Raw genomic sequence first — 184151 nt, forward strand, 5'->3', positions numbered from 1 at the left:
CTCGACACCTACGAGGTGGAGCGCCGTCCGGTCGGCCAGTTCAACCTGGGCTGGGCGATGTCCGCCGCGTCGAACTCTGATCCGGGGCCCGCCCCTCGTTGAACGCGTTGACGGATCCTGGATCCGTCGACCGCGCCGCTTTGAGGCGTCGCGGGGAGCCACGCCGCCCTCAAGGGGCGCGGGGAACCGCGCGACAAGCCACGACGGTCCCGCGGACGGCCACGGCGAAGACACGGAACGGCGGCCGCCCGAGGGGCAGCCGCCGTTCGCCTGTGAGTCACGCCACGCGTACGCGACCCCGACCGTGCCCGCGCGAGCGGGACCGTGGGTCACGCCCCGCGCGGGCACCGGCCGGAGTCACGCCTTGCGCAGCCGGAACGTGAGCGTCAGCCCCTCGTCGCTGAACGGGGATCCGTAGCTGTCGTCCGCCTCGCCCCGCGCGAAGTCGGTCGCGAGGACCTCGTCCGCGATGAGCCCCGCGTGCTCCGTGAGGGCCGCGGTCGTCGCCGGGTCCGCAGCGGTCCAGCGCAGCGCGATCCGGTCGGCCACGTCGAGGCCGCTGTTCTTGCGGGCCTCCTGGATCAGCCGGATCGCGTCACGGGCCAGGCCGGCCCGGCGCAGCTCCTCCGTGATCTCCAGGTCGAGGGCCACGGTCGCGCCCGCGTCGGACGCCACCGACCAGCCCTCGCGCGGGGTCTCGGTGATGATGACCTCGTCGGGAGCGAGGGTGACGGTCTCACCGTCGACCTCCACCGACGCCGTGCCCTCGCGCAGCGCGAGCGACAGCGCGGCCGCGTCGGCGTTCGCCACGGCCTTGGCCACGTCCTGGACCCGCTTGCCGAACCGCTTGCCCAGGGCGCGGAAGTTGGCCTTCGCGGTGGTGTCGACCAGCGAGCCGCCCACCTCGCTCAGCGAAGCCAGGCCCTCGACGTTCAGCTCCTCCGTGATCTGCGTGTGCAGCTCGGGGTCGAGCGCCTCGAAGCCGGTCGCGGCGATGAGCGCGCGGCGCAGCGGCTGACGCGTCTTGACGCCCGACTCCGCGCGCGTGGCCCGGCCCAGCTCGACGAGCCGCCGCACCAGGACCATCTGGCGGGACAGCTCCGGGTCGATCGCGGACAGGTCCGCCTTTGGCCAGGCCGCCAGGTGCACCGACTCCGGGGCGCCCGGGGTGACCGGCACGACCAGGTCCTGCCACACCCGCTCGGTGATGAACGGGGTCAGCGGGGCCATCAGCTTGGTGACGGTCTCCACGACCTCGTGCAGGGTGCGCAGGGCCGCCTTGTCGCCCTGCCAGAAGCGGCGACGGGAGCGGCGGACGTACCAGTTGGAGAGATCGTCGACGAACGCGGACAGCAGCTTGCCGGCGCGCTGGGTGTCGTAGGCCTCCAGGGACTGCGTCACCTGGTCGGTGAGCGCGTGGAGTTCGGACAGCAGCCAGCGGTCGATCAGCGGGCGGTCGGCCGGGGCCGGGTCGGCCGCGGACGGGGCCCAGCCGGACGTGCGGGCGTACAGCGCCTGGAAGGCGACGGTGTTCCAGTACGTCAGCAGGGTCTTGCGGACAACCTCCTGGATCGTGCCGTGGCCCACGCGGCGGGCCGCCCACGGCGAACCGCCGGCCGCCATGAACCACCGCACCGCGTCGGCGCCGTGCTGGTCCATCAGCGGGATCGGCTGGAGGATGTTGCCCAGGTGCTTGGACATCTTGCGGCCGTCCTCGGCGAGGATGTGGCCGAGGCAGACGACGTTCTCGTACGACGACTTGTCGAAGACCAGGGTGCCGACGGCCATCAGCGTGTAGAACCAGCCGCGGGTCTGGTCGATGGCCTCGGAGATGAACTGCGCCGGGTACCGGCTCTCGAACAGCTCCTTGTTCTTGTACGGGTAGCCCCACTGCGCGAACGGCATCGAACCCGAGTCGTACCAGGCGTCGATGACCTCCGGCACGCGCGTGGCCGTGCTGCCGCAGCCCTCGTGCGGACAGGCGAAGGTGACGTCGTCGATGAACGGGCGGTGCGGGTCGAGGCCCGACTGGTCGGCGCCGGTCAGCTCGGTCAGCTCCGCGCGGGAGCCGACGCAGGTGAGGTGGTCGTCCGCGCAGCGCCAGACGGGCAGCGGAGTGCCCCAGTAGCGGTTGCGGGACAGCGCCCAGTCGATGTTGTTGTTCAGCCAGTCGCCGAAGCGGCCGTGCTTGACCGTCTCCGGGAACCAGTTGGTGTTCTCGTTCTCCTGGATCAGGCGGTCCTTGACGGCCGTCGTACGGATGTACCAGGAGGGCTGCGCGTAGTAGAGCAGCGCGGTGTGGCAGCGCCAGCAGTGCGGGTAGCTGTGCTCGTACGGCAGGTGCCGGAAGAGCAGGCCGCGCGTGCCGAGGTCCTCGGTGAGCTTCTCGTCGGCCTTCTTGAAGAAGATGCCGCCGACCAGGGGGACGTCCTCCTCGAAGGTGCCGTCCGGGCGGACCGGGTTGACCACGGGCAGGCCGTAGGACCGGCAGACCTTGAGGTCGTCCTCACCGAAGGCGGGGGACTGGTGGACCAGACCCGTACCGTCCTCGGTCGTCACGTACTCGGCGTTCACCACGTAGTGCGCGGGCTCCGGGAACTCCACCAGCTCGAACGGGCGCTGGTACGTCCAGCGCTCCATCTCGGCGCCGGTGAAGGACTCGCCGGTGGTCTCCCAGCCCTCGCCGAGGGCCTTGCCGACCAGCGGCTCGGCGACGACGAGCTTCTCCTCGCCATCGGTGGCGACGACGTAGGTGACCTCGGGGTGGGCGGCGACGGCCGTGTTGGAGACCAGGGTCCACGGTGTGGTAGTCCAGACCAGGAGCGCGGCCTGGCCGGCGAGCGGACCGGAGGTCAGCGGGAAGCGGACGTAGACCGACGGGTCGACGACCGTCTCGTAGCCCTGCGCCAGCTCGTGGTCGGACAGACCGGTGCCGCAGCGCGGGCACCAGGGGGCGACACGGTGGTCCTGGACCAGCAGGCCCTTGTCGAAGATCTGCTTCAGCGACCACCACACCGACTCGATGTACTCGGGGTCCATCGTGCGGTAGGCGTCGTCGAGGTCGACCCAGTAGCCCATGCGGGTCGTCAACTCGGCGAAGGCGTCGGTGTGCCGGGTCACCGACGCGCGGCACCTGGCGTTGAACTCGGCGATGCCATACGCCTCGATGTCCTGCTTGCCGGAGAAGCCCAGCTCCTTCTCCACCGCCAGCTCCACGGGCAGGCCGTGGCAGTCCCAGCCGGCCTTGCGGGCCACGTGGTAGCCGCGCATGGTGCGGAAGCGCGGGAAGACGTCCTTGAAGACACGGGCCTCGATGTGGTGGGCGCCGGGCATGCCGTTGGCGGTGGGCGGGCCCTCGTAGAACACCCATTCGGGGCGGCCCTCGGACTGCTCCAGGCTCTTGGCGAAGATCTTCTGGTCGCGCCAGAAGTCGAGCACGGCGTGCTCCAGCGCGGGCAGGTCGACCTGGGCGGGCACCTGGCGGTACGTAGGCGATGTCATCAGCGAGCTTCCTCCGGCGGACTTGCTGCCTTCCGTCCGGAGGGACGAGAGCCTCCGCACCGGTTTTCGGCGCGCTCCCGCGGTACCACCCTCCTTGGCCCTCCGGTGCCTGGTGTGCTCCGGTGAGCCCCCTCATTGGGGTCGCGATGCCGGGTCTACCGGCCGCGGGCCTGGCGGCTGCGGCTTTCTTCCGGCGGCTCCGGGGTGATCTTCACGTCGCGCTCGCCCCCGGGCTTCCACCGTCCCCGGGTCGCTCTGGGCTGCGTACGCCGCTACTCGTCCCCATCCACGCTTCTCGCTCCGCCCAGTGTACGGCGCCCCGCGGACAGTGGCCGCCCGGTTTTCCGGCTCCCCGGGGCGGGGCCGGGGCGCGTCCGGGATGACCCGAATGGTCAGGCGTGCCTGTCCGGGTTCCCGCGGCGTGGGCCCGGCGGATTACCCGGACGGGAGTTGGGCACAACGGATGCATGCCGGCCTCGCGGCACGCGCGGGGTGGGCGAATCGGGCGGCGTGCCCCGTTGCCGCGGGACTCGAGTCGATTTATCGTCCCAGCACGATTCGCGAGCAAGATCACAATATGTGAAGGGGCCGCGACCATGGTGGCGAAGAAGACCGCCGCAGAGCAGCCGGCATCCGGCGGGTCCACGGGCTCCGCGGCCAAGGACATCCGTGGGAAGAAGCGCGCGCAGGGGGCGGCCTCCGGCAAGTCCGCCGACGGCAAGTCCGCCGACGGGAAGGCCGTCGTGAAGAAGGCGCCGGCGAGGAAGACCGCCAACAGGAAGGCTCCGGCCGGGAAGACGGCCGCCGAGGCTTCGCCGTCCTCCGAGGCCGCCGGTAGGACATCCGGCAGGACAGCCGCGCGGGCGGCCGCCGCCGAGAAGACCGACGGCCACGTCCCTCCGGCCGCCGGGGGGCCGGCCGCGAAGGCCGCCGCCAAGAAGGCCACGGCCGGGAGGACCGCCGCCGCGAAGAGCGCCGGCGCGGGCAGGAAGATCACGGCGAAGAAGGCGCACGCGGCGCGGGCCGCGGAGCAGACGGGAGCCACGACGGTGGGTGCGAAGAAGACTCCGGGCACGGCCACGGCCGCGCAGACGGCTGTTCCCAAGGCACGCGGCACGGCGGTGGAGCCGGGCGAACTCGCCGTACGCCCCGGTGAGGACCCCTGGACGCCCGAGGAGGTCGCGGAGGCCCGCACGGAGCTGACCGGCGACATGCAGCGGCTGAAGGCCGAGCTCGCCAGTTCCGAGGAGTCCCTGGTGGGCCTGATGCGGGACTCCGGCGACGGCGCGGGCGACGACGAGGCCGACACCGGCACGAAGAACATCACACGCGAGCACGAGCTGGCGCTGGCCGCCAACGCGCGCGAGATGCTGATCCAGTCCGAGCGTGCCCTGGAAAGGCTGGACGCGGGCACCTACGGTCTCTGCGAGAACTGCGGCAAGGCCATCGGCAAGGCCCGGATGCAGGCCTTCCCACGGGCCACGCTGTGCGTGGAGTGCAAGCAGAAGCAGGAACGCCGGTACTGATCGCGCCGGGAGGCGTGACGTACCCTCGTCCTCAGTCAGGCACCTAGGTTGAGGGACTCACGTGGCAGAGGCGGAGCGCATCATCGGTACGCCGGACATCCCCGAGGCGGCACGGGCCGCGCAGGAGCGGGATGACGACGGCACGCAGGCGCGGTCGGACACCTCCGCGGACTCCGCGGAGGCCGGCACGCCCGGTGGCTCCGAGGCCCCCGACCAGGCCCCGGAGGCGGCGGAGGAGCGCCCGAAGGGACGGCGCAAGATCGCCGTCCTGTTCGCGGTCGCCGCGTTCGCCTACCTCGTCGACCTGGTCAGCAAGATGATCGTGGTGGCGAAGCTGGAGCACCACGAGGCCATCGAGATCATCGGCGAGTGGCTGAAGTTCGACGCCATCCGCAACCGCGGCGCGGCCTTCGGCTTCGGCCAGGCCTTCACGATCATCTTCACGCTGATCGCGGCGGCCGTGATCGTGGTGATCTTCCGGCTCGCCCGCAAGCTCTACAGCCTGCCCTGGGCCATCGCCCTCGGCCTGCTGCTCGGCGGCGCGCTCGGCAACCTCACCGACCGGATCTTCCGCGCGCCGGGCGTCTTCGAGGGCGCGGTCGTCGACTTCATCGCACCCAAGCACTTCGCCGTGTTCAATCTCGCCGACTCCGCGATCGTGTGCGGCGGCATCCTCATCGTGCTGCTGTCCTTCCGCGGACTGGACCCGGACGGGACCGTCCACAAGGACTGAGAGCGCCCGCGCCGACGGGGCTGTCGGTGCCGTCCGGCATACTCGACGGGTGAGCACGATTCCCGAGATCCGCACCCTGCCCGTACCGGACGGCCTGGAGGGCGAGCGCGTCGACGCCGCCATCTCCCGCATGTTCGGCTTCTCCCGTACGAAGGCGGCGGAGTTGGCGGCCGCGGGCAAGGTGCTGGTCGACGGCACGGTCGTCGGCAAGTCCGAGCGCGTGCACGGCGGCGCCTGGCTGGAGGTCGAGATGCCCCAGGCGGCCGCCCCGGTACAGGTGGTGGCCGAGCCCGTCGAGGGCATGGAGATCATCCATGACGACGACGACGTCGTGGTCATCGTCAAGCCCGTCGGCGTCGCCGCCCACCCCTCGCCCGGCTGGACCGGCCCGACGGTGATCGGCGGCCTCGCGGCGGCCGGCTACCGCATCTCCACCTCCGGCGCGGCCGAGCGCCAGGGCATCGTGCACCGCCTCGACGTGGGCACCTCCGGCCTGATGGTGGTCGCCAAGTCGGAGCGCGCGTACACCTCGCTCAAGCGCCAGTTCAAGGAGCGCACGGTCGACAAGCGGTACCACACGCTCGTCCAGGGCCACCCGGACCCGACCAGCGGCACCATCGACGCGCCCATCGGCCGCCACCCGAACCACGACTACAAGTGGGCGGTCACCGCGGAGGGCAAGCCGTCCGTCACGCACTACGACCTCATCGAGGCCTTCCGCTCCGCCTCCCTGCTCGACGTGAAGCTGGAGACCGGCCGCACCCACCAGATCCGCGTCCACATGGCCGCCCACCGCCACCCCTGCGTCGGCGACCTGACCTACGGCGCCGACCCGACGCTCGCCAAGCGGCTGCGTCTGACCCGCCAGTGGCTGCACGCCGTCCGGCTCGGCTTCGAGCACCCCGGGGACGGACAGTGGGCCGAGTTCGCCAGCGACTACCCCGCCGACCTGCAGAAGGCCCTCGACCAGGTCCGCGAGGAGACCTACGGATGAGTGCGTACACCGTCCGGGTCGCCGAGGACCCCGCCGACCGCGAGGCCTGCTTCGCCGTCCGCAAGGAGGTCTTCGTCGCCGAGCAGGGCGTCCCGCAGGAGATCGAGTACGACTCCTACGACCCCGGTGCGGTGCATGTGCTCGCCGTGCGCGAGGACGGCACCGCGCTCGGCACCGGCCGGCTCCTGCACGGCGCGGCCGCGGCCGCCAAGACCGGCGGTGACCTCACCGTGGGGTCGCTCGGACGGCTGGCGGTCACCCGCCGGGCCCGCGGGCTCGGCGTCGGCGTCGCCCTCGTGCGCGCCATCGAGGACGCGGCACGCGCGCGTGGCCTCGCCGCCGTCGACCTGCACGCGCAGACCCACGCCCTGGGCTTCTACGAGCGCCTCGGCTACGAGGCGTACGGCCCGCAGTACCTGGAAGCCGGGATCGCGCACCGGGCGATGCGGCGCGCCCTGTAGCCGACCTGCGGTGAAATGGCAGACGGGGCGCTGAAGCGGGCCGTCCTTGCCGCCGCACCCTGTTCCGGACGAGGACTGGCGGTGTGCGCGGGTACATCTGCGCACCCATACGACGCGTACACGAGAAGTCGGGGCGGGAGGGGGCGGACGGGGCGCGCACCGAGCGGCGGGCCCCCTCGCGTGGTGCGAAGGGGCCCGCCGTGAGGTGTCCCGTTCGCTCGTCTTGCCGATCTTGATGGAGGGGCTGGAGCTGGTGTCGCAGTAGCCCGGGGTCAACGTCACGGAGCTCGGGGTGTTGGGCCTGCGGTTGTAGGTGAGGGCGATCTCGGGCGAGCCGCCGCCCTCGGCGCGGAACTCCTTCCAGGAGTACGTGTCCGTCTCCAGCGCGGACGCGGACGTCGTCGGCGCCGAGGTGGACGTGGAGGCGACCATGCCGATGTTGAAGGTGGTCCAGTCGTTGTCGGCGGCCTCCTGGGCCAGCGAGGTGACCGTGAAGTTCACGTACGCGTCCGGGCAGGAGCTGGAAGACTTCCAGCCGTAGGCGAAGGACTTGGAGGTGATCTTCCGCTTCCAGGCCGGCTGGTGGTTCCAGGTGGTGCTGGTGCCGAAGGGGTCGGTGCGCCAGATCTGCATGGTGCGCTTGCTGCACGACCATGAGTGCGTCTCCAGGACCTTCAGGGTGGCGCTGGAGACGTCCGCGTCCCTGATGTGGTCGCGCACGCCATCTTGAAGAAGGAGCGGGCGGTGCCCCACGTGTCCCGCTCGTAGCCGACGCGGGCCTCCTTGGTGTCCTCGTTGTAGTTGGCGCCGTCGTAGAAGCTCGAGTTCGGGTACTTCTTGTAGACCGTCGTCCAGTTGGCGCGGATGGCCGTCGTGGACGGGTCGAGGAACAGGGGGTACGTCAGACTGCGCCGGATGGACTGCTTGCGCCAGCATGAGTCGGACCTGCGACTGAAAGCGACGGCGGGGAGGGGGATAGCGGTTTCGCGGCCATCGCTTCGGCCTCGACGGCCGGTTCGGACGGGGCCGGCGATGCGCTGGACACCTCGGACAGCCTCGGCGGATTTCTCAAGACGGTTGACGAGACGTCATCGGATGCCGAGCCGCTCCTCGGGGAAGCGCTGGGGCGTTTTGTGGGAATTCTCCATAGAGGTCGTGGATGTGCTGGGCACGTTTGAATTCAGGGCCTCAGTAAGGCGGTTGGCGAACGCGCGTGTGCTGCGCCCAGGTCGTGTCCCGGTTCGCCGAGCCTGATCTGAGTCTTGATGTCGTTTCCGACCAGGAGATGGGGCGGGAGTACGAGGAATTGGTCCGGCGTCTCATCGACGTGGCGCCGGAGGAATCGGGCGAGCACCCGAGCCCCCAGGACGTGACCGCGCTGGCCGTCAGATTGCTGCTCGGTCCGGAGGCGGCGACGCTGCATCGGGCGGGCCCGCCGATGGCCGTCCACGACCCGTGCTGCGGTACCGGAGGCATGTTCACTGCCGTCGAGGACTTTCTGCCTGGCATGGAAAGTCCCGCCGAGGTGACGGTCTTCGATGGGGAGATCACCCCCCCCACGGAAGCCATCAAGCGGCTCCAGAAGATCGGCGTGCTCCAGAAGGGCTCCCGGCTCGACTCGAGGGCTGTTGCATGCCTTGAAGAGCCCGAGGAGACCCCCTACCGTACGTCGACGTAGTCGCCGGGGGCGTTGGCGGGGCCGGTGGTGGTGTTGCCGGGGTAGCTGTAGCGCCAGTAGCCGTCGCGGGCGGCGGTGACGGTGGTCCTGAGGTACCCGGTGGGGCCGGCGGTGACGGTCCTGACGGTGGTGTAGGCACCGGTGGGGGTGCGGAACTGCAGGCGCACGGGCTGGCCGGCGTAGCGGTGGTAGGCGGAGTCGTTCCAGCTGACGCGGCTGAGGGCGCCGGTGACGGTGATCGGTCTGCCCTTGGTCACGGGCTCGGGCGCCGCGTTTGCTGTCAGCTTCGAGGCACGTTGGAGGGTGAAGGACGCTGCCGCCTCCTTGTGATGGCCGTCGCCGTCCAGTCCTTTGGCGTTGACGTAGAGGCGCCAGGTGCCGGCGTCGGCGTTGTAGAGCCCTTCGCCCAGGGTGAACCAGAAGTCGCATCGGGTGGTGGTTGCGTCGACGGCGGTGCACGGCGGCTTGTTGGATGCTGCCATGGCGCCCGTCGGCGCGGTGGCGGGGCCCCGGTACAGCCAGGCGTCGATGTAGTCGATGCCGTCGGGGTCGCTGGCCGTGACGGTCGCGGGGAAGGTCGTCCGCGCGGCCGTTCCGATCACGAGAGGCTTCCCGCCGTTGACGGAGGCGGAGAGGATCTGCGTGTCGCCCAGGCGGGTCTCCGCTGAGGCCGTTGAAACACTCAGGCACATGACCGTGAGTGAGGCGGTGACGGTCGCGGCGGCACGCTTGCCCATGTGAAACCCCCAGGTGGAATGCCGGCCCCTGAGCTGCGTGATCAGGGTGAACCGAAGCGGCGGAGCGATGTTAGTCGGCGCGCAGCCGGGCTTGCGTTGCAAGGTGTCCCTCGGTGCGAGGTGCTGCGGCACGCTCTGGGGGTTCGCTTGTTTGCACTGAGATTGGTCGCCCGGCTGTCGCCTGGCGGCAGTGCGGTGCCATCTGGACGTCTTGCGAGCCAACAGTGCTTGGAGCAGGCGCCTTTGAATGTCGGCAGGGCCTGGCTTCAAGTCGGCTGGGGTTTGCTGTGCGGAAGAACGGTAAAGGTTGTATGGAACTTGCAATATTAACTTCACAGTTGACTACTCGTCAATTCATTGCCACAAAAGCCCAAATGGACGGTTTTCCGCCCCTTGATCGTTTCCTTACTCGATCTTTAATCTGCCGCGACTTGTACGTTTCCGCAGGCAGTTGGGGTTTGACTATGAGAGTGGGGGAGTACCGGCGCCGCTGGCGGCGACCGGTCTCGGGTGCGATCGGGGCCGCGCTGTCAGCGGCTGTGGTCGCCGGACTGCTGGTCGGAAGCCCGGCAGCGGGTGCGGCCGGGGCAGAGGGCGGCGACACGGTCTCCACGGAGCCGGTCGATGACGATGCCCGCGGCCGCTCGTTCTGGGGAGACGATGGACTGCCGGCCGAGTCAGCGGAGTTGACGGCATCGCGCAAGGCCGCCGAGACCGGGCAGCGGGTTGCTGCGCAGGGTCTGACGACTGAGACGAACCAGGTTTTCGCGAACCCGGACGGCACATTCACCGCTGAGTCTTCGGCAGTGGTCGAGCGGGTCCGCAAAAACGGCGTATGGACGCCGGTCGACACGACACTGGTGCAGCAGGCTGGCGGCGTCCTGGCGCCGAGGGCCGCGCACGACGTGGTTCTGTCGGGCGGTGGTAGCGAGGAGCCGCTGGTGCGGTTCGAGAGCGACGGCCGCACCTACGAGGTGTTTTCGCCATGGCCACTGCCGAAGCCAGTGCTAGAGGGCTCGCACGCCGTCTACCAGCAGGTGCGCCCGGACGTGGACCTGGTGGTACAGGTACTGCCGGACGGTTTCACCCAAAACCTGGTAGTGCATACACCGCAGGCCGCGACCGCGCTGGGCGCGATCCACTATCCGGTACGCACCGAAGGACTCGAGGTTCGCACCAGCGACGGTGTGACGGCACTGGTCGATGAGGGCGGACGGCCCGCGTTCATCAGCGCCTCGCCGCTGATGTGGGACTTCGGCCCCCAGACCACTGAATCCGCCCCCACCACCATGATGGGTGCGGCCACTTCAGCGGATGACACCGACACTTCCGCTGAGGTTGATCCGGTCGACGCGGTCACCCCGGACGCCCTGTCCCGTACCGCCGTCGCGGACGCGACCCTGACCCCTGACCGGCTGACAGTGGTGCCGGACCAGGACTTCCTCACCGACCCCGACACCTCCTACCCGGTCGTGATCGACCCGCCGACCGTGTCGGCCAAGCTCACCGGCTGGACATCGCTGTGGTCGAACCTGTCCACAACCTCGTTCTGGGGCACCAGCCACGCGCTGGGCGTGGGCTACGACGCGTACGTGGACAACAAGAAGTCCCGCTCGCTGTTCCAGTTCGACACTCGGGCCGTGGTCGGCAAGAAGATCCTCGACGCCGACTTCTCGGCCTACGAGATCTGGTCCGCCAATTGCACCAAGCAGGACATCCAGCTGTGGCGCACCTCCACCATCAACTCGGCCCGCACGTGGTCGAGCCAGCCGTCGTGGCACGCGCTGGTGGACACCGTGTCCGCGGCCAAGGGCTTCTCCTCCTCCTGCCCGGACGGTTCGGTGGAGTTCGACGCCACCGCCGCCGTGGCCTACACGGCCAAGGCCAAGAGCACGACCACCACGCTGGGACTGCGCGCCAGTGAGACGGACCCGCTCGCGTGGAAGCAGTTCATGTCTCCCAAGGACGACCGCATCACGGCCGAGCGCACGCCAAAGCTGTCGATCACGTACGTCACCGTCCCCACGGCCAAACCGTCCTACGTGAAGCTCGCCGACCCCAACATCGCCTGCTCGGCCTCAAGCGCAGCGCCCTATATCCGGGACACCACCCCGCGGTTCACCGCCACCCCCACCTCCGCGGACGGCTCGCAGGCCGTGCTGCGCCCGGACTTCGAGCTGTATACCGGCAGCAGCACGTCTCCCACGCCCTACCGGCCTTCGACGTGGACGGCCAGCGGAACCGCCGGCACCTGGCAGCCGACCCTGGCGAACCAGCAGACCTATCACTTCCGTGCCCGTACCCAGTACAAGGTCACCTACGGCGGGACCACCCAGTACCTGTACGGGCCCTGGTCCGATCCCTGCTACTTCAAGATCGACAGTATGGGCCCGCCGGAGCCGGACGTCGTCTCGGTCAACGACCTTTACCCGGAGTGCGCGGGAGAGACCTGCGCGAGTTCACCGGAAACCGGCAGCGTCGGCATGACCGGTCAATTCAAAATCACAGGAGGTTCCACGGACGTACGCCGGTACGTCATTGAGCTGAACGGCTACCTGGTCCAGGACAAGACCTACACCGCCAATACGGCCACTCACACGGTTTCTGTCACGCCTACCCAGCGACTGACCAACCGGCTGCGGGTGTGGACCTTTGACGCCGCAGGCAACCGCGGTGCCACCAGGGACTATCTGTTCAACGTCGCCAAGCCGGCGGATCCGGTCGCGGCGTGGCAGCTGGACGAGAATACCGACCTCACCGCAGCGAACGCCGAGGGCACCAGCCACTCACTGACCCTGAACACGGCGTCATGGGCGGCGAAGGGCCGCAACAAGGCAGCCTGGCAGGGGACCGGAAGCAGCTATGCGGCTACTACGGGCAAGGTAGTCGATACGACAGGCAGCTTCTCCGTCTCGGCGTGGGCGAGGCTGTCGCGTACCGACTTGATGAGCACGGTCGCGAACCAGAACGGCGTCAACGTCGGTGCGTTCGCGCTGTACTACTCGCCGTCGGTCGGCAAGTGGGTGTTCAACCGCTACGACCAGGACACCGCCTCCGGAGCCACGATCGTGCGCGCGACGTCGACGACGTCGCCGGTCGCCGGGGCGTGGACGCATCTGCTGGCCACCTATGACCGGCAGGCGCAGGAGATGTCCCTATACGTCAACGGCCGCCTGGAGACCACCGCCTCCTACACGGCGCCCTGGGCGGCGAACGGCCCCTTCGAGATCGGCCGGATGAAGGGCACGGCGGGTCCGGCAGCCTACTTCAACGGTGATGTGGACCAGGTCCAGGCCTACACCCGCGTGGTCTACCCCAGCGAGCTGAGCCCGCTGGTGAACATGGAGGACCCCGCGAACGGACAGCCGAGAGCGGAACTGCTCGCGCACTGGTCGATGGACAACACCTCCGCCACCACCACCGCTCCCGACGACACCGGCCGCGGCCACACCCTCACCCTGCAGCCCGGCGCGGCGTTCACCACCACGCCCGACTTCGGCCACGGCAACGCCGTCAAGCTCGACGAGGCGTCCGGCGGCCACCTCACGGCCGCAGTCCCGGTGGACGAGTCCGGCAGCTTCACGGTCGCGGGCTGGGTCAATCTCGATGCCGACGGCAGCCTGGACGACACCAGCCGCGCCCACTCACCGACCGTGTTCGCTCACCCTGGCGCCCAGAACAACTCCTTCCGCCTGTGGTACCAGCAGGAGGCCGGGCAGTCGGTCGGCACCTGGAAGTTCGCCGCCTACGAGAGCGATGCACAGCTCAGCTTCCAGAGCTCCGTGGTGTCCGACGAGGTCAACCCGCCCGGCGGATGGGTCCATGTCGTCGGCGTGTACGACTCGGCCAACCAGTCGGCCAAGCTGTACATCACCGGTGAACGGCAGGGCGACGAAGACGGCGTCTGGGTCACGCGTGGCATCTACCAGCCCACGGGTCCCCTGATGATGGGCCGCTCCCGCGCCACCAACGGAGTATGGGGCAACCAGTTGCCCGGCCTGCTGGACGACATGCGCGTCTACGCCGGAGTGCTGTCCGATCAGGACATCACCCAGCTGTCGCTGTCCGACGAGCCGCCGATCGACATCGGCTGACCGACACCTCACACCGCTGCACTCCTCCTGGCGTGCAGCGGTGATCCCCTGCGGTGTGCCGGGCCGTTCCCGGCCCGGCACACCGTTTCGTTTGACGACTGAAGGAACCCACTGTGACCAGGCGCAGATTCGCGCTGTCCTCGTGGTCATGGCAGCGGACGGGCAGGCGCAGACTGACAGCGGTCAGCCTGCCCGTCACGGCGGCCGTGATCGCCACCCTCCTCGGGGCCGCTCCGGCCCAGGAGGCCGCCGGCCGCAGCCACACGAAACTGCCCGAGCCGGAGTACGGCAGGGCTGCCGTCTTCAAGGCCAAGGCCGACAAGAGCGTCGACCCGGCCATCGCGGCCGCCGCCAAGACCCGCAAGCATGCCGCCACCAAGCCCGTCTGGCCTTCTCCCGGTTCGGCGACCGTGGAACTCCCCGCCGCGAGGGGCCGTGCGGCGAAGGCGAGCCGTCTGCCCATCAGCCTGTCCGCCCCCGCACAGCCGAGCAACTCCACCAGGGCGAAGGCGAAGCATGTCCCGGCAGGCCGTGCTCCCTCCCGTGCGAAGGTCACTGTCGCCGACCGCACGCTGGCCAGGAAGCTGGGCATCGAGGGCCTGGTGCTGTCCGTGCAGCGCACCGATGGCAAGACCACTCCCTCCAGCATGTCGCTCAGTGTCGACTACAGCGGGTTCGCGAACGCCTACGGCGGCGCCTGGGCCTCGCGCCTGCGCGCCGTCGAACTGCCCGCATGCGCGCTGACCACCCCGCACAAGCAGCAGTGCCGCATTACCCGGGTCGTGCCCACCAGCAACGACGCCGCCCACGACACGCTCACCGCGCAGGTCACCACCCGCCAGGCCACCAGTGCTGGCGCGACCACCATGGTGGTCGCACTGGCTGCGGGGGCTTCCTCCGACCAGGGCAGCTACACGGCCACCCCGCTGTCGGTGTCCTCCACGTGGGCTGGCGGCGGCTCCAACGGCGACTTCACCTGGTCCTACCCGATGGACGCGGTTCCGGCCCCGGCCGGGTCGAGCCCCACGGTGTCGCTGGGCTATTCCGCGCAGAGTGTCGACGGGCGCACGTCGTCCACCTCCGCTCAGCCGTCCTGGGTTGGTGAGGGCTTCGACGTACCGAACTCGTACATCGAGCGTTCCTACGGCTCCTGCGACGACGACGGCCAGAACGACAAGATGGACCTGTGCTGGAAGGAGCACAACGCCTCGGTCGTCCTGAACGGCAAGTCCAGCCCGCTGATCAAGGACGCCGGCGGCTGGCACCTCAAGCACGACGACGGTGAGAAGGTCACCCTCGCCACCGGCGCCGTCAACGGCGACGACGGCGACACCGGCACCGGCGGCGACCAGGGCGAGCACTGGACCGTCACCGCGACGGACGGCACGCAGTACGTGTTCGGCAGGAACCGCCTGCCCGGCTGGTCCGACCACGGCACCGCCGCCGACGACCCGGTCACCAACTCCGTCTGGGTCGTTCCCGTCTTCGGCGACGACAGCGGCGAGCCCGGCTACTCCGCCGGCACCAGCTTCGCCAACCGGGCCAAGCTCCAAGCCTGGCGCTGGAACCTCGACTACGTGGTCGACCCGCACGGCAACGTCACCAGCTACTGGTACTCCAAGGAAGGCAACTACTACGCCAAGAACGCCTCCACCGGCAACGGCACCTACTACCACCGCGGCGGCTGGCTGAACCGCATCGACTACGGCCAGCGCTCCGACACCGTCTACACCAAACCCGCAGCCGCCCGCGTGAAGTTCACCGTGGCCGAGCGCTGCATCCCCGTGTCCGGCGGGGAGACCTGCGCGACGCTGACGTCCACGAACAAGGCAGCCTGGCCCGACGTGCCGTTCGACCAGATCTGCGCCGCCAGCACCGTGTGCACCGACCGCAACGCACCGTCGTTCTTCACCCGCAAACGCCTCACCGACGTCACCACCCAGGTGTACAAGGGCACCGGCACCGGCGTGGACACCGACTACCGCGACGTCAACGCCTGGCACATGGAACACTCCTTCCCCGACCCGGGCGACGGCTCCGCACCAGGCCTGTGGCTGAAGAGCATCCAGCACACCGGCAAGTCCGGCACCACACCGATCACCCTGCCGGCGGTGACCTTCTCCGGCGTCCAGATGCACAACCGCGTCGACAAGACCGGCGACGACGTCGTGCCCTACATCAAGTGGCGCGTCCGTGAGGTCAAGTCCGAGACCGGCTCGGTCCTCACGGTCAACTACTCCGCCCCTGAGTGCATAGCGGACACCAACCTGCCCACCGCACTCGACAAGAACACCAAGCGCTGCTACCCCGTCAAATGGATCCCGCCGACCAACCCCACCGGCGGAGAAGACCCCCAGCCGCGCACGGACTTCTTCCACAAGTACGTCGTCACCCAGGTCCTCGAATCCGACCCGACCGGCGGCGCCCCGCTGAAGGAGACCAACTACACCTACACCGGCGGCGGAGCCTGGGCCTACGACGACCAGTCGCCCATCTCATTGGCGAAGTACCGGACCTGGGGCATCTGGCGCGGCTACAACACCGTGACCACGACCATCGGTGAAGCCTCCGGCACCCGCTCGAAGAGCACCGCGCTGTACTACCGCGGCATGCACGGCGACAAGCAGGCCGACGGCACCACCCGCACCGAGACGATCACCGACTCGCAAGGAGCGGCCAAGACCGACTCCGAGCAGTTCACCGGCCAGCTCCGCGAGGAGATCACGTACAACGGCACCACCGGCGCCGAGGTCGCAGCCACCGTCGTCACCCCCTGGTCGCACCAGACCTCCAGCGACAGCCACTCCTACGGCACCGTCCGCGGCCACATCGTCCGCACCGGCACCGAGGTCAAACGCACACGGCAGAACAACGGCACGTACATCACGACGAGCACCTCGAGCACCTACGACACGACCAGCGGCATGCCGCTGACCGTCGAGACCGACGCCGGCGGCGCCAAGGACTGCACCCGCACCTGGTACGTCACCAACACGGCCGCGTGGATGCTCTCCCTCCCCAAGCGGGTGGAGAAGGTCTCCGCAGACTGCTCGGCCACCCCGAACCGCACGAACGATCCCACGACCACCGACCTGGTCTCCGACACCCGTCTGTCCTACGACACGCTGGCCTACGGGGCCGCCCCGACCAAGGGCAATGTCACCCGAACCGAACGACTTACCGGCTACAACACCGACGGAACCGGGAAGTACCAGACCGTCACCACCGCCGCCTACGACGCCCTCGGCCGTCCGACGGACACCTGGAACACCAAGGGCACCCGAACCAACCACGTCGACTACAGCCCCGCGACCGGCGGCCCCGTCACCCAGACGGCCACCACCAACGCCCTCGGCCACACCGCCACCGCCCAGCACGCCCCGGACTGGGGCGTCGACCTGGCCCGCACCGACGCCAACAACAACCGCACCGAACTCGCCTACGACGCCCTCGGCCGCCTCACCGACGTCTGGCTCGCCGACCGCGACCGCGCAGCCGGACAGACCCCCAGCCACAAGTTCGAGTACAAGGTGCAGGCCGGCGCGGCCTCCTGGGTGGCGACCAAGTCCCTGAACAACGACGGCACCACCTACCTCACCCAGTACGCCATCTTCGACGCGCTGATGCGGCAGCGCCAGGCTCAGACGCCCGCGGCCACCGGCACCGGCCGGGTGGTCTCCGAGACCAAGTACGACACCCGCGGCCTCGCCGTGCAGACCGCCGCCCAGTTCATCGACACCGCGGCTCCCACCGGCGTGCTGGCCACCCTGGCCACCGCCGCACCCGCCGGCACCGAGACGGTCTACGACGGCGTGGGACGCCCCACCCTCAACAAGATCCTTGTCAACGGACAGGAGCACTCGCGCACCACCACCTCCTACGACGGCAACACGACCACCGTCCTCCCGCCCACCGGTACCCCTGCCGTACGTGAGGAGTACGACGCCCGCGGCCGCCTCGCGGAGAAGCGCGAGTACAACGGCAACACCGTCACCGCCGACTACTCCAGGTTCACCTACACCTACGACCACGCCGACCGCCTTCAGACGGTCAAGGACGGCGACGGCAACACCTGGTCCTACGGCTACGACCTCCTGGGCCGCAAGACCAGCGCCTCGGACCCCGACGCCGGCGACTCCACCACCGGCTACGACGACCTCGACCAGGTCGTCGCAGCCACGGACGCCCGCGGCAAGACCGTCGGCTACACCTACGACGACCTCGCCCGGCCCACCGCCCGCGTGGACGGCGCGGTCCCCCTCGTCGGCGGCGTGCCCACCCCGGACGACGCGAAGATCCTGGCCCGATGGTCCTACGACACCATCGCCAAGGGACAGCTGACCTCCAGCATCCGCTACGTCGGCGGCAAGAGCGGCGACGTCTATGCCACCACCAACGCCAGCTACGACAAGCTCTACCGCGTGCTGAAGGAGCAGTACACGGTCAGTACCAAGGAAGGCGCCCTCGCCGGGACCGGCTACTACATCATCAACAACGCCTACAACCTCGACGGCACCCTGCAAAAGCGCACCATCCCCGCCATGGGAGGCCTCGCCGCCGAGACCCTTACCTACGGCTACACCCCCACCCGGCTCCCCGACACGCTCCAAGGCCTGACCGGCGTCGTCCAGAACACCGACTACCTCCCGGCCGGCGAGCACATCCGCACCACCCTCGGCGTGTCATCCGCCGCAGACTGGACCGACGTCAACTACGCCTACGAGGACGGCACCCAGCGCCTGGCCCGGCAGACCGTCGTCTCCGAGACCCACACGGGCACCGACGCCGACATCTACTACCGCTACGACGAGGCCGGCAACCCGACCGAGATCGACGACCGTTCCACCAGCCCCGGCGACAAGCAGTGCTTCGCATATGACGGCCACCGCCGCCTGAAGACCGCGTGGACCGGCACCGGCGACTGCGCCACCGCCCCCACCACCGGCACCGTCGCCGGACGCGCACCGTACTGGCAGAGCTTCTCCTACGACTCCGCCGGAAACCGCGAGACCGCCACCGACCACCTCGCAGCCGGAGGCCCCACAACCACCACCTACACCTACAAGACCACCGGCCAGCCCCGGCCGCACGCCCTGGCCAGCACGCTCACCAGCCTGGCCTCCGGCACCCAGACCACCGACAGCTACACCTACTGGGAGAACGGAGCCACCAAGACCCGCAACCTCAACGGCACTACCCAGACCCTCGACTGGGACGTCGAAGGCGAACTCGAGAAGGTCACCGAGGCCAGCGGCGCCACCACGACCTTCCTCAACGACGGCGACGGCAACCGGCTCATCCGCCGCGACACCACCGGCACCACCCTCTACCTCGCCGAGACCGAACTCCGCCTCGACACAACCAGCGGCAACGTCACCGCCACCCGCTACTACACACACGCGGGCAAGACCGTGGCACTGCGCACCCCCAGCAACCTGACCTGGGTCTCCACCGACCACCACGGCACCGCGGGTCTCCAGATCGACGCGACCACCCAGGCCCTCACCCGCCGCCCCACCAAGCCCTTCGGCGAAAACCGCGGCAACAAGCCCGCCACCTGGCTCGGTGAAAAAGGCTTCGTCGGCGGCACCGAAGACCCCACCGGCCTCACCCACATCGGAGCCCGCGAATACGACACGACCACAGGCCGGTTCATCAGCGTCGACCCCATAGCCGACCTGAAGGACCCCCAGCAGATCAACGGCTACGCCTACAGCAACAACAACCCCGTCACGTTCTCCGACCCCACCGGACTGATCGTCGCCTGTGACGGCGCCGAGTGCAGCGGCCCCAGGGGCGCCCCCCCAACGGATAAGCCCAAAAAGAAGAAGACGACTCCCTCCACTTGGAGCGGATTGTCCCCCGAAGGCACCGCCGACCACAGCGGAAGCGGCGGGTCGGGTTGCTACTCCGGCCAGTACCTCGTACCCGTTTCATGCGACAGAAGTTGGGGCGGCTCGCGCGACGACGACCCCGACTGGGGCGACGTTTGGAATGTGGCGAAAGCCGTTTTCCTGCCGGATTTCGGCGAATGGAAGAAATGCGGGAATGAATTCGGCTTCAATTCTCACTGCGGCTGGGCCGCAACCGACCTGCCCTGGTTCAAGGTTCTGAAGGGCCTGAAGTTCCTCAAGAAGGCCGACGATCTCGCGGAAACGAAGAAGGCCGACGATGCCCTGGACGCCGCCGGTGACTGCACGCACTGCTTCCTGGCCGGAACCGGCGTGCTCATGGCCGACGACACCATCAGGCCCATCGAGGACATCAAGATCGGCGACTTCGTACAGGCAACAGACCCGGAAACCGGCGAAACCGGACCTCGTAAAGTCACCAGCCTGATCATCACCGAGCACGACAAGCACTTCAACGAACTCTCCATCGCCACCGAAAACGGCATCGAGAAGCTCACCGCGACGTACGAGCATCCGTTCTGGTCGCCTTCGGAACTGGACTGGGTAGAGGCATCCGACCTGCACCCCGGCATGACCCTGCGCACGGACGACGGCAACACGGTCATCATCACGGGCAACAGGGCGTACACCCAGCATGCGCGCACCTACAACCTGACCGTTGATGACCTGCACACGTACTATGTGCTGGCGGGACAGACTCCGGTCCTCGTTCACAATTCCAGTTGCCCCACAAGTGCCGCCGATGGTGAGCGTTTGCGCAGGCAGCTCGCCGAGGAGGCTGGCCAGCTTCCAGGGATTCGTTCGGCGGATGACATCTTCGACACCCCCTCTGCCCTTAGGGGTGGTGTCACACCGGACCAGGTTCGCCCATTCTTTGCAGGCCGGAATGGATGGGTCGAAGAGGGCCTAGGCAGAGGGAAGAACGCTGGTGGCGGTTGGGTAATTCGCGAATATACGGGTCGCGGAGACCCGACTGGGAGGATGCTCAGGTGGAATCCTGGGGGCGGCCATCATGGTGAGGGTGCTTACTGGAGAGTCGTGGGTCCTGAAGGGGATCTGGGAGGAATCATTCGATGACCGGTGATCGGAAGTTGGCGGACTTTCGGCGGTGGACCCTCGCCGTGCTGGGCCTACTCAGTGCGGGGCCCGAAAGGCAAGTGGAGTACTTGCGGGCGTCAGGCGTGGGGCCAGATGAAGTATTGCTTCAATTCGACGACGTGCTGCACGTGGCTCGCGCCAGAGTAGCTGACGGTTCGTTGAATGACGAAGATTACCTCTTGCTTCAGGTGGTCAACGAAAGCGTCAATTCCGTAGGCGCGGGCTCTGGGGAGATTTGGACCGAGGGTGCCCTAAAAGAGGCCGCTGAATGGAAAGATGTGCGGGCGGCGTCGAGGGTGGCGAAGTCGGGTCTGGAGCAGTCCTGGAGCCAGGAAGTCGGCGATTAGCAGGGAACTTTTGGGCGGTGATTGGTGGCGAATATAATTCGCTTTCGATTACTCCAATGTAGGACGTTCCTGAGCGTTCGCTGAGGTCAACGCGAGAGCCCCGCCGATGTGAAAGGCGGGTTCTACTGATCCCCGCAACACCCTGAATCCAGGGAGTTGCGGGGATCGTGGATTTTGAAGGCTTGAAGGCGAGGTTCTTCGAGGCGCTGGATCGGGAGAACGGCAGTGTCACGGGTGCGGCCCGAGCAGTCGGGGTGAACCGTCACACGGCGGCCGGCTGGGCGCGGAAGGCCGGTGTCCGTGGCCGCGGGAAGCCGGGGACGGGCGGGCATCCGGGACGGGCGGAGTACGACCGGCTTCGCACGTCCGGGGTGCGACGACGGGACGCTGCGGCACGGGTCGGGGTCCACGAACGCACGGCCCGGGACTGGGACCGCGGGATCCGGAAGATCGGCAACGCGCGCTTCCACCCCGACGGGCGCAGGATCGACTACACAACGGGCATGTCCAGCAACGTTGCCGTCACGTCAATGCCCTCTGCCGCGGCGGTCGAGGCCGAGCTGCACCCACGGTTCCTGACGGTGACCGAGCGGGAGCTGATCGCCGACATGCGTCGGGAGGGCCGGTCGCTGCGGGCGATCGGGCGGGCTCTGGGCCGGCCCGCATCCACCGTCAAGCGGGAGATCGACACCCGTGCGGTCGACGGCGTCTATCAGCCGCATCGGGCCCAGCGGACGTGGGCGGGGAGCCGGTCACGCCCCAAGGAGTCCAAGCTCGCCCGTGCGAGTCCGCTGCGCGAGTTCGTCGCGGGCAGGCTGCGGGAGCGGTGGTCGCCCGAGCAGATCTGCCACGCTCTGGTCATGGAGTTCCCCGACGACGAGAGCATGCGGGTGAGTCCGGAGACGATCTACCAGGCGGTCTACGTCCAGGCCCGTGGCGGGCTGCGGCGCGAGGTCGCGGTCGCGGTCGCGCTGCGCACCGGGCGTACCCGCCGCAAGCCACACCGCAGCCCGGAGCAGCGCACTCGCCGGTTCGTCGACGAGATGGTGATGATCTCCGAGCGTCCTGCCGAGGTCGAGGACCGGGCGGTTCCCGGCCACTGGGAAGGCGATCTGATCGTCGGCCCCCGCAGCGAGAGCGCGATCGTGACCCTTGTCGAGCGCTCCACCCGGTACGTCATGCTCGGGCATCTGCCCGGCGGGCACACCGCCGAGGGGGTCCGCGACGTGCTGGTGCCCTTGATCCAGACCCTGCCCGGGCACCTGCGCGGCTCGCTGACCTGGGACCAGGGCTGCGAGATGGCCGGGCACAAGCAGTTCACCGTGGCCACGGGAGTACCGGTCTACTTCTGCGATCCGCACTCCCCCTGGCAGCGCGGATCGAACGAGAACACCAACGGCCTGCTGCGGCAGTACTTCCCCAAGAGCACCGACCTGTCCGTGCACAGCCCCGAAGACCTCGAACACGTCGCCCAACAACTCAACGGCCGACCACGCAAAACGCTCGGCTGGAAGACTCCAGCCGAGCGCCTGCGTGATCTACTGACGGCCACCTAGGTCATCAGGTGTTGCGAGGACCCCGAGAATCCGCCGTTTTTGAAGAAGGGCGACCGGGCCCGCGGGCGTTGAGCGACAGTGCACGGGTACGGTGGGGCGGATTGAGAACTGCCAGGTGGCGTGTTCTTGGGCTACGCGTCCTCGCGCGGACGGGCGCTGATTGACCGGGAGTCGTACCCTACCGGACGAGTCATGGGTGAGCGACGCGGAGGAAATTCGTTCTCAATTGAGAATCATGGCGAGCTGATCGCTCCATGCCCAGCCTGCCGGCGATTCTTGCCTCCAATCGGTGGACGTGGGTGAGTCTCATGCCTGTCTCTCCAGAGTTGAGCGCCGCACTTCAAAGATTGAGAGAAGTGCGGTCCGGAAGGCCTCGGGGTGAGCACGAAACTGAATCATTCGCCGCGTGGCGGGAAAGGATTGCAGACGCGTTGGATTCGCTGGCTGGCGTTCTGATCTATCAGGAAGATCGCCAGAGGGCTGCCGTCGAAGCGACCGCTGCTCGCCTCGAAGCAGAAAGAATCCGTGCTGAACTGAATCAACTGGGCTGATTGATAGAGCTCTGCTCTGATCCGTCTGTTTCTGCACCTGTAAGACGGAATGGCTTTGCATATATCAGACGCCTAACCGAGAGTGGTTTCGGTGGGGCGTCTGTGCCGTTTGACTGCGACGGTGACGGCAACGTCAGCGGACGCGGTTTGGCGGGTGGGGTATCGGTGCCGTCGTCGGCCTGGTCGAGGGCGTACCCCAAGGTGTCTATGGCCTGGGGCTGGAGGCGGAGCGTTACATGGCCGTTGGCGGTCGGCCGATCGTAGGGTGTGATCATGAGTCGGAACGTTGTGATCAGCGGTGGGGGAACCGGGATCGGGCTGGCTGCCGCGCGGGTGTTCGCTGCCGATGGGGATCGGGTGGTGCTGCTCGGGCGGCGCGCCGAAGTGCTGGAGAAGGCCGGGGTGCCGGGGGCGCTGCACTGTGCGGCCGATCTGGCCGAGCCCGACGAGGTGCGGCGGGTCGCGGAGTTCGTGCGGCGGGAGATCGGGACCGTCGACGTGCTGGTGCACAGCGCGGGCGGTAACGGTGGCCTGGAGCCCGGCTCCGAGAGCGGCGATCCGCTGGACGCCGTGCTGCACGACTGGACCGTGAACTTCCGGCTCAACGTCCTGACCGCCGTGCTGCTGACCGAGGCGCTCAAGGAGCGGCTCGCCGAGCCCGGCGGACGCGTGCTGTTCCTCAGCTCCATCGCCGCCTTCCGCGGCTCGGGGAGCGGGGCCTACGCCGCGTCCAAGGCCGCGCTGCATCCCTATCTCCACGACCTGGCCCGGCAGCTGGGCCCGCGCGGGATCACCGTGAACGCGGTCGCCCCCGGCTACATCGAGGACACCGAGTTCTTCGGCGGGCCCGTCGAGGCGGCCCGCCGGGAGAGGCTGGTCGGCGAGACGGCCACCGGGCGGGCCGGGGAGCCCGGGGACGTCGCCGCGACCCTGCACTGGCTGGCCTCCCCGGGCGCCGGGCACATCACCTCCCAGATCGTGCAGGTCAACGGCGGCGCCGAACGCGGTCACTGAGCGGACGTCAGCGGCGTCCGGACGGGGTCAGCCCCGGTCCGGGTGCTGTGGGTCCGCGGCCGCGCGGCGGTTGCGTCCGCCGTCGAGGGCCGAGCGGGCGCCGGGCAGCGTCGCGTCGGCGGTGTTCACCCGGGGCAGCGCGTACGGGTGTTCCTGGACCAGCCAGCGGATCATCCGCTCGCGCACCGTGACCCGTACCGTCCAGACGTCGTCGGAGTCCTTGGCCGTCATCAGCGCCCGCACCTCCATGGTGTTGGGCGTGGTGTCGGTGACGTCCAGGGCGTAGGTGCGGCCGTCCCAGGAGGGGCACTCGCGCAGGATGTCGCGCAGCTTCTCGCGCATCGCCTCCAGCGGCGCCGAGTGGTCCAGATGCCAGTAGACGATGCCGGTCATCTGCGGGGTGCCCCGCGACCAGTTCTCGAACGGCTTGGACGTGAAGTACGACACCGGCATGGTGATCCGGCGCTCGTCCCAGGTCCGCACGGTCAGGAAGGTCAGCGTGATCTCCTCGACCGTCCCCCACTCGCCGTCCACCACGACCGTGTCGCCGATGCGCACCATGTCGCCGAAGGCGATCTGGAGCCCGGCGAACACATTGCTCAGCGTGGACTGGGCCGCCACACCGGCGACGATGCCGATGATCCCGGCGGAGGCCAGCAGCGAGGCGCCGGCGGCGCGCATGGCCGGGAAGGTCAGCAGCATCGCGGCCACGGCCACCACGCCGACGATCGCCGCGACCACGCGGGTGATCAGCGTGACCTGGGTGCGCACCCGCCGGACCCGGGCCGCGTCGTGACTCGCGCGGGCGTAGCGGCTGTACGTCGTCTCGACCACGGCGCCGGCGATCCGGATCACCAGCCAGGCGGACGAGCCGATCAGAGTCAGGGTCAGGAGCCGGCCGATGCCGACCTCGTTGGCCTCAAGCAGTTTCGCCTCGTCGTACGACCCTCTCAACAGGGCCGTGCACAGCACGAGCTGGTAGGGGACGCGGGCCCGGCGCAGCAGGCCCCACAAGGGGGTCTCGCCGTGCCGCTGGTCCGCTTGGCGCAGCAGTCGGTCCGTCGCCCAGCCGATGAGCAGCGTGAGGACGACCGAGCCGCCGATGACGATCACCGGGCGCAGTACGTTCTCCATGCCCCCGACCGTACTGGCACGATGGGCTCATGAACATCATGCTCTTTCACTCCGCCTACGGCCTTCGGCCCGCGGTGCGCGACGCGGCCGACCGGCTGCGCGCGGCCGGTCACGAAGTGTGGTCGCCCGATCTGTTCGAGGGGCGCACCTTCGAGACGGTCGAGGAGGGCATGGCCTGCAAGGACGAGATCGGCAAGGACGAGCTGCTCAGACGGGCCGTGCTGACGGCCGCGCCGTACTCGGAGCGCGGGCTGGTGTACGCCGGTTTCTCGCTGGGCGCCTCCATCGCGCAGACCCTCGCCCTCGGCGACGACAAGGCGCGCGGTCTGCTGCTGCTGCACGGCACCTCGGACATCGCGCCCAACGCCTCGGCGGACGAGCTGCCGGTGCAGCTGCATGTCGCCGAGCCCGACGCGTTCGAGCCGGACGACTGGCTGAGCTCCTGGTACCTCCAGATGGGCCGGACGGGCGCCGACGTGGAGGTCTACCGGTACGCCGGGGCCGGTCACCTGTACACCGACCCCGGTCTGCCGGACTACGACGCGGAGGCCGCCGAGGCCACCTGGCGGGTGGCGCTCGGCTTCCTCGACTCGCTGTAGTCCCTCAGCGGGCTCAGCCCGCGGCGCGGTACGCGGCCCAGCTCTGCTGCATGCGCGTCACCTGGCCGGAGGTGAACTGGTACATGCAGTTGTCGTACGTGTAGTCCATGAAGTTGTGGATGGGGTCCACACCGGTCTTGCTGGTGCAGCTGTCGCGCCCGGTGGGGCACTGGTAGGCGGGGCTCTTCTCGGCCGGGGTGTCGGTGACGTAGTCGCCGTTGCCGTTACAGCCGCCCTGGAAGGTGTGGTACAGGCCCATCCAGTGGCCGACCTCGTGGGTCGCCGTGTCGCCCTCGTTGTAGTTGGCGGCCGAGCCGCCCGGCAGCGAGGTGTCCAGCAGGACCACGCCGTCCATGGAGGGGCTGGAGTTGTAGGAGCTGGGGAAGGTGGCCCAGCCCAGCAGGCCGCCGCCGAGGTTGGCGGTGTAGACGTTGAGCGCGTTCGCGCCGCCCTGGCGCAGGGCGGACTTCATGTTCTTCTCCGCGGTCGAGCCGGAGGTGAGGTTGTACCAGGTCGCGTTGTCCGTGTAGTCGGTGGCGGCCAGCGTGAACTGGTAGCCGGAGTCGACGTTTCCGGTGCCCTGGCCGGCGTAGGCCGCGTTCAGCACGTTCATCTGGGCGTTGACGTCGGTGGCGGAGAGCTTGCCGGTCGTGCCGCTGTGGATGACGTGGAAGTAGACCGGGATGGTGGTCGCGGCGGCGGCCGTGACGCGCTTGCCGCTCGCGCGCAGCTTGTCGAGCCGCTTCTGCAGATCCGCGTCCATGGCCTGGGCCTTGGCGGCGCTGACCTCGTTGGGCTCGGCGACCGTCTGGCCCGCGCCCGGCTTGGCCTCACGGGCGGCGGCGGGGGCGGAGCCCTCGGTGCACTCGGCACCGGTCGTGCCGGCAGCGGCGACACCGGTGGGCGCCGACAGTGGGGTGAGAAGCAGGGTTCCGGCCACGGCGGCGGTGCCGAGGAGGCGTCTGCTCAGGTGGGGGGATATCCGGGCGAACGCACGCATGCTGACTCCAGGTGGGGTGGGGAGTTGGTTGAGCCAGGGATCTTCCTGGCCGCCGCCCGGAGATTACGTGGACATGCCGACCCGACAGGAGGAGAGTTCAGGCCCTATCAAATTCCCGGCAAACAGGGAGGATTGGGCAAGTGGACGATCACCGCGTCCGGAGTTCGGTACCCGGATGTAACGAGAGCGGTGACCTGTGCGGGTGGTGTGTCCGGAAAAGGGCCACGGCTCACACCACCCGCCGTAGCGACGTGATTTCGCGTTAATCGTTCAGTAGCACACGGCGATTGGCTGAAAATCGTCGCTCAATGTCCGGCTCACGCCGGCGAGTACGTCCGCTCGACCTTCTGGGTGCCGCTGCGGGTGCGGTACGAGCGGGCCCAGGACGAGGTCGCGCCCGCCTTGGTCTTGTCGGACAGGACGTAGTAGTCCATCTGCGCGCGGTCCGCGGTGATGTCCAGGACGCCGTAGCCGTGGCGGTCGGTGTCGACCCAGTGGACATGCCGGTTGGCGGCGCGGATCAGCGGCGAGGCGACGGCCGAGACGGTGCCCTCGGGGACCTTCACCAGGTCGTCGAGGTTGTCGGAGGTCACCGAGGTGACCACGAACTCCGTGGCGGCCGAGGCCGACAGCGGGTACGTGCCCGCGTCCACCGGCACGTCGTTCGCCCACGCCATGTGGATGTCGCCGGTGAGGAAGACGGTGTTGCGGATGGAGTTGGCCCGCAGATGCGCCAGCAGTTCGCGGCGGTCGTCGGTGTAGCCGTCCCACTGGTCGGTGTTGAGGGCCAGGCCCTCCTTCGGCAGGCCCAGCAGCTCGGCGAGCGGCTTGAGCACGTCCGCGGTGAGCGAGCCGATGGCGAACGGCGCGATCATCACGGAGTTGCCGACCAGCCGCCAGGTGGTGTCCGAGGACTTCAGGCCCGCCTTCAGCCAGTCCAGCTGGGCCCGGCCGGTGAGGGTGCGGTCGGGGTCGTCGACCTGGCCGTTGCCCAGCTTGACCTGCTGGTCGCGGAAGGAGCGCAGGTCCAGCAGCGAGAGGTCGGCGAGCTTGCCGAAGCGCAGCCGGCGGTAGGTGGTGCCGGCGATCGCCGGACGCACCGGCATCCACTCGAAGTAGGCCTGCTTGGCGGCGGCCTGGCGGCTCGCGTAGGCGCCCTCGGTGCCCTCGGTGTGGTTCTCGGCGCCGCCCGACCAGGCGTCGTTGGCGATCTCGTGGTCGTCCCAGATCGCCACGACCGGAGCCTTGGTGTGCAGGGCCTGGAGGTCGGGGTCGGTCTTGTAACGGCCGTGCCGGACGCGGTAGTCCGCCAGGGTGAGGATCTCGTGCGCCGGGGCGTGCGGCCGTACGACCGTGTCGCGGGTGCCGTACTGGCCGTTGCCGTACTCGTAGATGTAGTCCCCGAGATGCAGCCAGGCGTCCAGGTCGCCGCGGTCGGCGAGGTGGCGGTAGGCGGCGAAGTGGCCGGCCTCCCAGTTGGCGCAGGAGACCACGCCGAAGCGGAGGTTCGCCACGGCCGCGTCGGCGGCGGGCGCGGTGCGGGTGCGGGCCACGGGCGAGTCGGTGCCGCCCGCGGAGAAGCGGAAGAAGTAGTCCGTGGCGGGGGCGAGTCCGCGGATGTCCGCCTTGACCGTGTGGTCGGTGGCGGCGGTGGCGGTGGTGGAGCCCCGGCTGACCACGTCGGTCAGCGCCCTGTCGGTGGCGACGACCCAGCTCACCGTGGTGTCGGCGCCGAGCCCGGAGCCGGGCACCGCCTCGGGGGCCGGGGTCACCCGGGTCCAGAGCAGGATGCCGTCGGGCAGCGGGTCGCCGGAGGCGATGCCGTGCAGGAAGGCGGGGGCCGACTCGGTGGCGCGCGCGGGTGGCGCGGCGGTCAGCGGAGCGGCGACAACGGCTCCGGCGGCGGCGGCCTTGACGACCGAACGGCGGCGCGGAGCGGGCAGGTTGCTGCCTAGGGAAGATCTGTTGCGACTGGTCACGGGCGATCAGATTACTGACCGGTAGACCCGTCGGTAAGCCATCGGCACAGCAAGAGCGGGCGAACCCTCAAGAGTTCGCCCGCTCGTCGGCTGTGTGTTTCCCGGCGTCCGCCGTCTGACGTGGTGTTACGTGCCGGCACCCGTGTTCCTGACGCGATGGCGCCCCGCGCTCCGCTCGGCGACGCCCCCGCCCTTCAGGGCCGTCTTACTTGGTGACGCCCGCGTCCTTCAGGGCCGTCTGCCAGTCGGCGACCGTCTCCGGATTCTTGATCGTCTTGTCGTTGATCTTGATCGTGGGCGTGGAGTCGACACCCTCGGCGTCGTCGAAGGTCTTGCTCATCCTCATCGCCCAGGCGTCGTAGGTGCCCGCCTCGACGGCGTCCTGGAACTTCTTGTTGTTCTTCAGGGCGTCGACCGTGTCCGCCACCTTGATCAGGTAGCTGTCGTCGGCGAGGTCGTCGACGGACTCCTCGGGGTGGTACTTGGCCGAGTACAGCGCGGCCTTGTAGTCCAGGAACGCCTCGGGGCTGACGTTCAGCGCGGCGCCGAGCGCGCTGAGGGCGTTCTTGGAGCCCTCGCCGCCGAGGTTGCCGTCGAGGAAGGTGCCGATGGTGAAGGACAGCTTGTAGTCGCCGTCCGCCATGCCCTTGTTGACCGTCTCGCCGACGGTCTGTTCGAAGCCGGCGCAGGCCGGGCAGCGCGGGTCCTCGTAGAGGCGGACCACGTTGTCGGTCTTGGAGTCGCCGACGACGACCGTGGTGCCGTTCTTGCCGGAGGTGTTGGCCGGGGCGACGACGGTCGCCTTCGCGGCCTCCTCCCACTGGCCGGGCTCATTGGCCCGGACGACCGCGAAGCCGATGCCGCCGGCCGCGGCCAGCACACCCACGATCGCGCCGGCCACCACGAGCTGACGCCGGACCTTGGCCTTCTTCGCCTCGCGCTCGCGCTCCACGCGCAGCCGCTCCCGGGCCACCGTCTTCGCCGCCTGGCTGTTCCGCTTGCTCATGCTGATGATCTCCATGTGGGACGCGCACATGTCGTACGCGGGATACGTGTGGGGGACTGCCTGTGCTCAGATGAGGGCCGGTGCCGACGTCAGACGACGGCGCAGGCGGCGGAGCAGGGCGGTCCCCGGCGTCCCAGGGAGTGCGAGAGCAGCAGCTCGCGCACCGGTGCGGTACGGCGGAGCGTGCGGGGCCGGCGGGGGCGGGCCGGGGTGCGCCGTACGGCGACTGCGGCGGCCGCGAGCAGCAGCGGCCGGAAGGTGGTGGCGGTGGCGGCCCGCATCAGCTGGGCCAGGGCGCGTTCGCCGCGCCGCAGCCAGAGGGCGGCGAGCGCGCCGACACCGACATGGGCGCCCAGCAGCAGCCAGGCGGTGGCCGGACCGGCCTGCCCGAGCAGGGCGGCCATCCGTTCGCCGCCGTCGGAGCCGGTCATCCGGGCGAGCGGGCCGCCCACCTGTCCGGCGCACAGCAGGTCCAGGCCGATCGAGCGCAGCGGGCCCGCGACCGGGCCGCCCGCCTGGCCGTAACAGGTGTGCTGGCCGGCGGTGAAGACGGTGTCGGCGGCCAGCTCCAGCGGGATCAGCAGGGCGGCGATCCGCCCGAAGCCGCGCTCGGCGCCCGCCAGCGCGTAGGCCGCGGCGAACACGGCGGCGGTGACCACCGCGACCGTGCCCACCGGAAGCGGAACCCCGGACAGCAGCACGTGCGACGCGGTGCTGAGCGTCACGACCACCGTCGTGAACAGCGCCGCGCGCACGGCTCTGAGCTGAGTCCCTGATATGTCCATCGCCTACGAAGTGTGGCATGCGCCCGGATAAGGGACCCTTAAAGGTTGCCTGTGAGATTCAGCGGGGGCGCCCCTGGGCGGCCGCCGAACGGCCCGGCGGCCGCGTCACAGCCCCGGGATCCGGCCGTTGCGGAACAGGTCGACGAAGATCTGGTGGTCGGCCCGCGCGCGTGCGCCGTAGCTGTGCGCGAAGTCCACCAGCAGCGGCGCGAAGCCCTCCTCGTCGGCCGCGATCGCCGCGTCGATGGCCCGCTCGGTGGAGAACGGCACCAGCGACTCGCCGGAGGTGTCGTCGGCCGCGGAGTGCATCGAGGCGGTCGCCCGGCCCAGATCGGCCACGACGGCCGCGATCTCCTCCGGGTCGTCGATGTCGCCCCAGTCCAGGTCCACGGCGTACGGCGAGACCTCGGCGACCAGCTGGCCCGCGCCGTCCAGCTCGGTCCAGCCCAGCCACGGGTCGGCATGGGCCTGCAGGGCGCGCTGGGAGATCACCGTGCGGTGGCCCTCGTGACGGAAGTACTCACGGATCGCCGGGTCGGTGATGTGCCGGGAGACCGCCGGGGTCTGGGCCTGCTTGACGTAGATCACCACGTCGTTCTCCAGGGCGTCGCTGTGGCCCTCCAGCAGGATGTTGTACGACGGCAGACCGGCCGAGCCGATGCCGATGCCGCGGCGGCCGACGACATCCTTGACCCGGTAGGAGTCCGGGCGGGCCAGCGAGGTCTCCGGGAGGGTCTCCAGATAGCCGTCGAAGGCCGCCAGCACCTTGTAGCGGGTGGCCGCGTCCAGCTCGATGGAGCCGCCGCCGGGCGCGAAACGGCGCTCGAAGTCGCGGATCTCCGTCATCGAGTCCAGCAGCGAGAAGCGGGTCAGCGAGCGGGCGTCGCGCAGGGCGCCGAGCAGCGGGCCGGTGGCCGTGTCCAGGGTGAACGGCGGCACGTCCTCGGTCTTGGCGCCGGCCGCCAGCGCGTGGACCCGCTCGCGGTACGCGCCCGCGTAGACCCCCACCAGCTCGGTGATCTGCTCGTCGCTCAGCGCCTTGGCGTAGCCGACCAGCGCTATGGAGGCCGCGAAGCGCTTCAGGTCCCAGGTGAAAGGACCGACGTAGGCCTCGTCGAAGTCGTTGACGTTGAAGATCAGACGGCCCGTGGAGTCCATGTACGTGCCGAAGTTCTCGGCGTGCAGGTCGCCGTGGATCCACACGCGCGAGGTGCGGTCGTCCACGTACGGGGCGCCGTCCGTGCCCGGGCCGTCCCCGGTGCTCAGATCGTGGTAGAAGAGGCAGGCCGTCCCCCGGTAGAACGCGAACGCCGATGCCGCCATCTTGCGGAACTTCACCCGGAACGCGGCCGGGTCGGCGGCCAGCAGTTCGCCGAAGGCGGTGTCGAAGACGGCGAGGATCTCCTCGCCCCTCTGCTCCGCGTCGAGCTGGGGAACCGACATCGCTGGATGCCTCCTGGTACAGGTTGTGCGGGACGTTTGGGGCAGGTGCGACGAACGTCCCGCAGGACGCCCCCGCCCTCTTCCAACGCATGAAGGTACGCGTGAGTGCCCGACCGTCGCCCGACCGCCACCCCGTATCGAGGCGCTTCGCGCCACGTTGATTATCTCCGGTGTCAGTGGTCGGGCATAGACTTCGACGCTGTCCCCCCAGACCGTCCGCATCCCGTCGTCGAGTGTTTTCCTTGGAGGCCGCGCCGTGTCAAAGCCGCCGTTCACGCACCTGCACGTCCACACTCAGTACTCACTGCTGGACGGTGCCGCGCGGCTGAAGGACATGTTCAACGCCTGCAACGAGATGGGCATGACGCACATCGCCATGTCCGACCACGGCAACCTCCACGGGGCGTACGACTTCTTCCACACCGCCAAGAAGTCCGGGATCACCCCGATCATCGGCATCGAGGCGTACGTGGCCCCCGAGTCCCGCCGCAACAAGCGCAAGATCCAGTGGGGCCAGCCGCACCAGAAGCGGGACGACGTCTCCGGCTCCGGCGGCTACACCCACAAGACGATCTGGTCGGCGAACGCCACCGGACTGCACAACCTCTTCCGGCTCTCCTCCGACGCCTACGCCGAGGGCTGGCTGCAGAAGTGGCCCCGGATGGACAAGGAGACCATCGCCAAGTGGTCCGAGGGGCTCATCGCCTCCACCGGCTGCCCCTCCGGCGAGCTCCAGACCCGGCTGCGCCTCGGCCAGTACGACGAGGCCCTGAAGTCGGCCGCCGAGTACCAGGACATCTTCGGCAAGGACCGCTACTTCCTGGAGCTGATGGACCACGGCATCGAGATCGAGCGCCGGGTCCGTGACGGCCTGCTGGAGATCGGCAAGAAGCTCGGCATCCCGCCGCTGGTCACCAACGACTCGCACTACACCTACGCCAGCGAGGCGGGCGCCCACGACGCGCTGCTGTGCATCCAGACCGGCAAGAACCTCTCGGACCCGGACCGCTTCAAGTTCGACGGCTCGGGCTACTACCTCAAGTCGACGGACGATATGTACGCCGTCGACTCCTCGGACGCCTGGCAGGAGGGCTGCCGCAACACCCTCCTGGTCGCCGAGCAGATCGACACCACCGGCATGTTCGAGAAGCGCGACCTCATGCCGAAGTTCGACATCCCCGAGGGCTACACCGAGGTCAGCTGGTTCCGCGAGGAGACCATGCGCGGCATGGAGCGCCGCTTCCCGGGCGGCATCCCGGACGACCGCATCAAGCAGGTCGAGTACGAGATGGACACCATCATCTCGATGGGCTTCCCGGGCTACTTCCTCGTGGTCGCCGACTTCATCATGTGGGCCAAGAAGCAGGGCATCGCGGTCGGCCCCGGCCGAGGCTCCGCGGCCGGCTCGATCGTCGCCTACGCCCTCGGCATCACCGACCTCGACCCCATCCCGCACGGCCTGATCTTCGAGCGCTTCCTCAACCCCGAGCGCATCTCGATGCCCGATGTCGACATCGACTTCGACGAGCGTCGGCGCGTCGAGGTGATCAGGTACGTGACCGAGAAATACGGCGCCGACAAGGTCGCCATGATCGGCACCTACGGCACGATCAAGGCCAAGAACGCCATCAAGGACTCCGCGCGCGTGCTGGGCTACCCGTACGCGATGGGCGACCGCCTCACCAAGGCCATGCCGCCGGACGTCCTCGGCAAGGGCATCCCGCTCTCCGGCATCACCGACCCGCAGCACCCCCGGTACTCCGAGGCCGGCGAGATCCGGGCGATGTACGAGAACGAGCCGGACGTCAAGAAGGTCATCGACACCGCGCGCGGCGTGGAGGGCCTGGTCCGGCAGATGGGTGTGCACGCGGCCGGCGTGATCATGTCCAGCGAGCCGATCGTCGACCACGCCCCGATCTGGGTGCGGCACACCGACGGCGTGACCATCACGCAGTGGGACTACCCGCAGTGCGAGTCGCTCGGCCTGCTGAAGATGGACTTCCTCGGCCTGCGGAACCTGACCATCATGGACGACGCCGTCAAGATGGTGAAGGCCAACAAGGGCGTCGACCTGGACCTCCTGGCCCTGCCCCTGGACGACCCGACGACCTTCGAACTGCTCCAGCGCGGCGACACCCTCGGCGTCTTCCAGTTCGACGGCGGACCCATGCGGTCCCTGCTGCGGCTGATGAAGCCCGACAACTTCGAGGACATCTCCGCCGTGTCGGCCCTGTACCGGCCGGGCCCGATGGGCATGAACTCGCACACGAACTACGCGCTGCGCAAGAACAAGCAGCAGGAGATCACGCCGATCCACAAGGAGCTGGAGAAGCCCCTCGAAGAGGTCCTGGCGGTCACCTACGGCCTGATCGTCTACCAGGAGCAGGTGCAGAAGGCCGCCCAGATCATCGCGGGCTACTCGCTCGGCGAGGCCGACATCCTCCGCCGCGTGATGGGCAAGAAGAAGCCCGAGGAACTGGAGAAGAACTTCGTCATCTTCCAGGCCGGCGCCCGCAAGAACGGCTACAGCGACGAGGCCATCCAGGCCCTGTGGGACGTGCTGGTCCCGTTCGCCGGCTACGCCTTCAACAAGGCGCACTCCGCCGCGTACGGCCTGGTCTCCTACTGGACCGCCTACCTCAAGGCGAACTACCCGGCCGAGTACATGGCGGGGCTGCTGACCTCGGTCAAGGACGACAAGGACAAGTCGGCCGTCTACCTCAACGAGTGCCGCCGCATGGGCATCCGGGTGCTCCCGCCGAACGTCAACGAGTCCGAGTCCAACTTCGCCGCCCAGGGCGACGACGTGATCCTCTTCGGCCTGTCCGCCGTGCGCAACGTCGGCACCAACGTCGTGGAGTCGATCATCAAGTGCCGCAAGGCCAAGGGGAAGTACGCCTCCTTCCCCGACTACCTCGACAAGGTCGACGCGGTCGTCTGCAACAAGCGCACCACGGAGTCGCTGATCAAGGCCGGTGCCTTCGACACCATGGGCCACACCCGCAAGGGACTGACGGCCCAGTACGAGCCGATGATCGACAACGTGGTCGCGGTCAAGCGCAAGGAGGCCGAGGGCCAGTTCGACCTCTTCGGCGGCATGGGCGAGGAGAGCACCAGCGAGCCGGGCTTCGGGCTCGACGTGGAGTTCTCGCCCGACGAGTGGGACAAGACCTACCTGCTCGCCCAGGAGCGGGAGATGCTCGGCCTCTACGTCTCCGACCACCCGCTGTTCGGACTGGAGCACGTGCTGTCCGACAAGGCCGACGCGGGCATCGCCCAGCTCACCGGCGGTGAGCACGCGGACGGCGCGGTCGTCACCATCGGCGGCATCATCTCCGGCCTCCAGCGCAAGATGACCAAGCAGGGCAACGCCTGGGCCATCGCCACCGTCGAGGACCTCGCCGGTTCCATCGAGTGCATGTTCTTCCCGGCGACCTACCAGCTGGTGTCGACCCAACTCGTCGAGGACGCCGTGGTGTTCGTCAAGGGCCGCCTCGACAAGCGCGAGGACGTGCCGCGGCTGGTGGCCATGGAGCTGATGGTCCCCGACCTGTCGACGGCGGGCACCAACGCACCGGTGATCCTCACCATCCCGGCCATGAAGGTCACGCCGCCGATGGTCAGCCGCCTCGGCGAGATCCTCAGCCACCACAAGGGCGACAGCGAGGTCCGGATCAGGCTCCAGGGACCGACCAGGACGACCGTGCTGCGTCTGGACCGGCACCGGGTCAAGCCCGACCCGGCCCTGTTCGGCGACCTTAAGGTGCTGCTCGGCCCGTCCTGTCTGGCCGGCTGAGCGGACGGAGGACGGGGCGAGGGGCGCACCCTGTTGCGGGGTGCGCCCCTCGTTGTGTGCCTGGGTCTCAACAACCTTTGTGAAGGTGTCAGTTGTGACCGAAGCGCTTCTGCCGGCCCTTGCGGGCGATGTCGGCCGGAGTCACCTGCTCCATGCGGTGGGCCGCCTCCGACTGCATCGCCGCCTGCTGGGCCTGCTGCTGGCCGCGCTCAGCCGTCGAGGACTGCTGCTGGCGACTTCGGTCCTGCTTCTTGTTCTTGGCCATGGTGATCTGCCTCCTGTGGGTGATCTAGGGGCCAGGGCCGCGACCAGATTCACATAGCCTGACAGAGAGCGCATTTCGGATAATTACCGTGTGTGACAGGCGTGGTCGTGGAGTGACGCCCCGAAACGCCACGCCGAAGATCGAGTTCCGGCCGTTAACCCACGCGCCGTCGGGCAGACTCGAAGCGAGCCCGAAGCAAACCTCCCAGGAAGAGGGTGAGTCGTGTGGACCGCTGCATCGTCCTGGTGGACGCCGGGTATCTGCTGGGGGCCGCCGCCAGTCTCCTCGCCGGGGAACCCTCCAGGTCCCGCATCACCGTCGACCACGCCGCCCTGATCCAGGGCCTGCGCGAGCGCGCCGAGTCCGAGACCGAGCGCCCTCTGCTGCGCATCTACTGGTTCGACGGCGCTCCCGACCGCGTTCCCCAGCCCGAGCACCGCAGGCTGCGGGTGATGCCCCGCGTCACCGTCCGGCTGGGCGCGCTGACCCGCAGCGACGGACGCTGGGCCCAGAAGGGTGTCGACGCGGCCATGCACGCCGAGCTGACCGAGCTGGCCCGCAATCGCGCCTGCTCCGACATCGTCCTGGTCACCGGCGACGGCGATCTGCTGCCCGGCATGATGGCCGCCAAGGAGCACGGGGTCGCCGTCCACCTCTGGGCCGTCCAGGCGGCCGACGGCGACTACAACCAGTCGGAGGACCTGGTCGCCGAGGCCGACGAGCGGCGCGTGCTGGACCGGATCTGGATCACCAAGGCAGTCCGGGCCAAGGAGCTGACCGGGACCTGCGCGCCGCCGCCCGCGCCCCGGCCGGAGATCGCCGCGATCCTGTCCGCCCCGCTGCCCGACGCGAGTCTGGCCGGCACCGAGCGGCCCACCGACGAGCCCGCGCAGCACCCCGCCGGCGGTGCCCGGCCGGCCTCGGAGGAGCGGGTGCCCGCGCCCAAGGGCGTGCCCACGCCCAAGGACCTCGCCGCCCTGCGCGGGCCCGGCACGCACGCGGTCCAGCATCCGGCGAGCGCGACCCTGCGCTGGTCGTCCGACAAGGGCTGGGTGGACCGGCCCGGCGTCACCAGTGAGCCGCCGGAGGTCGCCTCCATGCCGACACTGGCGCAGCTCACGACGGCCGAGCAGCGATGGGCCGACCGCGAGGAGGACATCACGACCGTCGGCGGCGACCCGTACGAGGTCGGGCAGGTGTTCGCGCGCCGGTGGATTGCGCGGCTGGGGGACCAGGGGCATCTCCAGCGGCTGTCGGGGATGTACCCGCGCATCCCGCACCGGATCGACGGGGAGCTGCTGCGGTACGCGGCCCGCTTCGGGCTGCTGGCGCACAAGGACGACCAGATCGACGAGCACGACCGGTACGCGATCCGGGCGGGCTTCTGGCGCGAGTTCGACGTGCCCTCGGCCGCGGAGCACGCCCCCGCCGGGGAGTGAGCCGGAGAGGGCGTACGGGCGGTAGCCGAGACGGGCGTACGGGCGGCGGACGGGAAGGGCGTACTGGCGGTAGCCGGGAAAAGGGCCTACGGGCGGTTTTGCTGTTATGGGCCGACCCGGGAGCGTGTGCGCCCTCCCGACCCCGTAGGCTCGTCCCTTGTGAGTACGCGCGCGGGACACACCCCTGGACACCCCGGCGATGTGGTGTGCTCGGTGCGCGGGCTGACCAAGACCTATCCGGCGATGCGGGGCCGGCGCGGGGTGCCCGCGGTGCCCGAGGTGCGGGCCACCGACGACGTGGAGCTCGACATCCGGCGCGGGGAGATCTTCGGCCTGCTCGGGCCGAACGGAGCCGGGAAGACCACCCTCGTACGCCAGCTCACCGGGCTGATGCGGCCCGACGGCGGGAGCGTGCGCATCCTCGGGCACGACATCGTGCGGCACCCGGAGCGGGCCGCGCGCATCCTCGCCTACCTGGGGCAGGAGTCGACCGCCCTGGACGAGCTGACCGTGTCCCTGGCCGCCGAGACGACCGGGCGGCTGCGCGGGCTGGAGGCCCGGCGGGCGCGCGCCGAGCGGGACGCCGTGCTGGAGGAGCTCGGGCTGACCACGCTCGCGTCGCGGCCCCTGAAGAAGCTGTCCGGCGGGCAGCGTCGGCTGGCCTGCCTCGCCGCCGCGCTGGTCGGCGAACGGCCGCTGCTGGTGCTGGACGAGCCCACCACGGCGATGGACCCGGTGGCCCGACGGGCCGTGTGGTCCGCCGTCGACCGCCGGCGCGCCGAGCGCGGTACGACGGTGCTGCTGGTCACCCACAACGTGATCGAGGCCGAGACGGTACTGGACCGGGTCGCCGTGCTCGACCGGGGCCGGGTGATCGCCTGTGACACGCCCGCCGGGCTGAAGGAGCGGGTGGCCGGCGAGGTCCGGGTCGAGCTGGTGTGGCGGGACCGGGCCCCGCTGGAGGTGCCCGAGGTCGCCGCGCTGCGCGAGGGCGCCGAGGAGTCCGGCCGCCGCTGGACCCTGCGGCTGGCCCCGGAGGAGGCCCGCGCGGTCGTGGCCACGGTCACCGGCGGCGCCGCGTTCGCCGCGCTGGACGACTTCACCCTCGCCACGCCCAGCCTGGAGGACGTCTACCTGGCCCTGGGCGGGGCCGCGCGGCAGGGGCTGGTGAAGGCGTGAACGGCGGGGCCGCGCTCGCCGTACGGGAGAATGCACGCGTTGGGGCGAGATCCGCAGTGAACCCCAGGAAGGGGAGCAGCGCGAGGTGAGTGTCGTACCCGCAGAGGTGCTGCCGGGCGGTGTCCTGGAGGCGGACGAGCGGGCCGCGGGGCCGGCCGAGCTCGGGCCGCGCGCGCGGCTGTGGCCGTCGCTGGCGGCCGTGTACCGGGCACAGCTGTCCCGGGCACGGGTGGCGCGCATCCCGCTGCTGTTCGTGGCGACCTTCCAGTCGGTCGGCATCCTGATCATGATGCGCGGGGTGGTCGACGGCGGCAGCCAGGCCGAGCACGTGGTGGCCGGTGCCGCGGTGCTCGTCGTGGCCTTCGTCGCGCTGAACCTGCTGGCCCAGTACTTCGGGCAGCTGCGGTCGAGCGGCGGGCTGGACCACTACGCGACCCTGCCCGTGCCGCCGGCCGCGGTCGTGCTGGGCGCGGCGGGCGCCTACGCCTCCTTCACGGTGCCGGGGACCTTCGTCACGGCCGCCTTCGGCTGTGTGCTGTTCGGGCTGCCGCTGACCAATCTGTGGATCCTGCTCGCGGTCGTGCCGCTCGCCGGGGCCGCCCTGTCCGGGCTGGGCGCGGCCCTGGGGCTGCTCGCGCCCCGGCCGGAGCTGGCCACCGTGCTGGGGCAGCTCGGCATGTCCGCCGCGCTGCTGCTGGGCGTGCTGCCGCCGGAGCGGATGCCGCAGTTCGTGCGGCTGGCCCGTGATCTGCTGCCCTCGACCTACGGCGTCGAGGCGTACGCCCGTACCTTCTCGGCGGATCCCGACTGGGCCCTGGTGGCCTGGGATCTCGCGGTGTGCGCGGGGGTCGGGGGGATCTCGCTGGCCGTGGCCACGTGGGCGTACCGCCGGGCTGCCGTCCGGTGACGCACCGGGCGGGCGGGCCTGGCACGATGTCAGGGTGACCGCACCGTTTACTCCGCCTCCGCCGCCGCACGAGCAGTCGGCGCACAGCCAGTCCCACTCGCCCCACGCCGCGTGGCCGCCGTCGGGCGGGGCGGGGCACGAGGGGGCGTACGGGTACGGACAGGACGGTCCCGGGATGAGGACGGAGCTGCGTGAGGCCGCCGTGATCACCGTCGCGGTGGCGCTGACCGGAGTGCTGCTCGGCGCGCTGTGGAACTGGCTCGCGCCGCGCATTCCGCTGATCGGCGAGGTGACCGACGGCAGCTGGGTCGTCTACGTCAAGGAGACCGAGGGCGAGCAGGCCATCGGCACCGACGGAACGTTCGCTCTCCTGGGGCTGGCCTTCGGCGTGGTGACGGCGCTCGTCGTCTTTCTGGTACGCCGCCGGGGCGGAGTCCCCCTCGTCGTCGCCCTCGGCCTCGGCGGGCTGCTCGGCTCCCTGCTGGCCTGGCGTTTCGGCCTGTGGCTCGGCCCCGCCGACGACGTCCTCGCCCATGCGAAGGAGGTCGGGCGGGGGGTCACCTTCTCGGCCCCGCTGAAACTGAACGCGAAGGGCGCGCTCCTGGCCTGGCCGCTCGGAGCCCTCCTGTTCCACCTCGGCCTGACGGCCCTCTTCGGCCCGAGAGACCCCGAACCCCCCACGTACGGCCCGGACCACAAGTAGCCGGTCCGCCGCCCCTCCGCCGCCCTACGGGCCAACGCCCCAAGGGGCGCGGGGAACTGCGCGACAAGCCACCGACGACCCGCACCCCGGATCCGTAGGGGCGCGGGGAACTGCGCGAGAGGCCGCACGCGACCCGCACTCCGGATCCGTAGGGGCGCGGGGAACTGCGCGACAGGCCACCGACGACCCGCACCCTGGATCCGTGGGGGCGCGGGGAACTGCGCGACAGGCCACACGCGACCCGCACCCCGGATCCCGTGGGGGCGCGGGGAACTGCGCGAGAGGCCACCGACGACCCGCACCCCGGCGCGCACACAGAAAGCAGGACGCCGGCGAACACTCACCCGCGCCCGACAGCCGCCAGCACGGCACCCGTCAGCGAAGCCAGGTCCCCGGGAGCCAGCTCCACCTCCAACCCCCTGCGCCCCGCCGAGACACAGATCGTCGCGTGGGCCGAGGCCGAGTCGTCCAGCACCGTAGGAAGCCGCTTCCGCTGCCCCAGCGGAGAGATCCCGCCCCGCACATACCCCGTCGTCCGCTCGGCCAGCGCGGGATCGGCCATCACGGCCTTCTTGCCGCCCACCGCCGAGGCCAGGGCCTTGAGGTCGAGGGAACCGGCCACCGGGACCACGGCCACGGTCAGCGCGCCGTCGACGTCGGCCACCAGCGTCTTGAAGACCCGGTCGGGGGAGACCCCCATCGCCTCGGCGGCCTCCTCGCCGTAGGAGGAATGGGACGGGTCGTGGTCGTAGGCGTGGACCGTGTAGTCCACGCCCGCCGCGGTGAGCGCCACCGTCGCGGGCGTGCCGCCCTGCTGCTTCTTCGCCTTCTTCGCCATGTCCTCAGTTCAGACTCGTACGGCCGCGCGTCAGGTCCTGCGCCGGCAGGGAGGGCAGATTACGGATGATCGCCGTCTCCGCGCGCAGGAGTTTCAGCTCGTCCCGCAGCCGCGACGCCGTGTCCGGGGCCTGGAGCAGCCGCTGCTTCGTGGGCGTGTCCAGAACCATCGCGGCGGCCACCAGATAGGACACCACCGACGGCTCGTCGGGCAGCTCGGCCCCGGTCGCGAGGGAACGTTCGCGGGCCCCGGCCAGCCTCTTCTGGTACTGCCGGAACGCCCGCAGGACACCCTCGGCCAGCGCTCCCGCCTCGTCGCCAGGATCCTCGGGCAGCGGCTCCAGCTCGGCCATGAGGAACGGCCCCGACGCGTCGACCGACACCAGCCGCACCCGGGTCGTCCCGGTGGCCAGCACCTCGAACGAGCCGTCGGGCCGCTCCCGGATCGTCGCCGCGTCGGCGATACAGCCCACCCCGTGGAGGGCCTTGACGGGATCGGGGCCGAAGCCCGCGGCGGGGCCGCGTTCGGGCACCGCGGTCGGATCGGGCAGGCCCGGTTCACTCGGCGCCACCTCGTGGCCGTCGCGGATGGCGACGACGGCGAACCGGCGGGCTTCCTCCTCGGGCGTCTTCAGGAGGGTCTGCATCATGGCGCGATAGCGCTCCTCGAAGATGTTCAGCGGGAGCACGAGCCCCGGGAACAGCACCGAGTTCAGCGGAAAGAGCGGCAGGCGGACGGTGGTCACGGCGCCAAAGCCTAATGGTCGGCGGAGCGTGCGCGTCCTGCGTGCCCGGAGTGCGGATGCCCGGCGCCGCCCAGTTCGACCGCCCGGACCCCCGCGACCAGCCCTGCCCGCACCCGCAGGAACACCCCCAGCGGCTCCTCCCCGGCCCGGTCCCAGGGGAAGGACGTTGCGTACGGGCCGGTCAGCCGCAGCTGGTCCAGGGCGTCCGCGTACCGGTTCAGCCGCACCAGCACAAAGGCCAGCAGATTGCGGATCTGCGCGGGCCACGGGTCGGCCGCCGGGAACCGCGCGGACAGGGCGATGGCCCGGTCGGCGGCCGCGTCCAGCCGGGCGCGCGGCACCTCGGGCCCGCAGCCGTCGGTCAGATACGCGAGGGCGGCCCGCACCGGCAGCGCCTGCACCAGGGAGTCCCGGGGGGCGTCCTGCGCGGCGCGGTCGGCGAAGTCGAAGCACTCGCCGTGCGAGCCGTGGTACGACGCGGCCAGGTAGCGCAGCGCCGCCACATGGCAGCCGTAGTGATGCGGGGCGCGCCGCACCGCCGCCTCCCACAGCTCGCCGAAGTACTTGTGCCCGGCCCGCGAACCGCGCGCGTGGTCCAGCGCCAGCCGCCAGGGCACCGGGTCGCGGTGGTCGCCGTGCGCGGTGGCCGTGATCGCCGGGCTCACCTCGCGCAGCAGCTCCGCACGGGCCGGCGACCCCCACCCCCGGTCCACCGCGAGCTGCGCGCCGACCAGCAGCGCGTCGGGGTCGTGCGGAGCGGCCGTACGCCACTCCTGGAACCACTCGGGGCGCGCGTGCGCGAAGAACGCCAGCCGGACGACGTACCGGTCGCGCAGCTCCCACTCGCCGCGTGCCCGGGTCTCGGCCAGCAGCACGGCGGCCGGGGCGGGGTCGCCGCACCCGGCGCCGACCAGCGCCGGTCCGAGCCGGTCGTCGGGCGCGTCGAGGAGCACCTCGTCGTCGGCCGGCAGTCCGGGGGCGGGGTGCGGGACCCGCGCGGGGATCCGGGACGTCCGGGCGGCGCGGATGAACGGGGGCAGCAGAGCCATGGTGCCGACCATTGAAAGACCGCAGGTCCGGCGCGCGCCAGCCCCTGAGCCCAACCCGTTGAAGGTTGTACGCCCATCAGTCAAGTGCAGGCAAAGACAGTGCTCACCGGTCACCCTGGTCGCAGCAGCCTCGTCGCTCCCGCCGCCACCGTCGTCGCCAGGATCCAGCCGAGCAGCACCAGCGCCGCCCCGAGCCACTGCCAGCCGCCCTGCAACTGCCAGAGTCCGACCTGGCCGAGGTCGATCACCGGCAGCAGCAGGTCGAGGGCGAACAGCGCCGGGTTCCACGGCGGCTCCTCGCCCCCGGTCCCCGCTGCGCCCACGCCCATGCCGCCGCCCCCGACGCCCGTGCCGCCCGCGGGCCGGCCCGCGTATGCGAAGGCCAGCGAGCCCGCCGCCCACAGCACCGCCATCCACAGCGCGGCACGCCCCGGCCGGTAGCCGTAGGCCACGGTCCAGTCCTGGAGGTACCCCCAGAGCTTCGGGCCGAGCGGCAGCGTCTCGCGGCGGCGGCGCTGCTTGGCGAGCAGCACCTCGCGCGCGTCCTCGTCCTCGCCGCCCGCCCGCAGCACGGCCGCCAGCCGCTCGTACGGCTCCGGGCTGTACTCGGCGGTCGCGGCGGCCACCCACGCCAAGCGCTGGGCGGGGGAGAACGGCCCGTGCGGCACCAGGTTCTCGTAGGCGAAACCTCCTATGTGCAGCCGGCCGGGCCCCGGCCAGCTGCTCGCCCGGTCGACCAGGTTGACGATCCGCGCCCCCGACAGCGCCACGCTGCCGAACTGCGGCGTCTCGCCCAGGAACCGCAGCTCGGGCGTCTGCACCCGGCGCAGCGACAGCTCCTGGTCCTCCGCCAGCTCCAGCCGGGCCCGCTCCAGGTCGACGGCGTCCCCGAACCGGCCGTCGTCCAGGCGGGCCCCGCCCACGCACTCGAAGGGCTGGATGCGGGTCCCGCGCGGCGGGGTCACGCCGCCCAGCAGACCGCCGCCGACGGCCGCCGGGGTCATGTACACCGTGCGCCCGACGGTCAGCTGCGGCGCGTTCAGCGCCAGCCGCGCCTCCGGGTTCACCAGCCGCGCCCCGCGCAGACTCAGCGACACGCCGACGCTGGCCCCCCGCAGACTCAGCTCGCCGTACGACTCCAGCAGCTCGGCCTGGAGGTCCTGGCCCACGCTCATGCCGTCCCCGGTGAGGGAACGGCCCCGCCGGTCGGGGTGCACGACGGCCTGGTTGAGCAGCAGGTCGGTGCCGATGTGCGCGTCGGTGAGCCGGACACCGTGGTGGAAGCGGCAGCGCGGCAGATGCAGATCGCCCTCGGTGTGCACCCGGGCCGCCTCCAGCCGGGGCACCACGCAGTTCACCATCCGCACGGTGGTGAAACGGGCCTCCGGCAGCAGCACCTCCCGCTCGAAACGGCAGCCGTGCAGCTCGACGTAGGGCACGACCGTGCCGCCCGCCAGGTCGAAGGTGTCGACGATCCGCACCCCGGTGAGCTTCAGCGCGGACACCCGCCCGGCCAGCGCGGGCGGCCCGTCCAGCAGCAGCCAGCACACGATCCGGGCCCGCACGGTCCGCTCCGCGCCCCAGACACGCCCGCCGTGCGGGTCGTCGATCAGAGGATCGCCGCTGCTCAGGTCGTACACGGTGCCGCTGCGGAACGCCTGCCACATGCCCGCCTCGGCGGCCGTCAGCTCCTGCGGCGGCTCACCGTCCCCCATGGTCACGGCTGGTCACCTCCCTCGCTCGCACCACACGGACGCGTACGACCGTGATGCCCGGTGAGTGACGCTCCGAACGCGGATGGTGAGGGTGATGTTCCACGGTCTGTATCAGCCATTGATACGCGCGGACGACGCAAGACGGCGGTCTGGGAGAATGGGCACCGTGATCTCCCGAATCGATCTGCGCGGCGACGCCCTCCCGGAGGGTCCCGCCCTGCGCGACCTGCTGCCCCGAGCCGACTTCGACGTATCCGTCGCCCTGGAGAAGGTGCGTCCGATCTGCGAGGCCGTGCATCATCGTGGCGACGCGGCGCTGATCGACTTCGCGGAGAAGTTCGACGGGGTCCGGCTGGAGCGGGTGCGGGTGCCCGCCGAGGCGATCACCAAGGCCCTCGACGAGCTCGACCCGGCCGTGCGCGCGGCCCTGGAGGAGTCCATCCGCCGCGCCCGCCTCGTCCACCGCGAGCAGCGCCGCTCCACCCACACCACCCAGGTCGTGCCCGGCGGCTCGGTCACCGAGAAGTGGGTGCCGGTCGACCGGGTCGGCCTGTACGTCCCGGGCGGCCGGTCCGTGTACCCGTCGTCCGTGGTGATGAACGTCGTGCCCGCCCAGGAGGCCGGCGTCGAGTCCATCGCGCTCGCCTCGCCCGCCCAGGCGCCCGCTTTCGAGAACGATCCGGCCGGCGGCCTGCCGCACCCGACGATCCTCGCCGCGTGCGCGCTGCTGGGCGTCGACGAGGTGTACGCGGCCGGCGGCGCCACGGCCGTGGCGATGTTCGCCTACGGCACCGAGTCCTGCCCGCCCGCCAACATGGTCACCGGCCCCGGCAACATCTGGGTCGCCGCCGCCAAGCGCTACTTCACCGGCAAGATCGGCATCGACGCGGAGGCCGGCCCGACCGAGATCGCCGTCCTCGCCGACGACACCGCCGACCCGGTGCACGTCGCCGCCGACCTGATCAGCCAGGCCGAGCACGACCCGCTCGCGGCGGCCGTCCTGGTCACCGACTCCCCGGCGCTCGCGGACGCGGTCGAGAAGGAGCTCGAGACCCAGGTCGCGGCCACCAGGCACGTCGACGACCGGATCGTCCCCGCCCTGCAGGGCAAGCAGTCCGCGATCGTGCTGGTCGACGGCGTCGAGGAGGGCCTGCGGGTCGTCGACGCGTACGGCGCCGAGCACCTGGAGATCCAGACGGCCGACGCGGCCGCCGTGGCCGACCGGGTGCGCAACGCGGGCGCCATCTTCATCGGCCCCTGGGCGCCCGTGTCGCTCGGCGACTACGCCGCCGGGTCCAACCACGTCCTGCCCACCGGCGGCTGCGCCTGTCACTCCTCCGGCCTGTCCGTCCAGTCCTTCCTGCGCGGCATCCACATCGTCGACTACACGCGGGACGCGCTGGCCGAGATCGCGCAGCACGTGGTGACGCTGGCCGAGGCGGAGGACCTGCCCGCGCACGGCGCGGCGATCAAGGCAAGGTTCGGGTGGAAGGTACCGACGAGCAAGTGAACCCCGGAATCGACGATCTCCCCGTACGGGACGAGCTGCGCGGCAAGTCCCCCTACGGCGCGCCCCAGCTGGACGTCCCCGTACGGCTGAACACCAACGAGAACCCGTACCCGCTGCCCGAGCCGCTGGTCGAGCGGATCGCCGAGCGGGTGCGCGAGGCGGCCCGGCACCTCAACCGCTACCCGGACCGGGACGCGGTCGAGCTGCGCACGAGGCTCGCCGAATACCTGACGAACACCTCGGGCCATGAGGTGGGCCCGGCGGGCGTCTGGGCGGCGAACGGCTCCAACGAGGTCATCCAGCAGCTGCTGCAGACCTTCGGCGGGCCGGGGCGTACGGCGATCGGCTTCGAGCCGTCGTACTCGATGCACGGGCTCATCGCGCGCGGCACGGGCACGGGCTGGATCTCAGGGCCCCGACGCGACGACTTCACCATCGACCTCGCGGCGGCCGAGCAGGCCATCGCCGGGCACCGGCCCGACGTCGTGTTCGTCACCACCCCCAACAACCCCACGGGCAACGCCGTCCCGGCCGAGACGGTCCTCGCGCTGTACGAGGCCGCGCAGGCGGCCAAGCCGTCGATCGTGGTGGTCGACGAGGCGTACGTCGAGTTCAGCCACGGCGACTCGCTGCTGCCGCTGCTCGACGGCCGGCCGCACCTCGTCGTCTCCCGCACGATGTCCAAGGCGTTCGGCGCCGCGGGCCTGCGGCTCGGCTATCTCGCCGCGCACCCGGCCGTCGTGGACGCGGTCCAGCTGGTCCGGCTGCCGTACCACCTGTCGGCCGTCACCCAGGCGACCGCGCTGGCCGCGCTGGAGCACACCGACACCCTGCTCGGCTATGTCGAGCAGCTGAAGGCCGAGCGGGACCGGCTGGTGAGCGAGCTGCTGGCGATCGGCTTCGAGGTGACCGCCTCGGACGCCAACTTCGTGCAGTTCGGCCGGTTCGACGGCGAGGGCGGCTCCCACGCCGCCTGGCAGAAGATCCTCGACCGGGGCGTCCTGGTCCGGGACAACGGCGTACCCGGCTGGCTGCGGGTTACCGCCGGCACCCCCGAAGAGAACGACGCGTTCCTCGACGCGGTCCGTGAACTCAAGAAGGAGCAGAACGCATGAACCGCGTAGGACGCGTGGAGCGGGTCACGAAGGAGACCTCGGTGCTCGTCGAGATAAACCTCGACGGGACCGGCCGGGTCGACGTGGCGACCGGTGTCGGCTTCTACGACCACATGCTCGACCAGCTCGGCCGGCACGGTCTGTTCGACCTGACCGTGAAGACCGAGGGCGATCTGCACATCGACTCGCACCACACCATCGAGGACACCGCCCTAGCCCTCGGCGCCGCCTTCAAGCAGGCCCTAGGCGACAAGGTCGGCATCTACCGCTTCGGCAACTGCACGGTCCCCCTGGACGAGTCCCTCGCCCAGGTCACGGTCGATCTGTCCGGCCGCCCGTACCTCGTGCACACCGAGCCCGAGAACATGGCGCCGATGATCGGCGAGTACGACACCACGATGACCCGGCACATCCTGGAGTCCTTCGTGGCCCAGGCGCAGATCGCGCTGCACGTGCACGTGCCCTACGGCCGCAACGCGCACCACATCGTGGAGTGCCAGTTCAAGGCGCTGGCCCGCGCCCTGCGCTACGCCTCCGAGCGCGACCCGCGCGCCGCCGGCATCCTTCCCTCCACGAAGGGTGCCCTGTGAACGGCCTGTCGACCGTGCTGATCGTCGTCGGCCTCTTCCTGGTCGGCGGCATCATCTCCTTCGCCAAGCAGCAGATGCCGAAGAGCCTGATCGTGCTGCTCTCCATCGGTGCCGCGATGTGTCTCGCCGCGGGAGTCCTCCGGCTGGAGGTGTGGAATTGAGCGCCGGATCCAAGAAGGTCGTCGTCTTCGACTACGGCTTCGGTAACGTCCGCTCCGCCGAACGTGCCCTCGCGCGCGTGGGCGCCGAGGTCGAGATCACCCGTGACTTCGACAAGGCGATGAACGCCGACGGTCTGCTGGTGCCGGGCGTCGGCGCCTTCGCCGCCTGCATGAACGGCCTGCGCGAGGCCCGCGGCGACTGGATCGTCGACCGGCGGCTGTCCGGCGGGCGCCCGGTGATGGGCATCTGCGTCGGCATGCAGATCCTGTTCGCGCGCGGCATCGAGCACGGTGTGGAGACCGAGGGCCTGGACGAGTGGCCCGGCTCGGTCGAGCCGCTCCAGGCCGAGGTCGTGCCCCACATGGGCTGGAACACCGTCGACGCCCCGGCGAACTCGCAGCTGTTCGCCGGCCTCGACACGGACGCGCGCTACTACTTCGTGCACTCCTACGCCGCCCACGACTGGTCGCTGGAGATCCACAACCCGCTCATCGCCGCCCCCAAGGTCACCTGGACGACGTACGGCAAGCCCTTCGTGGCCGCCGTGGAGAACGGCGCCCTGTGGGCCACGCAGTTCCACCCCGAGAAGTCCGGCGACGCCGGAGCCCAGCTCCTCACCAACTGGATCGGAACACTGTGAGCAAGCTCGAACTCCTCCCCGCCGTCGACGTCCGTGACGGACAGGCCGTCCGCCTCGTGCACGGCGAGTCCGGCACCGAGACGTCCTACGGCTCCCCGCTGGACGCCGCCCTCGCCTGGCAGCGCTCCGGCGCCGAGTGGCTGCACCTGGTCGACCTGGACGCAGCGTTCGGCACGGGCGACAACCGGGAGCTGATCGCCGAGGTCGCCGAGCGCATGGCGGAACTGCACCTCAAGGTCGAGCTGTCCGGCGGCATCCGCGACGACGCCTCCCTCGCGGCGGCCCTCGCCACCGGCTGCACCCGGGTGAACCTCGGCACGGCCGCGCTGGAGACCCCGGAGTGGGTCGCCAAGGTCATCGCCGAGCACGGCGACAAGATCGCCGTCGGTCTCGACGTCCGCGGCACGACCCTGCGCGGCCGCGGCTGGACCCGCGACGGCGGCGACCTCTACGAGACGCTGGAGCGCCTGAACAACGAGGGCTGCGCCCGCTACGTCGTCACCGACATCGCCAAGGACGGCACCCTCCAGGGCCCGAACCTGGAACTGCTGAAGAACGTCTGCGCGGCCACCGACCGCCCGGTCGTCGCCTCCGGCGGGGTGTCCTCGCTGGACGACCTGCGGGCGATCTCCGAGCTGGTGCCCCTCGGTGTCGAGGGCGCCATCGTCGGGAAGGCGCTGTACGCCAAGGCGTTCACCCTGGAAGAGGCCCTGGAGGCAGTGTCGTCATGACGTCCGACGGCGTACGGCGGGTGCAGAGCGGAAGTCCCTGGGAGGAGAGTTTCGGTTTCGCACGCGCCGTGGCGGCGGGCGACCGGGTGCTGGTGGGCGGCACGACGTCCGTCAAGGGCGATGTGCTGTACGGCGAGGGCGACCCGTACGAGCAGGCGAAGGTGGCGTTCACCAGCGCGCTGGAGGCGATCGCCGAGTTCGGGCTGGGGCCCGGGTCGGTGATCAGGACCAGGATGTTCCTGACCCATCAGCGGGACGTCGAAGAGGTCGGCCGCGCGCACAAGGAACTGTTCGACTCCGTGCGCCCGGTCGCGACCCTGCTGGTCGTGGAGGGTTTCGTCGACTCGCGCATCCTGGTCGAAGTCGAGATAGAGGCATTCAGAGGAGCCGTGGATTCATGACCCTGGCGGTCCGAGTCATCCCCTGCCTGGACGTGGACAACGGCCGGGTCGTCAAGGGCGTCAACTTCCAGAACCTGCGCGACGCGGGCGACCCCGTCGAGATGGCCAAGGTGTACGACGCCGAGGGCGCCGACGAGCTGACGTTCCTGGACATCACCGCCTCGTCGGGCGACCGCGAGACGACCTACGACGTGGTGCGCCGCACCGCCGAGCAGGTGTTCATCCCGCTCACGGTCGGCGGCGGCGTCCGCACCGCCGAGGACGTGGACAAACTGCTGCGCGCGGGCGCCGACAAGGTCGGGGTGAACACCGCCGCGATCGCCCGCCCCGACCTGATCCGCGAGATCGCCGAGCGCTTCGGCCGCCAGGTCCTGGTCCTCTCGGTCGACGCCCGCCGCACGGAGTCGGGCTCCTTCGAGGTGACGACCCACGGCGGCCGCAAGGGCACCGGCATCGACGCGGTCGAGTGGGCGCACCGGGCGGCCGAGCTGGGCGCCGGCGAGATCCTGCTGAACTCGATGGACGCCGACGGCACCAAGGACGGCTACGACATCCGGATGATCGAGGCGGTCCGCAAGCACGTGACCGTTCCCGTCATCGCCTCCGGCGGCGCCGGGCGGCTCGCCGACTTCGCCCCGGCGGTCGCGGCGGGCGCGGACGCGGTGCTCGCGGCGTCCGTCTTCCACTTCGGCGACCTGCGCATCGGCGAGGTGAAGAACGCCCTGCGCGAGGCGGGCCACCCCGTCCGGTGACGCCGCCCCCTCGGTGAGGCGAGCCCCGGTCTCCTGGAGGCCGGGGCTCACTCGTGGGCCGACGCCGGGGGAGGCGCGCGGGTGCCGCGGTCCGGCCCGCCCGGCCGACCTCAGATTCCCAGCTGCTTCCCCGCCTGGAGTTTGGCGATCGCGTCCGGGTCGCCGTCCAGGGCGACCGTGGCCGCGGCCTGGCGGCCGTAGAGGTACAGCAGGAGTTCCGACGGCTCGCCGGTCACCGTGACGACCGGTGTGCCGCGGTGGGCGACCGCCGTCTGGCCGTCGGGGCGGCGCAGGACGAGGCCCGTGGCGGCGCCGCGGCCCATGAGGCGGGCGGTGCGCTCCAGGCGGGACCAGAGGGCGTCCTGGAAGACCGGATCCAGGTCGCGCGCGGTCCAGTCGGGCTGGGCGCGGCGGACGTCCTCGGTGTGGACGTAGAACTCGATCGTGTTCGAGGCCTCGTCGATCTGCTTGAGACTGAACGGCGAGAACCGCGGCGGGCCGGTCCGGATCAGCTGGATCAGCTCGTCGTACGGCTTGGCCGCGAACTCCTCCATCGCCTTGTCCAGGCGCCAGGAGAGCAGCTTGATCACGAGGCCCCCGGCGGCGTCGGGGCGGCGTTCGCGCACCACCACGTGCGCGGCCAGGTCACGGGTCCGCCAGCCCTCGCACAGCGTCGAGGCGTCGGGACCGGCGGTTTCCAAGAGGTCGGCGAGAAGGAGCCGTTCACGCTTGGCGAAGGTCGACATGCGGAAAGCCTACGGCTCTGTGAAAAGTCCGCCCAGTGGACACTCCCCTCGCGGGCGGGCGGGTCAGCGCCGGGTGACACCCTCGCGGCGCCCACGCCCCTGCCCGGTGCCGTCCGCCGGACACCGGGTGTCCACGCCCCCGCAGGGTGCCGTCCGCCGGACACCAGGTGTCCACGCCAGGGTCCGCCCAATGGACACGGCCCGTAACTGTCTGTGCCGCGCGGCACAATGGCAGACATGACCAGTACGCCCGCCCGTCGCCCGGCCTCCGCCCCTGATGGAGACGCCGGTGCTCCGCCCAGCGGCCTCGACCCCGAGATCGCCGCGCGTCTCAAGCGCAGCCCGGACGGCCTCGTGCCCGCCATCGCCCAGCAGTACGACACCAAAGAGGTGCTGATGCTGGGCTGGATGGACGACGAGGCGCTGCATCGCACCCTCACCACCGGCCGCTGCACGTACTGGTCCCGCAGCCGTCGGGAGTACTGGGTCAAGGGCGACACCTCCGGACACTTCCAGTGGGTGAAGTCCGTGGCGCTGGACTGCGACGCCGACACCGTGCTCGTCCAGGTCGACCAGGTGGGCGCCGCCTGCCACACCGGCGCCCCCACCTGCTTCGAGGCCGACGTACTGCTCAAGGACGTCGAGGACGCCCACAACGGCCCCACGGCCCGGAATCAGTAAGGTCAGCGCGCATGGATCTCGACACGTTCCGCAAGCTGGCCACCGACCGGCGCGTCATCCCCGTCACCCGCAAGCTCCTCGCCGACGGTGACACCCCGGTCGGGCTCTACCGCAAGCTCGCCGCCGAGCGCCCCGGCACCTTCCTGCTGGAGTCCGCGGAGAACGGCCGCTCGTGGTCCCGCTACTCGTTCGTGGGCGTCCGCTCCGCCGCCACCCTGACCACCCGCGACGGCCGGGCCCACTGGCTCGGCACCCCGCCCGTCGGCGTCCCCGCGGCCGGCGACCCGCTGGCCGCCCTGCGCGCCACCGTCGAGGCCCTGCACACCCCGCACCAGGAAGACCTGCCGCCCTTCACCGGCGGCATGGTCGGCTACCTCGGCTACGACATCGTGCGCCGCCTGGAGAAGATCGGCCCCGGCGAGCACGACGACCTGAAGCTGCCCGAGCTGACCATGCTCCTGACCAGCGACCTCGCGGTGATGGACCACTGGGAGGGCTCGGTCCTGCTGATCGCCAACGCGATCAACCACAACGACCTCGAAACCGGCGTCGACGAGGCACACGCGGACGCCGTGGCCCGGCTCGACGCCATGGAGGCCGACCTGGCCCGCCCGCTCGCCCAGCCCCCGGGCGTCCTGCCGCCCTCCGAACTGCCCGAGTACACCGCGCGGTGGGGCGGCCCCGAGTTCCGGGACGCCGTGGAGGACATCAAGGAGCGCATCCGCGCGGGCGAGGCCTTCCAGGTGGTGCCCTCCCAGCGCTTCGAGACGCCGTGCACCGCGAGCGCGCTGGACGTCTACCGGGTGCTGCGGGCCACGAACCCGTCGCCGTACATGTACCTGATCCGGTTCCCGCACGGGGACGGAGGGGCCTTCGACGTCGTCGGCTCCTCCCCGGAGGCCCTCGTCAAGGTCGAGGACGGGCAGGCCATGCTGCACCCCATCGCCGGCACCCGGCCCCGCGGCGCCACCCCGCAGGAGGACCAGGCCCTCGCCGACGAGCTGCTCGCCGACCCCAAGGAGCGCGCCGAGCACCTGATGCTCGTCGACCTCGGGCGCAACGACCTCGGACGGGTCTGCGAGCCCGGCTCGGTCGAGGTCGTCGACTTCATGTCGATCGAGCGGTACTCGCACGTCATGCACATCGTCTCCACGGTCACCGGCAAGGTCGCCCCCGGCCGCACCGCCTTCGACGTGCTCACCGCCTGCTTCCCGGCCGGCACCCTCTCCGGCGCGCCCAAGCCCCGCGCGATGCAGATCATCGACGAACTGGAGCCCGCCCGGCGCGGCCTGTACGGCGGCTGTGTCGGCTATCTCGACTTCGCCGGCGACTCCGACACCGCCATCGCCATCCGCACCGCCCTGCTGCGCGACGGCACCGCCTACGTCCAGGCCGGCGCGGGCATCGTCGCCGACTCCGACCCGGCCGCCGAGGACCAGGAGTGCCGCAACAAGGCGGCCGCCGTGCTGCGCGCCGTGCACACCGCCAACCGGCTCGGGGACCGGGCGTGAAACCCCCCGCGCCGACAATGGGGTGATTGTCACGCGAACCCCGGGTGACGAACCGCCCGGGGTTCGGGCGATAGTGGACTACGTGACTGCTGCCGTACCTCACCCCCGTACCGAAGCCGCGCGACCCGCCAGGAGCGGCCGCCGCAGCCTCGCCCTGGCCCTGCTGTCCGGCGCGCTGGGCGCGGCCGTCGTGCTGCTGGCCACCCGGCAGCGCTGGTCGCAGGGCACCGCGACGGTGGCCGGCGGCGACTTCCCCCTGACCGCCAGCGGCAGTGACGTCACCGGCGTCCCCGCCGCCCTGGCCATAGTGGGCCTGGCCGCGCTCGTCGCCGTCTTCGCCGTCCGCAGGGCCGGCCGCTTCCTGGTCGCCGGTCTGCTCGCGCTCTCCGGCGCCGGCACGATCGCCGCCGCCCTCGCCGGAGCCTCCGACAGCGCGGCGCTCGACGAGAAGGCCGCCCAGGTCTCCGGCGACACCTCCGCCACGGTCGGCGCCCTCAGCCACACCGCGTGGCCGTACGTCGCCACCGCGGGCGGTCTGCTGATCCTGCTGGCCGGCCTGCTCGCGCTGCGCTACGGCCGGCTCTGGCCCGCCATGTCCGGCCGCTACGAGCGCGCCGGGACCGTCCGGCCGCGCCGCGGCCGGCCCACCACCGACCCCGACCGCCCCGAGGACCTGTGGAAGGCCCTCGACCGCGGCGAGGACCCCACCGGCACCGAACCGGCCTAGCCGGACCCCGGGGCGGGAGAGACCTCCGGCCCCGGCCGCGGGTCCCGATGTGGTGAAACCGACGTGATCGGATGCCACCCCCGCCTCCCGCACGCGCACGCGTACGGGACAATGGACGACGAGCGTCAGGCTCACCCACGCATACGGCTACGAGGAGCAAGCAATGGCGGACAGCAGCCACGGTCACGGTCACACCCCGGCCGCCTGGACGGGTGTCATCATCGCCTTCATCGGTTTCTGCGTCGCGGGCGCCTTCATGGTGATGGACAACCCCCTCGGTTTCTGGGGCGGCATGGTGATCGTGGTCCTCGCCGGTGTCGTCGGCGTCGGCATGCGCGCCATGGGCCTCGGCGCCCCGAAGGCGGAGCCGCTGGCCATGGTCAAGGCCCCCGCGGTGACGGCGCCCGTCACCCGCGAGCCGGTGCCCGCGGAGGGCTGAGCGCCCCGAACGCCGCGCCCGCGCGGCCGCGTGACGACGCTCGCGGCACAGCCGCACACCGAAGGGGCGGCCCGGCACCGGGCCGCCCCTTCGCGCGCCCGCACGCCCCGACCGGGGCACAATGCGAGACGTGAACGCCGACAGCGGGTCCACGGCCCGCACCACGCCCCTGCTCCGGCCGGCCGTGCCCGCGGGAGTGCTCACGGCCGTCGTCGGGGCCTTCGCCTACGTCGGGACCGTCGACCCCAACGAACCGGGCCACTACCCGGTCTGCCCGCTGCTGCGCCTCACCGGCCTGTACTGCCCCGGCTGCGGGGGACTGCGCAGCGCGCACGCCTTCGTGCACGGTGACCTGCCGGCCGCCCTGCACGCGAACGCGCCGGCCGTCGCCGCCTACCTCGGCTTCGCCGTACTGTGGACCGTCTGGGTGGTCCGCGCGGCGCGCGGCAGGCCGCTGCGGATCGACCTCGGCCCGGCGCACCTGTGGGCCGTGGGGACGTTGTTGCTGGTCTTCACGGTTGTCCGGAACCTGCCCATCGGTGGCTGGCTCCATCCTTGATCGGCTGCGGAATGTCCAGGTATTGGGACCGCCGTCAACCGGATGCGAGGCCTACGCCTTCCTCCGGATACCATCACAGTGACCATTGCTTTGCCCCTGGTCGCAGGAACTGTCAACCGTCTGGAAGGGGGCCGCTCGCGTGAGTGTGCTCGACGAGATCATCGACGGAGTCCGTGCCGACCTCGCGGAGCGGCAGGCGCGCGTCAGCCTCGACGAGCTCAAGGAGCGCGCGGCGAAGGCGCGGGCGGCCAAGGACGGGGTGGCCGCGCTGCGCGGCGAAGGCGTCAAGGTGATCTGCGAGGTCAAGCGCTCCAGCCCGTCCAAGGGCGCGCTGGCCGCGATCGCCGACCCGGCCGGACTCGCCGCGGACTACGAGGCCGGCGGCGCCGCCGTCATCTCGGTCCTCACCGAGCAGCGACGCTTCGGCGGCTCGCTCGCCGACCTGGAGGCGGTCCGCGCCCGCGTGGACATCCCGGTCCTGCGCAAGGACTTCATCGTCACGTCGTACCAGCTGTGGGAGGCCCGCGCGTACGGCGCCGACCTCGCCCTGCTGATCGTCGCCGCCCTCGACCAGTCGGCCCTGGAGTCGCTGATCGAGCGCGCCGAGTCCATCGGCCTGACCCCGCTCGTCGAGGTGCACGACGAGGACGAGGTCGAGCGCGCGGTGGACGCGGGCGCCAAGATCATCGGCGTCAACGCCCGCAACCTCAAGACCCTGGAGGTCGACCGCTCGACGTTCGAGCGCGTCGCCCCGGAGATCCCCGACAACATCGTCAGGATCGCCGAGTCCGGCATCCGCGGCCCGCACGACCTCATCGCCTACGCCAACGCCGGCGCGGACGCCGTCCTGGTCGGCGAGTCCCTGGTCACGGGCAAGGACCCCAAGAGCGCCGTCGCCGACCTCGTGGCCGCCGGGGAGCACCCCGCGCTGCGACACGGCCGGAGCTGATCACCCGGTAGGCTGACGCCGATGACCCTCACCGTGACGACCGTGGACCGGTACGCCCGCCTCGCGCGCGGCTGCCGCCCCCGAGGCTGCCGTGCCCCGGCCCGCCGTGTGCACGGCCGCCGTGTGCGCTACGTCATCGGTGACGAGCCGGGCCAGGTCAACGGCCGCCGATGGCGAGCCTTCAGGGGCGCGGGGAACTGCGCGATCAGTCACAGCGGGTCCGCAGCCGGCTGAACATCCCCGCCCCCACGGCGAACAGTGTCTTTCCACCACACTCACCGTGAGGCTCAAGCATGCCCAGCACCTATTTCATCCCTGACCCGGAAGGTCAGGTACCGAGCCCCGAAGGCTACTTCGGCGCCTTCGGCGGCAAGTTCATCCCGGAGGCCCTCGTCGCCGCGGTCGACGAGGTCGCCGTGGAGTTCGACAAGGCCAAGAACGACCCCGAGTTCGCCCGGGAGCTCGACGACCTGCTGGTGAACTACACAGGCCGGCCCAGCGCCCTCACCGAGGTGCCCCGCTTCGCCGAACACGCCGGCGGCGCCCGCGTGTTCCTCAAGCGCGAGGACCTCAACCACACCGGCTCGCACAAGATCAACAACGTGCTCGGCCAGGCCCTGCTCACCCGGCGCATGGGCAAGACCCGGGTCATCGCCGAGACCGGAGCCGGTCAGCACGGCGTGGCCACCGCGACCGCCTGCGCCCTGTTCGGCCTCGACTGCACCATCTACATGGGCGAGATCGACACCCAGCGCCAGGCCCTCAACGTGGCCCGCATGCGTATGCTCGGCGCCGAGGTCGTCTCCGTGAAGTCCGGCAGCCGCACCCTCAAGGACGCCATCAACGAGGCGTTCCGCGACTGGGTCGCCAACGTCGACCACACGCACTACCTCTTCGGCACGGTCGCCGGACCCCACCCCTTCCCGGCCATGGTCCGCGACTTCCACCGCGTCATCGGCGTGGAGGCCCGCCGCCAGCTCCTGGAGCGCGCCGGACGCCTGCCCGACGCGGCGGTCGCCTGCGTCGGCGGCGGCTCCAACGCCATCGGCCTGTTCCACGCGTTCATCCCCGACGCCTCCGTCCGTCTGATCGGCTGCGAACCGGCCGGACACGGCGTCGACACCGGCGAGCACGCGGCGACCCTGACCGCGGGCGAGCCCGGCATCCTGCACGGCTCGCGGTCCTACGTCCTCCAGGACGACGAGGGCCAGATCACCGAGCCGTACTCGATCTCGGCCGGCCTGGACTACCCCGGCATCGGCCCGGAGCACTCCTACCTCAAGGACAGCGGCCGCGCCGAGTACCGCGCGGTCACCGACGACGCGGCCATGCAGGCACTGCGTCTGCTGTCGCGCTCCGAGGGCATCATCCCGGCCATCGAGAGCGCCCACGCGCTGGCCGGCGCCCTGGAGGTCGGCAAGGAGCTCGGCCCGGACGGGCTGATCGTGATCAACCTGTCCGGCCGCGGCGACAAGGACATGGACACGGCCGCGCGCTACTTCGGCCTGTACGACACCGACGCCGAGGTCGCGGCCGACGCCGCCGACACCGCCGAGATCGAGGGGGACGCCAAGTGAGCGGGAACATTCAGCTGCTGACCGACACCCTCGCGGGTGCCCGGGCCGAGGGCCGCGCCGCCCTCATCGCCTACCTCCCGGCCGGGTTCCCGACCGTGGACGGCGGCATCGACGCGGTCAAGGCCGCCCTGGACGGCGGCGCCGACGTCGTCGAGGTGGGCCTGCCGCACAGCGACCCGGTCCTGGACGGCCCGGTCATCCAGACCGCCGACGACATCGCCCTGCGCGGCGGTGTGCGGATCGCGGACGTCATGCGCACGGTCAAGGAGGCCCACGCGGCCACCGGCAAGCCGATCCTTGTCATGACGTACTGGAACCCCATCGACCGCTACGGCGTCGAGCGCTTCACGGCCGAGCTCGCCGAGGCGGGCGGCGCCGGGTGCATCCTGCCCGACCTGCCCGTGCAGGAGTCGGCGCTGTGGCGGGAGCACGCCGAGAAGCACGGGCTCGCGACGGTCTTCGTCGTCGCGCCCAGCAGCAGGGACGAGCGGCTGCGCGAGATCACCGCGGCGGGCAGCGGCTTCGTCTACGCCGCCTCGCTGATGGGTGTCACCGGCACCCGCGAATCCGTCGGCGCGCAGGCCCAGAACCTGGTGGAGCGCACCCGCGCCACCACCGATCTGCCCGTCTGCGTCGGACTCGGTGTCTCCAGCGCGGCCCAGGCCGCCGAGGTCGGCGGATTCGCCGACGGGGTGATCGTCGGCTCGGCCTTCGTCAAGCGGATGCTGGACGCGCCGGACCACGCGGCCGGGATCGAGGCGGTCCGCGCGCTCGCGGGCGACCTCGCGAAGGGCGTGCGCGGACAGGCGTGACGACGGCCCCGGCCAGGGGCCCCGTCTCCGCACATTTCATATAGATCACTCGAACGGGTGGACCTGGGACCGGGGAGGCGCGCTGCGCCTCCCCGGTTCGTTTCCGGGGTGTGAGCGAGAAGAATCGTGACGGAAAGCGCACGGCCCGGGAGCGGCTGGCGGTCGAGCGGGACAGGCAGAGGGCCGCCGAGAAGCGACGGCGCGCGCTGATCGTGGGCGCCGGCGTCGTCTGCGTGCTGGGTCTCGCGGCGGTGATCGGCGTGATCGCGGCGAACGCGGGCAAGGACGACGGCAGCGACAGCGTCGGCCCGGTCGTCGCGCCCTCGGGAGCCCAGGGCAAGGACGGCCTCGCCCTCCCGGTCGGCGAGGAGGGCGCCAATTCGACGCTCACCGTCTGGGAGGACTTCCGCTGCCCGGCCTGCAAGGGCTTCGAGACGGCGTACCGGCCCACGATCCACGAGCTGACCGAGGCCGGGAAGCTGAAGGTGGAGTACCACCTCGCCACCATCATCGACGGCAACATGGGCGGCACGGGCTCCCGCAAGGCGGCCAATGCCGCGGCCTGCGCCCAGGACGCCGGGAAGTTCACGCCGTACCACGACGTGCTCTACGACAACCAGCCGCCCGAGACCGACGACGCCTTCGCCGACGAGGACAAGCTGATCGAGCTGGCCGCCAAGGTCGACGGCCTGGACACGCCCGCCTTCCGTACCTGTGTGCGGGAGGGCCGGCACAACAGCTGGGTCGAGAAGTCCAACGAGGCCTTCCAGAAGGGCGGCTTCTCCGGCACCCCGACCGTGCTGCTGGACGGCCAGAACATCTACCAGGACCAGACGATGACCCCGGACAAGCTGAAGCAGATGGTGGAGGCCGCGCAGGGATGAGCGGACGCGTGGCCCCGTTATGGAGCCGTAGCCGGGGCGCCCGTCGTCGGGCGCGTCCGGCAGGGTAGCGTCGACCTTGCCATGGAACTTGCCTACATTCCCAGCCCGTCGCGCGGGGTGCTGCACCTCGGTCCCGTCCCGCTGCGCGGCTACGCGTTCTGCATCATCATCGGCGTCTTCGTGGCCGTCTGGCTCGGCAACAAGCGCTGGATCGCCCGCGGCGGGCGGGCCGGCACGGTCGCCGACATCGCCGTCTGGGCGGTGCCGTTCGGCCTCGTCGGAGGCCGGCTCTACCACGTGATCACGGACTACGAGCTGTACTTCAGCGAGGGCCGTGACTGGGTGGACGCCTTCAAGATCTGGGAGGGCGGCCTCGGCATCTGGGGGGCCATCGCGCTGGGCGCGGTGGGCGCCTGGATCGGCTGCCGCCGCCGCGGCATCCCGCTGCCCGCCTACGCCGACGCCGTGGCGCCCGGTATCGCGTTCGCGCAGGCCATCGGCCGCTGGGGCAACTGGTTCAACCAGGAGCTGTACGGGCGGGAGACCGATCTGCCCTGGGCCCTGCACATCACGTCCTCCACGGACGGGCGGGTGCCGGGCTACTACCACCCGACCTTCCTGTACGAGTCGCTGTGGTGCATCGGTGTCGCCCTGCTGGTGATCTGGGCCGACCGGCGCTTCAAGCTGGGTCATGGCCGGGCGTTCGCGCTCTATGTCGCGGCGTACTGCGCGGGCCGCTTCTGGATCGAGTACATGCGCGTCGACGACGCCCACCACATCCTCGGTCTGCGGCTGAACAACTGGACCGCGCTGGTGGTCTTCGTGCTCGCCGTGATCTACATCGTGGTGTCGGCGAAGAAGCGGCCGGGCCGTGAGCCGGTGGTCGAGCCCGGGGCGCAGCCGTCGCCCGAGGACGACGCGGCGGAGGCCGAGAGCGACGCCGTCGCGTCCGAGGGCGACGAGCCCGCGGACGAGGCCGGCGCGAAGGACGGAGCCGCGTCCGGGACCGAGGCGGAGCCGGACCCGGCGCCGGAGTCGGAGTCCGCGAAGTCCGAGGCCGAGGAAGTGGAGTCCGAGTCCGCGAAGAAGGGCTGAGGACACCGACGTCGCGAAGGGCGCCCGGGATCTCCGGGCGCCCTTCGGCGTACCGGGGGCGTCGCGCGGCGGGCGGGAGCTCGTCGGACAGACCCCAGGCGTCAGCGGCCTCGGGCCAGCGACAGGGTGCGCCGGGCCGCCGCCACCACCGCCGTGTCGACGAAGGTGCCGTCCGGCAGGGCCAGGGCGCCCTCGTGCTCCGTACCCGCCTTGACGACGCGCTCGGCCTCCTCGATCTCTTGGGCCGTCGGGAGATAGGCGCGTTCGATCACCGGAAGCTGGCGCGGATGCACGGCGGCACGGCCGAGGAAGCCCAGGGCGCGGCCGTGGGCGCAGCCGGCGGCGAGGCCGTCGAGGTCGCGGATGTCGGGGTGGACCGACTGGGGCGGGGCCGGCAGGCCCGCGGCGCGCGCGGCGACGACGACCCGGGAGCGGGACCAGTCCAGCCCGCTGTCCTCGCGAAGGCCCAGGTCGGCCCGGAGATCGGCCTCGCCCAGGGCGATGCCCCGCAGCGCCGGATGCGCGGTGGCGATGGTGTGGGCCCGCTCCACGCCCAGGGCGGACTCCAGCAGGGCGTACAGGGCGGGTGCGCCGCCCGCCGCCGGGGCCGTGTGCTCGGCGACCCGGGTGATCTGCCCGGGGGAGGTGACCTTGGGCAGGCGGAGGCCGGACAGGCCCGGCAGGGCGGCCAGCGCGCCGAGGTCGGTGTCGGCGTGCGGGCCGTCCAGGGCGTTGACCCGGACGTGCACCGGCACCGGGTGCGGCTCGGTGAGCAGCTCGGCGGTGGCCTCGCGGGCGTAGGCCTTGCGGTCGGGGGCGACCGCGTCCTCCAGGTCGACCACGACCACGTCGGCCCCCGAGACCAGTGCCTTGGCCACCACCTCGGGTCGGTCCCCGGGGGCGTACAGCCAGGTCAGCGGGGTCACAGGGCGCCCTCCTCGCGCAAGGCGGCGAGTTCCCCGGCGGTGAGGCCGAGTTCGGTGAGGACGGTGTCGGTGTCCGCGCCGTGCGGGCGGCCGGCCCAGCGGATCGCGCCGGGGGTCGCGGAGAGCCGGAAGAGGACGTTCTGCATGCGCAGGGGGCCCAGTTCGGGGTCCTCGACGGTGGTGAGGGTGTCGAGGGCCGCGTACTGGGGGTCGGTCATCACATCACGGACGTCCTGGACCGGGGCGATGGCGGCGTCGGCCTTCTCGAAGGCCAGGAGGACCTCGGTGCGAGTGCGCTCGGAGATCCAGGCGCCGACGGCGCCGTCCAGGACGTCGGAGTGGCGGGCCCGGTCGGCGCCGGTGGCGAACCACGGTTCGTCGATCAGCTCGGGGCGGCCGACCAGGCGCATCACGCGCTCGGCCACCGACTGGGCGGAGGTGGAGACGGCGACCCAGGTGCCGTCGGCGGTGCGGTAGGTGTTGCGGGGGGCGTTGTTCTGGGAGCGGTTGCCGGTGCGGGGCTGGACATGGCCGAGCTGGTCGTACCAGAGCGGCTGCGGGCCGAGGACCGTCAGGATCGGCTCGATGATCGCCATGTCGACGACCTGGCCCTCGCCGGTGCGCTCGCGGGCGGCGAGGGCCGTCATGACCGCGTACGCCGTGGCCAGACCGGCGATCGAGTCGGCCAGGCCGAACGGCGGCAGGGTCGGGGGCGCGTCGGGCTCGCCGGTGATGGCGGCGAAGCCGCTCATCGCCTCGGCGAGCGTGCCGAAGCCGGGGCGGTGCGCGGACGGGCCGAACTGGCCGAAGCCGGTGACCCGGGCGAGGACCAGGCGCGGGTTGACGGCGGACAGCTCCGGCCAGCCGAGGTCCCACTTCTCCAGGGTGCCCGGACGGAAGTTCTCGACGACGACGTCGGCGGTCGCGGCCAGGCGCAGCAGGGTGGCCCGGCCGCCGGGCCTGGACAGGTCCAGGGTGATCGTGCGCTTATTGCGGCCCAGCAGTTTCCACCACAGGCCCACGCCGTCCTTGTCCGGGCCGTGCCCGCGGGACGGGTCCGGCCGCCTCGGGTGCTCGACCTTGACGACCTCCGCGCCGAAGTCGCCGAGCATGGTGGCGGCCAGGGGCCCGGCGAACAGGGTGGCGATGTCCAGCACGCGCAGACCGGACAGGGGCGCACGGGCCGAGCCGGAGCCGGGGCCCGAGCCGGACGGGGACGCGGTCGCGGGCGCGGTCATGCGGTGAACTGCGCGTCGATCTCGGAGCGGTACGGCATCGACGTCGACGCCCCCTCCCGCTGCACCGACATCGCCGCCGCCTCGGCCGCCCAGCGCAGCGCCTGCGGCATCGGGCGGCCCTCGCCGAGCGCCACGGCGAGCGTGCCCACGAAGGTGTCGCCCGCGGCGGTCGAGTCCACGGCGGTGACCTGCGGCGCGGGCACGGTCACCGGCTCGGCGTCCCGGGCCGCGTACAGGCAGCCCGCCGAGCCGAGGGTGACGACCACCTCCGGGACCTCCTCCAGCAGCGCGACGGCGGCCGAGCGGGGGTCGGTGCGGCCGGTGAGGGTGGCCGCCTCGTGCTCGTTGGGCACCAGCAGGTCGACGGCGTTGAGGAGTTCGATCGGGAGCGGCTGGGCCGGGGCCGGGGTGAGGATCGTACGGATGCCGTGGGCGCGGGCCGCCTGCGCTCCCGCGAGGACGGCGGGCAGCGGGATCTCCAGCTGGAGCAGCAGCGCGTCGGCGGTGGCGATCAGGCCCTCGTCGCCGGGGACGAGGTGGTCGACGGTGCCGTTGGCGCCGGGGATCACGACGATGGCGTTGGCGCCCTCGTCGTCCACCACGATGTGCGCGGTGCCGGAGGGGCCCTCGACCGTGCGCAGATGGTCGGTGTCGACGCCGGAGTGCTCCAGGGTGGAACGCAGCCGCGCGCCGAAGGAGTCGGTGCCGACCGCGCCGATCATCGAGACGGTCGCGCCCGCGTGAGCGGCGGCGACGGCCTGGTTGGCGCCCTTGCCGCCGGGGACCGTGCGGAACTCCCGGCCGGTCACGGTCTCCCCGAGCCGTGGGGCCTTCGTGACGTACGCGACGAGGTCCATGTTCGTGCTGCCGAGGACGGCGATGTGCGTCATGGGCGGGACGCCTCCAGGTGCGTGAGGTGGGCGAGGGTGTCGAAGCCGGTTCCGTCGAAGTCTGCGACGGAGGTCGACAGCCGGTTCTTCAGGGGGGCCGTCCAGCGCTCGGGCAGGGCGGCGGGGGAGCGGGCGAGCAGGCCCGCGATGCTGCCGGTGGTCGCGCCGTTGGAGTCGGTGTCCCAGCCGCCGGAGACCGCGCGGGTGACGCTCGCGGTGAAGTCGCCGTCCGCGTGGGTGAGGGCGGCGGCGATCAGGGCGGTGTTGGGGACGGCGTGGACCCAGTGGTACGTCGGGCCGTGGGTGGCGTGCAGGGTGTCGACGACCGTGTCGAAGTCCGGTGTCCGCCGGGCGAGTTCGACGGCCTGCGTGACCGCCTTCGCGAGGCGGGAGCGGGGCGGGACGACGGTGAGGCCGGTGCGCAGACAGGCGTGCACGTCGTGGCTGCCCGTCGCCGCCGCGGCGATGGCCGCCGCCGTGAACATGGCCGCGTAGACGCCGTTGGCGGTGTGGGTCAGGGTCGCGTCCCGGTGGGCCTGCTCGGCCGCGGCCGCCGGGTCGCCTGGGTTGGTCCAGCCGTGGACGTCCGCCCGGATCAGGGCGCCGATCCATTCGCGGAACGGGTTGCGGTGGCGTGCCGTGTGCGGTGGCTCGACGCCGGTGAGGAGGTTGCGGTAGGCGACGCGTTCGGCGGTGAAGGTGCGGCCCGCCGGGAGTTCGTCCAGCCACAGGCGGGCCACGTCGGCGGTGGTGAAGTCCCGGCCGTGGCGTCGCAGCAGCAGGAGGTTGAGCAGGGGGTAGTTGAGGTCGTCGTCCTCGGGCATGCCGTCGATGTTCTCGGCGAGCGAGGTGGCGGCCGAGCGTCGGTTCCAGGGGTGTTCGGCGAGGAGGGCCTCGGGGACTCCTCGGGCGGTGAAATAGGTGTCGAGGGGCCAGTTCCCGGTGGACCGGGCCAGGGCGCGGACGGCGTGGAGGGGGAGCTTCTCCACGGGTTTGCCCAGGAGGCAGCCGACGGCCCGGCCGAGCCAGGCGGCTTCGAGGGCGGCCCGGGTGGGGCGCTCGCGGGAGTCCGGCGCGGCGGTGGGCCAGTCGGGGCACAGTGCCCTGACGGCCGCCAGAAGGGTCGGTTCGCAGGCCGCCAACGTGCTGGGCAGGTCCGCCAGTTCGTCCAGCAGGTCCTCGGCCAGGGTGCGCAGATAGCGGGACACCGGCTGCGGGGACGCGCCCGCCCTCGCGGGGGCCTCGCCGCCGCCCGCCGCCCGCCAGCGTGCCGCGACGGCCTTGGGCTCGCGGCCGTCCTGGGCCGCCTGGGCGAGTTCGTGACCGATCAGGTCCTCGGGCTGCACCCAGGTCAGTCGGAGCATGCGGTGCCTCCGAGTGAGCCGAAGGCGCGTTCGTGGGCGCGGCGGCGGTGGACGTCCCGCTCGAAGATCTCCCGGGTGACGGCCGTCAGGGTGGCCGCCGGGGCCCACAGGTCCAGACGGCTCGCCTCCGCCACCGTCTTGGACCAGTCGTCGGGGACCGGCGAGCCCAGGGCGCCCGCGAGCGCGCCCGCCATCGTCGCGATGGAGTCGCAGTCGCGGCCGTAGTTGACCGAGCCGAGAACCGCGTGCCGGAAGTCGCCCCGTGCCACCAGCAACATGCCCAGCGCCACCGGGAGTTCCTCGATCGCGTGCAGCCGGGACGGGCGGCGGGCGCCGAGGGAGGGGCTGCGGTAGTCGGGCCCGACCGTGTCGTACGGGGCGACCGCCTCGCGCAGCGGGGTCAGGGCCGACTCGAAGTCCGGGTGGCGGACCGCCGTTTCGCAGACCTTCTCGATCGCCTCCCGTGTGCCGTCCTTCGCCAGCGACAGACAGGTCTCCACGACCGACTCCGGGCTCGCGCCGGGTGCGCTGGCCGCCGCCACCGCCGCCGCGAACACGCCCGCCGCCTCACGGCCGTACGAGGACTGGTGCGCGCCGGCGATGTCCAGGGCCTCGGCGTAGGCGGCCCGCGGGTTCGCCGCGTTGACCAGTCCCACCGGGGCCGCGTACATCGCCGCGCCGCAGTTGACGATGTTGCCCACACCTGCTTCGCGGGGGTCGGCATGGCCGTAGTGCAGCCTGGTGACCAGCCACTTCTCGGCGAGGAAGATCCGGTGCAGGGGGAGGGCCTCGGCCTCCAGTTCCGGGATCCAGCGGGGGGTGGTGATCAGGTCCGGGACCAGGTGGTCGGCGATCGCGTAGGCGTCCAGATGGTCACGGACGCGGGCGTAGACGCGGATCAGCGCGTGGGTCATCAAGGTGTCGTCGGTGACGTGGCCGTCGCCCTTGTGGTACGGCGCGAGGGGGCGGGCCGTGCGCCAGGCGTCGCCGTGCCAGGGTCCGACGACGCCGTGGACGCGGCCGCCGTGGCGCTCGGTGATCTGGTCGGGGGTGTAGCCCTCGACGGGCCCGCCCAGGGCGTCGCCGACGGCCGCGCCGACCAGGGCGCCGGTGATGCGTTCGTCCAGGGTGTGCGCTCGGCCTGCTTCTTCTCCTTTGGGCGTCATGCCCCGAATCATCCTCCTGGTGGGGCCGGTTGTGCGGCTTCCAGGAGTCCGGCGAGTTCCACCAGGTCGGTGCCGGTGAGGCGGGGGAGGACGCAGCCGGAGAGGGTGCGGCAGGCGTCCCGCCAGGGCGCGGGGATCGCCGCGCCGCCGCCGAGCGCGCCGGTGAGGGCGCCCGCCAGGGCCGGGGCGGAGTCCGCGACGCGGGAGAGACAGGCCGCGGCGGGGACGGCCTCGGCGATACGGCCGCGCGCGGCCACGGCCAGGGCCAGGGCGACGGGGACGGTCTCGGCCGCGGCGATGCCGTAGCTGTAGACGTGGTCGACGATCTGGTGTTCCAGCAGGGGGATCAGGGTGAAGGCGCTGTCCGCGTCGTGGGCCAGCCGCAGGGCGTGCCGGGCGTTGCGGGCGATCTCGGTGCCCTCGGGGAGCTGGGCCAGGGCGGCGGTCGCGCACCGCGTGACGGGGGCTCCCGTCAGGGCGAGGGACAGCGCCGCCGCCATCGCCCGCGCGCCGTGCACGCCGTCCCCGTCCTGGGTGTAGCGGGCGTCGAACTCGGCGAGGGCCGCGGCGCGTTCCGGGTCTCCGGGGTGGGCGACCGCGAGGACGCAGGCGCGGACGCAGGCGGCGTCGTCGAAGTAGTGCGGGTTGTCGTGGCCGGTGGCGGGCGGGCGCAGGCCCGCGGCGAGGTTGCCCAGGCCCGCGCGGACGGAGATACGGGCCCGCAGGGGGAGTACGGCGGACTCGACCTCCGGGGCGCGGTCCGCCGCGGCGGCGATCTCGCCGGCGACCGCGTTCCAGGTGAGGTCGATGGCCGCTCTGGCACGGCGTTCGCGGCTGAGGTCACCGAGTGCGGTGTCGTCGCCCGCGCGCAGTACGGCCTCGGCCGCGAAGGCGGCCCACTCGGCGTCGTCGGACGGGCCCAGGCGCAGGGGTTCGGGGGGCTGGTTGAGGGCGATGGGGACGGGGAGGGTGGTGGTGGCGTTCTGCTCAGCGAAGGTGTCCAGCTCGCGGGTGAGGCGGCGGGTCCAGTCGGGCATTCTCGCGGCTCTGTGCCGGGCGGCGGGCCAGCCGGCGGCGTCGCCCGCGGCCAGGCCGAGGAGCAGGCCCTCGATCCTGCGGGCCCCGGCTTCTCTCTCGCCCCGGTGCGCGGTGTACTCGGCGGTGGCGGCGTTCCTCCCGCGGGGCTCGGCTTCGCCTTCGGCCCGGAGTGTGCCGCCCGCACCGCCCGTGCGGGTCTCTTCGTCGGGTGCGGGTGGCCCCTGTGGGATGTACTCGCCGTCGGCGGCCGCGGAACCGTTCCGCCGGGGCCTCATCGGGGCAGGCCCGTCTCGGCGGGGGACGGGGTCAGGAGGTCCGCGACCTCCAGGACGTGGTGGCCGGCCATCGACGGGAGGCAGCTGCCGCGGGCGGGGCCGATGGCGGCCGCCCAGTCCTGGGGGATCGCGCCGGCGCCCTTCGTGGCGCCGGCCAGCGCGCCGGCCACCGCTGCCGTGGTGTCGGCGTCCCGGCCCATGTTGACCGCGGTCAGCACCGACTCGCGGAAGTCGCCGTCCGCCGCCGCGTAGGCGCCGAAGGCGAGGGCGACCGCCTCGGGGGCCAGGTCGGTCCAGGGATAGCCGCCGATCACCACCGCCGAGCGGACCGCCCGTTCGCCGCGGTGGGCCACGGCCACCGCCCGGCGCAGGGAGCGGGCGGTCCAGGAGTCGTCCGGGATCACCGCCAGAGCCGAGGCCGCCACCGCCATCGTCGGGGCGCCGGCCATCGCCGCGGCGACGCCCGCCGCCACCGCCTGGCCACCGTAGATGCCCTCGCCGTCGTGGCTGACCGAGCCGTCGATCGCGACCAGCCGGGCCGCCTCGGCCGGGCGGCCCGCCGCGAAGACGCCGAAGGGGGCCGCGCGCATCGCCAGGCCGTCGCTCCAGGCGTGGCGGTGCTGGGCGGAGATGGGGGCCACGAGGCCGCGGCGGAGGTTCTCCAGGGTGCCGCGTTCGCTGAAGCCGGCGCCGCGGAAGGGGCCCTCGTCGCGATCGGCGATCCACTCGTGCCAGGCCGCCTCGACATGGGCCGGGGTCAGCGCCGAGCCGTGCCGGGCCAGCAGCAGCCCGGAGAAGATCGCGTACTCGGTGTCGTCCGTCCCGGCCGGGTCGTCGCTGACGTAGCCGGTGATGCGGCCCCACCGGGCGCGGATCTGCGAGGGCTTGAGGTTCTCGGCCGGGGCCCCGAGGGCGTCGCCGACGGCCAGGCCGAGGAGGGTGCCACGGGCCCGCTCGCGGAGGGCGGAGGCGTCCCCGGGCGCCGGGACCGAGGGGATGCAGGCGGTGGATGCCATACGCGGCCTCTGTTCCGAAGGGGGTCCGCACACGGCGCGGACCCTTTGCCGATGTGTCCCACCATCAGCGGTTGACCTGAGCCTCGACAGCTCCACTGTCACCCGGTCGACATATGTGAGAGTGCCTGCTCGGATGAGCCTTCTACCGTAAAACCCCAGGTAAGCCCAGCCTTTCCTTGCTGGCGGGAGGGGGTGGGGAGGCGTACTGTCGGCGTTGTCGAAAAGTAGAACTCGTCCAAAGTTAGCTTTGGCTAAGCTCATTGGGGGACCCCGGATGGCCATCATCGAGACCGAGGCGACGCTGCACGAGGCGCACCGCGACAACCACACGCACCGCGATGTGAACGGCGGCTGGCTGCGGCCGGCCGTGTTCGGCGCGATGGACGGTCTGGTCTCCAACCTCGCCCTCATGACCGGCGTGGCCGGCGGGGCGGTCGGTCAGCAGACCGTCGTGCTGACCGGGCTCGCGGGTCTGGCCGCCGGTGCCTTCTCCATGGCCGCGGGCGAGTACACCTCCGTCGCCTCCCAGCGGGAGCTGGTCGAGGCCGAACTGGACGTCGAGCGGCGCGAGCTGCGCAGACACCCCAAGGACGAGGAGGCCGAGCTCGCCGCCCTGTATGCGTCCCGCGGTGTGGAGCCGGAGCTGGCCCGGCAGGTGGCCATGCAGCTCTCCCGCGACCCCGAGCAGGCACTGGAGATACACGCCCGCGAGGAACTGGGCATCGACCCCACCGACCTGCCCTCCCCGCTGGTCGCGGCCGTGTCCTCGTTCGGGTCGTTCGCGCTGGGCGCCCTGCTGCCCGTGCTGCCCTATCTGCTCGGCGCGACGGCGCTGTGGCCCGCCGTACTGCTGGCGCTGCTGGGCCTGTTCGGGTGCGGTGCGGTGGTCGCCAAGGTGACCGCGCGCAGCTGGTGGTTCAGCGGACTGCGGCAGCTCGCGCTCGGCGGTGCGGCGGCCGGTGTGACATACGTCCTGGGCAGCCTGTTCGGAATCGCCGTAGGATAACTCGGCTGGAACTTATGCGTTGGGCCGCATAAGTACCGCATTACCCGCTGGTTTCGGGAGCGTGACCACGGGGCATGAGCCGTAAGCGCTGTGGGCAATGAAGCCCGCGGCGCACTCGCGGGACGGGCGACGAGGCCCCACCCGCCCCTTGGACCTCAAGACATCGATCTGTCTGTGCGGTCCCCACATACCTTTCACCGCCGAGCGCGGTAGCTGCGCCGATACCTGCGGCGTCCACATGCTGGAACGGATTATCCCGGTTCCCGAGAACCGATCCATCATGTAACCTGCACGAAATTTTGCACTTACGCAGAGGGCCAACGTCGTCCCTCGGCACCAGCACATGCCAGATGACGACGACGGGAGAGCCGATGCGTACGCCGCGCCAGCCGTCCCAGCACTCCGCGAATGGCCAGAACTGGTCCTTCATGGATGCTCGCCCTGCTGCGCAGGGTATGTACGACCCCCGCAACGAGCACGACGCGTGCGGCGTCGGTTTCGTGGCCACCCTCACCGGCGAGGCGAGCCACACGCTGGTCGAACAGGCGCTCACCGTCCTGCGCAACCTCGAACACCGCGGCGCCACGGGATCCGAGCCCGACTCGGGCGACGGTGCGGGCATCCTGTCCCAGGTCCCGGACGCGTTCTTCCGTGAGGTCGCCGGATTCGAGCTGCCCGAGGCCGGCGGCTACGCGGTCGGTATCGCCTTCCTGCCCGAGGAGGGCACCGAGGACGCCGTCTCGCGCATCGAGACGATCGCCGGCGAGGAGGGCCTGACGGTCCTCGGCTGGCGCGAGGTCCCGGTCGCCCCCGAACTCCTCGGCGCCACCGCCCGTTCCACGATGCCGGCCTTCCGCCAGATCTTCGTGAGCGACGGCTCCAGCACGGACATCGCGCTCGACCGCAAGGCCTTCGTGCTGCGCAAGCGCGCCGAGCGCGAGGCCGGCGTCTACTTCCCGTCGCTGTCCGCCCGGACCGTCGTCTACAAGGGCATGCTGACCACCGGCCAGCTGGAGCCCTTCTTCCCGGACCTGTCCGACCGCCGCTTCGCCTCCGCGATCGCGCTCGTGCACTCCCGGTTCTCCACGAACACCTTCCCGGCGTGGCCGCTCGCGCACCCGTACCGGTTCGTCGCGCACAACGGTGAGATCAACACCGTCAAGGGCAACCGCAACTGGATGCGCGCCCGCGAGTCGCAGCTCGTCTCGGACCTCTTCGGCACCGAGAAGCTCGACCGCGTCTTCCCGGTCTGTACCCCGGACGCCTCCGACTCCGCCTCCTTCGACGAGGTCCTGGAGCTGCTGCACCTCGGCGGCCGTTCGCTGCCGCACTCCGTGCTGATGATGATCCCGGAGGCGTGGGAGAACCACGACTCCATGGAACCGGCCCGGCGCGCCTTCTACCAGTTCCACTCCACGCTGATGGAGCCCTGGGACGGCCCGGCCTGTGTCACCTTCACCGACGGCACCCAGGTCGGCGCCGTGCTCGACCGCAACGGTCTTCGCCCCGGCCGCTACTGGGTCACCGACGAGGGCCTCGTCGTCCTCGGCTCCGAGGTCGGCGTCCTCGACATCGACCCGTCCAGGGTCGTCCGCAAGGGCCGCCTCCAGCCCGGCAAGATGTTCCTCGTCGACACCGCCGAGCACCGCATCATCGAGGACGACGAGATCAAGGCCCAGCTCGCGTCGGAGCAGCCGTACGCCGAGTGGCTGGAGAGCGGCGAGATCGAGCTGGGCGACCTGCCCGAGCGCGAGCACATCGTCCACACCCACGCCTCGGTCACCCGCCGCCAGCAGACCTTCGGATACACCGAGGAGGAGCTGCGCATCCTCCTCGCGCCGATGGCCCGCACCGCCGCCGAGCCGATCGGCTCCATGGGCACCGACTCGCCGATCGCGGCCCTGTCCGAGCGCCCGCGCCTGCTCTTCGACTACTTCACGCAGCTGTTCGCGCAGGTCACCAACCCGCCGCTGGACGCGATCCGCGAGGAGCTCGTCACCTCGCTGCGCAGCGCGCTGGGCCCGCAGGGCAACCTGCTCGACCCCACCGCCGCGTCCTGTCGGTCCGTCCTGCTGCCCTTCCCGGTCATCGACAACGACGAGCTGGCCAAGCTCATCCACATCAACGCCGACGGCGACATGCCCGGCTTCAAGGCCGCGACGCTGTCCGGCCTGTACCGGGTGCACGGCGGCGGTGACTCGCTGGCCGCGCGCATCGAGGAGATCTGCGCCGAGGCCGACGCAGCCATCGACAACGGCGCCCGTCTGATCGTCCTGTCGGACCGGCACTCGGACGCCGAGCACGCGCCGATCCCGTCGCTGCTGCTCACCGCGGCCGTCCACCACCACCTCATCCGCACCAAGCAGCGCACCCAGGTGGGCCTGCTGGTCGAGGCCGGTGACGTCCGCGAGGTCCACCACGTCGCCCTGCTCATCGGCTTCGGCGCCGCCGCCGTCAACCCGTACCTGGCGATGGAGTCGGTCGAGGACCTGCTGTCCGCCGGCACCTTCCTCGACGGCATCGAGCCCGAGAAGGCCATTCGGAACCTGATCTACGCCCTCGGCAAGGGCGTGCTGAAGGTCATGTCCAAGATGGGCATCTCCACCGTCGCCTCCTACCGCGGCGCCCAGGTCTTCGAGGCCGTCGGTCTCGAAGCGACCTTCGTGGAGAAGTACTTCAACGGCACCGCCTCCAAGATCGGCGGCATCGGCATCGACGTCGTCGCCAAGGAGGTCGCCGCCCGCCACGCCAAGGCCTACCCGGCCTCCGGCATCGCCCCGGCGCACCGCGCGCTGGAGATCGGCGGCGAGTACCAGTGGCGCCGCGAGGGCGAGCCGCACCTGTTCGACCCGGAGACGGTCTTCCGCCTCCAGCACTCGACCCGCACCAAGCGCTTCGACGTGTTCAAGCTCTACACCGAGCGCGTGAACGAGCAGTCCGAGCGCCTGATGACGCTGCGCGGCCTGTTCGGCTTCAAGTCCGACCGCCCGTCGATCTCCGTCGACGAGGTCGAGCCGGTCTCCGAGATCGTCAAGCGCTTCTCCACCGGCGCCATGTCGTACGGCTCCATCTCCAAGGAGGCGCACGAGACCCTCGCCATCGCCATGAACCAGCTGGGCGGCAAGTCCAACACCGGTGAGGGCGGCGAGGACCCGGAGCGCCTGTACGACCCGGCCCGCCGGTCCGCCATCAAGCAGGTCGCCTCCGGCCGCTTCGGCGTGACCTCGGAGTACCTGGTCAACGCGGACGACATCCAGATCAAGATGGCCCAGGGCGCCAAGCCCGGCGAGGGCGGCCAGCTGCCCGGCCACAAGGTCTACCCGTGGGTCGCCAAGACGCGTCACTCGACGCCCGGCGTGGGCCTGATCTCCCCGCCTCCGCACCACGACATCTACTCCATCGAGGACCTGGCCCAGCTGATCCACGACCTGAAGAACGCGAACCCGCAGGCGCGGGTTCACGTCAAGCTGGTCTCCGAGGTCGGCGTCGGCACGGTCGCGGCAGGTGTGTCGAAGGCGCACGCGGACGTGGTCCTGATCTCCGGTCACGACGGCGGCACCGGTGCCTCCCCGCTGACCTCGCTGAAGCACGCCGGTGGCCCCTGGGAGCTCGGCCTCGCCGAGACCCAGCAGACCCTGCTGCTCAACGGCCTGCGCGACCGCATCGTCGTGCAGACCGACGGCCAGCTGAAGACCGGCCGCGACGTGATCATCGCCGCGCTGCTGGGTGCCGAGGAGTTCGGTTTCGCGACCGCGCCGCTCGTCGTCTCCGGCTGCGTCATGATGCGCGTCTGCCACCTGGACACCTGCCCGGTCGGCATCGCCACCCAGAACCCGGTCCTGCGCGACCGCTTCTCCGGCAAGGCCGAGTTCGTGGTGAACTTCTTCGAGTTCATCGCGCAGGAGGTCCGCGAGCTGCTCGCCGAGCTGGGCTTCCGCTCCATCGAGGAGGCCGTCGGCCACGCCGAGGTCCTCGACGTGCACCGCGCCGTCGACCACTGGAAGGCGCAGGGCCTGGACCTGGAGCCGCTGTTCCACGTGCCCGAGCTGGCCGAGGGCGCGGTCCGCCACCAGGTGATCGCCCAGGACCACGGCCTGGAGAAGGCGCTCGACAACGAGCTGATCAAGCTCGCCGCCGACGCGCTCGCCGCGGACTCCGCGACCGCCGCCCAGCCGGTGCGCGCCCAGGTCGCCATCCGCAACATCAACCGCACGGTCGGCACCATGCTCGGCCACGAGGTGACCAAGAAGTTCGGTGGCGCGGGCCTGCCCGACGACACCATCGACATCACCTTCACCGGCTCGGCCGGCCAGTCCTTCGGCGCGTTCGTGCCGCGCGGCGTCACGCTGCGCCTGGAGGGCGACGCCAACGACTACGTCGGCAAGGGCCTGTCGGGCGGCCGGGTCGTGGTCCGCCCGGACCGCGGCGCCGACCACCTCGCCGAGTACTCCACGATCGCGGGCAACACCATCGCGTACGGCGCGACCGGTGGCGAGCTGTTCCTGCGCGGCCGTACCGGCGAGCGCTTCTGCGTCCGCAACTCCGGCGCGCTGGTGGTCTCCGAGGGCGTGGGCGACCACGGCTGCGAGTACATGACCGGCGGCCACGCGGTGGTCCTCGGCGAGACGGGCCGCAACTTCGCGGCCGGCATGTCCGGCGGTGTCGCGTACGTCATCGACCTCAACCGCGACAACGTCAACGTGGGCAACCTCGACGCGGTCGAGGCCCTCGACGACACGGACAAGCAGTGGCTGCACGACGTGGTGCGCCGCCACCAGGAGGAGACCGGCTCCACGGTCGCCGAGAAGCTCCTGGCCGAGTGGGACACGGCGGTGGACCGCTTCAGCAAGATCATCCCCAGCACGTACAAGGCAGTGCTCGCCGCCAAGGACGCCGCCGAGCGAGACGGTCTCTCCGAGTCCGAGATCACCGAGAAGATGATGGAGGCGGCGATCAATGGCTGACCCGAAGGGCTTTCTGAACCACGGCCGCGAGGTCGCCAAGTCCCGTCCCGTCGACGTGCGTCTGAAGGACTGGAACGAGGTCTACGTCCCCGGCTCGCTGCTGCCGATCATCAGCAAGCAGGCCAGCCGGTGCATGGACTGCGGCATCCCCTTCTGTCACAACGGCTGCCCGCTGGGGAACCTCATCCCCGAGTGGAACGACTACGCCTACCGCGAGGACTGGTCGGCCGCGCAGGAGCGCCTGCACGCCACCAACAACTTCCCGGAGTTCACCGGCCGCCTGTGCCCGGCGCCCTGTGAGTCGGCGTGTGTGCTCGGCATCAACCAGCCGGCCGTCACCATCAAGAACGTCGAGGTCTCGATCATCGACAAGGCGTGGGAGACCGGTGACGTCGCCCCGCAGGCCCCCGAGCGGCTGTCCGGCAAGACCGTCGCGGTCGTCGGCTCGGGCCCCGCGGGCCTGGCCGCCGCCCAGCAGCTGACCCGGGCCGGCCACACCGTCGCCGTCTACGAGCGCGCCGACCGCATCGGAGGCCTCCTCCGCTACGGCATCCCCGAGTTCAAGATGGAGAAGCGGCACATCAACCGCCGTATCGAGCAGATGCGCGCGGAGGGCACCCGCTTCCGCACCGGCATCGAGATCGGCCGCGACCTGAAGTCCACGGACCTCAAGAAGCGGTACGACGCCGTCGTGCTGGCCGTCGGAGCCACCACGGCCCGCGACCTGCCTGCGCCGGGCCGCGAGCTCAAGGGCATCTACCAGGCCATGGAGTATCTGCCGCTGGCCAACAAGGTCCAGGAGGGCGACTACGTCACCGCCCCGATCTCGGCCGAGGGCAAGCACGTCGTCGTGATCGGCGGCGGCGACACCGGCGCGGACTGCGTGGGCACCGCCCACCGCCAGGGCGCGGCCTCCGTGACCCAGCTGGAGATCATGCCCAGGCCGGGCGAGGACCGGGCGCCGCACCAGCCGTGGCCGACCTTCCCGATGCTCTACAAGGTCACCTCCGCGCACGAGGAGGGCGGCGAGCGGGTCTACTCCGTCTCCACCACCCACTTCGAGGGCGACGAGGACGGCAACGTCCAGTGGCTGCACCTGGTCGAGGTCGAGTTCGTCGACGGCAAGCTGACCCAGAAGCCGGGCACCGAGCGCAAGATCCCCGCCCAGCTGGTCACCCTCGCCATGGGCTTCACCGGCACCGACCGGGACAACGGCCTGGTGGAGCAGTTCGGCCTGGACCTCGACGAACGCGGTAACATCGCTCGCGACGCCGACTTCCAGACCAACGTGCCGGGAGTGTTCGTCGCCGGTGACGCCGGCCGCGGCCAGTCCCTCATCGTGTGGGCGATCGCGGAGGGCCGCTCGGCCGCCCGAGGCGTCGACCGCTTCCTGACCGGAGCCAGCGAACTGCCGGCCCCGATCCGCCCGACGGACCGCGCGCTGATGGTCTGACCGGCCCTGAAAAACGTCCCGTACAAAGGCGTACGGAACATTGGTGGCGCCTGCCTGTCCCCGACCGGACAACTCGGCAGGCGCCGCCGCATTTTTCCGGGTCTTCCGGGTCTTCCGGGAGCTGCTCGGGGTGTTCCGCGACCTGCCGGACGGCCGCCCGCGAAGCCCTGGCTGGTCGGGGGTGTTCCCGGGGGGTGCCGGACGGCCGCCCGCGAAGCCCCGGCTGGTCGGCCCGCAGTCCCTCGAACCGCACTGCCGCGTCCTCGGTGTACGCCCCGACCGAGCCGAGCAGATACGGCCGCTCGGTGTCGGTGAAGGCACCAGGGTCCGGCCGCCCACCTCGACCACGAGCACCGGCCCCCGCTGCCCCACCTTCACCCGCTGCCGGCCGCCCACGTTGAACACCGACAGCCAGCGGCCGTGCATCGAGCCGTCGGCCCAGGGCGCGGGCGGTGGTGCGGGATCGCTCCCCCCGCGGCGGCTCACCGCGACCGCCAGCAGTACTGCCGGACAGCGGTCGGACCCCGGCCGAGCCGGCCTACACCCCGCACGGCAAGCCCGCCGAGAAGGTGCTGCACCAGAAGTGGGGGCCGTAGGGCCCTCCCGGCCGGTTCCCGCCCGACCCGCCACGCCTGTCCGACAGGCTCTACGGCACGCGGTAGGTCTCGCCGTACACCTGCCACTGGAGGGGGGCCGTGAGGGAGAGGTTGCCAGAGTCGAGGAACCGCCGCTGGGCGGTGTCGATACGGGTGGTGTCCGTGTCCGTCTTCCTGGCCTTCATGGCCGCGCGGCGCACATCCAGGAACGCCCCGAGGTACTTCTCCTCCGACCCGCCCTCGGAGGGCGGATCAACCTTGGCCAAGGCCCGCTCGCGCATGCCGTAGAAGCCGTTCGGGTCGGTGTCGGGGCCGTGCAGGACCATCGCGTCGTAGTAGATGAACTGACCCAGGGTGCCGAGGCCGTCCAGCTTGGCCAGACGTACCGCCGGTTCGAAGTAGACGCGGTCGCGCTCCCTGTTCTGGGCCGCGCGGAAGGCCGGGACCTTCGCCTCCTCCTGCCAGGCCGCGGTGAAGCCCGGGTCGAGGCCCTCGTGCGAATCCGTGCCGTCGACCTCGCGCAGCGCGGGCAGATACTCGGCCAGGCCGTTGTCGGGGTGGGCCTTGGTGTAGTTCTCCACCAGGACACGCAGGTCGTGGGTGCCCGTGCAGAAGCCGATCACGCCGGCGGTGTAGCCCTGGCCGTCCTTGAGGTCCTCGATGTAGCCGTAGGAGCCGCGCCAGTTCAGCGTCGAGTACTCGGCCGTCGCCACGATCTGCTGGGCCAGCTCCCTCTTGTCCGATGCCGCGAGCCCGGCGGGAAGGGCGGCTATCGCCTTGTCGTCCGCGGCCCGCTCGGCGGCGTCCGCGTCCCGCTCGGCCTTCGCCTTGGCCTGGTCTCGGGCCAGCTGCTGGATGGCCGTAGGGCTCTGCGCCGCGGAGGCGTCCGAGTCCGTGGGCGTGAGAAGGTATACGGCGGCGGTGACGACCACGGGAACAGCGGCGAACAACAGAGCGGCTTTCTTCATGGCGTATACCGTAAGGCCCCGGTCAGGCCGTCGCTCCCGTCAGTTCTGTCACTTTCACCACGGCTGCGGGGCACGCGTGGCGTAGCCTCGGGTGCGGTTCGGAACGAGGGGGGTTCGGGGATGGCGGCGATCAGTCTCAGAAAGGTCGAGGAGACCGCGCCGGCGCTGGTCAGTCTGTACAAGGCGGCCGGTGCCTCGCTCGGGCGGCACGGACTGGACGGCCAGCGCGCCGCGGTCTACCTCGTCGTCGACTACTCCGGCTCCATGAAGCCCTACTACCAGAACGGCAGCGTCCAGGCGCTCGCCGACCGGGTGCTCGGACTGTCCGCGCACTTCGACGACGACGGCCGGGTGCCGGTGGTGTTCTTCTCCACCGATGTCGACGCCGTCACCGACATCGCGCTCGCCGACCACCACGGCCGGATCGACCGGATCGTCGCCGGGCTCGGGCACATGGGCAAGACCAGCTATCACCTGGCCATGGACGCCGTCATAGACCACTATCTCGACAGCGGCTCGCAGGCCCCGGCTCTTGTGGTCTTCCAGACCGACGGCGGCCCGATCAACAAGCTCGCCGCCGAGCGCTATCTGTGCAAGGCGGCCCGGCTGCCGCTGTTCTGGCAGTTCATCGGCTTCGGCGACCCGGGCAGCCGCCAGTTCGACTTCCTGCGCAAGCTGGACGAGCTGGATGTGCCGGGCAAGCGGGACGTGGACAACGCCGGGTTCTTCCACGCGGGGACGGACCCGCGCAAGGTGTCCGACGCCGACCTGTACGACCGGCTGGTGAGCGAGTTCCCGCAGTGGCTCGCGGCGGCCCGGGCCCGGGGAATCGCACGGGCGTGACACGTCCGGCGGCTCGTTCGCGCGCCTGACGTTGGCTTGAATGCGTGGTCGTGCCACCCTGAGGGAGACCGACGGGAGGCTCGTATGGGCGGCGCACGAGCGGCGGACGATGGGTCAGGAACCGGGCGTGAGGCCCTGTCAGGAGACAAGGGCGCGGCGCCCGGGGTGCCACGGCTCCCGGGTTCTGCGCCCGGGGGCACGGACGCGCGGCGCTCCGGTCCGCCCGGCCGGGGCGAACGGCTCGCCGACTGGGCCGACGGGCGGCTCGGGCTCTACCCGCTGGCCAAGTCGAACCTGCGCAAGGTGTTCCCGGAGCACGGTTCGTTCATGCTCGGCGAGGTCTGCCTCTACAGCTTCATCGTGCTGATCCTCACCGGCGTCTACCTCACCCTCTTCTTCGAGCCCAGCGCCTCCGAGGTCGTCTACGACGGCTCGTACACCCCGCTCAACGGTGTGATCATGACCCGCGCCTTCGAGTCCACCCTGGACATCAGTTTCGACGTGCGCGGCGGGCTGCTGATCCGGCAGATCCACCACTGGTCGGCGGTGGTCTTCGTGGCCGGCATGATCGTGCACATGATGCGGGTGTTCTTCACCGGCGCCTTCCGCAAGCCCCGCGAGCTGAACTGGATGTTCGGCTGGACCCTGCTGATGCTGGGCCTGCTCACCGGACTGACCGGCTACTCCCTCCCCGACGACCTGCTCTCCGGCACCGGCGTCCGCTTCGCGCAGGGCGCGATCCTGTCGGTGCCGATCGTCGGGACGTATCTGTCGTTCTTCCTCTTCGGAGGGGAGTTCCCGGGCCAAGAGATCATCCCGCGGCTGTACCCGATCCACATCCTGCTGCTGCCCGGGATCATGCTGGGCCTGGTCGCCGCCCATCTGATCCTCGTCTTCTACCACAAGCACACCCAGTACCCGGGTCCCGGCCACGACCGGCGCACGGTCGTCGGCATGCCCCTCTGGCCGATCTACACCGCCAAGGCCGGCGGCTTCTTCTTCCTCGTCTTCGGTGCGCTCACCCTGCTCGGCGGCCTCGCCCAGATCAACCCGGTGTGGGCGTTCGGGCCCTACCGCCCCGACCTGGTCACCACCGGCGCCCAGCCCGACTGGTACCTCGGCTTCTCCGAGGGGCTGATCCGGGTGATGCCGGGATGGGAGATCGACGCCTTCGGACACACACTCGCGCTCGGTGTGTTCATCCCGTTCGCGCTCTTCCCGCTGATCATGGCGGCGATCCTGGTCTACCCCTTCGTGGAGGCCTGGGTCACCGGCGACCGGCGCGAGCACCACATCCTCGACCGGCCGCGCAACGCGCCCGTGCGCACCTCGCTCGGTGTCGCCTGGCTCAGCCTGTACTGCGTGCTGTTGATCGGCGGCGGCAACGACATCGTGGCCACGCATCTGTATCTGTCCATCAACACCATCACCTGGTTCGTACGGGTCGCGGTGTTCGTGGTCCCCGTCCTGGCCTACATGATCACCAAACGCGTCTGCATGGGCCTCCAGCACCGCGACCGCGACAAGGTGCTCCACGGCAGGGAGTCCGGCACGATCAAGCGCCTCCCGGACGGCGAGTACACCGAGGTGCACGAACCCCTCTCGCGGGCGCAACTCTTCCTCCTCACCCAGCACGAGCAGCGGGAGCCCTACGAGATCGGGGCCCGGGTCGACGCCCACGGTGTGCGGCGGCGGGTCAAGGTCTCCCAGCGGCTGCGCGCCCGGCTGGCCCGCAGCCTGTACGGGCCCGACAACCACGTCGAGAAGCCCACGCCCGAGGAGTACCGCGAGATCACCCGCGAAGGGCACTGAGCAGCTCGGCCCGGCAGGTGTCCGGGTCGCCCCAAGCGGTGCGCAGGGCCCTCGCCCTAGTCAGCCACAGCGACAGGTCGTACTCCGCGGTGTAGCCGATCGCGCCGTGGCACTGCAGCGCCGTCCGCGCGGTGCCGTACGCCGCCTCGCACGCGCTCACCTTCGCCGCGGCCACGTCCGCGTCGCTCATCGTGAGCGCCGCGCCGAAGACCAGGGGGCCGGCGAACTCCAGCGCGACCCTGGCGTCGGCCAGCCGGTGCTTGACGGCCTGGAAGGAGCCGACCGGGACCCCGAACTGCTTGCGCGGCAACACCGCCACCGTCTGCACCTGGACCGTGGGGTCGTGGGACGTCACCGCGGAGACGGGGCGGTTCCAGGTGAGGCCGACGGTGGTGCCGTCGCGCAGGGGTCCGCGGACTGCTCGGCACCGGCTCCGCCCTGATGCTGCGGATCACCCCCGGGGCACGCTCGGCGCCGCAAACAAGGCGGTGGTCATCCCCCCGGCCTGACCCGCACGGGCACCGGGCGCCGCCACTCCCTCAGCGCCCGTGCACGTCCCGCACCATGAGCCCCGCCACCGTCACGTGTCGCACTCCAGCACCGTCCGGCACAACCCGCACCGCGCCCTCACCCGCCCCCGCACCGGCACCCTGATCCGCTGATGGCACGTGGGGCACGGAAAGGAGACCCGCAGCGGGCCCCGCTCCTGCGGAGTGAAGGAGTAGGGCGTGTCCGGCGCGGCGGCCGGCGCCTGGTCCTGGGCGTGCCGGCGGTCGCGGGCGTAGCGGCGGCGGCCCGCCCAGCCCGCGGCCGTCAGCGGAGGCTGCTGCTCGTCGCGCCGGGCCCGCGCCAGCCCCTTCGTGTACGCCGTGTACGCCTGCGCGCTGGTGAACCAGGTCGAGGGATCCTCACCGAACACCAGCGACCGTTTGGCCAGGACGTAGCCGAACTCCTCCGGAGTGAGGTACCCCAGTTTCTGCGAGGACGCCCCGTCCTCCCGGTAGGCGTCCAGCAGCAGCCAGCCCGCGCCCAGATAGGTCGTCGCCGTGTCGGTGAGGATCTCGTTGCCCCGGGTCCCGGCGAAGGCGAGATCGAGCCGGTGCAGATACACATGCATGATCTCGTGCGCGAGCGCCGCGCCGATGTCCCGGCGATGCGTGCGAAAACGATCGTTGAGTTCGACGAAGTACTCGGGACCCGAGGTCAGTTCGACATTCGCCGCATGGGTCATCTCCCGGAAGGTCACGATCATTCGGGCATCCGGCAGCCGGAAATGGCGTACCAGCTCGTGGGCGACGCGCTGTGTGCCCAGATACAGGTCGTCGGTGTCGCAGAACGCCACATCGGCCGGAGCCACACTGGTCGCGAACGTCCGCACGGTGTCGTACGACAGCCGCCGGTACAGGGCGGTGACGGCCTCCCGCACCGTGTCCAGATGTGCGTAGCCGTGCTCGACCGGTCCGCCGTTCGCCACGCCCGTACCCCCAAGACGCTGAACCCGAATTCCACTCTACGAGGAGAAGAACGGTTTTTCCCCGGCCTGGTTGAGGGCCGGGGACGGTTGCGCGCCGGGAATCAGCCGCCCGCCGGGAACAGTCGCCCGCCGAGAACCGTCGCCCGCCGGGGACGGTCGCGCACACAAACCCTTCGCGGCGCCCCGCGAACCGCTGGCATACTCCGCGCCGTGACCGATGACCATGGCTTCGCGCTCCGGGTGGGCGGCAAGGACGACGCGCTGCAGAAGCGGCTGGACGACGAACTCACCGCGTTCAACGAGCGCGCCACGAGGGCCGGCACGCCGGAGGAGCTCAGTGTGGCCGTCACGGACGCCGACGGCGAGACGGCCGGCGGGCTCACCGGATGGTTCTGGGGCAGTCTGTGCGCCGTGGACATGCTGTGGACATGCTGTGGGTGCGCGAGGACGCGCGCGGCACCGGGCTCGGCAGCCGGCTCATGAGCGCCGCCGAGGAGGAGGGCGTACGCCGTGGCTGCACCGACATGATCGTCTCCTCGTTCACCTTCTAGGCCCCTGACTTCTACCGCCGCCTCGGCTTCCGCGAGACCGGCCGCACGGACGGTATCCCCGGCGGACATCAGGACGTACATCTGCACAAGAAGATCGGAACCTGAACAGAACCGATCAGACACACCTGCCTCGGCGCCCGTCACCCCCTCGGACGGCCGCCGCACACGCGCTCGTCCCACCCGGACGCCGCCCTGCCCCGCGACCGCCGGACGCGCGTCCGTCCGCGCCCCCGCTTCCGGGCGCCCGGCGGGATCCGGACGCAAGCGCCGGGCCGCCGCGGCGCACGGTGCGCCCGGCCCGAGTCCCCGATGCCGGCAAGGCGCGCGATCCGGCCAGCGGCCCCGGATTTTGTCCCATGCGCCGGTGATCCGACCCCCGCCCGCCACGTAGGGTGGACGCTCATGACCACCAGCCAGAACGGAACCGGTGACGTCGACCCCGCCGTGCGCGAGGAGCTCGCGCGGCTGCGCGACAGCATCGACAACATCGACGCGGCCGTCGTCCACATGCTCGCGGAGCGCTTCAAGGCCACGCAGCAGGTCGGCCACCTCAAGGCCGTCCACCAGCTGCCGCCCGCCGACCCGGGCCGCGAGGCCCGCCAGATCGCCCGCCTGCGCACCCTGGCCGAAAACGCCAAGCTCGATCCGGCCTTCGCGGAGAAGTTCCTGAATTTCATCATCGCCGAGGTCATCCGCCATCACGAGCGCATCGCCGAGGACACCGTCAGCGGTCAGCCCGCCACGACGGGCTGACCGAAAACGCGCCCCGGGCGTGACACCACGCCCGGCGCGGTGCATGCTGCGCTGTGCACTCCCCGTCAGCCGACGGGCACAGCGCGTCAGTCCGGGACAACCCTGGCGGACCCAGTGGGAGGGAGGTCCGGCCATGGCGTCGGATGCCAGGATCCTCATCGTCGGCGATCACGAGGACACGCTGTACGCACTGGAGAGCGCCCTCGTCCCCCTCGGTCACCGCATCGCCCGTGCCACCAGCGGCGACGAAGCGCTCAAACAGGTCCTGCGCGGCAGGGTCGGCCTCCTCCTGCTCGACGTCCGCGCACCCGGGGCGGCGGGCCTGGAGGTCGTGCGGTACATGCGCCGTCTGGAGCAGACCCAGCACATCCCGGTCGTCCTGCTCACCGGCTTCGGCCCGGACCAGGAACTGACCACCGCCGCCTTCGGTCTCGGCGTCGCCGACCTGATCACCAAACCGGTCGACCCGTGGTCCCTGCGCACCAAGATCCGCTACCTCTACGAGGCCCACCAGCGCCATCTCGCCCTCCAGCAGCAACTGCGGGACCTGCTCGCCGAGACCGGGGCCCCTGTCGCGACCGCGCCGCACCGCGACACCCTCGTCCCCCAGCAGCGCGAGTCCCGCGTCACCCCGGCCCAGGACCGGACGTAGCCGAAGGGCCGGCACAACGGGCGCCAGGACGGCGCACAAGCGCGCGAACGGCGCACATCGGCTCGTCACGGTGCGCTCACGAAGCCAACCGCCCCTGTGCCCCGTCGGAGCCATCAGGCAGCATGTCGTCCATGTCCGTACTCACGCGCGACGAAGCGCAGACCCGTGCCCAGCTCCTCGACGTCCACCGCTATCGCGTCGACCTCGACCTCACCACCGGCGACGACACCTTCGACTCCCGCACCCGGATCAGCTTCTCGGTGCGCGAGGGCCGGGACCGTACGGACACCTTCGTCGAGCTCAAGCCCGCCGAGCTGCGCTCCGCCACCCTCGACGGACAGCTCCTCGACCCCAGCGGCCTCGACGGCAACCGGCTGCCCCTGAAGAACCTCACCCCCGGTGAGCACGAGCTGAGCATCGACACCGCCATGCGCTACTCGCGCACCGGCGAGGGCATGCACCGCTTCACCGACCCCACCGACGGCGAGACCTACCTCTACACCCAGCTGTTCCTCGACGACGTCCAGCGCGTCTACGCAGCCTTCGACCAGCCCGACCTCAAGGCCGTCTTCGAGCTGACCGTCAAGGCGCCCGAGGACTGGACCGTCCTCGCCAACAGCACCACCCGCCACCGCGGCGACGGCCTCTGGGAGGCCGCACCCACCCCGCTGATCTCCACCTACCTCGTCGCCGTCGCGGCCGGCCCCTGGCACTCCGTGCGCACCGAGCACCGCGGCCTGCCCTTCGCGCTGCACTGCCGCCGCTCCCTCGCGCCCCACCTCGACGTCGACGCCGACGAAATCCTCGACGTCACGCGCGCGTGCTTCGACCGCTACCACGAGAAGTTCGACGAGCCCTACCCGTTCGACTCCTACGACCAGGCGTTCGTCCCCGAGTTCAACGCCGGCGCGATGGAGAACCCCGGGCTCGTCACCTTCCGCGACGAGTTCGTGTTCCGTTCGGCCGTCACCGACACCGAGCGCCAGACCCGCGCGATGGTCATCGCCCACGAGATGGCCCACATGTGGTTCGGCGACCTCGTCACCCTCAAGTGGTGGGACGACATCTGGCTGAACGAGTCCTTCGCCGAGTACATGGGCTACCAGACCCTCACCGAGGCCACCCGCTTCACCGACACCTGGACCGACTTCGGCGTCGTCCGCAAGGGCTGGGGCTACGACGCCGACCAGCGCCCCTCCACCCACCCCGTCGCCCCCGACTCCGTCGACGACACCGCCTCCGCGCTGCTCAACTTCGACGGCATCTCCTACGCCAAGGGCGCCTCCGCCCTGCGCCAGCTCGTCGCCTGGCTCGGTGAGAAGGACTTCCTCACCGGCATCAACAACCACTTCTCCCGCCACAAGTTCGGCAACGCCACCCTCGCCGACTTCATCGACTCCCTCGCCGCCGCCACCGACCGCGACGTCCCCGCCTGGGCCGACGCCTGGCTGCGCACCACCGGGGTCGACACGCTCACCCCGCGCGTCACCCCCGGCGAGAACGGCGTCTGCACGCTCACCGTCGACCGCGTCGGCAGCCGCCCCCACCACATCGCCGTCGGCCTCTACGACCGCGACCACGCCGACGAGGGCCACCTCGCCCTGCGCGAGCGCCTCGACCTCGACGTCCCCGACACCGCCGCCGTGCCCATCGGCAAGCGCCCCGCGCTGCTCCTGCTCAACGACGGCGACCTCACCTACGCCAAGGTCCGCTTCGACCCCGAGTCCTTCGAGGTGCTGCGCACCGGACTGTCGGGCCTGCCCGAACCCCTCACCCGCGCGGTCGTGTGGAACGCCCTCCGGGACGCCGTGCGCGACGGTGAACTCCCGCCCGCCGCCTACCTCGACACCGCCCGCGCCCACCTGCCGCACGAGACGGACCTCGCTCTCGTCCAGGGTGTTCTCGGTTTCGCCACCGGTCAGATCGCCGACCGCTACCTCAGCCGCGACGCCCGGCCCGTCGCCCAGGCCACCATCGGCTCCCTGTGCCGCGACCTCATCCGCCGCACCGAGGACGGCTCCCACCCCGGCCTGCGCCTGATCGCCGTACGCCACTACATCGACGTCGCCGCCCAGCCCGACACCATCGCCGCCTGGCTCGCCGACGGCACCGTGCCCGGCGGACCCGAACTCGACCCCGAGCTGCGCTGGCGCGTACTGGGACGCCTCGCCGTCCTCGGCGCCACCGACGAGGCCGCCATCGCCGCCGAGCTCGAACGCGACCCCAGCGCCACCGGCCGGGAGGGCGCCGCCCGCTGCCGCGCCGCCCTGCCCGACCCGCAGGCCAAGGCCCGCGCCTGGGAGGCGATGTTCAGCGGCGACGACCTGTCCAACTACCTGTTCACCGCCACCGCCCAGGGCTTCTGGCAGCCCGAACAGGCCGACCTGGTGCGGCCGTACATCCCGCGCTACTACGAGGACGCCGTCGCCCTCGCCGAACGCCGTGGGCCCGCCATCGCGGACGCCGCCGGCCGCTGGGCCTTCCCCACGCACGCCGTCGACACCGAGACCCTGCGCCTCGGCGAGCGGTGCCTCGACGCGGCCGGGCCCATTCCCGCCCTGCGCCGCAAGCTCGTCGACCAGCTCGACGACCTCGCCCGCGCGCTGCGGGTCCGGGGCGAGGAGTAACCGCCTTACGACAGGGGCGAGGAGCAACCGCCGTACGACAGGGCGAGGAGCAACCGCCGTACGACGGCGGCCAGCCGGGCGAGGCTCGGCCGGCCGCCGTCGTACGGTGCCCCGGGTCCACGCCACCCAACGCCACCCACCCCCCCAAGCCGATCGGCATCCCCCGCGGAAGTACCCCCTTTCGGGTTCCGATCGTCGGGCTTTCCGGACGCGTCACCCCGTCCCCGTACAAGCTGGGGATCCCGCTGCGACCCACCGCCGCGACGCGCCCGAGGAGGAAGCCCGTGAGCACGCCACCCCTCGCCTCGGGTCCCCAAGGCCTTGGCGCACTGAGGCCGTTGCTCGACACCGTCCTCGACGCCCTGGACGAGGGACGCCGGGCCCGGGGCGGTCCGATGCCCGCGGGCGGGCCCGACGCGGTCGCCGCACGACTGGCCGCCGCAGCCGGCGACGTACTGCCCGACCACGGCGACCCGGACGCCCTGCGCACGCTCGTGCGGGCCCTCGCGGAGGGCGCCGCCGACCCCGCCGAGCCGCTGTGCGTCGCGCATCTGCACTGCCCGCCGCTCGCCGTCGCCACCGCCGCCGACCTCGCCGCGAGCGTGCTCAACCCGTCCCTCGACTCCTGGGACCAGGCCCCGGCCGCCTCCGCCCTCGAAGGCCTGGTCACCCGCGCGCTCGCCGCCGAGGTCCACCCGGGGCGGCAGGGCGGCGACGCGCTCGTCACGACCGGCGGCACCGAGGCCAACCAGCTCGCCCTGCTCCTCGCCCGCGAGGCACTCGGCGGCGTCCGGCTGGTGTGCGGCGCGAACGCCCATCACTCGCTCACCCGGGCCGCCTGGCTGCTCGGCCTGCCCGACCCCGTCGTCGTACCCGCACCGGCCGGGACGCTCGACCCGGCCGCGCTGGACGACGCCCTCAAGAGCGTCACCGGCCCCCACCTCGTCGCCGCCACCGCCGGCACCACCGACGCCGGGCTCATCGACCCCCTCGGCGAGATCGCCGCAGTGTGCAGCGCCCATGGCGCCCGGCTGCACATCGACGCCGCCTACGGCGGACCGCTTCTGTTCAGCGACCGCCGCCGCTTCCTGCTCGACGGCCTGGACGCCGCCCACACGGTCACCCTCGATCTGCACAAACTCGGCTGGCAGCCGGTCGCCGTCGGCCTGCTCGCCGTACGCGAACCGGGCGACCTCACGGCCCTGCACCAGCAGGCCGACTACCTCAACGCCGACGACGACACCGAGGCGGGCCTGCCCGACCTGCTCGGCCGGTCCCTGCGCACCACGCGGCGCCCCGACATCCTCAAGGTGGCCGTCACCCTCAGGACGCTCGGCCGCTCAGGACTGGGCGCCCTGGTGGACCAGGTCTGCGACCGCGCCCAGGAGTTCGCCGGCCTCGTCGCCGCGCACCCCGCCTTCGAGCTGTACGACCGGCCGACCATCAGCACCGTCCTGTTCCGGCCCGCGCACGTCACCGACGAGGCCGTCGCCGCCGTACGCCGCCGCCTGCTCACCGACGGCCGCGCCGTACTGGGCCGGGCCCGTGCCGACGGCCGTGTGTGGCTGAAGGCGACCCTGCTCAATCCCCACACCCGGCCCGACGACCTGGCCGCGCTGCTCAGGACCGTGGAAGGACACACCGCCCCATGAACCGCCCCCCACACCACGACGGCGACACCCCGCGCGACCTCGTCGGCATCGGCATCGGCCCCAGCAACCTCTCCCTCGCCGCCCTGGCCCACCCGCTCGCCGAACTCGACGCCGTCTTCTACGAGCAGCGCCCCGCCTTCCACTGGCACCCCGGCCTGCTCATCGACGGCGCCACCCTCCAGGTGCCCTTCCTCGCCGACCTGGTCACCCTCGTCGACCCCGCCAGTCCCTGGACCTTCCTCAACTACCTCAAGAGCCGCGACCGGCTCTTCCCGTTCTACTTCGCCGAGCGCTTCCGCATCCAGAGAGCCGAGTACGACGCCTACTGCCGCTGGGTCGCGGACAACCTGCCCGGCCTGCGCTTCCGCCACCAGGTCGACGGCGTCCGCTTCAACCCCGAACGCGAGGTCTTCGAGGTCGACTACATCCAGCTCGACAGCGACGGTGAGGCGGAGGCCCTCGGCCGTACCGTCACCCGGAACATCGTCCTCGGCGTCGGCACCGAGCCCTACGTCCCCGACCCGCTGAAGCCGCTCGTCGAGGCCCCCGGCGTGCCCGTCCTGCACGCGGCGGACTACCGCGACCACCGCGCGGCGCTGCTCAAGGCCGGCCATGTCACCGTCATCGGCTCCGGTCAGTCGGGCGCCGAGATCTTCCTGGATCTGCTCCGCAACCGCCCCGTCGGCCGCGAGCGCCTCCACTGGCTCGGCCGCACCGAGGCCTTCGCGCCCATGGAGTACTCCAAGCTCGGCCTGGAGCACTTCACCCCCGACCACACCCGCTACTTCCACGCGCTCGCCGAGCCGGTCCGGGACAAGCTCGTCGCCGCCCAGTGGCAGCTGCACAAGGCCATCGACGCCGAGACCATCGCGGCCGTCCACGACGAGCTCTACCGCCGCACCCTGCACGGCGGCTGGCCCGACGCCGTGCTCACCCCCGGCGTCCACGTCCGCACCGCGGGGCGCATCGCCACCACCAAGATCGAGCTCCACCTCGAACACAGGGTGCAGGGCACCCGCGGCCGTCTCACCACCGACGCAGTCGTCCTCGCCACCGGCTACCGCGAACGCCCGCTCACCCGCGTTCTCGCCGGGCTCGACCCCTACCTGCGCCGCGACAGCGCCGAACGCCCCCGTGTCGACGAGGACTTCCGGCTCGTCCTCGACTCCTCCGTCAGTGACGCCGGCTGCACCGTCCACGTCCAGAACGCCGAACGCCACACCCACGGTGTCGGCGCCCCCGACCTCGGTCTCGCAGCCTGGCGCAGCGCGACCATCCTCAACACCCTGACGGGCAAGAAGCCCTACCCCCTGCCCCCTCGCACCGCCTTCACCACCTTCGGCCTGGAGGAACGGCAGCCCCGGATCCCGTCCGCGCGAACGCCCAGGACGCTCACCCCGCTCGCGGACGGCATCTGAGGCCGCTCGGGTCCCGGGCAGGGACGTCAGCCCCCGCCAGGGACCTCAGCCACCCAGGCAGCGGCTCAGAACACCGGCGTGCCCTCACGCGTCAGCTTCCAGTCCACCGACGCGAAGTCCTTCGGGTCCAGCACACCCTTGGCCGTCACCCACTCCGCGATCCGCGTACGGATCTCGGTCGACTCCGACCACAGCTCCTGCGCCGACGCCACGTGCGGGAACGCGCCACCACCGTTCGCACGGTAGTTGTTCACCGCGAAAACGAACTTCTGAGCATCGTCCAGCGCGGCACCGTCGAATGTGAGGTTCTTGATCCGCGAACCCACCGGCTGGGCGATGTCGATCTCGTACGACAGACCCGACACGTAGTCGTAGTTGTAGTCCGGACGCCCGGCCGCGTTCGTCAGCTTCTCCACGTCGACCGCCGCCCCGGGCGCGGTCTGGGCGAAGTACTGCGCCGAGTACTCCAGGTACGCCCTGACCTGCGCGCCCGTCATCAGCTTCGCGACGAGCGTGTTGTCGTACACGTACAGGCTCGACAGGTCCCGGATCGTCACCTGGCCCGCCGGGATCTCCGACGTGCGCGAGAACGGGGAGGCCTGCGAGATCACCGGCAGCGCGGCGTACTCGCCGCCCGCCAGCGCCGCCTTGGCCACGTCCTCCTGAACCTTTGTGATCAGATCGATGATCGGAGCGTCCTTGTAGCGCGCTTCGACCGTCGTGAGCGTTTCGGTGGCCGTTCCGACCACCTGGTTGACGTACTCCACGACCGCCGCGTGCTCGTCGTCGAGCAGCCTGGAGATCTTCGGGTCGTCGGCCACCGTGTTCGAGTTGCGCAGTGAGGCGGCGACCGACTCGACCTCCCAACGGCCCTTGCGGAACACCAGGTCGATGTCGAACAGGGTCAGTCGCTCCGCGTAGCACAGCGGCTCCGACAGCACGACCGTCCTGCCGGTCCGCTCGTTGACGACCTTCAGCTCGGGGATCTCCACGTGCGCGTGGCCCACCAGGATCGCGTCGATGTCCGGCACCAGCCGCGCCACGTTCGCCGCGGCGTTCTCGACGTACGGCAGCTGGTCGCCGTAGGACGACGTGCCCGACGAACCGCTGTGCGCGGAGACGATCACCACGTCCGCGCCCATCGACTTCAGCTTCGGCACCCACTTCGCGGCCTGCTCCTCCAGGCCCGGGAACGCCAGCCTGCCCTGCACGTACGCCTTGTCCCAGATCGCGATGCCGGGGTTCGTCAGACCCAGCACCGCCACCTTCACCGGCCGTGCGCCCTTCACGTGGAAGGTCTTCATGAAGTACGGCGGGAAGGCCGGCAGCAGCGTCTTGGCGTCCACCGCGTTCGCGCCCAGCAGCGGGAAGTCGCACTGCTCCTCGAACTTGCGCAGCGTCTCGATGCCGTAGTTGAACTCGTGGTTGCCGAGCGCCACCGCGTCGTACCCGATGGCGTTCATGGCCTGCGCCATCGGGTGCACCGGACCGCCCTCGGCGGTGATCGGGTCGACCTTGGCGTAGTAGTACGTCAGCGGGGTGCCCTGGATCGTGTCACCCGCGTCGAGCAGCAGTGTGTTGCAGCGGCCCTTCTCCTCGCGCACCTGGTTCACCAGGGTCGAGATCCGCGCCAGGCCCTTGGCGTTGCCCTTCGCGTCGGTGTACCCGGTGTCCTTGAAGTAGTCCCAGTTGAAGACGTTGCCGTGCAGGTCGGTGGTGCCCATCACGGTCAGCGAATACCGCTTCTCCCGGCCGCCCTCGGCCGCCGGCGCGCTCTCGGCGGCCTGCGCCGCCGGAGCCGCCGCCGTACCGGCCAGCGCCACCCCCGCCCCGGTCACGGCGGACTTCTTCAAAAACTTCCGGCGGTCCAAGGCCATCTTCGAACTCTCCTCGGCGACGAGAAACAGCAACAACGCGCGTAGACAGCGCGCGTAGATTCTGACCCGAGCATGGCGAGACGCAATAGACCGAGCAGGTTGCGATTGGGTGACCCAACCTGTGAATCAACGGACTTGAACCGCCCGCGCGGTGACAGAGTGGGACGTATGACCACACCCGAGCCCGCGCACCCCCAGCCGCCCGTCCCCTACGGCACCCCCGACGCGCCCCGTATCGCCGTCCAGGGCGAGGCCCGTCTGGAGGTCGACCCCGAGATCGCCCGCCTCGGCATCACCGTCGGCGCCCGCGGCCGCGACCGCCGCTCGGCCCTCGACGACCTCACCCACCGCAACGCCGCCGTCCTCGACCTCGTCAAGTCCTACGGCGACGCCGTCGAACGCCTGGAGACCGGCGCCTTCTCGATCACCCCCGAACTCACCAAGTACGGCCGGGGCGAACGGGTGCACCGCTATCACGGCGCCGTACGGATCACCGCCGAGCTCAACGACTTCACCGCCCTCGGCGAACTCACCACCCGGCTCGCCGATCTCGACCTCACCCATGTCGACGGACCCTGGTGGTCGCTGCGCCCCGACTCGCCCGCGCACCGCGACGCCCGCCGGCAGGCCGTGCGCGAGGCCGTCCAGCGTGCCCGCGAGTACGCAGAGGCGCTCGGGACCGGCCTGGCCGCGCTGGTCGAACTCGCCGACGTCGGCGCCGAGAACCCCGTGGGCCACCAGGCCTCGCCCGGCCGGATGCGCTCCGCCGCCTACGCCGTGGCCGCGGAGTCCGACACCGCCGCGCCCCTCGACCTCGAACCCGAGCGTCAGCATGTGTACGCCACGGTCAACGCGCGCTTCACGATGAATCCGCCGCGCCTGTAGGAATTCAAGCAGTCGAGCGGAATTCGAATGGAAAGGCGGAGACGGCGGAGAGAAGGGGTGAAAGAAGCGTTTGACTCCGGGCGGAATGCTCATCGGAGCGGGCCCCTGCACAATTCAACAGTTGTCAACGCTCCTTCACTCAAAGGTTGTTGAGTGGTCATGCCCGGCCAATTCTCTACCCACCGGTAAGGCATAGGCTCGAAGCATGCGCCGAGCAAAGATCGTCTGTACCCTGGGCCCCGCCACCGACTCGTACGACCAGATCAAGGCACTGGTCGAAGCCGGAATGGACGTCGCCCGCTTCAACCTCAGCCACGGCACGCACGCCGAGCACGAGGAGCGTTACCACCGCGTCCGCAAGGCCGCGGACGAGACCGGCCGCAGCGTCGGCATCCTCGCCGACCTTCAAGGCCCGAAGATCCGACTCGGCCGATTCACCGAAGGACCCGTACTCCTCGAACGAGGCGACAGCTTCACCATCACCGTCGAGGACGGCGCCGAGGGCGACCGCAATCAGTGCGGGACGACGTACGAGGGGCTCGCCGCCGACGTCACCGCCGGTGAGCGCATCCTGGTGGACGACGGCAAGGTCTGCCTGGAGGTCACCTCCGTCGACGGCCCCCGCGTCCGCACCACCGTCGTCGAAGGCGGCGTGATCTCCGACCACAAGGGGCTCAACCTCCCCGGCGTCGCCGTCTCCGTGCCCGCGCTCTCCGAGAAGGACAAGGACGACCTGCGCTGGGCCCTGCGCACCGGCTTCGACGTCATCGCCCTCTCCTTCGTCCGCAGCGGACGCGACGCCGAGGACGTGCACCGGATCATGACCGAGGAGGGCCGCCGCCTCCCGGTCATCGCCAAGGTCGAGAAGCCGCAGGCCGTCGAGGCCATCGACGACATCGTCGCCGCCTTCGACGGCATCATGGTCGCGCGGGGCGACCTCGGCGTGGAGATGCCGCTGGAGCAGGTGCCGATCGTCCAGAAGCGGGCGATCAAGCTGGCCAAGCGCAACGCCAAGCCGGTGATCGTGGCGACCCAGATGCTCGACTCGATGATCGAGAACTCGCGTCCGACCAGGGCCGAGGCCAGCGACGTCGCCAACGCGGTCCTGGACGGCACCGACGCGGTGATGCTGTCCGGCGAGACGAGCGTCGGCAAGCACCCCGTCGAGACGGTCCGGACGATGGCCCGCATCGTCGAGGCGGCCGAGGAGGACATGCTCGCCAAGGGCCTGCCGCCGCTGACCGAACGCAACAAGCCCCGCACCCATGGCGGCGCGGTGGCCCGCGCGGCGGCGGAGATGGGCGACTTCCTCGGCGCCCGGTTCCTGGTCGCCTTCACCCAGTCCGGCGACACGGCCCGGCGTATGTCCCGCTACCGCTCGCCGATCCCCCTCCTGGCCTTCACCCCCGACCCGGCCACCCGCTCCCAGCTCAGCCTCACCTGGGGCGCCGAGACGTTCCTCGGGCCGAGCGTCGACACCACCGACGCGATGGTCGCCCAGGTCGACGAACTGCTCCTGAAGTACGGCCGCTGCGAGAAGGGCGACACGGTCGTCATCACGGCCGGCTCGCCTCCCGGGGTGTCCGGCACGACCAACCTGGTCCGCGTGCACCACATCGGCGACGGCTCGCACTGACCGGCGAATTCGGCGCCTCGGGCCGGGCGCGGGCATCGAGCGGTTTAGACCGGAGCTATGCGAACAACGGGGTTTCCTGTTCCTTGGTTCGCTTCTCCCGGCGCCCGCGGGGCTGATTGTTCGTCTGGCGATTGTTCGTGTGCCGAGTTTGTTCGCTCACGTGACTGACGCGGGTGAGTGATTCCGTTGCTACGACGCGAAAAACGGATGTTCACGAGAACGCGAACATCCGCCGAATGATGTGACCTTGGATTTAGAGGAAAAGTACCCCGGGTCGGATTCGAACCGACGCTGGATGGTGTTTGAGACCATTGCCTCTACCGCTGGGCTACCGGGGCTCCCTTGGAAATAAAGGACGACGGTCACCCGCCGTGTCCCCACCTTACCGCAGCTAGGTAGGCTCTTGTCAGCAGTACCCCGCCCTGAACAAGGAGCCCCCGTGACCGCGCCCGAGTCGCCCCAGCCCGTAGACGCGCCCGACGACGACAAGTCGCACGTGCCTCCGCTGACGACCCGTGTCGTCATCGCCGAGGACGAGGCGCTGATCCGCCTCGACCTCAAGGAGATGCTGGAGGAGGAGGGCTACACGGTCGTCGGCGAGGCGGGTGACGGCGAGCAGGCCGTGGAGCTGGCCCGCGAGCACCGGCCGGACCTGGTCATCCTCGATGTGAAGATGCCCAAGCTCGACGGCATCTCCGCGGCCGAGAAGATCACCGAGGAGTCGATCGCCCCGGTGCTGATGCTCACCGCCTTCTCCCAGCGCGACCTGGTCGAGCGGGCGCGGGACGCCGGTGCCATGGCCTACCTGGTGAAGCCCTTCAGCAAGAGCGACGTCGTCCCGGCGATCGAGATGGCCGTGTCCCGGTACACGCAGCTCAAGGAACTGGAGAATGAGGTCGCCGACCTCACTCTGCGCCTGGAGACCCGCAAGCTGGTGGACCGCGCGAAGTCGATCCTGCAGACGGAGTACGGCCTGACGGAGCCGGCCGCGTTCCGCTGGATCCAGAAGACCTCCATGGACCGCCGCATGTCCATGCAGCAGGTCGCCGAGGCCGTCATCCTGGACGCCGAGGAGAAGAAGGCCGCGAAGGCGGCCGACAAGGACTGAGCCCCGAGACCGGGGCCCGGAAGAAGTCCCCGATCCCTCCACACGTGACTGAGGCCCGCTCCGGAAGCTCTTCCGGAACGCGGGCCTCAGTCGTTGGACGAAGGACCTCAGTCCTCGCCGAGATACGCCTTGCGCACGGACTCGTCGTGCAGCAGGTCGCGTCCCGTGCCCGAGAGCACGATGCGGCCGACCTCCATGACGTGGCCGTGGTCCGCGAGGGAGAGCGCGGCCTGGGCGTTCTGCTCGATGAGCAGGATCGTCGTGCCCTGGGACTTCAGCTCCTGGATGGTGGCCATGATCTTCTGCATCATGATCGGCGACAGACCCATGGAGGGCTCGTCGAGCATCAGGAGCTTGGGCCGGGACATGAGCGCGCGGCCCATGGCGAGCATCTGCTGCTCACCGCCCGAGAGGGTGCCGGCGGCCTGCTTCCTGCGCTCCCCGAGGATGGGGAAGAGGTCGTAGGCGCGCTGGATGTCCTTCTCGATGGCTTCCTTGTCGTTGCGCAGGAAGGCGCCGAGGCGGAGGTTGTCCTCGATCGTCATGCGCGGGAAGATGTGCCGCCCCTCGGGGGAGTGGGCGAGTCCGAGCGAGACGACCTTGTGGGCGGGCACCTTCTTCAGCGACTTGCCGTCGAAGCGGATGTCGCCGGAGACCGGCTGGAGCAGCCCGGAGAGGGTGCGCAGCGTGGTGGTCTTGCCGGCGCCGTTGGTGCCGATGAGAGTGACGACCTCGCCCGCTTCGACCTTGAACGAGATGCCCTTGACGGCCTCGATCTTGCCGTAGGCGACCCTGAGGTCCTCGACCTCCAGCAGTGCGGTCACTTGTCGTCCCCTTCTGTGGTGCTCTGCGCCTCGGCGGCCTCGACCTCGCTGGCCTCGTCCGTGCCCGGGGCGCCCTCGAAGGGGGTGCCGAGGTAGGCGGCGACGACGCGCTCGTCGGCCTGGACGACCTCGGCGGGGCCTTCGACGATCTTCTCGCCCTGGACGAGCACGGCGACACGGTCGCAGAGGTTCATGATGAACCGGATGTCGTGCTCGATGACGAGGACGGCGATGCCCTTGTCCCGGATGGCGAAGATGAGGTCCTCGGCCGCGCGGGTCTCCTGCGGGTTCATGCCGGCGGTCGGCTCGTCCAGCAGGAGCAGACCCGGGTCACTCGCGAGGGCCCGGGCGATCTCCAGCTTGCGCTGCTCGCCGTAGGGCAGGTTGCGGGCGAGGTGGTCGGCCTTGGCGGCGAGTCCGGTGAACTTCAGCAGTTCCATGGCGCGTTCACGGGAGGCCGCTTCGGCCTTGTGGAAGCTGGGCAGCCGCAGCAGGGCCGACCAGAGGCCTTCCTTGGTGCGGGTATGCCGTCCGACCAGCACGTTCTCCAGAACGGTCATGTTGGCGAAGAGCCGGATGTTCTGGAAGGTGCGGGCGATGCCGGCCTGGGTGACCAGGTGCGGCTTGGGCGGCAGGACGACGTCCTTGAACTTGACCGTGCCCTCGGTAGGGACGTAGAGGCCGGTGAGGCAGTTGAAGAAGGTGGTCTTGCCGGCGCCGTTGGGGCCGATGAGACCGACGATCTCGCCGGTGTTGACGGTGAGGTCGACGGAGCGGACGGCGGTGAGACCGCCGAAGCGCATGGTGACGTTGGTGGCGTCGAGGACCGTCGTGGTGGTGGTTGCGGTGGTCATGGCGGTCAGGCACCTGCCTTCGCGACGCCGGTTGCGTCGGGCAGAGGTTTGTCCTCCGGTACGTCGAGCTGGCCGGTCTCGTGGAACTCCAGCTGCTTCCTGCGGTCGGCGACCAGGCCCTCGGGGCGGAAGCGCATCAGGAGCATGAGCGCGAGGCCGAAGAGGAGCAGCTGGTAGTCGGCCATGAACTGCAGCTTGGCCGGGATGAGGTAGAGCAGCGCGGCACCGATGAGGGGACCGCTGATGGTGCCCATGCCGCCGAGGATGACGGCGGCGAGCAGGAAGGCCGAGTTGGGCGGCACGGAGCCGGCGAACTGGTACTGCTCGGGGGTGACGCTGTAGGAGACGTGGGCCTGCACGGTGCCGGCGAGGCCGGCCAGCGAGGCGCCCAGCGCGAACGCGAGGAGCTTGAGGCGGAAGCCGTTGATGCCCATGGCGGTGGCGGCGGTCTCGTCTTCGCGGATGGCGACCCAGGCGCGGCCGATGCGGGACTCCGCGGAGCGGCGGAAGACCAGCACGACGACGGCCGTGCAGAGCAGCATCAGCAGGTAGTAGTTGCCGGAGCGGGTGAGCTCGTGGCCGAGGACGCTGTGCGACAGTCCGAGGTTGAACCCGAAGATGTCCAGGTCGGGGATGTTCGGGATGCCGTTGGAGCCGTTGGTGACGTCCGGTCCGCTGTTGCCGTTGAGGTTGTTCATGGTGATGCGGAAGATCTCACCGAAGCCGAGCGTCACGATGGCGAGGTAGTCGCCGCGCAGTCGCAGGGTCGGTGCGCCGATCACCACGCCGAAGATCAGCGAGGCGGCGGCGCCGGTGAGGACCGCGGCCCAGAACGGGAACTGGACGCCGATGGTGGACTGCGGCGAGCCGGAGACCAGCGCGGCGGCGTAGGCGCCGACACCGAGGAAGGCGACGTATCCCAGGTCGAGGAGTCCGGCGAGGCCGACCACGACGTTGAGGCCCAGGGCGACCGTGGCGAAGATCAGGATGTTCGCGCCGATGAGGGCGAACTGGTCGTTGCTCTGGGTGAAGGGGAAGCAGATCGCGGCCACGAACGCCGCCGTCGTGGTGACGTTGCGGTGCTTGTTGGTCAGCGCGGACAGGCGCTTGAGGAGTCCGGCGCGGGTGACCGCGGCGAAGCCGAAGCCGGTGATGATCAGGTAGCCGATGAACTGCTCGGAGTACTCGGTGCCGATGCCGTACGCGAACACGTACAAGCCGACGCCGAAGCCGGCGGCGATGATCAGGATCTCGGCCCAGGAGGGGAGTTCCTTGGCGCGAGGCGGCTCAGGGGCTCCGAACACATGGCGTACGAAGTCCCAGAGGCTTTCGTCGTCGTCGTAGGGCTGGTCGGTGGGGAGGCCGAGGGCGCCGATGACGGCGATGAGGGCGCCGATGCCGGAGACCCAGGCGCCGGGCTCGAAGTTGGCGACGCCGCCGAGTTCGTAGGCGATGGCGCCGAGGGTGTAGCCGGTAGTGCCGAACACGCCGAGGGCGGCGAGGAGCACGGGGCTGTTGGTGCCGCCGGGGGTGAGCCAGCGCAGGCCCTTGATGCCGTAGCCGGAGAGGGCGAACAGCAGCGTGATGAGTGCTCCCACGAGCGTGAGCACTTGCAGTCCGCCCGGGTAGCCCGTGACGGTGAGGTCGCCGGGGAACTCGTCGGTCCAGGTCCAGGCGAGGAAGGTGCCGGCGAGGGCCGTGGCGGAGCCGAGGATGGTGATGGCGCGGGCCGCGCCGGACGGCAGCGGGATGAGCGAGGCGTTTTCCGGGGTGGTGGCCTCGACGGTTTCCGTGGTGGTGGTGTTCGTCATGGGTATCACGCCCGATCCGCGACGCGTTCGCCGAGCAGGCCCTGTGGCCTGAAGAGCAGGACGAGGATGAGCAGGGTGAACGCCCACACGTCCTTCCAGGCGCCGCCGCCGAACAGTTCCATGCCGGGGATGTCGCCGACGTAGCCGGTGGCGAGCGACTCGGTGACGCCGAGGACGAGACCGCCCAGCATGGCGCCGTAGATGTTGCCGATTCCGCCGAGGACGGCGGCGGTGAACGCCTTGAGGCCCATCAGGAAGCCCATGCGGAAACCGACCTGGCCGTTCTTCAGGCCGTACGCGACGGCCGCGATGGCGGCGAACGCGGCACCGATGGCGAAGGCCATGACGATGATGCGGTCGGTGTTGACGCCCATGAGCTTGGCGGTGTCGGGGTCCTGGGCGGTGGCCTGCATACCGCGGCCGGAGCGGGTCTTGTTGACGAAAAACCCGAGGGCGACCATGCAGACCGGGGCGGCGATCAGGACGAAGACGTCACCGCGCTGGATGGTCGCGCCGAGGATGTCGAAGGGGTCGCCCTGGAACTGCGGGAAGGGGTGGTCCTTCTTGGCGTCCGGGTACCACATCCACACGGCCTGCTGGAGGACGATGGAGAGGCCGATGGCGGTGATGAGGGGGGCCAGTCGTGGCGCGGTGCGCAGCGGCCGGTAGGCGAACCGTTCCGCCGCGGTCGCGACCGCGACCGAGACGAGGATTCCGCCGATGATCATGAGCGGGACGGCGGCGCCGAGCCCGAAGCCGTCAGGGAGCACAAGCCAGACGGTGAGGGCACCGAAGCCCCCGACCATGAAGATCTCGCCGTGGGCGAAGTTGATGAGCTGGACGATGCCGTAGACCATCGTGTAGCCGATCGCGATGAGTCCGTACATCGCGCCGAGGATGAGTCCATTGGCCAGCTGTTGCGGCAGTTCGTTCACCGCAGGGCCTCCGTGGAGTGGTTCGGATATGGCGCCGCGCGGGAGCGCTGGTGGGCGCTTCCCGCGCGGCCTGGATCAATGTGTGAGTGGGGTCTGTTTACTCGTCCCCCGGTCAGCCCACCTTCGGCTGCCCGCTGAACGCGGGCGCCCACGTGTTGTTCTCGATCTTGTAGGCGGTCATCGTGTGGTTCGTGGTGTCACCGAACTCGTCGAAGGAGATGGCACCGGTGACGCCGTCGAACTTGATCTTGCTCATGTTGTCGAGGACGACCTTGCGGGCGTCGGACGGCAGCTTGCCGTCGTTCCCCTCGACCGCCAGCTTGACGGCCTCGATGATGGCCCAGGTGGCGTCGTAGGTCAGACCGCCGTAGACCTGGTACGGGTCGCTGTAGCCCGCGGCCTTGTAGCCGGCGAGGAACTTCTTGGCCGACTCCAGCTTCTCGACCGGCTCACCGACAGAGGTGCCGAGGTCGCCCGCGGCCTTCTTGTTGAGCTCGGGGTAGTCGGTGGAGACGATGCCGTCGCCGCCCATGAGCGGGATGTTCTGGCCGCTGTCCTTGAGCTGCTGGCTCAGGGGCGCGGCGGCCGGGTACTCGCCGCCGTAGTAGAGGGCCTCGGCGCCGGTCTTCTTGATCTTGGCCACGACGGAGTTGAAGTCGCGGTCGTCGGGGTTGACGTGGTCGGAGCCCACGATCTTGCCGCCGAGCTTGGTGAAGTTCTCCTTGAAGGAGGCGGCCAGGCCCGCGCCGTAGGTCTTCTGGTCGTCGATCAGGTAGACCTTGGTCTTCTTCGCCTGGTTGTACAGGTAGTCGGCGGCGAAGGCGCCCTGGATCTCGTCCGTGGTGGCGGTACGGAAGTAAGTCTTGAACGGACGGACCGAGTTGCCGGTCTTCCAGCCGTCGCCCTGGGTCAGCTCGGTGCCGGTGTTGGCCGGGGAGACCTGGGTGAGGCCTGCGTCGTTGAACGGCTTCTGCATCTGCTGGGAGACGCTGGAGTTCAGCGGGCCGACGACACCGAGGACGTCCTTGTTGCTGATGAACTTCTGGGCGTTCTGCTGGCCGACGGAGGGCTGGGCCTGGTCGTCGAGGGGCTCGATCTTGAACTCGATGCCCTCGACGTACTCCTGCTCGTTGGCCGTCTTGGCCGCGAGGTCGGCGGAGTTCTTGATGCCGAGGCCGAGGGCCGACAGGTCGCCCGTCAGCGGGGCGTCGACGCCGATCACAACAGTGGTCTTGTCTCCGGAGCCACTGTCGCCGCCCTTGTCGTCGCGCGACCCGCAGGCGGTGAGGGTGAGCGATCCCGCCGCGAGCGCTGCGGTGATGGCTATGAGCGAACGTTGACGCACGAGTCAGTCCTTTCCCTGGCACAGCGGTTCCCTGTGGAAGACGCCGAGTCGAGCGCTGGACCGAAGTGCCTTCGAATCCGGTGGCGCGGTGACTGGCCGTGACTCTAGGCGGGTGCACGGAAATGCAGCAGTGGTCTGGCCAAGGCTGTGACTCTCTTGTTATGCCGCGGAGTATCGCAGAGCGCGACACCGTGGGCGGAACGGGCGAATTCTGACCGGTTCGCCGTGTCCGCATAGTGAGAATGTGCAGGGTGCGCGTCCGTGGAAAGCAGTACCGTTCCACTGTTTTGGCACTGACACGCTTTGTTGCCGGAGGCTACTTCAGGCCTGAGAAGGTCGGGGATTATGTCACGTTCGGGTCATTTGGGAGCATCCCTTCGTTGATCGGATTCCGGTTGTCTTGATTGCTTGTGAATTACGGAGGGTTACGGACGAGAAAGGGGGTCCGGCGTTCTGGGACACTTTTCCGCATTCGATCACCGGGTGCGGGAATCCGGGCGGCGAATTCGGCCTCGCTCCGGTGACGGTCCGCGTCCGCGGCTGGTGAGTGCCGGGGCGGAGCGCTCCGAATTTACCGGACGGCGTGTCAGGTCGCTGTCAGCGGTGGACAGTTGGGGTTCCTGGGGAGGTGTTTGCGTCTCGCGGGTGGTGGTGATTCGTGAGGCGCGGGGGTGGGGTGGGCGGGGGTCGGTTGGTCGAGCCGTTGAGCCTTCGAGCCGTTCGAGCCGTTGAGCCGCAGTGGGGCACGGGGCGTGCCGGTGGGGCGCCGGCCGTGTCGGTCGGGTCTGGAGTGTGGGCCGGGACGGTCGGGGGTGGGGTGTGGGCCGTGTGGGTCGGGCCTGGGGTGCCGGGGGCGCGGAACGGGGCGGTCGCTTCGGTCGTGACCACCCCCTTGTCCGGCTCTCGGTGCCGGTCAGGCCTTGGCCCCCACCCGCTCGGCGTCCTTGGGGCCGACGTCGCGCAGCAGACAGGTCAGCCGCGCGCTGCACACGCGCCGCCCCTCCTCGTCGCTGATCACGATCTCGTACGTCGCCGTGGAGCGGCCCCGGTGGATGGGCGTGGCCACGCCGGTGACGAGGCCGGAACGCACACCTCGGTGATGGGTGCAGTTCAGGTCGACACCGACGGCGATCTTCGACACGCCGCCGTGCAGCATCGAGCCGATCGAGCCGAGGGTCTCGGCCAGCACCGCGGAAGCGCCACCGTGCAGCAGGCCGTACGGCTGGGTGTTGCCCTCGACCGGCATGGTGCCGACGACCCGCTCGGCGGACGCTTCCGCGATCTGGACGCCCATACGTGTGCCGAGGTGCCCCGCGGAGAACAGGGCGGGCAGGTCTACGCCGAGGGCCGCGTACTCGTCGAGGACCTCCTGCGGGAACTTCACGTGCTGCTGCTCGCCCATGGGCCCGGCTCCGTTCGTTCGCTCAATACGTCAGACTCGGCTGAGCAAACGCTCAGTCGGTTGCCGATTGTTCCAGACGGACCACGACGGACTTGCTGGCCGGGGTGTTACTGGTGTCCGCGGTGGCGTCGAGGGGGACGAGGACGTTGGTCTCCGGGTAGTAGGCGGCCGCGCAGCCCCGCGCGGTCGGATAGAGCACGACCCGGAAGCCCGGCGCGCGACGCTCCACGCCGTCCCTCCACTCGCTCACCAGGTCCACGTACGCGCCGTCGGCGACACCGAGGGCGCGTGCGTCCTCGGAGTTGACCAGGACCACGCGCCGGCCGCCCCGGATGCCCCGGTAGCGGTCGTCCAGGCCGTAGATCGTGGTGTTGTACTGGTCGTGCGAGCGCAGCGTCTGCAGCAGCAGCCGCCCCTGCGGCAGTTCGGGGAACTCCACCGGCGCGGCGGTGAAGTTGGCCTTGCCGGTGGCGGTGGGGAAGCGGCGCTCGTCGCGTGGGGCGTGCGGCAGGGTGAAGCCGCCGGGCCGGGCCACCCGCGCGTTGAAGTCCTCGAAACCGGGGATCACGCGCGCGATGCGGTCACGGATCGTGGCGTAGTCCTTCTCGAACTCCTCCCACGGAGTGCCCGATCCCTCACCCAGCACCCGCCGCGCCAGTCGGCACACGATTGCCGGCTCCGACAGCAGATGCCGGCCCGCGGGCTCCAGCCGCCCCCGGGAGGCGTGCACCATGCCCATCGAGTCCTCGACGGTCACGAACTGCTCGCCGCCGCCCTGGAGGTCGCGCTCGGTACGGCCCAGCGTCGGCAGGATCAGGGCACGCGCGCCCGTGACGACGTGCGAGCGGTTCAGCTTGGTCGACACATGGACGGTCAGCCGGGCGCGCCGCATGGCCGCCTCGGTGACATCGGTGTCGGGAGAGGCGGAGACGAAGTTGCCGCCCATGGCGAAGAAGACCTTCGCCTCGCCGTCGCGCAGCGCCTGGATGGCACGGACGACGTCGAAGCCGTGCTCGCGCGGCGGCGCGAATCCGAACTCCTTCTCCAGGGCGTCCAGGAAACCGGGCGCGGGTCGCTCGAAGATGCCCATGGTGCGGTCGCCCTGCACGTTGGAGTGGCCGCGCACCGGGCACACACCCGCGCCGGGGCGTCCGATGTTGCCGCGCAGCAGCAGGAAGTTGACCACCTCACGGATGGTCGGCACCGCGTGCTTGTGCTGGGTGAGGCCCATGGCCCAGCACACGATCGTGCGCTTGGACGCCAGCACCATCTCCAGGGCCTGCTCGATCTCCTGCCGCGACAGGCCCGTCGCCGCGAGGGTCTCGTCCCAGTCGGCGGCGCGGGCGGCCTCGGCGAACTCCTCGAAGCCATGGGTGTGATCGCGCACGAACAGCTCGTCGACGGCCCCCTCGGTCTCCAGGATCAGCTTGTTGAGGAGACGGAACAGGGCCTGGTCGCCGCCGATGCGGATCTGCAGGAACAGGTCGGTGAGCGAGGCACCCGTGGTCAGACCCTTGGCGGTCTGGGGGTTCTTGAAGCGCTCCAGGCCCGCCTCGGGCAGCGGGTTGACGCTGATGATCCGCGCGCCGTTCGCCTTCGCCAGCTCCAGGGCGGAGAGCATGCGCGGATGGTTGGTGCCGGGGTTCTGCCCGGCCACGACGATCAGATCGGCCTGGTGCAGGTCCTCCAGCAGGACGCTGCCCTTGCCGATGCCGATGGTCTCGTTGAGCGCCGAGCCGGACGACTCGTGGCACATGTTGGAGCAGTCCGGCAGGTTGTTGGTGCCCAGCTCGCGCGCGAACAGCTGGTAGAGGAAGGCGGCCTCGTTGCTGGTACGGCCCGAGGTGTAGAAGACGGCCTCGTCGGGGGAGCCGAGCGCGGCGATCTCCTCGGCGACGATGTCGAAGGCGCGCTCCCAGGTGACCGGCTCGTAGTGCTCGCCGCCCTCGGGCAGGTACATGGGGTGCGTGAGCCGGCCCTGCTGGCCCAGCCAGTAACCGCTGCGGTTCGCCAGGTCGGCGACGGGGTGCGCGGCGAAGAACTCGGGAGTGACCCGGCGCAGCGTGGCTTCCTCGGCGACGGCCTTCGCGCCGTTCTCGCAGAACTCCATCGCGTGCCGGTGATCCGGCTCGGGCCAGGCGCAGCCCGGGCAGTCGAAGCCGTCCTTCTGGTTGACCCGCAGCAGGGTCAGCGCGGTGCGCTTGACGCCCATCTGCTGCTGCGCGACACGCAGGGTGTGTCCGATGGCCGTGAGCCCCGCCGCCGCGTGCTGCGGCTCCGCGACCTCGGGTGCGTCCTGGACCGGATCGGCGGTGGGCGGCTTCGTTGCCATCGCACGCTCTCCTTCTCCTACGTGTGTGCGGTACCTCTTCGATCCTCGCACGGGGCACCGACGCCCGGCGGCCGCCGGGCGTATGCGGGGTGCGGGCATTGTGTGCGGGGTGTGACGGGTTCTGGGGGCGGTGCCGGACACGGTGACTCTCGGTGCGGTGCGGTGCGGTGCGGTGCGGTGCGGTGCGGTGCGCTGGGGTGCGGTGCGGTGCGGTGCGCTGCCGTGCGGTGCCTGGATGGGGGTTCGCGGTGCCGTGCGGTGCGGTGCCGTGCCCGGGTGGGGGCTCGCGGCTCGGTGCGGCCACGGCGCGCGGCCCTCGGTGCGGTGTCGCCCCGGGGTGGGGGCCGAGTGTCAGTGGGGCGTGGCAGGATCGGGGGCGTGGCAGAGACAGCACCGAAGAAGACCGACAAGACCTCCGGCGACCGTCCGCGGCTGATGCTGATGGACGGGCACTCGCTGGCCTACCGCGCGTTCTTCGCGCTGCCCGCGGAGAACTTCACCACCGCGACCGGCCAGCCGACGAACGCGATCTACGGCTTCGCGTCGATGCTGGCCAACACCCTGCGCGACGAGGCGCCCACGCACTTCGCGGTGGCCTTCGACGTCTCGCGCAAGACCTGGCGCTCGGAGGAGTTCACCGAGTACAAGGCGAACCGCTCCAAGACCCCGGACGAGTTCAAGGGCCAGGTCGAGCTGATCGGCGAGCTGCTCGACGCGATGCACGTGTCCCGGTTCGCGGTCGACGGCTTCGAGGCGGACGACGTCATCGCGACGCTCGCCACGCAGGCCGAGGCCGAGGGCTTCGAGGTGCTGATCGTCACCGGCGACCGCGACTCCTTCCAGCTGGTGTCCGAGCACACCACGGTGCTGTACCCGACCAAGGGTGTCTCCGAGCTGACCCGCTTCACCCCGGAGAAGGTGTTCGAGAAGTACGGCCTGACGCCCGCGCAGTACCCGGACTTCGCCGCGCTGCGCGGCGACCCGTCCGACAACCTCCCCGGCATCCCGGGCGTCGGCGAGAAGACGGCCGCGAAGTGGATCAACCAGTTCGGTTCGTTCGCCGAGCTGGTCGAGCGGGTCGAGGAGGTCAAGGGCAAGGCCGGGCAGAACCTGCGCGACCACCTGGAGGCCGTCAAGCTCAACCGGCGCCTCACCGAGATGGTGCGCACCGTCGAGCTGACCAAGGGCGTCGCCGACCTCGCGCGCCTGCCGTACGACCGCAAGTCCGTCGCGATGGTCCTGGACACCCTGGAGATCCGGAACCCCTCGCTGCGCGAGCGGCTGCTGGCCGTCGACCCGGGCGCCGAGGAGGCCGAGGCCACCCCCGTCGTCGCCGACGGCGTCGAGGTGGAGGGCACTGTACTGGGCACCGGCGAGCTGGCCGGCTGGCTCACCGAGCACGGCAGCGGAGTGCTCGGCGTCGCCACGGTGGGCACCTGGGCGCTGGGCACCGGCTCGGTCGCCGAGATCGCGCTGGCCGCGCCCGACGGGGCCGCCGCCTGGTTCGACCCGTCCCAGCTGGACGAGACCGACGAGCGCACCTGGGCGACCTGGCTCGCGGACGAGGCCCGGCCCAAGATCTTCCACAACGCCAAGGGCGCGATGCGCGTCTTCGCCGAGCACGGCTGGAGCATCGCCGGCGTCGGCATGGACACCGCCCTCGCCGCCTACCTGGTCAAGCCCGGGCGACGCTCCTTCGACCTGGACGCGCTGTCCATGGAGTACCTGCACCGCGAGCTGGCCCCCGCCGCCGCGGCCGACGGACAGCTGGCCTTCGGCGCGGACGACGGCGCCGAGGCCGAGGCGCTGATGATCCAGGCCCGCGCGGTCCTCGACCTCGGCCAGGCCTTCGAGGGCCGGCTGGAGGAGGTCGGCTCCGCCGAGCTGCTGCGCGACATGGAGCTGCCGACCTCGGCGCTGCTCGCCCGGATGGAGCGGCACGGCATCGCGGCCGACCGCGCCCACCTCGAAGCCATGGAGCAGATGTTCGCGGGCGCCGTGCAGCAGGCCGTGAAGGAGGCGCACGCGGCGGCCGGGCACGAGTTCAACCTGGGCTCGCCCAAGCAGCTCCAGGAGGTCCTCTTCGGCGAGCTGGGCCTGCCCAGGACCAAGAAGACCAAGACCGGCTACACCACCGACGCCGACGCGCTGGCCTGGCTCGCGACCCAGACGGACAACGAGCTTCCGGTGATCATGCTGCGCCACCGTGAGCAGGCGAAGCTGCGGGTCACGGTCGAGGGCCTGATCAAGACCATCGCGACGGACGGCCGTATCCACACGACCTTCAACCAGACGGTCGCCGCCACGGGCCGCCTGTCGTCCACCGACCCGAACCTCCAGAACATCCCGGTCCGCACGGACGAGGGCCGGGCGATCCGCCGCGGTTTCGTGGTCGGCGAGGGCTTCGAGTCCCTCATGACGGCCGACTACAGCCAGATCGAGCTGCGCGTGATGGCCCATCTGTCCGAGGACGAGGGCCTGATCGAGGCCTTCACCTCCGGCGAGGACCTGCACACCACCGTGGCCTCCCAGGTGTTCACCGTCGAGCGGTCGGCCGTGGACGCGGAGATGCGCCGCAAGATCAAGGCCATGTCGTACGGCCTGGCCTACGGCCTGTCCGCGTTCGGTCTCTCCCAGCAGCTGAACATCGAGGCCGCCGAGGCGCGCGCCCTGATGGACACCTACTTCGAGCGCTTCGGCGGGGTGCGGGACTATCTGCGCCGGGCCGTCGACGAGGCCCGCGCGACGGGCTACACGGCCACGCTCTTCGGCCGCCGCCGCTATCTGCCCGACCTCAACAGCGACAACCGCCAGCGCCGCGAGGCGGCCGAGCGCATGGCGCTGAACGCCCCGATCCAGGGCACGGCGGCGGACATTGTCAAGATCGCCATGCTCCATGTGGACAAGGCCCTCCGCGAGGCCGGCCTGACGTCCCGCATGCTCCTCCAGGTCCACGACGAAATCGTCCTGGAGATCGCCCCCGGCGAGCGGGCGGCCGTCGAGGAGATCGTCCGCCGCGAGATGGCCACCGCCGTCCATCTCCGCGCCCCGCTGGACGTCTCGGTGGGCGTGGGGCCGGACTGGGAGTCGGCGGCGCACTAACCAACCGGACGCAAGCGGCCGGATGAGACGGCCTCCGGCGGCAACTCGCCGCCGGAGACGCCGGCCGCTGCGGCCGCAGCTCGTGACCGGGTGTGACGGGCGGGCTCCGGTGGCAGCTCGTGACCGCTGCGACAGCCGCGGCCACCGGGCAGCATGTGACCGAGCGTGATGGTCGCTCCGGCGGCAGCGCGGAGCCCCGGCCGGTGCCCTGGCCGCTCCGGAGACAGGCCGGATGCGGCCGACTGCGCGGCGGCGGCACGCAGCCGCGCGGGGTGACCGCTCCAACGGCGCCACAGCCGGACACGGCGCCCCGCGGCCCGGCGGCGAAGCCCCCGCCAGCCCATACCGGGCCCGGCGGCGAAGGCTCCGCCAGCCCAAACCGGGCCCGGCGGCGAAGGCCGCGCCAGCCGCTGCCCGACGGGCGGCGAAGGCCCCGCCAGCCGGTACCTGGCCCGGCGGCCAAGCCCCCGCCAGCCGCTGCCAGACGAGTGGCGAAGCCCCCTCGACGACCGCCGCCCGGCTCGCGGCGCACCCCCGTACCCCCGCAGGGCCGTCACTCGCGTGGCCCCCGCGGAAAAGCAGGTCGGCGTCGTTGGCCGTCAGGATGCGGGCATGGGTATACGCATGCTCGACCGCCGACCGGCCCGAAAGCCGCTCGCGCCGGTCCCGGCCTTCGCCGCCGGGGCAAGCACCGCCCGTATCGTCCACGGCCGTGCCGAGGCCGTCCGTACCGCCGCCGCGGACCTCGGCCGCGCGCTTCGCCGGTGCCGGACTCTCGGGCCGCTCGGCCGATGTCGCCCCCTCGCCGCCTTCGTCCGGACGCCCGGCACGGCCCCGTGGCGGCTGTGGGCCGATCGGGCGGGCGGCTATCTCGCCCTCCTGCTCGCCCTGCTGCCGCGCACCCGCCCGATCGGCACGCTGACCGTGTTCGTCGCCGGGGTGCCCGTCCTCAGCGGGCCGCCGGGCGGCTCAGCTCCCCGCTGGTCAGGTCCGGAGCCGGAGCCGGGCGCCACACCCTGACCGCCAGGGCGTACAGCAGCACCCCGAGCAGCAGTCCGGCGCCCGCCCCGAAGCACAGGGTCGGGATCAGCTCCCACGGCTTCGCGGAGGAACTCCAGTAGGCCCACCACCGCGCCGCCCGCTGGACGGCCGCGCCCAGCGCGCAGCCGCCGATCAGCACACCGGCCGCCCACCTGTCCCTCGCGGACAGCGACGGCACCCCGGCCGGCTCGGCAGCGGGCACGCGCCGCCGCGCCCGTACGACGAACACGAGGATCACCGCGGCGGCGACCGCCGAACCGCCGTACTGCAGGTACCAGTACAGCGGCGAGCCCGCGACCTCCTGTCCCAGCACAGGGAAGAGACGCATCCCCCAGCGGTCGAGGTGGGTGAACGCGTCCCACACGACATGCGTCAGAGCCCCGACGGCCGCGGAGACGTACCACCACGCCGCCGTCGAGGCCCGCAGGCGCGCGCGGGGCGCCCCGCAGCGCAGCAGGGTCGCCGTACGGAGCTGCCTGCGCCGGGGGAGCAGCGCGACGAGCGGTTCACGCACGAGCAGCCAGAGTCCGACCAGACCCCAGGAGATGAGCACGTCCACCGTGAACACCCCGGGGAAGGAGTGCGTGACATCACCGAACCGCATCGCCCCGGACAGTGCGCTCGCCGCGTAATAGGTCAAGTCGGGCGAGAACGAACCCGCGATCAGGGCGGCCGGTACCAGCGCCCCGCGGCCGGTTCCGTCGGTGCGCACGGCGGGCAGCACGGCAGCCGCATGGCTCAAGGTGAACGGCAAGTGCTCCCCCTGTGAAGGTTGTTGGGTCGGGACCGTGTCCGTCGGCCGCCGGAGCAGTTCAGTATGCGCGACCGACGTGCGCGGAACTGTTCTCGACGGAGATCCGGAGAGCGGCCAACGCCACATGGCCAACCGGTGAAAACGGGGCGCGAACAGGTCCCCGGGGCGGGGATGTTGTCGTAGGGTCGCCTGGGCGGCGCACCGGAGCGAGCACCTGATCGGACGTACGAGCAGTCCGATCGGACGCACAGGTCCGGTCGCGCGAATAAACAAAGCGCCGAAATCGGGCGCCGATGCAACCGACCCCGGACGTCGGCAGTCACAACAGGGTGAGGGCAACAAACGGAGGCGGGCGCTCGAGCGTCCACGGGAGGGTTCACTTCATGGCGGCGCAAATCGGCAGGCGTCTGCGCAAGGGGGCGGCGACGACCGCCGTGGCCGCGGCTGCGGTAGCGGCGCTGTCCGCATCCCAGGCTCCGGGAGCGACGGTCGACGGCGAAGGCAGATCGACCACCGCCGACTCGCAGCCGACGCCCGACGTCAGCGCCGACGACAGCGCGACCGGCAACTCCCCCTACTACACGGACCTGCCGCCGCTGAACAGCCCGACCCCCTCGCCCACGACCTCGTCGACGGTCGCGCCGGGCGCCGGTGGGACCGAGTCCGGCATACCCGCCACCGTCCTCGACGCCTACAAGAGGGCGGCCTCCCGGCTGAACGCGTCCAAGCCCGGCTGCAACCTGCCCTGGGAACTCCTCGCCGCCATCGGCAAGGTCGAGTCGGGGCAGGCCCGCGGCGGCCGCGTCGACGCCAACGGCACCACGATCACCCCGATCCTGGGCCCGCAGCTCGACGGCAACGGCTTCGCGCTCATCAAGGACACCGACAACGGCGCCTACGACGGCAACTCGGCCTACGACCAGGCCGTCGGCCCGATGCAGTTCATCCCCTCCACCTGGGCCTGGGCGGGCCAGGACGGCAACGACGACGGTCTCAAGGACCCGAACAACATCTACGACGCCGCGCTCGCCTCCGCCCACTACCTGTGCCGCTTCGGCTGGGACCTGTCGAGCCAGGGCGACCTCGACCGCGCGATCCTCAGCTACAACAACTCCACCGACTACCTCAACACGGTCCTTTCGTGGCTGGAGTACTACCGCAAGGGCGCCCACGAGATCCCGGACGGCACGGGATCGCTGCCCGGCAACCGCAGCGACACCCCGCGCGGCGAGCAGCGCCCGCCGCGCAAGCCGTCGACCCCAACGCCGAGCCCGAGCCCGTCCACGGACAAGCCGGGCCGCGAGCCGCAGCTCCCGATCCCCGGCCGTCCGACGGCCCCGCCCACCGGCACGCCGAGCACGCCCACCGACACCGTGCACCACCTGGAGGACGCGGGCACCGCGGAGCTCACCGCCACGGCCGGCGACGCGTTCGCCGAGACGATCAGCACCAGGGCGGAGACCAGGTCCGGTCAGGCCGTCGGCAAGGTCCGTGTCCGCTTCACCATCACCGGCGACACCGACGCCACGTTCACCGGCGGCGAGAACGTGGCCACGGTCCTCACCGACGCCTCGGGTGTCGCCGTGACGCCCACGCTGCGCGCCGGGGAGAAGACCGGCACCTTCACCGTCCGGGCCACCGTCGTCGGCCGTTCGGTCGCCGGTGTCGACTACACCGCCACGGTCACCGCGCGCACCGCCGACGCCCTCGCCCGGGTCGGTGAGGGCGCGCTGGTCTGCCCGGCGGGCGGCGAGTTCGCCGAGCAGGTGCAGGTGAAGGCGACCTACCGGGGTGCCGCCGCGGACGGCGTCGCCGCCACGGCGACCCTCATCCGGTCGGCCGACGACCCGAGCCAGAACGACAAGGGCCCCTACTTCAAGGACGCCGCCGGCGACGCCGTCCGTACGCTCGATGGTCTCCAGACGGACGCGAACGGCCTGCTGGTGCTGCCGAAGCTGTACGCCGACGACACCGCGGGCACCTTCCTGCTGCGCGTCACCACGGAAGGCGGCGCCACACTCACCGTCGAACTGACGGTGGAGGCGGCCGCGTCGCCGACCCCGACCGAGCCGACGACCGAGACGTCCGCGACGGCGACGCCCTCGGCATCGCCTTCCGCCTGACCCGGCCCTCGCGCGTAGGCCCGCGCCCGCGCGTACGACGTGTTCTCATCTCGCGCGCGTTGCTACGGTGCCCGGATCTGACGGTGAGTCAGTCAAGGTTCCGTCTCCGCCGGGAGGCCCCGCATGCGCGCCCTGATCGCCGCCGCGACCGGTCTCGCCCTCGCGTTCGCCCTCGTCCTCACCCTCACCCTCACGGCCCTCGGCTCACCCACGGGCGGGACATCCCCGAAACCCAAGATGACGACGGTCCCCGCCCACCCCTGACCGCCCCGAGGGAGGCCGAGATGCGCCGTACGTCCGGACTGGTCCTGCTCGCCCTCGCCGTGTTCCTCGCGGCCCTGTCCCCATTGCTGCGCTGGTACGCCTTTCCCCCGACGAGTACTTCGACGCCCAGACGCGCACCTCCGCGCCCATCCACTACAAGGGCGCCCGCAGCTTCCGGGGCCTGGAGGTCTACTTCTTCGAACAGACCGTGCCCTGGCCCGAGGTGCCGTTCCCCAAGGCCATGCCCGTCAAGGGCATCACCCCCGAGTCCGTCGCCGCCACCGGCACCACCCGCTGGTACACCACGGTCCGCAGGTTCTGGGTCGAACCCGTCACCGGCGCCCCCGTCTCGGCGAGGAGATCCACAAGGAGGAGCTGCGGGGCGGCACCCTGCTCGGCGACCGCGACAAGGTGACGGCGTTCGCCGGGCACGTGAAGATGCGAGAGGACTACATCGAGCACACCGTCGACCTGGTCAAGTCCGACCGCGCCCTGCTCCTGCTGCTCACATCCCACCTGCCCCGGGGCTTCCTCACCCTGGGCGCCCTGCTCCTCGCCCTCGCCCTCCGGGTCGAGGCGCGCGGCAGGCGCCCGGCCGGTCCCGCACCGGAAACCGCCTCGACCGCCGAGCCGGTCACCGCCTGAGCGCGGCGTTGGTGCGCCGGGTCGGCTCCGCAGTCGCCGGGTCCTCGGGCCACGGGTGCTTCGGATAGCGGCCGCGCAACTCCGCCCGCACGCCCTTGTAGCCGTCCCGCCAGAAGGAGGCCAGATCGGCCGTCACGGCCGCCGGCCGCCCGGCGGGCGACAGCAGATGCACCAGCACCGGCACTCCGGCGAGTTTCGGCGACTCCTGCAGTCCGAACATCTCCTGGAGCTTGACCGCGAGCACCGGCCGTTCCGGATCGCCGTAGTCGATCCGGATCCTGGACCCGCTCGGTACGGTGATCCGCTCCGGTGCCAGCTCCTCCAGCCGGGCCGCGTCCCCCGAGGCCCAGGGCAGGAGCCTGCCCAGCGCCTCACCGGCGTCGATACGCGCCAGGTCCGCCCGCCGCCGGGCCCGGCCGAACTCCGGCTCCAGCCACTCGTCCACGCGCGCGTGCAGAGCGCCGTCCGAGACGTCCGGCCACGGCTCGCCCAGGTGCAGCCGGAGGAACGCCAGCCGCTGCCGCAGCACCCCGGCATCGGCGGACCAGCGCAGCAGCCCGACCCCCTCCTGCCGCAGCCCGGTCAGCAGAGCCTCCCGGACCAGTGCCGGGTCGGCGTCCCGCAGCGGCCGCGCCGCCAGCTCGATCGCCCCCAGCCGTTCCACGCGGCGTGCGACGACGTCCCCGTCGGCCCAGTGGACCTCCTCCCGCGCGCCGAGCAGCGAGCCCGCGGCGAGCCGGGCGAGGTCCTCGTCGATGACGGCCCCGAGCTGCACCCTCGCGTGCCCCCGGCCCACGGGACGGTCCGCCACGGCTACCGCGATCCACGGGGAGCCACGCAAAGGAGACGCCTCCGAGAGGTCGGCCCGCGTGCCGGAGGCCATGAGATACGACCCGCCGTCGAGCCTGGCCACGCGCTCGGGAAAGGCGAGAGCGGCGATCAGCCCCGCCACCCGGTCGTCACCGCCGAGGGAACGCGCCCCGCCGGTCGCCCGCACGGCGTCACGGCCGCCGGCGAGCGAACCGGCGTCCTCCCCGGCGACGCCCTTCAGCCGCCGGACCTCACGACGCCAGCGCTCCGCGTACGCGTCACCACCACGCCGGGCAGTCCGCAGCGCGGCCGCGAGATCGTCCCCGTACCCGCGCGGTGCCTCCTCGGACAGCAGGGCCACCACCTCGACGCCCGGACCGGACGTGTCCAGCAGTGCCCGCCCCAGCCGGGGATGCAGCCCCAGCCGCGCGAGCCGCAGCCCCCGCTCCGTGGCCCGCCCCGCGGCGTCCACCGCTCCGACCGCCGTCAACGCCGCTCGCGCCGCTGCCATCGCCCCGGCCGGGGGCGGATCGAGGAGCGCCAGCCCCGAGGCGTCCGGATCGCCCCAACAGGCCGTCTGCAGGGCGAACGCCGTCAGGTCGGCCACCTTGATCTCGGGAGAGGGGAACCGGGGCAGCCGCGCGTCCTCGGCCTCCGCCCAGCAGCGGTACACCGCACCGGGCGCCTCACGCCCGGCCCGGCCGGCCCGCTGACGCCCGGCCGCCTGAGAGGCCCGCACCGTCGTCAGCGCGCTCAGCCCGCGCGCGTGGTCCACCCGGGGTTCACGCGCCAGCCCCGAGTCCACGACCACCCGCACCCCGGGCACGGTCAGGGAGGACTCCGCCACCGCCGTGGCCAGCACGACCCGGCGCCGCGCACCGGGCGCCAGCACCGCGTCCTGCACGGCCGCCGGAGCCCGGCCGTGCACCTGGAGCACCTCGACGTCCCCCGGACCGGCCAGCTGCCCGGCCACCCGCGCGATCTCGCCCACGCCCGGCAGGAAACACAGCACGTCCCCTGCCCGCTCGGCCAGCGCCCGCCGTACCGTCGCCGCCACATGTGTCAGCAGCGCCGGATCGACGCGCATGCCGTGCGGGGGCCGTACCGGGCTCGCGGGCGGCGCACAGACCACGTCCACCGGATGCGTGACCCCCCGCGCCTCGACGACCGGCGCGCCGCCCAGCAGCCGCGCCCAGCCCTGCGCGTCGGTCGTCGCCGAAGCCGCCACGAGCCGCAGCTCCGGCCGCAGCGTCTCGCGCACGTCCCACAGGAAAGCGGCCGCCGTGTCCGCGTCGAGATGGCGCTCGTGGCACTCGTCGAGCACCACCGCGTCCACGCCCGTCAGCTCCTGGTCGCGCTGGAGCCGCTGCAACAGCACACCGGTCGTCATGACCTCCACACGCGCGCGTGGCCCCACGACCCGCTCGCCGCGCACGGTGTACCCGACGCTCTCGCCGAGTTTCTCGCCCAGCAGCCACGCCATCCGCCGGGCCGCCGCGCGGGCCGCGATCCGCCGCGGCTCGGCGACGACGACGCGCCGCGCGGGGCCCTCACCGAGGAGCCCCGCCAGGGCGAGCGGCACCAGCGTCGTCTTGCCCGTGCCCGGCGGCGCGACCAGTACGGCCGTACCGCGGGTGTCCAGGGCGTCGTCCAGCTCGGGCAGGGCCGCGCGTACGGGCAGGGCGTCCAGGGCGTTGTAACGGATCACCCGATCAGTGTCGTACGCCCGGGAACGGTCGGTCGATCGGCCTCATGCGCGCACTCGGGCCCTGAACGAAGCTCTCGGCCCGATACGACCCGGCAGCCCTGCACACGCGGTCGCTCCTGTTCGGTTCGCCCGGTACGGCCGTCAGTCCCGTTCGCACACGAAGATGGCCGTACCCGGGATCAGATGACCGCGCAGCGGGGACCAGCCGCCCCACTCGGACGTGTTCCAGGCCGGCCACTCCGGCTCCACCAGGTCCACCAGCCGGAACCGCGCGGCGACGATGTCCCGCACGCGGTCGCCGACCGTCCGGTGGTGCTCGACGTAGACCGCGCCGCCGTCCTCGTCCTGCTCGACGTAGGGCGTGCGGTCGAAGTAGGACGCGGACACGCTCAGCCCCTCCGGGCCGGGCTCGTCCGGGAAGGCCCAGCGGATCGGGTGGGTCACCGAGAAGACGAACCGGCCCCCGGGGCGCAGGACGCGACGGACCTCCCGCAGCACCTGCACCGGGTCGGCGACGAAGGGCAGCGCCCCGTACGCCGAGCACGCCAGGTCGAAGGAGGCGTCCGCGAAGGGCAGGGCGCCGGCGTCGGCGCACACCAGAGGGAACGTTCCGCCGATGCGCAGCGCGTGCTGGAGCTGGCGATGGGACAGGTCCAGCGCGACCGGGCGGGCGCCCTGCTCGGCCAGCCAGCGCGAGCACTGGGCCGCGCCGGCGCCGATCTCCAGGACGTCCTTTCCCTTCAGCTCCTCCAGCGGGCCCAGCAGCTCCGCCCCCACCTCGTCCAGGCCCTCGGGACCCCATACGAAGCGGTCGTCCCCGAGGAACGTCCCGTGCTCGATCTGGTACTCGTCGGCGTTGCGGTCCCACCAGCCGCGGTTCGCGCGGGAACTCTCCGCCGCCCCGGCCTCGCGCCGGGTGGCCTCCGGCTCGGCCGTGGGCTCGGCAGACACGGACTCTTGGATGATCGGCTCCCTCGTCGTACTCTTCCGTCCAACCCGTTCCGGGAGCGTCACGACAAGGCGCGCCCCGAGCTCCGTGTGGCCTCAGAAGACAGGATTTGTGCCGGGTATGCGGTGTTCCGCCCTGGGTGTGCGCCTTCGCGCATTGACCCTGCCCGGCTGCCCCCGTATGCTACAAGTTGCGCTGCGGGCCTGCGCGCCTCAGACGTAGCAGGCTGCGCTCGCATCTGTTGTATGTCCCCTCGGTTGTCGAGGCGTTTCACCGGTTTGTCCAGGTGGGGCGCTTTCTAAGCTGTCCGGCTTCTACAGAGCGAAACAGGCTCCGGCGTAGCAGTACCTACGACTTCAATGTCCGTACCGGAGCCCTTTCCCACATGACGAGCAGCACCGAGACCACCGCCACCACCCCGCAGGTTGCGGTCAACGACATCGGTAACGAGGAAGCCTTCCTCGCCGCGATCGACGAGACGATCAAGTACTTCAACGACGGCGACATCGTCGACGGCGTCATCGTGAAGGTCGACCGGGACGAGGTCCTGCTCGACATCGGTTACAAGACCGAAGGTGTCATCCCGAGCCGCGAGCTCTCGATCAAGCACGACGTCGACCCCAACGAGGTCGTCGCCGTCGGTGACGAGATCGAGGCCCTCGTCCTCCAGAAGGAGGACAAGGAAGGCCGCCTGATCCTCTCGAAGAAGCGCGCCCAGTACGAGCGTGCCTGGGGCACCATCGAGAAGATCAAGGAAGAGGACGGCATCGTCACCGGTACCGTCATCGAGGTCGTCAAGGGTGGCCTCATCCTCGACATCGGCCTCCGCGGCTTCCTCCCGGCCTCCCTGGTCGAGATGCGCCGTGTTCGCGACCTCCAGCCGTACGTCGGCAAGGAGCTCGAGGCGAAGATCATCGAGCTGGACAAGAACCGCAACAACGTGGTCCTGTCCCGCCGCGCCTGGCTCGAGCAGACCCAGTCCGAGGTCCGCCAGACGTTCCTCACCACCCTGCAGAAGGGTCAGGTCCGTTCCGGCGTCGTCTCCTCGATCGTCAACTTCGGTGCCTTCGTGGACCTGGGTGGCGTCGACGGTCTGGTCCACGTCTCCGAACTGTCCTGGAAGCACATCGACCACCCGTCCGAGGTTGTCGAGGTCGGCCAGGAAGTCACCGTCGAGGTTCTCGACGTCGACATGGACCGCGAGCGTGTCTCCCTGTCGCTGAAGGCGACCCAGGAAGACCCGTGGCAGCAGTTCGCCCGCACCCACCAGATCGGCCAGGTCGTGCCCGGCAAGGTCACGAAGCTGGTTCCGTTCGGTGCGTTCGTCCGCGTGGACGAGGGCATCGAGGGTCTGGTCCACATCTCCGAGCTGGCCGAGCGCCACGTGGAGATCCCGGAGCAGGTCGTCCAGGTCAACGACGAGATCTTCGTCAAGGTCATCGACATCGACCTCGAGCGTCGTCGCATCAGCCTCTCGCTGAAGCAGGCCAACGAGGCCTTCGGTGCCGACCCGGCCACGGTCGAGTTCGACCCGACCCTGTACGGCATGGCCGCGTCCTACGACGACCAGGGCAACTACATCTACCCCGAGGGCTTCGACCCCGAGACCAACGACTGGCTCGAGGGCTACGAGACCCAGCGCGAGGCGTGGGAGCACCAGTACGCCGAGGCGCAGACCCGCTTCGAGCAGCACCAGCAGCAGGTCATCAAGTCCCGCGAGGCGGACGCCGCTGCCGCCGCCGAGGGCGGCGACTCCGCCGGTGCGGCTCCGGCCGCGGGTGGCGGTTCGTACTCCTCCGAGGGTGGCGACAACTCCGGCGCCCTGGCGTCGGACGAGGCGCTGGCTGCCCTGCGCGAGAAGCTGGCGGGCGGCCAGAGCTGAACGCTCTCCGCTGAGGCCTAGCCTCTGATTCGAGGGGCCGCACCTTTTGAGGTGCGGCCCCTTGGTCGTGTTCTGACCCGGTCCCGTTCTGCTCTCGGTGGCCGTTCGTCCATGGCTCGTCCGCGGTTGGGCGCCCAGTTCCCCCGCCTGCCGGGGCGTTGCCCAGCCCCGGCTTTCATGGTCAGGGGAATGCGCACACGCTGTGCCTTGTTGTTCACGAGGACACGAGGAGGAGCGGTCACTGTGCTTGATCCGCAGGGTTTGTACACGTGGGAGCCGAAGGGCCTGGCCGTCGTCGACATGGCGCTCGCCCAGGAGTCCGCCGGCCTTGTCATGCTCTACCACTTCGACGGATACATCGACGCGGGCGAGACCGGCGACCAGATCGTCGACCGGCTCCTCGACTCGCTGACCCACCAGGTCGTCGCGAGCTTCGACCACGACCGGCTCGTGGACTACCGGGCCCGTCGCCCGCTGCTCACCTTCCGGCGCGACCGCTGGACCGCGTACGAGGAACCGAGCATCGTCGTACGGCTCGTCCAGGACGCCACCGGTGCGCCCTTCCTGCTGTTGTCCGGCCCCGAGCCGGACGTCGAGTGGGAGCGTTTCGCGGCAGCCGTCGAGCAGATCGTGGAGCGGCTCGGCGTCCGCCTCGCCGTGAACTTCCACGGCATCCCCATGGGCGTGCCGCACACCCGCCCCGTCGGCCTCACCCCGCACGGCAACCGCGTCGACCTGGTCCCCGGCCACCGCAGCCCCTTCGACGAGGCCCAGGTGCCGGGCAGCGCCGAGTCGCTCGTCGAGTACCGCCTCATGGAGGCCGGCCACGACGTCCTCGGCGTCGCCGCCCATGTCCCGCACTACATCGCCCGCTCCGCCTACCCGGACGCCGCCCTGACCGTCCTGGAGGCCATCACGGCCGCCACCGGACTGGTCCTGCCGGGCATCGCCCACGCGCTGCGCACGGACGCCCAGGTCACCCAGACCGAGATCGACCGGCAGATCAGGGAGGGCGACGAGGAGCTCACCGCGCTCGTCCAGGGCCTTGAGCACCAGTACGACGCCGTCGCGGGCGCGGAGACCCGCGGCAACATGCTCGCCGAACCGGCCGACATCCCGTCGGCCGACGAGATCGGCCGCGAGTTCGAGAAGTTCCTGGCGGAGAGGGAGGGCGACGCCTGAGGCCGGCTGGACCGACGGCGATCGGTGAAGCCGGGGGACCTATGACGCCCTTGACGCTCGGTGAACCCGGCCGGACCGACGGCGCCCTGCGTGGCGCTCGGTAACCCGGCCGGACCGATGACCCCCCGTGGCGTTTGGCGAACCCGGCGGGACCGACGGCGCCCTGCGTGGCGCTCGGTAACCCGGCCGGACCGATGACCCCCCGTGGCGTTTGGCGAACCCGGCGGGACCGACGGCGCCCTGTGTGGCGCTCGGTAACCCGGCCGGACCGATGACCCCCCGTGGCGTTTGGCGAACCCGGCCGCCAGGTGAGTGCGGCCGGACCCCGCAGGGCTCGTGTCGGTGGCAGGCCCTAAGCTTCGGCTCATGCTGACAGTGGGTCTGACCGGCGGCATCGGCGCCGGCAAGAGCGAGGTGTCGCGGCTGCTCGTCGAGTGCGGGGCCGTGCTGATCGACGCGGACCGCATCGCGCGCGAGGTCGTCGAGCCCGGGACGCCCGGACTCGCCGCCGTGGTCGAAGCCTTCGGCAAGGAAGTGCTCGCCGAGGACGGCAGCCTCGACCGGCCCAAGCTGGGCTCGATCGTGTTCGGCGACCCGGAGAAGCTCGCCCTGCTCAACTCCCTCGTCCACCCCCTCGTCGGCGCGCGTTCCCGCGAACTGGAGGACGCCGCGCCCGAGGACGCCGTCGTCGTCCACGATGTGCCCCTGCTCACCGAGAACGGCCTGGCCGGGCGCTACGACCTGGTGATCGTCGTCGACGTCGCTCCCGAGACACAGCTCGACCGGCTGGTGCGCCTGCGCGGCATGGCCGAGGAGGACGCACGCGCGCGCATGGCCGCGCAGGCCACCCGCGACCAGCGCCGGGAGATCGCCGACATCGTCATCGACAACGACGTGCCGCTTCCCGAGCTCCGTCGCCGGGTACACGAAGTGTGGGAGGACCTCGCGGAGCGTGCCCGCGACCGCTCCGGCCGCTCCTGAGCCGTCCGAGGGGCGGGTGCGAGCCGCCCCGAGGGGCCCGTGGCGGTGAGGCGGAGAAGGGCGGGGAATAGCGTTGTCCGCTGCGGGCGTTGGAACGATCCAGCGTGGGAAGGACTCTGCCGTGCCCGAGACCAGCGGTTCGACCGGACGTACTCCGGAGACGCATGTCATCGACTTCCGTGCCGCGGAGCAGCTGCTCGCCGCACGGGACCCCGGCGGCGCGGTGAAGCTGCTCGACCGGGTCATCGCCGAGCATCCGGAGAACACCGCCGCCCGGCTGCTGCGGGCACGCGCCTTCTTCGCGCGAGCCCAACTGCGCTCCGCCGAGCTTGAGTTCAGCATCGTCCTGGAGCGCGAGCCCGACAACGCCTTCGCCCATTTCGCGCTCGCCCGTACCTACGAGCGCCAGGGGCGCCCCGACGTCGCCAAGCGCCACTTCCGCCTGGCGGCCGCGCTCGACCCGAACCCCGAGTACGTGAAGGCGGCACGCTTCGACACGTGACTTCCGCTCACCGACCGCCGCCGTTGGGCGGCCGGTACGGCGGAACATCAGGGCCCGGCTGATAGTGCGGGCCCTGTCGTATGTGCCGCAGTACGACGGTCAGGTCGACGGTGGCCACCAGCCACAGCAGGCCGCACGCCACCGCCCAGCCGATCCGGTCGACCAGCGCGAACGCGGCCGTACCGAAGATCGCCCAGGCCACACCCCACACGCTCAGCCAGAACCGCATCCGCAGGGCACTGCGCGCGGTCACCGGTTCACTGCCCGTACGCATAGCTGTCGTCACTCCTGGTTGAAACGTACTCCCGCCACAGGGGTTCTCCAAGGCGTGGCGGGAGGAGCGGAGGACGGAGCCGGCAGGCCTGGCGCGCCGGGTCTCGCCGGGTCTCGCCGGGTCTCGCCGGGTCTCGGGCGGACCGTGCCGAGGGCGGAAGGGTTGCCCCGGCCGGCCGCGCTCACACGAAGGAGTGAAGGTGTGCGAGGGGGGAACGGTCGTGCGGACGCGGGCCGTTGGACGGGCATGAGGCTGGAAATGCGAGAAGGGTACGAAGGTACGGGACCGGGTGCGATCACCCCTGACGGCTGCGCGGTGGAGCTCTACTCCCGGCTGCCGGCCGGCGACGAGCCGGACGTCATCACCGCGGCCGTCCCGCCGGGCGCGAGCATCCTGGAGCTGGGCAGCGGGGTGGGACGCATGACGCACCCCCTGCTGGAGCGCGGCTTCGCGGTCACCGCGGTGGACGAGTCACCGGACATGCTCGCCCGCGTCCGCGGCGCCCGCACGATATGCGGCGCCATCGAGGACCTCGACCTGGGCGAGACCTTCGACGTGGTGACGCTCGCGTCGTTCCTCGTCCATGCCGGGGACGCCGAGGTGAGACGGGGCATGCTGCGCACCTGCGCCCGGCACGTCGCCGACGGCGGCTGCGTGCTCATCCAGCGGGAAGGGGCGGACTACCACACCGATCTGCCGCGCGAGCGAGTCGACCCCAGCGGCTTCACCGTGCGGATCGTGTCCGCCGACCCGGTCGGTGACGGAGTCGACTCGGTCCGCGCCGAGTACGAGTTCCCGGACGCCGTGTGGACCCAGACCTTCCTGTCGCGGTCCCTGACCAAGGAGCAGTTCGAGGAGGCGCTGGGGGAGGCGGGACTGCGAGTGGACAAGTACCTGACGCCGGACGGGATATGGGTGCGCGCGGTGCGAGTGGACCGGGAGGCGGGAGAGCAGGGCGTCTAAGGGGCCGCGTGGGGAAGCGGGTTGGGCGTCGGAGGGGGAGAGGGTGCGGAGAAAGTTGCCTGGAGGGCGATGAGTTCGGGCAGGCGTGCGGGTCTATCCCTGTGACAACACCCCAGACCGTTGCGCACAGGAGAACCCCATGTCCGAGACCACCGCTCCCGTCACCGCCGCTGCTTCCGCCGTCTCCGTCACCAGCGGCACGACCGTCGCCGAGTCCGCCATCGCACGCGGCCGACGGGCCCGGATCGCGCTGCGCGGCTTCCAGATCGTGTTCGCGCTGTTCTTCGGGATCGCGAGCGCGCTGCCCAAGCTCGTCGGTCACTCGTCCGCGACCGAGATCTTCGACCGGATGGGCTGGAGCAGCGCGGGCATGTACACCGTCGGCGCGCTGGAGCTGGCCGGTGCGATCGCGTTGTTGGTGCCGGTGCTCCAGTCGGTGGCGGCTATGGCGCTGAGTGGCCTGATGGTCGGGGCGTTCTACTTCCAGATGACCGCGTTCGACGGAGAGAACGCGGCCACGCCGCTCATCCTCATCGTGCCGCTCGCGCTGATCGCCTGGGCCCGGCGTGGTCACAACGCCGAGCTGCTGCGGCTGGTTCGACGGGGCAAATGACGCGAGGGGAGCCGGGGCAGGGCGGTCGGTCCGGGGCGGACGCGGCGCGTTGCGCGAGGGGTACCGAGCTCGGAGCGTCCCCTTCCCGCCAGGTCCCACCCGGAGGGCACCGCCGCTGCCGTCCGGACTCACCCCGCGGGCGTCACTGCTCTCGGGGTGAGCGGCCTCCTGGGAGGAAGCCCAGTCCGCCGTTTCCGCGTAGTCGTTCCAGCTCGCGGCGGTCCCGCTTGGTGGGGCGGCCCGCACCGCGGTCGCGGATGCCGGCCGGGGCGACGGCCTCGCGGGGCGGCGGGGGCGGGCTGTTGTCTACATAGCACTGGACCGCGATTGGGGCGCCGACCCGCTTGCGGATCAGACGCTTGACGATGACGATCCGCTCGCGGCCCTCGTGCAGGACGCGCACCTCGTCGCCCACGCGCAGGGAGTGCGCGGGCTTGACCCGCTCGCCGTTCACCCTGACGTGGCCGCCCTTGCAGGCAGTGGCGCCGACGGACCGGGTCTTGACCAGCCGCACGGACCAGATCCAGCTGTCGACCCGCACGCTCTCGCCGCCGGCCGGCCCGGCCGCCTCGGCCGCGGCCACCGCGGCAGCGACCTTCGGGTCGGGCTGCGGGGCGCCGCCGTCGGCACCGGGGGGCTGGATGTCGTCCGCGTCCTGGGAGGCCATGGCATCGACCTTAGCTCGACGAGAGGAGAGACCTGGACTTGTTTTCCGAGGCCGCCCTGACAGCGGGGGGAAGGGGTGAGCGCAAGGGGCCGGAGCCGCTCGTCCGGGGACCTGCCCTCGCCCGTCCTACGGTGGAGAGCCCTCGCCCGTCCTACGGTGGAGATATGCCCCCGGACCCCGAAGCCACCGTTCCCTTCGGTGCCGTCACGCCACCGACACTCCCTCTCCCTGGCCTCGGCGGTCTCCGAGATCTCCCCGCTCTGGACCACCGCATCGCGGACTGCCGGGCCTGTCCGCGGCTCGTGGAATGGCGGGAGGCGGTGGCGCGGGAGAAGCGGGCGGCCTTCGCGGACCGGACGTACTGGGGGCGCCCGGTGCCGGGGTTCGGACCGGCGGACGCGGCGTTGCTCGTGGTGGGGCTGGCTCCGGCGGCGCACGGAGGCAATCGCACCGGGCGGATGTTCACGGGGGACCGGTCGGGGGACGTGCTGTACCAGGCGCTGTACGACGTGGGGCTGGCGTCGCAGCCGACGTCGGTCGCGGTCGGGGACGGGCTGGAGCTGTACGGGGTGCGGGTGACGGCGCCGGTGCACTGCGCGCCGCCCGCCAACCGGCCCACGCCGGGGGAGCGGGACATGTGCAGGCCGTGGCTGGTGCGGGAGCTGCGGTTGCTTCGGCCGACGGTGCGGGCCGTGGTCGTGCTGGGGGCGTTCGGCTGGCAGGCGGCGCTGCCGGCGCTGGCGGAGGCGGGCTGGACGGTGCCGAGGCCGCGGCCGGTGTTCGCGCACGGGGCGCGGGTGTGTCTGCGGGACGGCGAGGGCGGTGACGACCTCACGGTCCTCGGCTGCTTCCACGTCAGCCAGCGCAACACGTTCACCGGCCGCCTGACCCCCGCGATGCTGCGGCGGGTCCTGGGCGAGGCGGCCGAGGCGGCGGGGCTGGCGACCGACACCGACGGGCCGGGTGGGGGGCCCTGAGCGGCTGGACGTGAGGAGGGAGGGGTTCGGACCCCGCTCGGTCCAGGGCTTGAGCCCAGCTCGGTCACCCCGGGCCCCGAGCCTCGGCCCGCCGGGCCCCAAGCTCTGCCCCGGAGCTTCAGGGCCGCCACTCGTACCGTACGTCCGGCTCCCGCTCCTCGTTGCCGCTGCCGTCGGTGTGCTCGACGGCGCGGAAGCCGTGGCGTTCGTAGAAGCGGTGGGCGGGTTCGTTGACCTGGAAGGTCCACAGGCTCAGGCACCGTGGGCTGCGTTCCTTGGCGAGGGCGAGGAGCCGGTCGCCGATACCGCGGCCGCGCCAGTCGGGGTCGAGGTAGAGCTGCGAGACCACCTCGCCGTCGAGCACCATCATGCCCACGACCGCGCCCTCCGCCTCCGCGACCCATGTCTCCCGCCGAGGCACCACGACATCGCGTATGTAGGCGCGTACTTCGTCGTCGGAGTGGGGGCGGGTGACGTTCGGCAGGGCGGTGTCGAAGGACCGGAGGTAGACCTCGGCCACGGCCTCCGCGTCGGCGCCGCCCGCCCGGCGCAAGGTGACGGTCTCGGCCTGGGGGACGACGGCCGTGGCCGTGATCTCCACCAACTGGCCTGTGTATCCGAGGCAGGCCACGCCGATCAGCGTCGACGAGTGCGGTCCCGTACTCAGCCCGGAAGCCTCGACGACGTCCCAGACGGCGTGCAGTGCCGAGGGATCACTGCCCACGACGTACACCTCGGTCGACACGACATGCGCGAAGTCGCTGCCCACGGACCGCAGTTGCTCCGCGAGGTTGGCGAGCACCTGCTCCGTCTGCCGCACCGGATCCCCCGCCCCGACCAGCTTCCCGGCGGCGTCCAAGGGCACCGACCCCGCGAGAAAGGCCAGCTTCGTGCCGGCCTCGACCACGGACGCGTGGGAGTAGACGGGCGGCGGGAAGAGGGTGGGGACGGTGACGCGCCGGATCATACGGAGATGCTCCTCAACAACACTGGAACGGGAAGGCCGGTCGACCACGGGGACGACGGACCGAGACATCCTCTGATCATCCGGCTCGCGCCTCCGACCCGCACCCGCTTTACGGCGCGTCGGCGCGTCGGCGCGGCGGTGAGGCGCCCTTCAACGACCGAGGCCCGCCCGCTCCCGCCACCGCGAGGCCCGCTCCCGCCCCGCGGCCCGCTTCCGCCCCCGCGCGGGGGGAATTTGCAGCGCAGCCGCCGGGCCGACCCCTTTACGCTTCCCGCGCCTAGCAATCCGACTGGGACCCCACACCGGAGCCGCCGTGCAACCCCTCACCAACGACCGCGACTTCCTCGACACCACCGCCGACCGTCTGGCATCCCTTCCCACCGTCCGAGCCGTCGCCCTCGGCGGCTCCCGTGCCCAGGGCACCCACCGTCCCGACAGCGACTGGGATCTCGCCGTCTACTACCGCGGCGCCTTCGACCCGACCGACCTGCGCGCCCTCGGCTGGGAGGGCGAGGTCTCCGAGGTCGGCGGCTGGGGCGGCGGGGTCTTCAACGGGGGAGCCTGGCTGATGATCGACGGACGGCGCGTGGACGTGCACTACCGGGACCTCGACGTGGTAGAGCGCGAACTCGCGCAGGCGGAGCAGGGCCGCTTCCATGTGGAGCCGCTGATGTTTCACCTGGCGGGCATCCCCAGCTACCTGGTCGTGGCCGAACTGGCGATCAACAAGGTGCTCCGGGGCGACCTGCCGCGCCCGGCCACGTACCCGGCGCAATTGCGCCGGACCGCACCCGACCGCTGGTACGGCGTGGCCACCGCCACCCTCGGGTACGCCAAGGCCGCTCACGCCCCCAGGGGCGCGCTCACCCAGGTCGTCGGCACGATCGCCCTCGCCACCACCCAGACGGCCCACGCCGTCCTGGCGGCCCGAGGGGAGTGGGTCACCAACGACAAACACCGCCTCACCGCGCCGAGCTGGACGAGGTCGACCAGCTCCTGACGGGTCTCACCCCCGGCCCGGCCGCCCTGCTCCAGGCGATCACCGAGGCCGAGGCGCTCTTCGACCGCACGGTCGAGACGGCCAGGCAGATGACCAAGCAGACGGCCAGGAAGACGGCCAAGCAGAGGGCCGCCGACGCGACAGCCCAGGACGCCCAGGGGGCTGCGCAGGACGCCCAGGGGGCTGCGCAGGACGCCCAGGGGACAGCCCAGGACGCTCAGGGGACAGCCCAGGGGTGAGTGTCAGAGCGGACTGGCCACTGGCCCTCAGTCGCCCACCCGCACCCACACCGGCGCATGGTCCGAGCCCGGCTCGTCCCGTCGCGAGGTCGGATCGGTGCTCACCGACGGCAGGTCCGGGGGGCCGGAGTCCGGCAGACCCGTGCCCGCCGCCGTGATCCGGTGGATGAGGTGGTGGCTCACCAGGACGTGGTCGATCAGCTCGCGTCGTCCGTCGTTGATCCGGGAGAAGCGTTCCGCGGGAGCGATGAGCTCGGCCGTGCTCCACAGCCGTTGCGCGTCGCCCTTGTCCGGGCGTTCGAAGCCCGCCGTGGTCAGTTCGGAGCCGGGCGGGCCGAGCAGGATCTGGGTCGTCGCGGCCCGGACCTCGTCGTTCAGATCGCCGAGCACCGCCACGTCCCGGTCCCTGCCGTCGCCCGCCAGCAGTTCCCCCGCCAGGTCGCGCAGGGCCGCCGCCTCGGCCGCCCGGCGGAAGAGTGCGTAGGCGCCGAAGCGGGCCCGTTCGCCCTCGTCGAGGGGGTTGAAACGCTTGTTCGGGTATGTCAGCAGCTTCGACTTCAGATGGGCCACCGCCACCCGCAGCGGGCCGGCCTCGGTGTCCGTCTCCACCGCCAGCAGGCCCCGCCCCGAGGCGGCCGTCGTGTGCCCCGTGTCGTCCACCTGCACCGGCAGCAGTTCCGCCGGGAGCGCGTCCGTGTCGGCGAGCACCGTGAGCGGCGTACGGCTGAGGAAGCCGACGCGTATGCCCCGGCTGTCGGCGTGCCCCGACAGCGCGGTGTGCCAGTCGCCGTCGAGCATCCCGGCCAGTTCGGCCAGGGCCTCGGGCTCGCCGACCTCCTGCACGCCCAGCAGCGCCGGATCGAGGTCGGTGAGCACCGCGGCCAGGGAGGCCAGTTTCGTCTCGTAGGCGGCCTTGTCCTTGGGGCCGAACGGCCCGCCGGGCCGGTAGAGGTTCTCCAGGTTCCAGGTGCCCAGGAGCATGCCGGGCTCCCTTCCGTGAGGGCCGTCGGGACTCCGACAGGGCCGCCCAGGCTCCGACAGAGCCGTCGCGGGCAGCGCCGTCGCGGCAGCGCCCGCGCGCCGCGCCGGGACCAGCCTGCTCGCCCCGCCGCACGAGCCCGCGCGCCGCGCCGGAACCAGCCTGCTCGCCCCGCCGCACGCGCGACAGAGCTGTGACCGGATTCGCGGTTCGGCTCACGCCTGCCGACGACCCGGGCGTACGTTGGCGTGATGAGCGAGTCTCGCGCCGATCTCATCATCACCGGATGCACGGTCCTCGTGCATGACGATCAAGAGCGGATCGGGTTCCGGGAGGATGCCGCGATCGTCGTACGGGACGGAGCCGTGCAGGCCGTCACCGGTGCCGCCGAGGCCGTGAACCTGCCGGCCGCCGAGCGCGTCGACGCCCGCGGCCAGGTGGCCCTGCCCGGTCTGGTCAACTGCCACACGCACGCCCCGATGGTCGCCCTGCGCGGCCTCGCCGAGGACCTGCCCACCGAGGAGTGGTTCAACGACTTCATCTGGCCGGTCGAGGTCAACCTGACCGGGAAGGACGTGCCAGCTCGGCGCGCTGCTCGCCTGCGCCGAGATGATCCGCGGCGGCGTGACTTGCTTCGCCGACCACTACTTCGCGATGGACGCGGTGGCCGCCGTCGTCGCCGAGTCCGGGATGCGCGCCCATCTGGGACAGGCGTACTTCTCCTCGCAGGGGCCCCAAGGCCGGGAGGACTCCCTGGAGTTCGCGCTGCGCCACAGGGGCGGGGCGGGCGGCCGTATCACCACCACCCTCGCCCCGCACGCCCCGTACACCGTGACCGACACCGACCTCGCCGCCACCGCCGTGCTCGCGCGCGAACACGGTCTGCCCGTGCATCTGCACGCCGCCGAGAACCGCGACCAGGCCGAGACCAGCCTCGCCCGGCACGGCGTCACGCCCATCGAGGTGCTCGAACGCGCCGGACTGCTCGACACCGACCTGCTCGTCGCGCACGGCACCGGCATCCTCGACCGCGATCTGCCCGTCCTGGAACGCGCCACGGGACGGATCGCCGTGGCGAGCGCGCCGCGCGGCTATCTGAAGTTCGCCTGGCCCACCACGACACCCGTCCGCGCGCTGCGCGCCCTCGGCATCCCCGTGGGCCTCGCCACGGACGGCGCCGCCTCCAACAACTCCCTCGACGTCTGGGAGTCGATGGCGCTCACCGCGCTCGTCCAGAAGTCCACCGAGGGCGACCCTCGCTGGCTGACCTCCCGTCAGGCCCTGCACCACGCCACCGTGCAGAGCGCGGCGGCCGTCGGGCTCGGCGACCGGGTGGGCCGTATCGCGCCGGGGCGGCGCGCGGACATCATCCTGGTCGATCTCACCGGGCCGCACACCCAGCCCGTCCACGACCTCGCCGCCACGCTCGTGCACAGCGCCCGCGCGGCGGACGTCCGCACGACGATCGTCGACGGCCGTGTCCTGATGCGCGACCGCGAGCTGCTGACCATCGACGTCCCGGCGGTGGCAGGGGAGTTGGCCGCCCGGCTGCCCGCGCTCGTCGACCGCGGTCACGGCAAGCGTCTCCAGGACTACGACACCTGAGCCGACAGGAGCCCGGAGGGAAACCGAGGGCGGCGACGGCAATGCCGCACTGCTCGCCTCTTCGAGGGGCGGGACCAACTCGTCGTCCACCACTTCATGTTCGCCCCCGGCCAGGAGTCCGGCTGCCGCGGCTGCTCGGCGTTCCTGGACCAGATCGGGCATCTGGCCCATCTGCACGCGCGCGGCACGTCCTTCGCGACCGTGTCCAGGGCGCCGTACACCCGGCTCGTTCCGTTCAAGGCAGGTAGGGGCTGGACGGTGCCCTGGTACTCGTCGTACGGCACCGACTTCAACCCGGACTTCGACGTGACCCGGGAGGAGGACGGGGAACTGGTCGAGCGCGCGGGGACCAGCTGCTTCCTGCGCGACCTCGACCGGGTCTTCCACACGTACTCCGCCTTCGGGCGCGGCCTGGACGGCCTCGGCTCGGCCACCAGCCTGCTCGACCTGACCGCGCTGGGCCGGAAGGAGGGGCGGGAGGAACCCGAGGGGCGCGCGGCGGCGTTCGGGGGGCCTGTGGGCGGTGAGGCGGTCCGCTATCACGACGAGTACGAGGACTGACACGCACGGTAGCCGTAGCGGCGAACCGGCTGAGGCCCAGCTCACACACTGCGGTGGACGAGTGTCAACTACGTCTCAGTACCGTCACTGAGCGAGCCCTTTCCCCTTCAGCAGGCGTTAACTCGTACCAGGACGACGCTTTGTGGAGGTGCAGGATGGTGAACGGGCGAAGGGTGCTCGAACGCTTTCCCGCAGGCGGGCCGCGCGGATCGTGGCCCGCGGAGGAGTTCGCGCAGGCGCGCCGCATGGAGGGGCTGCCCGCCGAGGTGGTCATGGACCTCGCGACAGACACGTTCCTCGTGATCGTCCGCTGCGACAGCACGGAGTGAGGGCCGTCGGCTCGCCCCTCGCGGCGGCTCGCCCGGCATGGGACGGAGTGTCGGCCCGCCCAGCGTGAGACGGTATCGGCCCGCCCAGCGTGAGACAGTGTCGGCTCGCCCAGCGTGGGACGGCGTCGGCCCGCCGCGCGCGGGAGGCCGTACGCGACAAGGCGTCAGGTCGCCTCGGGGCGTACGGCCGGGCGCCGTCACCTCGTCTCGGGCGCCGGCAGCCGTGAGGTGAACTGCTCGGCCTGCAGCCCGTAGAGCTCCGCGTAGATCCCGCCGGAGGCCAGCAGCTCGTCCGGTGTGCCGGACTCCACCAGGCGGCCCTCGTCGAGGACATGCACCAGATCCGCGTGCCGCACCGACGCCAGCCGGTGGGTGATCAGGACGACCGTCTGGCCCGTGCCGGCCAGGGCGCGGATCTTCTCGAAGACCTCCAGCTCGGCACGCGCGTCCAGGGCCGCGGTCGGCTCGTCCACGATCAGGATGCGGCCGCGCCGGTACGCCGCCCGCGCGATGCCAAGGCGCTGCCACTGCCCGCCCGACAGCTCGTGCCCGCCGCTGAACTCGCGGGCCAGAAGCGTGTCCAGGCCGTGCGGCAGGTCCGCGACGACCTCCTCGGCGCCGGCCTCCGCGACCGCGCCCGCGAGGCGCTCCTCGGTCAGGGGAGCCGCCGGGCGGCCGATGCCGACATTGACCTTCGCGGTGAACGGCCACCGCTTGAAGTCCTGCGCCACCATCGCGATCCGCTCCGCCAGCAGCCGGCGGTCCGCGCTCGCCGCGTCCACGCCGTCCCACATGATCCGGCCCGCGTCCGGCTTGTACAGCCCGGCGAGCAGCTTGACCAGGGTCGTCTTGCCCGAGCCGTTCTCTCCCACGAGCGCGATGATCCGGCCGAGGGGGAGGGGGAGCGTGACGTCGTCGAGGGCGGGACGGGTGCGCTCACCCGGGTAGCGGAACGTGACGTGCTCGAATCTGATCTCCTTCGGGTCCTCCGGCAGCGCGGAACCGCCGACCGGGATCGCCCGTTCGGCCGCCTCCTCGTACAGCCGCTGGAGGTCGCCCACGAACAGGGCCTCCTCGTGCAGCTGGTTCACCTCCAGGACCAGGCTGTCCAGGCTGCCGGAGCCGGTGCGGATCGCGATGACGGCCGTACCCGCCACGGACAGCGCCATCGTGCCCGACAGCAGCAGCCCGCCCAGCGTCGCGTACGTCGCCAGGGTCGCCAGGCCCGTCCAGGCCGCCGCGATCAGCCCCGTGCGCGCCGCGAGCCGGGCGAGCCGGGCCTGCTCGGCCTCCGCGGTCTCCGACATCCGGCGGAAGTGGTGCAGCAGGAACGGGCCGACGCCGTGCAGGCGGATCTCCGGGGCTGCCGCGGGTTCCGTCAGCAGCCCGCTGAGCAGATAGCCCGCGCGAGCGTGCTGCACCCAGGTGTGGAACGACTCGTAGCGGCGCCGGGCGTTCGTCAGCGCGCCCCACGCGCTCGGCAGGGTCATCGTGACCAGCAGCGGCAGCAGCGCCGGATGCAGCACGGTCAGCACGCCCGCCGCTGTGACCAGCGAGATCATCGCGTTCACCAGCCGGGTCGCGTGCGCGATCATGCGCCGGGCGGAGGAGGCGCCGTACTGCGCGGTGTCGAGCAGCTTGTGGAAGGCGTGGTCCTCGATGGCGGCCAGCTCCACGGCCGCGGCCCGCTCCAGGTACCGCTCGGTGGCCAGCCGCTCGACCTTGGGTTCCAGGCGTCCGGTGGCGTACGTCGAGGCGGCCCGGAGCAGCGCCCCGAGCAGCAGGACGACGGCCATGGCGATCAGGGTCGGTACGGTGCCCCGTACCCGGTCCTCGATGGGCCCGCCGCCCATCAGCCGGGCCAGAATCGCGTTCACCGCGAGCAGGCCCACCGCCTGGGCCACACCCCGGCCCGCCTCGGAGGCCATCACCACCCGCGCGGCACGCCGGTCCGCCTGCCAGGCCAGGGCGAGGCTGGAGCCGAGCAGCGAGGGCAGCCGCCTGATCATGTCCCGGAAGTTCAGCTGGAGGAAGGCGTCCGAGTGCTGGTTCCAGCCCATGTCGTAGCGCAGCGGGCCCCCGAAGAGCAGCCGCTCCGACTCGGACACCCCCGTCTGCCCCGCCTCGCGCTCCCGCCGCGCCTTTCCCACGGGCGACCTCCCCCTGGTCGGGTACCGACGGCCACTATCGCGGGGCGGCCAGGCTGTCGGCAGGGCGCAGAGGGCGGGGACGGATATGCGCGGGCGCACATCTCCTACGCGCTGATCGGGCTCGACCAGCTGGGCGTGGCCCCCATGAGGCGGCACAGGGCCAGGTACAGGGGGATCGGCGGGGTGTACGGGAGCTTGCCCTCGGGCTGGTGGATCAGGCGCGGGGCGCCCGGGGCCAGCGCGCCGCGGGCGTAGTGCGCGGGCTCGGGCCAGTCGAGGGCGTAGTCGGAGTCGGACGGGACGAGCCACCACCAGTGCGCGTCGTCGGAGTAGACACAGCCGACACGCGGGAGACGCGGCGTGAGCAGCGGGCCCAGCCGGGCGGGAATCGCCACCGCGTCACAGCCCAGCGGGGCGGTCATGCCGGCTGGGAGGGACAGCCGGCGGGGCGGGTGGGAGAGATGTGCGCTGCGGCCCAGCCGGACGAGCGTGTCCATGCCGAGCACCCGGTCGAAGTCCCGGGAAGGGCTCACCCGTGCCTCCGGCGGGATCCGGGGTGGCGGACTTCACCGAAGTCCTGGGACGTGTGGTGATGACCCTCGCCGAACTGCGGGGGCGTGGGGTGGTGGCCTTCGCCCGGCCGCGGCGCCCCGTGGTGGGCGTCGCCGGAGGGATGGGCCGCGTGGTGGTCGCCGATGTGGTGGGGCGCGTGGTGATGGGCCTCGCCGGAATGCTGGGCCGGGTGATGGTGGGCGTCACCCGCATGGTGGCCCAGGTGGTGATGGGCTTCGCCGACCTGCTGGGAAGCGCGCCGGTGGCCTTCGCCCCCGTCGTCCTCGCGGAAGCCGCCGACAGCGTGCCGGTGGTGGCGCTCGCCGGCGCCGAGCCCGCCCCGAACGGGGGAGTGGTGGCCCATGGCCTCCTCGCCGCCGCGTGAGCCGCCCTGGCTCGGACACTTGTGGGCCTCGGTCTCGCCGTCCTCCTCCGCGCCCTCCTGGGAGGACCCCGGCTTGGGACGGGCGACCCAGCCCAGGTCGCCGCGCGGCTCGTCGGCCTCGGCCACGCGGGGGAGCTCCGCCCAGACCAGCAGCCCGGTGCCGTTCTCCTGGGCACCCCAGGAACGGCACAGCGCCTGGACGAGAAGCAGCCCCCTCCCCTGCTCCTCCTCCGTGCGCTGGGCACAGGGATGGGGCTCGGTGGGCGCACAGCCCTCGTCGCGCACGGCTATGCGCACGATGTCGTCGCCGTCCTGGAGCTCGCAGGCGACGACCGTGCTCGCGGTGTGCACGATCGCGTTGGTGACCAGCTCGGATATGACCAGAGCCGCCGTGTCGACGGTGTCCTCGCACACCGCCCACCCGGTCAGCCGTGCTCGCGCCAGCCGTCTGGCCTGGGCTGGGGAGCCCGGGTGAGCGGCCAGTTCGAAACGGAACCGGCGCTCGAGCCCGGCCCCGTGGGGACCGGTGGCGGCGCCTGGGCCGAGGGGGCCTGCGGCGGCGTCTGTTCCTAAGGGCGCGGACGGAATCACGCTTGCCACTATCTCCCCGCCATGAACACTTGGCAAGTGTCACTCTGAAAAATGCAGAGTGCTGTGTGACGCGGTGGACGGCCGTGGCACACTGCTCGTAACAGCACGTCGAGCGGCGCCACTTGGGATCGCCGAGACCTCGCCGGACATGTCCGGCCCGGCCTGATACATACGGAAATTGTCTGGATCAGGCTGTATCGCGGACACCCAGAACGCCGCCGAGGTTTCGAACGGGTCTTCGGATGGCGCCGCTGGGCTGTCAGGATTCTTCGGGTCGGTCGGTGGAGGTGGAGCGTGAGCGAACCGCGGTCCGCGCCGACGGTGGGACAGGTCGTCCTCGGTCGGCGCCTGCTGGACCTTCGGGAACGCGCGGGTCTCAAGCGCGAGGAGGCGGCCCGCGTCCTGCGTGTCGCCCCGGCCACCGTCCGCCGGATGGAGATGGCCGAGGTCGCCCTCAAGATCCCGTACATCCAGCTGCTGCTGAAGGCCTACGGCGTCCCCGAGGACGAGGCGGAATCCTTCGTACGACTGGCCGAGGAGGCCAACCAGCCGGGTTGGTGGCAGCGGTTCCACGACATCCTGCCGGGCTGGTTCTCCATGCACGTCAGCCTGGAGGGTGCCGCCAGCCTCATCCGCAGCTACGAACCGCACTTCGTCCCGGGTCTGCTGCAGACCGAGGACTACGCGCGCGGGGTACTGGTCTCCGGTGCCGTCGGCCAGACCCGGCCGGACGACATCGAGCGCTATGTCGCACTGCGCATGCAGCGCCAGGACCTGCTCACCCGTGAGGGTGCCCCACGGTTCTGGGTCGTGATGGACGAGACCGTACTGCGCCGCCAGGTGGGCGGCCCGGAGGTGATGCGTGCCCAGATCGACAGACTGCTCGAGGCCACGAAGCTGCCGAATGTGACGTTGCAGATCGTCCCGTTCGCGACAGGGCCGCATCCCGGCACCTACGGGCCCTTCGTGCTGTTCCGATTCGCCATGCCCGAACTGCCGGACATGGTCTACAGCGAGTACCTGACCGGCGCGGTCTACCTCGACGCGCGCTCCGAGGTGGCTACCCACCTGGAGGTCATGGACCGCATGGCGGCCCAGGCCGCTACGGCACATCGCACGAAGGAGATCCTCCGGGATCTCCGCAAGGAGCTGTGAATGGATCGCATCGACACCCAGCCCAAACCGCGCATCCGCGGCCCGCGGATCTACAACGGCATGCCCGCTGGGGAGCTGGGCAGCGAGGGCTGGCACAAGCCGTGGAGCGGAGGCAACGGCGGCAACTGCCTGGAGGCCATGAAGCTCGCCGACGGCCGCATCGCCGTACGGCAGTCCACCGACCCCGACGGTCCTGCGCTGATCTACACCTCCGACGAGATGACGGCGTTCATCGAGGGCGCCAAGGCGGGGGTGGCCGACTTTCTGCTGTCCTGAACGACCTTGTGCGAGATGTTTTTACAGCCAGGTTCCGCAGCCAGACGTTCTTGACCGTGTGCACCACATGCTGAACACATGACGAAACCGTTGCGCGGCCGCCGGGGGAAGGCGGCCGCGCAACGGCGTATCGGGGGGACGGGCCTCGCAGGTCAGGGAGTCCTGCCGGACGGCCAGGGCCTTACAGGTACGACATGATCCGGCGCGGCGCGTCCACCAGCCGGCTGACCGCCTCCACGCCGATCGGCGGCTGCTCGGCCTCGTCCTTGTTCAGGGTCAGCCCGTACCAGATCTGTTCGACCGACGGCGGTCCGACCGAAAGGTTGCGCTTCACGGCCGTCGACGCGGACGCCTCGCCGCTCTGCACCAGATAGGCGGCCGCCATCGCGCCGGTACGGCCCACACCGGCGCCGCAGTGCACATAGACCTTGCCGGACGTCGACGACACGATGTCCAGGAACTCCCTCACCTGGGCCTGCGTCGGCGTCTGCCCGTCGCGGATCGGCATCCGGACGAGTTCCAGACCGGCCTTCTCCGGCGAGGCCACCTGGGCCGCGCTCAGATCCTCGGCGCGCAGGTCCACGACGGTGGTGACGCCCGTGGCGGCGAGACCGCGGTAGCCCTCGGGGGAGGGCGCGGCGCCGCGCCACAGGTGACCGTCGGAGTCGACGGGCCGGAAGTTGCTCACGCCCTGGACCACGGGGGTCCCCACGGGAACCGGGATGTCCGACTGCGCCCACTTCGACGCGGCCAGGATGCCGAGCGAGGCGACCGCCCACAGGACGATGTAGCCGGCGATCGTGATGACCAGGGCCCGCAGGACGCGTCGCTTGACGCTGCGCTTCGGGCGGACGGGGGTGGCGGTGGGGGCGAAGGCGGGAGGGGGGACGGTCTCAGTGGTGACAGTCATGAGAGCCCGGGGGCTAGGGGACGGGGGCGCGGTTCCGAGGGACGCGGTTCCGGCATCGTATCCCGGCCCGACATGCCCGATAAGTCGGATATGACGTATCTCTCATGAGGTGGACTCCGACGGGTCCATGCGGTACGCGGGTACGCGCGGAACGCCTCCACGAGTACCTCGATACCGCCGTCCTACGCCTGCCGCCGCCCCGTCATTGCTGGTAGGCCTCGGTGTCGTCCATCCCCACCACGGTCAGGTGCACCCGCTCCAGGCTCGCGTCCTCCAGGCAGCCGCGCAGCCGGAACCGGTCGTTCTCGGTCAGCGCGGGTCGTACGACACCGGCGTACAGGCCGTCGCCGAGATGGCCGAAGGTCGCCTTGTGCAGGGCCACGTAGGTGGAGCCCCGGCAGCCCTCCCACATCTGCCGCGCGGCGAGCGCCCGCCGCTCCGCCGTCATGCTCTGGTCCCGCACGTCCAGCCGCACCAGCACCGACGTCGCCTCGGAGGGGTCGTCGGCCTCCGCGCGGGTCTGGGTCAGATCGGCGAGAGCGACGATCAGCGCCGTCAGCAGGGCGGAGCCGACCACTCCGGTGATCGCCAGCCGTGCCGTCCCGCCCTTCGTCCGCCGGCCGCCCGGCGGCGGTACGTCGTCCAGGTCGCTCCCCGCCGCCGGGTCCGGCGCGCTGAGCACGGCCAGCCGTCCGGCCATGTGCCGCTCGGCCGGGCGGGCGGCCCGCGTCGCGATGCGCTGCACGAGCCAGGCGATGCCGGACAGCAGCACCCCGGTGACCATGAGGACCGGCACGAAGACGTACGTACGCTCGGCGGGCTCGTCGAGCCAGCGGAACCGGTCCGTCGTCTCCTGCCCCCGCGTCCCCCGCTGGAGCCGGGCCAGCACGTCCTCCTGCCGGTCGACGGCCTCCCGCTGCCGCCGGTCGGTGTCCCGTACCCGCTCCTCGATCCGGGCCAGTCGGCCCATCAGCATCAGACCGAGCAGCAGCACCTCCACCACCAGCAGCAGCACACCGCACAGCACGGCCCGCTGCCACTGCCAGCGGTACAGGTACACGACGAAGTACATCGCCGCCCCTGTCGCGGCCATACCGGCGAAGGCGAACACCAGGCGCTTCATCGGGGGCCTCCGGCGGGTGCGTCGGAGGCGGGGGCGGCGGGACGGCTGGAGGGGTCGTCGGGGTTGGGGGAGGGGGCGTCTGCGCTGTGGGAGGGGGCGTCGGGCGGGGTGGACGCCGGGTGTATCTCGCCGGTGCGGCCGTCGAGGGTGAGGCGGGTGCCGGGCGGGAAGCCGCGTACGGCGTCGGCCGCGCCGACGACCGCGGGCAGCCCGTACTCACGGGCCAGGACGGCGAGGTGGGACAGCGGGCTGCCGGTCTGGGCGATCAGCCCGGTCAGCCGGGGCAGGAGCGGGGCGAGGGCCGGGTCGAGCGTACGGACGACGAGCACCGCGTCGGCGGGGCCGGGCCCGGTGCCGTCCCAGGCCGTGCCGAGGGCGCGGCCGCCGGACACGCCCCGGCCGACGGATGTGCCGGCGCCTCCCTGTCGCGCTTCCCCGCGGCCCGGCTCGGCGACGACCGAGCCGTCCCGGGCGATCCGGAACGCGTCCGGCAGCGGAGCGGACGGCCGTCTCGGCACGCGTTCGCGCACATCGCCGGGGAGCGGGCCGCCCTCCAGGGCCGCGATCAGCTCGGCCCACCGCAGCAGTCCGACCCGCGCGGGGTCGTCCAGGCTCCCGCGCACCGCCAGCCGGTACGCCCCTTCCCGTACGAGCCGCACCTGCAGCTCCTGCACCCACCGGATCCGCAGCCGCAGCGCCTCCCGCGGCGGAAGTGCCGGAGGCGGCCCGGAGGGCACCGGGTACTCCTCGGCGAGGCCGCGCCGGGGCCGGACGAGATCGACGCCCCCGGCGGCCCCCAGCACCGGCGTCCCGTTCACGCGCGGGCGGGCGTCGCGCTCCGGCCGCATGGCGGCGGGCAGCCGCAGCCTGCCCAGCAGGCTCGGCGGGGTCAGGGCCAGGAGCAGCGGTTCGACGCTCACCACCCGGTCGTCCGGCACATGCCGGGCACGAGCGTCGGCGAGCGCGGCCAGGGCGGCGCCCGCGGCGGTGGCGCGGGGCGTGGCGTTCAGCAGCGCGCCGGCGAGGCTCTCCTGAGCGTGCAGGGAGACCAGGGCGGTGCGCGTCCAGCGCAGCGTGGAGACCAGGGCGGGTCCGGGCAGCTCGCGGAGGCGGGGGACCTCGGTGAGACGGCGGTCGATGTCGGCGACGAGGTCCGTGGCGAGGCCGGGCAGTGCCCCGGTCAGTCGGCCCACCCGCCAGGCGGCGGCCAGCCTCCGCGCACCGGGGGCCGGGTTGAGCAGCGCGAGCCAGGGGTGCGGCGCCCCGGCCGCGCCGAGCAGCCGCAGGTCGGCGGCCGCGCGCCCGTCGACGGACGACACCACCGGCACCGTCCGCAGCAGGCGGCGCGGCGCGGTTCCCCCGATGTCGAGCGCGGCGGCGAGTCCGCGTGCCATCGGCGCCACCCACAGGTCCTCCTCCAGCGGCGCCAGCCGCTCGGGGAGCGTCTCCGCCACCGGGCCGGGCCCCAGCAGCCGTGCCCCGCGCTCCGGCCGGGCCGCCATCGCCGTGACCGGCCGACTCTGGAACAGCCACAGCCGTCCTTCCTCGTCGAACCCGAACTCGATGTCCTGCGGCCCTCCGAATACCCGCCGGGCCTGACGGGCGAGCCGGGCCAGCCGCCGGAGCTGGGGGCGGCTGAGGAGGGGGGTGTTCTGGGCCGGGGCGCTTCGCTCCACGCGTACCAGTCGGCCCCACCGCCCGAGCCAGTGGTCCGTCCCTGCCCGCACCCCGCTGACCAAGGCGTCCGGCCCGCCCGGAACCGCGCTCACCATCAGCCGGTCGGTGCGCCCCGCGACCGGATCCACGCCGAACATCACTCCGCCCACCCGGGCCGCCATCATCGGCTGCACCAGCACCGCCATCGGCGCGGTGGTCCCGTCGGGCAGGTGCGCCGAAGCCCGTACGGTCCGTACCGCGGCCCGGAAGTCCCGTGGGCCGCGCACGTCGAGCACCGAGTCGAAGCGGCCTGCCTGGGAGGACTCGCCGGTGTCCTCCAGCGAAGAAGAGGAGCGGACGACCAGCGGCCGCGTGCCGCCCTCGGAGAGTTCCCGCCAGGCGTCGCGCAGCACGCGGGAGTCGTCGCAGGTGGTGGCGGGGATGACGAATCCGGGCAGCACGGGGAGCCCCGCACTGGCAGCGCGGGCGAGGTTGGCGGCCTTGGAGCCGGTCAGACCGGGGTCGGTCGCGGCCGGGTGGCCCAGCGGAACGGTCTGCGGGACGGCCTCGTGGCCGTGCTCCCGCGACCACGCGCCGAGTCCGCGCTGGCCCCGGGGACCCTCCCCGTCGTACCAGCTGTCTTCGTGCAGTTCGTCGAGAGTCGTCATCAGGCACCCTCCAGGACCGACCGCCAACGGGGGAACGCGCGGGGTTCGGGGCGCTGCGCCTCACGGCGGAACGAAGGATGGGGCAACCGCTGCCGGGGCCGGTTCACGGCGACGGCGACGAAACACCTCCTGGGACCAAATGATCCCACTTCCTAAGGTGCAACACTCCGGCCTTATGCCACATTCCGGCCTTTCCGAACTTGCTGGGAGTTCAGCTGTTCCTCTGGGAGTTCAGCTGTTCCTAAGGGGAGGAGGCGTCCCGGGGGTGGCAGGGGAGGAGGCCCCGAGACCCACGAAACGGGCTCCGGTGTTCAGGGGGGAGTGGCCCTGGGATCCAGGGGAGGTGCTCCGATGTTGAGGGGGAGTGGTCCTGGGATCCAGGGGAGGTGCTCCGATGCTCAGGAGGAGAGGCCCTGGGATCCAGGGGAGGTGCTCCGATGCTCAGGGGAAGAGGCCCCGGGACCCACGGGAAGCGCTCCGATGCTCGTGGGGGAGAGACCCTGATCGCCGACGGGCGGCACGGCCCCCGGCAGCACCCCGCACAACGCCTCCACCGCCGCCTCGTACGCATGCTCGGGCGGCGTCGCGTACCCCACCACCAGGCCGTCCATCGCCTCCATACCTGTCTGCGGATGCCGGAACTCCGACAGCCCGTCCAGCGCCAGCCCCTGCCACACGGCTCCCTTCAGGGTCGTCGGCTCGGTCCCCGGCGGCAGCCGCAGCACCACGTGCAGCCCGGCCGCCACGCCCGTGACCCCGATGTGCGGCGCCTGCGCGGCCAGGGCCGCCACGAGCCGGTCCCGCCGACCGCGGTAGCGCTGCCGCATCCGCCGTACATGACGGTCGTACGACCCACTGGTCAGGAAGTCGGCGAGTGCGAGCTGATCCAGCACGCTCGCCCATGCCTCTCGCTCACCCTTGGCCGTGAGCACCGGCTCCACCAGGCGCCCCGGCAGTACCATCCACCCCAGCCGCAACGCCGGTGACAGGCTCTTGCTCACCGAGCCGATGTACACGACCCGCTCGGGATCGAGCCCCTGCACGGCGCCGACCGGCTTGCGGTCGTAGCGGAACTCGCCGTCGTAGTCGTCCTCCAGCACCACCCCGCCCCGCGCGCGTGCCCAGTCGATCACCGCGGCGCGGCGTGCCGCGTGCAGCGGACCGCCTGTCGGGAACTGGTGCGCCGGCGTGAGCAGCACCGCCCGCTCACGCTCCAGCAGATCCACCCGCGCCCCGTTCTCGTCCAACGGCAGCGGAACCGTCCGCACCCCCGCCCCCGCCAGCAGTTCCCGGTGGAAACCCAGCCCGTACGCCTCCACCCCCAGCGGCCCGCGCAGCACCCCGCCCCCGAACAGCAACCGCAGCGCGTGCGCGAACCCCGAGCAGATCACGATCCGCCCCGGTTCCGTCCGCACCCCACGCGCCCGCGCCAGATACTCGGTCAGAGCCTCGCGCAGCTCGATCCGCCCGGCCGGGTCACCCGGCCCGAACACCTCGTTCGGCGCGTGCTGGAGCGCACGCCGATACGAGGCCTGCCAGGCCGCGCGCGGGAACTCCGACGCGTCCGGCGTCCCCTGCCGCAGGTCGTGACGCGGCCCCCGCGTGCTTGCCCGCGCCTTCCGGGGCGCCCGTTCGGCATACGGCACCGGCTCGGCGCGCTCGGCCACCCGCGTGCCCGAGCCCTGCCGGGCCGTCAGCCATCCCTCCGCGACCAGCTCGGCATACGCGTCGGCCACCGTGTTGCGAGCGACCCCGAGGTCGGCCGCCAGCGACCGGTACGGCGGCAACCGCGTCCCCGGCGCCAGCCGCCCACCGCGCACGGCCTCCCGCAACGCGCCGATCAACGCGGCCCGCCGCCCGCCCGGCCCCGCCAGCTCCAGATGCAGATCGGCACCGATGCGCTCCGCCGCATTGACCCACGACTCCGTCATGGAGGGGGACGATACAGAGGGTCGATCACGGTGATCATCGCGTTCCCCACATCGCCGGGTGTCCCGCACGCGGCCGCGGCGTCCCCCACCTCGCCGGGCCTCCCGCGCGCAGCCGCGGCGTCCCTCACACCGACATCGGGCGGTCGTACGGCGAGACAGGCGCCGGCAGCCGCGAACTCCCGGTCAGATGGCGGTCGACCGCCGCCGCCACCGCCCTGCCCTCCGCGATCGCCCAGACGATCAGCGACTGTCCCCGGGCCGCGTCCCCGGCCGCGAACACCCCCCGCACATTCGTCGCGAAGTCCGCGTCCCGCGTGATCGTCCCGCGCGGCTCCAGCACGAGTCCCAGCTGGTCCACCAGCCCGTCCTCCCGGTCGGGCCCGGAGAAACCGAGCGCCAGCAGCACCAGATCGGCGGGCAGCTCGCGCGCGGTCCCCGGCAGTGGCCGGCGCCGCTCGTCGACCTCCACCAGGTGCAGCGCCCGCACGTGTCCGTCCGCGTCCCCGGTGAAACGCAGCGTCGACGCCGCGAACACCCGGGCGTCGGCGTCCGCGGCCGGTGCCGTCCGCAGATCCCGCGCCTCCTCGTGCGCGGCCGACAGCCGGTAGAGCTTCGGATACACTGGCCACGGCTCGGCGTCCTCGTCGCGCGTCTCACCCGGTTGCGTGTAGATGTCCAGCTGCGTCACCGACGCGGCGCCGTCGCGTATCGCCGTGCCCAGGCAGTCCGCCCCGGTGTCACCGCCGCCCACGATCACCACGTGCCGGCCCTGCGCCGACAGCGGTGATCGTTCCAGATCGCCCTCGCACACCCGGTTGGCCAGCGGCAGGTATTCCATCGCCTGATGGATGCCGGCCAACTCCCTCCCGGCAACGTGCAGTTCCCGCCACGCGGTCGCGCCCGTCGCGACGACGACCGCGTCGTAACGCGCCCGCAGTTCGGCGGCGCCGATGTCGCGCCCCACTGCCGTCGAGGCGCGGAACCGCGTGCCCTCGGTCCCCATCTGCTCCAACCGCCGCTCCAGATGGCGCTTCTCCATCTTGAACTCGGGGATGCCGTACCGCATCAGCCCCCCGATCCGGTCGTCCTTCTCGTACACCACGACCGTGTGCCCGGCCCGGGTCAGCTGCTGTGCGGCCGCGAGCCCCGTGGGCCCCGACCCGATCACCGCGACCGTCCTCCCGGACAGCCGGTCCGGCGGCCGAGGAGGCGCGAACCCCTCCTCCCAGGCCCGATCGGCTATCGCGCACTCCACGTTCTTGATCGTCACCGCCGGCTGGTTGATCGCCAGCACACACCCCGCCTCGCACGGTGCCGGGCACAACCTCCCCGTGAACTCGGGGAAGTTGTTCGTCGCGTGCAGCCGGTCCGCCGCCGCCCGCCAGTCGTCCCGGGCGACCAGGTCGTTCCACTCCGGAATCAGATTTCCCAGCGGACAGGCCTCGTGGCAGAACGGGACCCCGCAGTCCATGCACCGGTCCGCCTGCTTGCTGATGATCGGCAGCAGCGCCCCGGGGACGTACACCTCGTCCCAGTCCCGGACGCGCTCCTCCACCGGCCGCCGGGGCCAGTCCCGGCGAGGTGTCGTCATGAACCCCTTGGGATCTGCCATGGCCGTCTTCCTTGCCTGCGCGTACGACCGGCCGTGCCCCGTTCGGCGGCACTCCTTGGGCAACGATACGTCCCATTCGCCCGACCCGCAGAGGGGCTGGAGAGCGCTTGCGGCAGGGCTTGCGGCGATGCTCGCGGCAGGGCTTCCGCCAGGGCTTGCGGCAGCGCTTTCCGGGCGGAGCAGCTCAGGATATGGCCAGCACGAACAGCACCGCTGCCGCCGACGAGGCGACCAGCCGCACATGGTTCCACCTCGTCCACTCGCGCACATACACCGGCCAGTACGCGTCCGCCTCCGGGGTACCGGGCTCCAGCCGCAGCAGTGCGTCATTGCGCGGCACGTTCGCCGCGACGGTCACCCCGAACGACCCGAACAGATACAGCGCACACCCGGCCAGCAACTCGACCCTCCCCTCACGCGGCCACTCCACGAGCGTCACCACCGCCAGCACCACGCACAGCACGGCCGACCCGATGAACACGCTCATGAAAGCCGGTCTCGGCGCCGCCCTGTTGATCGCGTTCATCGCCGCCACCCCCTGCGCCGCCGGAAGCTCGGCAAGCCCCCGCATCACGAACGTCGAGAAGGCGCAGAACACCCCCGCCATCAGCCCCGTTCCCAGGACCCCCAGCACCGTCAGCCAGAAGTGCTCTCCCTCGATCATCTCCACACCCCGTTCCTTCTCCCGCCCGGCGAGCACCGGGCGGGCGTTCCTGTCGTCACCTTCAGTCAATGCCGCCGAAGCCCGCCTAGCCATGGGCGAGGGACGCGACGGCATACGCGAGCGTCCAGCGGGACCGGGCCCGTGCTGCGGCACTCTCGGACCGCGCCCGCCCCGTCCGTCTCACCCCGCGGAGTCAGCCCCCGCCTCCTGCCACCCGCGCAAAACCGTCGTCACGGCCGGCATGATCCGCCGTCGCGCCTCGTATCGCGATATGCCGTTCATGAGCAGTTGGTCGTAAGGAGTGTCCACGTGCCGTACCGAGGCCACGACCGCCGAGGTCACCGCGCCCTCGGTCAACGCCCGCCCGGCGGCACTGCGTCCCACGCGCCCGCTGCCGCGCAGCGAGGCGTGCCCGGCGATCTTAACGGCGCGCTCCTCGGGACACCCGGGGAAGAGCCGCAGTATCTCCCCGGCGAACGCCTCCGCGAAGCGCACGTCCTCGGCCGCCCTTCTGCGCGCGTCCCGCGCCCTGCGCCGCCGCCGCGCCTCCGCGTCCGCCAGGCACCTGGCCTCGGCCCGGGCGAGCGCCGCCTCCTCGACTAGGACGCCCTGCCGCTCGTAACGGCTCCGGCGTCGGTTGAACCGCACCACCACCGCCGACAGCCCGCTCTCCTCCCGCGACCTGCGCGTCAGCGCCGTGTCCCCGCGCGGCAGGAACACCAGGTGCCCGAGGTCGCAGCAGTCGAGACACCGGGGTGCCCCCTCCTCCAGGACGAGCAGGGACAGCGGCCCACCACGGCACGCCGAGCAGCGCTTCCTCTTGAGGGACTGGACAACGAGAAGTCCGGCCCCGCGCGAGCGAGTTGTGGGAACGGTCATACCCGCTTCATGCCCCTCGACCCCCTTCGGTCCACTCCATGGTCAGGGCCTACTCCCCGAGCCGCCCGCACCCGTTCCCGGGCCGGTCCCGGAGCGCGGCATCATGGCCGTGTGCGACTCGAAGCGATCACCTGGGAGCGGCTCGCCGACGCCCTCGCCGACCGTCTGCTCGACCTCGAACCGGCCGACGGCAGTCCCTGGCCGCGCGTCGCCTTCGACGGCGCCCCGGCCGCGAGGCCCGGAGACCTGGCCGAGCGTGTCTCGGACGCGCTGCGCCTGCGCGGCCGCTCCTCGCTCATCGTGGGAGCGGAGGGTTTCCTGCGCCCCGCCTCCGTCCGCCTGGAGTACGGCCACCAGGACCTGGAGGCCTACTACGGCGGCTGGTTCGACACCAGTGCCCTCTGGCGCGAGGTCTTCGGTCCCCTCGAACCGGGCGGTGACGGACGTGTTCTGCCCGACCTGTGGGACCCGGTCACCGACCGGGCCACCCGTAGTCCCTACGCCCAACTCCCGCAGGGCGCAGTGCTGCTGCTCCACGGACCCCTCCTTCTGAAGAACTGGTTCCCCTTCGATCTGACCGTCCACGTCCTCCTCTCCTCCGGTGCCCTGCGCCGCCGCACCCCCGACGCCGACCACTGGACGCTCCCCGCCTTCGAGCGCTACACGCACGAGACCGACCCGGTCTCCGTCGCGGACGTCGTCGTACGGGCCGACGACCCGCGCCATCCGGCGTGGAACGGCTGACGGCTGACGGCGGACGGCGGACGGCGGGCGGCAGGCGGTGGGCGGCTGACGGCGGGGGATGCCGGCTGATGGCGACCGATGCCGACCGACGGCGACGCAGTCCGGCTGATGGCGAATGCCGATACCAGTGCGCTATGGGCGGGGGTACCGGGTCCCGGTACTGGAGGCCGGGCCGCGGGCTCCGGGTGCGGGCGTTCGGCGGCGCGGAGAGAATGAAGGGCGCCGGGACTAGCGGTGCGTCCCGCGCCGCGCCGGCCGTCCGGCACCGGGAGGTACGTTCATGACCACCGCCGGAGACATCATGCACCGCGGTGCACAGTGGATCCCCATTCACGAGACCCTCGACCGCGCCGCGCAGCTGATGCGTGAGCTCAACGTCGGAGCCCTGCCCATCGGCGACCAGAACGACCGGCTCTGCGGCATCCTCACCGACCGCGACATCGTCGTCGGCTGTGTGGCCATGGGCCACGACCCGGCCAGGGTCACCGCCGGTGAGATGGCCCATGGCACGCCCCGCTGGATCGACGCGGGTGCCGACATAGGCGACGTGATCCGGGAGATGCAGGACCACCAGATCCGCAGGCTGCCCGTCATCGAGAACAAGCGTCTCGTCGGCATGATCAGCGAAGCCGACCTCGCCCGACATCTGTCGGACGACCAGATCGCGACCTGGGTGGAACGGGTCTACGCCCAGGCCTGACCCGCCATCCGCGCCCGACTCGCACCACCCCGCCCCGCCCGGGCCCTCGTACCGGGCGGGGCGCCCTCGTGTGCGCCTCCACGCCGAGGTGAATCCGCCGCGCTCAGAGCCAGCCGTTGCGCCGGAAGCCGCGGTAGAGCACCAGACAGGCCACGGCTATGACGCCGATGACCATGCCGTAGCCGTAGCGCCAGTGGAGTTCGGGCATGTGGTCGAAGTTCATGCCGTAGACCCCGCAGACCATCGTCGGGACGGCGACGATGGCCGCCCACGCCGTGATCTTGCGCATGTCCTCGTTCTGCGCGACCGTCACCTGCGCGAGATGCGCCTGGAGGATCGAGTTGAGCAGTTCGTCGAACGCCGCGATCTGTTCCGTCGCCCGTATGAGGTGGTCGGAGACGTCCCGGAAGTAGGCCTGTATCTCCGGGTCGACCGCTCGCATCGGCCGGTCGGCGAGGTCCAGGAGCGGACGGCCCAGCGGGACCACGGCCCGCTTCAGCTCCAGCAGCTCCCGCTTGAGCTGGTAGATGCGGCCGGGGTCGGCCCGCGCGCCGTTCTCCGCGAAGACGTCCGTCTCCACCTGGTCGATGTCCAGCTGTACCGACTCGATGACGCTGAGGTAGTCGTCGACCACGTGGTCCGCGACCGCGTGCAGTACCGCGGAGGGGCCCTTGGCCAGTTGGGAGGGGCTGGACTCCAGCTCCTCGCGCAGCGGGCCGAGCGAGCCGTGCCGGCCGTGGCGCACCGTGACGACGAAGTCGGGGCCGACGAAGACCATGATCTCGCCGGTGTCGACCACCTCGCTCGTGGCGGTCAACTCCTCGTGCTCCACGTAGCAGACCGTCTTGAACACGGCGAACAGCGTGTCGCCGTAGCGCTCGACCTTCGGTCGCTGATGCGCCTCGATCGCGTCCTCGACAGCCAGTGGGTGCAGGTCGAACAGCTCGGCCACGCCCGCGAACTCATGGTCCGTCGGTTCGTGCAGCCCCAGCCACACGAAGCCGTCGCTGCTCTTGCGTACCCTTTTCATGACGTCGGCCAGATCGCCGTCGAGGTCGACCCGGGCACCGGTGTCGTATGCGATGCAGTTGACCACCGAGGAGCCCAGCGGCGACCGGGCGGGGTGGCTCAGGTCGACCCGGCGCCGCCCCCGGGCCAGGCGCGCCACTCTGCGGAGACCGTCGACCGTGCCGAGGCTCGTGACCTTCCGCAGATTCCCTGCCATGGACATCGGGACTCCTTGTGTGGTTCTCCTTGCGCCGCCTTCCCGCGCCTTGTCGCGCCAGTGTGCCAGGAAGCAACCAGGAGCGGGTGAGGCTGTGGGTAGCGCGGATTCCGCTTTGTTCCCGCCTGTGGACGACGGGTGCGGCGAGGGGAAGGGGCGGATGGGAGGGGGCGGGCGAGGGTGCGCCGAGGGGAAGGGGCGGATGGGAGGGGGCGTGCGAGGAGGGGTACCGGCCGCGACCCCGGCCGGTCCGGTTCCTGTCGGAGGCCGCCGCCCTGCCGGAGGTCGCCCTGCCGGGAGTCGCCCTGCCGGAAGTCGCCGTGCGTGACGCGACGGCGGACATCCGGCCCTCCCCGAGCGTCGCCACAGTCCGACAACCCGGACAACTGGGATGATCGCGGCATGACGCAAACCGACGGACATCTGCTCGACGACCTCGATGATCGCGACCACCGCCCACAGCCCGACCCCCAGCCCGAGCAGCCGGCCGAACTTCTCGGCCATCTCACCCCGCGCGACTCCCGGGAGCAACGCGTGACCACCCCCGACCCCCGGCGGGACGAGCTCGCGCGCCGGCGGGCCGAGGTGGTGGAGTGGCGCGCCGCCTTCGCCGCGCTCTTCGATCCCGTGACGTTCCGGCACTTCGAAGGGTTCGGCGTCGGCCCCGGCTGGCGCTGCTGGGAGGTCGGCGCGTCCGGCCCGAGCGTGGTCTCCTGGCTCGCGAAGAAGGTCGGCCCCACCGGCAAGGTCATGGCGACCGCCACCGATATCTCCTGGGCGGAATCACCGGCCCGCCCGCCGGTCGAACTGCGTGTGCACGACGTGGCCGCGCAGGAGCCGCCGGCGGAGGGGTTCGACCTGGTCCACGCCCGGCTCGTGCTCGGTCGCGTGCCCGATCGCGAGCGGGCACTGCGCTCCATGGTCAAAGCCCTGCGGCCCGGCGGGCGCCTTCTGGTCGAGGACACCGACGCCACCCTGCAACCGCTGCTCTGCCCCGACGAGTCCGGCCCCGAACAGCAGTTGGCGAACCGGCTGCGGGAGGGCGTCCGTTCCCTGCTCGCCCACCACGGCGTCGATCTCGCCCACGGCCGTACCCTGCCGCGCCTGCTGCGCCAGGCCGGTCTGCGCCAGGTGGAGGCCGACGCCTGCTTCCCCGTCACCTCCGCGGCCTGCGCCGCTCTCGAATCGGCGACCATCCGCCAGGTCCGCGGCCGACTCGTCGCCGCGGGCCTCGCCACCGACCCCGACATCGACCGCCACCTGTCCCACATCTCCACCGGCGGGATGGACCTGGCCGCACCCGCGCTCATCTCGGCCTGGGGGCGCAAGGCATAGCCGGGCCCACCCGACAGACCCACGCCCCCACCCACGGCCGCCGGACCTGCCCCGACACCGCGGACCCACGCCGGTCGCCGTACAGCCCCTGCCCGCCCGAGCCATTCCGACCTACCCCAGCCCCTCGGTTCCCGTACGCCCGCGCGCCTCGGGCGGCCGGCCCCCAATCCGCTCCACAGCCGTCGCCCCCGCTCGCGCCCCCTGCGCCGCGGCCTCCTCGGGCTCGGCGCCCATGAGCAGCGCGGTGAGGAACCCGCCGGTGAAGGCGTCGCCCGCGCCGGTGGTGTCGCAAGGCGCCGCGGGTACGGCCGGAACACGGGCCCGTACGGCGCCCGACCGTGCCACCACCGCACCGGCCGCGCCCTGTTTGGCCACGACCAGCGGGACGCGACGGCTGAGCTCGGCCGCCGCGTCCCCGGTGTCCGCCAGGCCAGTCAGCAAGCACGCCTCGTCCCGGCTGGGCAGCAGGACGTCCACTCCTTCGACGAGCGTGAGGAAACGCTCCACGCCGAGGCCCTTCAGAAAGCCCGACGAGGCCGGATCGAGGCTCACCGGCACCCCCCGCGCGCGTGCCGAAGCGATCGCCCTGGCCACCAGAGCACGGCTCGGGTCGGAGAACAGCAGATACCCCGACAGATGCAGCCATGCGACACCGTCCAGCAGCGAGTCCTGCCAGTCCTCGGGCCCGAGCCGCAGGGAGGCGCCGCTGTCGGTGAGGAACGTGCGCTCCGCGGACGCCTCGGTGTCCACGAGGCACACGACGGTCCCAGTCGGCGCCTGCGGATCGACGACCAGGAAAGGCCGCACGCCGTACGCCGCCAACTCCCGCTCGTGCCAGGCCGCGGAATCCGCGCCGACCCGCCCGAACATCCGCACGTCCGCGCACCCCCGGTGCGCCGCCCAGCAGGCCACATTGGCGCCCGCCCCGCCCGGCACCAGGCTGATCGCCGCTGCCGTGTCGGTGCCCGCGGCGAGCGGTCCGCGATGCCGGGCGACGACGTCCGTGATCACGTCCCCCGCCACCAGCAGCGCCCCACCGCGAGGCCCGGTCACGCCCCGGCCCAGGCCGTCGCGATCCGCGCGGCCAGCCGCACGTTGCCGCGCACCGCCGCGAGATTGGCGCTCAGCGAGGCACCGTCGGTGTGCCGAACGAGATGGTCGAGCAGGAACGGGGTGACCGCCTGGCCGCTGATCCCCTCCGCCTCGCACGCCCGCAACGCGTCGGCGAGCACGCGCGCGTGCAGCTCCGGGTCGAGCTGTTCCTCCTCCGGCACGGGGTTGGCGACGATCAGCGCCGACTCGGCCGCGCCGAGCCCGTCCTGCGCCCGCATCACCCTCGCCACCTGCTCGGGACTGTCCAGCCGCCACTCCACCGGGTGCCCCGAGTCGGAGAGATAGAAGCCAGGAAAGCGATCCGTGCCGTATCCGGCCACGGCGACTCCGAGCGTCTCCAGCCGCTGCAACGTCGCCGGTACGTCGAGGATCGACTTCACCCCCGCGCAGACCACCGTGATCCGCGTGCGCGCCAGCAGGCCCAGGTCGGCCGACTCGTCCTGCGTCACCGTCCACTCCCGGTGCACGCCGCCGAGCCCGCCCGTCGCGAACACCCGCACGCCGGCCAGGGCCGCCAGCGCCGAGGTCGCCGAGACGGTCGTCGCACCGCTCGCCCCCGACGCCACGGCGAGCGGCAGGTCGCGCTGGCCCAGCTTGCGGATCCCGTCCTCGTTGGCGACGCGTTCCAGTTGATCCTTGTCCAGGCCGACCAAAGGTCGACCGTCCAGGACCGCGATCGTGGCCGGTACCGCTCCCTCGCGCCGGACTGCGGCCTCCAGCTCCAGTGCCACTTCAAGGTTGCGCGGGCGCGGCAGCCCGTGCGCGATGATCGTGGACTCCAGAGCCACCACCGGGCGACGCGTCTCGACCGCCTCCCGCACCTCATCGGACACCACCAGCACGCGCCTGCCTCCTGTCTGTCGGGTCTCCCCTGATCTCTGGCGGGGGGCGCTGCCGGTCAAACCCTCACGACGCGGCGGCTCGGGCCGTCCACCTCAGAACAGGGGCTCGGGCAGCACGCCCTCCAGGGCGAGCAGCTTGCGCTTCGTCTCCAGCCCCCCGCCGAACCCGCCGATGCCCCCGTCGCTCTCCACGACCCGGTGGCAGGGCACCACCACCGGCAGCGGATTGGAACCCATCGCGACCCCCACGGCCTGCGCGGCACCCGGCTGGCCGACGCGACGGGCGAGGTCGCCGTAGCCGACGACCGCGCCGTACGGGACACCGGCGGCCAGCTCGCGCAGCACCTGCCGGTTGAAGCCCGAGATCAGCGACCAGTCCAACGGCAGCTCGAAGCCGTGGCGCCGCCCGGAGAAGTACGCCTCGACCTGGCCTATCGCCTCGGTCAGCAGCGGGGACCCGGGATCCTCCACCGGGCCGGTGCCGAGGCGTGACCTCAGCCGCTCCAGCGCCTTGTCGCGCACCGCGTCGGTGGCGTGGAAGACGACGTTGACCAGGCCCTCGCGGGTCGCCGCCAGCAGCAGCGGGCCGATGTCGGTGCCGACGACGGCCCACACGACCTGCTGCTCGCCCTGCCCATGGCTGTTCATGCGACCACCGTACGGCTCACCACTGACAACGTGCGGTGATCAGGCGATATCGGCGTCAGCCTCATCAGCGGCAGGGGTCAGCGGAGGGTCACAGGCGGGCGGTGCGTGAGGGACACAGATCGAATGCGGACGCCTCCGGTCGCTCACCTGGGCCGCACAAGTGGGGCAGAGTCGTGTTTCTTTACCGGAAAATCGTTCGAGCGTTCCGGTGGGGGTCATACTCTCTGCACTCGACCCTGACCGCCCGAGCGGTTTCGGGAGGGGCGGATATCAGGGCGTTGCGGGACGCACAGGGCGGAAGGGCAACCGCGCATGCAGGGCACGGTCGACGGATTCAGCTACGGCCTGGTCACCCCGGTGGTGGCCTATCTGATGGCCTGCCTGGGCGGTGCCCTCGGCCTGCGCTGCACCACGAGATCCATGCTGGTCGAGTCCCGGCGCCCCGGATGGCTCGCCCTGGGCTCCGCCGCCATCGGCTCCGGCATATGGACCATGCACTTCATCGCCATGATGGGCTTCACGGTCGACGAGGTCCCGATCCACTACGACCGGCCCACCACGTACGCCAGCCTCGGCGTCGCCATCGTCATGGTCGGAGTCGGGATCTTCATCGTCGGCTACAAGGGCACCCGCGGTGCGGCCCTGTTCACCGGCGGAACGATCACCGGGCTGGGCGTCGCCTCCATGCACTATCTGGGCATGGCCGGACTGCGCCTCGACGGAAAACTGCAGTACAACACCCTCACCGTCGCCGCGTCGGTCGTCATCGCCATGGTCGCCGCCACCGCCGCCCTGTGGGCCGCGGGACAGGTGCGCGGTTTCGCCTGGAGCGTCGGCGCGAGCCTCGTCATGGGACTCGCCGTGAGCGGCATGCACTACACGGGCATGGCCGCGCTCAGCGTCCACCTGCACGGCACGGCCGACCCGTCCACGGGCGACTCGCCCGCCGCCCTGCTCGCCCCGATGCTGATCGGCCCGCTGGCCTTCCTGGGTCTCGCCGGCGTCGTCGCGCTGTTCGACCCGCTGATGGTCACCGGCACACCGGACTGGCCCCGCGCGGAACAGAAGCCCGGCGTCCCCGCCCGCGCCCCCGCCGAACCCGCCTCCGCACGCCGCCTCACCCGGGGCGCACGCACCCCCCAGAACCGCTAGCCCGCCCCCGTTGTCAGTGGCGGGTCGTACGGTGGATCCCATGCGGCCCGTTTCCCACATCGAACGCACGGTGGCGCCCATTGAGGTCGTCAGCTCCTACCAGCCCAACGGTGACCAGCCGACGGCCATCGCCGACCTGGCCAAGCGCATCGACGCCGGTGAGAAGGACGTCGTCCTGCTGGGCGCGACCGGCACCGGCAAGTCCGCCACCACCGCGTGGATGATCGAGAAGCTCCAGCGCCCCACCCTGGTGATGGCGCCGAACAAGACGCTGGCCGCCCAGCTGGCGAACGAGTTCCGCGAGCTGCTCCCGAACAACGCGGTCGAATACTTCGTCTCGTACTACGACTACTACCAGCCCGAGGCCTACGTCCCGCAGTCGGACACCTACATCGAGAAGGACTCCTCGATCAACGAGGAGGTCGAGCGCCTGCGGCACTCCGCGACGAACTCACTGCTCACCCGCCGCGACGTCGTCGTGGTCGCCTCGGTGTCCTGCATCTACGGCCTCGGTACGCCCCAGGAGTACGTCGACCGCATGGTCCCGCTCCGCGTGGGCGACGAGCTCGACCGCGACGAGCTGCTGCGCCGCTTCGTGGACATCCAGTACACGCGCAACGACATGGCGTTCACCCGGGGCACCTTCCGGGTGCGCGGCGACACCATCGAGATCTTCCCGGTCTACGAGGAGCTCGCCGTGCGCATCGAGATGTTCGGCGACGAGATCGAGGCCCTGTCCACCCTGCATCCGCTCACCGGCGAGATCATCAGCGACGACCAGCAGCTGTACATCTTCCCGGCCTCCCACTACGTCGCCGGCCCCGAGCGCATGGAGCGGGCCGTCAACGACATCGAGAAGGAGCTCGGCGAGCGGCTCACCGAGCTGGAGAAGCAGGGCAAGCTCCTGGAGGCCCAGCGCCTGCGCATGCGCACCACCTACGACATCGAGATGCTCCGCCAGATCGGCACCTGCTCCGGCGTGGAGAACTACTCGATGCACTTCGACGGGCGGCAGCCCGGTTCTCCGCCGAACACGCTGCTGGACTACTTCCCGGACGACTTCCTGCTCGTCATCGACGAGTCCCACGTGACGGTGCCGCAGATCGGCGCCATGTACGAGGGCGACGCCTCCCGCAAGCGCACCCTCGTCGAGCACGGCTTCCGGCTGCCCTCCGCCCTGGACAACCGCCCCTTGAAGTGGGAGGAGTTCCAGGGGCGCATCGGCCAGACCGTGTACCTGTCGGCGACGCCCGGCACCTACGAGATGTCCCGCGCGGACGGCGTCGTCGAGCAGATCATCCGCCCGACCGGCCTGATCGACCCCGAGGTCGTCGTCAAGCCCACCGAGGGACAGATCGACGACCTGGTGCACGAGATCCGCAGCCGGGTCGAGAAGGACGAGCGCGTCCTGGTCACCACGCTCACCAAGAAGATGGCCGAGGACCTCACCGACTACTTCCTGGAACTGGGCATCCAGGTGCGCTATCTGCACAGCGACGTCGACACCCTGCGCCGGGTGGAGCTGCTGCGCGAGCTGCGCAGCGGTGAGTTCGACGTCCTGGTCGGCATCAACCTGCTGCGCGAGGGCCTCGACCTGCCCGAGGTGTCCCTGGTGGCGATCCTGGACGCCGACAAGGAGGGCTTCCTGCGCTCGGGCACCTCGCTGATCCAGACCATCGGCCGCGCGGCGCGCAACGTATCCGGCCAGGTCCACATGTACGCCGACAAGATCACCCGGGCGATGGAGAAGGCCATCGACGAGACCAACCGCCGCCGGGAGAAGCAGATCGCCTACAACAAGGCCAACGGCATCGACCCGCAACCGCTGCGCAAGAAGATCAACGACATCGTCGCGCAGATCGCCCGCGAGGACGTCGACACCGAGCAGCTGCTCGGTACCGGCTACCGGGCCAAGAAGGACGGCCGGGGCACCAAGGCGCCGGTGCCCTCGCTCGGCGCCAAGGGCGCCAAGGCGGCCAAGTCCGCCAAGGGCAAGGCCAAGGAGACCGTGCCGACCGACCGTCCGGCAGCGGAACTCACCGAGCAGATCGAGGAGCTGACCGCGCGGATGCGGGCCGCGGCGGCGGACCTCCAGTTCGAGATCGCGGCACGCCTGCGGGACGAGGTGTCCGAGATGAAGAAGGAACTGCGCCAGATGAAGGAGGCGGGCATCGCCTGACGAGGCTCCCTGGGCGCCGCCCGTCACTGCGGTCGGCGCCCGAGCCGCCCCCTCGTCCGCGCTGTGTTGCAAGACCGACACAAAGTACGGTCCCGGGTTCGGCAGTGTCGGTGGGCGTGCGTAGGGTTTCGGTCAGCCGCGTACTTCGCGGCAACAGGGGAAGTTCGAGAGGGGAATCAGCGCGTGACCGTCAACATGACCAAGGGTCAGGCCATCAGTCTGCAGAAGAACGACGGCGGCAGCCTGAGCGCGGTGCGCATGGGTCTCGGCTGGCAGGCGGCGCCCCGCCGTGGCCTGTTCGGCTCGCGGACCCGCGAGATCGACCTCGACGCCTCCGCGGTCCTGTTCGCCGACAAGCAGCCGGTCGATGTCGTCTTCTTCCGCCACCTGGTGAGCGACGACGGCTCCGTCCGCCACACCGGTGACAACCTCGTCGGTGGCGTCGGACAGGGCGGCGACGACGAGGCCATCCTCGTCGACCTCCAGCGCGTCCCGGTCCACATCGACCAGATCGTCTTCACCGTGAACTCCTTCACGGGCCAGACGTTCCAGGAGGTGCAGAACGCGTTCTGCCGCCTCGTCGACGAGACGAACGGCCAGGAGCTGGCCCGCTACACCCTCGCCGGCGGCGGCGCCTACACCGCCCAGATCATGGCCAAGGTGCACCGCACCGGTCCCGGCTGGACGATGACGGCCCTGGGCTCACCGGCCAACGGCCGCACCTTCCAGGACCTGATGCCGGCCATCCTGCCGGTTCTGTAAGACCCGCACGGCGAGCGGAACACGACACCACCACGAGCGACACAGGGGGACGAAGGCGATGACGGCCGAGCTGGTGCGGGGGCAGAACCACCCGCTCTCCCAGACCCGTCTAGAGATCCGGGTCTCGGCCGGCAAGCCGATCGTGGCCGGGGCCACCCTCAGCGACGAGCACGGCACCGTGCACGGCGTCGAGTGGGTGGCCCATCCGGGCGCGCCCACACTGCCCGGCCTGGAGGTCTCCCGGCAGGCGGCCGCCGATCACCGCCTGGCGGTGGACCTGGACGCCATGCCGGACAGCGTGCACCGGATCAGTGTTCTGCTCGCCCTGCCGACAGGTGTGGGAGGCCCGGTCAGCTTCGGCGCCATGGCCGCCCCCTTCGTCGCCGTCACCGGCCTCGACGGCACCGAGGTCGCCAGCTACACCATCACCGGCCTTGAGGCAGAGTGCTCCGTCGTCGCCCTGGAGCTGTACCGCAGGCAGGGCGCGTGGAAGGTGCGCGCGGTCGGCCAGGGTTACGCAGGCGGTCTCGCCGAGCTCCTCGCCGATCAGGGTCTGGCCGAGGCGCACCAGCTCGCGAGCGGGATCAACGAGGCCGTGACCCAGGGCGTGGCCCGGTCCGTGGCCGCGCCCCCGCCGCGCACGACGGACACCGACCGCTCCCGCCAGCCCGCCGCCCCGGCGGTGGGCCCGGACCAGAGCGGCTCCTCGTACGGCGGCGGCACGAGCCCGCAGACCGGGGCGTCGTACGGCGGCGCGAGCCCGCAGACGGGACAGACGCCCCTGCCGGACACCCCGCAGCCGACGACCGGCTTCACCGGCGGCCCGGACCCCGCCGACGCCTCCGCCGTCACCCAGTCCGCCACGCCCGGCTCCGGCGGTCCCGTCGACTACAGCCATCCGCGCAGGCAGAACGCGGCCCCTCCGCCGCCCCCGCCGGCCGCGCCCCCGGCCCAGCCCGGGCAGCCCGCGACGCCCGTGGCGGGTGACGCGAGCGGCTGGTCGATGGACGAGCGGCTCTACAACCAGGTGTGGGGCATGTTCGAGGACCTCGCCCGCACCGCGGCCTCGTACCGCAGCGCCGTCGACTTCGCCGACTCCCGCATGGAGAAGGAGCTCGATCAGGTGCTGTCCGACCCGCGCGCCCGTATCGGCGGGCAGGGCGACGCCGCCCGGGAGGCCGCGCAGGCCAAACGCGCCCAGTTGGTGGACCAGGCACGGCAGGCCCTGGACCGTGACGTTGCCCAGCTGACCGCCGAGTCGGACGTCGTCGAGCCCGCGCTGCCCGCTCCCTACGCCCGCTGGGACAACCCGGTCTGGCACGCCTACCGGGTCCCGATGGAGATGCCGATGGCCGTGCGCCTTGGCGAACTCCATCTGCCCGAGTGCGCCGAGCTGCGCATCCCGATGCTGGTCCGCCTGCCGCTGGAGCGCGGTCTGTGGATCGACAGCGGGCGCACGGGATCGACCGACGGCACCTTCACGGACTCCCACGACCGGCGGCGGCTCGGCATGGAGACGGCTGTGGCGCATGCCGCGCGGCTGCTCGCGGTCCATCCGGCGGGCGAGTTCACCGTGCACGTCATCGACCCCGCGGGCGCGGGCGCCCAGGCGCTCGCGCCGCTCGTGCAGACCGGCGTGCTGGCGAGCCCGCCCGCGCACGGCGCCGCCGGGGTCACCGAGGTGCTGGCCCGGCTGACCCAGCGGGTCGACCTGGTGCAGATGGCCATGCGTGGCGGTGCGTCCGACGCGCTTCCGCCCGGGTTCGACACCTCGCAGCAACTGCTGTTGGTGAACGACTTCCCGCACGGCTTCGACGACCGGGCCGTCAACCAGCTTCGCTATCTGGCGGACGAGGGCCCGGCCGTGGGCGTCCATCTGATGATGGTCGCCGACCGCGAGGACGCGTCGGCCTACGGCCCGTTGCTGGACCCGCTGTGGCGTTCGCTGCTGCGACTGACCCCGGTCCCCGACGACCACCTCGCCGATCCGTGGGTGGGGCACTGCTGGACCTACGAGCCCCCGCTCGTGCCGCCCGGCAGCCAGGTGCTCCCTCAGGTGCTGACGCAGGTCGCCGCGGCCAGGCGTGAACTGAACCGCTGACTTGACCAAGCCCGAGTAAAGGCCCGCTGAGCAGCGCATTTACCCTTTCCTTTACCTTGCTCTTTACCTTTCCTTGGTGATTGGAGTACTCTTTTCCGTACGGAGGGGAGTACTCCCTGCCAACTGCGGCGACCCCGTCAATACGGATCAGGCCAGATCCCGGGGCGTCGGCCCGAGCCCGCACGGTGCTCCCGGGTGGAAGAGACCTCCGGCAGCGACGACGCTGACTGACTTGTTTGCCGTTACGTACTGCCGGAGGCGCAGTGGATGTTTCCCTGACCCTGTGGGTCCTGACGATCGTGGGTCTCGCGGCCCTCATCGCGGTCGATTTCTTCATCGGCCGCAAACCCCATGACGTGTCGATCAAGGAAGCCGGAATCTGGACGGTCGTCTGGATCGTCCTGGCCGGCCTCTTCGGCGTCGGCCTGCTGGTCTTCGGCGGCGGCCAGCCCGCCGGCGAGTTCTTCGCGGGCTACATCACCGAGAAGTCCCTCAGCGTCGACAACCTCTTCGTCTTCGTCCTGATCATGGCGAAGTTCGCGGTGCCCTCGCAGTACCAGCAGCGGGTACTGCTGGTCGGTGTCCTCATAGCCCTGGTCCTGCGCGCGATCTTCATCGCCGCCGGAGCCGCGATCATCGCCAGCTTCGCGTGGGTGTTCTACCTCTTCGGCGCCTTCCTGATCTGGACGGCCTGGAAGCTCATCCAGGAGGCTCGTTCCGAGGAGCACGACGAGGAGTACGAGGAGAGCAAGCTGCTGAAGGCGGCCGAGCGCAGGTTCGGTGTCGCCGACCGCTACCACGGCACCAAGCTGTGGATCCAGCAGAACGGCAAGCGGGTCATGACCCCGATGCTGGTCGTGATGCTCGCCCTCGGCACCACCGACGTCCTGTTCGCCCTCGACTCGATCCCCGCGATCTTCGGTCTCACGCAGGACCCGTACATCGTCTTCACCGCCAACGCGTTCGCCCTGATGGGGCTGCGGCAGCTGTACTTCCTCATCGGCGGCCTGCTCAAGAAGCTGGTCCACCTCTCGTACGGCCTGTCGATCATCCTGGGCTTCATCGGCGTCAAGCTCGTGCTGCATGCCCTGCACGAGTCCGGCGTCCCTGTCCCGGAGATCAGCATCCCCGTCTCGCTCGGGGTGATCTGCGCCGTCCTGATCGTCACCACCGTCACCAGCCTGATGGCGACGAGGAAGCAGGCGGCGGCCGAGGCGGCGCGCACCGAGGGCGAAGGCGCCGCGAAGGACAGCGTCGAGGCCTGACCACGTCCGACGTACGAAGAACCAGCACAGGGAGGGAGCCGTGTCGCATCGCCGAGCGCCCCTCCCGGTGCTTGCTCGGGTGCCGTGCGTGTCCCCGGCTCTGGGGACCGGCAGGTCGCAGTTGACGAAGCGGCGGTTGCTGCTGAGCGCACCCAGTTGTTCGGCGAGCTTGGTGGTCTCCGGTCCTCGCTGTTACGCATGGCCTCCTCGTACGGCTCGAACTCGATGAGGGCGTAGTAGCGGTCGGGGTTGTCGCGTGCGACCTCGGACAGAGACGCGCACGGCGGGCCGCGCACACCGTCGCGTCCCGCGGACGGACACCCCCATTGGGCCGGAATGCGGGGCCTGTGCGCCTCTGGGAGGATCACCGCATGATCGTCAGGCTCCGGTCGCTCGCCACTCGTTGGACGTCTCTCGTGCCGGTGCTCGCCGTGGTCCTTCTGGTCTTCACCTGGGGTCGTGATCTGCCCGGCGCGGTCGTGGCGGTGGTGACGCTGGTCCTGGCCGGTGCCGTCCTGGCGGCCGTCCACCACGCCGAGGTGGTGGCCCACCGCGTCGGCGAACCCTTCGGCTCACTGGTGCTGGCCGTCGCCGTGACGATCATCGAAGTGGCGCTCATCGTCACCTTGATGGTGGACGGCGGCGACAAGAGCGCGACCCTGGCCAGGGATACCGTCTTCGCCGCCGTGATGATCACCTGCAACGGCATCGTCGGTATCTGCCTGCTGGTGTCCTCGCTGCGCCACGGCACCGCGGTTTTCAATTCCGAGGGCACGGGCGCCGCCCTGGCCACAGTCGCGACGCTCGCAACGCTCAGCCTGGTGCTGCCGACCTTCACCACGAGCAAGCCGGGACCCGAGTTCTCCACGGTCCAACTGACCTTCGCCGCGCTGTCGTCGCTGATCCTCTACGGGCTGTTCGTGGCGACCCAGACAGTGCGCCACCGCGACTACTTCCTGCCGATCACCCGCCAGGGCGAGGTGATCACCTTCGAGGACCACGCCTCCGCGCCCTCCTCCCGCACCGCGCTGATCAGCCTCGGCCTGCTCGGCCTGGCCCTGGTCGGGGTGGTCGGCCTCGCCAAGGGCGTGTCACCGACCATCGAGGACGGTGTGGAGGCGGCCGGACTGCACCAAGCCGTCGTGGGTGTGATCATCGCGTTGCTGGTGCTGCTCCCCGAGACCATCGCGGCGCTGCGCTCCGCCCGCCGGGACCGCGTCCAGACCAGCTTGAACCTCGCCCTCGGCTCGGCCATGGCCAGCATCGGCCTGACCATCCCGGCGGTCGCCCTGGCCACGATCTGGCTCTCCGGTCCGCTCGTCCTCGGCCTCAGCGCCATCCACATGGTGCTGCTGACCCTGACCATCGTGGTGGGCTCACTGACGGTCGTACCGGGCCGGGCGACACCGCTGCAGGGCGGTGTGCACCTGGTGATCTTCGCGGCGTACCTGGAACTGGCGATCAACCCGTAGCAAGGCGCGACGGCGCCCGCCCTCAACCCACGCCCCTGACCCACGACCCTCAACCCATGGCCCTGGACCCAGGGTCCTTCAACCCACGACTCCCAGCCCACAGCTGCGCGGCGCACGACGCTTCAGCCCGCGGCCGCCTCCGCGCGCGACGCCTCCACCCGCACCGGCCGCGTCTCCGGCAGCAGGGCGAAGCAGCCCAGGCTCAGCAGCGCGATGCACGTCAGATACGCGGCCACGCCCCACGGCACCCGGCCGCCCTGCTCGGCCAGGGCCGTGGCCACGATCGGGGTGAGGGCGCCGCCGAGCACCCCGCCGAGGTTGTAGCCGACCGCCGCGCCGGTGCACCGCACCCGGGGCTCGTACAGCTCCGGCAGATACGCCGCGATGACCGCGAACATCGTGATGAACGCCAGCAACGCGCCCAGGAACCCGAGGAACATCAGCAGCGGCTCCCCGGTCGACAGCAGCGCGACCATCGGGAACATCCACAGGGCGGCCGCGGAGCAGCCGGCCAGGCACATCGGCCGCCGCCCGTACCGGTCGCCCAGCAGGGCCGCCACCGGCGTCAGCGCCCCCTTCACCACCACTGCGGCCATGATGCAGGCCAGCATGACCGTACGGCTCACGCCGAGCCGTTCGGTGGCGTACGCCAGGGACCAGGTCGTCACCGCGTAGAAGATCGCGTATCCGACCGCCAGGCCGCCCGCCGTCAGCAGGACGAGCCGCCAGTGGCCGCTCACCACCTCGGCCAGCGGCACGCGCGCGTGGTTGTCGAGTTCGAGGAAGCTGGGGCTCTCGGCGAGCGAGGAGCGCAGCCACAGGCCCACGACGGCCAGCACCCCGGCCGCCCAGAAGGGCACACGCCAGCCCCACTGCGCGAACTGCGCCTCGGACAGCGAGGCCGCCAGCACCAGGGTCACACCGTTGGCGAGCACAAAGCCCACCGCGGGCCCCACCTGCGGGAAGCTCGACCACAGACCGCGCCGCTCGGCCGGTGCGTGCTCGGCGGTCAGCAGCACCGCGCCGCCCCACTCCCCGCCAAGCCCCAGCCCCTGCAGAAACCGCAGCACCAGCAGCAGGACGGGCGCGGCCACGCCGATGGTGTCGTACGACGGGACGCAGCCGACCGCGACGGTCGAGGCGCCGGTCAGCAGCAGCGAGGCGACGAGCACCGGCCGTCTGCCGTGTCGGTCCCCGATGTGTCCGAACAGCACCGAACCCAGGGGCCGTGCCACGAAACCCACGCCGAACGTCCCGAAGGCGGCCAGAGTCCCGGCGACCGGGGAGAACGTCGGGAAGAACAGCGGGCCCAGGACGAGCGCCGCGGCCGTGCCGTAGACGAAGAAGTCGTAGAACTCGATGGCCGTCCCGGCGAGCGAGGCGGTCGCGAGTCGCAGCATGCTGGGCGCCCTCACGGTGCGTACGTCGTGCATGTCGAGTCAACTACCCACGGTGACGACGGGTTACGGGGGCGCGCGGAAGTGCGGTGTGTGTCTCAGTAGGTGACGGTGATGCGCCGGGCGGGCCCGTCGACGCGGATCAGGCCACCGTAGGGGAGCACGAGTTGCGGATCGGTGTGTCCGAAGTCCACGTCGAAGACGATCGGGGTGTTGGGCGCATACACCTGCATGGCGCGTAGTACGGCCTCGCGCTGCTCGTCGGCGTAACGCGCGCCCTCATCGGGCGTGTTGGGGCGCTCGAAGGACCAGGTCTTGGGCCGCCCCATCAGCAGGGCCGAGAAGCGGCCCAGCAGGCCGCGTTCGCCCATGTTGCGCAGGGTGCAGAAGACCTGCGCGCCGCTCGGCAGCTCCTCCGACGTCTCCAGGAGGAGCACTCCGCCGTCGTACTGTGCGGGATCGCGTGCGATCTCCCGGTCCGCCATCAGCAGCCAGGCCAGGATCTCCAGACAGCCGCCCCAACTGCGGCCCTCCACCACGCGGTCGGCGTTCGCCCAGGTCCAGCCGGAGCCGGGGCGCATCTCCGGCTCCTCCTCGAAGGTCGCCGGGTCCGCCCAGTCGCGGTTCACGTCGCCCCAGCGCTCGGCGGGCCTCAACTCGTAGGCGCCCGAGGTGAACAGCGCCGCCCGCAGCGAGTCGGCGGTCAGCGGATGCATGGCGCCGGGGCGGCCCAGCGCGGTCATCACGGTCGCGCCGTGGTAGCCGACGATGCCGGTGTTGTAGAGGTGGGCGAGCAGGTTGGTGTTGTCGCTCATCCCGAAGAACGGCTTCGGGTTCGCCCGGATCAGCTCCCTGTCCAGCAGCGGCAGCACGGTGATCTGGTCGTCGCCGCCGATGGACGCCATGACCGCCTTGACCTCGGGGTCGGCGAACGCGGCGTGGATGTCGTCGGCCCGCTCCCGGGGTGTGGAACCCATCTTCCGGGTAGCCGGGTACTCGACCGGTTCGAGTCCGAAGTCCTTCCGCAGCCGCTTTAGGCCGAGTTCGTGCGGCCGGGGGAACAGTCCCGGCAGCCCCGAGGACGGGGAGATGACGGCTATACGGTCGCCCGGAACGGGCTTCGGAGGATACGCGGGCCTGATCATGACGGGATGCTACGGGCGGCCGCGGGCCCGGGGCACCGTGATAAACCGGGTCTGCAGAGCGGTCCCCGGCGGGCCGCGCCACCCGAACGGACCGGAGGAAGCCGTGCCCCGCACCCTGGCCAACGCCCCGATCATGATCCTCAACGGGCCCAACCTCAACCTGCTCGGGCAGCGTCAGCCGGAGATCTACGGCTCCGACACGCTCGCCGATGTCGAGGCCCGGTGCGCCAAGGCGGCGGCCGCGCACGGCGGCACGGTCGACCTCCGCCAGTCCAACCACGAGGGCGAGCTGGTCGACTGGATCCACGAGGCCCGGCTCCACCACTGCGGCATCGTGATCAACCCCGGCGCCTACTCGCACACCTCGGTCGCGATCCTGGACGCGCTCAACACCTGCGACGGCATGCCGGTGCTGGAGGTGCACATCTCCAACATCCATCAGCGGGAGTCGTTCCGGCACCACTCCTACGTGTCGCTGCGCGCCGACGGTGTCATCGCGGGGTGCGGCGTACAGGGGTACGTGTTCGGCGTGGAGCGGGTCGTGGCGCTGGTGGGGGCGGCGCAGGCCCAGGCCTGAGTTCTCCGCGACACGCGCGGGGCGCCCGCCTGGGCCGCCGGTCGAGGGCGGGGATCGAAGGACCAGCGGCCCATTCCGTGCGGGAGCCGTCGTTCCCGCGCGGGGCTGGTTCCAGTTGACCGCCGGATCGCACGTGCCGGGAGCGCGCGCGTGGCACCGGCTCGTGCGCGCGGTTCACACGGGGCGCGCGACGCGAGCCACACGCCGTCCAAGCGGGCCTTCCGCGCGCCGGTCACCACCCGCGCGCGTGCCACTCCGGCAGTTGCGGGCGCTCGGCGCCGAGTGTGGTGTCGTTGCCGTGTCCCGGATAGACCCACGTCTCGTCCGGAAGGGTCGCGAAGATCTTCGTCTCGACGTCGTGGATGAGGCTCGCGAAAGCCTCCGGATTCTGGTGGGTGTTACCCACACCGCCGGGGAACAGGCAGTCCCCGGTGAACACATGAGGGTGTCCGTGCGGGTCGTCGTAGACGAGGGCGATCGAACCGGGGGTGTGCCCCACGAGGTGGCGCGCGGTCAGTTCCACGCGCCCCACGCGGATGGTGTCGCCGTCGTCGACCAGTACGTCGGTCGGTACGGGGATGCCCTCGGCGTCGTCCCGGCCGGCATAGGTGCGTGCGCGGGTGGCCTCGACGACGTCGGCCAGCGCCTGCCAGTGGTCCCCGTGCTGATGCGTGGTGACGACGGAGGCGATGCCGTCGTCACCGATCATGCCGAGCAGCGTGCCCGCCTCGTTCGCCGCGTCGATCAGCAGCTGCTCGTCCGTGGCCCGGCAGCGCAGCAGATAGGCGTTGTTGTCCATCGGGCCGACCGCGATCTTGGTGATCATCAGGTCCTTGAGCTCGTGCACATCCGCTGGGCCGCCGACCGTCACCTGTCCGCTGTACGTCATGGCGGCAGCCTATCGCCGGGAGCCCGGGCGGGCCGCCGGAGGCGGGGCCTGTCCAGGGGCGGTGGACAACGGCTCGGGGTGACCGCCGGTGCGCCCTCGCGGACGGCTACAGGGGCGGCAGCTTCGGCAGGGTGCCGCCCTCCACCGACAGGGACGCGCCGTCCCGGCGTCCGGCGAGCCAGCCGACGAGGTCGGCGCCGGCGCCCGTGACCGTGAGCTCGGGGTCGGCGGCGTGGCCCGTGCTCCACGCGCGCGTGCCGTCGGTCAGACGGGTCGGCGGCACGTCGGGGTGCCCCGAGAAGCGCTCGGTGAGGAAGTCGATCTCCCGCTCCACGAACTCGGCCGGCAGGTCCTCCAGCTCGTAGCCGATCCCGAGGTCGACGTGGTGCAGTTCGATCTCGACCCACCGACGGAAGACCACGCGGGCCGCCGAATCGGTCACACCGTTGCGCAGCTCCACCGTGCGCGACCAGTCGCCCGGCTCGTCGGTCGCGGCCTGGAACCGGGCGGCGCTCTCGCGCACGTCCGTGATCTGCACGTCCAGCGGGCGCGGGGCGTCGCGCTCGATGTCGGTGTCACGGGCCTCGGCGGACGCGTACATGGGGAGGCCCGCGAAGACGTTCACCAGGGCGTCCGCGTTGCGCGCGAGGTGGGCGAGCACATGGCCGCGGCTCCAGCCGGGCAGGCGTGACGGTTCCGTCACTGCGGCGTTGTCCATTTTGGCGACCGCGATGAGCAGCCGTTCGGTCGCGTTCTGTAGACAGGCCAGGTCATGAACGTGATCAATCATGGTGCTGACCCTAGCCCCCGCCACTCCTTCGGGTGAAGGAGTCGGATCCCGCCCGCAAATCGAATGCGCGTGCTATATGGTCGACGGTGACGTCGGGCATGCTGGAAGGCCGGGGATTGTTGACAACCGGTGAATCCGTCCGTCGTTGTCAGTGGCTCCCCCTAGTCTGAGAACACGGGGGCCCCGCCCCTGTCTCTTCTCCCAAGAAAGGTGCGGACCGGCGTGGCCGACCGTCTCATCGTCCGTGGCGCGCGCGAGCACAACCTCAAGAATGTCTCGCTCGATCTGCCACGCGACTCGCTCATCGTCTTCACGGGCCTGTCGGGATCGGGCAAGTCCTCGCTGGCGTTCGACACGATCTTCGCCGAGGGCCAGCGGCGCTATGTGGAGTCGCTCTCCTCGTACGCCCGCCAGTTCCTCGGCCAGATGGACAAGCCGGACGTCGACTTCATCGAGGGCCTCTCCCCGGCTGTCTCGATCGACCAGAAGTCGACCTCGCGCAACCCGCGCTCCACGGTCGGCACCATCACCGAGGTCTACGACTATCTGCGTCTGCTCTTCGCGCGCATCGGCAAGCCGCACTGTCCCGAGTGCGGCCGCCCCATCTCGCGCCAGTCACCGCAGGCCATCGTCGACAAGGTCCTGGAGCTGCCGGAGGGCAGCCGTTTCCAGGTGCTCTCGCCGCTGGTGCGCGAGCGCAAGGGCGAGTTCGTCGACCTCTTCGCGGACCTCCAGACCAAGGGCTACTCCCGCGCGCGGGTGGACGGCGAGACCATCCAGCTGTCCGACCCGCCCACGCTGAAGAAGCAGGAGAAGCACACCATCGAGGTGGTCGTCGACCGCCTCACCGTCAAGGACTCCGCCAAGCGCCGCCTGACCGACTCCGTCGAGACCGCCCTCGGTCTGTCCGGCGGCATGATCGTGCTCGACTTCGTCGACCTTCCCGAGGACGACCCCGAGCGCGAGCGCATGTACTCCGAGCACCTGTACTGCACGTACGACGACCTGTCGTTCGAGGAGCTGGAGCCGCGCTCCTTCTCCTTCAACTCGCCCTTCGGCGCCTGCCCCGAGTGCACCGGCATCGGCACGCGCATGGAGGTCGACCCGGAGCTGATCGTCCCGGACGAGGACAAGTCCCTCGACGAGGGCGCCATCCACCCCTGGTCGCACGGGCACACCAAGGACTACTTCGGCCGCCTGATCGGCGCCCTCGCCGACGCCCTCGGCTTCCGCACCGACATTCCCTTCGCGGGCCTGCCGCAGCGCGCCAAGAAGGCCCTGATCCACGGCCACAAGACGCAGATCGAGGTCCGCTACCGCAACCGGTACGGCCGCGAGCGCTTGTACACGACCCCGTTCGAAGGCGCCGTCCCCTTCGTCAAGCGCCGGCACAGCGAGGCCGAGTCCGACGCCAGCCGGGAGCGCTTCGAGGGCTACATGCGCGAGGTGCCCTGCCCCACCTGTGAGGGCACCCGTCTGAAGCCGATCGTCCTCGCGGTCACGATCATGGAGAAGTCGATCGCCGAGGTCGCGGGGATGTCCATCAGCGACTGCGCGGACTTCCTGGGCAAGCTGAAGCTCAACGCCCGCGACAAGAAGATCGCCGAGCGGGTGCTGAAGGAGGTCAACGAACGGCTGCGGTTCCTGGTCGACGTCGGCCTCGACTACCTCTCGCTCAACCGCGCGGCGGGCACCCTCTCCGGCGGCGAGGCCCAGCGCATCCGCCTGGCCACCCAGATCGGCTCCGGCCTCGTCGGCGTTCTCTACGTCCTCGACGAACCGTCCATCGGTCTGCACCAGCGCGACAACCACCGGCTGATCGAGACCCTGGTCCGGCTGCGCGACATGGGCAACACGCTCATCGTCGTCGAGCACGACGAGGACACCATCAAGGTCGCCGACTGGGTCGTCGACATCGGCCCCGGCGCCGGTGAGCACGGCGGCAAGGTCGTACACAGCGGCTCCCTGAAGGAACTGCTCGCCAACGCCGAGTCGCAGACCGGCCAGTACCTGTCGGGCAAGAAGTCGATCCCGCTGCCGGACATCCGGCGCCCGCGCGACCCGGGCCGGCAGCTCACCGTGCACGGCGCCCGCGAGAACAATCTGCAGGACATCGACGTCTCCTTCCCGCTCGGTCTGTTCACGGCCGTGACCGGCGTGTCAGGCTCCGGCAAGTCGACGCTGGTCAACGACATCCTCTACACGCACCTGGCCCGCGAGCTGAACGGCGCCCGCAGCGTGCCGGGCCGCCACACGCGCGTGGACGGCGACGACCTCGTCGACAAGGTCGTGCATGTCGACCAGTCGCCGATCGGCCGCACCCCGCGCTCGAACCCGGCGACGTACACCGGCGTCTTCGACCACGTCCGCAAGCTGTTCGCCGAGACCACCGAGGCGAAGGTCCGCGGATACCAGCCGGGCCGGTTCTCCTTCAACGTCAAGGGCGGCCGCTGCGAGAACTGCGCCGGTGACGGCACTATCAAGATCGAGATGAACTTCCTCCCGGACGTCTACGTCCCGTGCGAGGTCTGCCACGGCGCCCGGTACAACCGGGAGACCCTGGAGGTCCACTACAAGGGCAAGTCCATCGCCGAGGTGCTGAGCATGCCGATCGAGGAGGCCACGGAGTTCTTCGCGGCCGTCCCCTCGATCGCGCGGCATCTGAACACCCTCAAGGACGTCGGCCTCGGCTATGTCCGGCTCGGCCAGTCGGCGACCACCCTGTCCGGCGGCGAGGCCCAGCGCGTCAAGCTCGCCAGCGAGCTGCAGAAGCGCTCCACCGGCCGCACGGTCTACGTCCTCGACGAGCCGACCACCGGTCTGCACTTCGAGGACATCAGCAAGCTGCTGAAGGTCCTGGCCGGTCTGGTCGACAAGGGCAACACGGTCATCGTCATCGAGCACAACCTCGACGTGATCAAGACCGCGGACTGGGTCGTCGACATGGGCCCCGAGGGCGGTGCGGGCGGCGGTCTCGTCGTCGCCGAAGGCACGCCCGAGGAGGTCGCCGGGGTGCCGGCCAGCCACACCGGCAAGTTCCTGCGCGAGATCCTCAGCGCCGACCGGATCAGCGACGCCGCCTCGGTGAAGGCCCCGCGCAAGACGGCGGCCAAGACCGTCGCGGCCAAGTCGGCGACGAAGAAGACGGCCACGGCGAGGACGGCCAGGACCGTCAACAGCACGACGACGAAGAAGGCGGCCGCGGCCACGAAGGAGACCACGGCGGCGAAGAAGACGACGAGGGCCCGCAAGGCCTGAGTCGGCCGCACGGCCGGTACAGCGATGACCGGCCGTCCGGCCGTGAACGGCCGGTGCGGCCAGGGCTGCCCGGTACGGCCAGTGCCCGGCCGCTGCGGTCAACCTCGGCCGACACGGCCAATGGTCTCGGCACAACGGGACAAAAAGAGCGGCGCCCCGCGGGAACTCCCCGCGGGGCGCCGCTCGTTCCACCATCAGCCACCCTGGCCCTGCGGTTCGACGAACTGCATGTCCAGCTGAATCTTGACAACATCACTGAGGAAACCGCCCCCGAAGTCCAGGCCGTAGTCACTGCGCCTGATCTCACCCGTCGCCTCGAAACCGGCGTGCCTGCTCTGATCCGCGGGGGAGTCCACGACCCCGCCGAGCTCGACGGCGAGCACCACGGGACGCGTCACGTCCCCGATGGTCAAGTCCCCTTCCATCGTCCAGTCCTCGTCCTCGCCGAACACGCGCGTCGAACGGAACGTCATCGTCGGACGCTTCTCCACGTCGAGCAGATCGGCGGACCGGGTGTGCGCGTCGCGGTCGGCGTTCCCGGTGTCAAGAGAGGCGAGCGCGATCACGGCGCTCACCCGTACGTCGTCGGGCGTCTCACCGATGTGCAGACCGGCCTGCACATCGGCGAAGCGGCCGCGCACCTTGGCGATCCCGAGGTGCCGGATCGTGAAGTTCACAGCGGAGTGCAGCGGGTCGAGCGTCCAGTTACCCGGCACGAGGGGGAGAGAGCCGGGGGCGAGCGTGTCAGCGGTGTTGTTCTGAGTCATGCCTCCACCCTCGGGCGTGTTCGGGCGCGCAGGGAGACCGCGCTGAGAGTGGTAGTGGCAGGGTGGTAGTCGCAGGGCCACCCTCACGGACCCGGGGCGAGGTACGTTCGACGGGTGAGCGACAACGAGTTGGGCCTGTTCCTGCGCACCCGTCGCGAGTCCGTCACCCCGGCCGAGGTGGGGCTGCCGACCGGGTTCCGTCGGCGCACCCCCGGCCTGCGCCGATCCGAGCTGGCCACGCTCGCGGGCATCAGCGTGGAGTACCTCACCCGTCTGGAACAGGGACGCGACCGCAACCCCTCGCCCCGGTGCTCGGGGCCGTCGCCGACGCGCTCAGCCTGTCCCTCAAGGACCGCGTCCTGCTGCGCCGTCTGACCAAGGAGGCGGACGGCGGCGACCCGCTGGTCTGCGCGGCCGCCCCGCCGCTCAGCCGGACGGCGCGGCCCACCGTGCAGGCCGTCCTGGAGCGCCTGGAGCCCTCCCCGGCCGCGGTGATCAACTGGATCGGCGACGTCATCGCCCACACCGACGGCTACGCGCGGCTCGTCGGCCCGATCGGGGTGCTCGACGACGAGCACCCCAATCTGCTCCGGTACCTGTTCACCGACCCGCGCGCCCGTGTGGCCCACCAGGACTGGGAGCGTGTCGCCGATGACCTGGTCGCCCGGCTCCGGCACGGCGTTCCCCTGCGCGACCCGCACCTCTCCGAGCTGGCCGAGGAGCTGACGGTGACCGCGGGTGCGGAGTTCGCCGACCGGTTCGCGGACATTTCGGTGACACCGCGCACTGTCGGCTCGCAGCAGCTTGAGCACCCCGAGGTGGGGGCGCTGCACCTGCTGCACGAGTCGCTGGCACTGCCGGAGGAGGGCCAGCAGGTGGTGGTGTACCTGCCCGCCGACGACGCGACGTCCGCCGCGCTGGACCGCCTCAGCGGCCGTCGCCCCGGTGCCCTGCGGGCCGTCGGCAGGGCAGCGGGCTGAGAAGCGGTCGGCTGGAGGTCGCGGTGGTCGTCAAGGCCGTACGCCGTCCAGCTCCCACGCGTACGGCGGTTCCGCCCCGGCCCGGGAGCAGGTGATCGCCGCCGCTCGGGCCGCGAAGCGCAGCAGCTCGGTCCAGCCGGAGGTGCCGAGGCCGGCCAGGGCCTCGGGGGACAGGGCGTCCCGTGCGGCGAGGCCGTGCAGCAGGGCCGCGTTCACGGTGTCCCCGGCTCCGATGGTGTCCACGACGTCGACCTGTTCGCCCGGCACGGAGTGCTCGGCACCGTCACGGGTGTAGGCGGACAGACCGTCGCCGCCGTGGGTGACGACGACGGCCGAGGGCCCGGCGGCGAGCCATTCCTTCGGGGTGCCGCCCAGCCAGTGGGCGTCCTCCTCGGAGAGCTTGAGCAGCGACACCGACGGCAGCCAGCTCCGGAAGCGGGCGCGGTAGGCGTCGGCGTCCGGGATCAGGACCGGCCGGATGTTGGGGTCGAGGGCGGTGAGCAGGCCCTGGGCCGCCGCTGTGCGCATCAGCCGCTCGTACGCGGTCGCCCCCGGCTCCAGCACCAGCGAGCAGGTTCCGAAGGAGACCGCGCGGGTGTCGGCGGGCAGTCCGGCCGGAGCCGTGAACAGCCGGTCGGCGGTGCCGTCGACGTAGAACGAGTAGGCGGCTGATCCGCCGTCGCCGATCGTGGCGACCGCGAGGGTGGTGGGCTCCGGACCGCGCTGGACAGCCGACACGTCCACGCCCGCCGTCCGCAGCCCGTCGAGCAGGGCCTCGCCGAAGACGTCCTGCGAGGCGCGCGAGCAGAAGGCGGTGGGGGAGCCGAGCCGGCCCAGGGCGACGGCCGTGTTGTACGGGCCGCCGCCGAGCGCGGGCCTCAGGGCGGCGAGGGCACCCGTGCCCTGCGGTACCAGGTCGATCAGGGCCTCACCGGCTACGACGATCACGAGAGGGTTCCTTTCAGGGGCTGCGCAGGGGTGGGCTGCTGTTGCCGAAGGGGGCGGCCGCGGCGGTTCGGGCTGCCGGTTCCGGGACTGTTCGGGGTCATCGGGGCTCAGGTCGGCGGGGGCTGTCGGCGGGCCTCGCCGTCGGGCCCGAGCCTGGTCCGGCCTCCTGCGCGCACCCGCAGGACGTCCGGTGGACGAACTCGCACGGAAGCCTCAGGGTCCGGGCGGGGCGGTCCGGGGAGGCGAGACGGTCGAGGAGGACCTGGACGGCCCGGGCGCCGATCTCCTTGCTGGGCTGGGCGATGGCGGTGAGACGGGGCGAGAAGAGATCCGCCCAGGCGAAGTCGTCGAAGCAGCACAGGGCGATGTCGTCCGGCACGGACAGGCCGCGGTCGCGCAGGGCGCGCAGGGCGCCGATGGTCATCGCGTTGTTGACGGTGACGAGGGCGGTCGGCGGATTGGCGAGGGAGAACAGGGCGGCCGTGGCGCGTTCGCCGCCGGTGGAGGCGGAGTCGCCGTGGACCACGAGGCGTTCGTCGTGGGGGAGTCCGGCGGCGGCGAGGCCGTGCCGGTAGCCGGCGATCCGTTCTCCGGTGGTGCTGAGTCCAGACAGTCCGGCGACCAGGCCGATGCGTCGGTGGCCGAGTTCGGCGAGATGGGCGACCAGTTGCGCCACCGGAGCGGTGTTCTCGGCGCAGACCTGGTCGAAGGGCGGGGCGCTGTCGGCGCGGGTGTCGACCAGCCGGTCGAGGAGGACGGCCGGGACGTCGTGGCGGCGCAGGTAGGCGAGGAGTTCGCGCGGGTCGGCGGAAGGGGCGACGATCATGCCGTCCACCCGGCGCTCGTGCAGCAGCTGGACGACCTTGCGCTCGTGCTCGGGGTCGTCGTGGGGATCGGAGATGAGGAGGCTGTAGCCGTGTTCCAGGGCGCTGGCCTCGACGCCCTGGAGGATCTCGGTGAAGTACGGGTTGCTGATGGCCGAGACCGCGAGGCCGATCGAGCGGGTGCGGGAGGTCACCAGGGACCTGGCGAGGGTGTTGGTCGTGTAGCCGAGCTGTTCGACGGCGTCCAGGACGGCCTGGCGGGTGTGCGGCAGCACGGGCCGGGTGTCGTTGAGCACGTGCGAGACGGTCGCCACCGAGACACCGGCGCTGCGTGCGACGTCGGCCATGGTCGGCATGGCGTAACCCCTCCCTTCACCGGCCCCGCGCGGGCCGGGCCGTGGGCCGCGGCGGGCCCTCAGGGCGGGAACGTATCTCATTCGAGCCCGTACGTAAACGCTTGCGTAAACGTTTACGCGCGAGCGTACGGGCTGCCGCCGGGTCGACCCACCAGACTCCTTCCCGTGCCCCGCCCCACGGCTTTCGGTGCACCGGGCCCCGGGTATCGTCGCCGTGCTTGCCCCCTGACCTGTGGAGACCCTCATGCCCGGCCGATCCTCCGCGAGCCGTCGAACCGTTCTGCGCGGGGCGGCGGCCGCTCCCGTCGCGGGGCTGGGCCTCACCGCGTGCTCGCCGGACGGGGGAGCGGAGGCAACGCCCGCCACGCAGACCGCGCCCGTGGACCTCGGCGCCGAGAGCGACGTCGCCCAGGGCGGCGCCCATCTCCACCTGGACCACAACGTGGTGGTCAGCCGCACCGCGGACGGCACGCTGAAGGCGTTCAGCACGATCTGCACGCACGGCGGCTGCCCCATCAGCGAGCTGGAGGGGACGACGCTGAGCTGCGCGTGTCACGGCAGCCGGTTCGACGCGAGGACCGGCGAGGTGCTGCGCTCCCCGGCGACCGTGGCGCTGACCGAACTGCCGGTCCGGGCCGAGAACGGCAGGGTGATCGCGGGGCCGCAGGCCTGACACCGGCCGTCGTCGACCGGGGGTGTCCCCACCCCCTCAGCGACCGACCCCGGACCCTCGGCCCCCGACTCGGCAGCGTTTACTCCCAGTCCCACCCGATCCCGACGATCCCGGAGCGCACCCGGGGTTCGACGAGGTGGACGGAGTGATGGCGGGTGGTGAGGGGGAGGTCCTGGCGGCCGCTGCGAGGGGCCGCCGCCGAGTGCTGGGTGAAGCGGTGGCAGCGTGCCGGGAGGGCGTGCTCGTCGAACCGCACTTGCAGGACGTACTGACCGCCCGGCGGTCCGAAGCCGCGCACGCACTCGTAGGAGACACCGGCGGTGCCGTCCTCGACGGCGTAGCGGAAGAGGAACGTGTCCCCGGCGCGCAGCCGGGTGTCGAACAGGAGCTCGGCCACCAGGATGCCGGTCTCGTGGTGCCGTCTGACGCGTCCGGTGCGGCAGTTCTCCAGGGCCCGCACGGACATGTGCTCGGGCGCGCAGCCGGGGTCGCCGTGGTGGACGGCGACGAACCGGTCGACTCCGTCCCGGTGGGCGCGCACGACGTGGTGCGACTCGCGGCCGAGCAGCTCGCGGCGCCCGCCGATGCGGACCTGCTCATGGTGGCCGAGCAGGTGCAGCCCGCCGTCGCGAGGGGATTCCAGTTCGAGCAGCAGTCGCTCCAGGGCGCCCGAGGCCTCGACGAGCGAGCGGTAGGAGCGGGCTGCGCTGTGCTGGCCGGAGGCACCCTCCTCGGCCTGGGCGAGCAGCCGTATCAGGGACTCGTCAGGCAGGTGGAGTATCTCCTCCAGCGCGCGCACCGCCCGCAGCGACTCGGGGCGCTGCGGACGGCGGGCGCCCTGTTGCCAGTAGCTCAGACTGGTGACACCGACCTTCACGCCGTGACGTGAGAGGTGGTGCTGAACGCGTTGCAGGGGCAGGCCGCGGGCGGCGATGGCGGCGCGCAGGGCGACGTGGAAGGGGCCGCCGCGCAGAGCCGTGTCCAGTTCCGCGATGGCGATGTCCGCGTGCTGTGTGGCGTGCGGCATGCAGGGGCCTTTCTGTGTGGATCACAACGGCTGGTCAGACCGTTCACGCGGGTGCTGCGGGGCCACCCCGTCGGCGCCGGGGGCTGGGCCCGTCCGCGCGCCGTCGTTTTTACGGCCCCGAGTTCCAACGCATTGAAGCGTGTTGACCAAGTCCCGACAACACCTCCGGCCCAACCGTGGTCCAGTCCTCGCCGCCTGGCGCGGCACGGGTGCCAAGAGGGGGCGGGCGGCTTCCGGTTGGCCGGTGCAGGTACTTCGCGCGGCGGGGCCGCCCGGACTTTCGCAGGTGCCGGGCCCACGCGGGGTGCGGTGCGGCCGGATCTGGTGGCCGTCCGGCGGCGTGCGGGGTGCCGTGCGGCCGGTTCCAGGGGGTGTCCGGGCACGATCCCGGACGTTGTCCACAGGCCCGCCGGAGTGTCACCGCTCGCCAGTAGGGTGTGAGACATGGCCGACCCCTCCAGCTACCGCCCCAGGCCGGGTGAGATCCCGGACTCTCCGGGGGTGTACAGGTTCCGTGACGAGCACCGCCGGGTGATCTACGTCGGAAAGGCGAAGAGCCTGCGCCAGCGCCTGGCGAACTACTTCCAGGACCTGGCGAACCTGCACCCCCGCACCCGGACGATGGTGACCACCGCCGCGTCCGTGGAGTGGACCGTGGTGTCCACCGAGGTCGAGGCCCTGCAGCTGGAGTATTCCTGGATCAAGGAGTACGACCCCCGGTTCAACGTCAAGTACCGCGACGACAAGAGCTACCCGTACCTCGCGGTGACGATGAACGAGGAGTTTCCGCGCGTGCAGGTCATGCGCGGCCACAAGAAGAAGGGCGTCAGGTACTTCGGGCCGTACGCGCACGCGTGGGCGATCCGGGACACCGTCGACCTGTTGCTGCGCGTCTTCCCGGTGCGCACCTGCTCGGCGGGCGTGTTCAAGAACGCCTCCCGCACCGGCCGCCCCTGTCTGCTCGGCTACATCGGCAAGTGCTCCGCCCCCTGCGTCGGCCGGATCGAGCCCGAGGACCATCGCGAACTCGCCGAGGAGTTCTGCGACTTCATGACCGGCCGCACCGGCACCTACCTCCGCCGTCTGGAGAAGCAGATGACGGAGGCGGCCGAGGACATGGAGTACGAGCGGGCCGCCCGCCTGCGCGATGACATAGAGGCCCTGCGCAAGGCCATGGAGAAGAACGCGGTCGTGCTCGCCGACGCGACCGACGCCGACCTGATCGCGGTCGCCGAGGACGAGCTGGAAGCGGCCGTGCAGATCTTCCATGTCCGCGGCGGACGGGTACGCGGTCAGCGCGGCTGGGTCACCGACAAGGTCGAGGAGGTCACCACCGGCGCCCTCGTCGAACACGCCCTCCAGCAGCTCTACGGCGAGGAGACCGGCGACAGCGTCCCCAAGGAGGTCCTCGTCCCGGCCCTGCCCGAGCCGGTGGAGCCGGTCCAGCAGTGGCTCACCGAGCGGCGCGGATCGGCCGTCTCGCTGCGCATCCCGCAGCGCGGCGACAAGAGGGCCCTGATGGAGACCGTGGAGCGCAACGCCCAGCAGGCGCTCGCCCTGCACAAGACCAAGCGCGCCTCCGACCTGACGACCCGCTCGCGCGCCCTGGAGGAGATCGCCGACGCCCTCGACCTGGACAGCGCCCCGCTGCGCATCGAGTGCTACGACATCTCGCACCTCCAGGGCGACGACGTCGTGGCCTCCATGGTCGTCTTCGAGGACGGGCTCCAGCGCAAGAGCGAGTACCGCCGCTTCCAGATCAAGGGCTTCGACGGCCAGGACGACGTCCGCTCCATGCACGAGGTCATCACGCGCCGCTTCAAGCGCTACCTGGCCGATAAGGAGCGCACGGGGGAGTGGACCGACGGGGAGGACGCCGTCGGCCCGGAGGCGGACACGGTCCTGGTCGCGGTCGGCGGCGACGGCACCCCCGCCGAGGACCAGCCCCTCACGACGACCCCCGGGCAGCCCGCCCCCGGGCAGCCCCCCGCCCCCGGCGAAGCCCCCGCCGCGCTCACCACCCTCACCGACGACGACGGCCGCCCCAGGAAGTTCGCCTACCCGCCCCAGCTGGTCGTCGTCGACGGCGGGCAGCCGCAGGTCGCCGCCGCCAGGCGGGCGCTGGACGAGCTCGGCATCGACGACATCGCCGTGTGCGGGCTGGCCAAGCGGCTGGAGGAGGTCTGGCTGCCCGGCGACGACGACCCGGTCGTCCTGCCCCGCACCAGCGAGGGCCTCTACCTGCTCCAGCGGGTCCGCGACGAGGCCCACCGGTTCGCGATCACCTACCAGCGCACCAAGCGCGCCAAGCGCTTCCGCGCCGGCCCCCTGGACGAGGTGCCGGGACTGGGCGAGACCCGTAAACAGGCGCTGATCAAGCACTTCGGTTCGGTGAAGAAGCTGAGATCCGCGACAATCGACCAGATCTGCGAGGTTCCGGGCATCGGCCGGAAGACGGCGGAGACCATCGCCGTGGCCCTCGCCCAGGCGGCCCCGGCCGCGCCCGCCGTGAACACGGCGACTGGAGAGATCATGGAAGACATGGACGACGGGGCGCCCGAGACGACGGCGGACGCCCCGGGGGAGCCCGTACCCGCGGGCGCCCCGGACGAGCGACGGGGGCAGGAGACATGACCGACCACGAGACCCAGCCGACAGACGATCGAGAGCAGGAACCGCGGACCGCACCGGGCCGCGAGCACCAGGAGCCCGCCGAGGACCGGCAGGCGCTCCCCGACGACGGAGCACAGGTGAGCCAGGACAGCACGGGCCCCGGGATCCCCGACGCCGCCATCCCCGAGCTGGTGATCATCTCCGGCATGTCCGGGGCTGGCCGCTCCACGGCCGCGAAGTGTCTGGAGGACCTCGGCTGGTTCGTCGTCGACAACCTCCCGCCCGCCCTGATCCCCACCATGGTGGAACTGGGCGCACGCTCCCAGGGCAACGTGGCGCGCATCGCGGTCGTCGTCGACGTGCGCGGCCGTCGCTTCTTCGACAATCTGCGCGAATCCCTGGCCGACCTCGACTCCCGCAGTGTCACCCGGCGGATCGTCTTCCTGGAGTCCTCCGACGAGGCCCTGGTCCGCCGCTTCGAGTCCGTGCGCCGACCCCACCCCCTCCAGGGCGACGGCCGGATCGTCGACGGCATCGCCGCCGAGCGCGAGCTGCTGCGCGAGCTGCGCGGCGACGCCGACCTGGTCATCGACACCTCCAGCCTCAACGTGCACGAGCTGCGCGCCAAGATGGACGCCCAGTTCGCCGGCGAGGAGGAGCCCGAGCTGCGGGCCACGGTGATGTCGTTCGGCTTCAAGTACGGCCTCCCGGTCGACGCCGACCTCGTCGCCGACATGCGCTTCCTGCCCAACCCGCACTGGGTCCCCGAGCTGCGCCCGTACACCGGTGTGAACGAGGAGGTCGCGGCCTTCGTCTTCAACCAGCCCGGCGCCAAGGAGTTCCTGGACCGCTACGCCGAACTGCTGCGGCTGATCGCGGCCGGCTACCGGCGCGAGGGCAAGCGGTACGTGACCATCGCCATCGGCTGTACGGGCGGCAAGCACCGCTCGGTGGCCATGTCGGAGAAGCTCGCCGCGCGCCTGGCGGCAGAGGGCGTGGAGACGGTGGTCGTGCACCGGGACATGGGACGCGAATGACAGGACGTACTCCCCGGCTGGGCCGACTGCGCCGGGCGATGCCCGACGCACGGGCGGGCCGGCCCGTCGAGGCCCGGGGTGCCCGGGCGCGCCGCCGCGGCACCCAGCCCAAGGTCGTCGCGCTCGGCGGCGGCATGGGCCTGTCGGGCTCGCTCGCCGCGCTGCGCCGGATCACCGGTGACCTCACCGCCGTCGTCACCGTGGCCGACGACGGCGGCTCCAGCGGGCGCCTGCGCGACGAGCTGGGCGTCCTGCCGCCCGGCGACCTGCGCAAGGCGCTGGCCGCGCTGTGCGGCGACGACGACTGGGGCCAGACCTGGGCCCGGGTCATCCAGCACCGCTTCCACTCCAAGGGCGACCTGCACGACCACGCGGTCGGCAACCTGCTGATCGTCGCCCTGTGGGAGCAGCTCGGCGACCATGTGCAGGCCCTGGACCTGGTCGGTAAACTGCTCGGCGCGCACGGGCGCGTGCTGCCCATGTCCGCCGTGCCGCTGGAGCTCCAGGCGCTGGTCAAGGGGCACGACCCGGATCGCCCGGACGAGGTGGACACCGTCCGCGGCCAGGCCACGGTCGCCCTCACCCCGGGTGAGGTCCAGTCGGTGCACCTGGTGCCGCACGACCCGCCCGCCGTCCCGGAGGCCGTCGCGGCCGTGCTGGACGCCGACTGGGTGGTGCTCGGCCCCGGCTCCTGGTTCTCCTCGGTCATCCCGCATCTGCTCGTGCCCGAGCTGCTGGACGCGTTGATGGAGACGAAGGCGCGCCGGGTACTCTCGCTGAACCTCGCCCCGCAGCCCGGGGAAACCGACGGCTTCTCACCGCAGCGTCATTTGGAGGTTTTGGGACGACACGCCCCTAAACTCGCCCTGGACGTGGTGCTGGCCGACGAGGCCGCCGTGCCCGACCGCGACTCGCTGACCGATGCCGCAAAGCGCTTCGGGGCCGCGGTCGAGCTGGCGCCGGTGGCGCGGCCCGACGGGACTCCGCGGCACGACGCGGAGCTCCTGGCCGCCGCGTACGACCGTATTTTTCGGATGCATGGAAGGATCGGCCCATGGCGATGACGGCAGCGGTGAAGGACGAGATCTCCCGACTCCCCGTCACCCGGACCTGCTGTCGGAAGGCTGAGGTCTCCGCCATTCTGCGGTTCGCCGGCGGCCTCCATCTGGTCAGCGGGCGCATCGTGATCGAGGCGGAGCTGGACACCGCGATGGCGGCCCGCCGCCTCAAGCGGGACATCCTGGAGATCTTCGGCCACAGCTCCGAGCTGATCGTGATGGCGCCGGGCGGACTGCGGCGCGGCTCGCGGTACGTGGTGCGTGTGGTCGCGGGTGGTGACCAGCTGGCCCGGCAGACCGGCCTGGTGGACGGGCGGGGGCGCCCGATCCGGGGCCTGCCACCGCAGGTGGTGTCCGGTGCGACCTGTGACGCCGAGGCCGCCTGGCGCGGTGCCTTCCTGGCGCACGGCTCGCTCACCGAGCCCGGCCGTTCCTCCTCCCTGGAGGTGACCTGCCCCGGCCCCGAGGCCGCGCTCGCGCTGGTCGGTGCCGCCCGCAGGCTGTCGATCGCGGCGAAGGCCCGTGAGGTGCGCGGCGTGGACCGGGTCGTGGTCCGTGACGGCGACGCGATCGGCGCGCTGCTCACCCGCCTCGGCGCGCATGAGTCGGTGCTGGCCTGGGAGGAGCGCCGGATGCGCCGCGAGGTGCGGGCCACGGCGAACCGCCTCGCCAACTTCGACGACGCCAACCTGCGCCGCTCGGCCCGTGCCGCGGTCGCCGCCGGGGCTCGCGTGCAGCGTGCCCTGGAGATCCTCGGAGAAGAGGTCCCCGAGCACCTCGCCGCCGCCGGCCGGCTGCGCATGGAGCACAAGCAGGCTTCTCTGGAGGAGCTGGGCGCGCTCGCCGACCCGCCGCTCACCAAGGACGCTGTCGCCGGCCGTATCCGCCGCCTGCTGGCCATGGCCGACAAGCGCGCCTCCGACCTGGGCGTCCCGGGCACGGAGGCCAACCTCTCGGAGGAACTGGCCGACAACCTGGCGGGCTGACCCGGGGAACGGGGCCCGAACGCCCCGGAACCCATCCAGACGCGGGACGTCGAACGCCGCGGGACTGTTTGGGGCGTGGCCGGGCTTCCACTCCGTGGGCCTGTTCCGGCCGCGGCCGGGGCCGAGATCCGCGGCACTGTTTCGGACCCGGCCCGGCTTCAAAGTCCGCGGGACTGTTTCGAACCCGGCCGGGCTTCAAAGTCCGCGGGACCGTTCCGACCCGGCCCTGGCTTCGAAGTCCGCGGGATCGCGACCCCCCGCCCGCGCCCCAACCCCTGGCCAACAACGCCGTCTTGACGCGCCCCCTGACTGACGTGAGCCTGACACCCGCATGCCGCCGAGAGAAGCGGTCCGCGACCGGTGTCGTAGGAGGTCGGAAAAGGGCGACTTCCCAAAGTCCTTTCGAGTGACGAGGACTTTCCACCGGGGCGGTCCGTACCCCTACTGGTGGGTAAGGACGGCGGTGCCGTGTATGGGCCGTCTGGATGTCACCTCCGGCGCTTCTGGGAGGTAGGGTCGTAGGCGGTCGGGGACATCCCAAATACAGCTCGCCGGCATCTCATGGCCGGCGTACCAACGAGGAGATCGGTTCGTGACGATCCGCGTAGGCATCAACGGCTTCGGCCGCATCGGTCGTAACTACTTCCGCGCGCTCCTGGAGCAGGGTGCTGACATCGAGATCGTGGCTGTCAACGACCTGGGTGACACCGCGACCACTGCCCACCTGCTGAAGTACGACACGATCCTGGGCCGCCTGAAGCAGGAGGTCACCCACACCGCCGACACGATCACCGTCGACGGTCACACCATCAAGGTGCTCTCCGAGCGCAACCCGGCCGACATCCCCTGGGGCGACCTGGGCGTCGACATCGTCATCGAGTCGACCGGCATCTTCACGAAGAAGGCCGACGCCGCGAAGCACCTCGCGGGCGGCGCCAAGAAGGTCCTCATCTCGGCTCCCGCCAAGGATGAGGACATCACCATCGTGATGGGCGTCAACCAGGACAAGTACGACCCGGCGAACCACCACGTCATCTCCAACGCCTCCTGCACCACCAACTGTGTGGCGCCGATGGCGAAGGTCCTCGACGAGAACTTCGGGATCGTCAAGGGTCTGATGACGACCGTGCACGCGTACACCAACGACCAGCGCATCCTGGACTTCCCGCACTCGGACCTGCGTCGCGCCCGCGCCGCCGCCGAGAACATCATCCCGACCACGACGGGTGCCGCGAAGGCCACCGCCCTGGTCCTTCCGCAGCTCAAGGGCAAGCTGGACGGCATCGCCATGCGCGTCCCGGTCCCCACCGGTTCGGCCACCGACCTGGTCGTGACGCTTCAGCGCGAGGTCACCAAGGACGAGGTCAACGCCGCGTTCAAGAAGGCCTCCGAGGACGGCGACCTCGCGGGTTACCTGGCCTACACCGAGGACGAGATCGTCTCCTCGGACATCGTGAGCGACCCGGCCTCCTGCACCTTCGACTCCTCCCTGACCATGGTCCAGGAGGGCAACACGGTGAAGATCCTGGGCTGGTACGACAACGAGTGGGGCTACTCGAACCGTCTCGTCGACCTCACCAAGTTCGTCGGCGACCAGCTCTGATCCCTGATCGGCTGAAGCAGACACCTTGATGCGAGAGCAGGGCTCGGACCAGGCGCAGGGACGCGTCCGGTCCGAGCCCTGACGCGCGTCACGACCGGCCCCCCTCTCTAGGATCGAGCCTGGTCAACCGGTCACGAGCAGAACGAGCCCCCTGTAGGAGTCCCCCGAAAATGAAGACGATCGACGAACTCCTCGCCGAAGGAGTCGCGGGCAAGCGGGTCTTCGTCCGCGCCGACCTCAACGTGCCGCTGGACGGCACCACGATCACCGACGACGGCCGCATCCGCGCGGTGCTGCCCACCGTCAAGGCGCTCGCCGAGGCCGGCGCGCGCGTCGTCGTGGCCTCGCACCTCGGCCGCCCCAAGGGCGCCCCGGACCCGGCCTTCTCGCTCGCCTCCGCCGCCGCACGGCTGGGCGAACTCCTCGGCGCGGACGTCGCCTTCGCCGCCGACACGGTCGGCGAGTCGGCGCAGGCCACGGTCGCCGGCCTCGCCGACGGCCAGGTCGCGGTCATCGAGAACCTGCGCTTCAACGCCGGTGAGACCAGCAAGGACGACGCCGAGCGCAGCGCGTTCGCCGGTCAGCTCGCCGCCCTCGCCGACGTGTACGTCGGTGACGGCTTCGGCGCGGTGCACCGCAAGCACGCCTCGGTCTACGACCTCCCGGGCAAGCTGCCGCACTACGCCGGCTACCTCATCGCCACCGAGGTCGGCGTGCTGAAGCAGCTCACCGAGGACGTCAAGCGGCCCTACGCCGTGGCCCTCGGCGGCTCCAAGGTCTCCGACAAGCTGGCCGTCATCGACCAGCTGCTCGGCAAGGCCGACCGCATCCTCATCGGCGGCGGTATGGCCTTCACCTTCCTCAAGGCCAAGGGCTACGAGGTCGGCACCTCGCTGCTCCAGGAGGACCAGATCCCGGCCGTCACCGAGTACCTGGAGCGCGCCGAGAAGCTGGGCGTCGAGCTCGTGCTCCCGGTCGACGTCGTGGTCTCCCCGGGCTTCCCGGACCTGAAGGCCAAGGCCCCCACCGAGCACACGGTCGTCGACGCGGACCGGATGCCCGAGGGCCAGCTGGGCCTGGACATCGGCCCGAAGACCGGCGAGCTGTACGCCGGCAAGCTCACCGACGCCGCGACCGTCTTCTGGAACGGTCCGATGGGCGTCTTCGAGCACCCCGACTACGCCGAGGGCACCAAGGCGGTCGCCCAGGCCCTCGTCGACTCGGACGGGTTCACCGTCGTCGGCGGCGGAGACTCCGCCGCGGCCGTGCGTACGCTCGGCTTCGACGAGAACGCGTTCGGCCACATCTCGACCGGTGGCGGCGCCTCCCTCGAATACCTCGAGGGCAAGACGCTCCCCGGCCTCGCCGCACTGGAGGACTGACCCCGCATGACCACCCGTACGCCGCTCATGGCGGGCAACTGGAAGATGAACCTCAACCACCTGGAGGCCATCGCCCACGTCCAGAAGCTCGCCTTCGCCCTCGCCGACAAGGACTACGACGCCGTCGAGGTCGCCGTCCTGCCGCCCTTCACCGACCTGCGCTCCGTGCAGACCCTGGTCGACGGCGACAAGCTGAAGATCAAGTACGGCGCCCAGGACATCTCGGCGCAGGACTCCGGCGCCTACACCGGCGAGATCTCCGGCCCGATGCTGGCCAAGCTGAAGTGCACGTACGTGGCCATCGGCCACTCCGAGCGCCGCCAGTACCACGCCGAGACCGACGAGATCGTCAACGCCAAGGTCAAGGCCGCCTACAAGCACGGCCTGACCCCGATCATGTGTGTCGGCGAGGAGCTGGACGTCCGCGAGGCCGGCAACGCCGTCTCCCACACCCTAAAGCAGGTCGAGGGCGGTCTGAAGGACCTCCCGGCCGAGCAGGCCGAGTCCGTCGTGATCGCCTACGAGCCCGTGTGGGCCATCGGCACCGGCAAGGTCTGCGGCGCCGACGACGCGCAGGAGGTCTGCGCCGCGATCCGCGCCAAGCTCGCCGAGCTGTACTCCCAGGAACTGGCCGACAAGGTCCGCATCCAGTACGGCGGCTCCGTGAAGGGCGGCAACGTCGCCGAGATCATGGCCAAGGCCGACATCGACGGCGCCCTGGTCGGCGGTGCCTCGCTGGACGCCGACGAGTTCGTCAAGATCGTCCGCTTCCGCGACCAGTGACACGACCTGCTCGGGACCCCCTGGGAGGAACCGGGCAGCCGTGAGTATGCGGTAGCGACGATCCGTCGTACTCTTGCGGGGTCCAGCACTGTGCTGGGCCCCGCGTCGTCCATCCGAGTCCGAGGAAGTTGGTCCAGCTGTGGTTCTGGGGTTCTCCATCGCCCTGATCGTCTTCAGCCTGCTGCTGATGCTGCTGGTGCTGATGCACAAGGGGAAGGGCGGCGGCCTGTCCGACATGTTCGGAGGCGGCATGCAGTCCTCCGTCGGCGGCTCCTCGGTCGCCGAGCGCAACCTCGACCGCATCACCCTGGTGATCGGTCTGCTGTGGTTCGCGTGCATTGTGGTGCTCGGCATCCTGATGAAGGTCAACAACTGACCCTCGACTCGCCGGTCGGCACAATCCGGTACGTAAGGCCCCATGTTCGGTACGCGCTCGTGAGCGCGGCCTATCATGGGGCTTGCGTCTAGGCGCAGGGCCCCTTGTTGCGCCAATCACTGGACGCGCGTGGGGCCTTACGTAGACTGAGGCGCTCGCAACGAAGCGACACGCCGACTCGCTTCGCGGCACCATCACGCAGGGAGTTACACCGTGGCAAGTGGCAACGCGATCCGAGGAAGCCGGGTCGGGGCGGGGCCGATGGGTGAGGCCGAGCGCGGCGAGTCCGCCCCGCGTCTGCGCATCTCCTTCTGGTGCTCCAACGGACACGAGACCCAGCCCAGCTTCGCCAGCGACGCGCAGGTTCCCGACACCTGGGACTGCCCGCGCTGCGGGTTCCCGGCGGGTCAGGACCGGGACAATCCCCCGGCTCCGCCGCGTACTGAGCCGTACAAGACGCACCTCGCGTATGTGAGGGAGCGTCGCAGTGATGCCGACGGCGAGGCGATCCTGGCCGAGGCTCTCGCCAAGCTCCGTGGTGAGATCTAGGGGTTGCCCCCTGGCGTGACCGCTCGGCCGGCCACCTGTTGTTGCCTTCCATGACGCCCCCGCGTCAGTTTGTGTCCCCCGCTGATCAACTAGGTTGGGACCGGCAGCGGGGCAAGGTACGCAGCAGGACAGGTAGGAAAGAAGGCTGATGTCCGAGATGAACGCCGAAGGCCGTACCAGGCTCGACCGGACGCCCGAATGGAACGCCCTCGTCGAACACCGCGAGCAGCTCGGTGAGTTGCGGTTGCGCGAGCTGTTCGCCGCCGATCCCGGGCGGGGCACCTCGTACACGCTCCAAGTCGGCGATCTGCACGTCGACTTCTCCAAGCACTTGGTCACGGACGAGACGCTGCGGCTGCTGCGCGAGCTGGCCGTCGCCACGGACGTGTTCGGGCTGCGGGACGCGATGTTCCGCGGCGAGAAGATCAACAGCACCGAGGGGCGGGCGGTCCTGCACACGGCGTTGCGGGCGCCGGCGGACGCGGTGGTCGAGGTGGACGGCGAGAACGTCGTGCCCGGGGTCCACGCGGTCCTGGACCGGATGGCGGGCTTCGCCGACCGTGTCCGCTC

The 184151-nt window shown here is 71.2% G+C and carries 143 protein-coding genes, 1 tRNA gene and 12 pseudogenes; 92 read left to right on the forward strand and 64 right to left on the reverse strand.

All coding sequences use genetic code 11. The features are described 5' to 3' along the window. Positions 1–357: 357 nt before the first annotated feature. Positions 358–3501: an isoleucine--tRNA ligase gene (ileS, locus tag ABZZ79_RS23860; RefSeq protein ID WP_356691791.1), complete on the reverse strand. Its 3144-nt coding sequence runs from the start codon at positions 3499–3501 to the stop codon at positions 358–360. A 596-nt stretch (positions 3502–4097) separates the two neighbouring features. On the opposite strand from ileS, the gene ABZZ79_RS23865 reads away from it, so the two are divergent. The 5 genes from ABZZ79_RS23865 to ABZZ79_RS23885 all read left to right on the forward strand — a co-directional run bounded on the left by ABZZ79_RS23865 (position 4098) and on the right by ABZZ79_RS23885 (position 7756). Beyond that, positions 4098–5027 carry a TraR/DksA C4-type zinc finger protein gene (locus tag ABZZ79_RS23865; RefSeq protein ID WP_356691793.1) on the forward strand — a complete coding sequence of 310 codons (930 nt, stop codon included), beginning with the start codon at positions 4098–4100 and terminating at the stop codon, positions 5025–5027. Positions 5028–5088: 61 nt separating this feature from the next. Beyond that, on the forward strand, positions 5089–5760 hold the full coding sequence (gene lspA, locus ABZZ79_RS23870; protein WP_356691795.1) for a signal peptidase II: 672 nt from the start codon (positions 5089–5091) through the stop codon (positions 5758–5760). Positions 5761–5809: 49 nt separating this feature from the next. Beyond that, positions 5810–6754 (forward strand): RluA family pseudouridine synthase, encoded by a 945-nt coding sequence (locus ABZZ79_RS23875; protein ID WP_356691797.1) that lies wholly within the window; start codon positions 5810–5812, stop codon positions 6752–6754. Further along, entirely contained in the window at positions 6751–7215 is a 465-nt protein-coding gene (locus ABZZ79_RS23880; protein ID WP_356691799.1) for a GNAT family N-acetyltransferase, read from the forward strand. Before ABZZ79_RS23875 ends, ABZZ79_RS23880 begins: the two co-directional genes overlap by 4 nt. 313 nt (positions 7216–7528) lie before the next feature. Then, positions 7529–7756 (forward strand): hypothetical protein, encoded by a 228-nt coding sequence (locus ABZZ79_RS23885; protein ID WP_356691801.1) that lies wholly within the window; start codon positions 7529–7531, stop codon positions 7754–7756. Here ABZZ79_RS23885 and ABZZ79_RS23890 read toward each other — a convergent pair. Then, a pseudogene (locus ABZZ79_RS23890) lies at positions 7687–8151 on the reverse strand (hypothetical protein); the annotation flags it as partial. The gene ABZZ79_RS23885 and the pseudogene ABZZ79_RS23890 sit on opposite strands and share 70 nt — an antisense overlap. A gap of 295 nt (positions 8152–8446) precedes the next feature. Here ABZZ79_RS23890 and ABZZ79_RS23895 point away from each other — a divergent pair. Continuing rightward, on the forward strand, positions 8447–8893 hold the full coding sequence (locus ABZZ79_RS23895) for an N-6 DNA methylase (RefSeq protein WP_356691803.1): 447 nt from the start codon (positions 8447–8449) through the stop codon (positions 8891–8893). On the opposite strand, the gene ABZZ79_RS23900 is transcribed toward ABZZ79_RS23895, so the two are convergent. Then, positions 8875–9630, reverse strand: coding sequence for a calcium-binding protein (locus ABZZ79_RS23900; RefSeq protein WP_356691805.1), 756 nt, complete (start codon positions 9628–9630; stop codon positions 8875–8877). The genes ABZZ79_RS23895 and ABZZ79_RS23900 overlap by 19 nt on opposite strands. 374 nt (positions 9631–10004) lie before the next feature. Here ABZZ79_RS23900 and ABZZ79_RS23905 point away from each other — a divergent pair, with 374 nt between their 5' ends. The 6 genes and pseudogenes from ABZZ79_RS23905 (at position 10005) to ABZZ79_RS23930 (ending at position 24202) form a co-directional block, all read left to right on the forward strand. Further along, entirely contained in the window at positions 10005–13724 is a 3720-nt protein-coding gene (locus ABZZ79_RS23905; RefSeq protein ID WP_356691807.1) for a LamG-like jellyroll fold domain-containing protein, read from the forward strand. A gap of 113 nt (positions 13725–13837) precedes the next feature. Continuing rightward, the gene (locus ABZZ79_RS23910) at positions 13838–20713 is read left to right on the forward strand and encodes a polymorphic toxin-type HINT domain-containing protein (RefSeq protein ID WP_356691809.1); all 6876 of its coding nucleotides are present in this window, start codon (positions 13838–13840) and stop codon (positions 20711–20713) included. After that, positions 20710–21081, forward strand: a complete 372-nt coding sequence (locus ABZZ79_RS23915; RefSeq protein WP_356691811.1) for a hypothetical protein — start codon at positions 20710–20712, stop codon at positions 21079–21081. The genes ABZZ79_RS23910 and ABZZ79_RS23915 overlap by 4 nt, the downstream gene beginning before the upstream one ends. Positions 21082–21452: 371 nt before the next feature. Next, positions 21453–22637, forward strand: a complete 1185-nt coding sequence (locus tag ABZZ79_RS23920) for an IS30 family transposase (RefSeq protein ID WP_356692057.1) — start codon at positions 21453–21455, stop codon at positions 22635–22637. A 24-nt stretch (positions 22638–22661) separates the two neighbouring features. Continuing rightward, positions 22662–22848: pseudogene (locus ABZZ79_RS23925) on the forward strand (transposase); the annotation flags it as partial. Positions 22849–23461: 613 nt separating this feature from the next. Next, complete coding sequence (locus ABZZ79_RS23930) at positions 23462–24202, forward strand: SDR family oxidoreductase (protein WP_356691813.1); 741 nt, start codon at positions 23462–23464, stop codon at positions 24200–24202. 27 nt (positions 24203–24229) lie between these two features. Here the strand turns inward: ABZZ79_RS23930 and ABZZ79_RS23935 are convergent, their stop codons facing one another. Continuing rightward, positions 24230–25336 (reverse strand): mechanosensitive ion channel domain-containing protein, encoded by a 1107-nt coding sequence (locus tag ABZZ79_RS23935; RefSeq protein ID WP_356691815.1) that lies wholly within the window; start codon positions 25334–25336, stop codon positions 24230–24232. Between the two features lie 29 nt (positions 25337–25365). On the opposite strand from ABZZ79_RS23935, the gene ABZZ79_RS23940 reads away from it, so the two are divergent. After that, positions 25366–25935, forward strand: coding sequence for a dienelactone hydrolase family protein (locus ABZZ79_RS23940; protein ID WP_356691817.1), 570 nt, complete (start codon positions 25366–25368; stop codon positions 25933–25935). Positions 25936–25948: 13 nt separating this feature from the next. On the opposite strand, the gene ABZZ79_RS23945 is transcribed toward ABZZ79_RS23940, so the two are convergent. The 5 genes from ABZZ79_RS23945 to ABZZ79_RS23965 all read right to left on the reverse strand — a co-directional run bounded on the left by ABZZ79_RS23945 (position 25949) and on the right by ABZZ79_RS23965 (position 32148). Further along, a complete protein-coding gene (locus ABZZ79_RS23945; protein ID WP_356691819.1) occupies positions 25949–26935 on the reverse strand; it encodes a zinc metalloprotease in 987 nt (328 codons plus the stop codon). Positions 26936–27252: 317 nt separating this feature from the next. Next, positions 27253–28914: an alkaline phosphatase D family protein gene (locus tag ABZZ79_RS23950; RefSeq protein ID WP_356691821.1), complete on the reverse strand. Its 1662-nt coding sequence runs from the start codon at positions 28912–28914 to the stop codon at positions 27253–27255. A 205-nt stretch (positions 28915–29119) separates the two neighbouring features. Further along, complete coding sequence (locus tag ABZZ79_RS23955; RefSeq protein ID WP_356691823.1) at positions 29120–29920, reverse strand: DsbA family protein; 801 nt, start codon at positions 29918–29920, stop codon at positions 29120–29122. Between the two features lie 89 nt (positions 29921–30009). Then, a complete protein-coding gene (locus tag ABZZ79_RS23960) occupies positions 30010–30705 on the reverse strand; it encodes a hypothetical protein (RefSeq protein WP_356691825.1) in 696 nt (231 codons plus the stop codon). A gap of 105 nt (positions 30706–30810) precedes the next feature. Further along, on the reverse strand, positions 30811–32148 hold the full coding sequence (locus tag ABZZ79_RS23965; protein WP_356691827.1) for a DUF2252 domain-containing protein: 1338 nt from the start codon (positions 32146–32148) through the stop codon (positions 30811–30813). A gap of 256 nt (positions 32149–32404) precedes the next feature. Here ABZZ79_RS23965 and dnaE point away from each other — a divergent pair, with 256 nt between their 5' ends. Continuing rightward, complete coding sequence (gene dnaE / locus ABZZ79_RS23970) at positions 32405–35944, forward strand: DNA polymerase III subunit alpha (protein WP_356691829.1); 3540 nt, start codon at positions 32405–32407, stop codon at positions 35942–35944. 88 nt (positions 35945–36032) lie between these two features. Here the strand turns inward: dnaE and ABZZ79_RS23975 are convergent, their stop codons facing one another. Further along, positions 36033–36209: a hypothetical protein gene (locus ABZZ79_RS23975; RefSeq protein ID WP_356691831.1), complete on the reverse strand. Its 177-nt coding sequence runs from the start codon at positions 36207–36209 to the stop codon at positions 36033–36035. Between the two features lie 224 nt (positions 36210–36433). Between ABZZ79_RS23975 and ABZZ79_RS23980 the strand changes: the two genes are divergently transcribed. From ABZZ79_RS23980 to ABZZ79_RS23995, 4 genes are all read left to right on the forward strand, one after another. After that, positions 36434–37648, forward strand: a complete 1215-nt coding sequence (locus ABZZ79_RS23980) for an NYN domain-containing protein (protein WP_356691833.1) — start codon at positions 36434–36436, stop codon at positions 37646–37648. Between the two features lie 204 nt (positions 37649–37852). Beyond that, positions 37853–38827 (forward strand): ABC transporter ATP-binding protein, encoded by a 975-nt coding sequence (locus ABZZ79_RS23985; RefSeq protein ID WP_356692059.1) that lies wholly within the window; start codon positions 37853–37855, stop codon positions 38825–38827. Positions 38828–38912: 85 nt separating this feature from the next. Continuing rightward, a complete protein-coding gene (locus ABZZ79_RS23990; protein WP_356691836.1) occupies positions 38913–39734 on the forward strand; it encodes an ABC transporter permease in 822 nt (273 codons plus the stop codon). A gap of 34 nt (positions 39735–39768) precedes the next feature. Next, positions 39769–40437 carry an AAA family ATPase gene (locus ABZZ79_RS23995; protein WP_356691838.1) on the forward strand — a complete coding sequence of 223 codons (669 nt, stop codon included), beginning with the start codon at positions 39769–39771 and terminating at the stop codon, positions 40435–40437. 340 nt (positions 40438–40777) lie between these two features. Here the strand turns inward: ABZZ79_RS23995 and ybaK are convergent, their stop codons facing one another. The 4 genes from ybaK to ABZZ79_RS24015 form a co-directional block, all read right to left on the reverse strand. After that, positions 40778–41275: a Cys-tRNA(Pro) deacylase gene (gene ybaK / locus ABZZ79_RS24000; RefSeq protein WP_356691840.1), complete on the reverse strand. Its 498-nt coding sequence runs from the start codon at positions 41273–41275 to the stop codon at positions 40778–40780. Between the two features lie 4 nt (positions 41276–41279). Further along, on the reverse strand, positions 41280–42020 hold the full coding sequence (locus ABZZ79_RS24005) for an LON peptidase substrate-binding domain-containing protein (RefSeq protein ID WP_356691842.1): 741 nt from the start codon (positions 42018–42020) through the stop codon (positions 41280–41282). Between the two features lie 11 nt (positions 42021–42031). Next, positions 42032–43081, reverse strand: coding sequence for a hypothetical protein (locus ABZZ79_RS24010; protein ID WP_356691844.1), 1050 nt, complete (start codon positions 43079–43081; stop codon positions 42032–42034). 98 nt (positions 43082–43179) lie between these two features. Then, a complete protein-coding gene (locus tag ABZZ79_RS24015; RefSeq protein WP_356692061.1) occupies positions 43180–44784 on the reverse strand; it encodes an oxidoreductase in 1605 nt (534 codons plus the stop codon). A 166-nt stretch (positions 44785–44950) separates the two neighbouring features. Here ABZZ79_RS24015 and hisD point away from each other — a divergent pair, with 166 nt between their 5' ends. From hisD to hisF, 8 genes are read left to right on the forward strand one after another with little or no spacing between them, the layout of a single operon-like run. Continuing rightward, the gene (hisD, locus tag ABZZ79_RS24020; RefSeq protein WP_356691846.1) at positions 44951–46294 is read left to right on the forward strand and encodes a histidinol dehydrogenase; all 1344 of its coding nucleotides are present in this window, start codon (positions 44951–44953) and stop codon (positions 46292–46294) included. Then, complete coding sequence (locus tag ABZZ79_RS24025) at positions 46291–47409, forward strand: histidinol-phosphate transaminase (RefSeq protein ID WP_356691848.1); 1119 nt, start codon at positions 46291–46293, stop codon at positions 47407–47409. The genes hisD and ABZZ79_RS24025 overlap by 4 nt, the downstream gene beginning before the upstream one ends. Then, positions 47406–47999 (forward strand): imidazoleglycerol-phosphate dehydratase HisB, encoded by a 594-nt coding sequence (gene hisB, locus ABZZ79_RS24030; protein WP_356691850.1) that lies wholly within the window; start codon positions 47406–47408, stop codon positions 47997–47999. The genes ABZZ79_RS24025 and hisB overlap by 4 nt, the downstream gene beginning before the upstream one ends. Further along, positions 47996–48160: a hypothetical protein gene (locus ABZZ79_RS24035; protein WP_356691852.1), complete on the forward strand. Its 165-nt coding sequence runs from the start codon at positions 47996–47998 to the stop codon at positions 48158–48160. The genes hisB and ABZZ79_RS24035 overlap by 4 nt, the downstream gene beginning before the upstream one ends. Next, positions 48151–48801: an imidazole glycerol phosphate synthase subunit HisH gene (gene hisH, locus ABZZ79_RS24040; protein ID WP_356691854.1), complete on the forward strand. Its 651-nt coding sequence runs from the start codon at positions 48151–48153 to the stop codon at positions 48799–48801. Before ABZZ79_RS24035 ends, hisH begins: the two co-directional genes overlap by 10 nt. Beyond that, the gene (gene priA / locus ABZZ79_RS24045; RefSeq protein WP_356691856.1) at positions 48798–49532 is read left to right on the forward strand and encodes a bifunctional 1-(5-phosphoribosyl)-5-((5-phosphoribosylamino)methylideneamino)imidazole-4-carboxamide isomerase/phosphoribosylanthranilate isomerase PriA; all 735 of its coding nucleotides are present in this window, start codon (positions 48798–48800) and stop codon (positions 49530–49532) included. The genes hisH and priA overlap by 4 nt, the downstream gene beginning before the upstream one ends. Next, positions 49529–49933: a RidA family protein gene (locus ABZZ79_RS24050; RefSeq protein WP_356691858.1), complete on the forward strand. Its 405-nt coding sequence runs from the start codon at positions 49529–49531 to the stop codon at positions 49931–49933. Before priA ends, ABZZ79_RS24050 begins: the two co-directional genes overlap by 4 nt. Next, a complete protein-coding gene (hisF, locus tag ABZZ79_RS24055) occupies positions 49930–50685 on the forward strand; it encodes an imidazole glycerol phosphate synthase subunit HisF (RefSeq protein ID WP_356691860.1) in 756 nt (251 codons plus the stop codon). Before ABZZ79_RS24050 ends, hisF begins: the two co-directional genes overlap by 4 nt. Before the next feature lie 110 nt (positions 50686–50795). Here hisF and ABZZ79_RS24060 read toward each other — a convergent pair whose 3' ends face one another. Next, positions 50796–51431: a TIGR03085 family metal-binding protein gene (locus tag ABZZ79_RS24060; RefSeq protein ID WP_356691862.1), complete on the reverse strand. Its 636-nt coding sequence runs from the start codon at positions 51429–51431 to the stop codon at positions 50796–50798. A gap of 237 nt (positions 51432–51668) precedes the next feature. Between ABZZ79_RS24060 and hisI the strand changes: the two genes are divergently transcribed. From hisI to lgt, 11 genes are all read left to right on the forward strand, one after another. Further along, positions 51669–52112 (forward strand): phosphoribosyl-AMP cyclohydrolase, encoded by a 444-nt coding sequence (hisI, locus tag ABZZ79_RS24065; RefSeq protein ID WP_356691864.1) that lies wholly within the window; start codon positions 51669–51671, stop codon positions 52110–52112. 11 nt (positions 52113–52123) lie between these two features. Then, the gene (locus tag ABZZ79_RS24070; protein WP_356691866.1) at positions 52124–53623 is read left to right on the forward strand and encodes an anthranilate synthase component I; all 1500 of its coding nucleotides are present in this window, start codon (positions 52124–52126) and stop codon (positions 53621–53623) included. A gap of 73 nt (positions 53624–53696) precedes the next feature. Then, complete coding sequence (locus ABZZ79_RS24075; protein ID WP_356691868.1) at positions 53697–54350, forward strand: TIGR02234 family membrane protein; 654 nt, start codon at positions 53697–53699, stop codon at positions 54348–54350. Positions 54351–54513: 163 nt separating this feature from the next. Continuing rightward, positions 54514–54789 carry an HGxxPAAW family protein gene (locus ABZZ79_RS24080; RefSeq protein WP_356691870.1) on the forward strand — a complete coding sequence of 92 codons (276 nt, stop codon included), beginning with the start codon at positions 54514–54516 and terminating at the stop codon, positions 54787–54789. Positions 54790–54910: 121 nt separating this feature from the next. Then, positions 54911–55348: a DUF2752 domain-containing protein gene (locus ABZZ79_RS24085; RefSeq protein WP_356691872.1), complete on the forward strand. Its 438-nt coding sequence runs from the start codon at positions 54911–54913 to the stop codon at positions 55346–55348. Between the two features lie 139 nt (positions 55349–55487). Continuing rightward, positions 55488–56297 (forward strand): indole-3-glycerol phosphate synthase TrpC, encoded by an 810-nt coding sequence (gene trpC / locus ABZZ79_RS24090; RefSeq protein ID WP_356691874.1) that lies wholly within the window; start codon positions 55488–55490, stop codon positions 56295–56297. Positions 56298–56318: 21 nt separating this feature from the next. Further along, positions 56319–56531 (forward strand): tryptophan synthase subunit(beta), encoded by a 213-nt coding sequence (locus tag ABZZ79_RS24095; protein WP_356691876.1) that lies wholly within the window; start codon positions 56319–56321, stop codon positions 56529–56531. A 59-nt stretch (positions 56532–56590) separates the two neighbouring features. Then, complete coding sequence (gene trpB / locus ABZZ79_RS24100; RefSeq protein WP_356691878.1) at positions 56591–57874, forward strand: tryptophan synthase subunit beta; 1284 nt, start codon at positions 56591–56593, stop codon at positions 57872–57874. Then, positions 57871–58686 carry a tryptophan synthase subunit alpha gene (gene trpA, locus ABZZ79_RS24105; protein ID WP_356691880.1) on the forward strand — a complete coding sequence of 272 codons (816 nt, stop codon included), beginning with the start codon at positions 57871–57873 and terminating at the stop codon, positions 58684–58686. The genes trpB and trpA overlap by 4 nt, the downstream gene beginning before the upstream one ends. A gap of 110 nt (positions 58687–58796) precedes the next feature. Then, positions 58797–59570: a thioredoxin domain-containing protein gene (locus ABZZ79_RS24110; RefSeq protein WP_356691882.1), complete on the forward strand. Its 774-nt coding sequence runs from the start codon at positions 58797–58799 to the stop codon at positions 59568–59570. Between the two features lie 81 nt (positions 59571–59651). Beyond that, positions 59652–60665 carry a prolipoprotein diacylglyceryl transferase gene (gene lgt / locus ABZZ79_RS24115; protein ID WP_356691884.1) on the forward strand — a complete coding sequence of 338 codons (1014 nt, stop codon included), beginning with the start codon at positions 59652–59654 and terminating at the stop codon, positions 60663–60665. 101 nt (positions 60666–60766) lie between these two features. On the opposite strand, the gene ABZZ79_RS24120 is transcribed toward lgt, so the two are convergent. From ABZZ79_RS24120 to ABZZ79_RS24150, 7 genes are read right to left on the reverse strand one after another with little or no spacing between them, the layout of a single operon-like run. Further along, positions 60767–61591, reverse strand: a complete 825-nt coding sequence (locus ABZZ79_RS24120; protein ID WP_356691886.1) for a CoA ester lyase — start codon at positions 61589–61591, stop codon at positions 60767–60769. Next, the gene (locus tag ABZZ79_RS24125) at positions 61588–62829 is read right to left on the reverse strand and encodes a CoA transferase (protein WP_356691888.1); all 1242 of its coding nucleotides are present in this window, start codon (positions 62827–62829) and stop codon (positions 61588–61590) included. The genes ABZZ79_RS24120 and ABZZ79_RS24125 overlap by 4 nt, the downstream gene beginning before the upstream one ends. Continuing rightward, positions 62826–63719, reverse strand: coding sequence for a ribokinase (gene rbsK, locus ABZZ79_RS24130; RefSeq protein ID WP_356691890.1), 894 nt, complete (start codon positions 63717–63719; stop codon positions 62826–62828). The genes ABZZ79_RS24125 and rbsK overlap by 4 nt, the downstream gene beginning before the upstream one ends. Next, positions 63716–65083, reverse strand: a complete 1368-nt coding sequence (locus tag ABZZ79_RS24135) for an ADP-ribosylglycohydrolase family protein (protein ID WP_356691892.1) — start codon at positions 65081–65083, stop codon at positions 63716–63718. The genes rbsK and ABZZ79_RS24135 overlap by 4 nt, the downstream gene beginning before the upstream one ends. Further along, positions 65071–66249, reverse strand: a complete 1179-nt coding sequence (locus ABZZ79_RS24140; RefSeq protein WP_356691894.1) for an ADP-ribosylglycohydrolase family protein — start codon at positions 66247–66249, stop codon at positions 65071–65073. The genes ABZZ79_RS24135 and ABZZ79_RS24140 overlap by 13 nt, the downstream gene beginning before the upstream one ends. 8 nt (positions 66250–66257) lie before the next feature. After that, positions 66258–67562, reverse strand: a complete 1305-nt coding sequence (locus ABZZ79_RS24145) for an ADP-ribosylglycohydrolase family protein (RefSeq protein WP_356691896.1) — start codon at positions 67560–67562, stop codon at positions 66258–66260. Next, positions 67559–68578 carry an ADP-ribosylglycohydrolase family protein gene (locus tag ABZZ79_RS24150; protein WP_356691898.1) on the reverse strand — a complete coding sequence of 340 codons (1020 nt, stop codon included), beginning with the start codon at positions 68576–68578 and terminating at the stop codon, positions 67559–67561. Before ABZZ79_RS24150 ends, ABZZ79_RS24145 begins: the two co-directional genes overlap by 4 nt. 274 nt (positions 68579–68852) lie before the next feature. Between ABZZ79_RS24150 and ABZZ79_RS24155 the strand changes: the two genes are divergently transcribed. The 3 genes from ABZZ79_RS24155 to ABZZ79_RS24165 all read left to right on the forward strand — a co-directional run bounded on the left by ABZZ79_RS24155 (position 68853) and on the right by ABZZ79_RS24165 (position 76001). Beyond that, on the forward strand, positions 68853–69584 hold the full coding sequence (locus ABZZ79_RS24155) for a VIT1/CCC1 transporter family protein (RefSeq protein WP_356691900.1): 732 nt from the start codon (positions 68853–68855) through the stop codon (positions 69582–69584). Between the two features lie 371 nt (positions 69585–69955). Beyond that, positions 69956–74548 carry a glutamate synthase large subunit gene (gltB, locus tag ABZZ79_RS24160; protein WP_356692063.1) on the forward strand — a complete coding sequence of 1531 codons (4593 nt, stop codon included), beginning with the start codon at positions 69956–69958 and terminating at the stop codon, positions 74546–74548. Next, positions 74541–76001: a glutamate synthase subunit beta gene (locus ABZZ79_RS24165; protein ID WP_356691902.1), complete on the forward strand. Its 1461-nt coding sequence runs from the start codon at positions 74541–74543 to the stop codon at positions 75999–76001. The genes gltB and ABZZ79_RS24165 overlap by 8 nt, the downstream gene beginning before the upstream one ends. 646 nt (positions 76002–76647) lie before the next feature. Here ABZZ79_RS24165 and ABZZ79_RS24170 read toward each other — a convergent pair. After that, positions 76648–77565 (reverse strand): chitosanase, encoded by a 918-nt coding sequence (locus ABZZ79_RS24170; RefSeq protein WP_356691904.1) that lies wholly within the window; start codon positions 77563–77565, stop codon positions 76648–76650. 120 nt (positions 77566–77685) lie between these two features. On the opposite strand from ABZZ79_RS24170, the gene ABZZ79_RS24175 reads away from it, so the two are divergent. Together ABZZ79_RS24175 and ABZZ79_RS24180 are read left to right on the forward strand one after the other, a co-directional pair. Beyond that, a complete protein-coding gene (locus tag ABZZ79_RS24175; protein ID WP_356691906.1) occupies positions 77686–78408 on the forward strand; it encodes a VWA domain-containing protein in 723 nt (240 codons plus the stop codon). An 84-nt stretch (positions 78409–78492) separates the two neighbouring features. Further along, a complete protein-coding gene (locus tag ABZZ79_RS24180; RefSeq protein WP_356691908.1) occupies positions 78493–80220 on the forward strand; it encodes a cytochrome bc complex cytochrome b subunit in 1728 nt (575 codons plus the stop codon). Here the strand turns inward: ABZZ79_RS24180 and ABZZ79_RS24185 are convergent. Further along, positions 80201–80545, reverse strand: a pseudogene (locus tag ABZZ79_RS24185) (acyl-CoA dehydrogenase family protein); the annotation flags it as partial. The gene ABZZ79_RS24180 and the pseudogene ABZZ79_RS24185 sit on opposite strands and share 20 nt — an antisense overlap. Positions 80546–80800: 255 nt before the next feature. Further along, entirely contained in the window at positions 80801–81694 is an 894-nt protein-coding gene (locus ABZZ79_RS24190; protein WP_356691910.1) for a hypothetical protein, read from the reverse strand. Positions 81695–82041: 347 nt separating this feature from the next. Here ABZZ79_RS24190 and ABZZ79_RS24195 point away from each other — a divergent pair. The 6 genes and pseudogenes from ABZZ79_RS24195 to ABZZ79_RS24220 form a co-directional block, all read left to right on the forward strand. Beyond that, a pseudogene (locus ABZZ79_RS24195) lies at positions 82042–82245 on the forward strand (GNAT family N-acetyltransferase); the annotation flags it as partial. A 402-nt stretch (positions 82246–82647) separates the two neighbouring features. After that, positions 82648–82998, forward strand: coding sequence for a chorismate mutase (locus tag ABZZ79_RS24200; RefSeq protein WP_356691912.1), 351 nt, complete (start codon positions 82648–82650; stop codon positions 82996–82998). A 133-nt stretch (positions 82999–83131) separates the two neighbouring features. Further along, positions 83132–83650 carry a response regulator gene (locus tag ABZZ79_RS24205; protein WP_356691914.1) on the forward strand — a complete coding sequence of 173 codons (519 nt, stop codon included), beginning with the start codon at positions 83132–83134 and terminating at the stop codon, positions 83648–83650. 131 nt (positions 83651–83781) lie between these two features. Further along, the gene (gene pepN, locus ABZZ79_RS24210; RefSeq protein ID WP_356691916.1) at positions 83782–86277 is read left to right on the forward strand and encodes an aminopeptidase N; all 2496 of its coding nucleotides are present in this window, start codon (positions 83782–83784) and stop codon (positions 86275–86277) included. A gap of 284 nt (positions 86278–86561) precedes the next feature. Beyond that, on the forward strand, positions 86562–87929 hold the full coding sequence (locus ABZZ79_RS24215; RefSeq protein WP_356691918.1) for an aminotransferase class V-fold PLP-dependent enzyme: 1368 nt from the start codon (positions 86562–86564) through the stop codon (positions 87927–87929). Further along, a complete protein-coding gene (locus tag ABZZ79_RS24220; protein WP_356691920.1) occupies positions 87926–89347 on the forward strand; it encodes a SidA/IucD/PvdA family monooxygenase in 1422 nt (473 codons plus the stop codon). The genes ABZZ79_RS24215 and ABZZ79_RS24220 overlap by 4 nt, the downstream gene beginning before the upstream one ends. A gap of 65 nt (positions 89348–89412) precedes the next feature. Here ABZZ79_RS24220 and ABZZ79_RS24225 read toward each other — a convergent pair whose 3' ends face one another. After that, positions 89413–91224 carry a 5'-nucleotidase C-terminal domain-containing protein gene (locus tag ABZZ79_RS24225; RefSeq protein WP_356691921.1) on the reverse strand — a complete coding sequence of 604 codons (1812 nt, stop codon included), beginning with the start codon at positions 91222–91224 and terminating at the stop codon, positions 89413–89415. A gap of 168 nt (positions 91225–91392) precedes the next feature. On the opposite strand from ABZZ79_RS24225, the gene ABZZ79_RS24230 reads away from it, so the two are divergent. Further along, a complete protein-coding gene (locus ABZZ79_RS24230) occupies positions 91393–92109 on the forward strand; it encodes an SIMPL domain-containing protein (RefSeq protein ID WP_356691923.1) in 717 nt (238 codons plus the stop codon). A 205-nt stretch (positions 92110–92314) separates the two neighbouring features. Further along, complete coding sequence (gene pyk, locus ABZZ79_RS24235; protein ID WP_356691925.1) at positions 92315–93745, forward strand: pyruvate kinase; 1431 nt, start codon at positions 92315–92317, stop codon at positions 93743–93745. A gap of 265 nt (positions 93746–94010) precedes the next feature. On the opposite strand, the gene ABZZ79_RS24240 is transcribed toward pyk, so the two are convergent. Then, positions 94011–94083 (reverse strand) — tRNA-Leu (locus tag ABZZ79_RS24240). A 101-nt stretch (positions 94084–94184) separates the two neighbouring features. Here ABZZ79_RS24240 and ABZZ79_RS24245 point away from each other — a divergent pair. Continuing rightward, the gene (locus ABZZ79_RS24245) at positions 94185–94853 is read left to right on the forward strand and encodes a response regulator (protein ID WP_356691927.1); all 669 of its coding nucleotides are present in this window, start codon (positions 94185–94187) and stop codon (positions 94851–94853) included. A 107-nt stretch (positions 94854–94960) separates the two neighbouring features. On the opposite strand, the gene ABZZ79_RS24250 is transcribed toward ABZZ79_RS24245, so the two are convergent. The 7 genes from ABZZ79_RS24250 to ABZZ79_RS24280 all read right to left on the reverse strand — a co-directional run bounded on the left by ABZZ79_RS24250 (position 94961) and on the right by ABZZ79_RS24280 (position 104356). Beyond that, the gene (locus tag ABZZ79_RS24250) at positions 94961–95677 is read right to left on the reverse strand and encodes an ABC transporter ATP-binding protein (protein WP_356691929.1); all 717 of its coding nucleotides are present in this window, start codon (positions 95675–95677) and stop codon (positions 94961–94963) included. Further along, positions 95674–96540, reverse strand: a complete 867-nt coding sequence (locus ABZZ79_RS24255; RefSeq protein ID WP_356692065.1) for an ABC transporter ATP-binding protein — start codon at positions 96538–96540, stop codon at positions 95674–95676. The genes ABZZ79_RS24250 and ABZZ79_RS24255 overlap by 4 nt, the downstream gene beginning before the upstream one ends. Then, a complete protein-coding gene (locus tag ABZZ79_RS24260; RefSeq protein WP_356691931.1) occupies positions 96537–98342 on the reverse strand; it encodes a branched-chain amino acid ABC transporter permease in 1806 nt (601 codons plus the stop codon). The genes ABZZ79_RS24255 and ABZZ79_RS24260 overlap by 4 nt, the downstream gene beginning before the upstream one ends. A gap of 5 nt (positions 98343–98347) precedes the next feature. After that, positions 98348–99277 (reverse strand): branched-chain amino acid ABC transporter permease, encoded by a 930-nt coding sequence (locus tag ABZZ79_RS24265; protein WP_356691933.1) that lies wholly within the window; start codon positions 99275–99277, stop codon positions 98348–98350. A gap of 112 nt (positions 99278–99389) precedes the next feature. Next, the gene (locus ABZZ79_RS24270) at positions 99390–100622 is read right to left on the reverse strand and encodes a branched-chain amino acid ABC transporter substrate-binding protein (protein ID WP_356691935.1); all 1233 of its coding nucleotides are present in this window, start codon (positions 100620–100622) and stop codon (positions 99390–99392) included. 913 nt (positions 100623–101535) lie between these two features. Then, entirely contained in the window at positions 101536–102024 is a 489-nt protein-coding gene (locus ABZZ79_RS24275; RefSeq protein WP_356691937.1) for a hotdog fold thioesterase, read from the reverse strand. A 52-nt stretch (positions 102025–102076) separates the two neighbouring features. After that, complete coding sequence (locus ABZZ79_RS24280; protein WP_356691939.1) at positions 102077–104356, reverse strand: FdhF/YdeP family oxidoreductase; 2280 nt, start codon at positions 104354–104356, stop codon at positions 102077–102079. A gap of 378 nt (positions 104357–104734) precedes the next feature. Here ABZZ79_RS24280 and polA point away from each other — a divergent pair, with 378 nt between their 5' ends. Both polA and ABZZ79_RS24290 read left to right on the forward strand, forming a co-directional pair. After that, the gene (gene polA, locus ABZZ79_RS24285) at positions 104735–107458 is read left to right on the forward strand and encodes a DNA polymerase I (RefSeq protein WP_356691941.1); all 2724 of its coding nucleotides are present in this window, start codon (positions 104735–104737) and stop codon (positions 107456–107458) included. A gap of 612 nt (positions 107459–108070) precedes the next feature. Next, positions 108071–108478 carry a hypothetical protein gene (locus ABZZ79_RS24290; protein WP_356691943.1) on the forward strand — a complete coding sequence of 136 codons (408 nt, stop codon included), beginning with the start codon at positions 108071–108073 and terminating at the stop codon, positions 108476–108478. Here ABZZ79_RS24290 and ABZZ79_RS24295 read toward each other — a convergent pair. Beyond that, complete coding sequence (locus ABZZ79_RS24295) at positions 108408–109253, reverse strand: DUF4184 family protein (protein WP_356691945.1); 846 nt, start codon at positions 109251–109253, stop codon at positions 108408–108410. The two genes, ABZZ79_RS24290 and ABZZ79_RS24295, sit on opposite strands and share 71 nt — an antisense overlap. 383 nt (positions 109254–109636) lie before the next feature. Between ABZZ79_RS24295 and ABZZ79_RS24300 the strand changes: the two genes are divergently transcribed. The 3 genes and pseudogenes from ABZZ79_RS24300 to ABZZ79_RS24310 all read left to right on the forward strand — a co-directional run. Beyond that, a complete protein-coding gene (locus ABZZ79_RS24300) occupies positions 109637–111376 on the forward strand; it encodes a lytic murein transglycosylase (protein ID WP_356691947.1) in 1740 nt (579 codons plus the stop codon). A gap of 123 nt (positions 111377–111499) precedes the next feature. After that, a complete protein-coding gene (locus tag ABZZ79_RS24305; protein WP_356691949.1) occupies positions 111500–111640 on the forward strand; it encodes an SPW_0924 family protein in 141 nt (46 codons plus the stop codon). 112 nt (positions 111641–111752) lie between these two features. Beyond that, a pseudogene (locus tag ABZZ79_RS24310) lies at positions 111753–112285 on the forward strand (porin PorA family protein); the annotation flags it as partial. Here ABZZ79_RS24310 and hrpB read toward each other — a convergent pair. Then, positions 112275–114803 (reverse strand): ATP-dependent helicase HrpB, encoded by a 2529-nt coding sequence (gene hrpB, locus ABZZ79_RS24315; protein ID WP_356691951.1) that lies wholly within the window; start codon positions 114801–114803, stop codon positions 112275–112277. The pseudogene ABZZ79_RS24310 and the gene hrpB overlap by 11 nt on opposite strands. Positions 114804–114944: 141 nt before the next feature. Further along, positions 114945–115754 (reverse strand): class I SAM-dependent methyltransferase, encoded by an 810-nt coding sequence (locus tag ABZZ79_RS24320; protein WP_356691953.1) that lies wholly within the window; start codon positions 115752–115754, stop codon positions 114945–114947. Between the two features lie 383 nt (positions 115755–116137). On the opposite strand from ABZZ79_RS24320, the gene rpsA reads away from it, so the two are divergent. From rpsA to ABZZ79_RS24340, 4 genes are all read left to right on the forward strand, one after another. Continuing rightward, a complete protein-coding gene (gene rpsA, locus ABZZ79_RS24325; protein WP_356691955.1) occupies positions 116138–117634 on the forward strand; it encodes a 30S ribosomal protein S1 in 1497 nt (498 codons plus the stop codon). 243 nt (positions 117635–117877) lie between these two features. After that, complete coding sequence (locus tag ABZZ79_RS24330) at positions 117878–118816, forward strand: PAC2 family protein (RefSeq protein WP_356691957.1); 939 nt, start codon at positions 117878–117880, stop codon at positions 118814–118816. A gap of 366 nt (positions 118817–119182) precedes the next feature. Beyond that, positions 119183–119797: a dephospho-CoA kinase gene (gene coaE / locus ABZZ79_RS24335; protein WP_356691959.1), complete on the forward strand. Its 615-nt coding sequence runs from the start codon at positions 119183–119185 to the stop codon at positions 119795–119797. A 121-nt stretch (positions 119798–119918) separates the two neighbouring features. Continuing rightward, a complete protein-coding gene (locus ABZZ79_RS24340; protein WP_356691961.1) occupies positions 119919–120299 on the forward strand; it encodes a tetratricopeptide repeat protein in 381 nt (126 codons plus the stop codon). Between the two features lie 7 nt (positions 120300–120306). Here the strand turns inward: ABZZ79_RS24340 and ABZZ79_RS24345 are convergent, their stop codons facing one another. Further along, on the reverse strand, positions 120307–120573 hold the full coding sequence (locus tag ABZZ79_RS24345; RefSeq protein WP_356691963.1) for a DUF6343 family protein: 267 nt from the start codon (positions 120571–120573) through the stop codon (positions 120307–120309). A gap of 258 nt (positions 120574–120831) precedes the next feature. Between ABZZ79_RS24345 and ABZZ79_RS24350 the strand changes: the two genes are divergently transcribed. Further along, positions 120832–121536: a class I SAM-dependent methyltransferase gene (locus tag ABZZ79_RS24350; RefSeq protein WP_356691965.1), complete on the forward strand. Its 705-nt coding sequence runs from the start codon at positions 120832–120834 to the stop codon at positions 121534–121536. A 139-nt stretch (positions 121537–121675) separates the two neighbouring features. Continuing rightward, positions 121676–122149 (forward strand): DoxX family protein, encoded by a 474-nt coding sequence (locus ABZZ79_RS24355; RefSeq protein ID WP_356691967.1) that lies wholly within the window; start codon positions 121676–121678, stop codon positions 122147–122149. A 142-nt stretch (positions 122150–122291) separates the two neighbouring features. On the opposite strand, the gene ABZZ79_RS24360 is transcribed toward ABZZ79_RS24355, so the two are convergent. After that, positions 122292–122816, reverse strand: a complete 525-nt coding sequence (locus tag ABZZ79_RS24360; protein WP_356691969.1) for an RNA-binding S4 domain-containing protein — start codon at positions 122814–122816, stop codon at positions 122292–122294. Between the two features lie 164 nt (positions 122817–122980). Between ABZZ79_RS24360 and ABZZ79_RS24365 the strand changes: the two genes are divergently transcribed. Continuing rightward, complete coding sequence (locus tag ABZZ79_RS24365; protein ID WP_356691971.1) at positions 122981–123793, forward strand: uracil-DNA glycosylase; 813 nt, start codon at positions 122981–122983, stop codon at positions 123791–123793. 118 nt (positions 123794–123911) lie between these two features. Here ABZZ79_RS24365 and ABZZ79_RS24370 read toward each other — a convergent pair whose 3' ends face one another. Continuing rightward, a complete protein-coding gene (locus ABZZ79_RS24370) occupies positions 123912–124388 on the reverse strand; it encodes a GNAT family N-acetyltransferase (RefSeq protein ID WP_356692067.1) in 477 nt (158 codons plus the stop codon). A 39-nt stretch (positions 124389–124427) separates the two neighbouring features. Further along, positions 124428–124829 (reverse strand): annotated as a pseudogene (locus tag ABZZ79_RS24375) (RidA family protein); the annotation flags it as partial. A 244-nt stretch (positions 124830–125073) separates the two neighbouring features. Between ABZZ79_RS24375 and ABZZ79_RS24380 the strand changes: the two are divergent. Beyond that, a pseudogene (locus tag ABZZ79_RS24380) lies at positions 125074–125813 on the forward strand (nucleotidyltransferase domain-containing protein); the annotation flags it as partial. 213 nt (positions 125814–126026) lie between these two features. Here the strand turns inward: ABZZ79_RS24380 and ABZZ79_RS24385 are convergent. Further along, positions 126027–126980 carry an endonuclease/exonuclease/phosphatase family protein gene (locus tag ABZZ79_RS24385; RefSeq protein ID WP_356691973.1) on the reverse strand — a complete coding sequence of 318 codons (954 nt, stop codon included), beginning with the start codon at positions 126978–126980 and terminating at the stop codon, positions 126027–126029. A gap of 249 nt (positions 126981–127229) precedes the next feature. On the opposite strand from ABZZ79_RS24385, the pseudogene ABZZ79_RS24390 reads away from it, so the two are divergent. From ABZZ79_RS24390 to ABZZ79_RS24400, 3 genes and pseudogenes are all read left to right on the forward strand, one after another. Further along, positions 127230–128583 (forward strand): annotated as a pseudogene (locus ABZZ79_RS24390) (amidohydrolase). 25 nt (positions 128584–128608) lie between these two features. Next, positions 128609–129144, forward strand: a pseudogene (locus tag ABZZ79_RS24395) (DUF899 family protein); the annotation flags it as partial. A gap of 155 nt (positions 129145–129299) precedes the next feature. Beyond that, positions 129300–129473: a hypothetical protein gene (locus tag ABZZ79_RS24400; RefSeq protein ID WP_356691975.1), complete on the forward strand. Its 174-nt coding sequence runs from the start codon at positions 129300–129302 to the stop codon at positions 129471–129473. A gap of 197 nt (positions 129474–129670) precedes the next feature. Here the strand turns inward: ABZZ79_RS24400 and ABZZ79_RS24405 are convergent, their stop codons facing one another. From ABZZ79_RS24405 to ABZZ79_RS24415, 3 genes and pseudogenes are all read right to left on the reverse strand, one after another. Beyond that, positions 129671–131533 (reverse strand): ABC transporter ATP-binding protein, encoded by a 1863-nt coding sequence (locus tag ABZZ79_RS24405; protein WP_356692069.1) that lies wholly within the window; start codon positions 131531–131533, stop codon positions 129671–129673. 194 nt (positions 131534–131727) lie between these two features. Beyond that, on the reverse strand, positions 131728–132120 hold the full coding sequence (locus ABZZ79_RS24410) for a hypothetical protein (RefSeq protein ID WP_356692071.1): 393 nt from the start codon (positions 132118–132120) through the stop codon (positions 131728–131730). Between the two features lie 494 nt (positions 132121–132614). Beyond that, a pseudogene (locus ABZZ79_RS24415) lies at positions 132615–133160 on the reverse strand (ATP-binding protein); the annotation flags it as partial. A 285-nt stretch (positions 133161–133445) separates the two neighbouring features. On the opposite strand from ABZZ79_RS24415, the gene ABZZ79_RS24420 reads away from it, so the two are divergent. Together ABZZ79_RS24420 and ABZZ79_RS24425 are read left to right on the forward strand one after the other, a co-directional pair. Beyond that, on the forward strand, positions 133446–134306 hold the full coding sequence (locus tag ABZZ79_RS24420; RefSeq protein WP_356691977.1) for a helix-turn-helix transcriptional regulator: 861 nt from the start codon (positions 133446–133448) through the stop codon (positions 134304–134306). Continuing rightward, positions 134307–134582, forward strand: coding sequence for a DUF397 domain-containing protein (locus ABZZ79_RS24425; RefSeq protein ID WP_356691979.1), 276 nt, complete (start codon positions 134307–134309; stop codon positions 134580–134582). 181 nt (positions 134583–134763) lie between these two features. On the opposite strand, the gene ABZZ79_RS24430 is transcribed toward ABZZ79_RS24425, so the two are convergent. From ABZZ79_RS24430 to ABZZ79_RS24460, 7 genes are all read right to left on the reverse strand, one after another. Then, positions 134764–135492, reverse strand: coding sequence for a dual specificity protein phosphatase family protein (locus ABZZ79_RS24430; protein ID WP_356691981.1), 729 nt, complete (start codon positions 135490–135492; stop codon positions 134764–134766). Positions 135493–135694: 202 nt separating this feature from the next. Next, positions 135695–136615, reverse strand: coding sequence for a hypothetical protein (locus ABZZ79_RS24435; RefSeq protein WP_356691983.1), 921 nt, complete (start codon positions 136613–136615; stop codon positions 135695–135697). Next, a complete protein-coding gene (locus ABZZ79_RS24440) occupies positions 136612–138939 on the reverse strand; it encodes a PEP/pyruvate-binding domain-containing protein (protein WP_356691985.1) in 2328 nt (775 codons plus the stop codon). The genes ABZZ79_RS24435 and ABZZ79_RS24440 overlap by 4 nt, the downstream gene beginning before the upstream one ends. A 398-nt stretch (positions 138940–139337) precedes the next feature. Beyond that, entirely contained in the window at positions 139338–140870 is a 1533-nt protein-coding gene (locus ABZZ79_RS24445; protein ID WP_356691987.1) for a PLP-dependent aminotransferase family protein, read from the reverse strand. 124 nt (positions 140871–140994) lie between these two features. Then, a complete protein-coding gene (locus ABZZ79_RS24450) occupies positions 140995–142482 on the reverse strand; it encodes a glutamate synthase subunit beta (RefSeq protein WP_356691989.1) in 1488 nt (495 codons plus the stop codon). Between the two features lie 184 nt (positions 142483–142666). Continuing rightward, entirely contained in the window at positions 142667–143146 is a 480-nt protein-coding gene (locus tag ABZZ79_RS24455; protein WP_356692073.1) for an anthrone oxygenase family protein, read from the reverse strand. Between the two features lie 180 nt (positions 143147–143326). After that, on the reverse strand, positions 143327–144025 hold the full coding sequence (locus ABZZ79_RS24460) for a DUF2293 domain-containing protein (protein ID WP_356691991.1): 699 nt from the start codon (positions 144023–144025) through the stop codon (positions 143327–143329). A gap of 111 nt (positions 144026–144136) precedes the next feature. On the opposite strand from ABZZ79_RS24460, the gene ABZZ79_RS24465 reads away from it, so the two are divergent. Together ABZZ79_RS24465 and ABZZ79_RS24470 are read left to right on the forward strand one after the other, a co-directional pair. After that, complete coding sequence (locus ABZZ79_RS24465; RefSeq protein ID WP_356691993.1) at positions 144137–144769, forward strand: uridine kinase; 633 nt, start codon at positions 144137–144139, stop codon at positions 144767–144769. A 280-nt stretch (positions 144770–145049) separates the two neighbouring features. Further along, positions 145050–145469, forward strand: a complete 420-nt coding sequence (locus ABZZ79_RS24470) for a CBS domain-containing protein (protein WP_356691995.1) — start codon at positions 145050–145052, stop codon at positions 145467–145469. A gap of 103 nt (positions 145470–145572) precedes the next feature. Here ABZZ79_RS24470 and corA read toward each other — a convergent pair whose 3' ends face one another. After that, entirely contained in the window at positions 145573–146700 is a 1128-nt protein-coding gene (gene corA / locus ABZZ79_RS24475; RefSeq protein WP_356691997.1) for a magnesium/cobalt transporter CorA, read from the reverse strand. Between the two features lie 396 nt (positions 146701–147096). On the opposite strand from corA, the gene ABZZ79_RS24480 reads away from it, so the two are divergent. Next, on the forward strand, positions 147097–148029 hold the full coding sequence (locus ABZZ79_RS24480; RefSeq protein ID WP_356691999.1) for a methyltransferase domain-containing protein: 933 nt from the start codon (positions 147097–147099) through the stop codon (positions 148027–148029). Between the two features lie 111 nt (positions 148030–148140). On the opposite strand, the gene ABZZ79_RS24485 is transcribed toward ABZZ79_RS24480, so the two are convergent. The 3 genes from ABZZ79_RS24485 to ABZZ79_RS24495 form a co-directional block, all read right to left on the reverse strand. Beyond that, a complete protein-coding gene (locus ABZZ79_RS24485; RefSeq protein ID WP_356692001.1) occupies positions 148141–149082 on the reverse strand; it encodes a sugar kinase in 942 nt (313 codons plus the stop codon). Next, positions 149079–149984 (reverse strand): pseudouridine-5'-phosphate glycosidase, encoded by a 906-nt coding sequence (locus tag ABZZ79_RS24490; protein WP_356692003.1) that lies wholly within the window; start codon positions 149982–149984, stop codon positions 149079–149081. The genes ABZZ79_RS24485 and ABZZ79_RS24490 overlap by 4 nt, the downstream gene beginning before the upstream one ends. Positions 149985–150077: 93 nt before the next feature. After that, a complete protein-coding gene (locus ABZZ79_RS24495; protein ID WP_356692005.1) occupies positions 150078–150632 on the reverse strand; it encodes a methylated-DNA--[protein]-cysteine S-methyltransferase in 555 nt (184 codons plus the stop codon). Between the two features lie 312 nt (positions 150633–150944). Here ABZZ79_RS24495 and ABZZ79_RS24500 point away from each other — a divergent pair, with 312 nt between their 5' ends. From ABZZ79_RS24500 to ABZZ79_RS24525, 6 genes are all read left to right on the forward strand, one after another. After that, positions 150945–151784 (forward strand): MHYT domain-containing protein, encoded by an 840-nt coding sequence (locus tag ABZZ79_RS24500; protein ID WP_356692007.1) that lies wholly within the window; start codon positions 150945–150947, stop codon positions 151782–151784. Between the two features lie 40 nt (positions 151785–151824). Then, entirely contained in the window at positions 151825–153963 is a 2139-nt protein-coding gene (gene uvrB / locus ABZZ79_RS24505) for an excinuclease ABC subunit UvrB (RefSeq protein ID WP_356692009.1), read from the forward strand. Positions 153964–154146: 183 nt separating this feature from the next. Beyond that, on the forward strand, positions 154147–154725 hold the full coding sequence (locus tag ABZZ79_RS24510) for a TerD family protein (RefSeq protein WP_356692011.1): 579 nt from the start codon (positions 154147–154149) through the stop codon (positions 154723–154725). A 58-nt stretch (positions 154726–154783) separates the two neighbouring features. After that, on the forward strand, positions 154784–156826 hold the full coding sequence (locus ABZZ79_RS24515) for a TerD family protein (protein ID WP_356692013.1): 2043 nt from the start codon (positions 154784–154786) through the stop codon (positions 156824–156826). A 263-nt stretch (positions 156827–157089) separates the two neighbouring features. After that, the gene (locus tag ABZZ79_RS24520; protein WP_356692015.1) at positions 157090–158091 is read left to right on the forward strand and encodes a TerC/Alx family metal homeostasis membrane protein; all 1002 of its coding nucleotides are present in this window, start codon (positions 157090–157092) and stop codon (positions 158089–158091) included. 371 nt (positions 158092–158462) lie between these two features. After that, positions 158463–159563 carry an ionic transporter y4hA gene (locus ABZZ79_RS24525; RefSeq protein WP_356692017.1) on the forward strand — a complete coding sequence of 367 codons (1101 nt, stop codon included), beginning with the start codon at positions 158463–158465 and terminating at the stop codon, positions 159561–159563. A gap of 122 nt (positions 159564–159685) precedes the next feature. Here ABZZ79_RS24525 and ABZZ79_RS24530 read toward each other — a convergent pair whose 3' ends face one another. Next, complete coding sequence (locus tag ABZZ79_RS24530; RefSeq protein ID WP_356692019.1) at positions 159686–160996, reverse strand: MFS transporter; 1311 nt, start codon at positions 160994–160996, stop codon at positions 159686–159688. A gap of 62 nt (positions 160997–161058) precedes the next feature. Continuing rightward, entirely contained in the window at positions 161059–162105 is a 1047-nt protein-coding gene (locus ABZZ79_RS24535; protein WP_356692021.1) for a S66 peptidase family protein, read from the reverse strand. Positions 162106–162208: 103 nt separating this feature from the next. Here ABZZ79_RS24535 and aroQ point away from each other — a divergent pair, with 103 nt between their 5' ends. Then, a complete protein-coding gene (aroQ, locus tag ABZZ79_RS24540; protein WP_356692023.1) occupies positions 162209–162682 on the forward strand; it encodes a type II 3-dehydroquinate dehydratase in 474 nt (157 codons plus the stop codon). Between the two features lie 232 nt (positions 162683–162914). Here aroQ and ABZZ79_RS24545 read toward each other — a convergent pair whose 3' ends face one another. Together ABZZ79_RS24545 and ABZZ79_RS24550 are read right to left on the reverse strand one after the other, a co-directional pair. After that, the gene (locus tag ABZZ79_RS24545) at positions 162915–163571 is read right to left on the reverse strand and encodes an MBL fold metallo-hydrolase (protein WP_356692025.1); all 657 of its coding nucleotides are present in this window, start codon (positions 163569–163571) and stop codon (positions 162915–162917) included. Between the two features lie 106 nt (positions 163572–163677). Next, positions 163678–164361, reverse strand: a complete 684-nt coding sequence (locus ABZZ79_RS24550) for a maleylpyruvate isomerase family mycothiol-dependent enzyme (protein WP_356692027.1) — start codon at positions 164359–164361, stop codon at positions 163678–163680. A gap of 222 nt (positions 164362–164583) precedes the next feature. Here ABZZ79_RS24550 and uvrA point away from each other — a divergent pair, with 222 nt between their 5' ends. Then, on the forward strand, positions 164584–167619 hold the full coding sequence (gene uvrA, locus ABZZ79_RS24555) for an excinuclease ABC subunit UvrA (protein ID WP_356692029.1): 3036 nt from the start codon (positions 164584–164586) through the stop codon (positions 167617–167619). Between the two features lie 194 nt (positions 167620–167813). Here the strand turns inward: uvrA and ABZZ79_RS24560 are convergent, their stop codons facing one another. Continuing rightward, positions 167814–168386, reverse strand: coding sequence for a YceI family protein (locus ABZZ79_RS24560; RefSeq protein WP_356692031.1), 573 nt, complete (start codon positions 168384–168386; stop codon positions 167814–167816). A gap of 114 nt (positions 168387–168500) precedes the next feature. On the opposite strand from ABZZ79_RS24560, the pseudogene ABZZ79_RS24565 reads away from it, so the two are divergent. Further along, a pseudogene (locus ABZZ79_RS24565) lies at positions 168501–169366 on the forward strand (helix-turn-helix domain-containing protein). A gap of 30 nt (positions 169367–169396) precedes the next feature. Here the strand turns inward: ABZZ79_RS24565 and ABZZ79_RS24570 are convergent. Beyond that, positions 169397–170314, reverse strand: a complete 918-nt coding sequence (locus ABZZ79_RS24570; protein ID WP_356692033.1) for a carbohydrate kinase — start codon at positions 170312–170314, stop codon at positions 169397–169399. Between the two features lie 97 nt (positions 170315–170411). Beyond that, positions 170412–171494, reverse strand: a complete 1083-nt coding sequence (locus ABZZ79_RS24575; protein ID WP_356692035.1) for a LacI family DNA-binding transcriptional regulator — start codon at positions 171492–171494, stop codon at positions 170412–170414. A gap of 244 nt (positions 171495–171738) precedes the next feature. On the opposite strand from ABZZ79_RS24575, the gene ABZZ79_RS24580 reads away from it, so the two are divergent. Further along, positions 171739–172167, forward strand: a complete 429-nt coding sequence (locus tag ABZZ79_RS24580; RefSeq protein ID WP_356692037.1) for a Rieske 2Fe-2S domain-containing protein — start codon at positions 171739–171741, stop codon at positions 172165–172167. Positions 172168–172246: 79 nt separating this feature from the next. Here the strand turns inward: ABZZ79_RS24580 and ABZZ79_RS24585 are convergent, their stop codons facing one another. Continuing rightward, a complete protein-coding gene (locus ABZZ79_RS24585; RefSeq protein ID WP_356692039.1) occupies positions 172247–173194 on the reverse strand; it encodes a hypothetical protein in 948 nt (315 codons plus the stop codon). A gap of 444 nt (positions 173195–173638) precedes the next feature. Here ABZZ79_RS24585 and uvrC point away from each other — a divergent pair, with 444 nt between their 5' ends. From uvrC to ABZZ79_RS24635, 10 genes and pseudogenes are all read left to right on the forward strand, one after another. Beyond that, positions 173639–175828, forward strand: a complete 2190-nt coding sequence (uvrC, locus tag ABZZ79_RS24590; protein WP_356692041.1) for an excinuclease ABC subunit UvrC — start codon at positions 173639–173641, stop codon at positions 175826–175828. Then, entirely contained in the window at positions 175825–176844 is a 1020-nt protein-coding gene (gene rapZ / locus ABZZ79_RS24595; RefSeq protein ID WP_356692043.1) for an RNase adapter RapZ, read from the forward strand. Before uvrC ends, rapZ begins: the two co-directional genes overlap by 4 nt. Next, positions 176841–177908: a uridine diphosphate-N-acetylglucosamine-binding protein YvcK gene (gene yvcK / locus ABZZ79_RS24600; RefSeq protein WP_356692045.1), complete on the forward strand. Its 1068-nt coding sequence runs from the start codon at positions 176841–176843 to the stop codon at positions 177906–177908. The genes rapZ and yvcK overlap by 4 nt, the downstream gene beginning before the upstream one ends. Beyond that, complete coding sequence (gene whiA / locus ABZZ79_RS24605; RefSeq protein ID WP_356692047.1) at positions 177899–178888, forward strand: DNA-binding protein WhiA; 990 nt, start codon at positions 177899–177901, stop codon at positions 178886–178888. Before yvcK ends, whiA begins: the two co-directional genes overlap by 10 nt. A gap of 592 nt (positions 178889–179480) precedes the next feature. Continuing rightward, positions 179481–180491: a type I glyceraldehyde-3-phosphate dehydrogenase gene (gene gap / locus ABZZ79_RS24610; RefSeq protein WP_356692050.1), complete on the forward strand. Its 1011-nt coding sequence runs from the start codon at positions 179481–179483 to the stop codon at positions 180489–180491. 170 nt (positions 180492–180661) lie between these two features. Further along, the gene (locus tag ABZZ79_RS24615) at positions 180662–181873 is read left to right on the forward strand and encodes a phosphoglycerate kinase (protein ID WP_356692052.1); all 1212 of its coding nucleotides are present in this window, start codon (positions 180662–180664) and stop codon (positions 181871–181873) included. Positions 181874–181879: 6 nt separating this feature from the next. Then, positions 181880–182656: a triose-phosphate isomerase gene (gene tpiA, locus ABZZ79_RS24620; RefSeq protein WP_356692054.1), complete on the forward strand. Its 777-nt coding sequence runs from the start codon at positions 181880–181882 to the stop codon at positions 182654–182656. Between the two features lie 139 nt (positions 182657–182795). Further along, on the forward strand, positions 182796–183032 hold the full coding sequence (gene secG, locus ABZZ79_RS24625) for a preprotein translocase subunit SecG (RefSeq protein ID WP_107440227.1): 237 nt from the start codon (positions 182796–182798) through the stop codon (positions 183030–183032). A gap of 261 nt (positions 183033–183293) precedes the next feature. Beyond that, the gene (locus ABZZ79_RS24630; protein ID WP_019885342.1) at positions 183294–183581 is read left to right on the forward strand and encodes an RNA polymerase-binding protein RbpA; all 288 of its coding nucleotides are present in this window, start codon (positions 183294–183296) and stop codon (positions 183579–183581) included. Between the two features lie 157 nt (positions 183582–183738). Further along, positions 183739–184151 (forward strand): annotated as a pseudogene (locus ABZZ79_RS24635) (glucose-6-phosphate isomerase); the annotation flags it as partial.

The sequence above is a fragment of the Streptomyces sp. NPDC006458 genome (genome assembly GCF_040612135.1).
Taxonomy (GTDB): Bacteria; Actinomycetota; Actinomycetes; order Streptomycetales; family Streptomycetaceae; genus Streptomyces.

Coding starts and splice junctions, on each gene's coding strand:
- ABZZ79_RS24455 (WP_356692073.1), bottom strand. CDS start 143,146: ATGATCGAGGGAGAGCACTTCTGGCTGACGGTGCTGGGGGTCCTGGGA.
- ABZZ79_RS24405 (WP_356692069.1), bottom strand. CDS start 131,533: ATGGGCTGGAACCAGCACTCGGACGCCTTCCTCCAGCTGAACTTCCGG.
- ABZZ79_RS24070 (WP_356691866.1), top strand. CDS start 52,124: ATGGATCTCGACACGTTCCGCAAGCTGGCCACCGACCGGCGCGTCATC.
- ABZZ79_RS24585 (WP_356692039.1), bottom strand. CDS start 173,194: ATGCCGCACGCCACACAGCACGCGGACATCGCCATCGCGGAACTGGAC.
- rbsK (WP_356691890.1), bottom strand. CDS start 63,719: ATGACGCACATCGCCGTCCTCGGCAGCACGAACATGGACCTCGTCGCG.
- ABZZ79_RS24355 (WP_356691967.1), top strand. CDS start 121,676: ATGTCCGAGACCACCGCTCCCGTCACCGCCGCTGCTTCCGCCGTCTCC.
- pyk (WP_356691925.1), top strand. CDS start 92,315: ATGCGCCGAGCAAAGATCGTCTGTACCCTGGGCCCCGCCACCGACTCG.
- yvcK (WP_356692045.1), top strand. CDS start 176,841: ATGACAGGACGTACTCCCCGGCTGGGCCGACTGCGCCGGGCGATGCCC.
- ABZZ79_RS24180 (WP_356691908.1), top strand. CDS start 78,493: ATGGGCGGCGCACGAGCGGCGGACGATGGGTCAGGAACCGGGCGTGAG.
- uvrB (WP_356692009.1), top strand. CDS start 151,825: ATGCGGCCCGTTTCCCACATCGAACGCACGGTGGCGCCCATTGAGGTC.
- ABZZ79_RS24460 (WP_356691991.1), bottom strand. CDS start 144,025: ATGACCGTTCCCACAACTCGCTCGCGCGGGGCCGGACTTCTCGTTGTC.
- ABZZ79_RS24545 (WP_356692025.1), bottom strand. CDS start 163,571: ATGACGTACAGCGGACAGGTGACGGTCGGCGGCCCAGCGGATGTGCAC.
- ABZZ79_RS24050 (WP_356691858.1), top strand. CDS start 49,529: ATGACGTCCGACGGCGTACGGCGGGTGCAGAGCGGAAGTCCCTGGGAG.
- ABZZ79_RS24500 (WP_356692007.1), top strand. CDS start 150,945: ATGCAGGGCACGGTCGACGGATTCAGCTACGGCCTGGTCACCCCGGTG.
- ABZZ79_RS24205 (WP_356691914.1), top strand. CDS start 83,132: ATGGCGTCGGATGCCAGGATCCTCATCGTCGGCGATCACGAGGACACG.
- ABZZ79_RS24175 (WP_356691906.1), top strand. CDS start 77,686: ATGGCGGCGATCAGTCTCAGAAAGGTCGAGGAGACCGCGCCGGCGCTG.
- uvrC (WP_356692041.1), top strand. CDS start 173,639: ATGGCCGACCCCTCCAGCTACCGCCCCAGGCCGGGTGAGATCCCGGAC.
- ABZZ79_RS24435 (WP_356691983.1), bottom strand. CDS start 136,615: ATGAAGCGCCTGGTGTTCGCCTTCGCCGGTATGGCCGCGACAGGGGCG.
- ABZZ79_RS23975 (WP_356691831.1), bottom strand. CDS start 36,209: ATGGCCAAGAACAAGAAGCAGGACCGAAGTCGCCAGCAGCAGTCCTCG.
- ABZZ79_RS24010 (WP_356691844.1), bottom strand. CDS start 43,081: ATGGTCGGCACCATGGCTCTGCTGCCCCCGTTCATCCGCGCCGCCCGG.
- hisB (WP_356691850.1), top strand. CDS start 47,406: ATGAACCGCGTAGGACGCGTGGAGCGGGTCACGAAGGAGACCTCGGTG.
- ABZZ79_RS24200 (WP_356691912.1), top strand. CDS start 82,648: ATGACCACCAGCCAGAACGGAACCGGTGACGTCGACCCCGCCGTGCGC.
- ABZZ79_RS24480 (WP_356691999.1), top strand. CDS start 147,097: ATGACGCAAACCGACGGACATCTGCTCGACGACCTCGATGATCGCGAC.
- ybaK (WP_356691840.1), bottom strand. CDS start 41,275: ATGGCGAAGAAGGCGAAGAAGCAGCAGGGCGGCACGCCCGCGACGGTG.
- ABZZ79_RS24575 (WP_356692035.1), bottom strand. CDS start 171,494: ATGCCGACCATGGCCGACGTCGCACGCAGCGCCGGTGTCTCGGTGGCG.
- ABZZ79_RS24630 (WP_019885342.1), top strand. CDS start 183,294: ATGGGTGAGGCCGAGCGCGGCGAGTCCGCCCCGCGTCTGCGCATCTCC.
- ABZZ79_RS23915 (WP_356691811.1), top strand. CDS start 20,710: ATGACCGGTGATCGGAAGTTGGCGGACTTTCGGCGGTGGACCCTCGCC.
- ABZZ79_RS24275 (WP_356691937.1), bottom strand. CDS start 102,024: ATGGGCGAGCAGCAGCACGTGAAGTTCCCGCAGGAGGTCCTCGACGAG.
- coaE (WP_356691959.1), top strand. CDS start 119,183: ATGCTGACAGTGGGTCTGACCGGCGGCATCGGCGCCGGCAAGAGCGAG.
- ABZZ79_RS24385 (WP_356691973.1), bottom strand. CDS start 126,980: ATGCTCCTGGGCACCTGGAACCTGGAGAACCTCTACCGGCCCGGCGGG.
- ABZZ79_RS24495 (WP_356692005.1), bottom strand. CDS start 150,632: ATGAACAGCCATGGGCAGGGCGAGCAGCAGGTCGTGTGGGCCGTCGTC.
- pepN (WP_356691916.1), top strand. CDS start 83,782: ATGTCCGTACTCACGCGCGACGAAGCGCAGACCCGTGCCCAGCTCCTC.
- ABZZ79_RS23905 (WP_356691807.1), top strand. CDS start 10,005: ATGGACGGTTTTCCGCCCCTTGATCGTTTCCTTACTCGATCTTTAATC.
- ABZZ79_RS24425 (WP_356691979.1), top strand. CDS start 134,307: ATGGATCGCATCGACACCCAGCCCAAACCGCGCATCCGCGGCCCGCGG.
- tpiA (WP_356692054.1), top strand. CDS start 181,880: ATGACCACCCGTACGCCGCTCATGGCGGGCAACTGGAAGATGAACCTC.
- ABZZ79_RS23935 (WP_356691815.1), bottom strand. CDS start 25,336: ATGGAGAACGTACTGCGCCCGGTGATCGTCATCGGCGGCTCGGTCGTC.
- ABZZ79_RS24430 (WP_356691981.1), bottom strand. CDS start 135,492: ATGACTGTCACCACTGAGACCGTCCCCCCTCCCGCCTTCGCCCCCACC.
- ABZZ79_RS24135 (WP_356691892.1), bottom strand. CDS start 65,083: ATGCTCCGACTGACCTGGGTGCAGCCCGAGGACCTGATCGGTCACGAA.
- ABZZ79_RS24225 (WP_356691921.1), bottom strand. CDS start 91,224: ATGGCCTTGGACCGCCGGAAGTTTTTGAAGAAGTCCGCCGTGACCGGG.
- ABZZ79_RS24470 (WP_356691995.1), top strand. CDS start 145,050: ATGACCACCGCCGGAGACATCATGCACCGCGGTGCACAGTGGATCCCC.
- ABZZ79_RS24525 (WP_356692017.1), top strand. CDS start 158,463: ATGATCGTCAGGCTCCGGTCGCTCGCCACTCGTTGGACGTCTCTCGTG.
- ABZZ79_RS24580 (WP_356692037.1), top strand. CDS start 171,739: ATGCCCGGCCGATCCTCCGCGAGCCGTCGAACCGTTCTGCGCGGGGCG.
- ABZZ79_RS24080 (WP_356691870.1), top strand. CDS start 54,514: ATGGCGGACAGCAGCCACGGTCACGGTCACACCCCGGCCGCCTGGACG.
- ABZZ79_RS24305 (WP_356691949.1), top strand. CDS start 111,500: ATGCGCGCCCTGATCGCCGCCGCGACCGGTCTCGCCCTCGCGTTCGCC.
- ABZZ79_RS24560 (WP_356692031.1), bottom strand. CDS start 168,386: ATGACTCAGAACAACACCGCTGACACGCTCGCCCCCGGCTCTCTCCCC.
- ABZZ79_RS24360 (WP_356691969.1), bottom strand. CDS start 122,816: ATGGCCTCCCAGGACGCGGACGACATCCAGCCCCCCGGTGCCGACGGC.
- ABZZ79_RS24350 (WP_356691965.1), top strand. CDS start 120,832: ATGCGAGAAGGGTACGAAGGTACGGGACCGGGTGCGATCACCCCTGAC.
- ABZZ79_RS24290 (WP_356691943.1), top strand. CDS start 108,071: ATGGGTATACGCATGCTCGACCGCCGACCGGCCCGAAAGCCGCTCGCG.
- ABZZ79_RS24535 (WP_356692021.1), bottom strand. CDS start 162,105: ATGATCAGGCCCGCGTATCCTCCGAAGCCCGTTCCGGGCGACCGTATA.
- trpB (WP_356691878.1), top strand. CDS start 56,591: ATGCCCAGCACCTATTTCATCCCTGACCCGGAAGGTCAGGTACCGAGC.
- ABZZ79_RS24445 (WP_356691987.1), bottom strand. CDS start 140,870: ATGACGGAGTCGTGGGTCAATGCGGCGGAGCGCATCGGTGCCGATCTG.
- ABZZ79_RS24280 (WP_356691939.1), bottom strand. CDS start 104,356: ATGGCAACGAAGCCGCCCACCGCCGATCCGGTCCAGGACGCACCCGAG.
- ABZZ79_RS24155 (WP_356691900.1), top strand. CDS start 68,853: ATGGCCATCATCGAGACCGAGGCGACGCTGCACGAGGCGCACCGCGAC.
- ABZZ79_RS23900 (WP_356691805.1), bottom strand. CDS start 9,630: ATGGGCAAGCGTGCCGCCGCGACCGTCACCGCCTCACTCACGGTCATG.
- ABZZ79_RS24095 (WP_356691876.1), top strand. CDS start 56,319: ATGACCCTCACCGTGACGACCGTGGACCGGTACGCCCGCCTCGCGCGC.
- whiA (WP_356692047.1), top strand. CDS start 177,899: ATGGCGATGACGGCAGCGGTGAAGGACGAGATCTCCCGACTCCCCGTC.
- ABZZ79_RS24450 (WP_356691989.1), bottom strand. CDS start 142,482: ATGGCAGATCCCAAGGGGTTCATGACGACACCTCGCCGGGACTGGCCC.
- ABZZ79_RS24550 (WP_356692027.1), bottom strand. CDS start 164,361: ATGATTGATCACGTTCATGACCTGGCCTGTCTACAGAACGCGACCGAA.
- ABZZ79_RS23965 (WP_356691827.1), bottom strand. CDS start 32,148: ATGTCGGTTCCCCAGCTCGACGCGGAGCAGAGGGGCGAGGAGATCCTC.
- ABZZ79_RS24615 (WP_356692052.1), top strand. CDS start 180,662: ATGAAGACGATCGACGAACTCCTCGCCGAAGGAGTCGCGGGCAAGCGG.
- corA (WP_356691997.1), bottom strand. CDS start 146,700: ATGTCCATGGCAGGGAATCTGCGGAAGGTCACGAGCCTCGGCACGGTC.
- ABZZ79_RS24345 (WP_356691963.1), bottom strand. CDS start 120,573: ATGCGTACGGGCAGTGAACCGGTGACCGCGCGCAGTGCCCTGCGGATG.
- ABZZ79_RS24150 (WP_356691898.1), bottom strand. CDS start 68,578: ATGGCATCCACCGCCTGCATCCCCTCGGTCCCGGCGCCCGGGGACGCC.
- ABZZ79_RS24170 (WP_356691904.1), bottom strand. CDS start 77,565: ATGAAGAAAGCCGCTCTGTTGTTCGCCGCTGTTCCCGTGGTCGTCACC.
- rpsA (WP_356691955.1), top strand. CDS start 116,138: ATGACGAGCAGCACCGAGACCACCGCCACCACCCCGCAGGTTGCGGTC.
- ABZZ79_RS24440 (WP_356691985.1), bottom strand. CDS start 138,939: ATGACGACTCTCGACGAACTGCACGAAGACAGCTGGTACGACGGGGAG.
- ABZZ79_RS24125 (WP_356691888.1), bottom strand. CDS start 62,829: ATGACCGCGCCCGCGACCGCGTCCCCGTCCGGCTCGGGCCCCGGCTCC.
- gltB (WP_356692063.1), top strand. CDS start 69,956: ATGCGTACGCCGCGCCAGCCGTCCCAGCACTCCGCGAATGGCCAGAAC.
- ileS (WP_356691791.1), bottom strand. CDS start 3,501: ATGACATCGCCTACGTACCGCCAGGTGCCCGCCCAGGTCGACCTGCCC.
- ABZZ79_RS24230 (WP_356691923.1), top strand. CDS start 91,393: ATGACCACACCCGAGCCCGCGCACCCCCAGCCGCCCGTCCCCTACGGC.
- ABZZ79_RS24410 (WP_356692071.1), bottom strand. CDS start 132,120: ATGGACACGCTCGTCCGGCTGGGCCGCAGCGCACATCTCTCCCACCCG.
- ABZZ79_RS23940 (WP_356691817.1), top strand. CDS start 25,366: ATGAACATCATGCTCTTTCACTCCGCCTACGGCCTTCGGCCCGCGGTG.
- ABZZ79_RS23955 (WP_356691823.1), bottom strand. CDS start 29,920: ATGAGCAAGCGGAACAGCCAGGCGGCGAAGACGGTGGCCCGGGAGCGG.
- ABZZ79_RS24145 (WP_356691896.1), bottom strand. CDS start 67,562: ATGAGGCCCCGGCGGAACGGTTCCGCGGCCGCCGACGGCGAGTACATC.
- ABZZ79_RS23930 (WP_356691813.1), top strand. CDS start 23,462: ATGAGTCGGAACGTTGTGATCAGCGGTGGGGGAACCGGGATCGGGCTG.
- rapZ (WP_356692043.1), top strand. CDS start 175,825: ATGACCGACCACGAGACCCAGCCGACAGACGATCGAGAGCAGGAACCG.
- ABZZ79_RS23945 (WP_356691819.1), bottom strand. CDS start 26,935: ATGCGTGCGTTCGCCCGGATATCCCCCCACCTGAGCAGACGCCTCCTC.
- hisI (WP_356691864.1), top strand. CDS start 51,669: ATGACCAGTACGCCCGCCCGTCGCCCGGCCTCCGCCCCTGATGGAGAC.
- ABZZ79_RS24085 (WP_356691872.1), top strand. CDS start 54,911: ATGCGAGACGTGAACGCCGACAGCGGGTCCACGGCCCGCACCACGCCC.
- ABZZ79_RS24300 (WP_356691947.1), top strand. CDS start 109,637: ATGGCGGCGCAAATCGGCAGGCGTCTGCGCAAGGGGGCGGCGACGACC.
- ABZZ79_RS23880 (WP_356691799.1), top strand. CDS start 6,751: ATGAGTGCGTACACCGTCCGGGTCGCCGAGGACCCCGCCGACCGCGAG.
- lgt (WP_356691884.1), top strand. CDS start 59,652: ATGGAACTTGCCTACATTCCCAGCCCGTCGCGCGGGGTGCTGCACCTC.
- ABZZ79_RS24365 (WP_356691971.1), top strand. CDS start 122,981: ATGCCCCCGGACCCCGAAGCCACCGTTCCCTTCGGTGCCGTCACGCCA.
- ABZZ79_RS24060 (WP_356691862.1), bottom strand. CDS start 51,431: ATGTCGACCTTCGCCAAGCGTGAACGGCTCCTTCTCGCCGACCTCTTG.
- hisF (WP_356691860.1), top strand. CDS start 49,930: ATGACCCTGGCGGTCCGAGTCATCCCCTGCCTGGACGTGGACAACGGC.
- ABZZ79_RS24260 (WP_356691931.1), bottom strand. CDS start 98,342: ATGACGAACACCACCACCACGGAAACCGTCGAGGCCACCACCCCGGAA.
- ABZZ79_RS23960 (WP_356691825.1), bottom strand. CDS start 30,705: ATGGACATATCAGGGACTCAGCTCAGAGCCGTGCGCGCGGCGCTGTTC.
- ABZZ79_RS24165 (WP_356691902.1), top strand. CDS start 74,541: ATGGCTGACCCGAAGGGCTTTCTGAACCACGGCCGCGAGGTCGCCAAG.
- ABZZ79_RS24515 (WP_356692013.1), top strand. CDS start 154,784: ATGACGGCCGAGCTGGTGCGGGGGCAGAACCACCCGCTCTCCCAGACC.
- ABZZ79_RS24400 (WP_356691975.1), top strand. CDS start 129,300: ATGGTGAACGGGCGAAGGGTGCTCGAACGCTTTCCCGCAGGCGGGCCG.
- ABZZ79_RS24220 (WP_356691920.1), top strand. CDS start 87,926: ATGAACCGCCCCCCACACCACGACGGCGACACCCCGCGCGACCTCGTC.
- ABZZ79_RS23865 (WP_356691793.1), top strand. CDS start 4,098: ATGGTGGCGAAGAAGACCGCCGCAGAGCAGCCGGCATCCGGCGGGTCC.
- ABZZ79_RS24530 (WP_356692019.1), bottom strand. CDS start 160,996: ATGCACGACGTACGCACCGTGAGGGCGCCCAGCATGCTGCGACTCGCG.
- ABZZ79_RS24140 (WP_356691894.1), bottom strand. CDS start 66,249: ATGACGCCCAAAGGAGAAGAAGCAGGCCGAGCGCACACCCTGGACGAA.
- ABZZ79_RS24015 (WP_356692061.1), bottom strand. CDS start 44,784: ATGGGGGACGGTGAGCCGCCGCAGGAGCTGACGGCCGCCGAGGCGGGC.